Origin of the sequence: Hymenobacter nivis, assembly GCF_003149515.1 — a bacterium.
GTDB classification, from domain to species: Bacteria; Bacteroidota; Bacteroidia; order Cytophagales; family Hymenobacteraceae; genus Hymenobacter; species Hymenobacter nivis.
In genome coordinates, this window is record NZ_CP029145.1 from 2,171,379 (window position 1) to 2,400,393 (window position 229,015).

Annotated in this window: 202 protein-coding genes, 1 tRNA gene, 8 pseudogenes and 2 riboswitches (2 of these 213 only partly in view); of the genes and pseudogenes, 118 read left to right on the forward strand and 93 right to left on the reverse strand. The window is 63.7% G+C overall.

Annotated features, from left to right (window positions below):
• The 7 genes and pseudogenes from DDQ68_RS09585 to DDQ68_RS09615 all read right to left on the reverse strand — a co-directional run.
• Positions 1–677, reverse strand: partial view of a proton-conducting transporter transmembrane domain-containing protein gene (locus DDQ68_RS09585; protein WP_170121921.1) — the 5' portion only. The gene continues 853 nt to the left of window position 1, outside the view; 677 of the gene's 1,530 nt are visible here — the first part of the coding sequence; the start codon lies at positions 675–677; its stop codon lies off the left edge, out of view.
• 208 nt (positions 678–885) lie between these two features.
• A pseudogene (locus DDQ68_RS24965) lies at positions 886–1,887 on the reverse strand (IS701 family transposase).
• A gap of 45 nt (positions 1,888–1,932) precedes the next feature.
• Positions 1,933–2,127 carry an IS1 family transposase gene (locus DDQ68_RS24735; RefSeq protein WP_109656094.1) on the reverse strand — a complete coding sequence of 65 codons (195 nt, stop codon included), beginning with the start codon at positions 2,125–2,127 and terminating at the stop codon, positions 1,933–1,935.
• 49 nt (positions 2,128–2,176) lie between these two features.
• Positions 2,177–2,248, reverse strand: a pseudogene (locus DDQ68_RS24740) (hypothetical protein); the annotation flags it as partial.
• Positions 2,248–2,643 (reverse strand): IS1 family transposase, encoded by a 396-nt coding sequence (locus tag DDQ68_RS24745; protein WP_109656096.1) that lies wholly within the window; start codon positions 2,641–2,643, stop codon positions 2,248–2,250. The pseudogene DDQ68_RS24740 and the gene DDQ68_RS24745, both read right to left, overlap by 1 nt.
• A gap of 19 nt (positions 2,644–2,662) precedes the next feature.
• Positions 2,663–3,151 carry an ISAs1 family transposase gene (locus DDQ68_RS09610; RefSeq protein ID WP_109656097.1) on the reverse strand — a complete coding sequence of 163 codons (489 nt, stop codon included), beginning with the start codon at positions 3,149–3,151 and terminating at the stop codon, positions 2,663–2,665.
• Between the two features lie 64 nt (positions 3,152–3,215).
• Positions 3,216–4,181, reverse strand: a pseudogene (locus tag DDQ68_RS09615) (IS481 family transposase).
• A 180-nt stretch (positions 4,182–4,361) separates the two neighbouring features.
• On the opposite strand from DDQ68_RS09615, the gene DDQ68_RS22775 reads away from it, so the two are divergent.
• On the forward strand, positions 4,362–4,520 hold the full coding sequence (locus tag DDQ68_RS22775; RefSeq protein WP_162549991.1) for a hypothetical protein: 159 nt from the start codon (positions 4,362–4,364) through the stop codon (positions 4,518–4,520).
• 102 nt (positions 4,521–4,622) lie between these two features.
• On the forward strand, positions 4,623–5,627 hold the full coding sequence (locus tag DDQ68_RS09620; RefSeq protein ID WP_109654788.1) for an IS701 family transposase: 1,005 nt from the start codon (positions 4,623–4,625) through the stop codon (positions 5,625–5,627).
• A gap of 3 nt (positions 5,628–5,630) precedes the next feature.
• Here DDQ68_RS09620 and DDQ68_RS09625 read toward each other — a convergent pair whose 3' ends face one another.
• Positions 5,631–5,876 (reverse strand): transposase-like zinc-binding domain-containing protein, encoded by a 246-nt coding sequence (locus DDQ68_RS09625; RefSeq protein ID WP_162549992.1) that lies wholly within the window; start codon positions 5,874–5,876, stop codon positions 5,631–5,633.
• Between the two features lie 197 nt (positions 5,877–6,073).
• Positions 6,074–6,265: riboswitch (cobalamin riboswitch) on the forward strand.
• A 123-nt stretch (positions 6,266–6,388) separates the two neighbouring features.
• On the opposite strand from DDQ68_RS09625, the gene DDQ68_RS09630 reads away from it, so the two are divergent.
• Genes DDQ68_RS09630 through DDQ68_RS09680 form a run of 11 tightly spaced genes read left to right on the forward strand, consistent with a single transcriptional unit; the run spans position 6,389 to position 17,116 of the window.
• Positions 6,389–6,694 (forward strand): (2Fe-2S) ferredoxin domain-containing protein, encoded by a 306-nt coding sequence (locus tag DDQ68_RS09630; RefSeq protein ID WP_109656099.1) that lies wholly within the window; start codon positions 6,389–6,391, stop codon positions 6,692–6,694.
• Between the two features lie 45 nt (positions 6,695–6,739).
• On the forward strand, positions 6,740–7,588 hold the full coding sequence (locus DDQ68_RS09635) for an NAD-dependent epimerase/dehydratase family protein (RefSeq protein ID WP_162549993.1): 849 nt from the start codon (positions 6,740–6,742) through the stop codon (positions 7,586–7,588).
• Positions 7,575–8,360 carry a uroporphyrinogen-III C-methyltransferase gene (gene cobA, locus DDQ68_RS09640; RefSeq protein ID WP_211320258.1) on the forward strand — a complete coding sequence of 262 codons (786 nt, stop codon included), beginning with the start codon at positions 7,575–7,577 and terminating at the stop codon, positions 8,358–8,360. The genes DDQ68_RS09635 and cobA overlap by 14 nt, the downstream gene beginning before the upstream one ends.
• Before the next feature lie 7 nt (positions 8,361–8,367).
• The gene (locus DDQ68_RS09645) at positions 8,368–9,306 is read left to right on the forward strand and encodes a sirohydrochlorin chelatase (protein ID WP_109656101.1); all 939 of its coding nucleotides are present in this window, start codon (positions 8,368–8,370) and stop codon (positions 9,304–9,306) included.
• A gap of 3 nt (positions 9,307–9,309) precedes the next feature.
• The gene (gene cobI / locus DDQ68_RS09650; RefSeq protein WP_109656102.1) at positions 9,310–10,038 is read left to right on the forward strand and encodes a precorrin-2 C(20)-methyltransferase; all 729 of its coding nucleotides are present in this window, start codon (positions 9,310–9,312) and stop codon (positions 10,036–10,038) included.
• A complete protein-coding gene (gene cobJ / locus DDQ68_RS09655; RefSeq protein ID WP_109656103.1) occupies positions 10,029–11,402 on the forward strand; it encodes a precorrin-3B C(17)-methyltransferase in 1,374 nt (457 codons plus the stop codon). Before cobI ends, cobJ begins: the two co-directional genes overlap by 10 nt.
• Positions 11,402–12,574 carry a precorrin-6y C5,15-methyltransferase (decarboxylating) subunit CbiE gene (cbiE, locus tag DDQ68_RS09660; protein WP_109656104.1) on the forward strand — a complete coding sequence of 391 codons (1,173 nt, stop codon included), beginning with the start codon at positions 11,402–11,404 and terminating at the stop codon, positions 12,572–12,574. Before cobJ ends, cbiE begins: the two co-directional genes overlap by 1 nt.
• Positions 12,575–12,587: 13 nt before the next feature.
• Entirely contained in the window at positions 12,588–14,468 is a 1,881-nt protein-coding gene (cobM, locus tag DDQ68_RS09665; protein WP_109656105.1) for a precorrin-4 C(11)-methyltransferase, read from the forward strand.
• A 41-nt stretch (positions 14,469–14,509) separates the two neighbouring features.
• Positions 14,510–15,283, forward strand: coding sequence for a precorrin-6A/cobalt-precorrin-6A reductase (locus tag DDQ68_RS09670; protein ID WP_211320259.1), 774 nt, complete (start codon positions 14,510–14,512; stop codon positions 15,281–15,283).
• Positions 15,261–16,421 carry a cobalt-precorrin-5B (C(1))-methyltransferase gene (locus DDQ68_RS09675; protein ID WP_109656107.1) on the forward strand — a complete coding sequence of 387 codons (1,161 nt, stop codon included), beginning with the start codon at positions 15,261–15,263 and terminating at the stop codon, positions 16,419–16,421. The genes DDQ68_RS09670 and DDQ68_RS09675 overlap by 23 nt, the downstream gene beginning before the upstream one ends.
• The gene (locus DDQ68_RS09680) at positions 16,418–17,116 is read left to right on the forward strand and encodes a hypothetical protein (protein ID WP_109656108.1); all 699 of its coding nucleotides are present in this window, start codon (positions 16,418–16,420) and stop codon (positions 17,114–17,116) included. Before DDQ68_RS09675 ends, DDQ68_RS09680 begins: the two co-directional genes overlap by 4 nt.
• A 27-nt stretch (positions 17,117–17,143) precedes the next feature.
• Here DDQ68_RS09680 and DDQ68_RS09685 read toward each other — a convergent pair whose 3' ends face one another.
• Positions 17,144–19,138, reverse strand: a complete 1,995-nt coding sequence (locus DDQ68_RS09685) for a magnesium chelatase subunit D family protein (protein ID WP_109656109.1) — start codon at positions 19,136–19,138, stop codon at positions 17,144–17,146.
• Between the two features lie 208 nt (positions 19,139–19,346).
• Entirely contained in the window at positions 19,347–23,642 is a 4,296-nt protein-coding gene (gene cobN / locus DDQ68_RS09690; RefSeq protein WP_109656110.1) for a cobaltochelatase subunit CobN, read from the reverse strand.
• A gap of 260 nt (positions 23,643–23,902) precedes the next feature.
• On the opposite strand from cobN, the gene DDQ68_RS09695 reads away from it, so the two are divergent.
• The 6 genes from DDQ68_RS09695 to cbiB all read left to right on the forward strand — a co-directional run bounded on the left by DDQ68_RS09695 (position 23,903) and on the right by cbiB (position 29,466).
• Positions 23,903–24,550, forward strand: coding sequence for a hypothetical protein (locus DDQ68_RS09695; RefSeq protein WP_109656111.1), 648 nt, complete (start codon positions 23,903–23,905; stop codon positions 24,548–24,550).
• A gap of 45 nt (positions 24,551–24,595) precedes the next feature.
• A riboswitch (cobalamin riboswitch) is annotated at positions 24,596–24,795 on the forward strand.
• 216 nt (positions 24,796–25,011) lie between these two features.
• A complete protein-coding gene (locus DDQ68_RS22780) occupies positions 25,012–25,317 on the forward strand; it encodes a carboxypeptidase regulatory-like domain-containing protein (RefSeq protein WP_162549994.1) in 306 nt (101 codons plus the stop codon).
• On the forward strand, positions 25,314–25,973 hold the full coding sequence (bluB, locus tag DDQ68_RS09705) for a 5,6-dimethylbenzimidazole synthase (protein WP_109656112.1): 660 nt from the start codon (positions 25,314–25,316) through the stop codon (positions 25,971–25,973). The genes DDQ68_RS22780 and bluB overlap by 4 nt, the downstream gene beginning before the upstream one ends.
• Positions 25,974–26,016: 43 nt before the next feature.
• Positions 26,017–27,489 (forward strand): cobyric acid synthase, encoded by a 1,473-nt coding sequence (locus DDQ68_RS09710; RefSeq protein WP_211320260.1) that lies wholly within the window; start codon positions 26,017–26,019, stop codon positions 27,487–27,489.
• Between the two features lie 16 nt (positions 27,490–27,505).
• Entirely contained in the window at positions 27,506–28,534 is a 1,029-nt protein-coding gene (locus DDQ68_RS09715) for an aminotransferase class I/II-fold pyridoxal phosphate-dependent enzyme (protein ID WP_109656114.1), read from the forward strand.
• Entirely contained in the window at positions 28,513–29,466 is a 954-nt protein-coding gene (cbiB, locus tag DDQ68_RS09720; protein WP_109656115.1) for an adenosylcobinamide-phosphate synthase CbiB, read from the forward strand. The genes DDQ68_RS09715 and cbiB overlap by 22 nt, the downstream gene beginning before the upstream one ends.
• Here cbiB and DDQ68_RS09725 read toward each other — a convergent pair.
• A complete protein-coding gene (locus DDQ68_RS09725; RefSeq protein WP_109656116.1) occupies positions 29,431–30,786 on the reverse strand; it encodes a cobyrinic acid a,c-diamide synthase CobB in 1,356 nt (451 codons plus the stop codon). The genes cbiB and DDQ68_RS09725 overlap by 36 nt on opposite strands.
• Before the next feature lie 820 nt (positions 30,787–31,606).
• Here DDQ68_RS09725 and DDQ68_RS22785 point away from each other — a divergent pair.
• Positions 31,607–31,759 carry a hypothetical protein gene (locus tag DDQ68_RS22785; protein WP_162549995.1) on the forward strand — a complete coding sequence of 51 codons (153 nt, stop codon included), beginning with the start codon at positions 31,607–31,609 and terminating at the stop codon, positions 31,757–31,759.
• 693 nt (positions 31,760–32,452) lie between these two features.
• Here DDQ68_RS22785 and DDQ68_RS24270 read toward each other — a convergent pair.
• Positions 32,453–32,590, reverse strand: a complete 138-nt coding sequence (locus tag DDQ68_RS24270) for a DUF1345 domain-containing protein (RefSeq protein ID WP_109656117.1) — start codon at positions 32,588–32,590, stop codon at positions 32,453–32,455.
• Between the two features lie 151 nt (positions 32,591–32,741).
• Positions 32,742–33,203, reverse strand: a pseudogene (locus DDQ68_RS24750) (DUF1345 domain-containing protein); the annotation flags it as partial.
• Positions 33,204–33,325: 122 nt separating this feature from the next.
• On the opposite strand from DDQ68_RS24750, the pseudogene DDQ68_RS23855 reads away from it, so the two are divergent.
• A pseudogene (locus DDQ68_RS23855) lies at positions 33,326–33,765 on the forward strand (transposase family protein); the annotation flags it as partial.
• Positions 33,766–33,778: 13 nt separating this feature from the next.
• On the opposite strand, the gene DDQ68_RS09750 reads toward DDQ68_RS23855, so the two are convergent.
• Both DDQ68_RS09750 and DDQ68_RS23450 read right to left on the reverse strand, forming a co-directional pair.
• Entirely contained in the window at positions 33,779–34,384 is a 606-nt protein-coding gene (locus tag DDQ68_RS09750) for an IS630 family transposase (RefSeq protein ID WP_245897436.1), read from the reverse strand.
• Positions 34,321–34,809: a helix-turn-helix domain-containing protein gene (locus tag DDQ68_RS23450; RefSeq protein ID WP_109656120.1), complete on the reverse strand. Its 489-nt coding sequence runs from the start codon at positions 34,807–34,809 to the stop codon at positions 34,321–34,323. The genes DDQ68_RS09750 and DDQ68_RS23450 overlap by 64 nt, the downstream gene beginning before the upstream one ends.
• Before the next feature lie 62 nt (positions 34,810–34,871).
• Here DDQ68_RS23450 and DDQ68_RS09760 point away from each other — a divergent pair, with 62 nt between their 5' ends.
• Positions 34,872–35,378: an integrase core domain-containing protein gene (locus DDQ68_RS09760; RefSeq protein ID WP_162549997.1), complete on the forward strand. Its 507-nt coding sequence runs from the start codon at positions 34,872–34,874 to the stop codon at positions 35,376–35,378.
• Positions 35,379–35,384: 6 nt separating this feature from the next.
• On the opposite strand, the pseudogene DDQ68_RS09765 reads toward DDQ68_RS09760, so the two are convergent.
• The 4 genes and pseudogenes from DDQ68_RS09765 to DDQ68_RS09780 all read right to left on the reverse strand — a co-directional run.
• A pseudogene (locus DDQ68_RS09765) lies at positions 35,385–35,471 on the reverse strand (IS5/IS1182 family transposase); the annotation flags it as partial.
• Positions 35,472–35,481: 10 nt separating this feature from the next.
• Complete coding sequence (locus tag DDQ68_RS09770; protein WP_162549998.1) at positions 35,482–35,757, reverse strand: integrase core domain-containing protein; 276 nt, start codon at positions 35,755–35,757, stop codon at positions 35,482–35,484.
• 58 nt (positions 35,758–35,815) lie between these two features.
• Positions 35,816–36,364 (reverse strand): annotated as a pseudogene (locus DDQ68_RS24755) (DDE-type integrase/transposase/recombinase); the annotation flags it as partial.
• A gap of 56 nt (positions 36,365–36,420) precedes the next feature.
• Positions 36,421–36,687, reverse strand: a complete 267-nt coding sequence (locus tag DDQ68_RS09780) for a transposase (RefSeq protein ID WP_109656088.1) — start codon at positions 36,685–36,687, stop codon at positions 36,421–36,423.
• 334 nt (positions 36,688–37,021) lie between these two features.
• On the opposite strand from DDQ68_RS09780, the gene DDQ68_RS09785 reads away from it, so the two are divergent.
• Positions 37,022–37,537 (forward strand): FKBP-type peptidyl-prolyl cis-trans isomerase, encoded by a 516-nt coding sequence (locus DDQ68_RS09785; protein ID WP_109656124.1) that lies wholly within the window; start codon positions 37,022–37,024, stop codon positions 37,535–37,537.
• Between the two features lie 378 nt (positions 37,538–37,915).
• On the opposite strand, the gene DDQ68_RS09790 is transcribed toward DDQ68_RS09785, so the two are convergent.
• Entirely contained in the window at positions 37,916–38,524 is a 609-nt protein-coding gene (locus DDQ68_RS09790) for an acyl carrier protein phosphodiesterase (RefSeq protein ID WP_109656125.1), read from the reverse strand.
• A 114-nt stretch (positions 38,525–38,638) separates the two neighbouring features.
• On the opposite strand from DDQ68_RS09790, the gene DDQ68_RS09795 reads away from it, so the two are divergent.
• The 4 genes from DDQ68_RS09795 (at position 38,639) to DDQ68_RS09810 (ending at position 42,364) form a co-directional block, all read left to right on the forward strand.
• Entirely contained in the window at positions 38,639–39,154 is a 516-nt protein-coding gene (locus DDQ68_RS09795; protein WP_109656126.1) for a pyridoxamine 5'-phosphate oxidase family protein, read from the forward strand.
• 113 nt (positions 39,155–39,267) lie between these two features.
• Positions 39,268–39,987 carry a spheroidene monooxygenase gene (locus DDQ68_RS09800; RefSeq protein WP_245897395.1) on the forward strand — a complete coding sequence of 240 codons (720 nt, stop codon included), beginning with the start codon at positions 39,268–39,270 and terminating at the stop codon, positions 39,985–39,987.
• A gap of 157 nt (positions 39,988–40,144) precedes the next feature.
• Positions 40,145–40,735 (forward strand): vanadium-dependent haloperoxidase, encoded by a 591-nt coding sequence (locus DDQ68_RS09805; RefSeq protein WP_162549999.1) that lies wholly within the window; start codon positions 40,145–40,147, stop codon positions 40,733–40,735.
• 183 nt (positions 40,736–40,918) lie between these two features.
• Positions 40,919–42,364: a dihydrolipoyl dehydrogenase family protein gene (locus DDQ68_RS09810; RefSeq protein WP_109656128.1), complete on the forward strand. Its 1,446-nt coding sequence runs from the start codon at positions 40,919–40,921 to the stop codon at positions 42,362–42,364.
• An 8-nt stretch (positions 42,365–42,372) separates the two neighbouring features.
• On the opposite strand, the gene DDQ68_RS09815 is transcribed toward DDQ68_RS09810, so the two are convergent.
• Both DDQ68_RS09815 and DDQ68_RS09820 read right to left on the reverse strand, forming a co-directional pair.
• Positions 42,373–42,978, reverse strand: a complete 606-nt coding sequence (locus DDQ68_RS09815) for a peroxiredoxin-like family protein (protein ID WP_109656129.1) — start codon at positions 42,976–42,978, stop codon at positions 42,373–42,375.
• On the reverse strand, positions 42,975–43,481 hold the full coding sequence (locus DDQ68_RS09820; RefSeq protein WP_109656130.1) for a hypothetical protein: 507 nt from the start codon (positions 43,479–43,481) through the stop codon (positions 42,975–42,977). The genes DDQ68_RS09815 and DDQ68_RS09820 overlap by 4 nt, the downstream gene beginning before the upstream one ends.
• Before the next feature lie 240 nt (positions 43,482–43,721).
• On the opposite strand from DDQ68_RS09820, the gene DDQ68_RS09825 reads away from it, so the two are divergent.
• Entirely contained in the window at positions 43,722–45,239 is a 1,518-nt protein-coding gene (locus tag DDQ68_RS09825; RefSeq protein ID WP_109656131.1) for a hypothetical protein, read from the forward strand.
• A gap of 280 nt (positions 45,240–45,519) precedes the next feature.
• On the opposite strand, the gene DDQ68_RS09830 is transcribed toward DDQ68_RS09825, so the two are convergent.
• Complete coding sequence (locus tag DDQ68_RS09830) at positions 45,520–46,629, reverse strand: DNA topoisomerase IB (protein WP_109656132.1); 1,110 nt, start codon at positions 46,627–46,629, stop codon at positions 45,520–45,522.
• A 476-nt stretch (positions 46,630–47,105) separates the two neighbouring features.
• Positions 47,106–47,579 (reverse strand): acyltransferase, encoded by a 474-nt coding sequence (locus tag DDQ68_RS09835; RefSeq protein WP_109656133.1) that lies wholly within the window; start codon positions 47,577–47,579, stop codon positions 47,106–47,108.
• Positions 47,580–48,022: 443 nt separating this feature from the next.
• Between DDQ68_RS09835 and DDQ68_RS09840 the strand changes: the two genes are divergently transcribed.
• From DDQ68_RS09840 to DDQ68_RS09850, 3 genes are all read left to right on the forward strand, one after another.
• Positions 48,023–49,126, forward strand: coding sequence for an App1 family protein phosphatidate phosphatase (locus tag DDQ68_RS09840; RefSeq protein ID WP_245897396.1), 1,104 nt, complete (start codon positions 48,023–48,025; stop codon positions 49,124–49,126).
• 384 nt (positions 49,127–49,510) lie between these two features.
• The gene (locus DDQ68_RS09845; protein ID WP_109656134.1) at positions 49,511–50,170 is read left to right on the forward strand and encodes a hypothetical protein; all 660 of its coding nucleotides are present in this window, start codon (positions 49,511–49,513) and stop codon (positions 50,168–50,170) included.
• 390 nt (positions 50,171–50,560) lie between these two features.
• Entirely contained in the window at positions 50,561–51,946 is a 1,386-nt protein-coding gene (locus DDQ68_RS09850) for an amidohydrolase family protein (protein WP_109656135.1), read from the forward strand.
• A gap of 237 nt (positions 51,947–52,183) precedes the next feature.
• Here the strand turns inward: DDQ68_RS09850 and DDQ68_RS09855 are convergent, their stop codons facing one another.
• The 4 genes from DDQ68_RS09855 to DDQ68_RS09870 all read right to left on the reverse strand — a co-directional run bounded on the left by DDQ68_RS09855 (position 52,184) and on the right by DDQ68_RS09870 (position 55,895).
• On the reverse strand, positions 52,184–52,384 hold the full coding sequence (locus DDQ68_RS09855) for a hypothetical protein (RefSeq protein WP_109656136.1): 201 nt from the start codon (positions 52,382–52,384) through the stop codon (positions 52,184–52,186).
• Positions 52,385–52,485: 101 nt separating this feature from the next.
• Entirely contained in the window at positions 52,486–52,947 is a 462-nt protein-coding gene (locus DDQ68_RS09860; protein ID WP_109656137.1) for a YybH family protein, read from the reverse strand.
• Between the two features lie 90 nt (positions 52,948–53,037).
• Entirely contained in the window at positions 53,038–53,400 is a 363-nt protein-coding gene (locus DDQ68_RS09865) for a hypothetical protein (protein WP_109656138.1), read from the reverse strand.
• Positions 53,401–53,414: 14 nt separating this feature from the next.
• Positions 53,415–55,895, reverse strand: coding sequence for a penicillin acylase family protein (locus tag DDQ68_RS09870; protein WP_109656139.1), 2,481 nt, complete (start codon positions 55,893–55,895; stop codon positions 53,415–53,417).
• Positions 55,896–56,136: 241 nt separating this feature from the next.
• Here DDQ68_RS09870 and DDQ68_RS09875 point away from each other — a divergent pair, with 241 nt between their 5' ends.
• The gene (locus DDQ68_RS09875) at positions 56,137–57,621 is read left to right on the forward strand and encodes an APC family permease (protein ID WP_109656140.1); all 1,485 of its coding nucleotides are present in this window, start codon (positions 56,137–56,139) and stop codon (positions 57,619–57,621) included.
• Between the two features lie 242 nt (positions 57,622–57,863).
• Here DDQ68_RS09875 and DDQ68_RS09880 read toward each other — a convergent pair whose 3' ends face one another.
• Entirely contained in the window at positions 57,864–58,259 is a 396-nt protein-coding gene (locus DDQ68_RS09880) for a hypothetical protein (protein WP_109656141.1), read from the reverse strand.
• 175 nt (positions 58,260–58,434) lie between these two features.
• Between DDQ68_RS09880 and DDQ68_RS09885 the strand changes: the two genes are divergently transcribed.
• Positions 58,435–58,719: a hypothetical protein gene (locus tag DDQ68_RS09885; protein WP_109656142.1), complete on the forward strand. Its 285-nt coding sequence runs from the start codon at positions 58,435–58,437 to the stop codon at positions 58,717–58,719.
• On the opposite strand, the gene DDQ68_RS09890 is transcribed toward DDQ68_RS09885, so the two are convergent.
• Positions 58,716–59,027, reverse strand: a complete 312-nt coding sequence (locus tag DDQ68_RS09890) for a SemiSWEET family sugar transporter (protein ID WP_162550001.1) — start codon at positions 59,025–59,027, stop codon at positions 58,716–58,718. The two genes, DDQ68_RS09885 and DDQ68_RS09890, sit on opposite strands and share 4 nt — an antisense overlap.
• 104 nt (positions 59,028–59,131) lie before the next feature.
• Here DDQ68_RS09890 and DDQ68_RS09895 point away from each other — a divergent pair, with 104 nt between their 5' ends.
• On the forward strand, positions 59,132–59,371 hold the full coding sequence (locus tag DDQ68_RS09895; RefSeq protein WP_162550002.1) for a hypothetical protein: 240 nt from the start codon (positions 59,132–59,134) through the stop codon (positions 59,369–59,371).
• On the opposite strand, the pseudogene DDQ68_RS24970 reads toward DDQ68_RS09895, so the two are convergent.
• The 7 genes and pseudogenes from DDQ68_RS24970 to DDQ68_RS09920 all read right to left on the reverse strand — a co-directional run.
• A pseudogene (locus DDQ68_RS24970) lies at positions 59,307–59,514 on the reverse strand (IS701 family transposase); the annotation flags it as partial. The gene DDQ68_RS09895 and the pseudogene DDQ68_RS24970 overlap by 65 nt on opposite strands.
• A 40-nt stretch (positions 59,515–59,554) precedes the next feature.
• Positions 59,555–59,809 (reverse strand): hypothetical protein, encoded by a 255-nt coding sequence (locus tag DDQ68_RS09900; RefSeq protein WP_109656145.1) that lies wholly within the window; start codon positions 59,807–59,809, stop codon positions 59,555–59,557.
• A gap of 39 nt (positions 59,810–59,848) precedes the next feature.
• A complete protein-coding gene (locus DDQ68_RS09905; RefSeq protein ID WP_109656146.1) occupies positions 59,849–60,121 on the reverse strand; it encodes a hypothetical protein in 273 nt (90 codons plus the stop codon).
• A 27-nt stretch (positions 60,122–60,148) separates the two neighbouring features.
• On the reverse strand, positions 60,149–60,334 hold the full coding sequence (locus tag DDQ68_RS09910) for a hypothetical protein (RefSeq protein ID WP_109656147.1): 186 nt from the start codon (positions 60,332–60,334) through the stop codon (positions 60,149–60,151).
• A gap of 33 nt (positions 60,335–60,367) precedes the next feature.
• The gene (locus tag DDQ68_RS22790; protein ID WP_162550003.1) at positions 60,368–60,508 is read right to left on the reverse strand and encodes a hypothetical protein; all 141 of its coding nucleotides are present in this window, start codon (positions 60,506–60,508) and stop codon (positions 60,368–60,370) included.
• Positions 60,509–60,945: 437 nt separating this feature from the next.
• Positions 60,946–61,788, reverse strand: a complete 843-nt coding sequence (locus tag DDQ68_RS09915) for a rhomboid family intramembrane serine protease (RefSeq protein WP_109656148.1) — start codon at positions 61,786–61,788, stop codon at positions 60,946–60,948.
• 11 nt (positions 61,789–61,799) lie between these two features.
• Positions 61,800–62,654: a hypothetical protein gene (locus DDQ68_RS09920; RefSeq protein ID WP_109656149.1), complete on the reverse strand. Its 855-nt coding sequence runs from the start codon at positions 62,652–62,654 to the stop codon at positions 61,800–61,802.
• 190 nt (positions 62,655–62,844) lie between these two features.
• On the opposite strand from DDQ68_RS09920, the gene DDQ68_RS09925 reads away from it, so the two are divergent.
• Together DDQ68_RS09925 and DDQ68_RS09930 are read left to right on the forward strand one after the other, a co-directional pair.
• Positions 62,845–63,117 (forward strand): hypothetical protein, encoded by a 273-nt coding sequence (locus DDQ68_RS09925; RefSeq protein WP_109656150.1) that lies wholly within the window; start codon positions 62,845–62,847, stop codon positions 63,115–63,117.
• A gap of 144 nt (positions 63,118–63,261) precedes the next feature.
• Positions 63,262–65,046, forward strand: coding sequence for a glycoside hydrolase family 10-like protein (locus tag DDQ68_RS09930; RefSeq protein WP_109656151.1), 1,785 nt, complete (start codon positions 63,262–63,264; stop codon positions 65,044–65,046).
• Between the two features lie 389 nt (positions 65,047–65,435).
• Here DDQ68_RS09930 and DDQ68_RS09935 read toward each other — a convergent pair whose 3' ends face one another.
• From DDQ68_RS09935 to DDQ68_RS09945, 3 genes are read right to left on the reverse strand one after another with little or no spacing between them, the layout of a single operon-like run.
• Entirely contained in the window at positions 65,436–66,707 is a 1,272-nt protein-coding gene (locus DDQ68_RS09935) for a hypothetical protein (RefSeq protein WP_109656152.1), read from the reverse strand.
• Between the two features lie 29 nt (positions 66,708–66,736).
• Entirely contained in the window at positions 66,737–67,366 is a 630-nt protein-coding gene (locus tag DDQ68_RS09940; RefSeq protein WP_162550004.1) for a SusD/RagB family nutrient-binding outer membrane lipoprotein, read from the reverse strand.
• The gene (locus tag DDQ68_RS09945) at positions 67,345–68,289 is read right to left on the reverse strand and encodes a carboxypeptidase-like regulatory domain-containing protein (protein WP_109656154.1); all 945 of its coding nucleotides are present in this window, start codon (positions 68,287–68,289) and stop codon (positions 67,345–67,347) included. Before DDQ68_RS09945 ends, DDQ68_RS09940 begins: the two co-directional genes overlap by 22 nt.
• Before the next feature lie 456 nt (positions 68,290–68,745).
• On the opposite strand from DDQ68_RS09945, the gene DDQ68_RS09950 reads away from it, so the two are divergent.
• The 5 genes from DDQ68_RS09950 to DDQ68_RS09970 all read left to right on the forward strand — a co-directional run bounded on the left by DDQ68_RS09950 (position 68,746) and on the right by DDQ68_RS09970 (position 72,358).
• Positions 68,746–69,927 (forward strand): acyltransferase family protein, encoded by a 1,182-nt coding sequence (locus DDQ68_RS09950; RefSeq protein WP_109656155.1) that lies wholly within the window; start codon positions 68,746–68,748, stop codon positions 69,925–69,927.
• A gap of 68 nt (positions 69,928–69,995) precedes the next feature.
• Positions 69,996–70,292, forward strand: a complete 297-nt coding sequence (locus tag DDQ68_RS09955) for a hypothetical protein (RefSeq protein WP_109656156.1) — start codon at positions 69,996–69,998, stop codon at positions 70,290–70,292.
• A complete protein-coding gene (locus DDQ68_RS09960; RefSeq protein ID WP_109656157.1) occupies positions 70,289–70,579 on the forward strand; it encodes a DUF2059 domain-containing protein in 291 nt (96 codons plus the stop codon). The genes DDQ68_RS09955 and DDQ68_RS09960 overlap by 4 nt, the downstream gene beginning before the upstream one ends.
• Positions 70,580–70,719: 140 nt before the next feature.
• Positions 70,720–71,520, forward strand: a complete 801-nt coding sequence (gene proC / locus DDQ68_RS09965) for a pyrroline-5-carboxylate reductase (protein ID WP_109656158.1) — start codon at positions 70,720–70,722, stop codon at positions 71,518–71,520.
• A gap of 115 nt (positions 71,521–71,635) precedes the next feature.
• Positions 71,636–72,358: a hypothetical protein gene (locus DDQ68_RS09970; RefSeq protein ID WP_109656159.1), complete on the forward strand. Its 723-nt coding sequence runs from the start codon at positions 71,636–71,638 to the stop codon at positions 72,356–72,358.
• Between the two features lie 12 nt (positions 72,359–72,370).
• On the opposite strand, the gene DDQ68_RS09975 is transcribed toward DDQ68_RS09970, so the two are convergent.
• The 9 genes from DDQ68_RS09975 to DDQ68_RS10015 all read right to left on the reverse strand — a co-directional run bounded on the left by DDQ68_RS09975 (position 72,371) and on the right by DDQ68_RS10015 (position 81,799).
• Positions 72,371–73,996, reverse strand: coding sequence for a 3-(methylthio)propionyl-CoA ligase (locus DDQ68_RS09975; protein ID WP_211320261.1), 1,626 nt, complete (start codon positions 73,994–73,996; stop codon positions 72,371–72,373).
• A gap of 358 nt (positions 73,997–74,354) precedes the next feature.
• A complete protein-coding gene (locus tag DDQ68_RS09980) occupies positions 74,355–74,642 on the reverse strand; it encodes a hypothetical protein (protein WP_162550005.1) in 288 nt (95 codons plus the stop codon).
• Positions 74,643–74,858: 216 nt separating this feature from the next.
• A complete protein-coding gene (locus DDQ68_RS09985; protein ID WP_109656162.1) occupies positions 74,859–75,212 on the reverse strand; it encodes a hypothetical protein in 354 nt (117 codons plus the stop codon).
• 211 nt (positions 75,213–75,423) lie between these two features.
• Positions 75,424–78,561, reverse strand: a complete 3,138-nt coding sequence (locus DDQ68_RS09990; RefSeq protein WP_245897397.1) for a serine hydrolase domain-containing protein — start codon at positions 78,559–78,561, stop codon at positions 75,424–75,426.
• A 115-nt stretch (positions 78,562–78,676) separates the two neighbouring features.
• Positions 78,677–80,392 carry an ATP-binding protein gene (locus DDQ68_RS09995; RefSeq protein WP_109656163.1) on the reverse strand — a complete coding sequence of 572 codons (1,716 nt, stop codon included), beginning with the start codon at positions 80,390–80,392 and terminating at the stop codon, positions 78,677–78,679.
• Positions 80,389–80,697 (reverse strand): circadian clock KaiB family protein, encoded by a 309-nt coding sequence (locus DDQ68_RS10000; protein ID WP_109656164.1) that lies wholly within the window; start codon positions 80,695–80,697, stop codon positions 80,389–80,391. The genes DDQ68_RS09995 and DDQ68_RS10000 overlap by 4 nt, the downstream gene beginning before the upstream one ends.
• A 3-nt stretch (positions 80,698–80,700) precedes the next feature.
• On the reverse strand, positions 80,701–80,970 hold the full coding sequence (locus DDQ68_RS10005) for a circadian clock KaiB family protein (protein WP_245897398.1): 270 nt from the start codon (positions 80,968–80,970) through the stop codon (positions 80,701–80,703).
• Positions 80,971–81,037: 67 nt separating this feature from the next.
• Positions 81,038–81,565, reverse strand: a complete 528-nt coding sequence (locus tag DDQ68_RS10010) for an ATPase domain-containing protein (protein ID WP_162550006.1) — start codon at positions 81,563–81,565, stop codon at positions 81,038–81,040.
• 12 nt (positions 81,566–81,577) lie between these two features.
• A complete protein-coding gene (locus tag DDQ68_RS10015) occupies positions 81,578–81,799 on the reverse strand; it encodes a hypothetical protein (RefSeq protein WP_109656167.1) in 222 nt (73 codons plus the stop codon).
• Between the two features lie 35 nt (positions 81,800–81,834).
• Between DDQ68_RS10015 and DDQ68_RS22795 the strand changes: the two genes are divergently transcribed.
• From DDQ68_RS22795 to DDQ68_RS10025, 3 genes are all read left to right on the forward strand, one after another.
• On the forward strand, positions 81,835–81,978 hold the full coding sequence (locus tag DDQ68_RS22795) for a hypothetical protein (protein WP_162550007.1): 144 nt from the start codon (positions 81,835–81,837) through the stop codon (positions 81,976–81,978).
• 347 nt (positions 81,979–82,325) lie between these two features.
• Positions 82,326–84,134, forward strand: a complete 1,809-nt coding sequence (locus DDQ68_RS10020) for a DUF885 domain-containing protein (protein WP_109656168.1) — start codon at positions 82,326–82,328, stop codon at positions 84,132–84,134.
• 192 nt (positions 84,135–84,326) lie between these two features.
• The gene (locus tag DDQ68_RS10025; protein ID WP_162550008.1) at positions 84,327–85,457 is read left to right on the forward strand and encodes a TlpA disulfide reductase family protein; all 1,131 of its coding nucleotides are present in this window, start codon (positions 84,327–84,329) and stop codon (positions 85,455–85,457) included.
• A gap of 87 nt (positions 85,458–85,544) precedes the next feature.
• On the opposite strand, the gene DDQ68_RS10030 is transcribed toward DDQ68_RS10025, so the two are convergent.
• Positions 85,545–86,240 (reverse strand): response regulator transcription factor, encoded by a 696-nt coding sequence (locus tag DDQ68_RS10030; RefSeq protein ID WP_245897399.1) that lies wholly within the window; start codon positions 86,238–86,240, stop codon positions 85,545–85,547.
• Positions 86,197–87,741, reverse strand: a complete 1,545-nt coding sequence (locus tag DDQ68_RS10035) for a sensor histidine kinase (protein WP_109656170.1) — start codon at positions 87,739–87,741, stop codon at positions 86,197–86,199. The genes DDQ68_RS10030 and DDQ68_RS10035 overlap by 44 nt, the downstream gene beginning before the upstream one ends.
• 126 nt (positions 87,742–87,867) lie before the next feature.
• On the opposite strand from DDQ68_RS10035, the gene DDQ68_RS10040 reads away from it, so the two are divergent.
• The 5 genes from DDQ68_RS10040 (at position 87,868) to DDQ68_RS10060 (ending at position 96,442) form a co-directional block, all read left to right on the forward strand.
• Complete coding sequence (locus DDQ68_RS10040) at positions 87,868–89,088, forward strand: TIGR03435 family protein (RefSeq protein ID WP_109656171.1); 1,221 nt, start codon at positions 87,868–87,870, stop codon at positions 89,086–89,088.
• A 181-nt stretch (positions 89,089–89,269) separates the two neighbouring features.
• The gene (locus DDQ68_RS10045; protein ID WP_109656172.1) at positions 89,270–91,114 is read left to right on the forward strand and encodes a DUF885 domain-containing protein; all 1,845 of its coding nucleotides are present in this window, start codon (positions 89,270–89,272) and stop codon (positions 91,112–91,114) included.
• 144 nt (positions 91,115–91,258) lie between these two features.
• Positions 91,259–93,082, forward strand: coding sequence for a DUF885 domain-containing protein (locus DDQ68_RS10050; protein WP_109656173.1), 1,824 nt, complete (start codon positions 91,259–91,261; stop codon positions 93,080–93,082).
• 367 nt (positions 93,083–93,449) lie between these two features.
• Positions 93,450–94,805, forward strand: coding sequence for a POT-type proton-dependent oligopeptide transporter (locus DDQ68_RS10055; protein ID WP_109656174.1), 1,356 nt, complete (start codon positions 93,450–93,452; stop codon positions 94,803–94,805).
• A 134-nt stretch (positions 94,806–94,939) separates the two neighbouring features.
• Positions 94,940–96,442, forward strand: a complete 1,503-nt coding sequence (locus tag DDQ68_RS10060) for a M28 family peptidase (protein WP_109656175.1) — start codon at positions 94,940–94,942, stop codon at positions 96,440–96,442.
• Positions 96,443–96,537: 95 nt separating this feature from the next.
• On the opposite strand, the gene DDQ68_RS10065 is transcribed toward DDQ68_RS10060, so the two are convergent.
• A complete protein-coding gene (locus DDQ68_RS10065) occupies positions 96,538–97,446 on the reverse strand; it encodes a glycosyltransferase family 2 protein (RefSeq protein ID WP_109656176.1) in 909 nt (302 codons plus the stop codon).
• Positions 97,447–97,951: 505 nt separating this feature from the next.
• On the opposite strand from DDQ68_RS10065, the gene DDQ68_RS10070 reads away from it, so the two are divergent.
• Both DDQ68_RS10070 and DDQ68_RS10075 read left to right on the forward strand, forming a co-directional pair.
• Positions 97,952–98,173, forward strand: coding sequence for a hypothetical protein (locus DDQ68_RS10070; protein ID WP_109656177.1), 222 nt, complete (start codon positions 97,952–97,954; stop codon positions 98,171–98,173).
• Between the two features lie 67 nt (positions 98,174–98,240).
• Positions 98,241–98,870: a flavin reductase family protein gene (locus tag DDQ68_RS10075; protein WP_109656178.1), complete on the forward strand. Its 630-nt coding sequence runs from the start codon at positions 98,241–98,243 to the stop codon at positions 98,868–98,870.
• Positions 98,871–99,023: 153 nt separating this feature from the next.
• Here the strand turns inward: DDQ68_RS10075 and DDQ68_RS10080 are convergent, their stop codons facing one another.
• A complete protein-coding gene (locus DDQ68_RS10080) occupies positions 99,024–99,968 on the reverse strand; it encodes an MBL fold metallo-hydrolase (RefSeq protein ID WP_109656179.1) in 945 nt (314 codons plus the stop codon).
• Positions 99,969–100,476: 508 nt separating this feature from the next.
• Positions 100,477–100,845, reverse strand: coding sequence for a hypothetical protein (locus tag DDQ68_RS10085; RefSeq protein WP_109656180.1), 369 nt, complete (start codon positions 100,843–100,845; stop codon positions 100,477–100,479).
• 111 nt (positions 100,846–100,956) lie between these two features.
• On the opposite strand from DDQ68_RS10085, the gene DDQ68_RS10090 reads away from it, so the two are divergent.
• A complete protein-coding gene (locus DDQ68_RS10090; protein ID WP_109656181.1) occupies positions 100,957–102,123 on the forward strand; it encodes an esterase/lipase family protein in 1,167 nt (388 codons plus the stop codon).
• A 160-nt stretch (positions 102,124–102,283) separates the two neighbouring features.
• On the opposite strand, the gene DDQ68_RS10095 is transcribed toward DDQ68_RS10090, so the two are convergent.
• Together DDQ68_RS10095 and DDQ68_RS10100 are read right to left on the reverse strand one after the other, a co-directional pair.
• Positions 102,284–102,577 (reverse strand): hypothetical protein, encoded by a 294-nt coding sequence (locus DDQ68_RS10095; protein WP_109656182.1) that lies wholly within the window; start codon positions 102,575–102,577, stop codon positions 102,284–102,286.
• Positions 102,578–103,005: 428 nt separating this feature from the next.
• A complete protein-coding gene (locus DDQ68_RS10100; RefSeq protein WP_109656183.1) occupies positions 103,006–104,271 on the reverse strand; it encodes a serine hydrolase in 1,266 nt (421 codons plus the stop codon).
• Between the two features lie 284 nt (positions 104,272–104,555).
• On the opposite strand from DDQ68_RS10100, the gene DDQ68_RS10105 reads away from it, so the two are divergent.
• Positions 104,556–105,500 carry a T9SS type A sorting domain-containing protein gene (locus tag DDQ68_RS10105; protein ID WP_109656184.1) on the forward strand — a complete coding sequence of 315 codons (945 nt, stop codon included), beginning with the start codon at positions 104,556–104,558 and terminating at the stop codon, positions 105,498–105,500.
• 82 nt (positions 105,501–105,582) lie between these two features.
• Here DDQ68_RS10105 and DDQ68_RS10110 read toward each other — a convergent pair whose 3' ends face one another.
• Both DDQ68_RS10110 and DDQ68_RS10115 read right to left on the reverse strand, forming a co-directional pair.
• Positions 105,583–106,305, reverse strand: a complete 723-nt coding sequence (locus DDQ68_RS10110; RefSeq protein ID WP_109656185.1) for a putative outer membrane beta-barrel protein — start codon at positions 106,303–106,305, stop codon at positions 105,583–105,585.
• A gap of 371 nt (positions 106,306–106,676) precedes the next feature.
• Positions 106,677–109,166, reverse strand: coding sequence for a glycoside hydrolase family 31 protein (locus tag DDQ68_RS10115; RefSeq protein ID WP_162550009.1), 2,490 nt, complete (start codon positions 109,164–109,166; stop codon positions 106,677–106,679).
• Positions 109,167–109,397: 231 nt separating this feature from the next.
• On the opposite strand from DDQ68_RS10115, the gene DDQ68_RS10120 reads away from it, so the two are divergent.
• Entirely contained in the window at positions 109,398–110,597 is a 1,200-nt protein-coding gene (locus DDQ68_RS10120; RefSeq protein WP_162550010.1) for a glycosyltransferase, read from the forward strand.
• Positions 110,598–110,729: 132 nt separating this feature from the next.
• Positions 110,730–111,209: a YdeI/OmpD-associated family protein gene (locus DDQ68_RS10125; protein ID WP_109656187.1), complete on the forward strand. Its 480-nt coding sequence runs from the start codon at positions 110,730–110,732 to the stop codon at positions 111,207–111,209.
• Positions 111,210–111,884: 675 nt separating this feature from the next.
• Here DDQ68_RS10125 and DDQ68_RS10135 read toward each other — a convergent pair.
• Positions 111,885–113,915, reverse strand: a complete 2,031-nt coding sequence (locus DDQ68_RS10135; protein ID WP_109656189.1) for an alpha amylase C-terminal domain-containing protein — start codon at positions 113,913–113,915, stop codon at positions 111,885–111,887.
• A 149-nt stretch (positions 113,916–114,064) separates the two neighbouring features.
• On the opposite strand from DDQ68_RS10135, the gene ggt reads away from it, so the two are divergent.
• Positions 114,065–115,813, forward strand: coding sequence for a gamma-glutamyltransferase (gene ggt / locus DDQ68_RS10140; RefSeq protein ID WP_109656190.1), 1,749 nt, complete (start codon positions 114,065–114,067; stop codon positions 115,811–115,813).
• A gap of 368 nt (positions 115,814–116,181) precedes the next feature.
• Here the strand turns inward: ggt and DDQ68_RS10145 are convergent, their stop codons facing one another.
• The 3 genes from DDQ68_RS10145 to DDQ68_RS10155 all read right to left on the reverse strand — a co-directional run bounded on the left by DDQ68_RS10145 (position 116,182) and on the right by DDQ68_RS10155 (position 118,207).
• Entirely contained in the window at positions 116,182–116,511 is a 330-nt protein-coding gene (locus DDQ68_RS10145; protein WP_109656191.1) for a hypothetical protein, read from the reverse strand.
• Between the two features lie 244 nt (positions 116,512–116,755).
• Entirely contained in the window at positions 116,756–117,127 is a 372-nt protein-coding gene (locus DDQ68_RS10150) for a hypothetical protein (RefSeq protein ID WP_109656192.1), read from the reverse strand.
• A 132-nt stretch (positions 117,128–117,259) separates the two neighbouring features.
• Complete coding sequence (locus DDQ68_RS10155; RefSeq protein ID WP_109656193.1) at positions 117,260–118,207, reverse strand: NYN domain-containing protein; 948 nt, start codon at positions 118,205–118,207, stop codon at positions 117,260–117,262.
• Positions 118,208–118,272: 65 nt separating this feature from the next.
• Between DDQ68_RS10155 and DDQ68_RS10160 the strand changes: the two genes are divergently transcribed.
• The 3 genes from DDQ68_RS10160 to DDQ68_RS10170 all read left to right on the forward strand — a co-directional run bounded on the left by DDQ68_RS10160 (position 118,273) and on the right by DDQ68_RS10170 (position 120,624).
• The gene (locus DDQ68_RS10160) at positions 118,273–118,809 is read left to right on the forward strand and encodes a GNAT family N-acetyltransferase (RefSeq protein WP_109656194.1); all 537 of its coding nucleotides are present in this window, start codon (positions 118,273–118,275) and stop codon (positions 118,807–118,809) included.
• Positions 118,810–118,920: 111 nt separating this feature from the next.
• Entirely contained in the window at positions 118,921–120,270 is a 1,350-nt protein-coding gene (locus DDQ68_RS10165; RefSeq protein WP_109656195.1) for an alpha-amylase family glycosyl hydrolase, read from the forward strand.
• A 24-nt stretch (positions 120,271–120,294) separates the two neighbouring features.
• A complete protein-coding gene (locus tag DDQ68_RS10170) occupies positions 120,295–120,624 on the forward strand; it encodes a DMT family transporter (RefSeq protein ID WP_109656196.1) in 330 nt (109 codons plus the stop codon).
• Positions 120,625–120,706: 82 nt separating this feature from the next.
• On the opposite strand, the gene DDQ68_RS10175 is transcribed toward DDQ68_RS10170, so the two are convergent.
• Positions 120,707–122,794 carry a M1 family metallopeptidase gene (locus tag DDQ68_RS10175; RefSeq protein WP_162550011.1) on the reverse strand — a complete coding sequence of 696 codons (2,088 nt, stop codon included), beginning with the start codon at positions 122,792–122,794 and terminating at the stop codon, positions 120,707–120,709.
• A gap of 189 nt (positions 122,795–122,983) precedes the next feature.
• Here DDQ68_RS10175 and gloA2 point away from each other — a divergent pair, with 189 nt between their 5' ends.
• The 3 genes from gloA2 (at position 122,984) to DDQ68_RS10190 (ending at position 124,383) form a co-directional block, all read left to right on the forward strand.
• Positions 122,984–123,388 (forward strand): SMU1112c/YaeR family gloxylase I-like metalloprotein, encoded by a 405-nt coding sequence (gloA2, locus tag DDQ68_RS10180; protein WP_109656197.1) that lies wholly within the window; start codon positions 122,984–122,986, stop codon positions 123,386–123,388.
• A gap of 119 nt (positions 123,389–123,507) precedes the next feature.
• Positions 123,508–123,876, forward strand: coding sequence for an LBP/BPI/CETP family protein (locus tag DDQ68_RS10185; RefSeq protein ID WP_109656198.1), 369 nt, complete (start codon positions 123,508–123,510; stop codon positions 123,874–123,876).
• Positions 123,877–123,885: 9 nt separating this feature from the next.
• Positions 123,886–124,383, forward strand: a complete 498-nt coding sequence (locus tag DDQ68_RS10190) for a hypothetical protein (RefSeq protein WP_109656199.1) — start codon at positions 123,886–123,888, stop codon at positions 124,381–124,383.
• Between the two features lie 248 nt (positions 124,384–124,631).
• On the opposite strand, the gene DDQ68_RS10195 is transcribed toward DDQ68_RS10190, so the two are convergent.
• A complete protein-coding gene (locus DDQ68_RS10195; protein WP_109656200.1) occupies positions 124,632–125,870 on the reverse strand; it encodes an MFS transporter in 1,239 nt (412 codons plus the stop codon).
• A gap of 155 nt (positions 125,871–126,025) precedes the next feature.
• Here DDQ68_RS10195 and DDQ68_RS10200 point away from each other — a divergent pair, with 155 nt between their 5' ends.
• Positions 126,026–126,991: an aldo/keto reductase gene (locus DDQ68_RS10200; protein WP_109656201.1), complete on the forward strand. Its 966-nt coding sequence runs from the start codon at positions 126,026–126,028 to the stop codon at positions 126,989–126,991.
• A 225-nt stretch (positions 126,992–127,216) separates the two neighbouring features.
• Here the strand turns inward: DDQ68_RS10200 and DDQ68_RS10205 are convergent, their stop codons facing one another.
• Positions 127,217–127,756 (reverse strand): hypothetical protein, encoded by a 540-nt coding sequence (locus DDQ68_RS10205; RefSeq protein ID WP_109656202.1) that lies wholly within the window; start codon positions 127,754–127,756, stop codon positions 127,217–127,219.
• Between the two features lie 69 nt (positions 127,757–127,825).
• Positions 127,826–128,821 carry a transglutaminase-like domain-containing protein gene (locus DDQ68_RS10210; RefSeq protein WP_109656203.1) on the reverse strand — a complete coding sequence of 332 codons (996 nt, stop codon included), beginning with the start codon at positions 128,819–128,821 and terminating at the stop codon, positions 127,826–127,828.
• Positions 128,822–128,998: 177 nt separating this feature from the next.
• Here DDQ68_RS10210 and DDQ68_RS24275 point away from each other — a divergent pair, with 177 nt between their 5' ends.
• The 6 genes from DDQ68_RS24275 (at position 128,999) to DDQ68_RS10235 (ending at position 134,568) form a co-directional block, all read left to right on the forward strand.
• A complete protein-coding gene (locus tag DDQ68_RS24275; RefSeq protein WP_281271099.1) occupies positions 128,999–129,130 on the forward strand; it encodes a hypothetical protein in 132 nt (43 codons plus the stop codon).
• 219 nt (positions 129,131–129,349) lie between these two features.
• The gene (locus DDQ68_RS10215) at positions 129,350–129,661 is read left to right on the forward strand and encodes a YetF domain-containing protein (RefSeq protein WP_162550012.1); all 312 of its coding nucleotides are present in this window, start codon (positions 129,350–129,352) and stop codon (positions 129,659–129,661) included.
• 239 nt (positions 129,662–129,900) lie between these two features.
• On the forward strand, positions 129,901–130,800 hold the full coding sequence (locus DDQ68_RS10220) for an NAD-dependent epimerase/dehydratase family protein (protein WP_109656205.1): 900 nt from the start codon (positions 129,901–129,903) through the stop codon (positions 130,798–130,800).
• 156 nt (positions 130,801–130,956) lie between these two features.
• Positions 130,957–131,406, forward strand: a complete 450-nt coding sequence (locus DDQ68_RS10225; protein WP_109656206.1) for a hypothetical protein — start codon at positions 130,957–130,959, stop codon at positions 131,404–131,406.
• Between the two features lie 48 nt (positions 131,407–131,454).
• On the forward strand, positions 131,455–133,356 hold the full coding sequence (gene serA / locus DDQ68_RS10230) for a phosphoglycerate dehydrogenase (protein ID WP_109658394.1): 1,902 nt from the start codon (positions 131,455–131,457) through the stop codon (positions 133,354–133,356).
• A gap of 219 nt (positions 133,357–133,575) precedes the next feature.
• The gene (locus DDQ68_RS10235) at positions 133,576–134,568 is read left to right on the forward strand and encodes a transposase (protein ID WP_162550013.1); all 993 of its coding nucleotides are present in this window, start codon (positions 133,576–133,578) and stop codon (positions 134,566–134,568) included.
• A 277-nt stretch (positions 134,569–134,845) separates the two neighbouring features.
• On the opposite strand, the gene DDQ68_RS10240 is transcribed toward DDQ68_RS10235, so the two are convergent.
• The 6 genes from DDQ68_RS10240 to DDQ68_RS10265 all read right to left on the reverse strand — a co-directional run bounded on the left by DDQ68_RS10240 (position 134,846) and on the right by DDQ68_RS10265 (position 140,976).
• Complete coding sequence (locus DDQ68_RS10240) at positions 134,846–135,697, reverse strand: coiled-coil domain-containing protein (RefSeq protein WP_109656208.1); 852 nt, start codon at positions 135,695–135,697, stop codon at positions 134,846–134,848.
• A 312-nt stretch (positions 135,698–136,009) separates the two neighbouring features.
• Complete coding sequence (locus tag DDQ68_RS10245; protein ID WP_162550014.1) at positions 136,010–136,888, reverse strand: TorF family putative porin; 879 nt, start codon at positions 136,886–136,888, stop codon at positions 136,010–136,012.
• Between the two features lie 265 nt (positions 136,889–137,153).
• A complete protein-coding gene (locus tag DDQ68_RS10250; RefSeq protein ID WP_109656210.1) occupies positions 137,154–137,861 on the reverse strand; it encodes an FG-GAP repeat domain-containing protein in 708 nt (235 codons plus the stop codon).
• A 46-nt stretch (positions 137,862–137,907) separates the two neighbouring features.
• On the reverse strand, positions 137,908–138,270 hold the full coding sequence (locus DDQ68_RS10255) for a hypothetical protein (RefSeq protein ID WP_109656211.1): 363 nt from the start codon (positions 138,268–138,270) through the stop codon (positions 137,908–137,910).
• A 78-nt stretch (positions 138,271–138,348) separates the two neighbouring features.
• Complete coding sequence (locus tag DDQ68_RS10260) at positions 138,349–138,558, reverse strand: hypothetical protein (protein ID WP_162550015.1); 210 nt, start codon at positions 138,556–138,558, stop codon at positions 138,349–138,351.
• A 300-nt stretch (positions 138,559–138,858) separates the two neighbouring features.
• Entirely contained in the window at positions 138,859–140,976 is a 2,118-nt protein-coding gene (locus DDQ68_RS10265) for a T9SS type A sorting domain-containing protein (RefSeq protein ID WP_162550016.1), read from the reverse strand.
• Between the two features lie 105 nt (positions 140,977–141,081).
• On the opposite strand from DDQ68_RS10265, the gene DDQ68_RS10270 reads away from it, so the two are divergent.
• Positions 141,082–141,300, forward strand: a complete 219-nt coding sequence (locus DDQ68_RS10270; RefSeq protein ID WP_109656214.1) for a hypothetical protein — start codon at positions 141,082–141,084, stop codon at positions 141,298–141,300.
• A gap of 443 nt (positions 141,301–141,743) precedes the next feature.
• Positions 141,744–143,381, forward strand: a complete 1,638-nt coding sequence (locus DDQ68_RS10275; RefSeq protein WP_109656215.1) for an amidase — start codon at positions 141,744–141,746, stop codon at positions 143,379–143,381.
• Between the two features lie 70 nt (positions 143,382–143,451).
• On the opposite strand, the gene dacB is transcribed toward DDQ68_RS10275, so the two are convergent.
• The 4 genes from dacB to DDQ68_RS22800 all read right to left on the reverse strand — a co-directional run bounded on the left by dacB (position 143,452) and on the right by DDQ68_RS22800 (position 145,857).
• Positions 143,452–144,843, reverse strand: coding sequence for a D-alanyl-D-alanine carboxypeptidase/D-alanyl-D-alanine endopeptidase (gene dacB / locus DDQ68_RS10280; protein ID WP_162550017.1), 1,392 nt, complete (start codon positions 144,841–144,843; stop codon positions 143,452–143,454).
• Between the two features lie 328 nt (positions 144,844–145,171).
• The gene (locus tag DDQ68_RS10290) at positions 145,172–145,432 is read right to left on the reverse strand and encodes a hypothetical protein (RefSeq protein WP_109656218.1); all 261 of its coding nucleotides are present in this window, start codon (positions 145,430–145,432) and stop codon (positions 145,172–145,174) included.
• A gap of 9 nt (positions 145,433–145,441) precedes the next feature.
• Positions 145,442–145,639, reverse strand: a complete 198-nt coding sequence (locus DDQ68_RS10295) for a hypothetical protein (protein ID WP_162550018.1) — start codon at positions 145,637–145,639, stop codon at positions 145,442–145,444.
• A 53-nt stretch (positions 145,640–145,692) separates the two neighbouring features.
• Positions 145,693–145,857, reverse strand: a complete 165-nt coding sequence (locus DDQ68_RS22800; RefSeq protein WP_162550019.1) for a hypothetical protein — start codon at positions 145,855–145,857, stop codon at positions 145,693–145,695.
• 131 nt (positions 145,858–145,988) lie between these two features.
• Between DDQ68_RS22800 and pyrG the strand changes: the two genes are divergently transcribed.
• Both pyrG and yidC read left to right on the forward strand, forming a co-directional pair.
• Complete coding sequence (gene pyrG, locus DDQ68_RS10300; RefSeq protein WP_109656220.1) at positions 145,989–147,641, forward strand: CTP synthase; 1,653 nt, start codon at positions 145,989–145,991, stop codon at positions 147,639–147,641.
• Between the two features lie 211 nt (positions 147,642–147,852).
• Positions 147,853–149,676: a membrane protein insertase YidC gene (yidC, locus tag DDQ68_RS10305; RefSeq protein ID WP_109656221.1), complete on the forward strand. Its 1,824-nt coding sequence runs from the start codon at positions 147,853–147,855 to the stop codon at positions 149,674–149,676.
• Between the two features lie 477 nt (positions 149,677–150,153).
• Here yidC and DDQ68_RS10310 read toward each other — a convergent pair whose 3' ends face one another.
• Complete coding sequence (locus tag DDQ68_RS10310; RefSeq protein ID WP_109656222.1) at positions 150,154–151,827, reverse strand: ABC transporter substrate-binding protein; 1,674 nt, start codon at positions 151,825–151,827, stop codon at positions 150,154–150,156.
• Between the two features lie 116 nt (positions 151,828–151,943).
• Between DDQ68_RS10310 and DDQ68_RS10315 the strand changes: the two genes are divergently transcribed.
• From DDQ68_RS10315 to lepB, 6 genes are all read left to right on the forward strand, one after another.
• Entirely contained in the window at positions 151,944–152,624 is a 681-nt protein-coding gene (locus tag DDQ68_RS10315; RefSeq protein ID WP_109656223.1) for a metal-dependent hydrolase, read from the forward strand.
• 188 nt (positions 152,625–152,812) lie between these two features.
• Positions 152,813–153,622: a ParA family protein gene (locus DDQ68_RS10320; RefSeq protein ID WP_109656224.1), complete on the forward strand. Its 810-nt coding sequence runs from the start codon at positions 152,813–152,815 to the stop codon at positions 153,620–153,622.
• A 728-nt stretch (positions 153,623–154,350) separates the two neighbouring features.
• On the forward strand, positions 154,351–155,319 hold the full coding sequence (locus DDQ68_RS10330) for a ParB/RepB/Spo0J family partition protein (RefSeq protein WP_109656226.1): 969 nt from the start codon (positions 154,351–154,353) through the stop codon (positions 155,317–155,319).
• A 32-nt stretch (positions 155,320–155,351) separates the two neighbouring features.
• Entirely contained in the window at positions 155,352–156,077 is a 726-nt protein-coding gene (locus DDQ68_RS10335; protein ID WP_109656227.1) for a DUF5683 domain-containing protein, read from the forward strand.
• An 8-nt stretch (positions 156,078–156,085) separates the two neighbouring features.
• Positions 156,086–156,808, forward strand: a complete 723-nt coding sequence (gene dapB / locus DDQ68_RS10340) for a 4-hydroxy-tetrahydrodipicolinate reductase (RefSeq protein WP_109656228.1) — start codon at positions 156,086–156,088, stop codon at positions 156,806–156,808.
• Between the two features lie 108 nt (positions 156,809–156,916).
• A complete protein-coding gene (gene lepB / locus DDQ68_RS10345) occupies positions 156,917–158,101 on the forward strand; it encodes a signal peptidase I (protein WP_109656229.1) in 1,185 nt (394 codons plus the stop codon).
• A 242-nt stretch (positions 158,102–158,343) separates the two neighbouring features.
• Here the strand turns inward: lepB and DDQ68_RS10350 are convergent, their stop codons facing one another.
• A complete protein-coding gene (locus DDQ68_RS10350) occupies positions 158,344–159,006 on the reverse strand; it encodes a uracil-DNA glycosylase (RefSeq protein WP_109656230.1) in 663 nt (220 codons plus the stop codon).
• 109 nt (positions 159,007–159,115) lie between these two features.
• On the opposite strand from DDQ68_RS10350, the gene apaG reads away from it, so the two are divergent.
• Both apaG and DDQ68_RS10360 read left to right on the forward strand, forming a co-directional pair.
• Entirely contained in the window at positions 159,116–159,502 is a 387-nt protein-coding gene (apaG, locus tag DDQ68_RS10355; RefSeq protein WP_109656231.1) for a Co2+/Mg2+ efflux facilitator ApaG/CorD, read from the forward strand.
• Positions 159,503–159,584: 82 nt separating this feature from the next.
• Positions 159,585–160,364: an O-methyltransferase gene (locus DDQ68_RS10360; protein ID WP_109656232.1), complete on the forward strand. Its 780-nt coding sequence runs from the start codon at positions 159,585–159,587 to the stop codon at positions 160,362–160,364.
• Between the two features lie 88 nt (positions 160,365–160,452).
• Here DDQ68_RS10360 and kdsA read toward each other — a convergent pair whose 3' ends face one another.
• Both kdsA and DDQ68_RS10370 read right to left on the reverse strand, forming a co-directional pair.
• A complete protein-coding gene (gene kdsA / locus DDQ68_RS10365; protein ID WP_109656233.1) occupies positions 160,453–161,313 on the reverse strand; it encodes a 3-deoxy-8-phosphooctulonate synthase in 861 nt (286 codons plus the stop codon).
• Between the two features lie 9 nt (positions 161,314–161,322).
• Positions 161,323–161,931, reverse strand: coding sequence for a methyltransferase domain-containing protein (locus DDQ68_RS10370; RefSeq protein ID WP_245897400.1), 609 nt, complete (start codon positions 161,929–161,931; stop codon positions 161,323–161,325).
• A 125-nt stretch (positions 161,932–162,056) separates the two neighbouring features.
• On the opposite strand from DDQ68_RS10370, the gene DDQ68_RS10375 reads away from it, so the two are divergent.
• Positions 162,057–163,007 (forward strand): DUF8428 domain-containing protein, encoded by a 951-nt coding sequence (locus tag DDQ68_RS10375; protein ID WP_109656234.1) that lies wholly within the window; start codon positions 162,057–162,059, stop codon positions 163,005–163,007.
• Positions 163,008–163,293: 286 nt separating this feature from the next.
• On the opposite strand, the gene cphA is transcribed toward DDQ68_RS10375, so the two are convergent.
• From cphA to DDQ68_RS10400, 4 genes are all read right to left on the reverse strand, one after another.
• Positions 163,294–165,933: a cyanophycin synthetase gene (cphA, locus tag DDQ68_RS10380; protein WP_109656235.1), complete on the reverse strand. Its 2,640-nt coding sequence runs from the start codon at positions 165,931–165,933 to the stop codon at positions 163,294–163,296.
• 166 nt (positions 165,934–166,099) lie between these two features.
• Positions 166,100–166,170 (reverse strand) — tRNA-Cys (locus DDQ68_RS10385).
• 133 nt (positions 166,171–166,303) lie between these two features.
• Positions 166,304–168,271 carry a 30S ribosomal protein S1 gene (rpsA, locus tag DDQ68_RS10390; protein WP_109656236.1) on the reverse strand — a complete coding sequence of 656 codons (1,968 nt, stop codon included), beginning with the start codon at positions 168,269–168,271 and terminating at the stop codon, positions 166,304–166,306.
• A 592-nt stretch (positions 168,272–168,863) separates the two neighbouring features.
• A complete protein-coding gene (locus DDQ68_RS10400; RefSeq protein ID WP_109656237.1) occupies positions 168,864–169,694 on the reverse strand; it encodes an IS5 family transposase in 831 nt (276 codons plus the stop codon).
• A 201-nt stretch (positions 169,695–169,895) separates the two neighbouring features.
• Between DDQ68_RS10400 and DDQ68_RS10405 the strand changes: the two genes are divergently transcribed.
• From DDQ68_RS10405 to DDQ68_RS10415, 3 genes are all read left to right on the forward strand, one after another.
• Positions 169,896–170,147, forward strand: a complete 252-nt coding sequence (locus DDQ68_RS10405; RefSeq protein WP_109656238.1) for an AbrB/MazE/SpoVT family DNA-binding domain-containing protein — start codon at positions 169,896–169,898, stop codon at positions 170,145–170,147.
• A 29-nt stretch (positions 170,148–170,176) separates the two neighbouring features.
• Positions 170,177–170,479, forward strand: coding sequence for a type II toxin-antitoxin system PemK/MazF family toxin (locus DDQ68_RS10410; RefSeq protein WP_170121922.1), 303 nt, complete (start codon positions 170,177–170,179; stop codon positions 170,477–170,479).
• Between the two features lie 162 nt (positions 170,480–170,641).
• Positions 170,642–171,484 carry an alpha/beta fold hydrolase gene (locus tag DDQ68_RS10415; RefSeq protein ID WP_109656239.1) on the forward strand — a complete coding sequence of 281 codons (843 nt, stop codon included), beginning with the start codon at positions 170,642–170,644 and terminating at the stop codon, positions 171,482–171,484.
• Positions 171,485–171,564: 80 nt separating this feature from the next.
• Here the strand turns inward: DDQ68_RS10415 and DDQ68_RS10420 are convergent, their stop codons facing one another.
• The 5 genes from DDQ68_RS10420 to tsaD form a co-directional block, all read right to left on the reverse strand.
• Complete coding sequence (locus tag DDQ68_RS10420; protein WP_162550020.1) at positions 171,565–172,776, reverse strand: DUF3298 and DUF4163 domain-containing protein; 1,212 nt, start codon at positions 172,774–172,776, stop codon at positions 171,565–171,567.
• Between the two features lie 279 nt (positions 172,777–173,055).
• Positions 173,056–173,547 (reverse strand): HNH endonuclease, encoded by a 492-nt coding sequence (locus DDQ68_RS10425; RefSeq protein ID WP_109656241.1) that lies wholly within the window; start codon positions 173,545–173,547, stop codon positions 173,056–173,058.
• A gap of 258 nt (positions 173,548–173,805) precedes the next feature.
• On the reverse strand, positions 173,806–174,597 hold the full coding sequence (locus tag DDQ68_RS10430; protein WP_245897401.1) for a C40 family peptidase: 792 nt from the start codon (positions 174,595–174,597) through the stop codon (positions 173,806–173,808).
• Positions 174,598–174,752: 155 nt separating this feature from the next.
• Complete coding sequence (smpB, locus tag DDQ68_RS10435; RefSeq protein ID WP_109656242.1) at positions 174,753–175,208, reverse strand: SsrA-binding protein SmpB; 456 nt, start codon at positions 175,206–175,208, stop codon at positions 174,753–174,755.
• 78 nt (positions 175,209–175,286) lie between these two features.
• Positions 175,287–176,300 carry a tRNA (adenosine(37)-N6)-threonylcarbamoyltransferase complex transferase subunit TsaD gene (gene tsaD / locus DDQ68_RS10440; RefSeq protein WP_109656243.1) on the reverse strand — a complete coding sequence of 338 codons (1,014 nt, stop codon included), beginning with the start codon at positions 176,298–176,300 and terminating at the stop codon, positions 175,287–175,289.
• 228 nt (positions 176,301–176,528) lie between these two features.
• Here tsaD and DDQ68_RS10445 point away from each other — a divergent pair, with 228 nt between their 5' ends.
• The 23 genes from DDQ68_RS10445 (at position 176,529) to DDQ68_RS10555 (ending at position 208,289) form a co-directional block, all read left to right on the forward strand.
• The gene (locus tag DDQ68_RS10445; RefSeq protein ID WP_109656244.1) at positions 176,529–181,094 is read left to right on the forward strand and encodes a translocation/assembly module TamB domain-containing protein; all 4,566 of its coding nucleotides are present in this window, start codon (positions 176,529–176,531) and stop codon (positions 181,092–181,094) included.
• A gap of 194 nt (positions 181,095–181,288) precedes the next feature.
• Positions 181,289–182,173 (forward strand): cell division protein FtsX, encoded by an 885-nt coding sequence (locus tag DDQ68_RS10450; RefSeq protein ID WP_109656245.1) that lies wholly within the window; start codon positions 181,289–181,291, stop codon positions 182,171–182,173.
• A gap of 9 nt (positions 182,174–182,182) precedes the next feature.
• On the forward strand, positions 182,183–182,518 hold the full coding sequence (locus DDQ68_RS10455; protein ID WP_109656246.1) for a DUF3098 domain-containing protein: 336 nt from the start codon (positions 182,183–182,185) through the stop codon (positions 182,516–182,518).
• Between the two features lie 246 nt (positions 182,519–182,764).
• Entirely contained in the window at positions 182,765–183,595 is an 831-nt protein-coding gene (locus tag DDQ68_RS10460; protein WP_109656247.1) for an undecaprenyl-diphosphate phosphatase, read from the forward strand.
• A gap of 200 nt (positions 183,596–183,795) precedes the next feature.
• A complete protein-coding gene (gene truB / locus DDQ68_RS10465; RefSeq protein WP_109656248.1) occupies positions 183,796–184,644 on the forward strand; it encodes a tRNA pseudouridine(55) synthase TruB in 849 nt (282 codons plus the stop codon).
• Between the two features lie 76 nt (positions 184,645–184,720).
• Positions 184,721–185,668 (forward strand): bifunctional riboflavin kinase/FAD synthetase, encoded by a 948-nt coding sequence (locus tag DDQ68_RS10470; RefSeq protein WP_109656249.1) that lies wholly within the window; start codon positions 184,721–184,723, stop codon positions 185,666–185,668.
• A 206-nt stretch (positions 185,669–185,874) separates the two neighbouring features.
• Positions 185,875–187,188 carry a carboxypeptidase-like regulatory domain-containing protein gene (locus DDQ68_RS10475; RefSeq protein ID WP_109656250.1) on the forward strand — a complete coding sequence of 438 codons (1,314 nt, stop codon included), beginning with the start codon at positions 185,875–185,877 and terminating at the stop codon, positions 187,186–187,188.
• Entirely contained in the window at positions 187,185–187,886 is a 702-nt protein-coding gene (locus tag DDQ68_RS10480) for a CoA transferase subunit A (RefSeq protein WP_109656251.1), read from the forward strand. The genes DDQ68_RS10475 and DDQ68_RS10480 overlap by 4 nt, the downstream gene beginning before the upstream one ends.
• Before the next feature lie 101 nt (positions 187,887–187,987).
• Positions 187,988–189,283 carry a serine hydrolase domain-containing protein gene (locus DDQ68_RS10485; protein WP_109656252.1) on the forward strand — a complete coding sequence of 432 codons (1,296 nt, stop codon included), beginning with the start codon at positions 187,988–187,990 and terminating at the stop codon, positions 189,281–189,283.
• Positions 189,284–189,488: 205 nt separating this feature from the next.
• On the forward strand, positions 189,489–190,154 hold the full coding sequence (locus DDQ68_RS10490; RefSeq protein ID WP_109656253.1) for a CoA transferase subunit B: 666 nt from the start codon (positions 189,489–189,491) through the stop codon (positions 190,152–190,154).
• Between the two features lie 335 nt (positions 190,155–190,489).
• Positions 190,490–190,711: a hypothetical protein gene (locus DDQ68_RS10495; RefSeq protein ID WP_109656254.1), complete on the forward strand. Its 222-nt coding sequence runs from the start codon at positions 190,490–190,492 to the stop codon at positions 190,709–190,711.
• A 6-nt stretch (positions 190,712–190,717) separates the two neighbouring features.
• On the forward strand, positions 190,718–191,215 hold the full coding sequence (locus tag DDQ68_RS10500; RefSeq protein ID WP_109656255.1) for a hypothetical protein: 498 nt from the start codon (positions 190,718–190,720) through the stop codon (positions 191,213–191,215).
• Between the two features lie 90 nt (positions 191,216–191,305).
• The gene (locus tag DDQ68_RS10505) at positions 191,306–192,628 is read left to right on the forward strand and encodes an inositol-3-phosphate synthase (RefSeq protein ID WP_109656256.1); all 1,323 of its coding nucleotides are present in this window, start codon (positions 191,306–191,308) and stop codon (positions 192,626–192,628) included.
• Positions 192,629–192,854: 226 nt separating this feature from the next.
• Positions 192,855–193,304 (forward strand): phosphatidylglycerophosphatase A family protein, encoded by a 450-nt coding sequence (locus DDQ68_RS10510; protein WP_109656257.1) that lies wholly within the window; start codon positions 192,855–192,857, stop codon positions 193,302–193,304.
• A 5-nt stretch (positions 193,305–193,309) separates the two neighbouring features.
• A complete protein-coding gene (locus DDQ68_RS10515) occupies positions 193,310–193,693 on the forward strand; it encodes a GtrA family protein (RefSeq protein WP_109656258.1) in 384 nt (127 codons plus the stop codon).
• Positions 193,690–196,254: a DUF5686 and carboxypeptidase-like regulatory domain-containing protein gene (locus DDQ68_RS10520; RefSeq protein ID WP_109656259.1), complete on the forward strand. Its 2,565-nt coding sequence runs from the start codon at positions 193,690–193,692 to the stop codon at positions 196,252–196,254. The genes DDQ68_RS10515 and DDQ68_RS10520 overlap by 4 nt, the downstream gene beginning before the upstream one ends.
• 12 nt (positions 196,255–196,266) lie before the next feature.
• On the forward strand, positions 196,267–197,559 hold the full coding sequence (locus DDQ68_RS10525; protein ID WP_109656260.1) for a DUF4833 domain-containing protein: 1,293 nt from the start codon (positions 196,267–196,269) through the stop codon (positions 197,557–197,559).
• A gap of 207 nt (positions 197,560–197,766) precedes the next feature.
• Positions 197,767–198,708, forward strand: a complete 942-nt coding sequence (locus DDQ68_RS10530) for a phosphatase PAP2 family protein (protein ID WP_109656261.1) — start codon at positions 197,767–197,769, stop codon at positions 198,706–198,708.
• Positions 198,709–199,050: 342 nt separating this feature from the next.
• Positions 199,051–200,592: a carbon-nitrogen hydrolase family protein gene (locus tag DDQ68_RS10535; protein ID WP_245897437.1), complete on the forward strand. Its 1,542-nt coding sequence runs from the start codon at positions 199,051–199,053 to the stop codon at positions 200,590–200,592.
• A gap of 287 nt (positions 200,593–200,879) precedes the next feature.
• On the forward strand, positions 200,880–202,223 hold the full coding sequence (locus DDQ68_RS10540; protein ID WP_109656263.1) for a gluconate:H+ symporter: 1,344 nt from the start codon (positions 200,880–200,882) through the stop codon (positions 202,221–202,223).
• Between the two features lie 129 nt (positions 202,224–202,352).
• Complete coding sequence (locus tag DDQ68_RS10545) at positions 202,353–203,060, forward strand: SDR family oxidoreductase (RefSeq protein WP_109656264.1); 708 nt, start codon at positions 202,353–202,355, stop codon at positions 203,058–203,060.
• 498 nt (positions 203,061–203,558) lie between these two features.
• Positions 203,559–206,771: a SusC/RagA family TonB-linked outer membrane protein gene (locus DDQ68_RS10550; RefSeq protein ID WP_109656265.1), complete on the forward strand. Its 3,213-nt coding sequence runs from the start codon at positions 203,559–203,561 to the stop codon at positions 206,769–206,771.
• A gap of 18 nt (positions 206,772–206,789) precedes the next feature.
• Positions 206,790–208,289, forward strand: coding sequence for a RagB/SusD family nutrient uptake outer membrane protein (locus DDQ68_RS10555; RefSeq protein ID WP_109656266.1), 1,500 nt, complete (start codon positions 206,790–206,792; stop codon positions 208,287–208,289).
• A gap of 106 nt (positions 208,290–208,395) precedes the next feature.
• Here DDQ68_RS10555 and DDQ68_RS10560 read toward each other — a convergent pair whose 3' ends face one another.
• A complete protein-coding gene (locus DDQ68_RS10560) occupies positions 208,396–209,109 on the reverse strand; it encodes an RDD family protein (RefSeq protein ID WP_109656267.1) in 714 nt (237 codons plus the stop codon).
• Between the two features lie 150 nt (positions 209,110–209,259).
• On the opposite strand from DDQ68_RS10560, the gene DDQ68_RS10565 reads away from it, so the two are divergent.
• From DDQ68_RS10565 to DDQ68_RS10605, 9 genes are all read left to right on the forward strand, one after another.
• Positions 209,260–210,222, forward strand: a complete 963-nt coding sequence (locus DDQ68_RS10565; RefSeq protein WP_109656268.1) for a stage II sporulation protein M — start codon at positions 209,260–209,262, stop codon at positions 210,220–210,222.
• A gap of 61 nt (positions 210,223–210,283) precedes the next feature.
• Positions 210,284–211,225: a hypothetical protein gene (locus DDQ68_RS10570; protein WP_109656269.1), complete on the forward strand. Its 942-nt coding sequence runs from the start codon at positions 210,284–210,286 to the stop codon at positions 211,223–211,225.
• Positions 211,226–211,948: 723 nt separating this feature from the next.
• Positions 211,949–212,764 (forward strand): DUF4129 domain-containing protein, encoded by an 816-nt coding sequence (locus DDQ68_RS10575; RefSeq protein ID WP_162550021.1) that lies wholly within the window; start codon positions 211,949–211,951, stop codon positions 212,762–212,764.
• Between the two features lie 18 nt (positions 212,765–212,782).
• Positions 212,783–214,093 (forward strand): DUF4350 domain-containing protein, encoded by a 1,311-nt coding sequence (locus DDQ68_RS10580; RefSeq protein ID WP_109656271.1) that lies wholly within the window; start codon positions 212,783–212,785, stop codon positions 214,091–214,093.
• A 131-nt stretch (positions 214,094–214,224) separates the two neighbouring features.
• Entirely contained in the window at positions 214,225–215,328 is a 1,104-nt protein-coding gene (locus DDQ68_RS10585) for an AAA family ATPase (RefSeq protein ID WP_245897402.1), read from the forward strand.
• 149 nt (positions 215,329–215,477) lie between these two features.
• Positions 215,478–215,903, forward strand: coding sequence for a helix-turn-helix domain-containing protein (locus DDQ68_RS10590; RefSeq protein ID WP_109655318.1), 426 nt, complete (start codon positions 215,478–215,480; stop codon positions 215,901–215,903).
• Positions 215,900–216,484 (forward strand): IS630 family transposase, encoded by a 585-nt coding sequence (locus DDQ68_RS10595; RefSeq protein WP_245897417.1) that lies wholly within the window; start codon positions 215,900–215,902, stop codon positions 216,482–216,484. The genes DDQ68_RS10590 and DDQ68_RS10595 overlap by 4 nt, the downstream gene beginning before the upstream one ends.
• A gap of 33 nt (positions 216,485–216,517) precedes the next feature.
• Positions 216,518–217,867 (forward strand): DUF58 domain-containing protein, encoded by a 1,350-nt coding sequence (locus tag DDQ68_RS10600; protein ID WP_109656272.1) that lies wholly within the window; start codon positions 216,518–216,520, stop codon positions 217,865–217,867.
• 98 nt (positions 217,868–217,965) lie between these two features.
• Entirely contained in the window at positions 217,966–219,999 is a 2,034-nt protein-coding gene (locus DDQ68_RS10605) for a beta-N-acetylhexosaminidase (RefSeq protein WP_162550022.1), read from the forward strand.
• A 571-nt stretch (positions 220,000–220,570) separates the two neighbouring features.
• Here DDQ68_RS10605 and DDQ68_RS10610 read toward each other — a convergent pair.
• The 3 genes from DDQ68_RS10610 to DDQ68_RS10620 all read right to left on the reverse strand — a co-directional run bounded on the left by DDQ68_RS10610 (position 220,571) and on the right by DDQ68_RS10620 (position 226,960).
• Positions 220,571–221,077 carry a cupin domain-containing protein gene (locus DDQ68_RS10610; protein WP_109656274.1) on the reverse strand — a complete coding sequence of 169 codons (507 nt, stop codon included), beginning with the start codon at positions 221,075–221,077 and terminating at the stop codon, positions 220,571–220,573.
• 91 nt (positions 221,078–221,168) lie between these two features.
• Complete coding sequence (locus DDQ68_RS10615; protein ID WP_109656275.1) at positions 221,169–222,857, reverse strand: sodium:solute symporter family transporter; 1,689 nt, start codon at positions 222,855–222,857, stop codon at positions 221,169–221,171.
• Positions 222,858–223,072: 215 nt separating this feature from the next.
• Positions 223,073–226,960 (reverse strand): DUF8818 domain-containing protein, encoded by a 3,888-nt coding sequence (locus tag DDQ68_RS10620; RefSeq protein WP_109656276.1) that lies wholly within the window; start codon positions 226,958–226,960, stop codon positions 223,073–223,075.
• Between the two features lie 120 nt (positions 226,961–227,080).
• Between DDQ68_RS10620 and DDQ68_RS10625 the strand changes: the two genes are divergently transcribed.
• A protein-coding gene (locus DDQ68_RS10625; RefSeq protein ID WP_109656277.1) for a hypothetical protein crosses the window boundary here: on the forward strand, positions 227,081–229,015 show its 5' portion. Its footprint extends 546 nt past the window's final position; only the first 1,935 of its 2,481 coding nucleotides appear in the window; its start codon is at positions 227,081–227,083; its stop codon lies beyond the right edge, outside the window.

The following is a 229,015-nucleotide window of genomic DNA, read 5'->3' on the forward strand; positions in this document are numbered from 1 at the left end:
CGCTGGAAGGGCCATTGGGCCGACTGGGTCATGGCTCCGATAATAATGAGCAGCAGGGCCACCGTGACCGGCCACGACGAAGCGGCCGTCAACTCAATCTGCACCAGTTGGTGCAGGTATACAGTACCGCTTACCTGCCACAGCAGGGCCACCGCCACCGATAAGCACAAAAAGCCGGCTACAAACGTCTTCATGGCTAACTTCCCTGACTCGACGGATGCTTTCCAAGTGCTCTTGTGAACAATCAGCCGCACCAGCAGCCCGTTACTCAGCCCCCAACCCACCAGCAGTAGCAACAGATGGTCGGCCGTAACCAGCAGCAGCGCACTGGCCGTCACCAACGAAAGATTAACATAGTAGCGGTGGTAGGCTCGGTCGCCAGCCATGTAGCGCAGCGAAAACTGATGGATAATGCCACTGACCAGCAACACAAGCGTGGCCATCAGCCAGGCAAGCGCGTCGCCCTGAAACCCGGCTACGTTGACCCTGCCCGGATTCAGCGTGGTATCGATCAGGGCCAACACGGCCAGCAGTCCGCCCGACCAGACAGCGGCAGTAGTCAGCCGCGCACCCCGAATCGGCTCTGTTCTGAAAAATAACTCGTTTACAATGGCCCCCGCCAGCGGCAGGCCGATAATGAGGATGTAGGGAAGTATTGATAGAAAGAGAAAATGCATATAGGCACTGATGAGGTATGTTTTTGGGCTGATTGCCGAAAAACGTGGCGCAAAAGTGCAGGCAAATAAGTATTAATGAAAATTTATATAGTTTATGGTTAACATAAATAATTTTTATGAAGTACAGCTCTCACCAACTACGGCCCTGGTTAAAAGTTTGGGTCGTGTGTTAGGGGTGTAGATAGTTAAATAGGACTTACGCACTCGGCTACGCAAGTGCTTGAATGAGCGGTTTTTGGAGCAAGTGCCGCAGGTAGGGTGCCCATTGCTGTTGGTGTGCTTGGTAAATACTTTGCCCCATCCGGCGGGCGTGTTGGTGGAGCGACACCCACGCCAAATAGCAACAAGTCAAATGGTTGCGCTGTACCGTGGCCTTGCGGCACTGGCATTTCTCCGATCCGGTCAGTTGCTTGAAGCTGCGGTGAAACTTCTCTATCTGTCAGCGTAGCTGCACGGCCTCAATGACTATTTCACGGGTCAGGTACGCGGCCAAGTGGTTGGTCATGACCCATTCCATGTCGCCGTTTGTGGCCACTAGCTTGAAGCGCTTTACCCCAAAGGGCACTTCTTTTAGGCGTACTTCCACGCCCTGGCTCCACCCGTGGGGCGGCGGTTCGCGCGTATCAAGGCCTTGGTAGCCACTTTCCTTGGCCCGGCTCACCAACCGGTTGCTTTTCAGGGTTGTGAAAAATGTCCAACCCGCGCGGTGGATGCGCTTCAAATTCGTGCTGCCCGCGTACCAGGAATCGAATAAAATCGTGCGGGCCAGCAGCTTGTCTTCGGCCACTACCTGGTCAAATATGGCTAGGAAATGGTCGTTTTTCGTCTGTCCGTCGGCATCGGGCGCGTATACGCAGTAGTCCAGGGGCAGAAAATCACCGGCCTCGCCGCTGCTGTGCACGAGGTTGACCAGCCCGATGCCCGTGACCATGCCGTGCGCGTTGCCCGCGTACTGGCGCTTGGCCACGGCGATGAAGCGGCCATAACGCTTGTCTTGCACGCTGTCGTCCACGAGCAAAAAGGCCGCGGGGGAGTCGCGGAGCAAGGGCAGAACCAGCTCGCGCAACTAGTTGACCGGTAGCTTGCTCGTACGCAAAAACCGATTCACCTGGTCGTGGCTCACGTCGGGCAAATGGGCCGTCAGATGCGTACAGGTGTAGTTCGTAGGCGTACTGAGCAGGTACTCGATGTAAGTGGTTTGAGTGAGCATAAGCGTACGTTTTTGCCTAAATTACCTCAAAGTGCGTAAGTCCTATTAAAAGAAGAAATGGAAGATGAATAAGGTAATCAGGCCGTCGTGAAAGAATTGTTTTTTAGAGAAGCAATTCTTCCGGCGCGTCAGTCGTTTGAGACGGGTGCGCAAGGGCAAGTGCTTGCGTTCCAGCCGTTGCCTGGGGGCCTTGCCTGTTTGGCGCTGCTCGGCGGGCAAACAGGCAAGGCCCCCAGGCATCGGTAAACCAGGTTTCCACGGCCCAGCCGGCCGCTGCCAGCACGGCCAATAACCGCCGAAACGTGGCGTGGGTACGCCGCCCAAACACAAACGCCACGACTTGCCCTCTCGCCGCATCTTCTACCCACCAGAGCCAGCGCTGCTGCTTTTTGTCGCGTACAACCGACCACCTCTCGTCGGCATACTGCCCCAAGTTAGCTCCCGGCTCCGGCGCGTAAGTGGGATGGCACGGGGGGCAGTGCCTTCCGGCTTCAATCTTTTTTTTAGCTCGCCCATCCCGGTTTGAGGACGGATGCCCAACACCCTGGCTGTATCCCGTATCCCGCTGCCATTCCGGGCCATGTCCATGATTTTAGCCCGCACGCCCACCGCATGCACTTTATGGCGGTAGCGTAGTTGAAAGGTGCGGCGGCAGGCCGTGCAGCGGTAGCGCTGGGTGCCATCGGTGGCTTTGCCGTGCCGATAGACGGCATCCGGTTGCTGACAGGACGGGCAGAGAACGGGTTCTAAAACCATCCCAAAAGATATGCCCTCTCTACATACTCAACACACGACCGCCTAGCGTAACATCCAGGTGCCAGTGGAACTTGTTTTCGATGGCCCAGTGGTAGCGTATGGCGGCTGTGGCCTGGGCGGGCTTAAGGGTGGCGCGGCTGCTCGGGTAATAGCGCACAGCCTGCGGCTGGGGCGGTTCGTCTGCGGAATAGCGGGTGGTTTCGACCCGGTCCAGGGCGGCCAGCCCCGGCCAGCGGCTTTGCTCATCGACCCAGCGTAAGTCGGTTTGCACGCCGACGTGCGTGCAGAGCGGGGTGTTGTGGGAGGCCAGACTCCAGGATTCGAGCGTCTGCCGGGCGGACACCTGGGCCAGGGCGCGTTCGGCTGCGGCCAACAGTGTAGCCTGATTGCCCTGGAGGGCCAGCCGGTGATCGCCGCCTTGGTGGCTGATTTGGGCCGCAATGACCGGCTGACACCTGAGCGCATCGAAACTGACGAGGCAGCCGCGCACGTAGAGCAGGGTCGGCACATCGGGGCTGGCGGGCCCGTTTCTGTCCTTTGCCCGCCGTGGCTACCTGGGCCAGGCTCAAGCCCTAGGTGTATGGTCCCGGTGTATGGGGAAGGGGTTTTTTGGTTGGGTCGCGATGAAAGATAGTAGGATTTTTTCGCCATTCCGCACAGATAAATTCGTGCGGGGTCAGGCCCTTCAAGCGCTTGAGCCGCTTGGCGTAGTTGTAAGCCAGCAAAAAGGCTTGTAAGTGACTGGCCAACTGCGCGCTCGTCTCGTAGTGAAACTGCTTAATCGTGGCTTCCTTCACCGTCCGGTTCATCCGCTCCACCTGCCCATTGGTCCAGGGGTGAGCGGGCTTGGTAAAGCGCTGCTCGATGCCCCACTCGTCGCAGAGCTGGCCGAACGGATGGCGACCAACTTTCGTATGATGCGGCAAGTTTCAGAATTGAATACCGTTGTCTGTCAATAGCTTATGCACCTTGTAGGGAATCTGCGGCAAGACCCGGCGCAAAAAGTCCGTGGCGATGGCCTGCGTGGCCTGTGGCTGTAACTCAGCGAAGGCCAGCTTGCTGGTGCGGTCAATGGCCACAAACAAATACTGCTTGCCTTCTTCCGTCTGGACTTCGGCAAAATCCACGTGCAGGTAGCCCAGCTCGTAGGCCTTAAACAGCGCCTTACCCGCCCCAGCTGCCGGCTCGTCGGCCGGGGGTAAGCGGCTGATGCCGTGGCGTTGGAAGCAGCGGTGCAGGGCCGAGCGGCTCAGGTGCGGAAGCGTCTCCTGCAAGGCATAGAGGCAGTCATCGAGTGGCAGCAGCGTGTGCTGGCGGAAGAGCACGATAGCCGCCTCTTCCACGGGAGTGAGCACGGTGGAGGCCGGTTTGGGGCCGCGCACAGCCTCTTCCGTACTGGTACGCCGCCGCCACTTGCGCACGGTGCCCTGGGTCAAGCCCAGGCGCTTGGCTAGCGTTTGTACGCCTTCTGTACTTTGCTGGATAAGGCGCCGAGTTGCCGGCGTTGTGGTGGCGCAGCCGTGTGGTACTTTTCCCATAGAGTTGCCTGAAAGCTACGACAAAAGTCCCCTTTCCCATCCCCTGGGACTATACACCTAGCCAGTTGCGCCACGGTCGGGACCAGGTGCAAGGCCCGCGGGCCGGCGCCGCGCAGTGTTTTGCCATCGATGCAGACCTGACCGATTTGGTCGGCTGGTAGCAACTGCCGCGTCCAAGCCTTGAAAGACCCGTCGAAAGGTATCGTCGGACGGAATGCCGTTGTCCAGGCAGCGGTAGCGCCGGAAGACGGCCTCTTTCTACTGGCCAAACTAGGCGATTTCCTCAAAATCATCGGCCCCACTCATCACGGCTATGATGCTGATAACAAGTATGTTTAGTAATTTATGGCGAAAGTTTTGGTAGTGGTCTATTGAAGAGTGAGGTTATAATTATCAATTACATAGGACTTACGCAAAAAGTGTAACTTGAAAGGAAAAGCCATGAAAGTGACGGCACAACTGTACGGGCAGTTTTTGGTGAGCAGCCAGGTCAACTACACGGGGACGTATCTGGCCGAGCATCTGGAGGGCCTCTCGCACGACAACGTGCGCTATTTTCTCAAAACCCGGCGTTTCACCCCCCGCCAGCTCTGGCAGCAAGTACGCCCACAGGTGATGCTCAGCGCGCGGGGCTACGTCCTGTTTGACGACACGGTGCTCGACAAGCACCACAGCCGGCGCATCGAACTCGTACGCCGCCAGTACAGCGGCAACGCCCACGGCGTGATTGCCGGCATCGGCCTGGTGACGTGTGTGTACGTCAACCCCGAAACCGACCAGTTCTGGCTCATTGACTACCGCCTTTTCGCCCCCGACACCGACGGCAAGACCAAGCTCGACCATGTGGCCGACATGCTCGGGCAATTGGCCCCGCGCAGTATCCCATACCGCACGGTGCTCATGGATAGCTGGTACGCCACCACGGCCCTGTTCAAGTGGCTGCTGGACGAAGGCAAAACATTTTACTGCCCGCTGAAAAGCAACCGGCTCGTCGATGATTCCGGCGGCCAGCAGCCCTACCAGCCCGTGGCCTGCCTGTGCTGGTCGGCCGCCGAAGTAGAAGCTGGCAAAATCCTGAAAGTGAAGGGCATGCCCAAAGATTGCAAACTGAAACTCTTCCGCGTACTGGTGTCCACCCACCGGACGGACTACCTCCTCACCAACGAGGTTGAGCCCTTGCACACGGCCGCTGCCGAACACGAAAGCAGCGTCCGCTGGACGATTGAGCAGTTTCACCGCGAACTCAAGCAACTCACCGGCGTGCAGGCCTGCCAGTGCCGGCTGGCCCGCAGTCAGCGCAATCATATTGCCCTGGCCGTGCGCGCTTGGACCTGCCTTAAACAAGCCGCCTACCAAACCAAACAAACCGTCTATCAGCTCAAACAAGGCTTTTTGGATGAGTATATGCGACATGAATTACGCCAGCCTTCGCTCGCGTTTGCGTAAGTCCTATATTAGCCTGGCGATGGTCATCCGCGCCACGCCGGTGGCGCGCACGATGCTACGCTGGGAATTCCGTTCGGTGAGCAAGGCTTCGACCTGGGCGTACTGCGCCGCTTTGGCGAGCGCCGCCGGCACAAACCGCGCTTGGTACCCGCACGCTTTGCACTGGTATTTGGGCTGGCCGCCCTGCGTGCCGTTGCGGCGGATGTGTTCGCTGCCGTAGCGGGCACACAAATGTTGCGTATAAACCATGCCCTAATTTACTGCTTCACTCTCCAATAGACCACCGCCAAAGTTTTTATTCTGCCGACGAAAGCCCGGTACGTCGGCTAAGCAGGTGGGTAGTGACATCAAACCAATGACGTGAGCCGCAAATTTACCCCGATGCACATAGTGCGGTTAGTCTGGGGGAAGGAGGGCAAATACGGCTAAATGGTCGGGGCAACCCTACCTTTGCGCCGTTGATTGGTGTGCATTCGCTTGCGAATGCCCTTAAAAGGGAATCCGGTGTAAATCCGGAGCAGTTCCCGCTGCTGTAAGTTCAGCCCCGCACCTGAGAATAGATGTCACTGTAGCGCCGGCTATGGGAAGGCCTCAGTTGTTGAACGAGCCAGAAGACCTGCCAGTCAGCATTACCTCCACCTTGCTTTCGGGAGAAAAGCTGTGGGTTACCAGTTTAGTACCGCAGAGACTGCTGGTTGCTCGTTCCTTTTGCCCGGTGGCGGGCCAGCTTCCTAATCGGGCTGGCTTAGTTGCTACTGCTCATGGCAAAAGACCTTTCCACCGTTCAGCGCATTGCCTTTATCTGCAATGGCGACTCTTGCCTGAAAAAAGGGGCGGCGGATACGACCACGCACATTCGGGCGGCCATTGTGCAGGCAGGGGCCAAGGGCCAGCTGCACACGGTCCGGACCCAGTGCACTGACCAGTGCCTGCACGGCCCGGTGGTCTTCATTCATCCCGAGGGCACTTGGTACCAGCACCTCACGGCCGACAAGGCAGCGGCGTTGGTAGCGGACCATCTACTGGCCGGGGAGCTACTGGCGGAATCGGTTTTGTATCAGGGTTGACCAGCGACACGGCGCGCACTTATGTCTTCTATTTCCCCCCTTCCCTTGCTTTCCCAATCAGCCCATCAGCCCATCAGCGTGCTGGGCGGCGGCTGGCTGGGCCTTCCCCTGGCCCAGTACCTGCAAGTGCATGGTTATGAGATGTGCGTTTCCCGCACCAGTGCCGCTGGCGTATCGGAAGTGAGCCGGTTGGGGTTGAACGCTTTTGCCATCGAGCTGGCAGCAGGAAACGCCTTGTCTGACAGCCCTTTCTGGCACGCGCCGACGCTCCTTATTACGGTGCCGCCCCAACCGGGCAAACCCAAGGACGAGCAGCTGGCGCAATTCGAGCGACTCATCGAGCGGGCGCGGGCCAGCGGGGTGCGGCAGGTACTGTACATCAGCTCCACTTCAGTTTACGGTGATAATGAGCAACTTGCTACCGAGGATATTGCGCCGGCACCGACTAAGCCGGGCGGCATGGTGGTGTATCAACTCGAACAGCTACTCCAGCGGGAACCGGCGTTCCGCACCACGGTGCTGCGGTTTGGCGGGTTAATCGGCTACGACCGGCTGCCGGATAGTGCGGCGGCCATCGAGCGCCGCCGCCGGGCCATCGATACGCCCATGAATGTGATTCACCGCGACGACTGCGTGCGCATCATCCACGAAATCGTACGCCAGCAGGCCTGGGGGGAGGTATTTAATGCCAGTGCCGACGCTCATCCCACGCGGCGGGCTTACTACGCCGCGGCGGCCCGAGCCCGGGACTTTACGCTGCCCGATATGGGACCCGTCCAGCCGCAACCCCACAAAGTAGTAAGCTCCGAGAAACTAAAAGCCCGGCTGAATTACCAGTTTCTATTTCCCAACCCGTTAGCCATTTTTGAGCAACCCGCGCGTGACATCCTCTAACGATACCTCTGCGCCCCTGGTAAGCATTGTCGGAGCCGGGCCCGGAGCCGCCGACTTGCTCACGGTGCGGGCCCTGCGCCGGTTGGGGCAGGCCGATGTGGTGCTCTACGACAACCTCGTTTCGGCGGAGGTAATGGCCCTGTGTGCCCCTGACGCCACGCTCATTTATTCGGGCAAAAAATACGGCGACCACGTAGACCCCCGGCAGCGGCAGCAGGAAATAAACGAAGCAATGGTGGCGTATGCCCGGCAGGGCAAGCGCGTGGTTCGACTGAAGTCCGGCGACCCCTTCATCTTCGGGCGGGCAGCGGAGGAAATCCGGTATCTGACGGCGCAGCAGGTGCCCTACGAGGTAGTGCCGGGGCTCACGGCGGGCCTGGCGGCGGCCAGCCTGGTGCACATCCCGGTTACCGAGCGCAACCACAGCAACGCGGTGCTGCTGTGCACGGCGCACACGGCCAATTACGATTTTGAGCAGCTCGACGCGCTGGCCAACATGCTGCGCACGGGCACCACCCTGGTGATGTACATGGGCCTGAGCAATATGCCGCAGGTAGTGGCAAAGCTGCAAGCGGCGGTCGGTCCGGACGCGGTCTACGTATCGGCCATCTCACACGTGTCGGGTTCGCAGCAAAGACTGGTGACGGCCCTGCTGCCGGATATTGAGGCGGCGCTGGCCCAGGCCGCCCTGCCCATGCCGGTGGTGTTCATCATCGGTAAGTACGCCTGCTCGCTCGATGAGGCGGCGGCCCACCTTCATTCTTTAAGCTAACTAACTCATGGCAACCAAACAAGGCATTCTGATTTGTGGGCACGGCAGCCGGGATAAAGCAGGTACCGCGGGCTTTCAGGAGCTGGTGGCCGGCCTCGTGCCGCGCTACCCCGACCGGGTCATCGACTACGGCTTTTTGGAGTTTGCCCACCCCATTTACGCCGCCGCCGTCGAGCGGATGTACCAGCAGGGCGTGCGCAACATCACGGCCATCCCGGCTATTCTATTCGCCGGCGGCCACGCCAAGAACGACATTCCGTTCGAGATGAACTCGCTGCAACAGCAGTACCCGGACCTGAAAATCACGCTGGGCCGGCACCTGGGCATCTCGGCCCCGCTCCTGCAGCTAGCCCGCCAGATGGTGGAGCAGGCCGAGGCCGGCCTCCCGCCCGTGCCCCGCGAAGAGTGCTGCCTGCTGCTGGTGGGCCGCGGCACCAACGACCCCGACGCCAACTCGGAAGTCGCCAAGCTCACGCGCCTCATCTGGGAGGGCCTGGGCTTCGGCTTCGCTACCACCGCCTACGTGGGCGTGACCAAACCGCTGCTGGCCGACACGCTGCCGCTGGTCGAGAGCTTGCCCTACCGGCGGGTGATAGTGCTCCCGGTGTTCCTCTTCACCGGCGTGCTGCTCAAGCGAATCTATAGCCAGGTGGAGGCGCACCAGGCCGCCTCAGCCAAGGAATATGTCTGCACCACTTCCTTTGGCAGCGACGAATTGCTGCTGCGAGCCGTGGACGAGCGCATCAACGAGGTGGAGTTTGGCAGCCCCAACATGAACTGCCAGCTCTGCAAGTACCGCATTCAAATGATTGGTTTTGAAGACGAAGTAGGCAAAGAGCAAACCGGCCACCACCTCAATGTGAAGGGTATTCTCTTCGAGGAAGAGCAGAAAATAGGGGCTAAAAAAGGGCTGCTGCCGCAACTCAAAAACCTGCTCGGCATCTAGCGCATGGCTCCTACCCCAGCCCCCACGGGCAAAATCTACGGCGTGTCGCTGGGCCCCGGCGACCCCGAGCTGATTACGGTAAAGGGCCTGCGCGCCTTGCAGCGCGCCGACCTTATTTATTACCCCGGTTCGGTGCAGGCCGACGGGCAGCACAGCAGCTACTCGCGCACCATCCTGGACCAGCTGGACCTGGACGAGGCCAAATTGTGCGGCATGTTTTTGCCGATGGCGAACGACCGGGCGGCGGCGCTGCACATTTATGAGCAAGCCTTTTACCAGCTAAAGGCCGACTACGAAGCCGGCCGCACGGTGGCGTTTGTGAGTGAGGGCGACAGCACCTTTTACAGCACTTTCGCCTACCTGCTGGCCCACCTGCACGCCCACCAGCTGCCGGTCGAAATCATTGCCGGCGTACCGTCCTTTTTACTGGCCACGGCCGCGCACCAGGTGCCGTTGGCGGTATTGCGCGAGAAAATAGCCATTATCCCACTGCTGACCAGCGCCGCCGCCCTCGAAGGCTACCTGCGCGAGTTTGAAACGGTGGTCCTTATCAAGGTGCGGGGGGCCCTGGACTACGTGCGCCCGGCGGTGGCGGCGAACTACGCTACCGTCTACTACGCCGAGTGGCTGGGCACGCCCAACCAGTACCTGACCACCGACCTGGCGGCCCTGATGGGGCGCGAGGTACCGTATTTTTCCTTACTTGTTTTGAAGAGCTTGCTATGCAATTAAGCGTTATTGGTATTGGCCCCGGCTCGGATGCGTACCTGGTGCCAGCGGCCCGGCTTGCGCTGGCCGACGCCGACATTGTGATTGGGTATCACTATTATTTTCAATTCATTAGCCACCTGCTCAAGCCCGGTTGCGTGTGCCTGGGTCGCGACCTATCGGAGGAAGAGGCCCGCGCCGAGCTGGCCGTGAATAACTGCCGGCCGGGCACCCACGTAGCCGTTATCAGCTCCGGCGACGCGGGTATATATGCCATGGCCTCGCTGGTGTATGAGTACGCGGCCCGCCAGCAGCGCACCGATATTCAGCTGCAAACCCTGCCCGGCATCAGTGCTTTTCAGGCGGCGGCGGCCCGGCTGGGCGCGCCCATCGGCCACGATTTTTGCTGCTTGTCGCTCTCCGATTTGATGACGCCCTGGACCACCATCGAGAAGCGCATCACGGCCGCCGCCATCGGCGATTTCGTCACTTCGCTCTACAACCCGCGCAGCCAGAAACGTAACTGGCAGTTGAGCCGGCTGCGCAGTATTTTCCTCGAACACCGCGCCCCCACGACGCCGGTAGCCATCGTGCGGCAGGTCACGCGCCCCGAAGAAACGATTCACCTGACCACCCTAGCAGAGTTGGATGTAGCGCTGGTCGATATGTTCTGCCTGGTGCTGATTGGCAACTCGCAGACCTATCGCTTCGGCGAATTTCTGGTGACGCCCCGCGGGTATCTGGCGCGCAAGCCCGTCACCGGCCCCGAGATTCAGGACGAGAGCTTCCAGCAAATCCGGGCGGAGTTGCAGCGCCCCGACCTTTCCAGCGCCGACCAGTGGGCGGCTATCCGCTGCATTCACAGCACCGCCGATTTTGAGTATGAGCAGCTGTATTACGCCCAAAATCAACCGCTGGAATACTGGCACGACTACCTGACGGGCGGGGGCGTGGTCATTACCGACGTGACCATGGTGCAGGCCGGGATTACCAAAGCCTACCGCGAGCAGTACGGGGTGGAAGTATTATGCTACCTCAACGATGAGCGCGTGGCCGCACTGGCCGAGCAGGAAGGTATCACCCGCAGCCAGGCGGGCATGCGGCTAGCCATTGCGCAGCATCCTAATGCCTTGTTTGTGGTGGGCAACGCACCCACGGCCTTGTTTGAGCTGGCCGACCAATGCCAGGCGGGCCATTGCCGGCCGGCGGGCATTATTGCCGCGCCGGTGGGCTTCGTGAATGTGGTGGAAGCGAAGCTCAAAATCAAGACGCTCAGCGGCCTGCCATTGGTCATAATTGAAGGCCGCAAGGGCGGGAGCAGCGTGGCCGCCAGCATTGTCAACGCCGCCTTTACCCTCCCTCAGTCCCTGGCCCCCACGCGGAACTGATGGGACAGTACACCGTGGTGGGCCTGCCCAACCAGCCGCTCGTCGCATTGCCGCCCGATATTGGCCGGCTGGTAGCGGCGCACGCGGTGTTTTCGGGTGGGCGGCGGCATTACGAACTGGTTAAGAGCGTATTGCCCAATCCGCACACCTGGATTAGCATCGGCGGCGACATGGCGGCCCTGTTTGCCCGGTACCGGTCGGCCGGCGTCCCCATTCTGATTTTTGCCAGCGGCGACCCACTATTTTTTGGCATTGTGCGCACCATTCAGACGCACGACGCGGGAGCCACCGTGGCCGTATACCCGGCCTTCAACAGCGTGCAGCGGCTGTGCGCTAAAATTGGCCAGCCCTACGAGCAGGTCCGTAATACCTCGGTGCATGGCCGCAGCTGGCAGAACCTCGACGAAGCCCTGCTGCGCTACGAGCCACTTATTGCCGTGCTCACCGATGCCGTGCGCACGCCGGCCGCCATTGCCCGGCGGCTGCTGGACTACCGCTTCGGCCACTACGAAATGGTGGTGGGCGAGGACCTCGACGGCCCGCACGAACGGGTGGGCTGCTACTCGCCTGGGCAGGCTGCCCAGCAGGAGTTTCTGCCGCTCAACTGCGTGCTACTGCGCCAAATTGCCGCGCCAAACCGCAGCTGGGGCCTCGATGATGCCGCCTTTGTGGGGCTGCCGGGCCGGCCGGGCATGCTAACCAAAAAGGCCATTCGCCTGCTCAGCCTCGCCCAGCTGGAGCTGGCTGGCAAGCGCGTATTCTGGGATGTGGGCTTTTGCACGGGTTCAGTGGCTATTGAGGCGCGCCGGTTGTTTCCCCAATTGGAGGTGGTGGCGTTCGAGCAGCGGCCCGAATGCGCGGCCATTATGGACACGAATATGCGGCAGCTGTCGGCCCCTGGCATTGTGGTGGTAATGGGTGATTTCTTCGGCCAGGAGCTGGCGGCCCTGCCCCCCCCGATGCCGTATTTATCGGCGGCCACGGGGGCCGGTTGCCCGAGCTGCTGGCGCTACTCGACACGCTGCTCGCCCCCGGTGGCACCGTGGTGCTCAACGCCGTACTGCCCCAAAGCCACGACCAATTTCTTGCCCACGCCCACGCGTTGGGCTGGCTACTGCCCGCCTCGCCCCAACGCGTGCAGCTCGACCAATACAACCCCATCTGGGTACTAACTGCCCGCAAACCATGAAAAATAAGCCCACCGCAATCCTGGCCAGCACCGACCGCGCCGTGCTCCTGGCCGAGCACCTTCGCCGGGAACTGGAAGGCAGCATTGTGTTTTCGACCCGCCCCGGCGGTGCGGCCACCGTGCAGCCCATCACGTCCATTGCCGATTTTTTAGCAGCCTCGTTTGCTGATTACGAAGCTTTTATCTTTATTGGGGCGTTGGGCATCTGTGTGCGCAGCATTGCGCCCTACGTGCAGGACAAAGCTACCGACCCTGCCATTATCAACCTCGACGACCACGGGCAGTTCGTGCAGCCGGTAGTGGGCGGGCACCTGGGCGGGGCCAACGACCTGGCCCGCCGCCTGGCGCGGGTACTCGGGGCGCAGGCCATTATCACGACCGCCAGCGACCTGCAAAATATCTGGGCCCTGGATACGCTGGCGGCACAGTTTGGCTGGCGGGCCGCGCCCAGCCGCCCGCTCAATCAGCTCATTTCGCTTTTTGTAAACAACGTAAAAACCGCCCTGCTGCTCGACGTGCAGGATGAAGGCACCCGCTGGCTCGAAAAAACCCGCCCGCCCTTTGTGGACGTATTTTACAACCAGGACGAGATTGACTGGAGCCAGTACCAGCTACTGCTGGCCGTGACATACCGCCCGCTGGTAGTGCCGGTGCCGGTGCTCGAGTTCTTCGCGCCCGTGCTACACCTGGGTATGGGCTGCTCGCGGGGCATTGAGGCCGATTTGCTCGAAGCCTCGGTACGGGCGCAATTATCTGAGCATCAACTAGCCATACAATCAGTAAAGTCCCTTGGCTCCATCGACATCAAGCACGATGAGGTGGCCTTCCTGGCGTTGGCCGAGCGCTGGGGTGTACCCCTGCTCACGTACCCGGCTGAGGCGCTGAATGCGCAAACCATACCCAATCCTTCGGAAGTGGTGCTCAGCAAGCTTGGCGTGCCCAGCGTGAGCGAGGCGGCCGCGCAGGTGGCGAGCGCCAACGACCGGCTGCTGCTGGAAAAGCAGAAAACCACCGTCGCTTCGGGCAAAAAGTATACCCTGGCCGTGGCCCTCGACGCGGCGGCCGAGCGGCGCGGGGTCGTGGCCATCGTGGGGGCGGGCCCCGGCGATGCCAGCCTCATCAGCGTGAAGGGCAAGGAGCTGCTCGAAACGGCCGACCTTATTCTGTATGCCGGCAGCCTGGTGCCCGAGCGCCTCACGCACTACGCCAAGCCCGGCGCGGTGGTGCGCAACTCGGCCGGCATGACGCTGGAAGAACAACTGCACCTGATGAGCGCGCACTACCAGCGCGGCCACCTCATCGTGCGGCTGCAGTCGGGCGACCCCTCCATTTACGGCGCCATTCAGGAGCAGATGTCGGAATTTGACGAGCGCGGCATGGCCTACTTCATCGTGCCCGGCATCTCGGCGTTTCAGGCCGCTGCGGCTAGCCTGAACTCGGAATTTACCATCCCGGAAGTGGTGCAAACCATCATTCTGACGCGGGGGGCAGGCAATACGCCCCTCCCTCCCCACGAGGACCTGGCCGAGATGGCTAAGCAGCGCGCCACCATGTGTATCTTCCTGAGTGCCAACATCGCCAAGCGCGTGCAGGAGCAGCTGTTGCAGCATTACCCCGCCGATACGCCGGTAGCCATTCTGTACCGCGTGACCTGGGACGACGAGGAAATCTACACCGGCCAACTTACCGATTTGGCCGCTCTCATTCGCCAGCACAAGCTCACGCGCACGGTGCTTATCGTGGTGGGCGTGGCCATTGGGGCGCGCAAAAACCGCTCGCACCTTTACAACCCCGACTGGAAGCATATTTTCCGCACCGGTAAGCCACCGAAAAGTAAGAAACCCCAGAAGCGGGCCGACGATGCCCCGCTGAGCTGATGCCCGCCCGGCCCACTCCTCCGGCCGCAGCCGCCAAGACAGTGCTGGTTTTCGGGGGTACTACAGAAGGCAAGCAGGTAGCTGCTTGGTTAGGCAACACGGATTATACCTTCTGGTACTCCACTAAAACACCGGTGGAAATAAGCTTGCCCGCTAACGGCCGCTACCGGTGGGGGGCGCTCACGGGAGCCGCTTTGGTTGCGTTTTGCCAGCTGCACCAGGTCGGCTGCATCGTACACGCCAGCCACCCGTTTGCCGAGCAGCTGCACGCCACTGTGGCCGAAGCCAGCCGGCAACTACGTTTGCCCGTGCTACGGTTCGAGCGTCAGTACCCCGAGCGGCTAGTTCATCCTTTGGTACACTATGCGGCTGATTATGAAGAAATAATCGACCAGCTATTGGCGGCGGGCCACGCTCCTGCGTTGGCTTTGAGTGGCGTCCAAACCATCGGGCCGCTCCGGCGGTACTGGCAGCAGCGGCCCCTGTTTTGCCGGGTACTGCCCCGCGAGGCATCGGTGGCCCTGGCCCGGCAGGCGGGCTTCCCGCTGGCCAACCTGATTACCGGGTGGCCCGGCGCGGAGCTGGCCGAGGAGGTAGCCCTCATCCAACGAACCGGCGCGCAAGCTGTTATCACCAAAGAAAGCGGCGAGAGCGGCTTCCTCTCGGTGAAGATAGCGGCGGCCCTGTACGCCGGAGTACCTATTTTTATCGTGCGGCGGCCGGCTTTACCGGCCGGTTTCCGCCCTATCACGCGAGCAGACGAGCTGCTGGCGCACTTATCCTCCAACCTGCATGGCCCTTCGCCCGATTCCTGATGGCCCTCTGCGCTCGGGCTACACCACCGGCGCCTGCGCCACGGCCTGCACCAAGGCCGCCTTGCTGGCGCTGCTCGGGCAGCAGGACGTGCGGGAAGTCAGTATCACGCTGCCAGCAGGCCCGGAAGTGGCTTTTGTTCTCACCCAATGCACCTACAACCGGCACGAAGCCTGGTGTGCCACGCTGAAAGATGCCGGTGATGACCCCGATGTGACGCACGGAGCCGAAATCAGCTGCACGGTAACCCTCAATAATACGGGCGAAATCGACTTTTTGCCCGGCCCGGGCGTGGGCATCGTCACGTTACCAGGGCTGGCCGTACCGGTGGGCGAGCCGGCCATCAACCCCGTACCCCGCCAGATGATGCGCGCGGTAGTAGCCGAGGTGCTGGCTCGATTTGGGCTAGCGAGCGGGGTATCCATTCGGGTGGCGGTAGCGGGCGGCGAGGCGCTGGCCAAAAAAACGCTCAATGGCCGCCTGGGCATCGTGGGGGGCATCTCCATCCTGGGCACCACGGGCATCGTCAAACCGTTTTCGGCCGAGGCCTACATTGCCAGCATCGTGCAGGGCATCGACGTGGCGCTGGCCAATGGCCTCACGGAAGTCGTCATCAACTCGGGCGGGCGGAGCGAAAAGCTACTGCGCCGCTTATTTGAGCATCTGCCCGCAGTAAGCTTCATCCAGTACGGCAACTGGATTGGGGAAACGCTGGAAAAGATAACCGCCTCGCCATTAGCTACTTTCACCATGGGCATCATGCTGGGCAAAGCTGTGAAGCTGGCCCAGGGCGCCCTCAATACCCACAGCAACCAGTCGAGCTGGGACCGGGACTGGGTGGTTGGGCTGGCCCGCACGGCCGGCTACCCCGCCGAGCGCTGCACGGCCATTGGCCAGCTCACCATGGCCGGCAACCTCACCGAGGTATTTCCCTTCGCCCCCGCTGAGGCATTTTACGCCGAGCTGGCCCGGCGCTGCCACGCGGTGGTAGGCACCGTCACGGGCGCGCGGCCCTGCCGGCTGGTGCTTATGGATGCCGGCGAAAACTACCTGGTGTACGAGTTTGGCTTCGATGGCGCGGCTGATTCCCAACGCTCTTTCTTCAACCCAATTAGCTACGATAGCCCCTCCCCCGCTTGATATATCCCTTACTACTGGATTCGCTGCTGCTCGGCGTGCAGCATTCCTTCGAGCCCGACCACATGGCGGCGGTGTCGGTATTGGCCACCGAAAAAAAACGCTACAATACCGGCTACGGCAAGCTTATCTGGCGCTCGTCGCAGTGGGCGCTGGGCCACTCGCTCACGCTCATCATCTTCAGCGCGCTGGCCCTGCTGCTGCGCTCGGCCCTGCCCCTCAACCTGTCGCGCTGGGCCGAGCTGGCGGTGGGTCCCATCATGATTTGGCTAGGCTGGGAGGCTATTCGGCGCAACCATAAGCTCAAGCAGTTGATGGCCGAGCACAAGAAATTTGCCGAGCACGCGCACCTCACCAACGCCCTGCACCTGCACGGCGGCCAGGGCGAGGAAATCGCCATGAATGTGCTCAGCCGCTCCTTCTGGGTGGGCATGCTACACGGGCTGGCGGGCACCGGCGGGGCCTGCGCCGTGGCCCTCACCCTGGCAGCCAAAGACACGCGCACCGCCATTGCCATCATCGCCCTGCAAAGCGTCGGCATCGTGGTCGCCATGACGGCTTACAGCTGCGTCATGGCCTTTTCCGTGTCGCGCTTTATCGAGCGTAATCAGGTAGTATTCAAATTAATGAATGCCATCGTGGGCGTCGTGTCGATTGGCGTCGGCCTACTCTGGATTTATAACGGCTTCAGGGGGTAGTCGCACCGCCGTTCTACGCCGGGGAAGCTACCCTGGGCGGGTGCTCACCGTTAGAATCGCGTTGGTTAAGGATGCCGCCGACAGCTCATCGAGCGGCAAGTACTCCGCCCCAAGGGCAGCGGCCAGCGCGGCGGCTTTCCCCAGGCGCAGGTAGCTGTTGTCGGTGTCGAGCACCAGGGTTGGGATTTGCTGGGTGCGCAGTTGGGTGGCGAGCTGCTGGGTTTGCGCGCTGGCATCGCCGCCGCCGGCCAGGGGCACGTTGGCTTTGCCATCGCTGAGCAGCACCAGGAGCGGCTGCAAACCCGCCGGATAGTCGGCCCGCGCCAATAGTTGCGCTGCCAGCTGGAGCGCGTGCGGCAGCGGGGTACGCCCCCCCGTGGGCAACGTACGCAGGGCTTCCTCGGCTATGGCCACGCTGCGGGTGGGCGGCAGCAGCAGCCGCGCCTCCACGCCCCGAAAGGTGATGACGGCCACTGTGTCGCGCTGCTGGTAGGCCTCGGTGAGCAGACTGAGCACGGCGCCTTTTACCGCTTCCATGCGGCGGCTCGCGCTCATGGAGCCCGAGGCGTCGACCACGAGCAGCAAGAAGGTCCCCGTCTTACTACTGCGCACTTGCTGGTGCAGGTCGTCGCGGGTGATTTGGGCCACCATTGGGTCGCGCAGCACAGCTTGGCGCACGGTCGCCTCGATGGCCAGAACCGATGGGCTTAGGTCGGGCACGGCCCGCACGGTGTGGCCCCGCGCGCCCTGGGTTGCCGCCCCACGCCGGCCACCAGCGCGAGCGAAAGCAGCAAGCGGCACCGCCTCTACCTGAATAGGCCGCCCGGCCGGGGTCGGCCCGGCCCCAAATACTTGCTCGGGAGCCGCGGCCTCATTCGAGGAAGTTTGCGGTGCGCTTTCCAGTGGCTCATCCCGCTCATTTTCAGCTTGCTGCGTTACTTCTTCCGAATGTTGAGGCGTAGAATTAAGGGGAGGCGCAGCTGCTTCCGGCTCGGGCTTGGGGGCAGCAGGCGACGCATCCGGGGCCTGCTTCATCAACTCATCCAGCGCTTCGGAGGGCAGGCCAGGGCTGTCGAACGGCTGGGCCCGGCGACGGTGGGCCAGGGCCAGCTCGGCGGCGCGGCGCACGTCGGCGGCCGTGGCGGCAGGGCGGCCAGCCAGAGCGGCCAGGGTGAGGGCCGTTTTATAGACGGCAATATCGGCCCGTAGGCTGCTTACCCCGAGCTCCGTGCAAAGCTGACTAATGAGGGTGAGCAGGCCATCGGGCATTTGCACGGCCGGCAATAGTTGCCGCGCCGTGCTTACCTGCCGTTGCAGGGCCGCTTGGGCCGGCTGCCACTGCGCCCGGAAGGCCGCCGGGTCGCGTTCAAACGCCACGCGCCGCCGCACTACTTCCGTTCGCTCGGCCACGTCGCGCGGGGCGGCGATTTCTACCATCAGTCCGAATCGGTCGAGGAATTGCGGACGCAGGCTGCCTTCCTCGGGGTTCATCGTGCCAATGAGGGTGAACCGTGCCGGGTGGGTCACGGCCAGTCCTTCGCGCTGCACGGTGGCCACCCCGGTAGCCGCCGCGTCGAGCAGCACGTCAACCAAGTGGTCGGGCAGCAGGTTCACTTCATCGATGTAAAGCACTCCGCGGTGAGCCGCGGCCAGCAGGCCCGGCTGCAGCCTTTTCTGGCGGTCGGCCAGCAGACCCTCCAGGTCGAGGCTGCCGAGCACACGGTCTTCGGTAGCGCCCAAGGGCAGGTTGACAAAGGGCGCGGGCAATTCCTGGGCTTCGGCAGCGGACTGGTGGCAGGCCGGGCACAGGTCGGCGGGGTGGCCGGGCTCGCAGTTGAACGGGCAGCCCGGGGTTGCTAGCATGGGGGGTAGCAGCTCGGCCAGGCCGCGTACGGCGGTGGTTTTGGCCGTGCCTTTGTCGCCGCGCAGCAGCACGCCGCCAAGGCCGGGATTCACGGCGCACAGCAGCAGGGCTTGCTTAAGAGAATCCTGCCCGACCAGGGCAGTAAAGGGGTAGTGCATGTGCTTTTTTACTTGGGGAGAGAAGGTTGTCGGGCTTTGACCACCTTAAGCTTTATTATGAGGCTGTTTAAAAAGCCGCAAGTCGGTCATGCTGAGCTTATCGAAGCATCTCTACCGCTTCGGCTGCGCCGTTCAACGAAGCGGTAGAGATGCTTCGACAAGCTCAGCATGACAGTCAGGATTATTCCTCCGACTTTGTAAACAGCTTCTATTCATTTCGAGCTTCCAGCAGCGTCTCACTCTGCAAATACACCGCTTGTAATGCCGCCAGCATCTCGGGCGGCGGAGCGGCCCACATGCCCCGTTGCGCGGCTTCCAATAGCCGCTCGGCGATGGCATTCAGCGCCCACGGATTGCTCTCGGCGAAGAACTCCTGCATGCCCGCATCGAGGGCGTAAATGGCGGCCACCTGCTCATACATCCAGTCATCCACTACTTTAGCCGTCGCATCATAGCCAAAGAGGTAGTCCACCGTGGCGGTCAGCTCCAGACCGCCCTTGTAGCCGTGGCGCTGAATGCCGGCCAGCCACTTCGGGTTGACAACGCGGGAGCGGAACACGCGCAGGGTCTCCTCCTTTAGGTCGCGCACGGCCGGGCGGGCGGGGTCCTGCGTATCGCCGAAGTAGTGCTTGGGCTGCCGGCCGGTAAGGCTGCGGATGGTGGCAATCATGCCGCCGTGAAACTGCAGGTAGTCGTCGCTGTCAAAAATGTCGTGCTCGCGGTTGTCCTGGTTGTGCAGGGCCACTTCCACGCCCGCCAGGCGCTGCCGGAACTCAGGGCGGGCATCGGTGCCACTCGCGGCGCGGGTGTAGGCGTACCCGCCCCAGTTCACGTAGGCCTGAGCAAAATCGGCATCGCCGTGCCAGTTCTTTTCGTTGATAAGCGGCAGAATACCTGCGCCGTAGCTGCCCGGCGCGGCCCCAAAAATGCGGTAGCCGGCGCGCTGCTCGGCTTCCTCGGCGGGCACGTCCTGAGCGTGCAGCTCGGCGAGGTCGCGCAGGTAGTGCTGGCGCACGAAGTTCTGGTCGAGCGGCTCGTCGAGGGCCAGCACGAGCTGCACGGCATCGTCTAGCAATTCAATGAGATGCGGAAACGCATCGCGAAAAAAACCACTGATGCGAGTGGTCACGTCGATACGCGGCCGGCCTAATTCGGCCAGCGGTATTACCTCCACACCGGTCACGCGGCGGCTTTGGGCCTGCCACACGGGGCGCACGCCCAGCAGGGCCAGGATTTCGGCCACGTCGTCGCCGTGGGTGCGCATGGCGCTGGTGCCCCACACGCTCAGACCCACGCTTTGGGGGTAGCGGCCGGTTTCTTTGAGGTGGCGGGCCAGCACCTCGCGGGCCAGTTGCTGGCCCACTTCCCAGGCCGCCTGCGAGGGCAGGGCGCGGGGGTCCACGGCGTAGAAGTTGCGGCCCGTGGGCAGAATGTGGGCCATTCCCCGCGTGGGCGCGCCGCTGGGCCCGGCCGGCACGTAGCCACCCGAGAGGCCGTGTAGCAAGTTGGCTACCTCGTCGTAGGTCTGGGCCAGATTGGGTAGGAGTTGCTGACCCACGTAGGTCAGCGTTTGGCGCACTTTGACTAGCTCAGGCTGCGCGGGCGCGATATTCAGCGTTTCGAACAGTACTTGGTCGAGAGCATCCGGCCGGAAGCGTTGCTGCTGCCAGGCCAGAAGCAAGTGCTTGGTCAGCTCGTCGAGCACTTCGAGCGCATCGGCTCCCGTCACGACGGGCCGTCCGGCCAGGGCGGTAAAAGCTTCAGCTACGATGCTCAGCTTCTGCCCTTTCGCGCTCAGTACGGCATCCAGGTCAAAGCCAAATAGCGCCGCCAGCCCGGCCTGCAAGCCCGGCACGCCGAGGTTGGGCAGGCGCGTGAGGGCTTGCAGCATATCGACCAGCGCCTCATCTTCCGGGGCTTGGCCCAAGATGTGGAGACCGTTGCGGATTTGGGCCGCGCCCAGCTCGCAGAGGTAGCCGTCGATGTCTTCGATGAGGTGGGCGACGTCCTTGCCGTCCATTTCGGCCAGGCTCACGGGCACGCCTTCGGGGGTCATGTCGTCGTCCCAGTCGTGCACGTGGTCGCCGTGGTCGCGGCGCAGCAGCACGGCCAGGTCCTGGTCGAGGTTGGTTTGCTTCACCAGGTCCCAGATTTGGCGTTGCAGCAGCGGCAGCTTGGCCGGGTCGAGGGCCTCAACCTGGTAGTATTCATCGACCAGCTGCGTGAGCTGGGCCAGCTCGCCGTAGCTGTCGGCCGTGGTCATGGGCGGCGTAAGGTGGTCGATGATGGTGGCGTGAGCACGGCGCTTGGCCTGCGAGCCCTCGCCGGGGTCATTGATAATGAAGGGGTAGAACAGCGGCAAATCGCCCAGAAATGCATCCGGAAAGCAGTTCTCCGACAAGCCAATGCCCTTGCCCGGCAGCCACTCCAGGGTACCGTGCTTGCCCACGTGCACAATGGCATCGGCCCCCCAGCCGTCGCGCAGCCAGCGGTACAATGCGTAGTAATGGTGCGTCGGCGGCAAGTCGGGCTGGTGGTAAATGGCGTCGGGGTCCATGCCGTAGCCCCGAGGCGGCTGAAGTACCACCAGGGCGTTGCCCAGCGGCAGACCGGCGAGGGCAATGTGGCCGTCGTGGACGTAGGTTTCGCCGGGCGGCGGGCCCCACTGCTTGGTCATTTTGGCCTGCAGAGCTTCCGGCAACTCGGCAAACCACGCGGCGTACTGCGCAAACGACACCTGCCCCGGGGCGCGGCCCAGCTGCTCGGGCGTAAGGTAGGTCTGGTCGTAGGCGCAACGGTCTACCAGCTCGTGGATGAGGGCGGTACCGGTCGGCGGCAGGTCGCTCAGCTGGTAGCCCTCCGCCTGCATGGCATGCAGCAGCGTCAGCAGCGAGGCCGGCGCGTCGAGCCCCACGGCGTTGCCAATTTGGGAGGCTTTGCTGTTCGAATTGGTAAAAATGAAGGCGATGCGCTTCTGTGAATTGGGTAAATGGCGCAAGCTGGCGAAGCGCCGGGCCAGGCCCGCCACCCGCGCCATGCGGTCGGGCACGGGCACGTAGCCGGTGGCTTCGCGGTTTTTCTCCTTGAAAGAAATCGGTACCGTGATGAGGCGGCCGTCGAACTCGGGCAAGGCCACGTTCATGGCCGTATCGAGCGGGTTTAGGCCCCGGCTCGAAGACTCCCAGGGGCCCCGCGCCATACCGCTGGTAATTGCCTGCAAAACCACTACGTCAAGCCGTTGCAAGGCCTCCACCGACCATCCTGCACTGGTGGGTCCGTCAGGGTTCACTTCGCTCATGGCAAAGGAAACGGTATTGATTAACACGTCAATCAACGGGCCGTTTTCGTCCCTGAAAAAGCCGAACGCCCACGGCGCGCCCGTGGCCTCATCCACCGCTTTGAGCGAGGCCGTGAAGACGGGCAAGGCATTGACACCCTGAGCTTCCAGCTCGTGCACCAGCGCATCCACGAAGGCCAGATTCCCGCTCACCCAGTGGGCGCGGTAGAACAGCACGCCCGCCGTGGGCCGGGCCGGGTCACGCAGGCGCAGCCAGTCGGCGAGGTTGCCGTTTTCGGGCAAGTCGGGATGGTAGAGACCGTGCTCGGGCAGCGTGGCCGGGGGCTCGTAGCCGAAGCCGGTGAGCAGCAGGTGGTCGGCCAGGTAATGCAGCAGAGCGGTGAGGTTGGCGTGGCCGCCGGCCTGCAGGTAGGCCAGGGCCTCGTGCAGCACACCCGGCGACACCGTGGACACGGCCGCCAGTTCGGGGTTTAAGTCGCCCGCGCCACTGATTACCAGCAGGTGCTGGCCCTGTGCCTGCGCCCGCCGCACCAACTCCTGAAAGCCGGGAATGCTGCTCGGCCGCCCCAGCACGCGCAGCACAATGACCCGCGCGGCGGCTAGCTCACGGTCGAGCAGCTGGGCCATGTGGGTTTCATTTTTAATGGCCAGCAAATTAATTCCCACCGTTTTGGGGAAATCGGCGGGTAGCCCCTGCACGCTGCGGTGCAGGGTGAGCAGGTCGGTTTCGGCGTGGGTGAGGAAAACAATACCCTCGGCCGCGATGGGCGGAGCCGCCCCGGCCGCGACGGCCGTTTCGGCTCCGGTCCAGCTGTAGAACTGAAACACGTACTCGGCCAGCTCGGCGGGCGGGGCCAGATAGCCATCGGTGGCCACCAGGCTGTCGATGTAATCGAAAATAGCCAGTATCTGCCAGTCGCTGTTGATGGAGTGAAACCACGTCGAACGGCCATCGAAGAGCAGCGTCACCACGTTGGCCAGCGTGCAGGGGCCCAGGCAGCCACCCTTGGTCATGTGCACGGTGTTGCGTAGCTTGCGACGCAGCCACTCGCTTTTGTACAATTCCACGGGCACGGCAGCGTAGCCCCTGTCCACGCGCCCGCAGCAGCAGGCGTTATAGCAGTAGGAAAGGTGGCCCCGGCGCTGCACCAGGTTGATGGCTTTCCCATCGGTGCGGACTACGCGCTGGCGTTTGATTTCGCGCATGGTTGTATGAGAATAAATGGTGTGTTTAGCGAAGGCAATTTGTTGGATAAGCAGATTTTATCTCAGCAGGTTTTAGTAACTAGTGGCGGCGACAGGGTGTTTAACTGGCGCAAGGTATTCGCCTACCAGAGTTGCTACAATCAGTCCCCCGGTAAGTTTGCCCAATCTTCGCCAGCCAGTCCATCAAACGAGCGGGCTACCCTCGGGATTTACCGCTCAGTCTGAATTAGCACTTTAAAAAGATATCTTCTTCTGCGTCAATGTTAAATCCGTTATTCCTTGACTCCATTTTGCTAGGGGTACAGCACTCCTTCGAGCCCGACCACATGGCCGCCGTGGCGGTGCTGGCCACCGAGCAAAAAAAGGGTACGGGACGATTGTGGCGCGTCATTTGGCGCTCGTCGCACTGGGCATTGGGGCACTCGCTAACGCTCGTGGTGTTTGCCAGCCTCATTTTGCTGCTGAAGTCAACGCTTTCGCTCCACATCGCGGCACAGGTGGAGCTGGCTATCGGGCCACTTATGATATGGCTGGGAGTACTGGCTATTCGGCGCAACTTCCGCCAAGTAAAACCTTTACCCGTGCTAATAACCCCACCAGCGCCCGCGGGGCTTAGCCGCTCATTCTGGGTGGGGATGGTGCATGGGCTGGCCGGCACCGGGGGGGCCTGCACCATTGCCCTCACCCTGGCGGCCCGCAACACCACGGCCGCCGTGTGGATTATCGTGCTCCAAAGTGCCGGTATTCTAATTTCCATGACAACTTACGGGTGCCTGTTTGCCTTTTCGACGGCACGTTTCTCAAGCCAGTGGCAGCCCTCGCTCAAGTGGCTCAACTATGCGGTGGGGGCTTTTTCAATTGGGATTGGAATTTATACGCTGGTAGAAAGCGCGCAGGGGCTGGGATAATGTTGTGTCGAGCCCTGCCCCGCTCACAAAACGACTTCATCCCCTACCTTCGTCCCAACAATTGGTAGTCGCTTCCGCGGTGCGGGGCGACTTTAAAAGGGAATCCGGTGTAATTCCGGGACAGTCTCCGCTGCTGTAACCCCCTCCAAAGCTGCCCGATATACAATACCACTGTCCGGTTCCGGATGGGAAGGTCGTCGGTTAGTGGGGGAAGTCAGAAGACCTGCCGTTTGCTTCATACAGTCCCGGCCTTCGGCAGAAAGGCACGTCGTACCATGCCCAACCCCTCGCTCCTCCCCGGCTGTGCCGGGGGAATAGTCTACCATAGTTGTTGTTGGCGTAAGGCCGCTTGGCGGAGCCGTTTGCTCACCCCGGACCCGCGCCGCGCCGGGCAGCACCTTACCCCATTATTTAGCTCAAAATCAGTATTTTGGAGCCTGTACGCGATTGGTCTAGTTGTTGTGCACCCGGCGGCGGCCCAAGGTACGGTGGCCCTGCGGGGCACCGTAGCCGACTCGCTCTCGGGTTGGCCGTTGGTGGGCGTGAGCGCAGGGCTGGTGGGCCAGCCCCGCGGCGCCAGCACCGATGCGCTGGGGCAGTTTCGGCTCGGTGAACTCAAGCCGGGCACGTATGCGCTACGCATCGGCACACTGGGCTATACGTTTAAAAATCAGTTGATAACCTTGGTAGCAGACGAGATGCGGGTTGTGGCTATTACCTTGGCCTCCGCGCTGCTTCTTCACTTTGCCAATCCCTTACCTGCTTGAACCAGTTCAGCCCCGCCGAGATTGAAGCCGTGTACCGGGCGATAGCCGAGCGCCGCGACATCCGCCATTTTCTGCCCGACCCCGTTGCCCCCGAGGTGCTGCACCGCCTACTGCAAGCCGCCCACCAGGCCCCGAGCGTAGGATTCATGCAGCCCTGGCGCTTCCTGCGCATCACCGACCCGGCCCTGCGGGGCGCCTTGCACCAGCTCGTGGAGCAAGAGCGGCTGCGTACCGCCGAAGCCTTGGGAGAGCGGGCCAGCGCGTTTTTGCAGTTGAAAGTAGAAGGCCTCCGCGAGTGCGGCGAAGTGCTGGTGGCCGCCCTCATGGCAGGGCGGGAGGCGCACATTTTCGGCCGGCGCACGCTACCCGAAATGGACCTCGCCTCGGTGTCATGCGCCATCCAAAACCTGTGGCTAGCCGCCCGCGCCGAAGGCCTCGGCATGGGGTGGGTGTCGATTTTTGACCCCGAACAAGTTCGTTTGGCCTTGCAGATGCCGGACGGGGCGCAGCCCGTGGCCATCCTCTGCCTGGGCCACGTGGCAGAGTTTTACCCCCGCCCCATGCTCGAAACCGCGGGCTGGGCGAGCCGGATGAGCCTTCCCGAGCTGGTGTTTGAGAACTATTGGCCAGCGGCGACTGCCCCGGGCCAAGGGTAATACTTGGTCCTTTTACCCGCCCTTCCTACTCTATACCTTCCCCATGCTTCGTCCCATTATGTTTGTCGGCACCGCGTCGGATGTGGGCAAGAGCGTCATTACGGCGGGTTTTTGCCGCATTTTTCGACAGGACGGACACAGCCCCGCGCCGTTTAAGGCGCAAAATATGAGCCTGAACAGCTACGTAACCCCCGAGGGGCTCGAAATTGGCCGGGCCCAGGCGGTGCAGGCCGAGGCCGCCGGCATCCCGTGCCACGTCGACATGAACCCAGTGCTCCTCAAGCCGACCTCCGACCAGGCCTCGCAGGTGGTGCTCAACGGCCGGCCCATCGGCACGCAGTCGGCCTACGAATACTTCCGCGAAAACGACCGGCAGGAACTGTTTGCCGCCGCCACCCAAGCTTTCGACCGGCTGGCGGCGCGCCATTCGCCGGTGGTGCTGGAGGGCGCGGGCAGCATCTCGGAGCTAAACCTGAAGCGCCGCGATATCACCAACCTGCGCATGGCCCGCCACGCCGGAGCCGCCACCTACCTCATTGCCGACATCGACCGGGGCGGGGTATTTGGCAGTGTGTACGGCTCGCTGGCCCTGCTGGAACCTGAGGAAAAAGCCTGCATAAAAGGCATTATCATTAATAAATTTCGGGGCGATGCGCGGCTGTTTGCCGATGGCCGGCAGCAGCTCGAAGCCCTGACCGGCGTGCCGGTAGTGGGCGTGCTGCCCTACTTCCGCGATATTTTTGTGGAGGAGGAAGACTCCGTGGCTCTGGCCTACAAGCGCCGCGCGGCCGGGCCGGCCGGCCGGGTACGGGTAGCCGTGGTGCTGCTGGGGCGGCTGTCGAATTTCACCGACTTCGACACCCTGAGCCACGACGCCCGCGTCGACCTGTTCTTTACTCGTGAGGCGGACGAAATCGGCGAGGCTGACATCATCATCCTGCCCGGCAGCAAAAACACCATCGCCGACCTAAAAGCACTCACTAACAGCGGCTTGGGGGCGGCCATCGTGCGGGCCCACCGCACGGGCAAAACCGTGGTGGGCATCTGCGGGGGCTACCAGATGCTGGGCCGCTCGGTGGAAGACCCCAACGGGGTGGAAGGCCCGGTGCCCGCCGCCGCCGGGCTGGGGCTGCTGCCCGTGCGCACGGTGCTGCAAGGCGAAAAAACCACCCGGCAACGGCGGTTTGCCTTCCGGGGCAGCGCGGCCGCCGACTGCCTGGGCTACGAAATCCACATGGGCCAAACCACTGCCGAGGGCCCTCCGCAGCCCGTGGCCACGCTCGACGACGGCACCCCCGACGGCTACTTTGCCGGGCCACGCTGCTGGGGTACCTACCTGCACGGCATTCTCGACAATCCGGCGGTTATCGATTTTTTAGTGGCCCCCTACACCGAACAAAAAGCGAGCGCGCCGCTTGACTTCGCCGCCTTTAAAAACGCGCAATACGACCGGCTGGCGGCCCTTATCCGCGAAAACGTGGACCTGCCGCAGATTTACGCGGCCCTGCGCAACTGATTACCCGCAACTATCCATGCTCCACGGACACGGCGACGACGCCTACCGCCATCCCCACGCCATCGTGGCCGATTTCAGCACCAACGTCTGGTACGGCGGCGAGCCGGCGGGCCTGAAGGACTACGTGTTCAGCCAATGGCGCACCGTGAACCGCTACCCCGAGGTGCTGGCCGAAAGCCTTGCCGCCCGGGCAGCCGCCCACCACGGCCTGCCCCCCGGCCAGGTGCTGATGAGCAGCGGCACCACCGAAAGCATCTACCTAATCGCCCAGGCCTGGGCCGGAAAACGCACTACCGTTGTCACGCCCGCCTTTGCCGAATACGAGGACGCGGCCCGGCGGCACGGCCACCAACTCAGCTTTTTGGCGTGGGAGCAGTTGAGGGCGGACGGGCCGCTGGCGGCGGATGTGGTGTTCGTCTGCAACCCCAACAATCCCACCGGCAGCGTGCTCACCGAGCCGGCGCTGGCCGCGCTGCTGGCGCGTAACCCGCAGACTGTATTCGTGCTCGACGAGGCGTTTATCGAATTCACGACCAGCATTGCCACGGCCCGGCCACTGCTCGACCGGTTCGACAACTTGCTCATTCTGCGCTCGATGACCAAAGCCTACGCCATTCCGGGCCTGCGGCTGGGGTATGTGCTGGCTTCGGAAAGCCTTATTGCCCGGCTTACCCACGAAAAAGCCCCGTGGACGGTGAATGCCCTGGCGGCGGCGGCGGGCCATTTTATCTTCGAGCACTTCGCGGCCGTGCAGCCGCCAACCGCGCAGCTGCTGGCCGAACGCGTCAGCTTTGCCACGCGGCTGGCCGCTAACGACTCGTTGGCTATTGTGCCCAGCCATACCCACTACTTTGTGGGTGCTTTGCGGCACGGCACGGCGGCCGCCCTGAAAAGCTGGCTGCTGGCGCGACACGGCCTGCTCATCCGGGACGCGACCAACTTTCGGGGCCTCACGCCGGCTCACTTCCGACTGTGCACCCGGCACCCGGCCGACAACCAATTGCTTATCAACGCCCTGCGCGAATGGACCGATTTACCCGCATAGCCGCGCCGCTGGCCCTGGGCTATGCTCTCGACCTGCTGCTGGCCGACCCCGAAGGCTGGCCCCATCCGGTGCGCGCGTACGGCGCGCTCATCGCCGCCGGGGAGCAGCGGCTAAACCACGGTTCGCACCGCTTGGCCAAGGGTGCGGTGCTGGCGGGCGGCCTGGTGGGCGGCACCTTCGGGGCGTTTCTCGTGCTGGAAAAGGCTTTGCGGCACTGCCCGGCCCCCGTGGCCGTGGCGGTCAACAGTGCCTGGGTGTTCTTCGGCCTGGCCAATACGGGCCTGGTGCGCGAGGGCCGGGCCGTGTTTGAGGTGTTGGAGCAGGACGGCTTAGCCGCCGGACGGCGCCAGCTGGCGCGCATCGTGGGGCGTGACACGGCCGGGCTCGATGCCCAGCAAATACGCACGGCCGTGTTCGAAAGCCTGGCCGAAAACCTGAGCGATGGCGTGGTGGCCCCGCTGCTGTATTATGCCCTGGCTGGCGTGCCCGGCCTGATGGCCTATAAAATGGTGAACACCCTCGACTCGATGGTGGGCTACCGCAGCCCACGCTACGAGCAGTTCGGCAAGTTTGCCGCCCGGCTCGACGACGTGGCCAACCTGCTGCCCGCCCGCCTCACGGCCGGGCTGCTGGCCCTGCTGGCTGGCAGCGGACGAGGGTTTCGGTTCATCTTCACCTACGGCAACCAGCACAAAAGCCCCAACGCCGGCTATCCAGAGGCTGCCTTGGCCGGCGTGCTCAACTGCCGCTTCGGAGGGGCGCACTCTTATCACGGGCAGCTCGTGTCCAAGCCCTATATCGGCCATAACCCCCGCCCGCTGGCGCCCCAGGAAATCAACCGCGTGGCGCGGCTCAACCACGCGGTGTGCGCTGCCGTGGTGGTGGGCATGGCGGGGCTACTGTGGTGGCACAACCGCCGCCGTCTGCAATAGCTGCCGGATGAAAGCGGAATTCTCGCCCCAGTACAAGTGCACGTACGAAGCCCACGCATTGCCCTCGCGGTAGAGCTGCGCTGGCACGGCCCCGCCTTTGGCGTTGCGGAGCTGCGCGGGTACGGGTACCAGGCCGTGGTCCTCCAGGCGGGAATAGTGAAACTCATGGCCTTGAACAGTGAGGTTATTCCACTCCATTGTCCGGTAGCCCAGCGTCATTTTCGCGTCTTTCATCGACGTCGTGCAGGGCAACACGCCTACCATTGGGAAGGCCTGCCCCTGGGCATCTACCAATTGGCGACCCAGGTACATGAGCCCGCCGCACTCGGCGTACGCCACGCCGCCGCCGCCGCCGCAATAGGCCGCGATGCTGGCGCGCATGGAGGCATTCGCACTCAGCTCGTCAGCAAACAGCTCGGGGTAGCCGCCGGGTAGGTACAGGAAATCGGTGCCGGCGGGGAGCGCCGGGTCGGCTAGCGGGCTGAAATACGTGACCTCGCCGAGTTCGGCCAGGGCCTCCAGGTTCTGGTGGTAGGTGAACGTAAACGCGGCGTCGCGGGCCACGGCTATGCGGCGGCGCGGTTGAGGCGCTGCCACCGCCGGCAGATGGGCGGCAAGGGCCGGCGCAGCCGTTTGCGTCACTGCCAGCAGCCGGTCCACGTCCACCGTGAGGGGCAGGGCATCGGCCAAGGCCTCCACAATGGCTTCGTACTGAATAGCCGTATCTATTGACAGGCCCAGGTGTCGGGAGGGAATAGCAAAGTTATGATTAACAGGCAAGTAGCCCAGCGCTTCCACGCCCACGTCGGCGCAGGCCTCGCGCAATAATTGGTAGTGCGAAGCCGTATTCACAAAGTTAAAAATGGCTCCCACCAGCCGGATGCCGGGGTGAAAAGTCTTGAACCCAAACAGCAGCGGGGCCACGGAGTAGGCCATGGCTTTGGCATTGACAACCAGAATGATTGGGATGCCCAGCTGCTCGGCCACGTCGGCGGCACTGCCCTGCATCCGCACGGCCCCGTCGAAAAGGCCCATCACCCCCTCCACCAAGGCCACGTCGGCGGGGGCGGCATAGCGGGCGTAGGTCGCGTGCAGATGCGCCGGCGAGGCCATGAACAAGTCGAGGTTGAGGCTGGGCCGTCCGGCAGCCCGCGTGTGATGATGGGTGTCGAGGTAGTCGGGCCCGCACTTGAAGGGCTGCACCACCAGCCCGCGCCGGGCCAGCACCCGCAGCAGGCCCAGCGTGAGGGTGGTTTTGCCTTGGCCGCTGGCCGGGGCGGCCAGCAGAAATTGGGGCTTAAGAGCGGGGGAGTTGGGCATAAGGGCGGGGGCTACAGGCCCGCTAACCGTAGCTTTGGGCCGATGCTGCCGGGGCTTCCGGCGGCTTGCATTCCAAACAATGCCGCTTTACGTGATTTCGGGAGGGCCTGGGGCCGGCAAAACTACACTACTCGCGGCCTTGCGCCGGGCGGGCTTCGCGGGGACTGATGAAGTTGAAGTAGTCTAATAAAAATGGATAGTTTCACCGCTAGACTTTTCTCATTTGCTCGAATAAGCTGGCTCTGAAAGGTACCTCTTCTCCCATGGGTAAAATCTGGAGAACGTCTAAAAATGGGGGGCATCCCCATTTTACGGTCAACGTAGGCGAAAGCGTAGCGACTGGTCCCGCCACCCAGACCTGCCCCACACTTTTGGAGGCGCCCCGACGTCCGGAGCGGCCTTGCGTATGCTGCTGGCCATCCCTTTCTTTGGCCGACGCCTGCCCGCATGACTGAGCCCACTGAGAATCTCTATTCGCCGGCTCAGCGCCACCGCTGGCTAGTGTTCAGCCTCCTGTGCTTGATGGCCCTCGTGTTGTGGGGACTGCGTGGCTACCTCTCCGCCTTTTTGGGGGCCGGCATCCTCTACGTGGTGTTGCGCCCCGTCTGGGCCGCGCTGGTGCACTGGCGCGGCTGGCCCCCCGGCCTAGTGGCCAGCACCCTGGTGCTGCTCACGGGGGGGCCTGGTCGTGCCCGGCGCCTAGCTCAGCACGCTGCTGGTGGCACGCCTGCGCCACGTGGCCCGGGACCCGGCGCCCGTGCTGGCCGCCCTGCACCGGCTGGAAGCGCGCACCGGCACCGCCTTCATCGACCCGGGCTAGATGCGCAACTGGCTGCCCTCGCTGCTGGGCAGCGTCCTGCACGTGGTGCTGGTGGCCGGGCTCCTGCTGGTAAGCCTCTATTTTCTCTTCGTCCAGGAGGTTGCCTTTCTACAGGCCTTGCGCCGGTACCTGTCCTTTCGGCCCGACGTGTAACAGGAGCTCTGGACGGCGCTGCGCAACAACGTGCGGGCCAACGTGCTGGGCCAGGGCGTCATCGCCGCGGGGTAGGGCGTGCTGATAGGCCTCGCCTTCTGGCTGTTCCAGGGCTCCGACCCCTGGCTCAGCGGCGCGTTGGGCCTGCTGCTCGCCTTCGTGCCGGCAGCTGGGCGCCCCGCTGGTGTGGGGCCCGGTGGCGGCCCTCAAGTTTGCTCAGGGCGCAACGGGGGCCGGCGCCGGCATTGCCGGCATTAGGCTCGCCATGTTCGTGCTCGATTACGTGCTGCGCCTGTGGCTGGGCCGGCGCCTGGGCAACATTCCCCCGCTCGTCACGTTGGTAGGCGTTGTGCTGGGCTTGGAATTGTTGGGGACCGTGGGTGTTGGTGATCGGCCCGCTGCTGCTGTCCTACCTGGGAGTCCTGCTGCAGATTTTTGCCCGCGAAAACTGCCCAGCGGCCGCGCTGGTGGGCGGGGGGAGCCCGGGCAGCGGGACCGCAGACGAAGACCGGGCGCCGCTTCGATCGGGTGGGGAGTGGCAGCGGACCGGGAGCGACAAGCGGATTTTATTCGCCGTCCGGGGGCTATGCGTACTCACATATTTCATCCGATCGCCCCGGCCGCGCCAGCCAAGCGGCCCACCGGTAGCACGCGCCGCCGCTCCCCCTGGCCGGGCCGCCGAGCAAGCGGGCTTTACAGGATACTGGACACGACGTTGACCCCGAGGGCAATAATGGCCATATTGAAGCCAAACGAAAGCAGGCCATGGGCCAGCGTGAGTTGGCGCATCCGGAGGGAGGTGACGTCCGTGTCCGAGATTTGGGCCGTCATGCCAATCGTGAACGCGTAATAGGCAAAATCTCAGTACGTGGTGGGCGCCGCGCTGGGAAATTGCAGCCCGCCCAGCTTGTCGGAGGGAGGGAGGTGGGTCCTCGCGGCAATACGCGTGGGCGTAGCGCAACGTGAAGAGGGTGGTGTGCAGCAGCACCCAGGAGCCCAGCACGGCGACGACGGACACGCCGACTTGCTCCCGGGGCGGCAACGCTTTAATGCCCCGCAGCAGCAAGGCAACTGCGGACAAACTGGCCCCGGCCGCCAAGAGCACGGCCACGAAGGTCCCGGTCCGGCCCAGGTCCTGCTGGGTGGCCACGCGGCGGATGCGCGCGGCATCGGCTTGAAAAACCGCGGCCCACGTCAGCGCCAGGATGGCCACGCAAAAGCTGTCCCACGCCGTCACCACGCGGGTAGCGGCCCGAAAGTCGGCCGGGGCAAGCCCGGCACACAGCCCGACGACGACGAGGGCCAGGCCTACGCGTTGCAGCGCGTGCAAGCGGAGCACCCAGTGCAGGGCCCCCGGGCGGGGGCGGAAGGAGTGGAAGAGGTCGGGAGGAGAGGCATTAAAAGAGCACCGAAGAAAGAGCCACCGTAAGCGGGTGGTAAACACTTCAGGTTGAAAGGGGAGCGGATGATGCGCAAGTAGCGCGTGGACGAGCGGGGCCCCTACGGGTACTGTATAGTCCCATGGGATAGTGGTGTATTTTTACCGCCTGCTTACCGAGCAGATTTATGGGAAAAATACCACACGGGTGCGCCCGCACCGCGCCGGCAACTCGGCGCCTCATCCAGCAAAGTACAGAAAGCCTACAAAAAATAGCCAAAAAGCTAGGAATCAACGTTAAAACGGTGACCAAATGGCGCGGGCGCACCAGCACCGAGGAGGCCGTGCGCGGCCCCAAGCCCGCCTCCTCGGTGCTTACGCCCGCCGAGAAGCGGCCATCGTGCTCTTCCGTCAGCAGACCCTGTTGCCCCTCGATGACTGCCTCTATGCCCTGCAGCAGGCTATTCCCCACCTGCGCCGCTCCGCCTTACACCGCTGCCTGGAGCGCCACGGCATTAGCCGCCTACCTAACTTGGAGAAGGCGGGGGGCAAAAAGGCGAAGTTCAAGGACTATCCCCTTGGCTACCTGCACCTCGATTTTGCGGAAGTACGTACCGGAGCAGGTAAGTAGGTCGGATGAATTAGTTTGCATTAAATGGGCTGAACGTAATAACGAGTTGCTTCCCGAAATTTGCGAGGCAGCGATTGGTGGCGTAGGCCAAGTCATCGGCCTGGGCGTAGTCCTGGGGTTGGAGCCAACCGCCCTTTAAATGCCGCCATAGGGTTTCGGCCAGGTTGAGGTGGGGCGAATAGGGCGGCAGAAAAAACAGACGCAGGTCCCGTTGCGCCCAGACCGCCCGCCGTTGCCGGATAAGATGCGCCTTGTGGATGCTGGCATTGTCTAGCACAATAACCGTTGGACCAGCGATTCGCAGTGAAAGAGCGTCTAATTTTTCGGCTACAAAAGCGGCGGTAATGTTCTGGCAGGTGGTGGCCCAATGACACTGGTTATCGCGGCTGAAGAGGCCCCAGCAGTTGAGGCGAACACCTTTTTGAGCGGGGATAAACACGTCTTCGCCCGGAAATTGCCAGCCGTAGGGCACGTAGCCTTGCTGGCAGACGTGCGATTCATCGCCGTAGAACAGGGTCAACTCGCCGGCCTCGGCCAAGGTCTCCAATTCTGCTAAGCGTTCGACCGTTTCGGCGTAGTGGAGCGGGTCGGGCTCCTTGGCCGGGCGCCGCCGGATGCGCTTGTATCGGCCACCAAGGCTTTTAAAAAAGCGCGGAAGGCATCGCGTCCCACGGCCGGTTCCCCCGCCACCCGCTGGCTTTCCCACTCGGCCTTGGCCAAGGCAATGCGCTGGCGATTGGTGGCCACGGCGGCCCGCACGCTGGCTTGGTCAGCGGCGACCGTGAGCAGGGATTTACGGCCGCGTCCGGGCTTGGTTTCCAGTCCGTTAATCCCTTCTTTGCGGTAGCGTTTGAGCCAGCTGTTGACGCTGACATGACAGAGGCCGACCACTTGACCAACGTCGTGCGAAGTGCGGCCCGTGGCTTTGAGTAGCACCAGTTGGCAGCGCTGCCGCAGGGTATGGTTCGGATGCTGTTTGTACAACGATTCCAGGGCTGCCCGTGCGGCCTCATCCAACAGGGGAGTGTTAACGCGACTCATAACCCAAAGATACGCCGATAATGCAAACTATTTCATCCGATCTACTTAAACAATATTTGTTTGTGGCCATCGACCGCACCAGCAAGCTGGCCTTTGCCCACCTTTACGACCAGGCCACGCAGGCCACGGCAGTAGCCTTTCTGGAACGGGTACTGCCCTCATTTCCCTATAAAATTCAGAAGCTATTGACCGACAACGGCAGTCAATTTCGCTACCTGCCCCACCAGACCAAGGCAGGCCGCCACCCGGTCGGTCAGCTCTGCGACCAGTGGGGCATCGCGCAACGCTTTACCAAGTCCCTGCATCCCTGGACCAACGGCCAAGTGGAACGCATGAACCGGACGCTCAAAGAAGCGACGATTAAACGGTTTCACTACGAGACTACGAACCAGCTCAACGAATATTTACAGACTTTTTTAGCAGCCTATAATTACGCCAAACGGCTCAAATGCTTGCGCGGCTTGACACCCTACGAATTCGTGTGTGTGGAATGGCGGAAAAATCCTGGCATCTTTATCCGTGATCCATCCCACCATACACCGGTACCATACACTACCCCTGTTACATGAATTTGTCTCGAAATCGCGTCCTGCTAGGCGGCTATATTTTCCAAACCAGCCGAATGTGCGCTCCACAACCCATCTATGCGGCAATACTTGTGAGGTGGTCCGATTACGCTGGGCAGTTTAGGGCATTGAGTTGAAGAAGCTGTTGATGAGTGTGATAGGGCAGTTGATAGCCGATACTGGAGTGTAAACGCTCGTAATTGTAGTAGTCAAAATAGGTGGCCACGCTGGCCTGGGCGTCGGCCAGGTCGGCAAAAACGGGCCGTTCGCGCAGTTCGAGCACCTCCGTTTTGAGGCGCGACCACAAGCTTTCTGCCTGGGCATTGTCGTAGCAATCGCCGCGCCAGCTTTGCGAGCGCACGGCTTGGTGGTCGTGGCGCAACTGCCCGTAGGCGTTGCCGCAGTACAGCCCCCCCCCGGTCGGAGTGGACGAGTAGGCCGGGCGTCGCGGGTTGCGCCCAGAAAGCGCGCTGCAAGGCCCGGGTAATGAGCTTCTCCGGCATCGAAGCCCCCACCTGCCAGCCCAGCACCTGCTTGCTGGCCATATCCTGGTACGCGCACAGGTACGCCCAGTCGCCGTTAGTCAGGGGCAAATAGGTAATGTCACTGACCCAGACCCGGTTGGCCTGGGTGGGTTTGGGCTGGTCAAGCAGCCGGTTGGGCGCGCAGCGCAGGCCGTGGGTGGAGTCGGTGGTGCGCGGGGTGTAGGCCTTGGGTTGCAGCGCGTGCAGCCCCTGTCGGCGCATGGCCGTGCGCAGGCGCTGGCAGCCCACCCGATAGCCCTGTTGGCGCAGGGCCACCCGCAGCCGGCGGGTGCCGTAGCGGCGTTTGTGGACCCCAAACACCTTGACTAGTGCCGTCTCCCAAGCCGGCTCTGGCTTAGCGACTGCTTGCTGCTGAGCTTGTTGCCAAGCATAGTAGCCGCTGGCAGGTACCTGCACTAATTGGCAGCGCAGGCGCACGGGGTACTGGCCCCGTTGCGCCTCGATAAAGCGGTAACGACTCCTTGGTCCAGTGTCTGCGAGAAGAGGACGATGGCTTTTTTTTAAATTTCCAGCTCCTGGGCCTGCCGCCGATTGGCGGCCCGCAGTTGGCGCAGTTCAGTGGCCGCGGCGGGGTCAAGTTCTGCGCCACGAGCAGCGGCCACCGGTGTGAGCGCTTCCTTTTGCCACTTATAGATTCGTTTGGGGTCGCTATTCAGGGCGCGCGCAGCGGCCTGGGGCGAGCGGCTTTCACTAGCCAGGCGCAAGGCTTCGGCCCGGAAGGCGGCATCATAGCGCCGGCGTTTGGTAGGTGGGGGGCTGTCTTTCATGACAATCGAAAGATAAGACCCTATTCTGTCCACAATTACCCGACCACCTCAAGCGAGGGCGTGGTGACGAGTGCCGACGCCCACGTGGCCGATTTGGCCAAGCGCTTCGTGGCGGCCATTGCCGAGCACCGCTTCTGGGGCCGCGAGCTGAAAAGCATGCCCGCTATGTAAAGCGTCCGGTCAGTAAAATTCCCGCGCTGGCCCAGCCAACGCAGGGATTTTTGTGTTTGCGTGGAGCCCCGGGCGGGGCGGGCAGCCCGCGCTGCTTTTCTTTGCGCGCCGGCCGCTCGGGCGGGCGCGTAGTTTCCTTCCTCTTCCCACCCCCTTTTCCGTTATGACTACCATCAGCGAGAACCAAGTCGTTACCATCACTTATGACCTGAGCGTAACCGACGAAAACCAGGAAAAAGTGTTAGTTGAGTCGGCTGAAGCCGACGCCCCCATGATCTTCATTTACGGCCAGAGCGGCTTGCCCGAAGAGTTCGAGCGCCAGCTCGACGGCAAGAACGCCGGCGACACGTTCCGGTTCAGCCTCACCCCCGAGCAGGCCTACGGCGAGTACGACGAGCAGGCGCTGGTTGAAATTCCGAAGGACGTGTTCATGATCGACGGCAAGCTCGACGACGAGATGCTGCAAGAGGGCAACTTCCTGCCCATGGCCGACAACGAAGGCAACCACATGCAGGCTAAGGTGGTCAGCATCGGCGAAACCGCCGTGCAAATGGACTTTAACCACCCGCTGGCCGGCATGGTGATGCACTTCGACGGCAAAGTGGCCGACGTGCGCCCCGCTACCCCCGAGGAGCTGGCCCACGGCCACGTGCACGGCGAAGGCGGCCACCAGCACTAATCGCCCCGGGGCCCCCGGGGCCCCAATGCTATGCAACGAGCGGCTCGCCAGTGGTGGGCCGCTCGTTGTTTTATACAACCGTTAGTTGCTTGTTGTCAGTAATTGTATGAAGCTGTTATGGGAAATCGTCAGACCGTCATACTGAACGCAGCCGAAGCATCTCTACTGCTCAACTAATCAGGATTACTGCTGCGGGAGAGATGCTTCGGCTGCGCGAACGCCAGATGAGCATGACATTCAATTTTGAATTTCCAGACTTCCTAAACAGCTTTTATAACTCTAGGACTTACGCAAAGAGTTGCCTTTCAGAAAAACTCTCTTGACTAACGACTGACGACCAGCAGTGAGTGATACCTTCTGCCCAGCCGCTGAGCGCGTCTAGGGCCCCGGGTAGCCCGCCGCGGCAAATGCCTGCAATTCCGGGAAGAACGCTTGGAAATCGGCTTCGTAGGCGGCGTAGTTGGCCACCAGCTCCAGCCCCCCCCGCTCCAGGCCCGAGCCGGGCGCGGCGCGGCGGCTGAGGCCGGCCAGGGCCCTAGCCACGCCCGCCACTTCGGCGTAGTGCCCCAGCCAGTCGTGCTGCACCAGGTGCGGAAAAAACTGTTGCACCCGGGCCGGAAAATCGGCCTGCCGGGCCTCCAGTTGGGCGTACACGCGGCGGGTGAATGCGGGCAGGGGCTCGGCCGAAAACCCAGCGAAGCCCCGGGCCAGGAAGTGGTCGAAAAACACGTCGCTCACCACGCCCGCGTACTTGCCGTGGCCGGCCAGGCGCAGGCGGGCCGTGGCGCGGCGCACCACCGGGTGCTGATCGGTGAAGGCATCAATGGCGCGGTGCTGGCGGATGCCGGCCTGCACGCCGGGCGCGTGGGCGTAGGCTTCGAGCCGGCGGCCGGGCACGGCGTCGGCCACGAACTGGCCCACGAGGTGGTCGGCGTAGGCGGCGGCGTAGGGCGGGCCGGCGAGGAAGAGGTGGGCCAAAAAATTCATTGAAGGCGGAAGATAGGGGCTCGGCGCGGGGCCCGGCGCCAACCCCGGCCCGCCGGGGGCCGTACATGGAAGCCTGACCCCACCAGCCGGTTTCCTTCCTAACCATTCCCTCCCATGTCTGATTCGAAAACGCCCGTTACCCACGACCTGAACAAGCTGTTTGATAAAATCAAGGACGTGCGCATTGCCATGCTCACCACCTTCGACGAGCAGCAGAACCTGCACAGCCGCCCCATGGCCACCATCCGGCCCGAGGCCGACGGCTCGCTGCTGTTCCTCACCGACGCCGATTCGGCCAAGGTGTACGAAGTGAACAAAGACAGCAAAGTGAACCTGAGCTACACCAACCCCGAAACCAACGTGTACGTGTCGGTATCGGGCACGGCCAACGCCTACCGGGACGCCGCCAAGGCCGCCGAGCTGTATACCGAGCCGCTGCGCGCCTGGTTCCCGAAGGGCAAGGACGACCCCAGCATCATGATTTTGAAGGTGACCGTGGAGCGCGGCGAATACTGGGACTCGCCCAGCAGCCTGCTCAGCCGCGCCTACGGCTACGTCCGCGCCGTGGCCACCGGCGAGGCCAGCAAGGACGACGACGTGAACGAGCACGCCCAGGTAGTAGTAAAATAACGGCGGGCCCGGAACTCCTGGGCCCCTGGTTGTTTAGGAAGGGCCGGAAGCAATTCCGGCCCTTTTTTGTGTCCTCTCCGCGCCGGCTTTCCACCGGCTCACGCCCCCTCGCCTTGCCCCTTACCACACTTTCCCTCGTCACGCTGCAGCCCGGCCACGCCCGCTGGGCCCTGGCCCAAATGGGCACCGCCCCGCCGCAGCTGCGGCGCGTGGCGGGCCTGCGCTTCGCCAAGCTGCTGGGCAGCGGCGCGGGTGGCTTCGGGGCCCTGCCCAACCTGCGCCGCTACGGCCTGATGGCCGTGTGGGCCGACGCCGACGCTGCCGCCGCGTTCTTCGCCCAGCACCCGCTCTGGCAGGCCTACCAAACCCGCGCCGCCGAAACCTGGACGGCCCACCTGGGGCCCATCAAAGCGCACGGGCTCTGGGACGGCACCGCCCCATTTGACTACCCCGCCGACGCCCCAACGGCTGCCCTAGCCGCTGGGGGCCCCGTGGCCGTGCTCACCCGCGCCAGCATCCGGTGGTGGAAAACACCCCGCTTCTGGCGCTACGTAGCTCCCACCAGCGCGGCCCTGGCAGGGGCCCCCGGCGTGGCCCTGGCCATCGGGTTGGGCGAGCTGCCGGTGGTGCGCCAGGCCACGTTCAGCGTGTGGCGCTCGGCGGCAGCCATGCAGCAGTACGCCTACCACGACGCCCGCCATCGCGAAGCCATGCGCCTCACGCGCCAGGAAAACTGGTACGCCGAGGAGATGTTCGCCCGCTTCCAGGTGCTGGCCAGCGCCGGCACCGTGGACGGCAACGACCCGCTGGCCGGGCTGTTCGCGGCCGAATAATTCAGTGGTAGTACCCGGACAATGGCGGAGCGGCATCGGTCCGGTTCCATCCTAATTTTCTGATATTTAGCACTTTCATGTTCGGGGCCCCAGCTGCTTCGCGCTGGGGCAGCGCACGGGCAAGCACGGCGGTGCCTGTTGGTTTACCACCTTCATCGTGGAGCGCGACAAGCTGGGTTTGACCGAAACGGTAAAGCTATTTTTTGCCGTCTCGAATGCGGTGTTCGACGCATCCATTGCCACCTGGAAGGCCAAGCGGTTTTACGGCTACTGCCGACCCATCACGGCCATTCGCTACCTGTTTCGGGGCAAAACCATTCAGGCCTGGGGCGGGGCCGGCAAGGGCGTCGTCGACCTGCCCGGCGAGCTATGGCGGCCGTTTCAAGCCGATAACTTTCTTACCCCGCCGTTCTCGGAGTACGTTTCGGGCCACAGCGCCTTCAGCATGGCCGCCGCTACGGTGCTCAAAGCCTACACCGGCAGCAACCAGTTCGGCTACTTCTACATGCAGCGCAAGCCGCTGACCGCCGACCCGCCCGAAGAGGCACTGGTCATCCTGCTGGTTTGGAACACGTTCCGCGACGCAGCCTTCGACGCCAGCGAATCGCGCCTCTACGGCAGCATTCATTTCTACGAGGGCAACGTAGCCGGGCTGGAGCGGGGCAAAAAGATGGGCACCAATGCCTTCCAGAAAGCGCAGGCCTACCGGGCGGGCACAGTAGCGCAGCCGGCAGTGGAATGGCTTTAACGGCGCGGAGACGCGAACTACAGCGTTCGCACTACTGCCCGGCGTATCAAATAGGGGCGTGTGTTCGGTCGAAAAAGCGAGAAACTGAACCCTGGGGCGGCGCACGGGGCCGGTGGGCCGTATGGTTGAGCAGGGGGCCCGGCCGGTGCCGCCCATTTGCTCACGCCGATTCCCGAAGATACCATGGCCGAAGACACTGCTGATTTTGACCTGATTGTGCTTGGGGCCGGTTCGGCCGGGCTGGGGCTAGCCCTGTTCATGGCCCGTATTAAGCTGCGGGTGCTGCTCATCGACCGCACGGCCGAAGACGTGGGCGGCGACTGCCTCAACCACGGCTGCGTGCCCAGCAAGGCCCTGATTCATGCCGCGCGGCAGGTGCACCAGGCCCGGCAGGCCACCCAGTTTGGCTTGCAGGTGAGCGGCCCGGCCGATATGGCCAAGGTGATGGCCTACGTGCAGGGCCGGCAGGACATCATCCGCCACCACGAAAACCCGGAGTATCTGCGCGGGCTGGGCGTCACCGTCGAAATCGGAACGCCCCGGTTTGTGGGCGACCACGCCGTGGAAATCAACGGCCATACCCACACCGGGCGCAAGCTGGTGGTAGCCACCGGCTCGCGGCCGCAGCAGCTGCAAGTGCCCGGCTCCGAGCAGGTGCGCCTCTACGACAACCAGCACGTGTGGGACCTGCGCGAGCTGCCCCGGCGCTTGCTAGTGGTGGGCGGGGGCCCCAACGGCGTGGAGCTGGGCCAGGCCATGCAGCGGCTAGGCGCGCAGGTAACCATTGTGCACCGCGGGCCCAGCATTCTCGAAAAGGAAGACCCCACCATCCGGGCCGTGCTGGCCGAGCGGCTGCGGGCCGAGGGCCTCGTCGTTCACCTGGAAGCCGAAGTAGAGGCTTTTACGTCGGCCTCGCAGGCCCGCGTGAAGCCCAGGGCTGACGACCCGTTTACGGTGGATTTTGACCTGGTGTACGTGGCAATTGGGCGGCACGTGAGCTTTGAGGGGCTGCAATTGGAACGCGCCGGGGTGGACGTGGACGAGAAAGGCCACATTTGCCTCAACGAGCATCTGCAAACTACCAACCCCGATATTTTCGTGGCCGGCGACGCGGCCAACTCGCTCAAGTTCAGCCACGGGGCCGAGCTGCACGTGCGCCTGCTGCTGTTCAACTTCTTCTCGCCCATCAAGAAGAAACTCAGCTACGACCACTTTTCCTGGGTCACCTTCACCGATCCCGAGGTGGCGCACTTCGGCCTCGATGCCGCCGAGCTCGACAAGCGCGGCACGGCCTACGAGCGCTGGGAAACCGACTTTGCCGACGACGACCGCGCCGTGGTGGACAGCTACCGCGACGGCCGGTTGCTACTTTTCATCGAGAAACATGCCCTGCCGCTGCCCGGCCGCAAGCGCCGCATCCTGGGCGGAGCCATGGTGGCCCCCGGCGCGGGCGAACTCATTCAGGAGCTGATTCTGGCCAATGCCAGCGGGCTGGGCATCAGCGAGCTATTCGACAAAGTGTACCCGTACCCCGTGGCGGCCCGCATCAACCAGCAGCTCATTGTGGCGCACCAGGACGTGTCGCCGCTGCTGCAAACGGCGCTCGACGTGGCGTTTAAGCTGCAATAGGGGCCCGGCTACAGCGCCGCGGCCACCCGGCGCACCGACACGCGCTGGCGGTAATCGGGGTTGAAGTAAGTGAACTTGATGCGGCCATCGCGGCCGATGACGTAGGTAGCCGGCACGGGCAGCACATCGTCGGGCGAAGCGTTGGCCTTTTGTAAATCCACCCCGAAGGCCTTGTACTTGAGCACGGTAGCGGGATCCACGGTGAAGGCCGTGTGGTAGGCAGTCATAATGGCAAAGTCCTGGTCGTGCACGATGGGGAAGGCCGCCTTGGTCTTGGCCACGGTCTTGCCGATGTTCTCCTGAGTTTCGGGCGTTACCACCACCACTTGGGCCCCCTTGGCCGTGAGCAGTTGCAAGGAATCCTGCAACTGGCTGAGCTGCTTGTTGCAGAAGGGGCACCACTGACCCCGGTAGAAGTAGAGCACCACCGGCCCTTTCTTCAGCAACTGCTGTAGCGCCACGGGCCGGCCGGCGGCATCGAGGCCCTTGAAAGCCGGGGCCACCGAGCCCACGACCAGGGGCGTGGCCATGCGAGGCGGCGTTTGCTGGGCATAGCTGGCCACGGGCAAGGCCAAGGCGAGTGCGGCAAGGGGTATCAGCAGGCGGTTGCTCATGGCCGCAAGGTAGCCACTTTAGGCCCCCAAGGGCTGGTTTCCCCCGCCCCCAGCAATGGCTGCCTGGGCCCACCGGAGGACCAAAAGCCGCCGGGCAGCGCCGCCCGGGCGTCTTTATCGACGGAGCGCAGCACGAGTTCATAGCCGTCGGCGGCGAGCAGGCGCAGGCTGCGGGTTTGGTAGCTGCCGACGGCCCGCAGCGCGCGTAGGCCGGCGGGCCCCAGCCACAGCACCAGCGCCGATACTGGCGTGGCCCACAGCGCCCGGTGGTGGGTGCCCCACAGGGCCCGCCACAGCAGCCCGGCGGCGTATTCGGGCCCGGCCGCCACCAGCACAGTGGCCGAATCAGGGGCCCAGCGGGCGGGCGGGGGCCCGGCCACGCCCGCCCCGCGGCGGCTGGCGGCCGGAAGCAGCAGCCCCGCCACTAGCACCAGCAGCGCCAATGCCGCCCCGCCTAAGGCCCTGCCCAGGGCCCTGCCCAAAATCTTCAGCCCGCGACGCATAATGGCAGAAATTGCACAAGAGCCATATTTAATCCAATGAAACAACGACCCGCCGGCCCTTATACTGCAGAGCCCCGCCGTGGTTATGGCGCAGCGCGGGCCGCCTTTTTTGGGGCGCTTGCGTAAGCAGTGCGCCACGGGGCTGGCCTTGGGGTCCACTGCTCACGCTTCCCTCGCCCCCGGCTGCTTGCTGCTCCGCTACGCTTCGTATTTACCTGCTTTGGTGGGGCCCTAAGCCTAGTGGAAGCCCTCACCGGCTGCGCCCGCGAGCCCTATGGCCCGCCCGATGCCCGGCCGCCCGCGCAGGCCGCCCGGCCTTTGCCGGCTGGCGCCGACTCGGTGCGCGGCGCGGCCGCCAACCCCCACTACGCCCAGCACAGCGCCTTTTACCAGGCCATTTTCGGCCGGCACTACCGCCAGGTGTGGGCTACCCCGGTGGCGATGACGGTACTCAACCCCGCTACCGGGGACCCCAGCGGCGAGCCGCTGCGGCCGCGCAAGGCCGGCGGCGGCTTCCAAACCATCGGCCTGAGCCTGCGGGGGCCCGGCGGCCAGGAATACGCGCTGCGGGCCCTCGATAAAGACCCGCGCAAAACGCTGCCGCCGCTACTGCGCCGCACATTTTTGCTGAATGCCGTGCGCGACGCCACCAGCGCCACTTACCCCTACGGCGCGCTGGTAGTGCCGCCCCTGGCCCAGGCCGTGGGCGTGCCCCACACTCACCCGCGCTTGTTCTACGCCCGGCCCAACGACCCGGCCCTCACCGGCGATTCGCTGGCCAAGCTGCGCGGCCAGCTGGTCTGGCTGGAAGAGAAATTCGGCGGCGACGCCCGGCCCACTGACGCCGTGCCGGCCGCCACGGCTTTGATGAGCAGCGCGGCCTTCTACAAGCGCCTGTTTGCCGACCCGCGCCACCGGCCCGACCCCGCCGCCCTGCTGCGCGCCCGCCTGCTCGACGCCTGGCTGGGCGACTGGGACCGCCACGCGGGGCAGTGGGCCTGGGCCCAGGTGCCCGCGCCCGGGGCCCCCGCCGGCCGCTTCTATTACCAGCCCGTGCCCAAAGACCGCGACATGGTGTTCTACCGCGCCGCCGACGGCGTGTTTCCCTGGCTGTTCACGCGGCGCTTTGCCCTGCGGAAGTGGAACACGTTCCGGCCCAACTACCACGACCTGGGGGGCCTGTTGCAGCAGGGCCATTACCTGGACGAGCACGGCCTTATCTCCCTCACTGCCGCGCAGTTCCAGGCGGCCGCCGTAGCCATGCAAGGCCAGCTCACCGACGCGGCCCTCGACTCGGCGCTGCGCCAGCTGCCGCCCGCGGCCTACGCCCTGGATGGCCCCTACCTGGCCGGAGCCCTGCGGCAGCGGCGGGCCACCCTGCCCCACGTGGCGGCGGTGCTCTACCGCCGCCTCAGCCGCCGGCCCACGGTGGGCGGCACGGCCCAGGCCGAGCGGTTCGTGGTGCGCCGCTACCCCGATTCAGTTACCGTGGCCATGTACGCCCCCGCCCTGGGGCCCGATTCGCTGCTGCTGGCCCGCACGTTTTTCGCCCGCGAAACCAAGGTCATTACCCTCGAAGGCCTGGCTGGCGCCGACGTATTCGAGGTAACCGAAGTAGGGCCCCGGGCGGCGCGGGGCCCCCGCCTGGCCATTTACGGCAACCCCAGGGCCCGCCCGCCCGCGCCCACCCGAAGGCTGCGCTACTTCACTGCGCCACGCCGCAGTGCCCACGCCTACACCCGGCCAGCGGAGGAATAAGAGAGTAATTAAGGCACTGTTTAGATCAACTAAAACGGTCATGCAGAATGCAGTGGAGTATCTTTTTCACGTAACTACTCCTAATTACTAGCGCAGAAAAAATGCTTCGCTGCGCGCTGCATGACGTTCTTTTTTGTGCGATTTCTTATTCGGGAATAACTATACTGTTTAGATCAGTTAAAACGGTCATGCTCCACTTCGTTCTGCATGACCGTTTTAATTTTATTACCAGGTTTTTAATTCTACGCCACAATCCCACCCCGGGGCCCTAAAACACAGCTTACGCGATGGCGGCCAGCATTTTCAGCACTAGGCGCTCGGTAGGCGAAAGCGGGTCTTGGGGGGCGGGGGTGGCGTCGTGGGCGCGCAAGTAATCAATGAGTTCGCCCGATTTGAAGAGCGTGACCACCTGCGGGTGGATGTAGTATTTTGAGCATACAGTGGGCGTGTTGCCCAGGCCGCTGGCCACATCCTTCACGGCTTTGCGGATAACTTTTTCGGGGGCCAAATCGGGCTCTTCGGTGAGCGCGCTTTCGAGGCATTCCACCATTTTTACGGTGCCGCCCCAAGTGCGGAAGTCCTTAGCCGAGAGGGCCAAGCCGGTGTGCTCGTGCAGGTAACCGTTCACATCGCCCGATTCCAGGGCGTGGCGCTGGCCGTCGGCGGCATAGTATTGGAACAGGTGCTGGCCGGGAATTTCCTGGCACTTGCGCACGAGGCGGGCCAGGCGGCGGTCGCGCAGCGTTACGTCGTGGGCCACGCCCTTTTTGCCCACGAAGGCGAAGCGCACAGCGTCGCCCTTAAACGTTACGTGCTCGTCGTGCAGCGTGGTGAGGCCGTAGCTTTTATTCTTCTTCGCATATTCCTGGTTACCCACCCGGATAAACGACTGGTCGATGAGCGAAATCACCAGGGCCACCACCTGCTCGCGGCTCAGCGCTGGGCGGGCCAAGTCGCGCTGGAGCTGCTGGCGCAGAGCGGGCAGCTTCTCGCCAAATGCTTGCAAGCGCGAAAACTTGGTCAGGCTACGGATTTCGTCCCAGGCCGGGTGGTAGCGGTACTGCTTGCGGCCCACCGTGTCGTGGCCCGTCACCTGCAAGTGGGCCCGGGCGTCCTGGGCTACCCACACGTCCGTCCAGGCCGGCGGAATTACGAAACCGGCGATGCGCTCAAGCACCGCGGCGTCGGTCACTTTGTGGCCCTGGGCATCGTGGTAGCTGAATTTACCGCTCCGGCCGGCCTTGCGGGCGTAGCCGGGGGCGGCATCGGTAGCGTAGTGCAGCCCGGCCTGGGCGGCCTGCTGGGCGGGATCTTTGTAGAGCTCGTGGGCGGTGGGCGCGAGGTGCTTCTTGCGGGTTTTGGGGCGGGCGGCGGGCGCGGCGGTGGGCATGGGGCGGGGAGTGGGTGGGGAACCCCTGTGTACGCAAAAACCCACCCCAGGATGAACAGCCAGCGTTTTTCATTGCCAACCGGGGCCCCACCGTTTTAAGCCGCGCCCCCACCCGGGGCTCAGCAGGCGCTTCCCTCCTAACCTGACGCGGCCATCGGGCCGCTGGCTGTAGCGCGGATTACGGCCTCTTCCCACCGTGCTACAATCCCTCGCCAAACGGGCGTAGATGGTAGTAATTGATGGTCAAGTACTCGATCGGCGCCATGAAGTGGTGCCGCAGATAGTCGCCCCGCACCAGCAGCCACTTGGCGGATCGGACATGGACCGGAAAACTGCTTTAATCGGAAAGCAAGCCTACAATTAGCAGCTAATGGCTGATTACTTATTTGCCCACCAAGCGGCGCACGTGGTCCGCCCACGCCGCTGCGCCCAGTTTTAAGCGAGCCGCAGAAAAACGTGATTTTTATGGGCATGCATCAGTAGCGTTGGCCAATTTTTCGAGCCGGTACACCCGCCCATATTTCGTTTGAAGGCACCGACTTGTTGACAACGGCCCCGGCAGCCACCACGGCCCCACTGCCAATCGTCACGCCTTTGAGCACCACCACGTTGCAGCCCAGCCAAACGTTTTCTTCCAGCGTAATCGGCCCCGTGGGGCCCGACTGCTCACGAATTAACCCGCCCGGAGCCGTGCCGTGGTCATGGTCGATGAAGCGGCAGCCCGAGGCAACGAGCGAATCGCTGCCAACGGTAATGCTTACGGAAATATTAAATTCACACCCAGACCCCAAAAATACGCGGTCCTTGATTTGAATGGACGGCCCAGGCTGCCAGATGCCGTCAAATTTGAAGCGGATGCCCTCCTCCAGCAAACAATTGCTGCCAATCGCCACCTGGTGCGGCCACGTAATGAACAGGCGCGGCAGCACCGTGCCCTTTCCGACGCGCATGCCCCAGAGGTAAAACCACCCTTCGCGCACCAGCCCGACCCACCGATAGACGTGGTGAAAACGTACCCCAAAGGCAACGCGTTGCAAAAAATTCGTCGCGGGCCTGGCGGCTTCCGTGCGGGGCGCCCCTATTAAGTTGGCTGCCCCGCCGCGCGTACCTTCTGTTGATGCTTGCATTGATTAAATAATAATAATTGTACATCAGAGCTTTACGCCTCTAACATCTGTTTTTATCCACACAAAGTACGCGAAATATCTTCTTCAATCCGTGGTAAAAATCAGGACAGGACGAACGCAAATTTGTGTTGGTTTTACGCTTCCGCAGGCTGGCGGGCGCAAAGAGCACGCACGCACGTCATTGGTTCAGGCATTTTTTATCCTTGGAATCCCTGGCCGCTTGGTACCCCGGCGCGCCCGGCCGTAGGTTTGCGTTTATGCCTTTTTTGCGCGAACTGCTTTCCCGCCTGCTGCACCTCGACAACCACCGCCTGGCCCGCCTGGGCTGGGCGCGGCCGCTGCAACTCCTCACCTACCGCACCTACGGCACCGCCGGGCGCTTCTACGTGAAGGGCCGCCTGCTCACCGACCCCGGCCTGGCCCCCGCCACGGCGGCCGATTCGCGCTGGCGCAACTTCCGCAACATGGCCCGGCGCTTCCTCAGCTACGAAATTGCCGGGGCCGGGCTGGTGGCCGAACGCGCCGGCGGGGCCCCGCAGCCCATCGCGACCGACGCCGAGGGCTACTTCACCCTCGTGCTGGAGGCCCCGCCCCAGCCGCCGCCGGGGGCCCTGCTGTGGCAGCCAGTAGCCGTGCGCCTGGCCCAGCTGCCCGGCGGCGCGCCGCTACCCGCCCAGCCTATACGAGCCGTGGCCGAGGTGCTGGTGCCGCCCGCCGGGGCCGAGTTCGGGGTAATTTCCGACCTCGACGATACGGTGTTCGAGTCGGGGGCCACCAATTTTCTGCGCATGGGCTTCACGGTGCTGCTGCGCAACGCCCTCTCGCACCAGCCCTTTACGGGCGTGGGCGCGTTCTACCGGGCCCTGCAACTGGGCTGCACCGGGCGGCCCGACAACCCGTTTTTCTACATCAGTAGCAGTCCCTGGAACCTCTACGACGCGCTCGACGAGTTCCTCGCCCTGCACCGCATCCCGAAGGGGGCCCTGTTGCTGCGCGACGTGGGCCTGCGCCCGCGCAACCCCGCGCCCCCCACCGCCGAGGGCCTGGCCGCCGCCGCCCACTTCGGCCACAAGCTGCACGAAATCGAGAACGTGCTGCGCGCCTACCCGCGCCTGCCCTTCGTGCTGCTCGGCGACAGCGGCCAGGAAGACGCCCGCATCTACCGCGAGGTGGTGCGCCGCTACCCCGGCCGCATCCGCGCCGTGTACATCCGCGACGTGCAAGTGCCCAAGCGGGCCCTGGCCATCCCGCAGCTGGTGGCCGAGCTGCGCGCCGAAAACGTGGAAATGCTGCTCGTGCCCGACTATGCCACCGCCATGCGCCACGCCGCCGCGCGGGGGCTGATTGCGGACGGGGCGGCGGGCAACTGAGCAGGAGCCGCGGGTTGGCATCGGCGGGCAAATGAACCGGCTCCCCGGCGGCTTTTGGGGGAGAACGCGCAGAGCCCCCGGCTACCCGCCGGACGCAGCAAAGGTGACGCTTTTGCAACTGCGCGGCTTGGTTTAAAAGCCCCTTTTACAATTTCATTTTTTTAGAATACATCTTGTTATATATTCAATCAAGTCATTCATTATTAAGAAGTTATTTTTCTTATTAGTCATTAGGCTTGTTCCTGAATTAATAGAGCTGTTCCCGAATAAGGAATCGCACAAAGCAGGCCCTGAATTGCCACTCATTTGTAGTTTTATAAACTATCGGCTGACAGCTAATAACTGATAACCTGTTCACCTCTGCACTGCTGCTTACTTATACGAATGAAAACGCTTGTACCCGTGAAATACGCTTTACTGCTCTGTCTGACCGGTAGCCTACTGGCGGGCTGCCGCCTGCTTGGCGACCCGGTACGTGACATCCTGGCGCCGTCCGACGTGCCGTTGAACAATTCGGCCAAGGCCTGGATGCACGAGCAGAACGGCCAGGTACTCTCGTTTAAAAACGCGGGTGGCCAGACCCAATCCGTGCGCGTGCGCCGGCTGGACGGCGACGCGGAATCGGGGGTTTTTAGCGGCAAAGTTCCCATCCCGCACCTACCCGTGAAAACTGAATTTATTGAACTTGACTACCGCTTTATGCTCCAGAAAGATTCGGTGAGCCTGGCCGTTGCCAATGAAAACACGCTGAATTTCTTTAACACCGTTCTTCCCAGCCACGACGCCTACCGGCCGGACCAGCTGCTGGCCACTTTCCGTACCGCCGACGACCTTGCCGATGAAGCAGCCAATAGCCTGAACGCGCTGGAACTTAATTATTCGCTGGGCCCCCACACCTACGGGTCAGTGCTGCACGTGAACGGCATAGCCACGAGCAAAAACACAAATCCTAAGCCCACCGACGCGCAAGAAATTTTCTATTCCCGGGCCGATGGCTTGGTCGGCTACAAAACCGTGGACGGCCAGCTGTGGCTCCGCCAGTAACCGCTGCGGCCCCGTGCGGCGGGCCCCCGGCGGGTTGGCGCGGCCGGCCGGGCACTGGCCAAGGCCCGAAAGGCCCGCTAAGTATTGAGCTGTTAGCAGAGGCATTTAAGCGGCTCTTAGCTGATAGCCATTAGCTTTCTTATTAATGATCAGATTATTGCATCCGAATTAATGCATAATTAATTCAAGCCGGGCCCGTTACTTGCACCAACGACGTAGCTAAGAAGTTGCTTGCGTTAACGTCGGCACGCTGTAACGATGCATCCTTGCGTCTTAGAATTGGACGATTGGTCCGAACATCGTTCAATTCTGAGGCGCAAGAATGCACCGTTACCCCCCGTTTCAAGAACCAAAAAACCAAGTCAAACAGCTTCTTAACTCTTCCGGTTGATGCGTTTTTTTCACTCCCTGTTCCTCGCCTTCGTCCTGAGCCTACCCGCCCGGGCGCAGCAGCTCACCATCGTGCACGCCCGGATAATTGATGTGGCGACGGGTGCCATTCGGCCCGACATGACGGTGGTTATCAGCGGGCCCCGCATCGTGCGGGTGGGGCCCTCGGCCAAGGTCAATCCGAAGGCGGGCCGGGTGGTGGACGCGCGCGGCCAGTACCTCATGCCGGGGCTGTGGGACATGCACACCCACGTGTATTTTGACGGAACGGCCAACGCCGGCACCGACCTGATTTTGCCGCTGCTGCTGGCCAACGGCGTCACCGGCATCCGCGACATGGGTAGCCAGCTCGATTCTATCCTCCAGGCCCGCACGGCCGTGGCGGCGCACCGCCGGCTGGGCCCCCGGCTGGTGGTGAGCGGGCCAATGCTCGACGGGCCCAAGTCGCCCTACAAAGCCGCCATCCCCGTGGCCACCGCCGAGGAAGGCCGCCAAGCCGTGGATATGCTCAAGGCGCGGGGCGTCGATTTTATTAAAATCCAGTCGTACGTGCCCCGGGCAGCGTATTTCGCCATTGCGGCCGAAGCCAAAGCCGTAGGCCTGCCCTTTGAAGGGCACGTGCCCGACGCCGTGAGTGCCGCCGAAGCCGTGGCCGCCGGCCAGCGCACCTTCGAGCACTTGATCGGCGTTTTTGAGGCCAGCTCGACCGACGAGGCCCGGTACGTGGCGGGCGGCGAGAAGTCGCCGGGCCGGCTGCTGGCCACCTACGACGCGGCCCGCGAAGCCGCCGCCGTGCAGCTGCTGGCGGCGCACCAGGTATGGCAGTGCCCGACGCTGTTTTGGGAGCGGGGCCAGTGGCTCGTCGATTCCATTGCGTGGCGGCAAGACCCCGACCTGGCCTACGCCGGCCGCAGCTGGGTGGCGCAGCGCTGGCCCAAGGCCCAGGCCAGCATCGCGCAAACCCTCGACGCCGAGCCGCGGCCGGTGCGGGCCCGCTTCGTCACCCACGAGCTCGACCTGGTGCGCAAGCTACATGCGGCCCGGGTGGGCTTCCTGGCCGGGACCGATGCGCCGGCCGGCGTGGACGTGCTGCCCGGCGTCAGTCTGCACCTAGAGTTGCAACGCTTCGTGGCGGCCGGCTTCACGCCATTGGAGGCCCTGCAAACGGCTACCCTGAACCCGGCCCGGTTTTATAACCGCCTCCAGGATTTCGGCAGCGTCGCGCCCGGCTGCCTCGCCGACCTCGTGCTGCTGAGTGCCAACCCGCTGGCCGACATTGCCAATACCCGCCGCATCGCTGCCGTGGTGGCCGACGGCCGCTACCTCTCGCGGCAGGACCTGGACCAGCTCCAGGAACGGTTGAAGCAGGTAGCCGCCGGGAAATAGGCGGCCGCGGGGGCCCCATCACGCCACTACCATACAGTTGATAATCAGCCATAAGGTAACAGCAACAGGTAATTCATAACCAGGAATTATCCACACAATTAGTACCAGCCCATCGTGCCTAGTCAGTGAGTAGCCTGGAAAATCTTCAATTGATTTTTTAGGATTGGAGGTGCCGTAACTAATTGAATTGAAGCGAAAGAATCTAATCTCTATAGAGACGTAAAGTGAATCTCCGTCTTAGTCTACGTGATACCATTTATACGAGCCATAATGCTGCTTTATGGGACCGATGAACTGCTTAGCGTCTATCCCAACATCTTTGCCGACGACGTTAACGAAATCACTTTCTGCCTCATTCTCAACGGCTCCAGGCAAGAAAGAAAAGCCCCAAAGCAAAAGCAAGGCGAAAAAAGTAAACCAAGCCAATTTCTTCTTCATCAGGCACCGACTGTACTATTATTTGACTCTCAGTCAGAAAAGTAATCTTTTCGCTCAGCGGATTACCCGATCTTGGCTACCCTGCTCCTGGCAGACAGCCCCTACGACGTGTGGTCGGCCACGATGACCCAGCGGCCCTGCAAGCGGCGGAATACCAGCAGGAAGTGGCCGCCCAGGTCGCCCAGCGCGGCGGGGCGGGCCAGGTGCCAGGCGCCTACCACTTCGGCCGCGTCGGGGCCCAACGGGGTGATGCGCAGGCCCCTGAAATCGAGGCGGCCCATGGCGGCGGCGTCGGGGTAGCTTTTCTGGTAGTTGGCCAGGGTGGGACGCCAGCCGTAGGTGAGGCCCTTTTTGCCGATGAACACCAGCGAGTCGGACTGCCAGTAGCCCTGCATGAAGCCGGGAATGTCGCCGCGGTTCCAGGCGGCGGTTTGGGTGGCCAGTACCTGGGCGATGGCGGCGCGGGGCGCGGGCAGAGTTTGGGCCCCGGCGGGCGCGGCCAGCAGTAACAGGGCCCTCAGCGCGGGCCGGGCCAGGCGCTTCAGTGAGGAGGTAAACGACATACGCAGCGGGCAAAAGCGGGGCAACGGCACCCCAGCCGCAAAGATGGCTTCGGGGAAAAGTTTAGCGGCAATGCTCCATTTAGCACGGGTTTACTTGCCTGCAACCAGGACCGGGCCGCGCACTGCCTGCCGCGCCCAGCTGCCCGCCAGCGCCGCCACGCCGCCCACCAGCCCGCCCAGCAGGGCCGTGGCCAGCACCAGCGCCCAGCCGCTGCCCCCCAGCGGGAGCAGCTGGGCCATCCGGTGGCTCAGGATGCTGGCGCTGCGCACGTTCAGCCAGGCCGCGGCCAGCAGCCAGCCCAGGCCGATGCCGGCAAAGCCCGCCCCGAACGCCCGGCCGCCCGGGGCCCCCAGCCCCGCCGCCAGCCCGAAGCATAGCGGCGCAAGCGTCCACCAGGGCAGGAAAAGCTGCGCCAGGAAAGCCAGGATGAAAACCGAGAGAAAGAGTCGCATACGGCCGGGAAAAATTAGTTGGCTAAGGTCCAGGTGGCCCGCACGCGGGGGTTTGCTTCGCCGGCCGAACGCAGAAACAGCAGCTCGTTGAGCTGACCCACGCGCCAGGTTTCCAGCATATTGTCGTAGGCCGCCGAGCCGGGGTTACCACTCTGCCCGCCCGGAAACACGCCGTAGGCCCGCACCCGGGGCCCCAGCGCCACCACCATGCGCCACGAGGGGCCCGTACGCTCGGTAGTGGCATTCACGATGCCCGCGCCGCCGCCGCAGTCCAGGTCCATGTGGCCGAAGCCGGGCAGCTGGAGCATGTGCAGAATGTCGGTGCTCTTCTGGTTTTTCCAGGCCCACTTGGGGCCCAGGGGGCCGTACTTGCGGGTGAGCGAGTCGGTGGCGAAGCGCAGGCTGCGGCGCACCAGCTGCGGCAGGGTTTCGCGCTGCGGCGTGCGGCGGTCGTCCACCCAGGGGCTGTTTTCTTCGTGCAGCAGCAGCGTTTTGGTGCGGTCGCGGGCGGGGAAGCGCATTTCCAGGCCGGTGGCTTTTAACCCAAAATCATCACCCCAAATCCGCTGCACCAGGTTGCCGAACCACAAGTCGTACACGCTGGGGGACAGCGCGTTGGCATCGTACATATAGTTCCAGCGGCGCAGTTCGGCCAGCACGCGGGCCTCGGGCGCAGTGGCCGCCACCAGCGTATCGCCGTTGGCAGGGCCCGCCGCCAGCGCCAGCAGGCGGGGTAGCAAGAGCCGGGCCGTGACGCTGAGGTTATCGTTCTGGAGCATTCGCAGACTATCGGGCGTGGCCCGGCTCATGCGGGCCAGGCGCTCGTTGAGGCGGTGCGCGCGGTCGTAGCTGCCGTTGCCGTAGTCCCAGTTCAGGTAATACGGGTAGTCGGGGCCCGTCGAGAATTGGTTGGACGAAGCCACGAACTGGCGCGGCGGGTTCTTCACGTGCGGGTTCTGGGCGGCCGGGATCCAGCCTTGCCAGTCGTAGGCCGGGTCGGTGCCGTCGAGAATAAACTTGCCCTGGTCGCGCCACTTCAGCGGGAAGTGGCCGTTGGGCCAAAGGGCAATATCCTGCGCGTCGCTGGCAAAAACGAAGTTCTGGGCGGGCGAGCCGTAGGTGCTCAGGGCCGCGGTGTAGTCCGGGTAGGTGCGGGCCCGGTTGAGGCGATAAAAGGTCCGGAACTCGTTGGCCGCATCGTGGGCCGTCCAGCGCATGGCGTGGGCAATGGGTACCTGGCCGGCCAGAAACGGCTTTTCCGGCTTATCGTACACCACGGGGCCGTGGTGGGTGTAGAGCACCGTATCGAGCCGGTCGGGCCGGCCACGCACCTTTATCCGCTCCACCACCCGGCGCACCGGCTTCCAGCGCCCGTCGTGCCAGTATTCGCGCCGGCTACTATCCTTAAACTTCAGCTGGTACCAGTCCAGCACGTCGGCGGCCACGTTGGTGACGCCCCAGGCTACGTGCTCGTTGAAGCCGATAACGGCCATCGGCGTGCCCGGAATACTCACCCCGTACACATTCACGCCGGGCGCGGCCAGCTGCACCTGGTACCAGATGCTGGGCAGGTTCAGCTGCAAGTGGGGGTCGTTGGCCAGCAGCGGGTAGCCCGTGGCCGACTTCGCCCCGCTCACCGCGAAGTTGTTGGAGCCCAGCTCCGGGTCCGGCTCGTTTTGCGGCACCTGGCCCGACATGGCCGCCGCGAAGCCCGGCGGCGTGGGCGGCACCGGCAGGGGCTGAAAATCCAGCGGCGTGCCCACGGGCACCACCGGGTCTTCCTGCACCGGGTAGTCGGGGAACAAGTCTTTGATGACGGCCGGGCCGTAGCGGGCCAGCGCGTTGCTCATGCGCAGGTCGTCGGAGCGGCCGCTCAAATCGAAGGCCATGTACTTGGTAATCAAGCAGCTTTTCAGCGGCTCCCAAGGCTCGGGCGCGTAGTCGAGCAGCTTGTACTCGAAGGGCAGCGTTTGCGGGGTGAGCGTGCCGATGTAGGCGTTCACGCCCTCACTGTAAGAGGTCAGCACGGTGCGAATCACCGGGTCGGTCATGGCCAAATCCAAGGACTTGCGGGCCCCGAACGGCAGGCCCATGCGCCGGAAAAACCGGTCGGTTTCCAGGCGGGCGGGCCCCACGATTTCGGCCAGCCGTCCGGCCGCCACGTGGGCAATGAAATCCATCTGCCAGAGCCGGTCCCGCGCTGTCACGTAGCCCTGGGCGTAGTATAGGTCGTGGTCGTTCTGGGCAAAAATGTGCGGCACCCGCTGGTCGTCGAAGCGCACCTGCACGGGCTGGCGCAGGCCCGGCAGGCGCAGCGTCTGCGGGCCGGGCCGAGCCTCGGCTACCTCCCCGTTCTGCCAGAACCCGCGGAACGGGCTCAGCAGCTTCCCGAACGGCGGCACGTCGCCGTGCTTGGTATTTAGTCCCCAGGTCAGCGCAACGGCGAGGCCCAGGGCGAGCAGGGCTTTGGTCCAGCGAAGTACAAATCGAAGCATAAGCGACCAGTAGCAAGTGGATATGAAACCCTGAATTACCCAAAACCCGGCGGTGAAAGTAGTTGAAAGTTAGCCGGCGCACCCGGCCCGCGCCGGGCCGCGCTGGCACAGCCCGAAAAACCCACCGGCCGGCCCCCGCGGCCCTGGGGCGCATCTTTCGGCGCCGGCCCGGCCCGCGGGGGCCCCGGCTTTGCCGCTGCCAGCGCGTAGCTTGCCGGCTTAATTTCGTTTCCGTTCTTCTATGGCCGACGCTACCCCCCCTTCCCCGCCCCATTTCCAGCGGGCCCTCACGCTGTTTGATGCCATCATGCTCGTCACGGGCAGCATGATCGGCTCGGGCATTTTCATCGTTTCGGCCGACATTGCCCGGCAGGTGGGCACCGCTGGCTGGCTACTGGTGGTCTGGCTTCTCACGGGCCTCATCACCACGGCCGGCGCCGTGAGCTACGGCGAGCTGGCGGCCATGTTCCCCAAAGTGGGCGGGCAGTATGTGTACCTGCGCGAGGCCTTCGGGCGGCTGGTGGCGTTCCTCTACGGCTGGACGCTGTTCCTCGTCATCCAAACCGGCGTAATTGCCGCCGTGGCCGTGGCCTTCGCCAAGTTCCTGGGCGTGCTCTGGCCGTGGTCGAGCGTGACGAACGTACTGTTTCGAGTGGGGCCCCTGGCGCTCAGCAGCGCGCAGGTGGTGGCCATCCTCCTCATCATAGGCATCACGGCCCTGAATGCGCAGGGCGTGCGCACGGGCAAGCTCATCCAGAACGTGCTGGGCAGCACCAAGCTGGTGGCGCTGGCGCTGCTCATCGTGTTCGGGGTGGCGCTGGGCCTCAACCACGCCGCGGTACAGGCCAACTTCCACGACGTGTGGGCGGCCGTGCGTTACCCCGCGCCCGGCGCCAGCTTCCTACCGGTGCCCCTCAGCGTGGGGGCCCTGGTCATCGCCATTGGCATGGCCATGTCGGGCTCGCTGTTTTCATCCGATTCGTGGAATAACATCGGCTTCGCGGGCGAGGAAATCCAGAACCCCGAGCGCACGCTGGTGCGCAGCATGGTCATCGGCACGGGCATCGTCACGGCGCTCTACATTTTGCTGAACATCGTGTACCTGCTGGTGCTGCCGCTGGCCGGCTCGCCCGACGCGGCCACCGTGGCCGGGCGCGGCATTATGTATGCCAAGGACGACCGCGTAGCCACGGCTGTGGCCGAGTCGGTGCTGGGGGCCCCGGGGGCCTACGTCATGGCCATCCTCATCATGCTCAGCACGTTCGGAGCCAACAACGGCATCATCCTGAGCGGGGCCCGGGCTTACTTTGCCATGGCCAAGGATGGTCTGTTCTTCCCCGGCCTGGCCCGCCTCAACCCCGCCGGGGTACCCAGCCGGGCCCTGTGGGCCCAGTGCCTGTGGGCCAGCCTGCTGTGCCTGAGCGGCAGCTACGGCCAGCTGCTCAACTACGTGATGTTCGCTGTAATCCTGTTTTACGTGGTCACCATCGTGGGCATTTTTGTACTGCGCCGCACCCGGCCCGACGCGCCCCGCCCCTACCGCGCCTGGGGCTACCCCGTAGTGCCGCTGATCTACATCGGGCTGGCCTCAGCCTTCTGCACGGTGCTGCTCGTGGCCCCCGACACGGCCGAGTATTCGCGCCGCGGCCTGGGCCTGGTGGCGCTGGGGCTGCCAGTGTTTTTCCTGTTCCGCAACCGCTTCGGGGGCCCCACAGCATCGGCGTAGCGCCACCCGGCCCCCGCGCCAGCTGCTAAAAAAGAAACGGCCTTTCCTGCGTGGGAAAGGCCGTTTCTTTTATTCCAATAATGGGAAAGCGGTGATCAAAAACGGGGTAGTCCGGCGACTTTTCCCGTCGTCGGGCCACTCTTACGCTGAACCGGAGCTGCTGTTTTTTAGCAGGAGTGACCCGACGAAGCCCTTCGGGTAGTTCGCCGGACCACCCCGTTTTAGACCACCGCCGCTGGGAATTACATGTCCTGGATTTTTTTAGCGGGGCCGCTCGGGGCCTCTTCGCCAAACTTTTGCTCCTTGGAACGCACGTCGTGGCCCAGCTCGTAGCTGCCTTCCACTTCGAAACCGGGGCCCTGCTGCTGCTCGTTGGCCTTGTCGTGCTCAGTTCCGCCCTGAGGCGTGCTTTCCGAGCCGCCAATGTGCAGGTTTTCGAGCTGGTCCTTCTGGTCGGAGCGCTGCGTGTAGCCGTGGGCGCCAGTGTAGCGGGCGGCCGAAGCGTCGTTGATCTCTTTGCCGTTGCTCTGGTCGGCTTTGTACTCTTTTTCCTTCTGCTGCTTCTCGTCCTGCGGAATATCGCGGTCCGATTGCGGGTCTTTCTGGTCGTCGTTGCCGAAGAGGCTGTCAAGTATCATGGGAAAGGGCGGGTTAGGATGAGGAGAATGTGTAGGGTGTACGCCCCCGGCGCGGTTGCGTTGCCGCCAACCCGGCGCGCCGGCGCCGGCGCCGGGGCCCTATTTTTGTGCGTCCGGGCCGCGTGGGGGCCCCCGCACGGCCAAACAAACCCCGCCTTTCCTACTTGTGCCCGCCATGGACTTCTCCAAACTCTACCGCCCTTCCGCCCTCAATAGCTTCCAGTTCGTGGCCGTAACAGGGCTGCTGATGAGTGCCGGGGCCCACTTCATCCTGGCCGTATTTGTGGGGCGCGTGCCCGCGGGCTTCGGCTGGCTATACGTGTGCTGGCTGGTATTTTACGCCGGCGGCACGCTGCTCAACTACTTCGGCAAGCCCAACGCCGGCCACCAGCATCACGACGACGACGACCACGAGGAGGATGACAACGAGGACCACGGGCACAACGGCACGTTCCATTAGCCACCGCCAAGCCGCGGGGCCGCTGGGGCCACGGGCGGCGCCGCCCGGTAGCGCCACTTAAAATACACCAGCACCAGGGTAAAAAACAGGTTACAGCCGTTGCCCAACAAAATGGGCATGCTGCCTGTGTAGGCCCCGTAGGACAGCCACAGCGCCATGCTGGCCCCGCCCACCGCCAGCATCGAGCCCGAGAGCCCCTGCGCCGAGCGCTTCTGCCAGGTGTGCACTACCTGCGGGAAAAACGTGAGGCCCGACAGGGCCGCGGCCAGCAGACCAATGCCGCTGAAGAGGTGCGCGTAGGATTGCATGGCCCGCATACGCAGCCGGCCCCACTGGGGGCCGTGGCCGCAGGGCACCGGCGCGCAGCGTTTAGTTTAGCGGCCAGTGACCCAGCTTGAGCCCGTTATTTTTTTTGCTGGCCCTGCTGGCAGGGCTGTCCGCGGTGGCGCTGCGACTCAAGCTGCCCTACCCGATGCTACTGGTGGTGGCCGGAGGCCTGGTGGCGCTGCTGCCGCTACCGGCCGTGGTGCTCAGCCCCGACGCGGTGTTTCTACTGTTCTTGCCGCCGCTGCTCTGCAAGGTCAGCCATCGACGAGGCGGTTGGTTTCCAGCGGAGAATAAAACGTTTTTTGTTCCTTCAGCAGCCACTTGAACAGGGCGTTGGCAGCGTAATCTGCCCAGGGGCACGGTGCGGTACGAGATGCCACGCGGAGCCATTTGCGCCAGCATATCGGCCCCGTGGTCGAGGTTGGTCTCGCCGTCGGTGTCGGGGGCGAACAAGCGGTAGTCAATGAGCTAAAAGTGGCCTTGGTTAAAAATTTAGTCCAAAAGCACTCTACCCTATTATTTTAGGGAGTTGACAATAAGCAAGTTCTCGAATAAACCAGTCTAGCAGGGCCATAATTTTATGGGCTACTGGCTCTTGCGGCCGGGCGTGGGGCCGCGTGAGCTGGCGCAACAGGTTCAGCTTGTAGCGGCTCAGGCTCATGGCCCCGTAGCCGTGGTTCTTGCGCGGGATAGGCTTGCTTTTTTCGTGGGCCATCGTGCCCACGCTCAGACACAGCGCATAGGCCAGGCTGACCAGGGCCACGAGCTTGCGCAGCTTCTGACGACAGTGTAAGTAGTTGGCCTACAGGTTAAAGACCCGCCCTTTCAGATTCTGAAAGCATTGCTCAATCGTCCAGCGGCTGGCGTAGCGGGAGGCCAGATTACGCAGGCTGGGCGCGGCGAAGAGAAACAGAAACGCGTGGTCGGCCAGCGCCTTGACCCAGACCTGCCCCCACACCCCCTCCACCTGGCCGTGCAGAAAGTGGCGCTGCTGCCCCACGGCCAGGCCCAGGGCCGTGACGGCCGGCCGCCGGCCACTGGTAAAGGTCAGCTGGTGGTGCTTGGGCAGGCGCATGAGAAAGAGCAACTTATTTCCCCGCAGCTACTTGAGCCAGACGTGGCCTGCAAATTCGCGGTCGCCCACCACCAGCCCGATGCGGTCTTTGCCAAGCGCCTGCACGCAGGCATTAAGCACGGCGATGCGGGCAGTGGCGCTGGAGTTGCCGCTACGATTGTCGAGCAGCTCCCAGTAGAGCGGTACCTGAAAATCGCCCCGGCCCACGGTCACGAGCAGGACGTTAACCGGACAGCGGCCGAAATCCTATTCGGTGCAGTCCAGACACAGGCGCAGCTTGCCGGTGGCCGGCAGTAAACGCAGCAGCAACTGCGCCAGCACGAGGTAATTCAGGTCCGCTTCCCGAAAGAAGTCCTGAATCCGGGTTTCATTCGAGGCCACTTTCACCGCGTCATTCAGGTGCTGGGCGACCTCGCAGAATTGCCCGTTGCGGCTTTTGAACAGAGCGATAACAAACTGGTTGACAAAATTTTGCCGGGATAAATGGGCACCAAATGGACCCGGCGTAAAAGCGTTGTAATTTTGGCGATGAGGCGTTGCTTCACGGGGCAGAACGAGTAATGGTGTGTAGGAACCCCAAAGGTCGGACTGCCCCGTTTTTAGCTCCCCCCCTGAATTTTAGTAGGGTAGAGTAGATATGCTTCAACCCGCTCAACTGGACCGTTTTTATTATGAAGGTGTTTAACAACACCAGCACAGTTTAGAGACGCAAGGATACGTCTCTAAACCGTGCCAGGAGCCAAAAAATAAGGTCAAATAGCTTCTGACCCAAGACGCAGTTGGGTAGGTCCTCGCACAGAACCAGTTCGGGCAGAGGCCACCGTTTATTCGGCTACCGGGCGCAGGCCCACCAGGGCCAGCGGGCCGGCTACCAGGGCCCCCAGCAATAGGCCGCCGAGGTGGGCGGCGTTGTCGACATTGCCCGACAAGCCGGCAATTAAGTTACTAAGCACCAGGTATAAGACTAGCCCCAGCATGGCCCGCCGGTCGAACTTATCGAGCACGATTTTTTTGCTGATCAGCAAAATTAACAGCAGCCCGTAGAGCCCGAAGATGGCCCCGCTAGCCCCCACCGAGTTAATGCCGCTGCTGTGGTACCAGAGCGTGGCCAGGCTGCCGGCCACGCCGCTAGCCAGGTACACGGCCAGCAGGCGGGCCGCGCCCACCCGCGCCTCCAGCAGTACGCCCAGCAGCCACAAGCTGAGGGCGTTGAGCAGCAAGTGGGTTGCGCCACCATGCACAAATACGCTGGTGAGCAGCCGCCAGGGCTGGGCGGGCGTGAGGCTGCTCACGTTGGAGCCCCAGCGGACCAGGTCGTGGCCGGTGGGGTCGGTGGCCGATACGCCGCTGGCCGTCATGGCCACCCACACCAGCAGGTTGAGCGCCAGCAGCAGCGGCGTGGCCCAGAAACGGCGCGAGGGCAGCAGCCCCCGCAGCGCGGGGCCCCAGCCGGCGGGCGCCGGCGGGGCGGCCGGGGCCCCGGCGGGCGCGGCGGGCGCTGGCACCAGGGCCCGGCGCTGGAGCTCGGCCACGGCGGCGGCGCCCACGGCGGGCGGGTAGCGGGCGGCGTGCTGGGCCAGGTAAAACAGCTCGGCGTCGGGCCGCTCGGCGAAGTGGGCCAGGGCGCGGGCAGTGCCGGCGTCGGGTGCGGCGGGGGCGTCTTCCATCGGGCCAGCGGCTACATTTTGAGCGTGATACGCTTGTAGGGCTGGCCCGATACCGGCGACACCGGCACGAGGCCCCCTACCGCGTCCTGCACGTCGGCGGTGCGGCCCACCAGCTCCTGGTCGGTGCGGAAGCGGCCTTCGGGCAGCAGGGCGGGCAGAGCGGTGAGGATGTGCTGCTGGCCGCCGGCGGCGTCCTTCATGCGCCTAACCTGGGCTTGCAGCGTGGGGCCGAAGCGGAAGCCGTACATGGTGGCGCGGTTCCAGGCCTGCCAGGTTTCGCGCACCAGCCGGGCTTGCTCGGCAAATTCGGGCCCTGCTTTACCGGTTTCGGCCAGGCCAGTGAGGTACTCGGTTTGGGTTTCGGCGGTCCAGAAGCGCTTAGCCAGCTCGCGGAACTGGCGCATTTGCTGGGCATCGGCCTGCTCGGCGGCGGGCACCGGCCGTAGCTGCTGGGCAATGGCGCGGGCCACGGCCCCGTCGTAGTTGGGAATAACGTGGGTGGGGGCCTCCACGAGCTGGGGCGGGGGAAGGCGCCGCTTGGCTTCGAGGCGGGCCTGGGCGGCGGCGGCATCGGCGGCGCTGTTTTGCTTCAGCCAGTAGGTGCTGCCACCCAGCACCAGCAAGCCCAGGCTCAGGGCCACGGGCTTAAGCCAGGTGCGGGGCGCGTCGTCAGCGGCAGCGGCGGGGGGCGTAGCCCCCCCGTACTCGGCCGGCGCGGGGGCCCCGGGCAGCGCCACGCCACGGCGGCGCAGCTCCGAAGTAGCGCTGGCCACCAGCTCGGGGGCGTACTGGCCGGGGTTCTGGACGAAAAACAGCAGTTCGGCGTCGGTTTTTTGCGAATAGAAATCGGAAGTAGCAGGAGCCACGGAAATAAGGTTAGGATGAAGCGATGCAAAGGAAACCGGCGCGCCGCCCCGGCCGCCGGGGGCCCTAGCGCGGCAACGCCGCCCCAAGTTCGCGTGCCGCGCCCAAACCGCGGCCGCGCGCCGCCGTAAGCTCAGGCACGAAGCCGCCGGCCGCGCGGCTTTTCTGCTTCACTTTTATCCTTTCCACCCCATGCCCGCTCCCGAGAACAACCCCACCGACCCCCGCCCCGACACCGCCACCACCGGCGGCCCCGCCACCCACCAAGGCGCCGATAAGGACCAGAACGCCAGCGGCAACCCCGAGGCCGGCACTACCGAGGACGGCGCCATCCCCAGCAGCACCCAGGAAAACATGGGCGACGGTGCGGGCATCCGCGGCGACTACGGCGATGCCAGCCAGACCAATGGCCTCGAAGGGGGCCCCGACCAGCCCAGAACCGACACCGAGCTGACGGGTTCCTGAGAAAGGAAGTAGTTGCTGGCCGTCATGCTCATCTGGCGTCCGCGCAGTTGAAGCATGACGGCCAGCTTTCGGCCGACTTTCCCCATCCTTCGGGAAAGGCCCGCAGGGCGTCGTAATTTGCAGCCTTTCACTTTTTCTGCTGGAATGGCTGTAGTGTTGCGACGCCCCGTTTTGTTGGTTTTTCTGTTCTTGGGTTGGTTGGGGGCCCAGGCCCAGGGGCCCATAGATTCGCTGGCCGCTCCGCCGCCCAAGCGCGAGTTGCGTGGCTTCTGGATTGCCAGCGTCGAGAACATTGACTGGCCCACCACCCGCGGCGAATCCCCGGTGCAGTACCGCGCCGAGTACCGCCGCCTGCTCGACGCCGGCCAGCGGGCAGGCCTGAACGCGGTTTTTGTGCAAATTCGACCCGCGTCGGACGCCCTCTACAAATCGGAGCTGGAGCCCTGGAGCAAGTGGCTCACCGGGCAGCAGGGCCGGGGCCCCGTCGGCGACGCCGACCCCCTCCCCTACCTCATCAACGAGGCCCACAAGCGCGGCATGGAGTTCCACGCCTGGTTCAACCCGTACCGCGCCAGCCTCGATACCATGACGCGCCGCCTGGGGGCCTTGCACCCGTACCGCACGCATCCTGAGTGGTTTATCTGGTATGGCAAGACGCTGCTCTACAATCCCGGCCTGCCCGCGGTGCGCGCCCACATCACCCGCGTCATTATGGATGTAGTGAAGCGCTACGACATCGACGCGGTGCACTTCGACGATTATTTCTATCCGTACCAGGAGCCGGGGCTGGTGTTTCACGACGAAAGCACGTTTGCCCAGCGGCCTGAGCAGGACATTGCCCGGCTCGACGACTGGCGGCGCAACAACGTCAATATCCTAATCCGGGACCTGCACGACAGCATCCGCACGGCCAAACGGTGGGTGAAATTCGGCATCTCGCCCTTCGGCGTGTGGATGAACAAATCGGCCGACCCCAACGGCTCCGACACCCGCGCCGGGCAGCCCAGCTACTCGGCCCTGTACGCCGACACGCGCCTGTGGCTGCAAAAAGGCTGGATTGACTACGTGGTACCGCAACTGTACTGGAGCACCAATTTCCGGCTCGTGCCCTACGCCACGATGCTCGATTGGTGGACGCGCAACCGCTACGGGCGCCACCTCTACGTCGGCCACGGCACCTACCGGATGCTCGAAAGCACCCGCTCCGACACCACCTGGCGCAACCCGCGCGAGCTGCCCCGGCAGGTGCGCCTGAACCGCAGCTACGGCGGCGAAGTCAGCGGCAGCGTGTTTTTCTCGGCTAAGTCGCTGCGCGAAAACCCGCTGCACACCACCGATTCGCTGCGTCTGAACCTCTTTAGGGCCCCGGCGCTGGTGCCCACCATGCCCTGGCTGGACGCCGTGCCGCCACGCCCGGTAGCAGGTTTCGCCCTCACGCGGGCCGGCCGCATCGCCACGCTCAGCTGGCAGGCAGGGCCCCCGGCGGCCGACGGCGACCTAGCCGCTTACTACGTGCTCTACCGCTTCGGGCCCGGCGAATACCCCACGCCCGACGACCCGCGCCACATCATCGCCCTGCCCCGCGCCGGCGCCGGCCGCGGCACCACGTTCATCGACACCACGGCCAAAGAAGGCCTCTCCTATGCCTACTACCTCACCGCCGTCGACCGCCTCCACAACGAGAGTCGCCCCGTGAACCTGCGCACCAACGGCCAGCTGCCCACCGAAATCGTGCTGGCCTCAATGCCCGGCCTGGCTGCCGCGCCCACCCCCGCCATAATGCCAGCCGCACCGGAGGCCTCCAATTTGAAATTCCCCAAGCTGGGGGCCCTGGACCAACCGGCCGAGCCAGAAGGCAGCACCAAATTCAAAGTCAAAACGAAGACCAAAAAGCGCGGCTTCTTCGCTCGGTTGTTTGGCGGCGGTTGAGGTTAAGTACTCACGTACAAGTAAGCGTATTGAATTGAACGTCATGCTGAGCGCAGTCGAAGCATCTCTACCTCGTAAGTAAATAATTACTATTGCGGTAGAGATGCTTCGACTGCGCTCAGCATGACCGCCTTTTTTGCTACGGTTACTTTTGTGCGACTACTTAGTAGCGCTCTTTCCAAGTAAAAAAGCTACACGAGAAAGGCGGTCATGTAGAGCGCAGCGCAGCATCTTTTCCGCGCCAGCAATCAGAATTAGTGACACCAAAAAGATGCTGCGCTACGCTCTGCATGACCACCTTTTTCCTAGTTCCAGGAATAAATTTATAAAGCAAAAGGCCCTTATCCATGCGGATAAGGGCCTTTTGCTTAGTCTGGGGCCCCGGCGGGCTACAGCGCTTTCACGCTGAAGTTCACCGTTACATCGGTGGTCGAGGTGCGGTTGATGCCCGTCACTTGCAGGGCCTCGTACTGGTCGAGTCCGCGTAGTTTTACCAGGATAACGTCGCCCACTACGATGTTATCCAAAGCGGTGACTTGGGCGGCGGTAGCGGCGGCGGTATAGACCTGGCGCACGCTGGTAAGCGTAGCGGCCGTGTACACCGCCGTGGTCGAGCGCACGTAGCGGGTCGTATTCAACGCCTTGAACTGCACCGCGTTGCTAGCCGTGCTGCTAATGGCGAGATCCTTAGTCGTGACGGCCGAAGCGGCGGCGATGGGCGCGAAGGCAGTCAGGTCGTAGGCGGCCAGGTCGCCGCCGGTGGTGCCGGCGTAAGTCAGCGCGCCGGTGCGCACGGTGCCGCTGAAGGGCGTGGGCGCTACCACCGCCACGCCGGTGGCGGCCGTAGCCGAGGTGCGGCGCGCGGGGGCCCTAACGGTGGCCTCGAAGCGGAACGCCACCGTTTGGCCGGCGCTGCCGGCGGGCAGGGGCTCGTCCACGTTCAGGGTGGTGGCGGCGCCGGTGGCGGCGAGCTTGCGGCGGTCGATGCGGCGCTCGGCGGCCGTGCCCACGGTGGCGTACACGTTCAGGCTGTCGAGGTCTTTATACAAAATACCGGCGGTGGTGAATAGAGTAGCCGTGTTGATGCCGCCCGCGTTCAGCGTCAGGTTGTAGCGTACCACGTCGCCGGGCGCGTTGCCGGTGGACGTGGTACCGAGCGTCACGTTGGTGGGCCCCGAGTTGACGGCCACGGTAGGCGTGGCCTCGGCTAGGCGGAAGTTGAAGCTGGCGAACTTGGTTTGACCGTTTTGGGCATCCACGCGGGCATCTACGCGCACGTTGGCCTTGTTAGCTCCAGCGGGCACCACGTAGTTGACAACCAGCGTATCGGCGTTTTTGCGCTTAGAAAAGGCCGGGGCGTAGGCAACGGTTTGTACAACGGTGGAGTCGCGGCTGGGCTCGATTTTTTGCAAAATCACGATCTGCTTCAGCGGCGAGGTTTGCTGGGCAAACTGGATTTCAATCGGGATGACCTCGCCGGTAATAAACTTGATGTTCGTGCCCGTGCCCGAGCCGAACGTGGCCGTGCCTAGCACGCTGCGCAGCGTGGGGTACTGGCCGCCTACTTCGGTGAAGTAGGTGTCGATGTCTTTTTTGCAGCCGCTGGCCAGGGTGGCCAGGGCCAGCGCCGCGCCCATCAGCTTGGGAGAAATTTGTTTCATAAAAGGGAAAAGCTAAGTCCGTGGGGGCACTATTTAGAGTCGAACCACATCGGGCGGGTGATGTAGTCGGCGTCGTTGCCGCCGATGCGGGCAATTTCGGCGGGGTTGTAGAGCACCTCGGTGGCGCCCGGCAGCAGGCGGCGCGGGTAGCGCAGGGTGGGGTCGGTTTTGCTGGCCAGCACGGGGTTGGCGTTCGACGGGTAAGTGAAGTTGACGTAGATATTGGGGTCAAAATCGAGCCGGCGCAGGTCCGACCACGAGTCGGGGTTCAGGAACAGGGCGATGTACTTCTGCTCCATGATGGGACGCAGCGTGGTGAGGTCGGCCTCCGTTTGGGGCACGGCGGCGCTGGCCAGGTAGGCCGCAATCTGCGCATCGGTGATGGCCGGGAGCGTGACGGCGGGCGGCGAGAACGTGCCGCCGGCGCCGATTTTTTTCATGTGCGCCCGAATGCCTTCTTTAAGGGCAGCCAGGGCCCTAGCCTTGTTGCCGGCCCGGAAGGCGGCTTCGGCCTCGATGAATTTCAGCTCGTGGTAGGTAATTACCTCGAAGTAGCCGGCTATGTCGCGGGCGTACCAACTGCCGTAAAAATCGGTGATGGTACTGCCCGGCGTCAAGTTAGTGGTGCTGCTGGTGCCTACGCCGGGGTTGGCGCCCACGACTGCCGCGTGGTGCCGTCGAACAGGCCGAGCGCGCCCTGCCCGTACTCGCCCTGTGTGGTGGGCAGGCGGTTCACCTGGTCCACCGATACCTGGCTGCGGTAGTTGAGGGTGGTGCGGCCGGCCGAGCCTTTTTTGGTCGTAATCACCACCGCGCCGTTGGCTGCGCGCAGGCCGTAGAGGGCGGCCGCGGCGGGCCCCTTCAGCACGGTCATGCTGGCAATGTCCTCGGGGTTGAGGTCGCCGGCGCGGTTCGAGGCCCCCACCGAGCGGCCCAGCAGCCCGTTGAAGGCGGAGCCGCCACCAGGCGCCGTGCTCTCCTGGAACGAGCTGTTGTCCATGATCATACCGTCAATGACGAACAGCGGCTGGTTGTCGCCGTCGAGCGAAGTGCCGCCGCGGATGACGATGGATGCACCCTCGCCCGGGGCCCCGCCCGAGGAGGTGATGTTCACACCGGCCACCTTGCCTTGCAGGGCGTTCACCACGTTGGTCTGGCGCGAGTCAATGAGGTCCTTGCCCTGCACTTCCTGCACCGACGTGACGAGCGTGCGCTTGTCCTGCTTGATGTTGTAGGCCGTCACCACCACCTCGTCGAGGCCGCTGGCGTCGGCGGCCAGGGCCACGTCGAGGTTGTCGGCAGTGGCCGGGCGCTCCACCGATTTGTAGCCGATGAAGCTGAATACCAGCGTAGCGCCCGCGGGCACGTTGGGCAGCGAGTAGCGGCCGTCGGCGTTGGTGGCGGTGCCCTGGTTGGTACCCTTCACCAGCACATTGACGCCGGGAATGGCCAGCCGGTCCACGGAGCCCACCACGGTACCCGTGACGGTGCGGCCGGCGGGGGCCGTGGTTTGGGCCCGGGCGCCGGGGGCCAGCGCGGCCTCCGCCGCCAGTAGGAATCCCGCTAAGTAAAGTCGTTTCATAGCAGTAGCTTGAGGGTTGGAAATGAAAAGGTACTGGCAAAAGATGAGGCCCCGGCGCGGGTGAGCAGCGCTCCTCCCAGCCGCCCGGCCCCGCCGTGCCGGGCAAGAGATATGCGCTGGGCCCCGGCGCAAATATTTTTATTTACACTGGAGGCGCTAAGATTGCAAAACATTCGGAGAATGTGCTTTTGGTGAATTGAAATTGTTCAAGATTTCTCCGGTTTTTATCGAGGCTTTTTGAGAAATCGTCAGGCCGTCATACTGAGCGGAGTCGAAGCATCTCTCCCACTGACTGAACCAATCGATTGGATTGCTGCTGCGGGAGAGATGCTTCGACTCCGCTCCGCTACGTTCAGCATGACGGCCTGAATATCTTTTAAACAGCTTCCAAACCCACCTTATCCACTCCCGCCCGCCCGGGCCAGGCCTACCGGTTCCCACCCATTTTCCTCCTTCATGCGCGCCACCACCCAAGCCGCCCTCGATACCACCGGGGCCCTGCCCCTGGTCGAGACTTCCCAGCCCGGCCGCCTCGTCAGCCTCGACGTGTTCCGGGGCCTCACCGTGCTGGCCATGACGCTAGTGAACAACCCCGGCGACTGGGGCCACATCTACCCGCCGCTGGAGCACGCCGAATGGAACGGCTGCACGCCCACGGACCTCATTTTCCCGTTTTTCCTATTCATCGTAGGCGTGAGCCTGGTGTACGCCCTCGACGGGGCCAAGCGCCGCGGCGACCCACTAGGGCCCCTGGTGGCGCGGGTGGCGCGGCGGGCGGCGCTACTCTTCGCGCTGGGCGTGCTCACGTCGCTCTACCCGCACTTCGATTTTTCGACGGTACGCATGCTGGGCGTATTGCAGCGCACGGGGCTGGTGTTTTTTGGGTGCAGCGTGATCTTTCTGACCACCGGCTGGCGCGCCCAGCTGGCTATTCTGGGGGCCCTGCTGGTGGGCTACGCGGTACTGCTGCAAGTGGTGCCGGTGCCCGGCGTTGGCCCCGCCAGCCTGGAGCCCGAAGCCAACCTGGGGGCCTGGCTCGACCGCCTCGTCATCACGGTGCCGCACCTCTGGAAATCGTCGCGCACCTGGGACCCCGAGGGCTTACTTGGCACGCTGCCCGCCCTGGGCACGGGGCTGCTGGGGGCCCTGGCGGGCCAGTGGCTGCGCCGCCCGGGCCCCGAGCCGGCGGCCAAAGTGGCCTGGCTGTTCGTGGCGGCAGGCGCGGCCATCCTACTGGGCCTCATCTGGGACCCCTGGTTTCCCATCAACAAAGCGCTGTGGACCAGCTCCTACGTACTGTATGCCGGAGGCCTGGCCCTGGCTACGCTGGCGGCCCTGTACTGGCTGTGCGACGTGCAGGGCTACCGCCGCTTCACCGGCCCGGCCCTGGACTACGGCGTGAACGCCATTGCCGTATTCTTCCTCTCGGCCATCCTCTCGCGCACGTTCGGGCTGTTGCAGCTAACAGGGCCACAGGGCAACGTACTGAGCTTCAACGGCTGGCTGTACCAGTGGGGCATCGCGCCGCTGTTCCAGGACCCGCGCAACGCCTCGCTCGCCGGGGCCCTCACGCTGGTCGTCATCTGGTGGGGCATCCTGCACCTGATGCGCCGCAGGGGCGTGATTGTGAAGGTGTAGGGCCCCCAGGGCAGCGGGGTAATGCCGGGCGAAACCGTTATTTGCGCCCTCTCCTACTCTCTTTCACCATGCGCAACTTCTTACTGCTACTTGGCACCTTGGGCTTCGCTGGCCCGATAGCCCGGGCCCAAACCACAGCCGCGCCCGCTGCCGCCGCGGCGCCGGTGCCACTATTAGCGGCGCAGCGCACGGCCGCGCTCGACTTGCTAACGGCCATGCAAACCGAGCAGCAGCTATACTCGTCGCGCAGTAGGGTGCGGGGCTTGCCCCCGCCCGTCGTTGCACAATTGGCGCGCGGTTCGCGCAACGGCGGGCGGGGGCAAACCCCGCACCCTACTGCTTTTTCACAAATCACTTCGCGATGAGTATAAATAGCCAAATCGGCATCATGTTGGCCTCGCAAGAAGCTGCCCAAGCGCAAATGATGGCCAAGTCGCCCGAGTTGAACAGCCAAACACAGACGATGCAAGCCGAAATGCGGCAATTTTACCAAAAAGCCATGGGCTGGGAAGCCGTTAGGAAAGACATGGTGCAAGCCTACGGCAGCCATTTCACCACCGACGAATTATACAGCCTCACCGCATTTTATCGTTCGAAAATCGGGCAAATGCTGCTGCGCAAGCAGCCCGCGGCAACCCGCCAGGAATTGTAGCCACGCAGTGCCGCGTGACGACCCTCATGCCTGCACTGCAGCGCATTATGCAACGCAACCTGCCGCAGCCCGCCCCGGCGAACCCTGCGCCCAAGCCCCTGGGCAACTAAACTCTCCCCCACCTATTTTTTACCAGCAGCTTGAAAATCCTCATCATCGGCGGCGGCAATATGGGCCTGACCTACGCCCGCAGCTTCGTACGCGCCCACATCACCTCGCGGCTCGATTTGCGGCTGCTGGCCCGCTCGCCCGAGCGCGTGGGGGCCCTGGCGGCCCACGAAATCGGCACGGTGTGGGGCACGCCCGAGGAGTGCGTGCCCGGCGCCAGCATCATCATCCTGGCCGTGAAGCCGCAGGACTCGGGGGCCCTGTTTGCGCGGCTGGCGGGGCTGGTGCAGCCCGGGCAAGTGGTGCTCAGCATCATGGCGGGCGTCACGGTGGCCACGCTGCGCCAAGCGCTGGGCACGCCCAAAATCATCCGGGCCATGCCCAACCTGCCCGCCCAAATCGGGATGGGCATGACGGCCTTCACCAGCACCGACGAGGTGAGCCGCGCCGAGCTGGTGCAGGTGCAAAACCTGCTAAGCACCACGGGCAAAACCATTTACGTGGAAAACGAGGCGGCCATCGACGCCAGTACGGCCATCTCGGGCAGCGGCCCGGCCTACGTGTACTACTGCATGGAGGCCCTGATGGCGGCCGCCGCCCAAATGGGCTTCGCCCCCGCCGAAGCCGAGCTGCTGGTCAGCCAAACCTTCCGCGGCGCCGTGGAGCTCTACTCGCAAGCCGGCCTGAGCTGCGCCGATTGGATTGCCAAGGTTTCTTCCAAGGGTGGCACCACCGAGGCGGCCATGCGTGCCTTCGGGGCCGGGCAGGTGCGCGAGGGCCTAATGGCCGGGGCCGGGGCCGCGCGCGACCGGGCCGAGGAACTGGGCCGGTAGCCTGGGTGCGGAGGCCCAAACTTGGGCGGTGCGATGGCCACGACTTCACGTTGCGCCGCAGGATAGCGGTTAGGGTTGCATCTTGCTTAGCCGCTACTACTTTCCGCCTTTCCACATGCGCCGCATCCTCCCCCTGTTGGCCCTCTTAAGCAGCCCCCTGGCCGGGGCCCGCGCGCAAACAGCGGCGGACTTCAACCACGGCCTTCGGAGTGTGGAGAGGCCCCAACCGCAGCTCAACAGGGCACTGGACACTAACGCGGGCTCGGAAAATACTGCTCCGCCCGGCAACCAACCCGCCAAAATGCTGGGCGGCGGCACCACCTACCTCTTCTCCTATTGGACGCAGGGCGTGCTGCGCTCGTACGATGGGGCCCCGCGGCGCGCTTGGGTGAAGTATAACCTGATGGACCGCCAACTCATTTCCCGCACAACTACTGGCGAGCTGACCGTCGAGCACGTGGTGAACATGGATACGCTGCGCGAATTCACGGTAGGTGATTCGGCGCAGAACCTGCGGGTTGTGTACCGACGCTACCTCCAGGCGCGGGTAGCCAAGCCGGCCCTGCGCACGGCTTTTTTTGAGGTGCACTACGATGCTGGGCGCACGGCCCTGCTCTGCCAGCGGACGAATTTCTCAAACCGGGCCGATGTGCTGGAATACTTTGTGAAAACGCCCGACAACCGCATCCTGCCCGTGAAGCTCCGCGCCGGGTTGCTGCTGGGGGCCCTGGGGCCCGGACGCACCCCCGCCCTGGCTGCCTACGCCCGCCAGCACCAGCTAGAGCTAAGCCGGGAGGCCGACGTGGTGCGGCTGCTGGCCTACTGCGATACGCTGTAGACCAGCGAGTTTCTACGCCACTTCGTAGCCCGCGAAGTCTTTGCGGAGCTGGGTTTTGAGGAGCTTGCCGGTGGCAGTATGGGGCAGCTGGTCCACGAATTCCACAGCATCGGGCTCGCAGAAGCGGGCTACCTTGCCTTTGAAGAACGCCAGTAGCTCCTCGGCCGACACTTCGTGGCCCGGGCGGCGCACCACGATGAGCAGGGGCCGCTCGGCCCAGCGGGCGCTGGGCACGCCGATAACGGCGGCCTCGGCCACGGCGGGGTGCGAGATGGCCAGGTTTTCGAGGTCGATGCTGGAAATCCACTCGCCGCCCGACTTGATGACGTCCTTCGAGCGGTCGGTGATTTGCATATAGCCGTCGGGGTCGATGGTGGCCACATCGCCGGTGCGGAACCAGCCGTCGGCCGTCAGCTCGCCGGGCGTGCCGCTGCCGAAGTAGTCGCGCACCACCCAGGGCCCCCGCACCAGCAAGTCGCCGAAAGCAATGCCGTTGTGCGGCAGGGAGATGCCTTCGTCGTCCACGATTTTCAGGTCCACCCCGAATACCACGCGGCCCTGCTTGGCGCGCACGGCCAGGGTTTCGGCGGGGCTGAGGCCGTTGTGCTTGGCAGTGAGGGAAGACCCGGTGCCCAGGGGGCTGGTTTCGGTCATGCCCCAGGCGTGGGTGATGGTCACGCTCAACTCGTCCTCGAAGGCCGTTATTAGGGCCGGCGGGCACGAGCTGCCGCCCACCACCGTGCGCCGCAGGGTGGAGAACTGCCGCGGGCCCTCGCGCATGAATTGCAGCAGCGCCAGCCAGATGGTGGGCACCCCGGCCGAAAACGTTACGCCTTCACTCTCAAATAGTTCGTAGAGACTGGCGCTGTCCATGCCCGCGCCGGGCAGCACCAGCTTAGCCCCCACGATGGGCGCGGCGTAGGGCAGGCCCCAGGCGTTCACGTGGAACATGGGCACCACGGGCATGATGACGTCGAGGGCCGAGCAGCCGAGCGAATCGGGCAGGCAGGCCCCCAGCGCGTGCAGCACCGTGGAGCGGTGCGAGTAGAGCACACCCTTGGGCTGGTCGGTGGTGCCGGAGGTGTAGCACAGCGAGCAGGCCGTGTTTTCGTCGAACATCGGCCACTCGTAGTCGGCCCGCTCGGCCGATAGCAGGTCTTCGTAGCTGCACAGGCCGGGCAGGGAAGAATGGGCCGGCAGGTGCTCGGGGCCCGCCAGCAGCACCCATTTCTCCACCTTGGGGCAGATGGGGGCCAGGCGCTCCACGAGGGGCAGAAAGGTGAGGTCGAAGAACAGCAGCCGGTCCTCGGCATGGTTGATGATGTACACCAGCTGCTCGGGAAACAGGCGCGGGTTGACGGTGTGGCACACCGCCCCGATGCCGGCCACGCCGTAATACAGCTCGAAGTGGCGATGGGTATTCCAGGCCAGGGTGCCTACCCGGTCGCCGGGGGCCACGCCCAGGCGCAACAGGGCCTTGGCCAGCTGCTTGGCGCGGCGGTGCGCGGCGGCGTAGGTGTAGCGGTGAATACCGCCCTCGGGCAGGCGCGACACGATTTCGGTGTCGGCGTGCCACTTGGCGGCGTGTTCGAGTATGCCGGCCACGCGCAGCGGCTCGGCCATCATCAGTCCTAACATAGGGGGCGGGGTGGGAATGGAACCAGGTCCGTAAGGTAGCAAGCGGCGCGCGTTTGGGGCCCCTCGCCAACCTTGTTCCGGGCCTTTCGTTGAAGCGGGGGCCCCGGCCCACCGCTAGCCCACCGTTTTTATCAATGCAGCCCCCTATCCTTCGGCCGATTTCCTAGAAATCAGCTACCAACCCCACTACGACATCCTGGTAGGCCGCTGGCTGCGGCCCGTGACGGAAACCGAGGCCCGGCAAGGCTACGCCGGCCCTTCCGCCTGAACCAAACCATCACCGAAGCCAACGCCGTGGCCTGGCTGCGCGCCGGGCAGCAAATCGGGTAGCGCGGAGCCCGTTGGGGCCCCGGGCCACTTATGCCAGCAACGCCTGGCGCAGCAAGTAGCGCCGGATGAAAAAGCGTGCCCCGGATACCGTGGCCAAGCACAAGAGCGTAATGGCTGGCAACGCTCGGTTGGCTGGCAACACCCAGTGCACCAGCACGCCCAGCGCTATCAGGGTCCCCATTGCACAGGCATAATACGTGCGCTCCAGCCGCCGCCAAGCTGCTCCCGATACACTGGCCGCCACGCCCGCCGGCAGGCCCTGCGTACAGCGGCGGAACAGGGCACTGTCGGCGCGGGCCGGCGGGTTAGCAAGCATTACGGCGGAGAGTACGACCCCGGTTCCGATTACGGCCAGGGCAAAAGCGGAAGTTTCGGCAGCGGCAAGCATGAGCGGAACAGCAGGGATTAAGTGGGGCTCAAATGTAAGTAACGCCCAACAAATCGGCAATAAAGTATTGGCGGCCGGGGCCCTACGGGTTCAGCCCACTCTTAATGCAGACCGGGTAGCGGGCCCCCGTAGGGCCCCAGGCGCTTACGCCGGCAGCGCCTGGCGCAGCAAGTAGCGCCGGATGAAAAAGCACGCGGCTACCTGCACCGCTAAACTGGAGAGAGTGGTAACGGAAAAGGCAAGCCGCTGGGGCCCCACCAGCACCGCCGCCGCGCAGATGGACAGCGACGGCACAACCACGGCGAAGTAGGTGCGCACCAGCTTTTTCCAGACTTCGGGCGTAACCTGGGCCACCACGGCGGCGGGCAGGCCCTGCGTCCAGCGGCGAAAAAGGGCACTGTCGGCGCGGGCCGGCGGGTTGGCTACCAGCGTAGCGGCCAGCCCCACCCCAGCAACCACGATGAACAAGGCGGTCAGTAAATGGTCGGAGCTAAGCATGGGCAGAATGGCGGGGCGGGGCTCAAATGATAGGTATACTGCTCACGAAGTGGAATGCGAAAACGAAGTAGGGTGCGGGGCTTGTCCCCGCCCGTCATTGAACGGTTCAGTCGGCTTTCGTTCAACGACGAGCGGGGACAAGCCCCGCACCCTACTTTGTGACGAGCATAGCGCCTAGTAAACTGGCAATAGAGTATTGGCTGCCGGGGCCCTACGGGTTTAGTACGCTCTCGATGACCACTTGCATGAGGCCGGTACGCACGCCCAGCTCCGAGAGTTTGCCGTTGCGCCGGGTGGGGTGCACGCGGTTGGCGAGGAAGACGACCACGAGGCCGTATTGGGGCTCGACGTAGAAGGCGGTGCCCGTGAAGCCGGTGTGGCCGTAGGCGGCCGGCGTCGAGCTTTTGGCGAAGTTCACGCCGGGGTCGGCCGCGGGCCGGTCGAAGGCCAGGCCCCGGCGGTTGTCGGGGCAAAACTGGCAGCTCGTCCAGTCGGCCAGGATCTTTTTATCGAAGAGCTGCTGGCCGCCGTAGTGGCCGCCCCAGGCGTAGGTCTGCACGAGCTTGGCCACGTCGTTGGCGTTGCCGAACAGGCCGGCGTGGCCCGAGAAGCCGCCCAGCAGGGCCGCGCCCTCGTCGTGGACGGTGCCGTGCAGCAGCTGCCGGCGGAAGGTGGAATCGTACTCGGTGGGCACGATGCGGGCCAGCGGAAAGCGCCGCGCTGGCCGGAAGCCCAGCGTGGTGGCCCCCAGCGGCCGGTACACGTCGCGCCGCAAGAAGTCCTCGAAGGCCAGCCCCGACCGCGCCCGCACCAGCTGCGGGTACAGCATGAACGACAAATCGGAGTACACGTAGCCGGGCTTTGTATTGAGCGGCGAGGCCCCGATTTCCTTATTGATGCGCGCCGGCAGCTTGCGGCTACCCCACAGGCCCCGGGCCACCAGCAGCGGGAACCGGGCCGACGAATCGGCGCGGAAGTAGCGGCGGCGCAGGCCCCCCCGGCGGTTAGTCAGCTCCTTCCAGAACGGAATCCAGGCCTTGAGGCGGGCCTGGTGGGCCAGCACCTCGCGCATGTTCAAATTAGCCTTGTTGGTGCCGCGCAGGAACGGGAAGTAGTTACCCAACGTGCTGTCGGGGCTGAACTTGCCTTCCTGCTGCAACCGCAACAGCGCCGGCGTGGCGGCCAGCAATTTCGTGAGCGAGGCCAGGTCGTAGAGGTCGTCGTCGGCCACCAGGCGGGGCTTGGTCAATGTGGAAGATGTGCTTGAATGTGAAAATGCAGAAGATGCGTTTTTATCCATTAATTTATTCTTCCCATTTCTCGCATTCCACTCATTTTCCACAATTATTTCTCCGGCGTAGGTCTGGTTGCCATAGCTTTTGCGCAGCACCACGGTGCCGTTGCGGGCCACCACCACCTGGCAGCCGGGCACAGCCTGCACCGCCAGGGCCCGGCCCACGAGGCTGTCCACGCGCGCTTCGAGGCGGCCGTCGAGGCCCACGTCTTCGGGGTTGGCGTAGCGCAGGCGCAGGCCGCCTTCGGTTTTCAGGCCGAAGCCACGCGGCAGGTTGTTGGCCACCGTGACGGGCAGCGTGCCCTGGGCCCCCACGCCGCCAAAGATGAGCTGGGCGGCCAGGCTCTGGGCGTCGGGGCTTTCCTGGTAGGCCAGCACCACGGCGGCGGCGCGGTCGAGGTCGCGCACCTTGGCCACGGCGTAGGCCGAACCGAACACACTGAGCACCAGCGTTTGCTGCTGGCCGGCCAGCTCGCGTAGCAGCACGTTGGCTTCGGGCGTGATGCCGAAGTTGGTGGCCGGCAGGCGGCCCAGGCTTTGCAGGCTTACCAGCACCAGGTTGTAGGGTTTCAGGGCTTCGCGCAGGCGCACCAGCTCGTCGAGCGTGGGGTTGGCGGCGGCGTGGAAGTGGGCGGTGGGCACGTAGTCGGCCACCGCTTTTTGGAAAGCCGTGGTGTCACGCAGGGCCCCGCCGAGCACTAGCGTGGCCACCCGTAGCGTGTCGAGGCGGCGCAGGGGCAGCAGGCTCTTCTGGTTGCGCAGCAGCGTGAGGCTCAGCTCGGTGAGGCGGTGGCTGAGGTAGCGGGCGTGCGGCGGGTTGAGGTCGGCCACCAGGTTTTGGAGGGCCACGGGCTGGTAGTGGCGCAGGCCAGCCCACTGCTTGAGGGCCAGCACGCGGCGGCAGTGCTGGTCAATTTCCTTCTGCGAAATGCGGCCGCTGTCCACGGCGGCGCGCACCATTTGCAGGGCCAGCGGCACGTTGCGGCTGAACTCCAGGATGTCGTTGCCGGCTTGCAGGGCCCGCACGTCGGCCTCGCCGGGCGGGTAGCGGCTCGTGACGCCCTTCATGTTCATGGCATCGGTGAAAATAAGGCCATTAAAGCCCAGCTGGCCGCGCAACATGCCCGTGATGACCGGGCGCGAGAGCGTGGTGGGCGTGCCTGTGCTGTCGAGGGCCGGCACGTTGAGGTGGGCCACCATCACGCCGCCCAAGCCATTGGCAATCAGGTTGCGGAAGGGCGGCAGCTCCAGCGAATCCAGCCGGCGGCGGTCCACGCGCACCGTGGGCAGGGCCAGGTGCGAGTCCACGTCCACGTCGCCGTGGCCGGGGAAGTGCTTAGCCACGGCCAGCACGCCCGCGTCCTGCAGGCCGCGCATGTACTGGCGGCTGGCGCGGGCCACGGCGGCCGGGTTTTCGCCCCAGCTGCGGAAGCCGATGACGGGGTTGGCGGCGTTGTTGTTCACATCGACCACCGGGGCGAAATTGACGTGTATGCCCAGGCGCCGGAACTGCCGGGCCACCTCCGCGCCCATGCCGTAGAGCAGGGCCGTGTCGGCGCCGGCTACCGCGCCCAGGCTCATCTGGTACGGGAATTTCTCGATGCTATCCAGCCGCATCCCCGCGCCCCACTCGCCGTCCAGGGCCACCAGCAGCGGCACCCGGGCCTGGGCCTGGTAGCGGTTCAGGAGCTTGGACTGCCGCACGGGGCCCCCCTGGAAAAAAATCAGCCCCCCAACGCCGTACTGCTGCACCAGCGCCGATACCGAATCTTCGTCGATGCGCTGGCGGTTCGAGTACGCGGCCACCATAAACAGCTGCGCCACCCGCTGGTCGGGCGTGAGCGCACGCATCAGCGAATCGACCCAGGGCGAGTGCAGGTACTGCGTAAAGGCGGGCGCGACGGCGGCCGGCACTTTGGGGCCCCGGGCAATGGTTTTGGGGCGGGTGACGCGGTGCATGGGCCGGACGGCGCGGCGCTGGGCGGGGGCCAGCAGCGGGGCCGCCAGCAGCAGCAGCAGCAGCAGCAGCAGGCGTTGGGCAAGCGAGGAAGACAAGGGCAGATCGGGTAAAGCGTTACGGATCAAAGCCGAAGCTACGCCCCGGGGAGCGGGCCGCCGGGACCCCGGGCCCACCGCGGCAAGCGCCAAAACCCCGGCCAGCCCGCGGGGCTTAGCGGCGGAAGTACACGGTAAAGGTAGAGCCTACGCCCACTTGGCTTTGCACCGCAATGCGGCCGCCGGCGTTTTCCACCAGCTTCTTCACCATATACAGGCCAATGCCGGAGCCCTCCACGTGGTCGTGCAGGCGCTGGAACATGGCAAACAACCGGTCTTCGTCGGCCAGGTCCAGGCCCAGGCCGTTGTCGCGCACCGTCAGCACCACTTCGCCGCCCACCGTGTGGCAGCCGAGGTGCACGTGCAGCGGGCGGGCGGGGTCGCGGTACTTGATGGCGTTGCTGAGCAGATTGTACACCACACTGCGCAGGTTTTTCTCGGCGAAGGGCAGCGGCTCGCAGTCGTCGGCGTCCACCTCCAGGCGGCCAGCGGCGGCCCGCAGCTCGGGGGCCAGGTCGAGGCGCACGTCGGCGATAACGGCCAGTATATCGGCCGGGGCAGGGGCTAGAGGATCTGCTTTTTGCACCTCAATCACGGCCGTGAGGTGCTCGATGGTGCGCCGGAAGCGGTCCACCGAGTCCTGCATCATATCGAGGATAGCCGGCACCTGGGCGGCGTCGCGGCTGGCGGGCGGCAGCTCGGCCACCAGGGCCTGGAGCAGGCCCTCGATGTTGGTGATGGGTCCCTTGAGGTCGTGCGAGGCGGTGTACACGAAGTTGTCGAGGTCCTCATTCACGCGGGTGAGCTGCTCATTGTTGGCGCGCAGCTGGGCCTGGGCCTGGGCCACGCGCTCCAGGGCCAGCTTCTGCTCGCGGATGTCGGTGAAGGTGCCGATCCACTCCCGGATGTTGCCGGCCTCGTCGCGCGAGGGCAGGGCCCGGCCCAGCATCCAGCGGTAGCCACCCGCTTGGTTGCGGAGGCGGCACTCCACGTCCAGCGGCTTGCCGGTAGCCAAGCAGTGGCGCCAGCGCGCCATGGTAGCCACAAAATCGGCGGGGTGGAGGCGGCCGGTGATGGGTCCGGGCTCGGCCGCGGGCCCCTCGCCGGCAAAGTCGAACCAGCGGCGGTTAAGGTAGGACGTGACGCCCGCGGAGTCCGAAGTCCAGGCAATCTGGGGGATGCCTTCCAGCACGCGGCCTACCTCGGTGGCCACCAGCTCCACGGCCTGGCGGGCGGCTTGCTGGCGCAGCACTTCGTCGTGGGCGCGCTCAATCAGCGCGTTCTGCTCCACCACCAAGGCCCGGATGCCGTCGATTTCCTGCGCCGCCGACACGTCGGTTACCAGCACCGCCAGCGCCTGGGCCCCGTCGAAAGCCAGCCCGTTCATCGACACGGCGCAGGGCCGCAGGGCCCCCTCCGGGCCCCGCAGGGGCAGCTCGCCGCGCGCCTTGTCGGCCCAGCCCCGTGCCACCAGCCCGGCCCAGTAGTCCTGGAAGTCGGCCGGCACGCTGGCGGCGAAGGCGTCGCCCAGCAGGGCGGCCGGCGCGCGGCCCAGCAGCCTGGCCAGGGCCGCGTTGCAGTACAGCACCGTGCCCTCGGGGCTCAGCAGCAGGGCCCCCTCGTTCATCTGCTCGATGAGGGCGCGGTAGCCCTGGTCGGCGCTTTGCAGGGTGAAGATGCGGGGCCCCTCGGGGCCCTGGATGGCCAACGCGTCAACGGCGCCGGTGCGCACGGCGGCAATCAGCTCCTCGGCTTCACGCAGGCGGTGGCGCAGCTCCTCGTTTTCGAGGGCCAGGGCGGCGGCATCGGGCGGGATGGGCGGCAGCATCATGCGGCGGGGGGCGCGGTGGGCAGGCCCAGGGCGGCCAGCACCGCGGCCCGATCGGAAAGGTCGCCCACGAGCCGCCGCTGGGGCAACGGACGCACCCGCACCAGCGTGGGAGCAGCGATAATTTGCTCTTGCTGAATCAACTGAGGCTCCTGGTAGAGGTCAATAATGCGCAGCGCGTAGCGGCCGGCCAGGTGTTGCTCGCAGATTTCCTTGATGTTGCGCACGGCGCGCGTCGAGTTTGGCGTAGCGCCGGTCACGTACAGGTCGAAGGCGTAGTCGGCGGGCGGGGCGGCGGTTGGTTCCACGGCCTATTGCCCCCCCCGCGGGCGGATGTCGAGCCCCACCAGCACGCGCTTCTCGTTCGAGAAGTCGCCGATGAGGCGGCGCAGCGGCGCGGGCACCTTGTGCACCAGCGTCGGGATGGCCAGAACCTGGTCGCCCTCGGCCAGCTGCGGATGCAGCAGTAAGTCATTCACCTCCAGCGAGTAGCTGCTGGCCATGTACTCTTCGCAGTAGCCGCGCAGGTTGGCCAGTGCGGCCACCGACTTCGCGGTCTGGTCGGCTATGTACAGGCGCAATTCCCATTTGTAGCCGCTCGCGGGTGACGCAACGTCCAAACCTTCCCTCATTTCCATATTCGCTCGACTATACGGGAATGCTAAGCCGAACGTTGGGGCCCCGGGGCTGTTTCATTACTGGTTGCATCATCGCCCTCGGCCGGGGCCCTTTCCTGAGCGGCCCGCGCCTGGCGCAGCGCTTCCTCCCCCGATTCGAACTCGGTGCGCAGGTACCGATGGTGGCCTCCAGCACCCGGCGCTTGCGTTCCAGCTCGCGGCCGCTGCGGTTCAGCGCGTGCTGCTCGGCGGCGGCGGCGGCCAGGGCCTGGGCGCGCTGGGCCAGGCGGCCCGCCCCGGTAATAATGCCCGTGGGGCCCACCACCACATCGAGCAGCTCCACGCCCTGCGGGGTCACCACGAACTCGCGCACCTGGTTGGAGTGGGCCAGGCCGCGGGCCTTGAGGATGCTCAGGCCGCGGTTGCGCTCGCCGATGCCTTCGAGGTCGCGCACCGAAATCCAGGTATCGACCAGCGACGACACGCCTTCCCCGGTCATGTCCAGCCGCCCGTCGCGCCCGCTTACCAGGGCCGTGAACAAGGCTGTGATACCGCGCACTCAAGTAGTCAATCAGGCGGATGAGCATGCTGCGAACCTCGCTGATGCTGCCCACCGACACCAGGTTGCTGATGAGGTCGATGAGGTGTGGGGCTGAGACTCGCTCACGAGGCGGTGCAGCGTCACGAGGTAGCGCTCCAAGCTGTTGAGGGTGAGGCACGGGGCGTCGATGCACAGCAAATCCTGGTCGAGGAAGGGCTGCAAGTCCAGGCCCACCGACTGCATATTGCGCACGAACCGGGCCGGCGATTCTTCGCAGGCGAAGTAAGATGCACCGCTCGCCGCGCCGGCAGGCGGCCAGCACGAAGGACGCCGCCAGCGTGGTTTTGGCGGTGCCAGCCGTGCCCGTCAGCAGCGTGCTGCTGCCGCGGTACCAGCGTGGGCCGGCCCAGCGGGCAAGCCGCCCCCAGTAATTTCGTCGAGGCCGTCGAGGCCGGTGGGCGCTTTGGGCAGCCGGGGCAGCGCAACCGAGCCGGCGGAGGTAATCTCTCGCAGTTGGTTGGCTTAGAGCGGTTTCGCAGTTGTACTGCTCACGAAGTAGAATGCGGGGCTTGCCCCCGCCCGTCGTTGAACGGTTCCGTCGGCTTTCGTTCAACGACGGGCGGGGGCAAGCCCCGCCCCTACCTCCACTAACTTCGAAACCGCTTTAACAACTTGGGGGAAGCCCCAAAGTTGATTAGCTGGGCGGCGGCCGCGCCGGTCTTCACGCGGCGTGCCCGGCCGGGGCCGTAGTTTGGTGGCCGCATTCGCTTCGCTGTTTATGAAAAAACTCCTCCTCGCCGGGCTGGCCGCCGCCGCCCTGGCCACCGCCTGCAACCAACGGAACAAGTCCGACACCAGTTGGACGGGCCGGACAGACCACCCCTCCGCCGATCCCCAGGCCCTGGGGGCCCTGTTCGACACGTATTGGGAAAAGCAGTCGCGCCTCGACCCGCTTTCGGCCACCAGCCAGGGCGACAACCGCTTCAACGACCAGCTGCCCAACGACGGCACCCGCGCCTACCGCGACTCGCTGCGCACGTTTTACCAAACGTATTTGACGCGGCTGGAGCGCTTCGACCGCGCGGAGCTGGGGCCCAACGACCAGCTCAGCTACGACATTTTCCGGTACCAGATGCAGCAGAACCTGGCCGGCTTGCAGCTGAATACCTGGATGATGCCCTTCAACCAGTTCTACGCCCTGCCCCTCACGATGGGCCAGATGGGCTCGGGCGAAGGAATTCAGCCCTTCAAAACGGTGAAAGATTACGACAACTGGCTGGGCCGCGTGCGGGGCTTCGCGGTGTGGGCCGACACGGCCATCGCCAACTTCCGCACCGGCGTGCGGGCCGGCGTGGTGCTGCCCCGGGCCCTGGTGACGCAGATGGTGCCCCAGATGCGGGCCCTGGTGGTGGCCGACCCCGCCAAAAGCCTCTTCTACGGCCCCATCAACAAGTTTCCCGCCAGCTTCTCGGCCGCCGACAAGGCCCGGCTGACGGCCGACTACAAGAAGGCCATCAGCACCGAGCTGGTGCCGACGTACCAGAAGCTGGGCGACTTCCTGCAAACCGAGTACCTGCCCCGCGCCCGCGCCAGCAGCGGCCTGGGGGCCCTACCCGGCGGCCCGGAAATGTACAAGTATCTGGTGGCCAACTCGACGACCACCGACCTAACGCCAGCCGAGATCTACCAGGTGGGCCTGGGCGAGGTGAAGCGCATCCGCGCCGAGATGGAGCGCGTGAAGGCCAGCGTGGGCTTCAAGGGCGACTTGCGGGCATTTTTCGAGTACCTGAAAACCGACAAGCGCTTCCGGCCCTACAAGACGCCGGCCCAGATTCTGGCCGCCTTCGAAGCCATCCACCAGCGCATGGCCCCGAACCTGGCCAAGATGTTCGGCCACGTGCCCAAAACGCCGTTTGAAATCCGCCAAACCGAGGCCTTCCGCGCCGCCTCGGCCTCGGCCGAGTACAACCAGGGGGCCCCGGATGGCTCGCGGCCGGGCATTTTCTACGTGCCCATTCTGGACGCCACCAAGTTCACGACCACCTCGGGCATGGAGTCGCTGTTTCTGCACGAGGCCATCCCCGGGCACCACTACCAGATTTCGCTGCAGCAGGAAAACACCAGCCTGCCCAAGTTCCGGCGCTTCGGCGGCCAGAACGCCTACGTGGAGGGCTGGGCCCTGTACTGTGAAAGCCTGGGCAAGGAGCTGGGCCTCTACACCGACCCCTACCAGTACGCCGGGGCCCTGGGCGACGAGATGCTGCGCGCCGTGCGCCTGGTGGTGGACACCGGCCTGCACAGCCGCAACATGACCCGCGAGCAAGCCATCGCCTACATGCTCGACAACCTGCCCCTGAGCACCCAGGACGCCACCTCGGCCGTGGAGCGCTACATGGCCATCCCCGGGCAGGCGCTGGGCTACAAGATTGGGGCCCTGAAAATCAGGGAGCTGCGCACCCGGTACGAGCAGCAGCTGGGCCCCAAGTTCTCGCTCAGCGCCTTCCACGACGAAATTCTGAAAGACGGCTCGATGCCGCTGGCCGTGCTCGAGAAGAAAATGGACGCCTGGGCCGCCGCCCAGAAGTAGGGCCCCGGCGCGGTTTTTTGCTAACGCGCTCTTATGCTTTATCTTAGCCGCTGTTCAACTAATAAAAACGGTCATGCTGAGCGCAGTCGAAGCATCTCTCCCGCCGCGGTAGCCCTTGATTACTTGCGCGGGAGAGATGCTTCGACTGCGCTCAGCATGACCGTTTTTAGTTTGCACCAAAACCCTTTCCTCATGAAACTTCTCTTCGCCGCGGCCCTGGGGGCCCTGCCCCTACTGGCCCAGGCCCAGGCCGAAACCTTCGTATTGAACGGCAAAGTCGCCAACGCCAGGGCTAATAGCAAAGCCTACTTGAGATATTCCATCGACGGCAAGGCAGTAATAGATTCAGCATGGGTGAAAAAAGACGGCGCCTTCTCTTTTAAGGGCACCGTGCCGGGCCCCGTGGCGGCCAACCTGGCCTTCACGCACCAGGGCACCGCGCTGGCCAAAACGCGCGACATGACCAGCGTGTACCTCGAAAAAGGCACCATCAAAGTAGCCACGCCCGACTCGGCCACCAAGGCCGTCGTCGCGGGCACGCCCATTAATGCACTGGCCAACCAGCTACGCGAGCAGATGAAGCCGCTGGATGCCCAGGGCAAGGCCCTGGGCCAGCAGTACATGGCCGCCCGCGCCAAGCAGGACAAGCCCGCTATGGATGCGCTCGAAGCCAAGTTCGACGCCAACGACGAGGCCCAACGGAAGGTAGCCGCCGAGTTCGTAGCGGTCCATCCCAACGACCGGTTCAGCCTGTTCGCCGTCAAGCAAGCTGTAGGCTACGCCCCCAAGGCGGCTGAGTACGCGGCGCTCTTCGAGAAGCTTTCGCCCAAGCTGCGGGCCACGCCGGAGGGCCAGAAAATTGCTACCCAAATCGCCAAGTTGCAGTCGGTAGCCGTGGGGGCCCTAGCGCCCGACTTCACCCAGAAAACGCCCGAGGGCACGCCGCTCACGCTCTCGTCGCTGCGTGGCAAGTACGTGCTGATTGACTTCTGGGCCAGCTGGTGCGGCCCCTGCCGCCAGGAGAATCCCAACGTAGTGGCGGCTTACAACACCTACAAAGACAAGGGCTTCACCATCCTAGGCGTGTCGCTGGACCGGGAGAACGGCCAGGGCGCCTGGGTTAAAGCCATTGCCGCCGATGGCCTGGTCTGGCACCAAGTGTCGGACCTGAAATTCTGGCAGAACGCCGTGGCCCAACAGTACAGCGTGCTGGGCATCCCCCAAAACTTCCTGCTCGACCCCGCCGGCAAAATCGTGGCCACCAACCTGCGCGGCGAAGAGCTGCAAACCAAGCTGGCCCAACTGCTGATGCCAGTGAAGTAGGTCTTCCCGTCACCCATCTGCAAAAAAGCCCGGTCCCGCGCCGGGCTTTTTCGTGGGCCATAGCGCGAACTGTAGCGCGGACTTTAGCTACGTTACCAGCCGGTAGCCCACGCCGCGCAGGTTGAGGATGGCCACGGCGGGGTCGTGGCGGAGGTATTTGCGCAGGCGGGAGATGAACACGTCCATCGAGCGGGCGTGGAAAAACGAGTCATCGCCCCACAGTTGCAGCAGGGCCGCTTTGCGGCCGAGCGGGCGGGGCTGGTGGCGGGCGAGCAGCTCCAGCAGCTCGCTTTCGCGGTGCGAGAGCCGGGCGTTGAGCTGGCCGTCCAGCCACAGCTCCTGGCGCAGGGGCACGAACACGTAGCGGCCCAGCGGCACGGCGGCGGGCAGCGCGGGCGCGGCGGCCGGGGCCCGGCGCAGCAGCTCGCGCAGGCGCACCAGCAGCTCGTCGAGACTGAAGGGCTTGCGCAGGTAGTCGTTGCCACCCACTCCGAAGCCCTGCACCACGTCGGCGGGCTGCGACTTGGCCGTGAGGAAGAGCACCGGCACCTGCTGGTTGGTGCGCCGGATTTCCGCCACGAACGCCAGCCCGTCGAGCTGTGGCAGCATAATATCCACAATGCACAGGTCGAACGGCTCGCGGCGGAACGCGGCCAGCCCCAGGGCCCCATCGGCCGCGTGCGTCACCCGGAAGCCCTGGCGCTCCAGGCTTTCGCGCACGATGCGGGCCAGGGGCAGTTCATCTTCGAGCAGCAGCAGGTGGGGCAAGGGCGGCGTCATCATAAGGGGCGGCGAGGGGCAGGCGGATGGTGAAGGTGGTGCGGCCGGCCGCGCTGTGCAGGGCCAGGGTGCCGCCGTGGCGCTGCACCAGGGCGCGGGCGTAGTGCAGGCCCAGGCCGGAGCCGGGCACGTCGTAGCGGTTGCCGGTGGGCACGCGGAAGAATTTCTCGAACACCCGCGCCTGGTACTGGGCCGGGATGCCGGGGCCCTCGTTGGTAATTCGCAGCACGGCCTGGCCGTTTTCGGCGCCGCACCAGAGGGCAATTTCGCCGCCCGGGCGGCCGTACTTCAGCGCGTTGTCGAAGAGGGTGGCCAGCACGTTGGTCAGGTGCACGGCGTCGCCCACGATGGGCACGGGGCCGGCGGGCGCGGCGTAGGCCAGGCGGCTGCCGGCCTGCGCCAGCCGGGGCTGGGCCTCGCGCAGCACGGGCGCCAGCAGGGCCCCCAGGCACAGGGGCTGGCGGGCCAGGGCCAAGCCGGCCTGCTCGGCCACCACGCTCTGCAAAATCTTGTCGGCCAGGGCCCCCAGGCGGGCGGCCTGCTGCCGGATGATGCCCAGGTACTCGGCCGTGGCCGCGGGGCCCAGCGCAAACCGCTCCAGCGCCTCGGCCGCCACGCCGATGGTGGCCACCGGCGTTTTCAGCTCGTGGGTCATGTTGTTCACGAAGTCGTCCTTCAGGGCCGCCAGCCGCTCCTGGCTGAGCAGGGCGCGCACGGTGTAGGCGAAGCAAAACACCACAATGCCAATCAGCCCCACCGAACCCAGCAGCACCCACCTGATGCGGCCCAGGTACGCCCGGTTGGGGTCGGCAAATTCGGCGCGGACTTGGCCAGCCACTTTCTTGGCAAAATCCACGCGCACCGCCGCGGTAGCGAAGGCAGCCCGGGGCCCCGGCGGCGGGGCCCCCAGGCCGTCGAACCGGAGCCGGAACGGCGCGGCTACCTCCCGCCGCCGCAGCGCTTGGGCGTAGAGGCGGACCAGGCGGCGGCGGTGCACGGTATCGGCGGCGTAGGCTGCGATGAGCTTGTCGGCCAGGCTTTTGGTGTAGAAGAACGCCGTGCCTTCCCGCACGCCGGCCGCCACGGGGCCCGCCGTGAAGCGCTGGATGAAAAAAGCGCGGGCCGCCGCATCGAGCCGGGCTGGCCGGGGCCCCAGGCGGCCTGAAAAGTCGGTAAACCCGATTTCGTACGGGGCCCGCTTTTCCTTTGGAAATGGGTGCTTATCGGCCACGGAAAAACGTGGGCTGCCGTACACTGGCTCCACGTAGCCTCGCAGAATAATTGCGCTGGTGTCGGCCAACCAGGTACGGTAGCGGCGCAGCAGGGCCCCCTGACGCAGCCCGATTTCCTGGCCGGCGGCTTCGGCCAGCGCCTCGTTGGCGTCGCGCCGGAAGGTGCGGGTGGCGGTGCGGTAGGCCTGGTAGTTCCAGTAGGCTTGCAGGCCGGCCAGGGCCAGCGTGCAGGCGGCCATCAGCAGCACTAGAAGTTTGATTTGCCGGGTCATGGGGCCCGAAAGTAGGCCGGCGCTGGGCGAAATCCGTGGATTTTAACACTTCTTAACACTCGTTAAGGCGCGTTAACGCAAAGGCCGCCGCCCCGCCGCGAGGTTTGTCAAAAAAACCGCCGCCCCATGAAAAAGCTCCTGTTTGCCTTCCTCCCCCTGGGCCTCGCGTGGGGGCCCCGCCCCGGCCGGGCCCAGGCCCCCGTGGCCATTGGGGCCCCGGCGCCCGCGCTGCGCTTCGCCGCCGTGCAAAACGCGCCGCGGCCCACCGCGTCGCTGGCCGCGCTGCGCGGGCAAGTGGTGCTGCTGGAGTTTTGGGGCACGTACTGCGGGCCGTGCGTGGCGGCTATGCCGCACTTGCAGGAGCTGCAAAAGCGGTTTGCCGGGCGGCTGCAAGTGGTGGCCATCAGCCAGGAAACGCCGGCGCGGGTGGCGCGCTACCTGGCGGCCCGGCCCTCCAACCTGTGGTTTGCCACCGTGGCCGGCGCGGCGGCCGACTCGCTCCAGCGGCTGTTTTCGTACCGCATCGTGCCCCACACGGTGCTGCTCGACGCCGCGGGCCGGGTGGTGGCCAGCACCAACCCGCGCTACGTCACGGCCGGCACCATCGACAGTGTCCTACGGGGGCTGCCCGTCCGCTTACCGCTGGTGAAGGATGACCTGACTCCCAACCCGATGGCTGCTTATTTCCCCGCCAACGCCGCCACGCCGCCGCACTTTCTTATGCAACCAACCATGCAGGGCATGGGCGGCATGATGCGCACGTTCCCGCAGGACTCGTCGGCCTTTCACAACCGCCGCTTGGTGGTGATGAACCTGCCGCTGGCCACGCTCTACCGCTTGGCTTACGGCAATTTATCCTACTACCGCACCCTCGACCTGCGCCCCAAAGCGCCCGCGGGGGCCCCGGAGCCCACCTATTGCCTCGACCTGATTGTGGCCCGCGGCCAGGAAGAAACCTTAATGCCCACGCTGCGGCGCGAGCTGGCCGCCCGCTTCGAGCTGCGCGCCGCCCTGGAGCCGCGCACGAAGCCGGTGTACCTACTAAAGGTAGCCAACGCCCGCCGGCTGCCGGCCCCAGCCCGGCCCGCCACGGCCACCGGCGGCGGCATGTCGGGCGGCCAGTTCAGCGCCGACGATGCCCCGCTGGCCGCCGTAGCCGATTATTTGGAGAGCTTCGGCGTGGTGAAGCGGCCGGTGCTGGACGCCACCGGCCTGGCCACGCGCTACAACCTGCACTTCGAGTTTCAGCCCGAAAAGCCCGGCGACCTGCAACGCGCCCTGGGGGCCCTGGGCCTAGCGCTCGAAGAAGCCGAGCGGCCCGTAGACGTGCTGGTGCTGCGGGAATAGTGCGGCCGAGAATCGTGCAGTTGTAGCGCGGCCCGGTGGTTGGCAGGACGAAGCGAGAGCCGCGGATTCGCAGCGTCCACGCTACAGGCAGGCTTTTTTGGGGCCCCGGCGGAAAAACGTGGGCCCCCGGGGCCGTAGCTTGCGGGCGCGGCGGCCAGCCGCATTTCACTCACCTGTTTTTATGCGTAAATTTCTCCTCACCGGCCTGGGGGCCCTGGCGTCGCTAACGGCCTGCAACCAAACCAAAACCACCGACGCCACGGCGGCCCCCGGCGACATCAAGAATCTATTTGAAAGCTACTGGGAGCGGCAGGCGCCGCTATTTCCGCTGGCGGCCACCAGCCAGGGCGACAACCGCTACAACAACCGCCTGGTGAACGACCAGACCCGCGCCTTCCGCGACTCGCTGGCCGGCTTATACCAAGGCTACCTGGGGCGGCTCGGCAAGTTCGACCGCAAGCAACTGGCCGGCAACGACTTGATGAGTTACGACATTTTGCACTACGACCTGCAGACCCGCCTCGACGGCCTCAGGCTGGGCCTGGCCATGGGCGCCGATTTCCCCAACAGTTGGATGATTCCCTTCAACCAGTTTGGGGGCCTGCCGCTGGCCCTGGGCCAGTACGGGGCCGGCACGGGGGCCCAGCCGTTTAAAACGGTGCAGGATTACGACAACTGGCTGGGGCGGGTGCACGGCTTCCCGGTCTGGGCCGACTCGGCCATCGCCAACTTCCGGGCGGGCATGAAGACGGGCGTGGTGCTGCCCAAAACGCTGGTAGCGAAGATGATTCCGCAGCTGCGGAGCCTGGAAACCACCGACGCCACCAAGAGCCTGTTTTACGGGCCCATTGCGCTGCTGCCCAGCACCTTTACCGACGCCGACAAAACCCGCCTGACGGCCGCGTACCAGAAGGCCATTCTGGCCGAGCTGGTGCCGACCTACAAAAAGCTGGGCGACTTCCTGGCCAAAGAATACCTGCCCAAGGCCCGCGCCACCACCGGCCACGGGGCCCTGCCGAACGGCCAGGCGCAATACAATTTCCTGGTGAAAAACTGGACCACGACCAGCCGCACCCCGGCCGAAATCCATGACATTGGGCTGCGTGAGGTGGCGCGCATAAAGAGCGAGATGAACAAGGTACGCACCCGGCTCGTGTTCCACGGCGACCTGAAAGCGCTGCTGACTTATATGAAAACCGACCGGCGGTTTTTTCCTTACAAAACGCCCGAGGACGTGCTCAACGGCTTCCGCGCCATCCAGGGCCGGATGCAGCCGAACCTGAAAAAGCTATTCGGCCGCACGCCCAAAACGCCGTTTGAGGTGCGCCAGACGGAGGCCTTTCGCGCCGCTTCGGCCTCCGCCGAGTACAACCAGGGCACGCCCGACGGCTCGCGGCCGGGCATTTTCTACATACCGATTCTGGACGCCACCCAGTACCGCACGCCGGGCATGGAGTCGCTGTTTCTGCACGAGGCCATTCCCGGCCACCACTACCAGATTTCGTTGCAGCAGGAAAACACCGCCCTGCCCAAGTTCCGGCGCTTTGCCTGGTACGGGGCAATGGGCGAGGGCTGGGCCCTGTACGCCGAGAGCCTGGGCAAGGAGCTGGGCCTCTACAAAGACCCCTACGAGTACCTGGGGGCCCTGAGCCAGGAGATGCACCGCGCCATACGGCTGGTGATTGACACGGGGATGCACACCGGCCAGCTGACCCGCGAGCAGGCCATTCAATACTCGCTCGACAACGAGGCCACGACCCGCGAGGCCGCCACAGCCGAAGTGGAGCGCTACATGGCCATTCCGGGCCAGGCGCTGAGCTACAAAATCGGCCAACTCAAAATCCGGGAACTGCGCAACCAGACCGAGCAAAAGCTCGGTGGCAGCGAGCACCTGCGCGAGCACTACGCCGGCCAGTACCAGAACAAGTACAGCATCGCCGCCTTCCACGACGAGCTGCTGAAGGACGGCGTGATGCCGCTCGATATCCTCGACCAGAAAATGACCCGCTGGGCCGACGCGCAGTAGCCACTTTTCCCTTTTGCTAATCCAGAAAAGCCCCGTCGCCGGGGCTTTTCTGTTGCCCAATTAAGTGCGCAGAGCGATTATTTTTTAATTAAATAATGCCGCATTTAACCGTTCTTGTGCGCTCAAATTCAAGTCCTTCTATTGATGAAAAGACTACTACTGCCCGTGTTGGCGGCCGGGGCCCTGCTGGGCGCTTGCCTGCCCGCTCCCGCGCTGGCCCAAAAAGCCAAACCGGCCGCTAAAAATACCGCAGCTGTTGCACCACCGGCCGCCTCGGCCCCGCTGGGGGCCCTGTTCGCGGCGTATTGGCAGGAGCAAGCCAGGCTGTTTCCACTCGAAGCCACGGCGCAGGGCGATAACCGCTACAACGACCAACTGCCCAACAACCAGACCCGGGCGTTTCGGGCGCAGCAGCAACGGTTCTACCAGCAATACCTCGCGGCGCTGCGCAAATTCGACCGGGCCGCACTCTCCCCCGCAGACCAAGTCAGCTACGACATCTTTGCCTACGACATGCAGATTCGGCTCGATGGCTTGCAGCTGAATTCATGGATGATGCCCTTCGCGCAGTTTTATTCCCTGCCCAATACGCTGGTGCAGCTGGGCGCGGGCACCGGCTCGCAGCCCTTCAAAACGGTGCAGGACTACGACAACTGGCTGGCGCGGGCGGGCCAGTTTCCGGTGTGGGCCGACTCGGCCGTCGGCAACTTCCGGCGCGGCCTGCAGGCCGGCGTGGTGCTGCCCAAGCCGCTGGTGCAGAAGATGGTGCCGCAGTTGCAGGCGCAAGTGACGGAGGATGCCACTAAAAGCCCGTTTTACGGGCCCATCAACAAGCTGCCTGCCAGCTTTTCGGAGGCCGACAAAACCCGGCTCACCGCCGCCTACCGGCAAGCCATTCTGACCCAGCTGGTGCCCGCCTACCACAAGCTGGCCGACTTTCTGCAGACCGACTACCTACCGCAGGCCCGCACCAGCGCGGGCATTGGAGCCGTGCCCGGCGGAGCCGAAATGTACCGCTACGGCGTGCGCCAGATGACCACCACCGACCGCACGCCCGACGCCATTTACCAGACCGGGCTGGCGGAGGTGAAGCGCATCCGGACCGAAATGGAAGCGGTAAAAAACCAGGTGGGCTACCAAGGCGACTTAGCGGCCTTCTTCGCCTACCTGGGGTCTGACCCCAAATTCACGCCCTACAAAACGCCGGCCGACGTACTGAACGCCTTCCGCGCCATTCAGGCGCGTATCACGCCCAACTTACCCAGGCTGTTCGGGCGCACCCCCAAGACGCCCTTTGAGATTCGGCAGACCGAAGCCTTTCGGGCGGCTACGGCCTCGGCCGAGTATAACCGGGGCACGCCCGACGGCGCGCGGCCGGGCATTTTCTACGTACCCATTCTGGACGCCACTGCCTTCAACACGACCTCGGGAATGGAGTCGCTATTTTTGCACGAGGCCATTCCCGGCCATCACTACCAGCTTTCCTTGCAGCAGGAAAACACCAGCCAGCCGCAGTTCCGGCGCTTTGGCGGCTACAGCGCGTTCAGCGAAGGATGGGCGCTGTACTGCGAAAGCCTGGGCCCCGAACTGGGCCTCTACGCCGATCCGTACCAGAAACTCGGCGCCTTGGGCGACGACATCCACCGCGCTATCCGGCTGGTGGTGGACGTGGGCCTGCACGCCAAAGGCATGAGCCGCGAAGAAGCCATCAAGTACATGATGGCCAACGAACCCATCAGCGAGCAGGGCGCCACGGCCGAGATTGAGCGCTACATGTCGTGGCCCGGCCAGGCGCTGAGCTACAAAACGGGCGCGTTGAAACTGCGTGAGCTGCGCGCCCGCTACGAAAAGCAGCTGGGCAACAAATTCGACCTGCGTGCTTTCCACGACGAAGTTCTGGCCGGCGGCTCGATGCCCCTGGCCGTGCTGGAAAAGCGGATGGACGCCTGGGCCGCCCGGCAGCGGTAGGGCCTTGCATCAGCCCGTCCGGCGTCCCCAGCTTTCGCGCGCGCCTGCTGCAAATTGCGACCGCCAACCAAGCCAGTTAGCACGGTTTTCAGGCCAGGGTACCGCAGCGCGAACTTGCTCGCTTATGCTCCGACACCCCGATTTGAAAACCGCGCCAAAGGCACCCAACGCCCCGGGGCCCCGGCTATGTGCACAGCACCGCCTTTGGGCACTGGCACGTGGCGCACGGCGCCATTGACGCGCCGCCCACCTGCCCTGTGCAGCGCAAGCCCGGCGGCCATCACAATACCCCCTTCCGCAACTACCTGGCCCGCAACTCCCTGCGGGCCATGGCCCGCCCCACCATTCCATTCGCTAGCACCCCCGCATGTCCCATCCCGCCGCGCCTGCCGCGCCCGCCGTCTTTCCTAAAGCGCTGCCGTTCATCATCGGCAGCGAGGTAGCCGAGCGGTTCAGCTACTACGGCATGCTCACCATCCTGCCCACGTTTCTGGTGGCGCAGTTCTTCAACCCCACCCACGCCGGGGCCCTAACGGCCGGAGCCGAGGCGCGGGCCAACGAGCTGGTGCACTCGTTCGCGGCGCTGGGCTACGCGCTGCCGGTGGTGGGGGCCCTGCTGGCCGACTGGGTGCTGGGCAAGTACCGCATCATTCTGTATTTGTCGATTTTGTACTGCGGCGGGCACGCGCTGCTGGCCGCATTCAGCGATGATTTGGCCGGCTTTCGGCTGGGGTTGCTGGTGGTGGCCGTGGGCATGGGCGGCATCAAATCGAGCGTGTCGGCCAACCTGGGCGACCAGTTCACCCAGGCCAACGCCTCCCTCCTACCCAAGGCCTACGGCTGGTTTCAGATGAGCATCGACGTGGGCGCGGCGCTGGCCACGGTGATTACGCCGCTGCTCTACCAGCACTTCGGGCCCGCCGTGGCCTTTGGCGTGCCGGGCTTGCTGATGGCCACCGCCGCCCTCACCTTTTGGCTGGGCCGGCGGCGGTACGTGCGCGTGCCGCCCACCGGCTTTCGGGCCGGGCTGCGCCAGACCCTGGGGCCCGGGGAGGGCCGGGCGGCCCTGCGGCGCATCCTCGCCGTGTTTGCCTTCGTGCCGGCGCTGTGGATGCTGAACGAGCAAAGCTCCTCGGAGTGGGTGCTGCAGGCCACGCACCTCAACCGGGAGCTGTGGCCGGGCTTCACGCCGCTGGCCGAGCAGCTGCAGCTGGCGGGCATCGTGTTCGGCATCGGCATGAATCCGCTGCTCACCTACGGCATTTACCCAGCCCTGGCCCGACGCGGACTGCACGTGACGCCGCTGCGGCGCATGGGCGCGGGCATGGTGGTGGCGGCGCTGGCGGTGCTCATCATCGGCGGGGTGCAGCGCGGCGTGGATGCCGGCGGCCACCCCTCGGCGTGGTGGCAGGTGCTGGCCTACTGCGTGCTGGTGAGCGGCGTTATCACGGTGGCCATCACGGGCTTGGAGTATGCCTACACCCACGCGCCCCGGGCCCTCAAAAGCCTCACCACGGCTTTATGGGTGCTCACCATCGCGGCGGCCAACTTCGGGCTGAGCCTGCTGAACGGCAGCATTGCGCGGGGCGGCTGGCTGGCCGGCTTGCACGGAGCCAACTTCTACTGGTTTTCGGTGGCCCTGATGGCCGTGAACGTGACGCTGTTTGCCTTGGTGGCGACGCGCCAGCACGAGCAGGTTTACGTGGGCCCCGGGGCGGCATAACGTTTTTTATTTTTGCTATTGGCTTATTTGGATTGGCCCGGCGCGTTTTGCCGGTTAGGTTTACAAAAAAACCGGCCGCCGGCTCCTGCCGGCGGCCGGGCTCGTTGTCTTTCTTTCACCCCGTATCCGTCCGTATGACCCCCTTTTTCCGCACTACCGCCGGCTGGCTGCTGGCTGGCCTGACCCTGGCCGCACCGCTGGCCGCCACCGCCCAAAAGAAACCCGCCGCCCGCAAGCCCGCGACTAACGCCGAGAGCGCCATCCGCCAGGCAGACATCAAGCGCGACTTGTTTGCGCTGGCCGACGACCACTTCCGCGGCCGCGAGGGCGGCACCCTGGACGAGCTGAAGGCCAGCGCGTGGCTCGCCGACCGCATCCGCGAAACGGGGATGCTGCCGGCCGGCGACGACGGCACATACTTCCAGTTTTTCCAGCTCCAGCGCACGCGCCTCACCAAAAGCAGCACGCTGAGCATGGGCACCCACCAGTTGCGCGTGAACCACGACGCCGCCATTGTAACCCCCGTCAACGCCGCTGTGAACGCGCCGCTGGTGTACGTGGGCACCGCCACGCCCGAGGAGCTGGCCAAAGTAGACATCAAAGGCAAGGCCGTGGCACTCCAGATTTCGGGCGCGCCCACCGACGGCGTTAGCTACCGGCGCTACCTGTTTGGCAAGCTGCGCACCCAGGCCGCCGACCTGCTGAAGGCGGGTGCAGTGGCTATCGTGTTCGTGTCGGATGCCAAGGCCGAGGCCGTGTACGACCACTGGGGCCACATTTTTGAGCGCGGCAACTACGGCCTCCCCGGCGATGCCAACCTCCGGGTGCTGAGCCAGGCCCCCACCGTGTGGCTGCCGGCCAGCGCCCTGAGCTGGGTGCAGCAGGCGGGCCAGCAGTTCGTGGCCGATTTGAAGGTGGAGACCTTCGCCTACCCGTCGGTGAACATCGTGGCCAAAATGCCCGGCACCGACGCCCAGCTCAAGAGCGAGTACGTGCTCTTCAGCACCCACCAGGACCACGACGGCACCCGGGCCCCGGTGGCCGGCGACTCCATCTACAACGGCGCCGACGACAACGCCACGGGCTGCGCGGCGCTGCTGGCCATCATGCGGGCCTTCAAGCAGCAGCCGGCCCGCCGCTCGGCCCTGTTCGTGTACCACGGCGCCGAGGAGCGCGGCCTGATTGGCTCGCGCTACTACTCGGCCCACCCCACGGTGCCCGAAAAGAGCATCGTGGCCGTGCTGAACGCCGAGATGATGGGCCGCAACGCCGCCGACAGCGCCGCGCTGCTGGGCTCCACGCCACCCCACCGCAACTCGTCCGATCTGGTGAACACCGCCCTGGCCGCCAACCAGCAGGGCCCCAAGTTCAAGCTCGATACGGAGTGGGACAAGGCCACCCACCCCGAGGGCTGGTACTTCCGCTCCGACCACCTGCCCTACGCCCGCCTGGGCGTTCCGGCCATCATGTACACCTCGCTGCTGCACGTAGATTACCACACCCCGCGCGACGAGGCCAGCCGCATCGACTACACTAAGCTGACGAAAATGACGCAGTGGATGTACCTCACCGGCTGGGCCGTGGCCAACCGCACCGCGCCCCCCGCCCGCGAGCCCGGCTTCAAGCTGGAGCGGTAGTGCTACGCCAGGGCCCTAAAAAAGGCCGGGGCCGTGCACTGCACGGCCCCGGCCTTTTTTAGGGCCCTGGGAGCCAATATGGTTTAGGCTGGCTACTACTTGAACATAATGTAGGCCATACGCTTAAGGCCGGCCAGGGTCAGAATCCGGGGGCGGTACCACTCGCTAAAGTAAATCTTCACGGCTTCCTGGCGGCGGCCGGTGTTCACGCACTCCGTGATGGCAATCGGGGCTTTTTCTAACAGCCGGCGCTTCCGAATGGCCTTGGCCCGCGGCGTTTTCACGGGCGTATTCTTAATGAGCTCGAACGACTGGTAGGTGGCGTCGTTGGCCGAGCCCTTGGAAATGGCTTCGGCCGTGATGCGGTACTTGCTGGTATACTTGTTTACGAAGTACGTCTTCGCGCTCTGCAGTCCCACGCTAAGGCCAAAACTGTAGTCGCACGCGTCGCCGGCAGCTACGTCGTACGGCACTTGCTTGATAGTTTCGGCGTCGATCAGGTAGCCGTCGCACGGAAATTGGCTACTCAGTCCGGCTTCCAGCGGTGTCAGCACCGAGCCTTCGTACTGCGGCTCGCGGTAGTAGTCGCGGTTCAGGGTTTCGGAGCCCTCAAAGTCAATCTCGCCGTTTTCGGCGATAATGTACTGCTTACCGTAAGCCACCTTCAGCACCGGGTCCTCGGCAAACACGGCGCTAAGCGTTTCCAGCGCGTCGGGCAGCAGCAGGTCGTCGTCGTGAAGCAACATCACTTTATCGCCTTCCACCAGGCTGAACAACATGTTTACGTTGCGGGCTTGCTTCAGCGACGGCACATTGTGCACGTAGCGCACAATAATCGGCGAGTCATGGCGCAAGGCTTGCACCACCATTTGCGTCTCATCGTCCGGCGAATCGTCGCCAATAATGATTTCGTAGGGCAAAAGGGTTTGCTTGAGGCAAGAATCGAGGGCCTCCAGCAATAAGCCCGCGCGCTTGTATGTAGGAATTACAACAGAAATTTTCATTTACAACGAACAGAAGCTAGAGCGTGAGGACAACCAAAAAAAAGGCTTATGTATCGTGTTTTTCAGATTTTACATCATTAAAGACTTGCAAGTGTTTGATGATGTAAAGTGATTAGCGGACAATAATTCAGAAACTCTATTGAATAAACACACTAATTGCTACTAAGTAAGCGCAGAAGCTGTGAGGAAAAAAATTTCATAAGATAATCCCTTGGTCAATCCACGCAATTCTCCTAAAGGCTTGAGCACAACGGGGCTTTTATGCCAGTTGTGCTAACCATGTTGCGTTGAACGCGTGGGAAAAATCATTATTTGCCTACCCTATGCCATTTATGAACCTCACCAACGCCGAATGGGCCTTCGTAACGGGCCGCTGGCTGCTGGGTGTAGCCTTTCTATCCCATCTGCTGGTGCGGCTGCCCAAGCTGGCGGCGTTTCAGGCGGGGCTGCTGGAGCAGTTTGTGGGCACGGCGCTGGGGGGCCCTACGCGCTGGCTCTGCCGTTTGTGGAGGGCAGCATTGGGCTGCTGCTGCTTATCGGCCTGCTCACCCGCCCGGCGCTGGTGGCGGCCATGCTGGTGCTGATGCGCCTGGTGCTCGGTAGTAGCCTGCTGGAGCAGTGGGCCACCGTGGGCACCCAATTGCTTTACGGCTTGTGCATTTTTGCCTTGCTGCTGCACGTGCAGCACAACCGCCTGGGCCTAGACCGGGTTGGTAAGTATCGCTGAACCCGAAACCGGAGCAGAAAACCTCTGCTAGCTGTTTACTGATAATTGCTAACTGTTAATTGAAAAAATGCGCCACATCACCGCCGCCGATATTCACGGCTTCGAGAAGGTTTACCGCCTCAACTTCGTCAACGGCCTGCCGGGCTTTAAATCGGCCAACCTGGTGGGCACGGCCGCACCCGACGGCTTCCCCAACCTGGCCATTTTCAGCTCGGTGATTCACCTGGGCTCCAACCCGCCCCTGCTGGGCTTGGTTACGCGCCCCACCACCGTGCCGCGCCACACCTACCAGAACCTCAAGGACAGCGGCTGCTACACTCTCAACCACGTGCCCACGACCAAGCTGGCGGCGGCCCACTACACATCGGCCGATTTCCCGTCCGGCATCTCAGAATTTGAAGCCTGCGGCTTCACGGCGGAGTACCACGACGGCTTTCCGGCCCCCTACGTGGCCGAAAGCGCCGTCAGCATCGGCATGCGCTTCCTGGAAGAACACGCCATCAGCAACGGCACGGTGCTGGTGGTGGGCACCGTCGAGCACGTGTACCTGCGCACCGCCGGCCTGCGCGACGACGGCACCCTCGACTTGGTGAGCATGGGCACGGCCGCCATCTCGGGCCTCGACGGCTACCACGAAGTAGCGCCGCCCGTACGCTTTGGCTACGCCCGGCCCGGCAAGCCCCCGGTGGCCGAGTAGCGCAGTTTTGAAACCAATTAAAAAAGACGAATTAAAAAATCTGCCCGTCAGATTTTTTAATTCGTCTTTTTTAATTGGTTTGAAGCGCCCGCCTGGGGCCCCGGGCGGGCGCTTTCCGCGTTGGGCTAAAGCTGGCTTCGGCCGCCGCAACGGCTAATCGGCCGGGCGTTGGCGGCGGGCGCGCTCGGCGTAGCGGTCGGGGTTTTGGAGCTTATTAGCACTTTTTGCCGAACGGCGCTTCTTTTGCGTGCCTCGGGCCAGCAGCAGCGCAACGCTCGCCAGGGCCCCGGCCACGAGCAAGCCTTTGGCCCAGGGGGTGGCCACCGGCGGCGGCACCGAGCGCACGCCGCTGGCATCAGCCGTGGCGGGCGTGTGGACGTAGCGGCCAATTTTCGGCCGGGCTACCTCGTCGAATTTTCGGGCCAGTTGCAGCAGCTGCTCGCGCAGGGCGGGGCCGTGCATGGCGATGTCGTGGCCGGTGGCGGCCACCTCGGGCACCAGGCCCGCCGGGCGCTCCACCACGGTAGTAAAGGCGTCACCCGCCACCAGTACCCGGTCTTCCTCCCGGGAGAAGGATACGTGCCCGAACGTGTGGCCCGGCGTGTGCAGCCAGCGCCAGCAGGGCAGGCCGGGCACGCTCCCATCGGCCAGCAGCGCCTGCACCCGGGGCCCCAGGTTGAGCAGTTTTTTGGGGTACAGAAACGAGAGGTACGCCATGGCCCCGCCGCTCACCGTGGGGTTGGGCGGCGGGTAGCTGGAGCGGCTGGTGAGGCAGGGCAGCTCCAGCGGGTGGGGGTGCACATGAGCGCCCTGCCAGGCGGCGAGCAAACCTGGCAGGGCGCTCACGTGGTTTAAGTAACTGTTGATGAGTAGGATGGCCACCGGCGGCGTGGCCCAAAATACCTCGTTGGCGCGGCGCTGGATTTTCCCGGCCGAGCCGGGCAGGCCGGCGTCAATCAGCACCCAGGGGCCCTGCGGCTGCGCAGGGGCCACGGCCGCGTAATAGAGGTTCACGAACACGTCGCGCAGCACCCACAAGCTGGGCACTACGGACATAGAATCGGGCGTGCTGGCCCGCGAAGCGTGGTTGGAGAACATCGGACGGGGAAAAATGGCAGAACCAGCCAGTTGGCCTTGCTTTGTTTACGCCTGGGCCCGCCGCCACGGCCATGCCCCCGGGGCCCCGGGGGCATGGCCGTGGCGGCGGGCCCAGGCGGCGGGCCATAGTTCAGCTTAGCGCAATTCGCAGGTCAGGGTACAGCCTGGTTACGGCCGGACCGCCGGCTTTTTCAGCCAGCCGACCGATTCTCGGCAAGGCAAACAAATGGCGGCGGGGCAACCGGCCGGCTGACTGAAAAAGCCGGCGGACCGGACCCTGGCCTGAGAATTATGCCAGCGCACTTCTCAGGCCAGGGTCCGTGCTTTAAGCGAGGTAATAGTGCAGCGCTACAAAACAGACTACAAAGTTTTTAACGCTGCACTAATCACTACCTATCAGTTGCCCAAAATCCACCTTAACCGGACGCAAAAAAGCCCGCGGCCGGACGGGCCACGGGCTTTATTCCAAACAAAAGCCATCAGCGAACAGCCGAAAGCCAAAACGCCACTATTTAGGGGCCTGGGTTTTGTCAACCGGCGTTTTGCTGTTGCTGGTCGACTGGTCGGCCACGGGGGCCAGCTTGCCATTGGCCGACTGGGGCGAGGCGACGCTGCTGCCGGCGGGGGCCGAGTTGATCTGGTCCTGCACGGTGCCTTTTTTTATGGCTGCGGCCGAGCCTTCGCCACCGGCTGGCTCCACGCGCTGGCGCTCGCTGATGCTGTCGCGCATTACGTCGGAGGTGCGCCAGGTGGGCGTCCAGCTGAAGTTGGCTTTGGGGGCCGTATTGATGCCCGGGCTGTACTTGGCGTAATCGCAGCTGGTGAGGACTGGGGCGGTGCCCAGCAAAACCAGGGCGAGGAGGAGGGTGCGGTTCATGAGCGGAACGGTAAAGAGTATTTAACCTCAAAGTACGTAGATTCTGATCGGACTGCTGCCCGGCGCGGCCGGTTTCGGGCGTAATTTTCCGCTCCGTCTCCCCCAGTTGCCATGCCCGAACTTCCCCCCGAAGGCCAGCCCTCCCGCCTGCGCCGCGCCCTGGCGGCTGCGGGCCGCGTGGCCACCGCCCCAGTGCGGGGCGCCGCCTACCTGGTGGGCTCGGCGCGCGCCCACCAGCATTTTTTCCTGCCCGTGCTCAACGGGGCCCTGGGCGACCAGCTGGCCGCCCGCTACGACCCGCGCGCCCTGCGCATGAGCTTCCGCGTGGACGGCCACGACGTATCGGTGGCGGCTCTGGGCCTGCGGGCCCCCCGCCAGCAAACGGTGGTGTTTTTGCACGGCCTGATGGGCGACGAGCAGATTTGGCAAACCGGCTTTGCCGACGCGCCCGACTACCGCCGCTACGGCCCCCGCCTGGCCGCCGAGGCCGGCGTGCGCGCCCTCTACATACGCTTCAACTCCGGCCTGCACCTCTCCGAAAACGGACGCGAACTCAACTGCCTCCTCTCTGAGCTGGCCACCGCCTACCCCGACGCCCTCGGCAAGCTGGTGCTGGTGGGGCACAGCATGGGCGGCCTCATCATCCGCTCGGCCGGGTATTACGGGAGCAGCGGTGGGCAGTTAGAAGTTAAAAGCGAGCCGCTAAAAACTCCGGAACCCAACGCCAAAGAGCCTGGCCAGCCTTTAACTATTAACTCCCACCTTTTAACTGAAGGCGCCCCCTGGCTGGCCCATTTACGGGCCGTGTTTCTGCTGGGCACGCCCAACGACGGCTCGTGGCTGGAGCAGAACAGCCACTTTGCGGCCCATTTGCTTAAGCGCATCGACTTGTTTCCGACCCGGTTTTTGAGCAACGCCCTCAACCAGCGCAGCAACGGCATCAAGGACCTGCGCCGCTCCATTTTGGTGGACGAGGACTGGCAGGACGCCCACGCCGATGACCTGGCCCCGCCCCGCACCGCGGTGCCGCTGCTGCCCGGCGTGGCCTACCACCTGCTCATGGGCTCGTGGCTGAAAACCAACCGGCCGGCCGCCCTGCGCCAGTACTTCGGCGACGGCCTGGTGAGCCGCGGCAGCGCCCAGGGAGCCGATATTTTTGGCAACGAAGCCGCCCTGCCGCCCGGCACCAGCGTGCGCACCGCCGAGTTCCAGCAGCAGCACCACAGCGGCCTGCTCACCCACCCCGAGGTATACCAGTACCTCAAGCACTGGATCTGAGCTGTCAGTTGGCAGTTGGCAGTTGGCAGTTGCTCGTTGTCAGCAAATACATATTGCATTGACTGACAACTAATAACTGACAACTAAAAAAACGACGGAGCGGGCAGGCGCCCGTCTGTGGCCGCCTGCCCGTTTCGCTGATTAAAATTGCGCCGGGGCCCTAGTTGGTAGGCGAGCTACCGGGTGCGGCTATACCGGTACCGGGGCCCGTGCCCTTGGGGTTCGTATTGCCGCTGGTAGTGCTGCCGGCGGGCAGCGTGCTACTAGGCTTGCCGGCGTCGGTGGCTTCCGCTGTAACTGTCGTGTCAGCCGGAGAAATGGACATGGGCGACGAGGCCGCCGCGTCGGTGCTGGTGGTAGTGCTGGTGCTGGTTTCGCTCGTGCCTTTGCTATTGCAACCGCTGAGCAACGCGCTGCCCAGCACAGCGGCCAGGGAAATCTGGGAGAGTTTCATAAGAAGTTGGCTGAGAAGAAGGACTGTTTGAAAAAACGTACCGGGCTATACGGACAATTCCGGCCGGCGCATAGCCCGGGAAACACTTATTTTTTGCCAAGAGCTTGCGAGCTACGCGCCTACCGCCAGCTGCCGGGCTGGCCCGCTGGGGGCCCAGTGGGCTAGCGCGGAGCCGAAGCAGCGCTGCCGGCGCGGGGCACGGCGGCCGAGTCGGCCCCGGCGGCGCTCATCTTCGAGCTGGGGTTGGTAGTATCGGAGCCCGGCGAGCCTTAGCGGGTGGAGTCACCGTCGCCGCCGCTCTTGTTTTCGCAGCCGCCCAGCAGCGCGGTGCCCAAGGCCAGGGCGGCGAGGAATGCAGGTTTTTTCATGGTCGTTGGTTTTATGGAGGGAGTGGAAAAGACCCGCGCCGCCGCACAGGGCCCCGCCAGCTACGGCCGTTTGCGCCGGCACTCAGCCTCGTACACACGCCGCCCCAACTCGCGCAAAAACGGGAAGCCAATGGCGTCGTACTCGTATTGGTCGTCGTTGAGGGTGCCGTTGGCGTTTACGTACACCACGGCGCTGAGCAGGAACTCGACGCCCCGCGCCGAATCGGCCACGTAGGCGTTGTCAATGAGGAAGCCGTAGGCTTGGCCAATTTTGTTGAACACCTGCACGCCCGGCGGCAGCGCGGCCTGCCCGCCCCCGCCCAGCAAAAATTTGGCGTAGGTGGCCGGGTAGTGGGCAGCGTCATAGCGCGGGTGCGGGCTGGCGGCGGGGGCCTCCCCCATCGCTGTGCGCAGCAGGGTGTAGTCGGCCGGGGCCAGGGCCAGGCGGCGGCGGGCGGGCAGCGTTTCGGGAAAGAGCACGGCGCGCAGGGCCCGCTGCTGGTCGCGCAGTGGGAAGATGTTCTTCTGGCTGAGGTTTAGGGGCCCCGGCACCACCGCAGCGCCCACCACGTGGGCCCGGCCAATGGCCATGCCGCGCAGGCGCCAGTGCGGCACGGGCCCCGGCCAGCAGGCGGCGGGCTGGCGGTACAGCAGCTGGCGGGCGGCCGTATCGGCGCAGAAGCTGACCGGGTTGGTATGGAGCGAGCCGGGCGGCGCGTCGCCCACCGCCAGGCGGCCCACGATACGGGTGCGGCGCAGGCCCAGCCGCCGCAGGCCGGCTTGCAGGGCCCCGGGGCCCACCAACTCATAAAGGCGGTTGTAGGCATCGTTGTCGCTCACGAGCAGCACTTTGCGCACATAGTTAGCCACGGTAGGGCGGCCGCTGGCGCTGCTGGTGTCGCGCCGCACCCGCGTTTGGCCGGCAAAGGCTGAGTCCGTCAGCATGGGCGAATCGGCGGTGAGGCCGGGCGCCTGGGGCCCCAAGGCGCGCAGCCGCGCCAGGGCCAGGGCGGCGGTGGGCAGCTTCACGGTGCTGGCGGGGTAGAAGTACTCGCGGGGCCGCAGCCGGTAGCCGTAGCGGCGGAAGTGGGGCCGGCCCCGGGCGTCGCGCCGGATGCGGGTGTACAAAATCTGGACGCGGTAGGCGGCCGGGTGGGCCAGCACGCGGCCCAGCACGGCGGTGTTGCGGCGCAGTAGCTGGCGCAGCAGGTTGCCCCAGTGCAGGCCTTGGGCCCCGGCGGTGCGGGGCGCGAGGGCCCCCGCCAGCAGCGCCAGCAGTACGGCCGCCGCGCGGGCCCCGGGGCCCCCAAGCCGAAGAATGTTCATATTGGCCAAGGTAGGCACGGGCCACCAGGGGCCCCAGGGTTTCGGCAGCGGCCGGACAAATATTAAGTTGTCAGAATATAAGCATACCGACGCCGAGCGTAGCTTTGCTAAGGCAGTTGTTTAGGAAGGCTACTGCACGTCATGCTGAACGCAGTGAAGCATCTCTACTGCGTCGTCTGAGCCGTTCAACGAAGCGGCAGAGATGCTTCACTGCGTTCAGCATGACGTGCAGTAACCTTTCCTGAGCAGCTTTGCCACATCCTCCGTTTTCCTGCTGATATCCCATGAAAAAACTTTTCCGCACCGGGCTGGCCGTGGGGCTGCTCTTCGCCGCCGGGGCCCCGGCCCGCGCCCAGGCCGTGGCCAACGGCAACTTCGAAGCCTGGGCCGCCCGCAACGGCGTCGACTCGCCCACCGGCTGGCTCACGATTGATGAGGTCATCGGCGCGCTGTCGCCCATCCGTTTCGCTACGGGCACCTTCACGAAAACGACCGACACCCACGGCGGCACCTACGCCCTGCGCCTCGAAACCAAGGCGACCCTGTTCGGCATCGTGCCTGGGGGCGTGACGCTCGGCACCAAGCTGGGGGCCCTCACCGCCGCCGCACCCGCCGGCCTGCCCTTCACCGGGCGGCCCACCACGCTGCAATTCTATTACAAGCTGACGGGCGCCCAGCCCCCAGTAGCCATCAACGGCGCGTTTACCGAAGTATCGCTCACGCGGAGCGTCAACGGCCAGTCGGTGATCGTGGCCGTCGGCGCGCAGAAGTTTACCACCGTCACGTCGGCCTACGCGCTGGCCCAAGTGCCGCTCGTCTACGCGTCGTCAGCCACGCCCGACTCGGTACACGTAAGCTTCGGCTCCGGCCTGATTAACATCTCAACTGGGGCCCCCACGGGCGGCACAGCGGGCACCGTGTTCCAAATCGACGATGTGGCCTTTACCGGCACAGCCACCGCCACCCGCGATGCGGCCCTGGCCGCTGCCCTCACCGTGGCGCCCAACCCCGGCCCGGGCGGGCGCTACGTGCTCCGCGCCCCGGCCGCGCTGCTGGCCGCGCCCCTGGCCGTGGTGGACGCCACCGGCCGCACCGTGCGCCGCGAAGGGCCCCCGGCCGCCGCTGCCACCGCCCGCCCCCTCGACCTGGCCGGCCTGGCCGCGGGCGTATATACCTTGCAGCTATTCACCAGCAAGGGCCTGATTACAAAGAAGCTGGTGGTGGAGTAGGTTGGGTAGAACTGCCGCAAAATCAATAAAAAAGGCGCTCCGCGGAGCGCCTTTTTTGGTAGTGTCCGGCCGCGTTGAACGGCTAAAGCGTGGCCGATTCGGCGGCTTTTCTTTTCAGGTTGAAGCGGTAACGGACCCCCAGGCTCAGGCCCCGGGTCCGGCCGTTCGGAACGCCCGCCTGCCAGTACGACTGCTTGGAAATGTTGGCCGTGTTGCGGCTGTACGTCCAATCGCCCACTATTTCCCAGCGTCGGTTGAAGATAAAACGCCCCGCGAGGCCCACCGTCAGGAAAAAGCCGGGCTGCCGTACTTCGATCAGGTTATACCTGATGACCTGGCCGGCAACGGTTTCCGTCTGCTCGAGTCGTCCGTGCGAAAAGCCGTAGGTGCCCCCGGCCAGCGCATCCATGCTAAACCGGCGGTCTGACGTCCTAATCAACGTAAAGCGCAACAGCATAGGAACTAACGTATTCCAGGTATTATCTGTGCGAATATCGGCAATAGGTTTTCCGGCCGAGTTAACACCCGCGCCGCCACCCGTGAATGTGTCGTGCATGTACATAATACCGGCCTGCACGGCCAGCCGGGGCGAAATGTAATATCCCGCATTTACATACCACGGCGACACATCCGTTACGTTTGGAAACGTTGAATAATTGAAGATGTATTGATGGTAGGCCCATTGCCCGCCCACGTAAAACCGGTACGGAGCCGGAACCTGCTTCGTGTTCGTGTCCTGCGCCCGGCACATGCTGGGAAGCACGCTTCCGACAAGCGCCAGCAAACCGGCGGCTATTTTCCACATAGCAAAGCGGGATCAACTGCTATGTGCTTGTAATTAATCTCCTTTGAGGCTATTTTTCGCAACCTCAGAGTGCAATCCCTCCCTAATAACGCAATGGGAAAGCCGTATGCGTTTCCTTTTTTCATGGTAGTGAACTGAAGGCAAAAGCGAGTTTTTGATTGGTTGGAAAGGATGACCAAATCTGATCGGTATTTACTTATTCAAAAATAAATTCATCATGTATAAGTAAAAGATATGATTCGGAGTTAATTCGTTTTGAGGTAGTTGACAGGGCATCAGCATATTTACTGGCCCCCAACCTCCACCAAAAAGCCCCAACGGCCCCGGCGTGAACCGGCAACCGTTGAGGCTTTTGGATTGTGGAGAAAACGCTACGCGGCCGGCGGCGCGGGGCCCCCGGCGGGGGCTTCGGCGTCCGGGGCGGCCAGGGCCACGCGCAGCTCACCGAAGCCGGTGCCGACCACGAAGCCGGGCAGCGTCAGGCTGGTTTCCAGCTCGATGGACTGTAGCTCCGTGGGCTGGCCGTCGGCGGTGGCGGCGGTGGGGGCCCCGGGCAGGCCGTGCAGCACTACGCGGTAGGTGGCGTAGGCGGGCTGGTAGGGCCCCTCGATGGCCTGGGCGAGCACCAGCTCGGTGGCGGTGCCGGTGGCCGTGAAGCGACGCACGGTTTGCTGGCCCTGCTCCTGGTAGGCGTAGCCCTCGCCGCCGTCGTCGTAGAGGCAGCTCTCGGCGGTGCCGTTTTTGTAGTACACGTGCAGGGTTAGCTCGTCCACCACTTTTTCGCCCACGTATTGCAGCACGGGCTGCATGGGCAGCACGGCCCCGGCCTTCACGAAGAGCGGGATGCGGGTGAGGTCGGCGCTGGCCCACACCTCGCTGCCGCCGGCCTGGAGGCCATCGGTCCAGTAGTAGTACCAGTCGCCGCGGGGCAGGTACATCCAGCGGCCGTCGGCTCCCTGGGCCGTAATGGGGCAGACCAGCAGGTTGTCGCCGAGGCTGAACTCGGCCATCCGCAGGTAGGTTTCGGGGTCGTTCTGGTCGAGGAAGGTGAGCGGGCGCAGCATGGGCGTGCCGTGCGTGGCGTACTGCCAAAAGGCGGTGTACATGTAGGGCAGCAGGCGGTAGCGCAGCTCGATGAAGTGGCGCGCCAGGCTGGTGTAGGGCTCGCCGAAGCTCCAGGGCTCCTGGTCGCCGTGGTCGCCGGAACTGTGGGTACGGAAGAACGGGTGGAAGGCCCCCAGGGCAATCCAGCGGGCGTACAGCTCGCCGTCGGGCGCGTCGATGAAGCCGCCGATGTCGCTGCCAATGAAGCTAAATCCGCTGATGCTCAAGCGCTGGCATTGGATATTGGCCAGCCACAGGTGCTCCCACGAGGCGATATTGTCGCCGGTCCAGCCCGAGGAGTAGCGCTGGCCGCCGGCGTAGGTACTGCGCGTGATGGTGAAGGGCCGCTTGGGGTAGGCGAAGCGCTTCACGCCCTCGTTGGTGGCGCGGGCCATCTGCATGCCGTAGACGTTGTGCGCCTTGAGGTGCGAGGCCGACTGGCCGTCGTAGTCGAAGCGCACGTCGGGCGGGAAGGTACCTTTTTCGAACACCGCCGGCTCGTTCATGTCGTTCCAGACGCCGGCCACGCCCACGTCCTTAATCAGGCCCTCAAACAAGCCCGCCCACCACTCGCGCACCTGCGGCTTGGTGTAGTCGGGGAAGTTGCAGAGGCCGGGCCACACGGTGCCCTTCATCAGGGGCCCGTCGGCGCGGCGGCAGAAGAAATCGTTGGCGATACCCTCGTTGTAAACGGAATAGCCGGGGTCAATCTTGATGCCGGGGTCGATGATAACAACGGTTTTGAAGCCGTCGGCGGCCAGCTCCTGCACCAGGCGCCGGGGCTCGGGGAAGTGCGTAGGGTGCCAGGTGAAGCACCGGTAGCCGTCCATGTAGTCGATGTCGAGGTACAGGGCGTCGCACGGGATGTTGCGCTCGCGCAGGCCCCGGGCAATTTCCTGCACGTTGGCCTCGGGGTAGTAGCTCCACTTGCACTGGTGGTAGCCCAGCGTCCAGAGTGGGGGCAGCTCGGCGGGGCCCGTGAGCAGGGTGTAGGCCTCGGCCACCTCCAGCAGCGTGGGCCCGTAGATGAAGTAGTAGTTCAGCTCGCCGCCGTTGGCCCAGAAGCTGGTGACGTCGGCGCGCTCGGCGGCGAAGTCGAAATAACTGCGGAATGTGTTGTCGAAGAAAATGCCGTGGGCAATTTTCTGGTGCAGCACGTGGTAGAACGGGATGTTCTTGTAGAGCGGGTCGGAGCCCTTGGTGTAGCCGTAGGTGTCGGAGCCCCAGTTGGTGAAGCGGTGGCCGCGCAGGTTCATGTTGGCGGGCTTGTCGCCGAGACCGTAGTAGTGCACGCCGGGGGGCACCTGCTTGCTCATCTTCACCTGGTCGTTGCCGGTTTCGTCGTCGTACTGCCAATGAAAGCCCTTCTCGTCGTCGCTCAAAATCGTGCCCGAGCGGTCGAGCACGCGGGTGCGCAGGCCCTCCTTCTGCACCGTGCAAATAAGGCGGGCGGTGGTGAGGCGGTAGTGGTCGGCTTTCTCCACAAACTCCAAAAACGTGGGCGCCGGCTGCACCGCATCGGCCGGCACGGCGTACGAAAAATCGGGTACCAGGGGCCCGTCGGTGAGGTAGCGAAAACGCAGGATTTTGTCGGTGACGACGGACAGCGCCAGGCGCACCCCGTTGTCGCAGCTGAACAGGTAGCGGCCGGGGGCCAGCTCCTCGGCCCGCCGCACGTGGCCGGCCGTATGGTCCTGATGAGCCGTGGCTGCCAGGTCGTTGACCATGTAATTATTCTCCTGGATCGATGGGTTCATAGTGGATAAAAGTGGGGACTAATAGGGCGCGTTGGCTTAAAAAAATACCGGCCAAGCCGGTCGGTACGTTGTATATACCCGCAAGATAAAGCGCCTCACCGGCGCGGGCGACAAAAAATCAGCCAAAGTCGGCGGACCCGATAATTCGCTCGGCCAACGCACAGCCCTTGTCTGTGGCCCGGTCGGGCCCCATCTTTGCCCACCTCCCCCACTTTCCTGCCCGCGCCCGCCATGCCTCTTCCTCCCCCCGTTTTGCTCGTGCTGGCCTGGGACGACGCCGACCCTGCCGTTCACCGCGTAGCGGCCACCGCGGCGCTGCCGGCCCTACCCACCCTGCCGCTCGTGCGGGCCCTGGCCGCCGCGCAGCCCACCCTGGCCGTGCTGCCCCAGCTGCCCGAGCCCGGTGCCGCCGAGGCCACCACCGAGGCCGGCCCCGCCGTAATAGACTTAGGCGCAGGCTCCCATTTGGTGGGCTTGGGCGACCTTGCGCCCGGGACACTGGCCGCCGGCTGGGCCGCCGCCGCCGCCCGCCCCGTGCCCAACGCACCCGCCGCCGGGGCCCCGGCCGGTCTTGCCAACGTGCAATTGCGCCCGCCCCTGGCGCAGCACGCCGCGGCCGGTTGGCGGGCTCCCGCCGCCCCGTACCTCGGCAGCGCCGAAACGGCAGCAGCCCCGGTTGTAGCAGCCCTAACCGTGGAAACTTCGCTGGCAGAAACCACTTCAGTAGACGAAGCGGCCGCGGCTGCCACACCTGGGCTGGCCCCGACGGGGCCTGCGGGGGCCCCCGCGCCGCCAGCTGCACCCATTTCTGTGCTCCCTGGCGTCGCACCGGCGCCGCTGTTCGACCAACCCGAGGCAGAAATTGGCGCGGGCGAGGCGGCCGCTTTAGCCGAAGACGACCCCGACCTTTCGGTAGAAGTGCTGCCCGTGGCTGCGCCCACGCCGGGCCCCGCCCGCGCCTCGCTCACGCAGGGGCTGGCGGCGCTGCACCGGGCCCCGGCGGCCGAGGCCGCACCGCCCACCTTTGGCCTCTCCGACGGCCTGCATTACCGCGTTATTCAATACGCCCGCTTTGCCACGTACGTGCTCGACGGCGACGGCGAGGACTTCGGCGTGATTTACGCCCCCGACTGGCCCACTTGGCTGGCGGCGCTGGAAGTCCGGGCCCGCACCCGGCGGCCGCTGGTGGTGCACCTGCGCCTGCTGGCGGCCGAGTCGGCGGCGCCGGCCGAGCGTGGCTGGCTGCTGGAGCTGGAGCGCATGGCGCTCCGCTTCGCCCACACCGTGCTAGTGACGAGCGACGAGCTCCGCGCCCAGGCCCTCCGCCACTACCCCTTGCTGATCCCCGGCCAAGTGCGCACCGTAGCCGCTGACGATGCCGACGGCGTACGCGCTGTGCTGGCCGAAATTGACCGGGCCACGCGGCCCTAACAGGGGCCGCCAACGGGGAAACCGACACGCCGTCGTGCGGCCGAGGCCCCGCGGGCGTTAATTGGCGCCTGGTTCGGTTATCCCCAAAGTTTTCCCGTTATCCCCATTTCTACTCCTTTATCCCTGCTTTTGATGGAATCCTTTCAGGCCGAACAAGAATTTGAAGCCGTGCTCGAAACCGACAGCGCCGACGGCGGCCTTTTCGTGGCCGTGCCGTTCTCCGTGCAAGATGTGTACGGCACCAAGGGTAAGCTGCCCGTGCAAACCACCCTCGACGGCTTTCCGCACCGCACCACCCTAGCCCCGCTCGGCGACGGCCACCACGGCCTGCCGGTGCCCCGGGAAGTGCGCCGGGCCCTGGGCAAAACCGTGGGCGATACCCTGCGCGTGGCCCTGCGCCACGCCCCCGAGGTGCACGTCGTAACCCTGCCGCCCGACCTGGCCACGGCCCTCGACGCCACGCCCGCCGCCCGCACGTTCTTCGAAACCCTCCTCCGCCCCGACCAGCGCGACTACGTGCGCTGGCTCGACGGCGCCAAAACCGCCGAGGGCCGCACCCAGCGCCTGGCCACCACCCTCCAGCGCCTACGCAACGGCCTAAAGCGCGCTTAGGGCCCCCAGGGCCCCGTGCCATGCTGACCCTGATGAAAAAGTACCCGTTTGTTTCTGCTCCTCGCATTTAGGGCCCCGCTGCCAGCCGAAACCGCCGTGGTGCTGGAGCTGCTGAAGTAGCTATTTAGTCTCAGTACCGCCAATCAACCAATAAAGACAAGTTACCCAACCATCTGTTGGAACCTGACCTAAGATGAGTTCACGAAACTCACCTCCAATCCTAGTTTCGTAAACTTTGAAAGGTAAACGAGTTCCTTAAACTCAATCTGTACAATAGGGCACTTTTGCCAGGTTGATATGTGCCCTTGGGCAGCGGTTTACTTAAACGAGCGTTTTAGGATGCCTGCTCCTACTTAGCTTTTCGGTCTAATTGAGCAAAGAACTTTAGCGCCATCAGCAGTGGACTTACGACCATTAACAACAACCCAACCAGGCGTAGGGCCCCAAAAATGCTGCTCATCGTGTAATTTCCTAGGGACTCCATTTCCGCAATCCCTCCTCCGGTTGACAAAACCAAGCCTGTGACAAAAAACAGGAACAACTTAACGAAAGAGGGTATCCATTGCATAACAGACCTGTACTTAGATGAAAAGCAAGCGCTAAAGTAGGTGTTTCCTCACGTTTACAAAAACGGTGGTATTACTACAGTCATAACCGCCTAGGGGCCCCAGGGCCCTACGCCAGGGCCAGCACCAGTGCCACGCGGCTGGGCAGGTACACGCGCAGGTGCTGCTCGTAGGTTTCGTAGATGTAGTGCTCGTCGGGCCGGTCGAAGCCACCGAACTGGCTATCGTCGCTGGAAAGGACCACGCGGTAGCGGCCTTCTTTGGGCACCCAGAAGCGGTAGTCGGGCTGGCTGGCCGTGACGTGCAGGTTGACGATGACCATCAGGGGGCCCCGGGCGAAGGCCAGGACTTTGTTTTCCTCGTCGTGGTGCAGCAGCTGGGCGGGGCCGGCGGCCAGCACGTGGTGGGCCTTGGCCAGGTGAATCAGGGCCTTGTCGAAGTCGCCGAGGAAATGGTACTTCAGATCGGGGTTGTCGGCCAGGCTCCACTGGCGGCGGGCGTGCTGGTAGCTCCAGCCGTTGCCCTCGCGGGGGAAATCGACCCATTCGGGGTGCCCAAACTCGTTACCGATGAAGTCGAGGTAGGCCTCGCCGCCGGCCGTGAGCGTGAGGAGGCGGATGATTTTGTGCAGCGCCAGGGCCCGGGCGGCGTTGGGGTCAGGATCGGCCACGGCCATGTGGTGGTAAATGCCGTCACCGAATAGCCACTGGGCCAGAGTTTTGTCGCCCACCAGGGCTTGGTCGTGGCTCTCGGCATAGGCCACCGTTTTCTCGCCTTGGCGGCGGTTGGTGAGCACGTGCCACAGCTCGCCCAGGTTCCAGCCCTCGTCGGGGGTGTGCTTGAGCAGCTTAATCCAGAAGTCGGGGATGCCCATCGCCAGGCGGTAGTCGAAGCCGATGCCGCCCTCGGCGATGGGGCGGCACAGGCCGGGCAGGCCGCTCATGTCCTCGGCCACCAACAGGGCCCCCTTCCTGAACCCGTGCACCAGCGTGGTGGCCAGTTGGAGGTACAGAATAGCGTCCTCGTCGGCCCCGGGCCCGAAATACTGCTCGTAGCCCACGAAGGCCACGCCCTCGCCGTGGTGGTGGTAGAGCATGCTCGTCACGCCATCGAAGCGGAAGCCGTCGAAGTGAAACTCCTCCAGCCAGTAGCGCAAGTTACTGAGCAAGAATTGCTGCACCTCGGGCCGGCCGTAGTCGAACAGCTTCGAGTCCCAGCCCAGGTGGTTGCCCCGCTCGCCCTCGTGGAAGTACAGATTGCCCGAGCCGTCGAAGTCGGCCAGGCCCTCGGCCTGGTTTTTCACGGCGTGCGAGTGCACCACGTCGAGCAGCACGGCGATGCCGCGCCGGTGGGCCTCGTTGACGAGGTACTTCAGCTCCTCGGGCGTGCCGAAGCGCGAGCTAGGCGCGAAAAAGTTGGCCACGTGGTAACCAAACGAGCCGTAGTACGGGTGCTCCATCACGGCCATCAGCTGCACACAGTTGTAGCCGTCGGCCTCGATGCGGGGCAAAATGTGGTCGGCAAACTCGCGGTAGAGGCCCACACGGCTTTCCTCGGTGGCCATGCCCACGTGGGCCTCGTAGATAAACGGCTCCTTCACGGCCACCGCCACCCGGAACTTCTGGTCCGTCCAGGCAAAGGGCACGGCGGGCCGCCACACCTGGGCGGCGTAGTCCTTGGTGTGGTCGTCCTGCACTACGCGGCGTGCGGTGGCGGGCAGGCGGTCCTGGGCCCCGTTGGCGCTGACGACGTGCACCTTGTACTTACTGTTGTGCACCAGCCGGTCCTTGTATTCCTTGTCGGGCAGAAAAATTTCCCATACCCCGTAGTCGAGCCGTTGCAGCGGGTTGGCCTGGCGGTCCCAGCCGTTGAAATCGCCCACCAGGTACAGCGCCTCGGCCCCCGGGGCCCACTCGCGGTAACGGAAGCCACGGCGGCGGCCGTCGTAGTGCAGGCCCAACTGCTGGTGGGCCGTGGCGTAGGCTTCGAGCGAGCCGTGGTGCGCTTCAATTTCGGCCAGGCGGGTGGCCAGACGCTGCTGGCGCTGGCGCAGGACCGGCTCGAAAGGAACGAGCCAGGAATCCTGCTGCACGAGCGGCAGTTGGGGAACGGGAGCAGCGGACGGGGCGGTGGGTTCCATGGGCGGGGCAGGAAGGGTTGGCGGGTGATACGCGAAAGGTAGCGGCGGGGCTGCGAATGCAGGGCACGGCTAAACGATATCCCCCGGGCAAGTAAGGAGCAGTTTACATCTATTCTCGAAATACCTCCAAATCCGCGTTACTTGCAGCCATGAAGAACACTATCCTTGCTCTCCCCTTGGCCGTATTAGCGGCCTGCACCAGCGGGCAGCCCCGCACGGCTCCGGCGTCGGCGCTGGAAGGCTCAGGGCTCTCGTCGGTGCCCACGGGGGCCGGCGCGCCGCTGCTGGCGGCCCACGCCATGGTTATTTCGGCCCACCCGCTGGCCTCGCAGGTGGGGCTGGCCATTCTGCAAAAAGGTGGTAATGCGTATGATGCAGCCGTAGCCGTGCAGTTTGCGCTAGCCGTGGTGCTGCCCGTAGCGGGCAATATCGGCGGCGGCGGCTTCCTAGTGTACCGGATCCCCGACGGCACCGCCGGCACCCTCGACTTCCGCGAAACTGCGCCCGCCGGGGCTACCCGGGATATGTACCTGGACCAGGCCGGCAACGTGGTGCCCGGCCTGAGCACCGCGGGGCCCCTGGCCGTGGGCACGCCCGGCACCGTGGCCGGCATGGTGACCCTGCACGACAAGCTCGGCAAATTGCCCTGGGCTGCGTTGATAGCCCCCGCTATTAAGTTGGCCCGCGGCTACGCCCTCACCGAGCGCGAAGCCGCGGGCCTCAACCGGACCCACGACGATTTTATAAAGTATAACCCCGGCAACCCGTCGGCCTACGTGCGTCCCGGCGGCACCTGGCACGCCGGCGACACCGTGCGCCTGCCCGAACTGGCCTCAACGCTCATCCGCATCCAGGACCAGCAGCGCGGCGGGTTTTACCAGGGCGAAACGGCGCGGTACTTACTGGAAGAAATGCGCCGCCGTGGGGGCCTCATTACCCAAAAGGACCTCGACGGCTACCAACCCAAGTGGCGCGCGCCGCTGCGGGGCCAGTACCGCGGCTACGAGGTCATCACAATGCCGCCACCCAGCAGCGGCGGCGTGGCTCTACTGCAAATGCTGCAAATGCTGGAGCCCACCAACCTCAAGACCTTGGGCTACCACACGCCCGCCGCCACGCACCTGCTCACGGAGGTCGAACGGCGCGTGTACGCCGACCGCGCCACCTACCTCGGCGACCCCGACTTCGGCCACGTGCCAGTGGCGCAGCTGCTAGCGAAGGATTATAACCGGCAGCGGGCCAGCACCATCCGCACCGATGGCCACGCCACGCCCAGCGCCGAGGTAACCGCCGGCCCAGGCCTGCCCGGCTACGAAAGCAACGAAACCACCCACTACAACATCGTGGACGCCGCCGGCAACGCCGTGAGCTGCACCACCACCCTCAACGGGGCCTATGGCAGCAAAGTGGTGGTGCCCGGCGCGGGCTTTTTGCTAAACAACGAGATGGACGACTTCTCGGCCAAGGCCGGCGTGCCCAACGTGTATGGCCTGGTGGGCGGCACCGCCAACGCCGTAGCTCCCGGCAAGCGCATGCTCAGTAGCATGACGCCCACCATTTTGGCCCGCAACGGCAAGCTGGCCCTGGTGGTGGGCACGCCCGGCGGCAGCACCATCATCACCGGCGTGCTCACCACCATCCTCGGCATCGTGGATTATGGCCTCGACCCGCAGCAGGCCGTGGCCGCCCCGCGCCTGCACCACCAGTGGCTGCCCGACTACATCGACGCCGAAGCCGGGGCCCTCACCCCCGCCGCCCAGGATTCGCTCCGCGCCCGCGGCTACGCCGTGCACCCCCGGGGCCCCTGGGGCCGCATCGAAGCCATCGAGGTGCTACCCAACGGCCAGCTCTCCGGCGGCGCCGACCCCCGCGGCGACGACAAAGCCCTGGGCTACTAAGTAGTGGCCCGTTAGCTTTTAGCTGATAAGTATCCGTTGCTAATTAGTTTGATGTAAAGAACGTCATGCTGAGCGCAGTCGAAGCGTCTCTTATTCGGAATCAACTACAACGTTTAGAGTTGGTTACGCAGTAAATATGCTTCAAATAGCTCAGCATAACCATCTATTTTAACATAAACTGCTCACTAACGCGTACTTAACACCGAAGATGTACATAAACCTGAGCACTGCAATAGGTATAGCGTGGGTGCTGCGAGTCCGCGCGGTTGAACGGTAAACTGTAGCGCGGACTTTAGCTGCCAACTCATAAAAAAGGCTGCCAACCCCGCGGGTTGACAGCCTTTTTCGTTCAGCAGTCTAGCCGTCGGCTAGCCTTTCAACGACGTGCCGGCGGCGCTCAGGGCCTTGCCCAGCTCATGGAGCTTGGCTTGGGCATCGGGCGTAGCCGAAGCGGCGGCCTTGCTGGTGTGCTCGCCGAGGGTGGTCAGGCTGCTAGCCAGAGCGCTGGTGTCGGAGGCACCGCTGCCCAGGGCATCGTGCAGTTTCTGCAGTTCCGAGCTGATGCCCGCAAGCTGGGTGTTGCCTTGCAGGGTTTTGATCCAGCCGGCGATGTTGGGGCCGGCGGCACCAGCAGCGTTAGCGAGGCCGCCTTTCAGGGCGGTGAGGGTGGCGTCGAGTTGGGGTTGCGTGCTGTCCATGATATTGGAAAGGTTGAAAAGTGAGAATGTAGCTGTTTAACGCACTTCCCGCGCCATTGTTAACCCCAAGGTGTACAATATTTTGGCTTTTGGGAAAAAACAATTTGGTAATAAACTTCGTCAGGTATGGTCTGTTATGCGGCCGGCCCCCCGGGCTTACCAGCCCGGAGAAACACCAACGACCCCCGGGGCCCCGCCATGCGCGGGGCCCCGGGGGTCGTTGGTGTTTCTCCGGGCACGGGCCCTAATTTTGGGCGGGCTGGGTTTTGGCCACCAGGCGCAGGTTGCCAGCGGCGGTGATGAGTTTCTGACTCAGCCCGCGGATTTTGTCGCCATTGCCCTCGAAGTTATGGGTGTTCAGGGCCGACTGCGACGTCAGTTCGCCCATGCGCTGGAAGGCCTCGGCCATGCCGGCGGCGTTGTTGTTGCTGATGTGGGTGTTGAGGGCTTCGAGCTCCTGCACGATGGGGCCCAGCACCTTCTGGTCGCCGCTGCGTAAGTATTGCAGCCAGTTGCTGATTTGGTTTTGGCCGGCGCTGGCATCGCCCACAAAACCCTTCTGGGTGGCGTCGAACAAGGAGCGGATGCCGGCTTCGGCTTCGGAAATGAGGTTCATCTTTTAGTTGTTGGTCTTTAGTTGTTCGTTGTCAGTTATTCGTTGTCAGTTGCCAGATTGTTCAAAAAGAAACGAACAACGAACAACTAAAAGGGGTGCAGGGCAAAAATACAACCGGCGGCTGGCCCGCCGCTATGCGCCAGCGGCCGCCAGGGCCTGCACGTCGGGGTGCTCGGGGTTAAGCACGATGACCGAAAACGGGTGCTGCTCACCCTCGCGCTTCTCGATGCGCAGGGCCCCGGCCGTGCGCAGGCCGTTGATGAGGTCGCGCCGCTCGTACTCGGGCAGGGCCGGAAACTCGTCCGTCAGCCGGCGCAGGAAAGGCGTGAGCCACAGCTCGTGCACGGGGCGGTGCTGGCCCAGGCGCAGCAGCTCGGCTACCATGAAGGCCAAGCAGCTCAGCTCGTCGGGGCCCGCGAGGGAGCGCACGGGGTCGAAGGCCGGGGCGGCCTCGGCGTCGGGCGCGGCGGGGGCACCGGCGGCGGGGGCCGCGGGCGCGGGGGCCACCGCTTCGGGCGCGGCCGGGCGGGCGCGGCGGCGGGCTTCGAGCAGGGCCAGGGTGGCGGGCGGCAGCAGCTCACGGGCGTCGAGGAAGTGCTGGGGCCCCAGGTTCTGGAGCAGGTCGCCGGAGGTGGCCTCGCGGAAGCCGGCCACCAGCACCTGCCGGGCCTGCCGCCGCAGGTGTTGCAGCAGCGGGATGTAGTCGCGGTCGCCGGCTACGAGCACGAACGTGCCAATGTCGGGCCGGGTATAAAGCACCTCCATGGCGTCGATGCAGAGCTGCATATCGGCGGCGTTTTTGTGGTGGGTGCCCAGCACGTTGCGCGTGCTCACGCCCATCAGGTAGAGGCCGCCCTGGGGGGCCGTGGCCAGGCGCTCGAAATCGGCGTAGGCGTTCAGCACCAGGCAGTCGAGGCCGCGGGCGGCCAGGTCGTCGCGCAGCTTACGCACCAGCGCCAGCACGTAGTCGTTCAGGTCGGGAGGGTCGTGGAAATGGTTTTTGAGAAAGTAGTACACGTTCTCAAAATCAACAAATACCGCCGCGTAGGACGGCCCCTCGGGAGCAGCACGGTTCAACATACCCGTAAAGGTAGCGGCCGGGGCCGGCGGTTGCTTTTGCGCCGGCCGCCCCGTTGCTTTGCCCGATGCTGGAACCCTTCGCCTCGGCGCGCCTGCGCTACCGCCCCCTGGGGCCCCCAGACGCAGCCGGTTTGTTTGCCCTCGATAGCAACCCCCACGTGCTGCGCTACCTGGGCACGCCCCCGCTCGCCGACCCCGCCCAGGCCCGCGCCGCGCTGGCCCGCGTCCAGGGCGCATACCGCGCCGGGGCCCCCGCCCGCTGGGCCGTGGAGTTGCGCGCCACCGGCGAGTTTTTGGGCTGGGCCGGCCTCAAGCTGAACCACGAACCGGTAAACGGCCGCGCCGATTTCATCGACGTTGGCTACCGCTTGCTGGAGCCGCACTGGGGCCAAGGCTATGGCACCGAGGCCGGCCGGGCGTGGCTGGACCACGGTTTCGGGGCCCTGCAATTGCCGCTGATTGCGGGCTACGCCGAGGCCACGCACGGCGCCTCGCGGCGCATTCTGGAGAAGATCGGGCTGGAGTTCATCAACCTGTTCGACGCCGCCGACGGCACGCCCCACGCGTGGTACGAGGCGCAAAACCCGGGCCCGGCGCAGTAGCGCTGGGGCCCCACGGGGCAACCACCGCCGCCGGGGCGGGGCGTGGACGCTGCGAGTCCGCGCGGTCGGACGTCTTCGATGTGCGAACTTGCCCCGTCAATGCTACCTTTTATGCCCGACCATCCCGACGCCCACCTGTTCACCGTGCGCCATCCCGAGTGGGCCGCCAACGCCACCATTTACGAGGTAAATGTGCGCAACTACACGCCCGAAGGCACCTTCCGCGCCTTCGAGGCGCACTTGCCGCGGCTCCAGAAAATGGGCGTCGTCATTGTGTGGCTGATGCCGATTCACCCCATTGGCGTGGTGGGGCGCAAGGGGTCGTTGGGGTCGCCCTACGCGGTGCAGGACTACTTCGGGGTGAACCCGGAATTTGGGGCCCTGGAAGATTTGCAGCACCTGGTGCACACGGCCCACGGCCTGGGCATGAAGGTAATCCTCGACTGGGTGGCCAACCACACCAGCCGCGACAACCCGCTAATTGAGGCACACCCCGACTGGTACCGGCACGACGCCCGGGGGGCCCTGGTGCCGCCCGTGGCCGGCTGGACCGACGTGGTGGCCCTCGACTATACCAATCCGCACCTGCGCACCTACATGATTGAGGCCCTGTGCTATTGGGTGCGCGAGGCCGGCCTCGACGGCTACCGCTGCGACGTAGCCGGCCTGGTGCCCACCGATTTCTGGGACGAGGCGCGGCCGGCGCTGGAAGCCATCAAGCCCGTGTTCCTGCTGGCCGAGTGGGACGAATTGTATCCGTCCGGGGGCCTCAGCTGGGAGGAATTCAACAGTGACACGCATCTGCTCGAACGGGCCTTCGACGCGAGCTTTGGCCTGCGCCTGCATTACCTGCTCGACCGCATCGCCGAGGGCCAGGCTGCGCTGGCCGACATTGATACGTACCTGGCCGCCGAGCGCGCGAAGTACCCGCCCACGGTGTACCTGACGCACTTCACCAGCAACCACGACGTGAACAGCTGGGACGGCACCGAGTACGAGCGCCTGGGGCCCCTGGCGCAGCCCTTCGCCGTGCTGGCGGCGCTGCTGCCGGGCCTGCCGCTGCTGTACTCGGGCCAGGAAGCCGGGCTGAACCGCCGCTTAGCTTTCTTCGACCGCGACCCGATTGACTGGCGGGACTACCCGCTCCAGGATTTTTACACCAAGCTGTTCCAGCTCAAAAAGCGCCACCCCGCCCTGCGCAACGGCGACCCGGACAGCACCTTCCACCGCCTGAACGGGCCGGATGGCCTCTACGGTTTCGTACGCGAAAAGGCGGGCTCGGCGGTGATTGTGCTCGTCAATACCACGGCCGAACCACTCGTGCTGCCCGGTCAAAAGATGCCCGTATCGCCCCAGAAAGGCCTGTTCGACGTATTCAGCAGCGAGACCTTGACGCTGGCCCAGCCCAAGGCGCGCACCGTGCCGGCCCACGGCTGGCGCGTGCTGCGCACCCGCGACTAGCCGCATCTACTTATTTACCTCACCATGCCCTACGTTTTTCTATTCCTGGCCATTATCAGCGAGGTGATTGGCACGACGGCCCTCACGGCTTCCAACCAGTTTACCAAGCTGGGGCCCAGCATCGTTACGGTGGTGGGCTATGGACTGGCGTTCTACTTTTTCAGCTTTTCGCTGCGGGCCATTCCGTTGGGCGTGGCCTACGCTATTTGGGGCGGGGTGGGCATTATACTGGTCACGCTTATCGGCTTTTTCTACTTCAAGCAGCGGCTCGACTGGCCGGCCCTGGCGGGCATCGGCCTCATCGTGGCCGGCGTGCTGGTGATGCAGCTTTTCTCCAAAACGGTGTCGGACTAGGGGCCCCGGGGCCCTAAAAAAGGCGGGCCGCCCAGGGAATTTCCCTGGGCGGCCCGCCTGGCTTTTAAATAATCCCGGGGCCCTATTCGGCCAGCTTTTGGGCGCGCCAGGTGTTGTTGGCGCGGTTCACGTCGGGCAGAATATTGTCGGGGTTCAGCGTCACTTGCAGCAGCGGCGAGGTGGAGTTATAGCGGAACGTCCAGGTGCCGCCGCGCTGCCAGATTTCGACGGGCAGGCGCACGGTGGTGGTTTTGCCGTTGGTTTCCTTCACCTCGGCCGTGACGGGCATGGCGGCCTGGCCGCGGTTTTCAATCGTGATGAGGGCCCCCTTGGCAGGGTCCTGGTTCACGTAAGCCACGGTGGTCACGGCCTGGTCGAGCAGCCAGTTCTCGAAGAACCACTCGTGGTAGAACCAGTTCAAATCCTCGCCGGCCACGTTGTTCATAGTCCGGAAAAAATCGCGCGGCGTGGGGTGCTTGAAGGCCCAGCGCTGGATGTAGGTACGGAAGGCGTAGTCGAACCGCTCGGGGCCCAAAATCTCCTGGCGCAGCAGGTACAGGCCGTAGCCGGTTTTGGAATAGGCAGCAAAGCCCAGGTTGCGGGCCTGCGTCACGTCGGGCACGGTGTAGGGCACATCGGCGTTGGGGTCGAGCAGGCTGTAGAGGATCCCTAACGAGGCGCGGCCCTCCTCGTCGGCCAAGGCCTTATACTCGCCGTTATTGAAGTTTTTGGTGGACAAGATATTGATAAACGTGTTGAAGCCCTCGTCCATCCACGGGTACTTGCGCTCGTTCGAGCCCACGATCATCGGGAACCAGTTGTGGCCAAACTCGTGGTCGGTCACGCCCCACAGGTCGCCTTTTTTCGAGCGGGCCCCGCAGAACACAATGCCCGGGTACTCCATGCCGCCCACCACGCCGGCCACATTGGTGGCCACCGGGTAGGTGTATTCGTACCACTGCTTCGAGTTGAATTCGATGCTTTTCTTCACGTACTCGGTGCTGCGGCTCCAGGCTGAGTCGCCGGCGGCTTCGGCGGGGTAGAGCGACATGGCCAGCGACTTACGGCCGCTGGGCAGGTTCATGCGGGCGGCGTCCCACGCGAAGGCGGCCGATGCGGCCCAGGCTACGTCGCGCGCCTGCCGGCACTTGAAGTGCCAGGTAAGGCGGCCGTTGCGGCCGCTGGGCCGCGAGCCGGCCTGCGTCACTTCCTCGGGGCCCCGCACAATCACGGTTTTGTCGGAAGTGGCGGCCTGGGCCAGGCGCCGCTGCTGGGTGCCGGTGAGCACCTCGGCGCCGTTCACCAGCTCGCCCGAGCCGCCCACCAGGAAGTTGGCCGGCACGTTGAGGGTGTAGTCGAAGTTGCCGTACTCCAGGTAAAACTCGGCCGTCAGGTAGGGCAGCGTGTTCCAGCCTTCCACGTCGTCGTACACGGCCATGCGCGGGTACCACTGCGCCACCTCGAAAATCTCGCCGTTCTTGGTGGGGAGGCGGCCCAGGCGGTCGGAGCCGTACTCGGGGATATTGAAGGCGTAAGCAATGCTGATTTTAAGCTTGTCGCCGTGCGGCTTCATGGCCTCGGGCAGAATAATCTGCATCCGCGTATCGCTGACGCGGTAGTTGGCCTTCAACTTCTTGCCGTGCAGCTCAATACTGACCATTTGTAGCGAATCGCCGCCCGGAAAGTTGCGCGCCGAGTTGCCGTTGCGCGCGCCGCCGTTGCCGAAGCGCCCGCCGGCTACTGGCGTAACCGCTGACCCGCGCGAGTCGGCCCGGAACAGGTTTTGGTCGAGTTGCAGCCACACGAAAGGCAGCGCGTCGGGGCTATTGTTGGTGTAGGTGATGACGACCGTGGCGCTCACGCGGGCCGCTTTCTCGTCGAGCGAAGCGGTAATTTGGTAGTCGGCCGCATTTTGCCAGTAGGTGGCCCCGGGCTGGCCGCCGGCCGTGCGCGTGGCGGGCCCCACCTGGTTCAGGTAGTCGGGCGTGAAAAGCGCGCGTGCGCTGTAAGGCGGCAGGTTGGCCGGCGGTTGCGGCAGGGGAAACCGACTGACCGGTGCAGGCGCTGGGGGTGGCGGCGGCGGGGTAGGCCGAGTAGGCTGGGCCTGGGCCGTAGCCGTGCCGAGCAGTAAGGCCGCGGCTAGCAACCTAGTAAAAGAAAGTTTTTTCATGAAAAATAGCTAGAGCAAAAACATCACCGCCAAAAGTAGCAGCCGGGGCCAAAGAAATGGATACGCGGCCCGCGGCAGTTTTCGGCCGCGCCGCAATACCGGGGGCCCCGGCGAGCGCGGCTTCGTACGTGAAAAAACCCACTGGGTGGCCGGCTGAGGCCGGGGGCCCGGATTGCCTTTCTTTGCTCCATGACTATTTCCCAACCCCTGGCCCTGGCGGGCGTGCACCACATCGCCATCATCTGCGCCGACTACGCCGCGTCGAAGGCCTTTTACACCGAGGTGCTGGGCCTTGAAATTATCCGCGAAGTACACCGCATCGAGCGTGATTCCTATAAGCTCGACTTGGCCGTAAATGGCCAGTACGTTATCGAGCTGTTTTCTTTCCCGAGCCCGCCGCTACGCCCCAGCCGGCCCGAGGCCCTGGGCCTGCGCCACTTAGCCTTTGCCGTGGCCGACCTAGCCGAGGCCACGCGGCGGCTCGCCGCTCACGGCGTGGCCTACGAGCCCATTCGGGTGGATGAGTTCACGGACCGGTGCTTCACCTTCTTTGCCGACCCCGACGGGCTACCGCTGGAGCTGTACGAGGTGTAAGCGCGGCGGCGTTCTTTGCGGGCAAATTCTGCGTTTGAACTGCCCAAGATGCCCAAAATTTACTTTCTGGCCCTGCTGTTGGCCCTGGCCGGCTGCGCCACCCGCCCAGCCGCCTGAACGTGGCCGCCAGCTACTGCGACCCACCCCCGCCCTACCGCTACGACCCTACGTTTGCGCCGCGGGCCGATTTTGCGGGGGCCCTCACGCCGGCGCTGCTGGCCCGCTACCCGCGCCGCAACTTGCTCACGGCCAAAGCCGCCGGCCTGCTGCCCGCCCTCACCACCTTGCTGAGCCTGGAAGCCACCGCCCACCAGCAGCCGGGGCCCGCCGCCGAGGTAGCCGTGCTGCGCCTGCGCCAGCTGATTGGGGCCCAGATGGCGCTGGTGAGCACCACAGTGACGAGCCTGAACGCCGAGCTGGACTGCGAGGGCGAACGCGCCGACCAAATGGCTGGCTACCTCAAGGCCCGGGATGACCGCCGCACCTAGTGCCTCAACGTGCTGTCCATCAGCATTGGGGCGGCCAGCGGCATTGGCACACCGGTGGTTGACAACAAGGCGACCCAGTATACGTTTGGCATCGGCGGGGGCCTGCTGGCGGCGGGCCTGGGGCTGCTGACGCTGACCGGCGGCCACTCGACCGAGCTCACGCACCCACGCAACCTGCTGGCCGACGTGTGGAGCGAAAAACCGGCGTCCGACGTGTTTCCGCCCAGCGTGTGGTACCTGCTCACCGAGCCCGCCTTCAGCAACGGCGGCCAGACGAGCCTGGCCCACAACGCCCGCCGCCGCTGGGAGCACTACGGCCAGCTCGCCCAGCCCAATTCGCCGAAAGGCAAGCAGTTGGCGGCGCTGCTCTTCGGCACGGACGGCCAGTACTCGACCGACCAACTCACCGTGCGGGCCAACGTGCTCAACGAGTTACAATCGGCCGTGCGCCTGCTCAACCAGGAGCTGCAAGGGCTACTGCTGGCACTGAACAAAGTGGTGCGGTAGCTAATTTAAAAGGGGTTGTCAGTTGGTCTTTGTCAGTTATTAGTCGGTCTATAAGGCTGTTTATAAAGTTGATGAAACCAATAAGAACGTCATGCTGAACGCAGTGAAGCATCTCTACCGCTTCGCCGGGGCTGTTCAAAAAAGCGGTAGAGATGCTTCGGCTGCGCTCAGAATGACTGGAATACTGCTTTCTAAACAGCCTGGCTTATTGCCAAACAACTGACAACAAGCAACTGACAACGAGCAACTCAGGAGCCGCCCGTCGCCAACAGCCCGGCGGAGGCCCGGGTTTGGCGCAGGTTACGCAGGTAGAGCAGGCCAATGAGCAGCGCCAGGGCCCCCTCGGCCAGCACGGTGGCCTGCACGCCGATGCGCTCCGAGGCCACGCCCACTAGCAGGCTACCCAGCGGCAGCGCGGTGGTGTACACCAGCACGTAGAGGCTGATGACGCGCCCGCGCATGGCCGGCAACACGGTGGTTTGCAGCAGCGTCACGTTGATGGTGGTCTGGGCCATCATGCCAAACGCGCCCACCGCCAGGAAGGCCAGCGCCGGCCAGTACCACGGCGTGTAGGCAAACAGCAGCAGGCCCACACCCAGCACAAAAGTATTGACGGTCATTACTTTACCCAAATCAGTGCTCGGCGGCAGCGACGTGAGGTACAGCGCGGCCCCGAACCCACCCAGCCCAATGGCCCCGTCGAGCAGGCCGAAGGTGGTAGCCGTGCCCTGGAAAACGTCCTTGGCGTAGACCGGCATGAGGGCTGTGAAGGGCAGCACCAGCAGGGCCATCAACCCCAGGGCCCCGATGATGAACCGGATGTCCGGCGTGTCACGCACGTAGCGGAAGCCGTCGGCCAGCTCACCCAACAGGGCCTTGGGGTGCGCCCGGGCCACGTGGGCGGGCAGCCGCAGGGCCAGCAGCGACCCGATAACGGCCACGAAGCTGAGCGCGTTGAGGCCGAAGCAGGCGGCGGCCCCCAACTGCTCGATGGCGAAGCCCGCTACGGCCGGCCCCAGCAGCTTCGAGAGGTTGAGCATGGTGGAGTTGAGGGCCACCGCGTTGGGCACGTCCTGCTTGTCGTCCACCAAATCGTACACCAGCGACTGCCGGGCGGGCACGTCGAAGGCGTTGATGATACCCAGCACGGCGCTTAGCCCGATGATGGCCGCTACCGCATCGTGCTGCCAAAACACGGCCAGCGCCAGCAGCCCGGCCTGCATCATCGACAGCACCTGCGTGGCCAGCAGCACCCGGTAGCGCGAGTAGCGGTCGGACACGACGCCCCCGAGCAGCGAGAACAGCGCCGACGGGAACAGCGTGGCGAACACGCTCACGCCCAGCATAAACTTGGAGTGCGTCTCGGCGTACACCACCCAGCTCACCGCCGTTTTCTGCATCCAGGTACCCAGCAACGATAGGGACTGACCGCCGAAAAACAAGCGAAAGTTGCGGCTGCGAAACGCACGCAGGGCCTCGTACTCCATGCCCAAAGGTGGGGGAAATTCGCGCCCCGGCCTTGGGGCCCCGGCGAGGCTGCCGGGCCGGCCCCGGGCGGCGCGGCCAACCCAAACCAGTTTTTGGGAGTTTAGGAGGGAGCTGCACTGGCCGCTTTCGCTTTTTTCTCCCGTTTCATCTTCCAATGGCAACCCCTCGTGAACTGGGCCACTCCGGCCTGTACATTGCCCCGCTCGTGCTGGGCGGCAACGTGTTCGGCTGGACGGCCGATGAAAACGCTTCCTTCGCCGTACTCGACGCCTTCGTGGCGGGCGGCGGCAATGCCATCGACACGGCCGACGTGTACTCGGCCTGGGCCCCCGGCCACGAAGGCGGCGGGCAGTCGGAAACCGTGATTGGCAAGTGGCTGGCCCAGCGCGGCCGCCGCGACGATGTGCTGATTTTCACCAAAGTGGGCATGGAACTGGGCCCCGGCAAAAAGGGCCTGTCGAAAGCCTACATCAAGCGCGCCGTCGAAGATTCGCTGCGCCGCCTCCAGACCGACTACATCGACCTTTACCAAAGCCACAAAGACGACGAGAGCCTTCCCGTAACCGAGCCCCTCGAAGCCTACGCTGAGCTGCTGAAGGAAGGAAAAATCCGCGCCATCGGAGCCTCTAACTTCAAGCCCACGCGCCTGCAAGCGGCCCTGGATGCGGCCAAAAACGGCCTGCCCCGCTACGAGAGCCTCCAGCCCGAATACAACCTGTACGACCGCGAGGCTTTTGAGAAAGACGACCTGCCCATCGTGCAGGCCAGCGGCATCGGCGTCATCCCGTACTTCGGCCTGGCCGCCGGCTTCCTCACCGGCAAGTACCGCGCTGAGGCCGACCTCCAGAAGAGCCCGCGTGGCGCCGGCATCGGCAAGAAGTACCTGAACGGCAAAGGCCTGGCCCTCCTGAGCGCGCTGGATGCCGTGGCCGACCGCCACTCGGCCACCCCGGCCCAGGTGGCCCTGGCCTGGCTGATGCAGGCCCCCGGCATTACGGCCCCCATCGCCAGCGGCACCAGCCCCGGGCAGGTGACGGAGCTGACCGAAGCCATGAGTTTGCAGCTAAAGACCGCCGACGTGACCGAGTTACAAGCCGCCCGGCCGGTAGCCACCGCGTAGGCCAATCAATACATTTCGACCAAAAAAGCCCCCACGTTGAGGGTACCCTTTTTGAGTGGCAGCAAAGTTATTTTTATTCAGCATATTATTCACAACAAAGGTGCAGTTACTCAGTGCTCAGGTCCTATTCCTTCACCAGAGTGAGGTCGTCGGCCGCCGCCTTAGCATCGGCCAGCGTATTTTGGTTAGTCAGGGCCGCCGAGCATCCGATTTGTCGGCTTTCTCCTACGCCACCAAAGTATTATTGAGCAAGTATAGCGAGCCCAACACTGTTTTAGAAGGCCGGACGAACACGGGTACATAGCGGAGCGTGACGACCGAGCCTACCCACTCCACTGTTTGATAGCCAACCTGCTTGCCCGACCCGTAACGGGCCCGCAGTGCCGCTAACAGGGGCTCGGCGTCCGCCGCATCGCTGACGCCGAGGTTTAGTTTGGCGATGTGTCCGCGATAGGCGACCAGAATAATACCACCGTAAAGTCGTAGCCCATTAACTACCAGAGCAATGTTGGCGGCCCGGGCTCCCACTAGGGCGGTATTAGTTGCTTTCAGCTCGGTGAGCACGAGGGGCACCTCTGGCAAGCCTACACCAAAGGCAATAGGGCCGATACCATTGGTAGAGTCGAGGGCTGCCAGGCTAAGGGGTAGGTCCCAGGCAACGTGCGGAGAAGCGGGAAGCGGCACCTGCGCCACTGCTGGCGTGGCTAGCCAAGCAGCGACCAAGAGCCAGGCGCATACCTGCCAGTAACTATAGTGGGTGGACATGCGGCAAAACTAGCCGCTGTCTTTCCTACACCAACGCAGGTTATCAACTTAGCTTATTTACGACCAGCGTTAGGGCGCTACGTCGACAAAGGTGTAAGTGCGGGCCACTTCGAGCGGCTGGCCGTCGGCCTCGGCATAGGGGTATACGAAGTAGTTAAGGGGCAGTCCAGCCTGCTTGGGTACCAAGGCCAGGTCGCGGCCGCGGGTGAACTCAACGCGGTTTTCGTCGTGGGCCCCAAAGAAGTAGGCGCGCTTGCTGGGGTCTTTGGCCGCCTCAGAGGCATCGACGGGCATCCAGCCGGTTTCCTTGGTGAAGAACTCGGCCCAGCAGTGGTAGCCCTTGATTTCACCCTGGCCGTGCCCGGCCGGCAGCGGCAGCCCGATGCTGAAGCGCGCCGGGATGCCCAGCGCCCGGCAGTATCCGATGACGATGGCGTGGAAATCAGTGCAGTTGCCGCGCCGCGCGTCGCAGGCGTAGTAGATATCGCCGCGGCCCCAGCCCTGGCCGGTTTTGTCGTAGGTCACGGTGCTCACCACGTGCTCATAGATGGCGCGGGCCTGGGCCAAGGGTGTGGTGGCGTGGGCTTTATCCACCACTTCCTGGGCCTGGGCCTTTATTTTGAAGTCAAGTGGCACGAGGCGGTCGGGGGCCAGCCAGCGGGCCAGGTTGGGGTCGCGGGCCTCCGTTTCGGCGGTGGCGTGGTCGTCGGTGGCGCGCAGGTTCAGGTGCTCGCGGCGCGTAATGCGGGCCGTGAGCGTGACGACCAGCGGCGCGGTGGGCACGGCGGCGGGCCGCAGGTGCAGCATTTGATTGCCGTAGGCGTCCTTCTCGACGGTGTAGGGCCCCGGGGCCTCAATTTTCAGGTCGGCCACGTCCTGGCTTTTGTCGGCGTGGGGCACGGGCATCCACACCTCCAGGGCCCTAGTACCGGCGGCCGGTACGGGCACCGTGGCCTGGCACGTGAGCAAAAACGTGCGGCTGCGCAATGCGGCCGTGGGCGCGGTGGGGGTAGGAGCGGCGGCGCTCAGCAGCAGCGCGGTGGCAGCGAGAAAAAAAGGCTTCATTAAACGGGGCAACTGATTGAGCCACAAAATTACGCGCTGGCCCCACCCCGGCTGGTAGCCATGGGCAGGTGAGTTTTCGTGAAAAAATAGTCCACTGCCCCGGCTAAATGCCACCGCACCCTCTACAGAGCCGTAAATGAGCCGGCGGCCGTTATTCCCCACCCACCCTTTGTGCCCTTGGCTGTTCCCATCGAACCCTTTACCTGGCACCGCATATTGTGGCCGGACGACGCGCCGGCCGCCTGTTTGGGTGCACTCGCGCTCTGCTGCGCCGCCGCGTACCTGCTCACGCTGGGGCCCTGCACGTGACCGGGCGGCGCGGGGTGCGGCAGCTGTCCATTTTCGAGCTGAGTATTATCCTGACCTTGAGCTTGGCGGCCGGCAACGCCATTTTCTACAACGACATGCCGCTGCTGCACGTGGCCGCGGTGTTTGCGGTGGTGACGGCGCTGTACTGGCTCTTCAACCGCTTCACCGAGTGGTCGCCGCACTTCAGCAGACTGGCTCGAAGGGGCCCCGCTGCTGCTGGTGGAGGACGGCCGGGTGCACATGGAAAACTTCCGCCAGCTGCGCCTCACCCAAAAGAAGCTGTTCGGGGAGCTCCGCCAGCACCAGGTAGAGCACCTAGGCCAGGTGCGCTCCTATATGGAAACCACCGGCAACTTGAGCATCTACTTCCACCCCGAAACCGAGCCCGTACGCCCCGGCTTGCCCACCTGGCCCGAGCGGTTCCGGCACCTCCAACGCCGCGCCGGGGCGCCGGGGCTCCACGCCTGCTGCCGCTGCGGCCACGTGCACACCCTGGCCAAGGGCGACCAGGTACCGTGCCCCACCTGCTAAAACGACCACTGGCTGCCCGTGTGCAACGCGTAGCGGATGGCCTGAGCGGGCACGAGTCCGTGCACAGACTCGTACAGGGCGACCCCCTCTCCAGCGGCTCGTAAACCACTCTAAACGAGTGCAGGCGCTTAGCAAACCCAGAATTTCCGGGGCGAACACGGCGGCGCGGGCCTAGCGGCCGTACTAACCCCAGCGGACGCCCCCCGGGGCCCCGCCGTCCATTCCAAGCAACTCGTTTTATGAAATCACCCAAGAAAACCGCCCCCAAGCGCGTGCTCGTAACCGGCGGCACCGGCAAGCTAGGCAAGGTCTGCGTGGCCGACCTGCAAGCCCACGGCTACGACGTGTTCGTCGTGGATGTCGTGGCCCCCGAAAAAGGCATCCCGCACATCATTGCCGACCTTAGTGACTTCGGCCAGACGCTCGATGCGCTGTCTTCCACGGGCAAGGAAATCCACGCCGGCGTGGGCAACCAGGCCTTTGATGCGATTGTGCACCTGGCGGCCTTCCCCACCCCGCGCCAGTACCCCGATGCGCACCTGTTCCAGAACAATATCATGGGCACCTACAACGTGTTCGAGGCAGCGCGGCGGTTGGGTATTCGCAACGTTATCTGGGCCAGCAGCGAAACCACACTGGGCGAACCCTTCGACGGCGCCGAGCCTTACGCGCCCGTGGACGAGGACTACCCGCTACGCGCCAAGAGCGCCTACGCCCTGGCCAAGGTGCTGATGGAGGATATGGCCCGCCAGTTCTGCCTCCAAACGCCGGATATGAAACTCGTCGGCCTGCGCTTCAGCAACGTGATGGAGCCCGCCGACTACGCCAAGTTCCCGGCCTACGACGACGACCCCGAGGAGCGCAAGTGGAACATGTGGGCCTACATCGACGCCCGCGACGGCTCGCAGGCCATCCGTAAGGCCGTGGAGTGGCAGGCCACCGGCATGCACGCCTTCATCATTGCCAACGCCGACACGGTGATGTCGAAATCCTCCACCGAGTTAATGAAGAACTTCCTGCCCCACGTGCCGGTGCGCAAGGAGCTGGGCGAGCACGAAACACTGCTTTCGATTGAGAAAGCCCGCCGCGTGCTGGGCTACGAGCCCGAGTTCAGCTGGCGCGAGGAGAAGTCACGGTAAATTTAGCCTTTGAATAAAAAGTTCGGGTGTTTGACCGCTCACTTCTTGAAACCCCGGTGCGCCAACACCGGGGTTTCGCTTTTTACAAGCTACCGTGTTGGTGGGACGTGTACCATAGCTTAAGGCGAAGCCAACGGCGGGCACATCTTTGCGGCTATGCCCAACGCCGTTGCCGTCCAATTGCCTTTCTGGCAAGATCCCCAAAGTCCACTTGCACTCGCCATTAGCGTAACCAGTAGTAGTTGTGAAGTTTTTTTTACCCTCTGGGACGAAGCAGGGGAAGAATTACCCAACCACCTAGGCAAAATCACCTTTTCCGAGTGCTGGGCCACAAGTACCGTCAGCACCGACTTACTACCCTATGCGGCGGAGCCACACGCCTTTACCTCCTTCCTGCTGGAAGTACCCAACTCCGCGTGGCTGGCCGCTACCCGCGAGCTGCGAGAACGGCATTACTACGGCTGGAAGCACTGGGACAAATTCAAGTACCACCGCCACTATGTGGTGCAAGGCGGCGAGGGCTACCTCGAAGTACTGGCCTCCAGTTTTGCCGCCGGCCTGGCATCTGACGATGAGTGCCGCCGATACGCCTTTTTGCGGGACTAATGCTGGACGTAAGTGGTGAAGGCTAATGCCCGACCCATCTTTGTGGCCATGCCCGACCCCGCCGCCCCCCTGCCCTACCTCGTTTTCGACTTCGACTCCACCTTCACGCAAGTGGAAGGCTTGGATGAGCTGGCCGCCATTGCCCTCGCCGGCCAGGCTGACCAGGCCGGGCGGGTGGCCCAGATCAGGGCCCTGACGGACCAGGGGATGGCGGGCGAAATCGGGTTTCAGGAGTCGCTGGCCCGGCGGCTGGCACTGCTGGGGGCCCACGAGCGGCATTTGGGGCCCCTGGTGGCGCGGCTCAAAACCAGGGTCAGCGAGAGCATCCGGCGCAACGGCGACTTCTTCCGGCAGCACGCCGAGCGCATCTACGTGGTGAGCAGCGGGTTTCGGGAGTTTATCGAGCCGGTGGTAGCCGAGTTTGGCATTGAAGCCAGTCATGTGCTGGCCAACACGTTCACGTTTGACGCCGAAGGCAACATTACCGGCTGCGACGCGGCCAACGTGCTCAGCCGCGACGGCGGCAAGATTCGCCAGCTCGTGCTGCTCGACCTGGAGGGGCCCGTGTACGTGGTGGGCGACGGCTACACCGACTACCAGATTCGGGAGGCCGGGCTGGCCCACCGCTTCTACGCCTACACCGAAAACGTGGTGCGCCCTACCGTGGTAGCCCGCGCCGACGAAGTATTGCCCACTTTTGACGAGTTTTTGTATCAGCTGAAATTACCGATGACCCTTTCGTACCCCAAGAACCGCATCAAGGTCCTGCTCCTCGAAAACCCCGACGCCCGCGCCGCCGAGCTCTTCCGCGCCGAAGGCTACCAGGTAGACGAAGTGAAGGGGGCCCTGGACGAGGCCGAACTCATTGCCCGCATCGAAGGCGTGAGCCTGCTGGGCATCCGCTCCAAAACGCAGGTGACCCAGCGCGTGCTCGACGCCGCCAACCGCCTCATCGGCATCGGCGCCTTTTGCATCGGCACCAACCAGATTGACCTGGCCGGGGCCATGAAAAAGGGCGTGGCCGTGTTCAACGCACCCTTCAGCAACACCCGCTCGGTAGTGGAGCTGGCGCTGGGCGAAATCATTATGCTGGCCCGCCGCATCCCGGTCAAAAACCCAAAAATGCACGCCGGCGAGTGGGACAAGTCGGCCGGTGGCTCGTTTGAGATTCGGGGCAAGACGCTGGGCATCATCGGCTACGGTAATATTGGCTCGCAGCTCTCAGTGGTGGCCGAGGCCGTGGGTATGAAGGTGCTATACTACGACGTAGCCGAAAAGCTCCAGCTCGGCAACGCCGTGAAGTGCAAAACCCTAGAAGAACTGCTGCCCCTGGCCGACGTAGTGACACTACACATCGACGGCCGCACCGAGAACCAAGACTTTTTTGGGGCCCCGCAGTTTGCCCTGATGAAGCCGGGGGCCCTGTTCCTCAACAACGCCCGCGGCCACGTGGTGGACGTGCCCGCCCTGGCCGCCGCCCTGCGCAGCGGCTACCTCGGCGGCGCGGCGGTGGACGTATTTCCGCACGAGCCCAAAACCAACGCCGAGGCCTTCGAGAACGAGCTGCGCGGCCTGCCCAACGTGCTGCTCACGCCCCACATCGGCGGCAGCACGGCCGAGGCCCAGCGCAACATCGCCGAGTTCGTGCCCGAGCGCCTCATGGAGTACACCAACACCGGCAACACCCAGCAGAGCGTCAATTTTCCCAATATCCAGCTGCCTACGCAGCAGGCCCATCGCCTTATTCACATCCACGCCAACGTACCCGGCGTGCTGGCAAACATCAACAACGTACTGGCTCAGCACCACGTCAACATCCTGGGCCAGTACCTGAAAACCAACGAGCACATCGGCTACGTGATAACCGACATCGATAAGGAGTACGACCAGGACGTGATTCAGGCCCTGCGGGCCGTGGAGCACACCATCAAGTTCCGGGTGCTGTACTAGAGCGATTTCCAGGTCAGCACTCTACCCTACTAAGATCGGGGGCATAAAAACGGGGCAGTCCGACCTTTGGGGTTCCTACACCAAAGGTCGGACTGCCCCGTAAAGCAAGGCCTCATTGCCAAAATTACGACCGTTCTCCAACACGTGCCCCTGGTGCGGAATCTGGCGCGGTAAAAATTCATTGCCCACTTCATTATTGGGCTGATAAAGAGCCGCAACGTGCAGTTTTGCGAAGTGGCCCAGCACCTGAACGACGCCGTCAAGCCCGCCTCGAACGAACCCCGGGTTCAGGGCTTTTTTCGGGAGGTTGACCTGGACTACCTGGTGTTGGCCCGCTTGCTAGTCAGATTTTTACCAGTCCAGAGCAAGCTCCGCCTGTACCTGGACCGGACGGAGTGGGCTGCCGGCCAGTGCCGGGTCAATATTTTGCCCGTGGCCGTGGGCCAGGACGCGTTTCAGGTGCCGCTCTACTGGGAGTTGCCCGACAACCGCAGCGGCAACTCCAATGCCGCCCAACGCAGCGCCGTGCGCGAAGTCTGCCGGGCCGTGCCGGGCCACGAGCGGGTCGGCCTGGTGCTGGGGGACCGGGCGTTCGTGGGCCATGCTTGGTTCAAGTGGCTCCAAGACAGCGGGCTGAATTTTGTCATGCGCCTGCCCCGGCATCACCTGCTGCCCGATGCCCACGACCAGCGCCAGGCCATTGCCGACCTGAAGCTGGCCATTGGGCAGGTGCGCCACTTTGCCCAGCGGCAGGTCGACGGCATCTGGGGACAGGTCTGGGTCAAAGCGTTGGCCGGGGGCGACTTCCTCTTCCTCTTTGGCACCGCCGGCTTGCCCGACCTGGGACAACTCTACGCCCGGCGCTGGACCATTGAGCAGTGCATTCAGAACCTGAAAGGGCGCGACTTTCAACTGGAAAACAGCCACTTGCGCTGCCGCCACGAGCTGCGTAAGCTCCTGGCCCTGGTCACATTCACCTACGCCTTTTGTTTGAGTGTGGGCCAAGCCGCCGACCAGCGCACGCCCATCGCCCGCAAAAACCACGGCTATCGGGCCACGAGTCTGGCGCGCAATGGCCTAAGCATCTTGCGTCAAACCACCCGCCCAGCCACTGGTACCCGGCACAAACTGGTCCGATTAGTTGAAGCCTTATTAGATTGGATGGTGCGACAACTGACTAATTTTCAAACGCCTGTGAAAATAGTAGGATAGAGTACTCTGAGAGGCCACCCGAGTAGGTGGAGAAGATGGACGCCAGGTGAGCATGGCCACTTATTTGGATAGCCTCGTAAGCGCGAGCGCGGGGTTAAAAAAAAGCGCCGGGCCTGGGGGCCCGGCGCTTTGCCGTCTCGTTTTCTACTGGGGTCTCTAGGGCAGCTCCTAAGTCAGTGTACGTGTTTTAAGAGAGTTAAAAGTGGAGAGTTAAAATCTTTTCGGATTGCTCTTTAACTCTTCACTTTTAACTAAGTACAGTCGTGCGGAAACCGCTCTAGTGGTGGGCCATCTGGTTTTTGTCGCGCTGAATCTCACGCTGGTCGCGCACTTTTTGCAGGCGCTCCCGGGCCAGCTCGCGCTTGTCCTGGGCTTGCTCCCGGTGGTCGGTCTTAGCGTCCTGGCGGTCGGCCCTCAGGTCGGTCTTGTTGGCGGCCAGGTGGTCCTTGGTCGCGTCCAACTTGCCTTTGTCCTTGGCCAGGATGGCCTCGTGGTGCTTGTAGGCCATTTCGTCCTTGTGCAGCTCGCCCTTATCGGTCTTGAACTCTTTGGTATCGCGGGCCAGCAGGCCGCGGTCGTGCTCGCGGGTGCCCAGGTCGTGGGTCAGCTTTTCCTTGGCCGTGGCAAGGCCCGCTTTAGCCGTGGCCAGCGCCTGCTCATCGGCGGCTATCCGGGCGGACGAAGCCCCGCTTTTGACGTCGGAAATCACCTTCTGGGCATCCGTCTGCACCGTGCCGCGGTCGCCCTTCAGGGCCACGTGGTCGGTGGCCAGGGCCTGGTTATCGCCTTTGAGCAAGGCCTTGTCGGTGCTCTTATCGGCGCGGTCGAGCTTGAGGTCGGCGTGGTCGAGGGCCATGTCGTGGCGCCCGTGGCGCAGGTCGGCCCGCTGTTCGGCCAGGGCTTTTTCCAGGGCGGCCACGCGCTTTTCTTCAGCCTTGATGGTGGCCTTGTCGGCGGTAATGTCGGCGGCGTCCTTGGTGAGGCCCGTCCGGGTGCTGGCAATCTCGGTTTCCAGCTTCGCAATCCTCTCCTTTACCTGCTGGAGCTGCTGCTCGTCTTGCGTAAGGTTTTGGGCATGGCCGGCGTAGCTGCCCAGGCAGACAATGGCTGCCAAAATAATTTTTTTCATGGAAGTGGAAAAACGGGGGTGAATGAAAGGCAAAATGTGAACGTCGGCTCGGCCCCGGGCTGGCGCACGCCTGGGCCCGCCGGCAGCGGAAGTGCTTGATTGAAAACAGAAATAATGCAAAGGCCGGCCGCGACAGCCAGCGGACGGGGGTGCGGGGCCTTCGCGGCCGGCCCGGCCCCCGTGCCGCGCCCCTGCTCCGCCGCCGAAGGGCTAGCGAGAGCAAGTACGGTGGTTGGAACCCGCCATGGGCCCAAGGTTTAACTCGCGTTAAAAAACAATCTTTTTTTTATTAATCAACTATTAATCAGTTGTTCACTTGCCTTGCCGGCTGGTGTTCCAGCTGTAGCTGAGGGAGAAGCTGACGAAGCTTTTGGCCCCGAAGCCGGCTTCGTCGTCCTCGTGCGGAAGCTTGATGGGGAGGGCATAGTTGTAGGTGGCTCCGAGCGTCAAATGCCCGATGCGGGCTTTCACGGGCAGGGCCAGGTTCCAGCCCATGAGGCCGAAGTCGTTGACTTGCTCGGTAATGGGGGCCGCGGCGGTTTTTTTGGTTTTTTTGGCTTTGGCGGCCTGCACTACTTTGGGAGAAAAGATTTGGTAGCTCGTGTTTTCGGTACCAATGATGGCCGACAAGCTGGGCAGCACGAACAGCTTATCGATGAAGCCCAGGTGTTTCCAGGCCTGGTAGCCCGAGAGCGAGGGTACCAGACGGTGCCCGGTTTGGCCGTCGCCAAACAAAAAGGCGTAGCTGCTGCCCAGGCTGAGCGGCCCGAAGTCGTAGCTCAGCAGCAGCCCGCCGGTGTTGGCCAGCACAGCCGAGCCGCTTGCGTTGTAGAAGTACCGGTCGTACGAAACGTTATACAGCAGCTTGCTACCCAGCAGGTTGCCGTAGCCCAGGGAGAAGTCGGTGAGCACGTAGCTGGGGGACGCTTGGCTGTAGAAGCCGCCCGAGACGCCCGCGTAGGCCCCGCTGCGGTGGTTGTAGAGCAGCGACGGTGTGGTTGCACTCTGCCGGACGCCGTAGTCGCGCCCGGCAAACAGCACCCGGGCGGCGTAATCAAGCCGCAGCACCACCTGCGAAGGTAGCCCCGCCGGCCGGGCGGCCAGGGAATCGGCGCGCGCCGCTGGCGGCAGTATGGGCTGGGCCTGGGTGCGGTGCGGGGCCACGCCAAGGCAGGCCAGAAAGCCAAGCAAAAACAACCTGTTCGCCACCGTGCGCGCCAGAAAAGTGTGGAGGGGCCCGGCCGCCGGCGCGGGCCAGCGGCCCACTCCTGGCCCGGTGGGCCCTTGCCAGGTAAGAGCCCCAAAGCCGCTCAGCGTTTAATCCGGTTTCCCTTATTGGGCTGCTTTCTTTCCGCTGGCCCTGGCGGACGGCCCGGTGCAGCCCCCGCACGCCAGCAGGCAACCAAGGACGCGGCGGGCAGGTTGGGCAGCCCAGGCAGGGCCTGGGGCGTGCCGCTCAGCGGCGAGGCCTGGCGGTGGATGGGCTGCCAGCGGTGGTGAGCAGCGCCGCCGTGGCCGCCACGGCCCCTACCGCGCCGGGCAGGGCCACCGACAGGGTTTCGGCGAAGGGCGAGGGGCAGGCGGTGGCCACGGGGGGCCCCAGGGCCCCGGCAGCCCGCACGATGGCTACCACGGGCGAGTAGGCCACGGTGCCGTCCGGGTCTTCCTGGCGCAGGCGGTAGTAGGCGGTGCCGGCAGCCAGGCCGGTAGCGTCGGCAAACTCGTAGCTGAGGGCGCTGCTGCTGCCAGCGGCGGCTACGCTGCCCACGGCGACGAACTCGGCGCCCACGGCACGCTCAATTACGAAGCGGGCGCTGTTTTTTTCCGAAGCAGTGGCCCAGCGCAGCACGTTGGCACGGGCCGTGGCTTGGCCGGTAAAGGCCGTGAGCGTAACGGGCAGCGGCGCCGGCTGCGTTTGCTCGTAGCGGAGCAAGGTGCCGTTGGCGTTGCCCACGTACAGGTCGAAAAAGCCGTTGCCGTCGATATCGGTAATGACCAGGGCCGCGCTGGGCGTACTGATGTTGGTGCCTTTGTCGTCTGTGAGGGTATTCAGCAACTTGAATTTCACGGAATTGGCCGCAGACTGCGTGTAGAGGACAGTGGTACCGGCCTTGTTGCCGAGCAGCATGTCGAGGTAGCCGTCGCCGTTGTAATCGGTCAGCAACGGCTTGGCCCCGTCGCCGGCGTCAATGACGGTGCCATCGACCAGCTTACATTTGGCTAGGAGGATTATTAAACGTGAGCGAACTGGCAGCCATTTGCTCGTAGCGGAGTATGGTGCCGTCGTTACTGCCCACCAGCACGTCGAGCAGGCCGTTACTGGCGAGGTCGGTCATCGCGGGCCGGGCGTACGAGCCGTTGGTGGGGGCGCTGGCCGTGGCCGTGCCGTAGGGGTTGGCAAAAAGCAGGGTCCGATTGAAGCGCAGCGCATCGGTACCCGTGGCAGCTACTTGCTCGTAGCGCAGCACCCGACCAATTTCCTCGCCTACCAGCAGCTCCAACAGGCCGTTGCCGTCGAGGTCAGTCAGGGTAGGCTTGGCGTACTTGGTGTTGGCGTTGTTGACGTCGCCCACGGTCAGGGCAATGCCGTTGGCATTTTGCAGCAGCGTGCCGGGGCCGAAGTTAGTCGACTTAGCAGCCGATTGCTCATACTACCGAATGGTGCCGTCGCCTTGGCCCAGCATCAGGTCCACCAAGCCGTTGTTGTTGAGGTCGCCCATCGTGGGGGTCGAGTAGTTGCCCGTGGCCGTGACCACGTTGCCAGGCGCCACCTGAGCAGCATACTTCACATCCGACGACTTGCGGGTGATGCCCAACTTAGGTGCCGTGAGGGCCGTGCCCTTCGTAGTAGTGAGGCGCATGTAGCCCGTAGCCGCGGCCGGCGGCATCACCACCTGCACCTACTGGCTACTTCCTTTACCATTACCGCTACCGATGCAGGGCTTACGCATCAAAAATTCTGCACCTTTTTTCTAGCTCGTGAGGGCACATTTGGTTCGAAAACCTGACTACCACAAATGGTTGTGAAACGGTACCGGATGCAGTAAAGGCACTCGTGCAATTTTGATGCGTAAGCCCTGCTGCACCCCTACCGCCGGATGACGAATTTCGTGACCCAGAATCTGTAGTCGCGCCCATAGTTATCTGCAGGATTTTGGCTGCTAGAGCTTCAACAACCGGTGCATGGTTTGTTGGCCCGCCGTCCGGATTCGCAACAGGTACACGCCTGCCGGCAAGGTGCGCATATCGAGCGGAACGGCCCCGCCACCTTCCCATGACTGCGACAGCATCAGTTGGCCGTTGAGGCTGAACACATCCCCGGTACCCGGCTGCGCAGGCCCGGCAGCCAGGGTTATCAATACCTCATCGGATGTTGGATTGGGAGCGAAGGTGAAGCGGATGAGACGGGTTTCCAGGTTCACGGCGCTCACCGGTGAGTAGCTTGTTGTGCCATCTGTATCGACCTGCCGGAGACGGTAGTAGCTCTGGCCTGCCAGGGGCTGCCCGTCGGTGGCCTGGTATTCAGTCAAAGTCGTCGAAGTGCCTTGGCCCTTGGTGGTCAACAGGCTTTCGAAGCGACGCCCGTCGGCACTACGCTCTACGACGAAATAGGCAGCGTTTTTCTCCGATGCCGTGGCCCAACTCAGCACCACCCTTCCATTGGCTACGGCGGCGTCGAAACGCACAAGCTCCACCGGCAGCGGTGTTGCGGAGCAGATAGTGGTGCTCGAGCCGACAGTTCCACTCTGCGTGTCGAAGCCTCTATGAGTGGGCTGCGCGGTGTTTGATTCGCAGAAATTTAACTGGTTGGCAGAGGTGTTGCCGCCAAAAATGCCACTATTCGCCGAGGTACCCGTCACGGTAAAGCTGCCGCGCAGGGGGCTGGCCGGGCCGCTGATAGTCCCACTGTTAGTGAACGAGCCGATGGTAGCCACCGTCCCGCTATTCGTCACGGTCCCGCTATTGGTGAAAGATGATGACACGTTTATCTGACCGGAACGGCTGTTGACCAACGTGCCGGTGTTGGTGGACGTTTGGTAAGCCGTGACATTCAGCGTGGCTTGGTTGCTGATGCTCCCTTTGTTGTCAACGCCGCCCGATAAGTTGAAGGTACCCGCCAGGTTGCTGATGCTGGAACCGGCCGGCAGGACAAAGCTCGGCTTGCTGATGGTAAACGTGCTGTTATTCTGGAAAGTCGTCGGCCCATCAACGATAAGTCCGTTGCCCTGCGTGATGGTGCCGCCAGCCAGCGTCGTAAAAGTATTAGGACCCGTGACGGGAAAGTGGATGTCCAGACCCCAGTTACCGCTATTATTTATTGTCAGCGAGCTTTCATTTACTGGTACGCCCTTCCAGGTATTGGCCGTCGTATTTGAATGATTGATGGTCAGGCTGCCGCTCACGCTCACCTGGGTATTGTTCCAGACGCCGCTGTTGGTGATGGTAGTAGTGCCCGTCAGTTGACCGAACCCTTGGTTGTTCCAGGTGCCCGAATTGATGATGTTGGCATTACCCGGGCTGCCCACCGTGAATGAGCCCAGCGCCGCATCCCAGGTGCCCTGGTTGTTGATGGCGAAAGCCGTGAGCGAGTTCATGGCCAGGCTGGCGCTCCAGGTTTTGCTACTGCTATTGCTGATGCTCAGGCTGCCAGTAAAGTTGGCTCCCACCTGCCCACTCCAGGTGCCGTTGTTACTCAGCACAAACGCCTGGCCCGTGGTCGAACCGCCATAGAAAAGCACGCCGTTGACCGTGCCCGTGTTAGTAAACGTCAAGTTGCCTTTGGCTTCTAATTGATTGCCGCCGCCCCAGGTACCAGCATTCACCACCGTGAGCGGCGCCATAATTTTATTGCCGCCGTTATAAAAATTCCCGCTCCAGGTAGCCCCACTGTTGTTGTTGATGGTTGTAGTGGCATTGATGGCGTTGGAGCTACCGGAGACGTTGCAGCCACTGTTATTATTGATGACGCAGTTGGTCCCCTTAGTGGTCACAGTCAAGCTTCCGGTGTATGTGCTGGAGTTGCTGCCGTTAAAATTGACAGTACAATTGGGGGCGTCGATAATGATATCCCGGCTGAGGGTAGTTGCGGTCACGCAAACGACCTGATTAGCAGTCGTGATGTTATAAGTCGTATTAGCGTTGTTATTAGCTATCGTCAGGTTGCATGCTTGTGCCAGGGCGGTAGCATGGGTTCCGGCTACCAGCCCCACGCACAATAGTAGCATAATCCAACGGCCAAGGTTTCGGAAAGCGGGTGAGCGACGAGTATTATTTTTCACAATAAACAAGGATTAGTTGAAAAGTAGCTGGTTAATTTTTTTTAGAGTCTAGCTGTAGTGCTCCCCAAAAACTGGACAGTTTAGGCGGGCTAGCTTAGCTCGATTATGACCCCAAAACGCACCCGCCGCCGCTGTACGGCCGAGTTTAAAACCGAAGTGGCGCTGGCCGCGCTTACTGAGCGTCAGCCCTGGCTACCGATGATTCTCATGGTCTGCCCGTTGATTGTTACCGATTCGAGGTCTTTCGGGCCGAGGCCGGCGCCCGAAATGGTGACCGTGGCGCCCGCCGCTGCTTGGGCGGGGCTGAAACCGGAGATGGTTTAGACTACGGCGGCGGCGGGCAAGCCCAACGCCAAGGCGGCCAGCAGGGCCCGGCGCAGGGCCGTCGAAAACGAAAGAGTAGACAAGAACAACATGGAGAAAGAATAAAATAGCGAAGTGAAATAACCTGAACCTTAATCGAAGCTAAGTGCTCGTAAAGAGTGTTTTCCTGGTTAGTTTGAGTGATACAAAATTACCAGGGGCCCCGGGCAGGGCGGCACAGGGACCCCGTCCAGGGCCCCTGGTTTTCGGCAAACACGCACCGAAAAACCGCCAATGGGAGCATTTTCTCGGCCAACGATAAGGGCTAATTATGAGCTCAATTTTGAAATATGAAATGATTGATAGATAATATTGAATAATGCCTGGAGCCCGGCCCGCCACGGGCCCCGCCCTTGCGCCGATGGCGGCCCCCGCACTACCTTGTTGCCCCAAACGACCTCCTCATGAACCGCCGCTTTTTCCTCCGCACCGGCGCGCTGGCCAGCGCTGCCGTTTCCACGCTCACGCTAGCCGGCTGCTCCACCGCCCCGTCCACCCCGGCGCAAACCGACCCGGCCGCGGCGGGCCCCACCGGCGCGCCCGGGACCTTCGCCCTGCACGAAGCCACCGTGGCCGACTTGCAGCAGCACATGCAATCGGGCAAGTACACCGCCCGGGCCCTGTGCGAGCAGTACCTGAAGCGCATTGAAGAAGTAAATACCAAGGGGCCCAACCTGCGCGCCATCATCGAAACCAACCCCGACGCCCTGAAGCTGGCCGATGCACTCGACGCCGAGCGCAAGGCCGGCAAGGTGCGGGGGCCCCTGCACGGCATTCCGGTGCTCCTCAAAGACAACATCGACACCGGCGACCAGCAGCAAACCACCGCCGGCTCGCTGGCCCTGGCCGGCCATAAGGCGGCGCAGGATGCGTTTATCGTCAAGCAGTTGCGCGCCGCCGGGGCCGTGGTGCTGGGCAAAACCAACCTCAGCGAGTGGGCCAATTTCCGGTCGTCGCGCTCGACCAGTGGCTGGAGCAGCCGCGGCGGCCAAACCAAAAACCCCTATGTGCTCGACCGCACGCCCAGCGGTTCCAGCGCAGGCTCGGGGGCGGCCGTGGCGGCTAGCCTGTGCGCCGTGGCCATCGGCACCGAAACCGACGGCTCGGTGGTGTCGCCCAGCTCGGTGAACGGACTGGTGGGCCTCAAGCCTACCGTGGGGCTGCTTAGCCGCACAGGCATCATCCCGATCTCGGCCACCCAGGACACGGCCGGCCCCATGGCCCGCACCGTGCGCGACGCCGCCCTGCTGCTGGGGGCCCTGGCGGGCGAAGACGCCGCCGATGCCGCTACCAAAGGCAGCGCTGCCTACGCCCAAGCCGACTACACCAAGTATCTGGACACGAATGCGTTGAAAGGCAAGCGGCTGGGTGTGGAGAAAACCCACCTCACTGGCACCTCGCCCGCCATTGCGCTCATGCAGCAAGCCATGGCGGCCCTGAAAGCGCAGGGCGCGACGGTGGTTGAAGTAGAGGTGGCCAGGCCCGCGGGGGCCCTCGGCGACGCCGAATACCAAGTGCTGCTCTACGAGTTCAAGGCCGGGTTGAACCAGTACCTGGCCGGGGCGGGGGCCCCGGTGAAAACCCTGGCCGACGTCATCGCCTTCAACACCCAGCACGCCGCGCAGGCCATGCCCTTCTTCCAGCAGGAAACCCTGGAGCTAGCCCAGAAAACCGACGGCCTGGCCAGCACCAAGTACCGCGCGGCCCTGGCCCGCTCGCAGGGTGGCGCCCGCAAAATCCTCGACAACGTTTTGCAAACCAACCGGCTCGACGCCATCGTCGGCATCACCACCGGCCCGGCCGGCTGCATCGATTTGGTGAACGGCGACTACTCCTCGGGCCTCGATTTCTCGTCGGCCGCGGCCATGGCCGGCTACCCGCACCTCACCGTGCCCATGGGCCAGGCGCACGGCCTGCCGGTGGGCCTTTCGCTGGTGGGCCCTGCCTGGGCCGAGGGGCCCCTACTGGGCCTGGGCTACGCCTACGAGCAAGCCACCAAACTGCGCCGGGCCCCCGAGCTGCGGGGCCCCATAGCGGGGTAGCGGCGGGGCCCCGGGGCAGTTTGGAAGGCGACGCAGTTGCCGCCTGTCCAACCGCCACCCGGGGCCCTACCTACAGCCGCGCCCGCACCTGGCGCAGCACGCGTTCCATCTCGTTGCGGATGTCGCCGCTGTCGACGATATGGTTGTTGTTCAGGAAAGTGAAGGCCAGCAGGCGGCCGCTTTTGGTGCGCAGGTAGCCGCTCAGGTTGGTATTGTTGGCGAGCGAGCCGGTTTTGCCCCACACCCAGGGCCCCTGGGCGTCGTGGTAGCGCTTGCGCAGCGTGCCCTGGCGGCCGCCGGCGGCCAGCAGGCTCAGCAGGCGGGGCTCGGGTACCTCCCGGTGCAGTTGCAGCAACAGTGCCTCCAGGGTGCGGGGCGTGACAAGGTTCTGGCGCGAGAGGCCCGAGCCGTCGGCCCAGGCCACGGGGTCGGGCAGAGTGCCGAGGTATTTTTTGCGCACGTACCGAATCACGCGCTGCGCACTGAGCGAATCGTGCAGGCCCACGGTAGTGCTGGCCATCAGCAAGAGCTGCTCGGCCAGGAAGTTGTCGCTCACGCGCAGCATCCGGCGGTAGAGGCTGTCCACGGGCAGGCCGCGCAGGGTATGCACCACATCGGTGGGGCGCGGGCGCCAGGGGGCCCCCACCAGCGGCCGCCGCAGCGTATCGCCGAGCAGGCGCAGCGTGAAGGCGCGGCTGGTACGGAACGGCACCTCGTCGATCCACCTTTTATTAAACGGCGCCACCACGTAGAAGCGGTTCTCGTCCAGGGCCCGAATTACATGGGTGTCCTTGTCGATATTAGGCGTGCGCAGCGCGGCCGGCACGGGCCCCGTGAGCGGCGCAAAATACTGGGGTAGCACGCGCAGCCGGCTGGCCACCTTGCCCGCGGGCGGAGTGGCGTAGAAGCGCACGGTGTTCCCATAAATCGGAAACGCCGTGCGCTCGGGCTGGAAGTAGTAGCCGAAATCGTCCCAGGGCCAGCCGGGACCGTAGGGCGTGGAGCAGGCAATGTCGCAGCTGGCGAGCAGGCCGGGCGCACGTTGCAAAAACGCGAAGGCGCGGCGGCTGGGCACGTCGCCGTGCAGGAATGTGGGGTCGCCGGTGCCCTGGAAGAACAGCGTGTCGCCGCGGCTGAAGTAGCGCAGGCTGGGCAGCGAGTCGGGCAGCAGTTTCAGGCCGGCGTAGAGGCTGAGCAGCTTCATGTTGCTGGCCGGCACGAAGTATTTGGTTTCGTTTTGGGCGAACAGCGGCTCGCCGGTGGCGGCGTCGGCCAACACAAGGGCCACGGCGTGGGGCCGCAGCACAACCGAGCTGTCAAGCAAATTACGCAGCCAGGGCAGCTTTTCGGCGCCGGGCAATGGGGCCGCGGCAGGCATTTTTTCAGGGGCCTGGGCGCAGGCGGCGAGGTGGGTGGCGCCCAGCGCCAGCAAACTCAGGAAGTAGAAGGAACGAAGCAACACGGGCCCCAATTTACGCAATAGTTGCGAGCGAGGAGCTTTTTGCCCGGTGCCGGGCCCCGGGCGCCCCGCCCACCCGGGGCCCTATTGGACGGCGGCTGGCGGGCTCCCGAACTGGGTTTTCAGCGCCTGGCAGGCGGCGGGCGAGATGGCCGGGCGCTACACTACGATAGTGGTTTTTTGGGTGGCTTTACCTTTTTTATCGCGCTCGGCAGTTACGTTTTACAGCGTCAGGAACTGGCAGGCATCGTCGTTGGGGGCCCGGGTACAGCTTCACGCGGGCAAACTGGTCGAGCTCGGTTTCGGCCACGTAGGGCTTGAGTAGGTGAAACTAGCCGGTTTCGAAAGCCCGGCGGGCGTCGGCGGTCTGCGCGATGTAGCCCACGGGATGGGCCAGCGTTTCCTCGTCGGCCCAGGCACCGGTGGCTTCCGAAAAGGGCTCCTGCGCCTGCGCCGCCGCCATCAGGTAGGCGCCGCCCACAATGATGGTAGCCTCAATCAGCCAGATGGCCCACAGCACCAGGCCCGACGGCGTAGTGCTTTTCAGCGACCAGGTGCCGGTTTCGTTGATTTGGCGTGTGGCGTTCCACATGTGCGACGGCTACGCCAGAATAGCCGTAAATAGGCTGGGGCTGAATGAGGTACTGGCCACACTCAGCCCCGCCGAGCTGATGACCTTCAATGCCACGCCCGGCTCAGCGGTAGCGGCGGGCGCTTTCGTCCCGAAAAGCATGGTGAGGTACACGCTCCACTCCAGATACACGGCCACCAGGCCCACCAGCAGGGCCGGCCGCGCCATACCCCCCGGGCTGCGCAACTGGCCCCGCCGCATCAGCCCCCGTAGCCCCGCCCCTAGGGCCCCGCCAAACGCCAGGCACAGAAAAAACTTATGTAGCGGCTGTGCCACAGCGCGTAGCCGTAGGCAAATGCCAGCGCGGCGGCGGCTATGCCGCCCAGCAAAAATAGCAGCACCCCGCGCCGCGGCATCTTGTTGGATGGCTGGTAGTAAAGGCCCATGTGGCGTACGAAAAGGACGGTAATTGGCCGCCGTCCAGGCTCGAAGAACCGAAGAAATTAGGCCCGCCGCGCCGCAAAATCGCGGCCCAGAGCCGGCGGGCGGCGGCGGCACTATAACTTTGTCCCCCGTCATGCCTGAACGCTCCAACCCCCCAACCCCAGCGTCGGCCGCGAAATTTATTTTCGTCACCGGCGGCGTCACCTCTTCACTCGGCAAAGGAATCATTTCCGCCTCGCTGGCCAAGCTCTTGCAGGCCAGAGGGTTCCGAGTCACCATCCAAAAATTCGATCCGTACATCAACATCGACCCGGGCACGCTCAACCCCTACGAGCACGGCGAGTGCTACGTGACGGACGACGGTGCCGAGACCGACCTTGATTTAGGCCACTACGAGCGGTTCCTGAACACCCCCACCTCGCAGGCCAACAACGTCACCACGGGCCGCATCTACGACACCGTGATCCGGCGCGAGCGCGAAGGCGCCTTCCTTGGCAAAACCGTACAGGTGGTGCCCCACATCACCGACGAGATTAAGCGGCGGATGCTGCTGCTGGGCGAAGGCGGCGAGTTCGACGTAGTAATTACCGAAATCGGCGGCTGCATCGGCGACATCGAGAGCCTGCCCTTCGTGGAGGCTGTGCGCCAGTTGCGCTGGGAGCTGCCGCCCAACGATTCGCTGGTAATTCACCTCACGCTGCTGCCGTACTTGGCCGCCGCCGGCGAGCTCAAAACCAAGCCCACGCAGCATTCGGTGCGCGACTTGCGCGAGGCCGGCTTACAGCCCGACATCCTGGTCTGCCGCACCGAGCACTCCATCCCGCCCGAAATGCGGCGCAAAATTGCGCTGTTTTGCAACGTTAAAATCAACTCCGTCATCGAGTCGCTCGACGCCGACACCATCTACTCGGTGCCGCTGATGATGCTGAAGGAGCAGCTCGACGAGCGGGTCATCAAGCGCCTGAAGCTGACCGGTGGGGCCCTGCAGCCCGACCTGGAGGCGTGGAAAGATTTCCTGGGCCGCCTCAAAAACCCCACCGAGGAAGTGACCATCGCCTTGGTGGGCAAGTACGTAGAGCTGCCCGACGCCTACAAGTCCATCAACGAGTCGTTCGTGCACGCCGGGGCCCTCAACGAGTGCCGGGTAAAGGTGCGCAGCATCCAGTCGGACCACCTCACGCCCGAGAACGTGGCCGAAAGCCTGCGCGGCGTGGATGCCGTACTGGTGGCCCCGGGCTTCGGCGAGCGCGGCTTTGAGGGCAAGATTGCCGCCGTGCAGTACGTGCGCGAAAACGGGATTCCGTTCTTCGGTATCTGCCTGGGCATGCAGGTGGCCGTGGTGGAGTACGCCCGCAACGTGCTGGGCCTGACCAACGCCAACTCGACCGAGATGGACCCCCTCACGCCGCACCCCGTCATCGCCATGATGGAGTCGCAGAAGGACATTACCCAGAAGGGCGGCACCATGCGCCTGGGGGCCTACGCCTGCGACTTGCGGCGCGGCTCGCGGGCGGCCAAGGCCTACGGCAAGACCCACATCAGCGAGCGGCACCGCCACCGCTTCGAGTTCAACGGCGAGTACCTGGCCCAGTTCGAGGCCGCTGGCATGTCGGCCTCGGGCACCAACCCCGAAACCGGCCTGGTCGAAATCATCGAGCTGCCCCAGGCCGTGCACCCCTGGTTCGTGGCCGGGCAGTTCCACCCCGAGCTAAAAAGTACCGTTGAGAACCCCCACCCGCTATTCGTGCGCTTCGTGCGGGCCGCCATGCAGCACCGCAAGGGATAGGCAGAATATTAGGGGCCCCAGGCCGTCATGCCAATAGGCCGTCATGCTGAGCGCAGCCGAAGCATCTCTCCTGCAGCAGTAAATAAATTACTCAACGGGAGAGATGCTTCGGCTGCGCTCAGCATGACGGCCTGTCTATAAACACTTACTGGGGCCCCGCGCCATCGGCGGGGGCTGCCGTACCTTTGCGCATCGTTTCACAGTTACGTTAATGGATAAAAATTCCGCTACCGGCCTATTTCTCATATCGGCCCTGATTCTGGTGTACTTGTTCTTCTTCAGCCCCAAACAGGCCGACGTTGAAAAAGCCAAAAAGCAAGAAGCCGCCACGGCCGCCGCCCGCACCGCCATCAAGGCCGCCGCGGGGTCCCCCGGGGCCGCCATCGCCGCCGTACCAGCCGGCGGCATCGTCCCCGACGCGCCGCTCGACTCGGCCGCCGGCCCGGTGCAGGCCGTGACGCTGCAAAACGCCAACCTCACCATCACGTTTTCCTCGCGCGGGGGCCGCGTGACGGCCGTGCGCCTGAACAAGTACAAGACCTTTTTCGGCAAGCCGCTGAACCTAATTGACGCCAAGAGCGCGCGCTTCGACACGCGCTTCCGAACCGTGGACGGCAAGACGATTCACTTCTCGGACCTGAACTTCCAACCCTCGGCCGTGACCACGGCGGGCCCCGCCCAGCGCGTGAGCTTTACGGCGGCGGTGGCCGGCGGCACCATCGTGCAGACCTACAGCCTGCCCACCGACAGCTATGAGCTGGCCTACGACCTGCGCTTCAACGGCCTGGAGCGCACCGTGGCCCAGGAGCCGCTCACGTTCACGTTCCTCGACCGGGTGCGCCAGACGGAGCAGGACCGTAAGCAGAACCAAAACCACTCCACCATCAACCACTACTCGGCCGCCGGCAGCCACACTGCCATGGCCGAGACCAGCGAGAAGCCCGAGGAAAGCAAGTCGGAGGGCCCCGTGAGGTGGGCCGCCCACAAGCACGACTTCTTCGTGGCCGGCCTGATTGCCGACGACCAGCCGTTCAGCACTGGCACCTTCAACACGGCTGTGCCCGACGCCAACGACTCCACGTTTATCAAGACCATGAGCACCACGCTCACCTTGCCAGTGGCCGAGGCGGAGCAGGGCCGCGGCCACTTTCGCTACTTCTTCGGCCCCAACTCGTTCAACCTGCTCAAAGCAGTGACCCCGGGCTTCGACCGCAACGTGTACCTGGGCTGGGGCCTGTTCCGGTGGGTGAACCAGTTCATCATCCTGCCGGTGTTCCACTTCCTGGCCCAGTACATCAGCAACTACGGCATCATCATCGCGCTGCTGGTGCTGCTCATCAAGCTGGTTACCTGGCCCCTCACGTACAAAACCTACGAGAGCCAGGCCCGCATGAAGGTGCTGAAGCCGGAGATTGACGCCATCAAGGAGAAGTTCGGCGACGACGCTACCAAGGTGCAGCAGGAAACGATGAAGCTCTACTCCACCTTCGGAGTAAGCCAGCTCAGCGGCTGCGTGCCCACAATCCTCACGCTGCCCATCCTGTTCGCCATGTTCCAGTTCTTCCCCAACGCCATCGAGCTGCGGCAGGAGCACTTCCTCTGGGCCAAGGACTTGAGTAGCTACGACGTGTTTGCCAAGCTGCCCTTTTTCGTGAAGTGGTACGGCGACCACGTGTCCATGTTCACGCTGCTGATGACGGCCTCCACCCTGCTCATGACCTGGCAGAGCAACCAGGTGAACACGGCCATGCAGGGCCCCATGAAGTTCTACAGCTACCTGATGCCCATCATCTTCCTGTTCGTGCTGAACAGCTTTGCCGCGGGCCTCACCTGGTACTACTTCGTGTCGAACATCATCACCTTCGCCCAGCAAGCCATCACCAAGACGTTCGTTGACGACACCAAGATTCGCGCCCAGCTCGAAGCCAACAAGGTGAAGAACAAGGACAAGAAGCCCACCGGCTTCCAGGCCCGCATCGCCGAGGCCATGAAGGCCTCGCAGGAGCGCGAAGCCCAGGGTAAGAGGAAGTCTTAACCGCAGATTAAGTACTCACGCACAAGTAAGCGTATTGAATTGAACGTCATGCTGAGCGCAGTCGAAGCATCTCTACCTCGTAAGTAAATAATTACTATTGCGGTAGAGATGCTTCGACTGCGCTCAGCATGACCGCCTTTTTTACTACGGTTACTTTTGCGCGACTACTTAAGTGGATTTAACAGATAAGAACGGATTGTAATTGCTCCCTTATCTGCTACCAAAAAAGGCCACTCAATGAGTGGCCTTTTTTATTGGCTTTGGACGGGTTAGCCCGGGCTGCCGGCTTTTCGCCGGCTGCCCGGTAATCGTCGAATCGTTGAACCGCTGCAGCGTTGAACCGGCTCCTGGGGCCCCTACCTCGCCGCAACGATTGGCGGGCAACCGGCGAAAAGCCGGCAGCCCGCTCCACCCAGGGCCCCTTCCAATGGCTCCCCCGAATCCGTTCTTATCCGTTAAATCCACTTAATCTGCGGTTCAGATTTTCCACACGCTCTCCAGCAGCAGCTGGTTCATAGGATTCGCCTTCAGGCCGCGCACGTTGTTCTGGCTCAGGCGAATCAGCTCGTCGTAGTAAAGGCTGATGACCGGGGCCTCGGCCACTACGAAGCGGTCCATTTGCTGGTAGAGGGCCGTGCGCCGGGCCGCATCCTGGGTGCGGATAGCTTGGTCATACAGACGGTCGTAGGCGGCGCTTTTGAAGTGGGTTTTGTCGGGGCCCGCGGGGCTGAAGTTGGGGCTGTAGAACAGGGCCAGGTAGTTTTCCGCGTCGGGGTAGTCGCCGAGCCAGCTCTTGGCGAAGAAGGCGGCCCGGCCATTGTCCACCAGCTCCTGCTGGGCCGCCGACTGGTTGATGTCGATTTGCACCTGGATGCCCACGTTGGCCCACTGCTTTTGCAGGTACTCGCCGATTTCCTTGCGCTCGGCCACCGTGCTCAGGCGCAGGCGCAGCGGATGCCGGGGGCCCCAGCCGGCCGCCCGCAACAGCGCCCGCGCCCTGGCCGGCTGGTAGTCGTAGCCCGGCACCAGTGTCTGCGAAAACGAGGGCAACGCCGCCGGCACGAAGCCCGACGTGCCGGGCTGGCCCACGTGGTTAAGCAGATAAGCAGTCATTTCGGGCTTATTCAGGGCCCAGGCCAGGGCCTGGCGCACGCGCACGTCGCGCAGGGCGCGGCCCTGCACCGCCTGCTCGCCGGTGAGGTGGGTGCTATCGAGCTGAATACCGAGGTATTCGGTGTTCAGGTACGGCACCTTCTGCACCGTGAACTTGCCCCGGAAATCGGCCCGCACGGTGCCGTCGCGGTTCATTACCAGGTCGCGCGAGCCCTCGCGGATGCCCGATAGGAAGTCGAGCTTGCCCTGCATAAATGTCAGGAATTCCGTTTTGCGGTCGGCAATGAAGCTGATGGCCACCGCATCCAAATACGGCAGCTGGCGGCCCCGGGCATCGCGCCGCCAGTAGTGCGGGTTCTTCTGGTATAGCAGCACGTTGCCCTCATCCCAAAGCCGGAACTGGAAGGGCCCCGTGCCCACCGGATGCTCCCGAAAATCCTTGCCGTACCTGGCCACCGCCTCGTGAGGCACCACGTAGGCGTAGTGCATGGTGAGGATGCCCAGAAAAGGAATGAACGGCGCCTTGAGGTGGATGCGCAGCGTGGAGTCGTTCACGGCCACGAAGCAGGTATCGCTGGGGGCCCCATCGGGCGTTTCCAGCACCTTGCCCCGGAAAATCCAGCCGCCGGTGCTGGCCGTGGCCGGGTCGAGGATACGTTTAAAAGAGTACACAAAGTCGTGGGCCGTCACGACCCGCCCCCGCCCGCCGGGGAATACCTCACTGTCGTGAAAGCGCACGCCCGGCCGCAGCACGAACGTGTAAAGCCGCCCGTCGGGCGACACGGTGTAGCGCCGGGCCAGCGCCGGGGCCGGCTCCAAGGCCGAGTCTAGGGCCACGAGGCCGTTGTATAGCTGCTCATCGGCCCAGCGGTTGGCCTGGTTGCGAGCAAAGGCGGGGTCGAGCGAGGTGAGAGCCTCGGGCTGGTTGTAGCGGAACACCCGGCGCTCGTCGGGGGCCGACGCGCCGGGGCCCTGGCAGCCCGCCAGGGCCCCAGCCCCGGCCAAAAATACGGCCCAGGGGCCCCAAAAACGCCGCATACGAACAGAAATGAACTTAGCTTGTTCGGGCAAAGGTAACGGTACACCGTTGGCTCTAGCCGGGCCAACGATGCACCGCTTGTCTCCTCATTCCCATATTCCACCGCACCAAAGCTATGCAGCTTACCTATCTGGGCCACTCGGCCTTCTTAGCCACCATCGGCACTACCCGCGTATTGTTCGACCCCTTCATTCGCCCCAACGCGCTGGCCAAAGACATCGACGTAGACGCCATCGAGGCCGACTACATCCTGCTCTCGCACGCCCATGGTGACCACATCGCCGACGCTGAAGAAATTGCTAAGCGCACCGGCGCCACCATTTTGGGCATTGCCGAGGTGGCCGGCTACTTCGGCGCCAAGGGCATCGAGGTCATCGGCACCAACCTGGGCGGCAAGGTGGCGCTGCCCTTCGGCACGGTGCATTGCGTGGCCGCGGCCCACTCCAGCTCGTTCCCCGACGGCTCCTACGGCGGCGTGCCCATGGGCTTCGTTATCACCCCCACCGAGGGGCCCACGTTTTACTTCGCCGGCGACACGGCCCTGACCTACGACCTCAAGCTCATCGGCGAGCGGTACAAGCTGGATTTTGCCTTGCTGCCCATTGGCGACCACTACACCATGGGCCTCACCGACGCGCTGGTGGCGGCCGACTGGGTGGGGGCCCAAAAAATCATCGGCATGCACTACGACACGTTCCCGCCGCTGGTCATCGACCACGCCGCTGCCCTGGCCGAGGCCCAGGCCGCGGGCAAAGAGCTGCACTTGCTAAAAATCGGCGAAACCATAACCCTGTAGCCACCGGGGCCCTGGGGCCCCAAAAACCCTTTGCCGGATTCGCCGGGCCTGCCCGGGCTTGGCGAATCCGTTTTTTTTAGCCTTATTTTGTAGAAGGGGAAGCCGGGCCGGCCGGGCCGGCTTTGCTAGCCTCGTTGGCTTATTTCTATCTTTCCAGCCCCGGCCGCCCCTGTATTCCGTTACTTCTCATGGGAAAAATTATCGCGGTAGCTAACCAGAAAGGCGGCGTGGGCAAAACCACTTCGGCCATCAACCTGGCGGCCTCGCTGGCCGCCCTCGACTACCGGACCCTGCTTGTGGACGCCGACCCGCAGGCCAACGCCACCTCCGGCGTGGGCTACGACCCCAAGGACATCCAGCACAGCATCTACGAGTGCATGGTCGATGGCATCAACGCCCGCGACATTATCTTGAGCACCAACATTTTGCCCCAGCTCGACCTCATGCCCTCCCACATCGATTTGGTGGGCGCCGAGGTAGAGATGATTAACCTGCCCAACCGCGAGGCCAAGATGAAGGAGGCCCTGCGCCCGCTGGCCGAGGAATACGACTTCATCATTATCGACTGCTCGCCCTCGCTAGGCCTCATCACCGTCAACGCACTCACGGCGGCGCACTCGGTTATCATCCCGGTGCAGTGCGAATACTTCGCCCTGGAGGGCCTGGGCAAGCTGCTGAACACCATTAAAATCATCCAAAGCCGCCTGAATACGGACCTGGAAATCGAGGGCATCCTGCTCACGATGTACGACGTGCGCCTGCGCCTGAGCAACCAGGTAGTGGAGGAAGTGCGCATGCACTTCCAGCAATTAGCCTTCGACACCATCATCCCGCGCAACGTGAAGCTGAGCGAGGCCCCCAGCTTCGGCATCCCCGCCATTATGCACGACGCCGAAAGCAAAGGCTCCATCAGCTACCTCAACCTGGCCCGCGAAATCGTGGAAAAAAACAGCGTAGCAGCCCGCCCCGAAGCCGAATCGGCCGACGAAGCAGCGTAGCATCAGTTACGCCATCATGCTCATCTGGTTATCCGCATCTTTCCCGCTGACTAACTCATCCAGCGCCACAAAAATGCTATGGAGTCCTACGCCGAAATGATGGGCCGGCCACCCGGTTTTCGGGTGACCTACCGCTTCTTTACTGCTGAGGAGGGAGGCCGGTGGTCACCGCCCCACCAGCATACCCGGTGGGATTTTCGGTACGATGACAAGTCGGTTCACACGGGCACATTTATGATTTGGCCGGAATTTTTGGGATTGGACGGGGAGGTATTACCAGCGGGAGAAATTCCTCGGCTTGGGCAGGCTGACATGTTTTTTTTCGGCCCGGGGCCTCAAGAATTCCACCGCCAGCACATTCGACCCGGCGTGCGGGGCTACTTTGTGGAAGGAGGCTGGCGCGTAGGCGTTTGCGAAGTAATTGAGGTGCTGGGACTTCGCATTAGTTCCGAATCGTGAACTAGCCCCAGCGGAGCGTCCCGTCGGTAGCGTCACAGATAAGGAGAACCATTAGAGCCCCAGCGGGGCGATCCAAACGTTTGCAAAGACTTGGGCCGCCCCGCTGGGGCTTTGGAACGCAGAAGGCTTTTTATTCTACCGATGGACCGCCCCGCTGGGGCTCGCAAATGTTCGGCAAAATTTGAACGGCGGGCCCCGGCTTGCGCTTCGCCCGACTATCCGTAATTTTGAACTTGCTGCTGCCGCCATTTTCCGCAGGAGCTGCCGCGATGACCGTAGACAAGAACGACGACAAAGCTCCCATCAACCCGCTGTTGCCGCAGCCCAAGCGCAAGATGAGTGGCCTGGGCCGAGGCCTCAGCGCCCTGATTGAGGGCAGCTACGAGAAAAAAGGCGACCGGGAGCGCATCGTGGTGCCCCACCCGGCCAACTCGGTGGGCCTGATTCCGGTGGAGCAAATCGAGGCCAACCCCTACCAGCCGCGCACGCACTTCGACCAGGAAGCCCTGGCCGAGCTGGCCGACAGCATCAAAATTCAGGGCATCATCCAGCCCGTGACGGTGCGCCAGCTGGGGCCCAACACCTACCAGCTCATCAGCGGCGAGCGGCGCTTGCAGGCCTCCAAGCTGGCGGGGCTCGACGCCATTCCGGCCTACATCCGCAAGGCCGACGACCAGCAGATGCTGGAAATGGCGCTGATTGAGAACATCCAGCGCGAAAACCTCAACGCCATCGAAATCGCCCTCAGCTACCAGCGCCTGCTGAGCGAGTGCGCCCTGCGCCAGGAAGAGCTGGGCGAGCGGGTGGGCAAAAACCGCTCGACCGTGACCAACTACCTGCGCCTGCTGAAGCTGCCGCCCGACGTGCAGGTGGGCTTGCGCGACGCCGAAATCACGATGGGCCACGCCCGGGCCCTGGTCAGCATCGAAGACCCCAAGCAACAGGTAGCGCTGTACCGCCGCATCGTGGCCGAGGAGCTGTCGGTGCGCCGCGTGGAAGAGCTGGTGCGCAATGGCTTCGGCCGCACGCCGGCCGAGGGCCCTGGCAGCGCGGCCCGCCCGGCGGCCGAGCCGGTGGTACCCGTGGCCGAGCTGCGCCGCACCGAGCGCCACCTCACCGACCGCTTCGGCTCGCGGGTGCAAGTGCGCCCGGGCCCCAAGGGCAGCGGCGAAATTAAAATTGCCTTCGATTCGGTGGAGGACATGCAACGCATTCTGCACATTCTGCACCCGGCTTAGTGAGGTTTCCTTTCACTGTTAGTCCGTTGGGTATGAACAAGTCTTTGCTGCGGTTCGCGGCATTGTTGCTGCTGGCGCTGGGCGCCGCGTGGGACCCCCGGGCTGCCCACGCCCAAGTCTTCGACCCCACCAATCCCAACGCCGTCAACCCCGCCGCGCCGCCCGTGGTGCGCCCCGACACGGCCCGCATCCGCAAGCCCACGCTGGCCGACAAGCGCAAAAAAAACGCCGAAGACTCGCTGCGCCGCACCGCCACGCTGTTTGGCTACCGCATGACGCCCCCGGCCAAGGCCGGCTACCTGGCGCTGGTGCCCGGCCTGGGCCAGATTTATAACCGAAAATGGTGGAAGCTGCCGCTGGTGTACGGGGCCCTGGGCACGGTGGCGGGCATCCTGATTTTTGAGCAGCGGGCTTTGACAGAGTATAGCAAGGCCAGCAATTTGCTGCAAACCGACTCGGCGGTCCGCGCCCAAAAGTTTCCCATCGCTGTGCTGGGGCCCCGGGCCGGAAAGGAAAACAGCCCCGAAGCCATCCAGAACGGCATCGTTTTTTACCGCCACTACCGCGACGGGTTCATCTTCTACACCGGCATCGTTTATGGCTTGCAGGTGCTCGACGCCATCGTGGACGCGCACCTGAAAACCTTCGACGTGGGCGACGAACTTACCCTACGCTGGCAGCCCACGCTGCTGTGGGCCCCCGGGGGGCCCGGCGTTCCGATGGTGCCGGGCGTGGCCGTGGCCCTGCACTTCAAGTAACTTTTCGCATGAACATCCTCCTCATCGGCTACGGCAAAATGGGCCGTACCCTCGAAGCCCTGGCCACCAGCCGCGGCCACCGCATTGTGGGCATCGTGGACCCCGGCCAGTCCGACGGCCCGGCCATCGCCGACTTTACGGCCGCCACCGCCGACGTGGCCATCGAGTTCACGCGGCCCGACGCGGCCTTTGCCAACGTGGCGGCCTGCCTGCGCCAGGGCATCCCGGTGGTCTGCGGCTCGACGGGCTGGCTGGACCGCTGGAACGAGGCCGGGGCCCTCACCAACGCGCTGGGCGGCAGCCTGTTCTACGCCTCCAACTACAGCGTGGGCGTGAACCTGTTCTTCCACTTCAACGAGTACATCGCCGCCAAAATGCACCAGTTTGGGGGCTACGACGTGGCGGTGCGCGAAATCCACCACCTCCAGAAGCTCGACCAGCCCAGCGGTACCGCCGTCACAACCGCCGAAGGCATCCTGGCCCACTTCCCGGCCAAAACCAGTTGGCGCAATACCCCCGCCGAGGGCCCCGCCGAGCTGGCCGTCCTCAGCGAGCGCACGGCCGACGTGGTGGGCACGCACGTGGTGACCTACACCTCCGACGTGGACACACTGGTGCTCTCGCACGAAGCCCACTCGCGGGCCGGTTTTGCCCAGGGGGCCCTGCTCGCGGCCGAGTGGCTGCCGGGCCGCCCGGGCGTGTTCGGCATGAAGGAGCTGCTGGGCCTGTAGGACCCCGGGCGCGAAAGCTGACGCGAGCTTCGTTAGCTTGCAGCTGCGTTCTTATTGTTTTAATTTACTTCTGCCCCGAGCGCCGGCTGCGGCCCGCGCCCTTGCCCTATGGCCCTTTTCAAAATCAAGCGCTACGGCGCCAACGCCGCGCCCCCCAAACCCAAGAGCAAAACCCGCGAATGGACCGATTCGCTGGTGTTTGCCATCGTGGCGGCCACCCTCATTCGTTGGGCCACCTTTGAGGCCTACACCATCCCCACGCCCAGCATGGAGGACACGCTGCTGGTGGGGGACTACTTGTTTGTGAGCAAGTTGCACTACGGTACCATCACGCCGCAGACGCCGCTGCAAATCCCACTCACGCACCAGACGGACCCGATTTTCCACCTGAAAAGCTACTCCGACCTCATCCAGTTACCCACGTTCCGTTTCCCGGGCTTCAGCAGCATCAAGCGCAACGACGTAGTAGTATTTCACGTCCCGTTTGAGCTGGAATTCCCCGCCGACCTGCGCACCAACTACATCAAGCGCTGCGTAGCCATTGCTGGCGACAAGCTCGAAATCAAGGACCGCCAGCTGTACATCAACGGCCAGGCAGCCCCCAACCCGGCTGGCTTGCAGAGCAAGTTCTTCATCCGCATTCCCGAGGCCAACGACGAGGTGGTGGCCGCCTTCCGCGCCCAGCGCGTGGTGGATTACCAGCAGCCCAACGGCGACCCGGTGCTGAGCGAGGTGCCCGGCTACGGCCTGGGCTACGAAGTGGACTGCACGCCCGCGGTGGCGGCCTACTTCAGGCAGCAGCCCTACGTGAAGGAGGTCATCGCCGAAACCATCCCGGCCGGCCAGCCCGAAATCAACCAAGCGGTATTCCCCGACAACCCCGACTACCCGACGACCATCAACTTCCCCGGGGCCCCCGGCCTGCATCACTGGAATAAGGACAACTATGGCCCCATCTCGCTGCCCAAAAAAGGCGAAACCGTGGAGCTAACGGCCGATAACGCGCTGCTTTACTACAAAGTTATCCTGCGCTACGAGCACAACGAAGGCATCTCGATGCAGGGCGGCGTGATTTTGCAGAACGGTAAGCCACTGAAAACCTACATGTTCAAGCAGAACTACTACTTCATGATGGGCGACAACCGCCACGATTCGCTCGACTCGCGCTTCTGGGGCTTCGTGCCCGAAGACCACGTCGTAGGCAAAGCCGTCCTCATCTGGCTTTCGATAAACCCCTACGCCGATTTCCTCCACAAAGTGCGCTGGAGCCGCCTATTCCAAACCATCAAATAGGGAGAGGTTAATAGCAAAAAAAGAACGTCATGCTGAGCGCAGCCGAAGTATCTCTACCACTTGCTAATCAACTGATTTAGTGTGTGGCAGAGATGCTTCGGCTGCGCTCAGCATGACGTTCTTTTTTGACTTAAAGCAGTCTCAGGGTCAGTGTACCCGGCGCTGTAGAACGAAGTGCCACTCCGTTCTATAATTCTTCTGTACTTGCTTGTACACTGACCTGAAAACCGCTATAAACCGAACTACCAACTGATGGGGCCCAGGCCTTTGCTTTCGAGCCAAGCGTTGGTTTTGCTGAAAGGCTTGCTACCGAAGAAGCCCTTGTCGGCGGCGTAGGGCGACGGGTGCACCGACTTCAGCACCAAATGTTTACTCGCATCGATTAGCTCCGCCTTCTTGCCTGCGTAGGCCCCCCAGAGGATGAATACCACGTGCTCGCGGCCCTCCGATACCTTGCGAATGACGGCATCGGTGAAGTCTTCCCAGCCTTTTTTCTGGTGCGAGCCCGGCTCGGCGGCGCGCACCGTGAGGGTGGCGTTGAGCAGCAGTACGCCCTGCTGGGCCCAGCGGTCGAGGTTGCCATTGGGGGCCGGCGGCGTGGCGGGCAGGTCGCTCTGCAACTCCTTGAAAATGTTATGCAGCGAGGGTGGCGTACGCTGCCCGTCAGCCACCGAAAACGAGAGGCCGTGGGCCTGCCCCCGGCCGTGGTACGGGTCCTGGCCCAAGATGACGACCTTCACCTGATCGAATGGGCAGGCGTCGAAGGCGTGGAAGATTTGGGGCCCCGGCGGGTACACCGTGGCGGTGGCGTACTCGCCTTTCACGAAAGCGATGAGGTGCTGGAAGTAGGGCTTGGCGAACTCGTCGGCCAGCACGAGCTGCCAGCTCGCGGCTATTTTTACCATGGGGTAGAAGAAATTACGAAATGTTTCCGACCTTGGAAAGCATCTTTGGCGTAAAACCAATCGGCACGGGCCGCTGTTGGATTCTCAGCTTTATTTGACCGATTCTTTTATGCCTACCACCACTACGCAGGGCGTTACCGTTTCGGTTACGACAAATTACCTGCCTGATTATTCCAGCCCCACGCAGGAGCATTTCGTGTTCGCCTATAAAATTACGATTCGCAACAACAGCGAGTTCACCGTGAAGCTGTTGCGGCGCCACTGGCACATTCACGACGCCAACAGCCCCGTGCGCGAGGTGGAGGGCGAAGGCGTGGTAGGCCGCCAGCCCGTGCTTGAACCCGGCCAGTCGCACCACTATATGAGCGGCTGCAACCTGAAGTCGGGCGTGGGCAAAATGCGCGGCACCTACCTGATGGAGCGCGTAGCCAACGGCCAGGAATTCAGCGTTGAAATTCCCGAGTTCACCCTCATAGTGCCCTTCCGCCTGAACTGAGCCCGGGGCCGTTGGCAAATGGCTTTTAGCTTTGCGAGCGCCGGTTGGCCTGCGTTATTGCCAGTGGCCGCCGGGGCCCCACTTGTTTGAACTCCTTGCTTACCTGAAGTACCGGCTGCGCGCCGGCACCGCCCACGGGCTGCACTCGCCGTTCGTGTATGGCCTCTACACTACGGTTATTTGCCACGACGGCACGTTTGCGGCCTTTGCCCCCATCGAGGCGCGGCGGCAGGCGCTGCTGAGCAGCCCGGACAGCATCACCGTCACCGATTTAGGGGCCGGCTCGCACACCGGGGCCGGGCAGGTGCGCCGGGTGGCTGCCATTGCCCGCACCGCCGCCAAGCCGCCGCACCTGGCGCAGCTGCTGTTCCGGCTCGCGAACCACTTCCGGCCCGCCACCGTGCTGGAACTCGGCACCTCGCTGGGCCTCACTACCGCCTACCTGGCCGCCGCCGACTCACGCCACCGCGTCGTCACGTTCGAGGGCTGTCCCAACGTGGCCGCCGTGGCCCGTGAAACCTTCGCCGCACTGCACCTGGCCAATATTGAGCTGGTGGAGGGCAACCTCGACGACACTCTGGGCCCAACCCTGGCCGCCCTGGGGGCCCCCGTCGATTTTGTGTTTTTCGACGGCAACCACCGCCGCGAGCCCACGCTGCGCTATTTCGAGCAGTGCCTAGCCAACGCTCACGAAGACAGTGTGTTCGTGTTCGACGACATCCACTGGTCGGCAGAAATGGAGCAAGCCTGGGATGCCATCCGGGCCCACCCGGCCGTGACGGTCACCGTGGACTTATTCCACATCGGCCTGGTCTTTTTCCGCAAAAAACAGCCCCGCCAGGATTTCTGGCTGCGTCCCTGATCTTCGGCAGCCGAGATCATCGCTCGTTGTAGGCAGGGGCCCCGTAGCATCAAACCGATCACAGGTAATGCCCCGCAGGGCCCCGATGCTAGGCGTTCAAGCCTTGGGCGCTCACTTCGCCTGTGGGGCGTACGGCGTCGCGCAGGCGCGTGAGACGCTGGAGCAGGCCTTCCAACTGGTCGAGGGGCAGCATATTGGCTCCGTCCGAAAGGGCCGTGGTGGGCGTGGGGTGGGTTTCGATGAACAGGCCGTCGGCGCCCACCGCAATGGCGGCCTTGGCGATGATTTCAATCAGGGCGGGCTGGCCGCCCGTCACGCCGCTGCTCTGGTTGGGCTTTTGCAGGGCGTGGGTCACGTCCATGACCACGGGCACGCCGAAGCGCTGCATGGCGGGCAGGTTGCGGTAGTCCACCACTAGGTCGGAGTAGCCAAACGAATTGCCGCGCTCGGTGAGAATGACGTTCATGTTGCCCGATTCCTGCACCTTGTCGACGGCAAATTTCATAGCCTCACCGCTCAGGAACTGGCCTTTCTTGATGTTGACCACCTTACCGGTTTTGGCCGCGGCGATGAGCAAATCAGTTTGCCGACACAGAAAAGCCGGGATTTGCAGCACGTCCACGTACTCCGCCGCCAGTGCCGCTTCCTCCGATTCGTGAATGTCCGTCACGGTGGGCACGCCGATTTCGCGCCCCACTTTTTGCAGGATGCGCAGCGCCTTTTCGTCGCCGATACCAGTAAAGGAATCGAGCCGCGAGCGGTTGGCCTTGCGGTACGAGCCCTTGAAAATGTACGGAATCTGGAGCTTGTCGGTGAGGTGCTTGATGCGCTCGGCGATGCGCAGGGCCATGTCTTCGCCTTCGATGACGCAGGGCCCCGCCATCAAAAAAAACTGGCCCGACTGGGTGTGGCGGAAATGCGGAAGCGTGTTGGCGAGGGCGGTGAGCATAGGCTGTAATTAGTTCTTTTTGAGGCAGATGAACAGCTCGCGCCCCTGCCGGGGCCCGAGCGAGTTGGTGGCGGTTTCGAAGTGCCGAAACGCGAAATATGGAGCAAAGTACGCGCGGTACTCGGCGGCCGTGCCCCCGAAGGGCGGCTCGGTGGCTCCGGCAAAGGGGGCGTCGAAGAGCAAGCCCACCAAGGTGCCGCCGGGGCGCAGCAGCCGGGCGCACTGCTGGGCGTAGGCCAACCGCAAGACGGGGGCCAGGGCACAAAAAAACGTTTGCTCAACAATTAAATCATAGGGCGGGTCGTTGGACAGGCCAAAAAAGTCGGCCTGCAACAGGTGGCCGGCGGGGAAATCGGGCACCCGCGCGGCCAGGGCCCCGAGAGCCTCGGGCGCAAAATCGGCCACGAACACCTGCTCAAAACCCGCCCGGTACAGGTATTCGGCCTCGTAGGCCCGCCCAGCCCCAGGAATGAGAATCCGAGGCTGCGCAGCGGTGCGTAACTGGTCGAAGTAGGCGCGCAGCGGCGGCGTAGGAGCCCCGGCGTCCCAGGCGTCGCGGCCGGCGGCGTAGCGCTGCTGCCAGTAGGCCGCATCCAAGGGTGGGATAACCGATTTCACCTAACAAAAGTATACTGCCTGGGGCACCTGAATTTCGTAAAAGCTTTCAGCCCCTACTTTTACGCCGCCCGCCCCTTGGGCCGGCGCGCATTTGCCCAACTTTTTTTCGCTTAAACCCCACCCGTATGAACCCGAACGAAAATTCTGAACCCCGCCAAAACAACAGCCGCGTTTACCTCTGGGTAGCCCTTGTGTTGGTGCTGCTGGGCATCAACGGCGTGCTGTTGTACCTGCGCAGCCAGGAGCAAACCAAGAACGAGCAGCTCACAACCGACGTGCAGGCGAAGGACACCAAGCTGGCGGAGCAAATTAAAGAATACGAGACAATTAAGGCCGATTTTGAGCGCCAGAGCCAGGAGCTGCAGAAGCTGGGCCAGAGCAACGACTCGCTGCAAGCGCGCATTGCCGGCGTGAACGCCGACCTGCTGCGCCTGCGCTCCTTCAAGGCCGGCAGCTTTTCGCTGGCCATGCAGAAGCAGTACAAGCAGCGCGCCATGAACCTGGAAGGCCAGCTGAAAAAGCGCGACGAGGAAATTGCTCAGCTCAAGCAGGATAACGAAACGCTCTACACCGAAACCACCACCCTGAAGCAGCGCCAGAACAAGCTGACGGATACCATCAGCACGATTGCCAAAACCAACCGCGACCTATCGGATAAGGTGACGGTGGCCTCGCGCTTACAGGCCGATAACATCAAGGTGGCCATCATCACGAGCAAGAATAAGGAGAAAACGGACGACAAGGAGGAGTTCAAGGCCAAGCGCGTGGAGAAGGTGAAAGTGACCTTCACCCTGGGCCGCAACGACGTGTCGCCGAAGGAAAGCAAGGCCGTGTACATGCGCATTCTGGAGCCCGACGGTGCCGCCCTCTACAACCTGAGCACCGGCGGCGGCACCTTCACCGTGGACGGCCAGGAGTCGTTTTACACCCAGAAGCAGGACGTGGTGTACGATAACACCCGCCAGCCCGTGGTATTTACTTACGCCAAGGGCGCCGCCTACAAAAAAGGCGTGCACACGGTGGAGCTGTACGAAGGCGGGGCCCTGATGGGCAAAACTACCTTCACCTTGAAGTAAGACCGCGGATTAACTGGATTTAACGAATAAGAACGGATTGTAATAGCTTCTTATCTGCCACAAAAAAGGCCACTCCTAGAGTGGCCTTTTTTATTGGCTTTGGCCCGGGCTGCCGGCTTTTCGCCGGCTGCCCGGTAATCGTTGGATTCCAAACCGGCTCCTGGGGGCCCTGCGCCGCCGCAACGATTAGCGGACAGCCGGTGAAAAGCCGGCAGCCCGCCCCAGGGTCCCAATTTTAATCCCAAAGAATCCGTTCTTATCCGTTAAATCCACTTAATCTGCGGTTCTAGACGGTTTTCTCGTAGGCGTCCAGCTTAGCTATTGTGGCCGTGATGTTTTCGGTGAATATCGTGACAACGGACCCTTCCGGCGCGTTAGCCAGCACGTAGTCGATGGCATCTGGCTCGTTCTCGATGTAGGTGATGGGCAAGTCGGGTTTGTCGAGGCGCAGGCCCCGGGTCATGATTTCGCGCAGAAACTCGGCCGACTTGCCGCGCAGGTCGCGATCCTGGCGCAGAATTACCTCGTCGAAAATGCGGCCCGCGATGCGCGCAAAGCCCAGCGTATCCTCGTCGCGGCGGTCACCGAGGCCCGATACCACGCCGATTTTACGGGTGGCCGTGGTGGCGTCCATGAAATCGGCGAATTTGGTGATGCCAGCCGTATTATGGGCGTAGTCGACGATGACCTCGAACTTGGGGAATTTGTAGACGTTCATCCGCCCCGGCGTCTTAGTGGCCGACGGCACGAAGGTGCGCAGCGCCGTCTTGATGGTGTCCTGGCTGAATCCGGCCAAGTGGCCGGCCAGGGCCGCCGCCAGGCTGTTCTCAATGTTGAAGCCCGCCCGGCCCCCGAACGTCACCGGAAACTCGGCCGCCCGGTCGATGCGCAGCTTGTAGCTGTTGCGGTAAATGGTGATGTAGCCTTCCTCGTACACCGCTGCCACGCCGCCGGCCTCCACGTGCTCGCGGATGCGCGGGTTGTGCTCATTCATGCTGAACAAGGCCACCTGGCACTCCAGGGTGCGGGCCATGCCGTACACCAGGTCGTCGTCGGCGTTGAGCACGGCCCAGCCATTTTTGCGCACCGTGCGGGGCACCACGCCCTTCACGGCCGCCATTTCCTCTACCGTGTAAATGTCGCGCAGGCCCAGGTGGTCGGCGGCTACGTTGGTCACCACGGCAATGTCGCAGGTGTGGAAACCCAGGCCGGAGCGCAGCATGCCGCCGCGGGCCGTTTCGAGCACCGCGTAGTTCACGGTCGGGTCGCGAAGTACAAACTCAGCGCTTTGGGCCCCGGTGCAGTCACCTTTTTGCAGCTGCACGCCCTGGATGTAGATGCCGTCGGTAGTCGTGAAGCCCACTTTGTAGCCAGTGCTGGCAACCAAGTGCGCGATGAGCCGGGTGGTAGTGGTTTTGCCATTCGTGCCCGCAATGGCGATGATGGGAATGCGAGACGCGCTGCCGGGTGGGAACAGCATGTCCACCACGGGGGCGGCCACGTTGCGCGGCAGGCCCTCGGTTGGGTCAATGTGCATCCGAAAGCCCGGGGCGGCGTTCACCTCAATCACGGCCCCACGGCTCTCGTCAAGCGGCACGGCAATGTCGGTGGCCATCAGATCGATGCCGCAGATATCGAGCCCGACGATACCGGCTACGCGCTCGGCCAGCAGCAGGTTGTAGGGATGGATCTGGTCGGTCACGTCGGAGGCCGTGCCGCCGGTGCTGATGTTGGCCGTGCTTTTCAGGAACTGCACTTCACCGGCGGGCAGCACCGTATCCAGGGCCCTCCCCTGCTTGGCCAGCAGGGCCAGCGTGTGGGCGTCGGCCTTGATGCTGGTGAGAGTTTTTTCGTGGCCTACGCCGCGGCGCGGGTCCTCGTTCACCTGGTCAATCAGCTGCTGGATGGTACTGGTGCCGTCGCCCTTCACGGCGGCCGGGGTGCGCTTGGCGGCGGCAATGAGCCGGCCGTTCACCACCAGCAGCCGGAAATCGAAGCCCTCAATAAACTGCTCCACAATCACGGCCCGCGAGTACGCCTGCGCGGCCTTGAGGCCCTCGGCGGCGTCTTCCCAGTTCATAATGTGAATGGTGGCGCCCTTGCCGTGGTTGCCGTTGAGCGGCTTGGTCACGATGGGGAAGCCCAACTCTTCGATGGCGTCGCGCAGCCCGTTTTCCGAGTACACGGTGGTGCCGCGGGGCACGGGCACGCCCGAATCTTCGAGCATGGCCTTGGTGCGATTCTTATTGCCCGCCACCTCCACCCCAGCATGCGAGGTAAGGCTGGTGGTGGTGGCCCAGATGCGGCGCTGGTTCACGCCGTAGCCGAGCTGAATAATAGAAGTATTCTTGAGTTGGATGTACGGAATGTTGCGCGAAGCCGCCTCGGCCACGATACTGTAGGTGCTGGGCCCGAAGAATTCCTCCTCCCGGATTTCGTGCAGCTCGGCAATGATGGGCTTTAGGTCTACCTCCTGGCCTCGGCACAGGGCCCCCACCACGGCCACGGCGGCCTCGGCAGCGGCGCGGCCGGCGCGCTCTTCCTGGTAAGCAAATACCACGTACTCCACGCCGTGTTCGCGCGCCGGGTACGACTTACCCCAGAACACGGGCATGGCCGCCAAGCGCTGCAACTCCAACGCCACGTGCTGGATGACGTGGCCCAGCGGCTCGCCGGCGGTGAGGCGCTCCGGCGTGAGTGGGGGATGCTTGGCGGTGTGGCGGTTGCCAGCCCCGCTCAGGCCCGCCGGCTGCTGGGCCTGGCTTATGTTGGGTAGCAGGGCCAGCAGCCGCTCGGACAGCCCCGCCACCGCACACGACCACTGCCCGGCGAACTCTTTCAAATCAACTTTGGCCACGATGAGCTTATGGTGCTTCACCGACCAATAGCTAGGGCCGCGCATCGTGCGCAGGTCAACAATCTTCATATCAACGAAATGAATTAACGACGGAGGAAGGTGCGGGGTCTGCGCCGCTTTAGCCCAGCCACGAAATGTAGGCATAAGCTAGCCTAAAACCATATCTGGGGCCCTGGCAGGCATAAAAAAGCCCCGCTAGCCAAAGGGCCAGCGGGGCTTTTTTGTGCAAAAAAAGAGGTGACGGGCGGATTCGAACCGCCGTAGGAGGTTTTGCAGACCTCTACCTAGCCGCTCGGTCACGTCACCAGGAGGGCTTTCGGGAGCGCAAAGGTACGCAGCTCGGTTGGGCTGGGCAAGGGCTGGTGCAAAAAAAGCCCCGATACAAAGTGTATCGGGGCTTTTCTCAACTACGCGCCCGACGAATCAGGCGCAAAACGCTTTACTCAGCGGCGGCCGAATCTTCCAACGCCTGCGCGTTGTCGGGGCCGGCCAGGGGCACTTCGAGGGCCTCTTTGGCTGCCACCGAAGTTTCGTCGGCTACGGCGGGCTCGGTAGCGCGCTTGGTGTTGGCAGCGGCGAGCTTCTGCTCGCCGGCCTTGCGCTCGGCACCGGCCATCTGGTCGCGCAGGGCGCTCAGCGCGTCGAGGTCGCCAAGAGTCGACTTGTCGTCGGCTGGCTTCTTCAGGTCGCTCATTTTGCCTTCGCCCTGGGGCTCGCCCTTAGCGTTAGGCTTCTTCTTGAACTTGGCGTTGCGGCTGTCGTCCTCGGCGGCCGCGGCCTGGTTGTACACGGCGGTGTGCGAGAGCACAATGCGGCGGTCGTCCTTCGAGAACTCAGTCACGCGGAAGTCCAGGGCCTCGCCGTTCTCGGCGTTGCTACCGTCTTCTTTCACCAGACCTTTCGGGTAGGCGAAACCTTCGATGCCGTAGGGCAGCTCCAGCACAGCGCCCCGCTCCGATTTCTCGGTGATGGTGGCGCGGTGCACCGAGCCGGGGGTGAACACCGTCTGGAACGTATCCCAGGGGTTTTCCTCCAACTGCTTGTGGCCCAGGGCTAAGCGACGGGCGCCCAGGTCCAGTTCCAACACCACTACGTCGAGGCGGTCGCCCACCTTCACGAATTCCGAAGGGTGCTTGATTTTCTTGGTCCACGACAGGTCCGACACGTGCACGAGGCCGTCCACGCCTTCCTCCAGCTCCACGAAGAGGCCGAAGTTAGTGAGGTTACGCACCAGGCCGTTGTGCTTGGTGCCGACGGCGTACTTGCCACCGAAATCGCCGCGGGTCCACGGATCTTCGGTCAGCTGCTTGATGCCGAGGCTCATCTTGCGGTCTTCGCGGTCGAGCGTCAAAATCTGCGCTTCCACCACGTCGCCCTGCTTGATGAAGTCCTGCGGGTTGCGCAGGTGCTGGCTCCAGCTCATTTCCGACACGTGGATGAGGCCTTCCACGCCGGGCACCACTTCCATGAAGGCGCCGTAGTCGGCCACGTTCACGATGCGGCCCTTCACTTTCGAGCCGGGCAGCAAGTCGGCCGGCAGCGAATCCCACGGGTGAGGAGTCAACTGCTTCAAGCCCAGCGAAATACGCTTCTTGGCTTCGTCGAAGTCCAACACCACGATGTTCAGCTTCTGGTCCAACTGCAACACTTCGCTCGGGTGAGCGATGCGGCCCCACGAGATGTCGGTGATGTGCAGCAGGCCGTCGACGCCGCCCAGGTCAATGAACACGCCAAAGTTGGTCATGTTCTTGATGTTGCCTTCCAGAATCTGGCCTTTCTCCAGGTTGTTCAGAATGGCTTCGCGCTGCTTCTCAAGGTCTTTCTCGATGAGCACCTTGTGCGAAACTACCACGTTGTCGAACGCGGAGTTGATTTTCACCACCTTCACTTCCATGCGGCGGCCGACGTAGATGTCGAAGTCGCGGATGGGCTTCACGTCAATTTGCGAGCCGGGCAGGAACGCTTCCACGCCGTCCAGCTCCATGATGAGGCCGCCTTTAGTGCGGCGCTTCACCACGCCTTCGAGGATGGTATCCAGCTCGAGGGCATCGTAAATAGCCTTCCAGGCCTGCTTGATTTTGGCTTTTTTGCGGCTCAGGATGAGCTGACCGTTCACGTCTTCCTGGTCTTCGATGAAGACTTCCACCTCGTCGCCGATTTTCAGGTCGGGCAGGTCGCGGAATTCGGTGAGCGACACGAGGCCGTCCGACTTAAAGCCGATGTTCAGGATCACGTCGCGGTCGGTAATGCCCACCACGGTGCCCTTCACTACTTCTTCTTCCTGGACGGTCGTCAGCGTATCGCCGTACATTTTCTCCATCTCGGCGCGCTGGTCTGCCGAGTAGTTGCCGCCGAAGCCCGTGGCTCCAACGTTGTCCCAATCGAAATCGTCGATTACTTCTGCCATACTAAATGGTGTGGGCCCCTATGCTACACGCACCAGCCGGGGCCCGGGCCGTTACGCGTTGTGTTTGATGCACTTGCCGTGGCGATTACCGCCAGCACACAAGGCCCGCCACCCTGGCGGGGGCGCAAAGGTACGGGGTTTGGGGCGGTTTAGGAAATGGTAAAGTACATATTACCAGCAGTAACTATTTGCGTGGCCAAATTCTTTCCGGTGTTTGACCTAACTGCCACTCTACGTATTCTTGGAGTGGATTATCTATATCAACAATGTGTTCCGCCCGAAAAGGCACTTCGACTCCAAATCGCAAATCAGGTATTGTCTTCAAAATTTGAACACGCCGGCTGGTTATCGAGAATACCGATGTACGCGACTCCTATTATTTCACTCACGATTACCCACATTCGTTCACCTACCGTTTCAATCGACCCGTCCTCATTTTCACCCTCAATATCAAAGATGAGCCTTACAGCTTGGCTCCGATACACGTTTTGGCGCTCTTCTAACTATGGAATCCAAAACGATTCGGGATTTTTTGAATGGGCTAATTCACCCGAGCGCAATTCTCAGAAGTCAGTTTTGATTATGAAGCTGTTTAGGAAGTGGGTGGTCGGGTAATTTTACGCAGTAGCAGCACGACAAAGGCGAGCCAGTGGAAGGCCAGCCAATTTTCCAGGCAGGTTTCGTAGCGCACCAGCAGGGTCTTGAAGCCGTCGAGCCAGGCGTTCATTTGCTCGATGACCAGCCGGCGCCGGTAAAGTTCGGGGTCCAGCGGCGTGTCATCATCCGTTTGCCAGTCGGTCGAGCGCCGGTTGCGGGGAATGTTGGCTTCGATGTCGCGCCGGGCGCAGGCCTGACGCAAGCTAGTGACATCAAAGGCTTTGTCGGCATTCAGAAAGAGGCCTTCCAGGCGCAGGTGCGCTTGTTCGAGCAGCTCACAGAGTTCGGCGAAGACGTGTTCGAGGGCAAACGTATCGTGGTGGTTGCCGGCTTGCGGCGTGGCCACGGCTAGGGGCTGGCCCGTGTTGTCGGCCAGAAACAGGGCGTTGGTGGTGCGGGCCGCCTTGCGGCCTTGATAGCCGACAGCCGCCCCGCCGTTTTTAGCCGGGGTGTGGCTGCCATCGAGTTGCACACTCGACAAGTCCAGCGCCGCGTGGTTCAAGCGCAAGACGCTCAACCAAAGCTGTTTCCAAGCACCTTGCTTGCGCCACTGGTTGAAATAATAGTAGACGCCCTGCCACGTCAGGGGGTGGGTTGGCAGCAATTCTCGCACGGGCAGCCAGCGCCACTGACAACCCGTTTTGAGCTTGTAGAGAATGGCGCCGACGACTTCCACCGGCTGGGCCGCCCGCCGACGGCCGTGGGCGCTAAAGGGCAAATGGGGGAGTATCCAGGCGGTAATGATATCTTTGGGCAGGACTTCCATGACGGAGGGAAAGGAGATGGGTCGCACCTCAAATTTCGCTCTGCCGTGGGAGTCTTTTCTGTTTTGAGCCCGCCTGACTACTTCCTAAACAGCTTCTATAGCTAATTTCCATATTTATAAATTTTAAAAATACGTTTGCGCCGAATTGCTTCTCTTAAGTCAATCAAATATTGTAATTACTTTGTACATGCATCCACTCCTATGCATACCCGCCTTATCCGTGTAGGAAACTCCCAAGGAATCGTCCTGCCCAAGAAGCTACTGCAACAATACCACCTAACCAGGGCCGTGGACTTGCGCCCCACGCCCGAGGGCTTGCTCATCACGCCCGCCGCCAGCCCCGCCCGGCAGGGATGGGAAGAACAAATGCAAGCCACAATGGCCGCCGGGCCCGTACCGGAAGGCGAATTGCTGGAAGGTTTCGCGGATGCCGCGTTTGAAGAAAGCGAGTGACAGTGGTAGCCGCGCCCTAGCGCTTCGAGGTGTGGCTGGTGAACCTGGACCCGACGCAGGGCAGCGAAATCAATAAGACGCGGCCATGCGTGGTCGTCTCGCCCGACGAGTTGAACCGGCATTTGCGCACCGTCATCGTGGCGGCCCTGACCAGTGCCAGCCGCAACTATCCGTCGCGGGCGGCTTGCCAGTTTCAGGGCAAGAACGGGCAGGTGGCGCTCGACCATCTCCGGTCGGTTGATAAGGCGCGCCTGGTGCGCCGGCTGGGGCTTTTGCCCGTGGCTACAACCCAAGCGGTGTGCGAGCGATTGGGCGAAATGTTTGCGTATTAAATGACTGTTTTCTAGTGGCTTTGCAGGCTGGGTTTAACCATTGGTCCCTCGCTGTTGCGCGGGATGCAATCGCAAACGACCAAATCTTGGCGCGGGCGTGATGGCTTCCTGGACGCGAACTCCGTAAGCAGAACCGTTCAGTTTTACATTCAAAACTTCCTCATGGAATTCATCAAAGCAGGCACTGACGCTACCGGCAAGCCGGTTGAACTTAATTACGTGGATTATGGCCAGGGCAACCCCGTGGTGCTGATTCACGGCTGGCCGCTCGATTTGCAGTCGTGGGAGTACCAGCTGGCCGAGCTGCCGCTGCACGGCGTGCGCGTGGTGGCCTACGACCGCCGCGGCTTCGGCAAAAGCAGCAAGCCCTGGGACGGCTACAACTACGACACGCTGGCCGACGACCTGAAGGCCGTGCTCGACCAGCTTGACTTGCAGAACGTGACGCTGGTGGGCTTCTCGATGGGCGGCGGCGAAGTGGCCCGCTACATGAGCCGCCACCACGGGGCCCGCGTGGACAAAGTGGTGTTCGTGAGCGCCGTGACGCCGTACTTGCTGAAAACCGACGGCAATCCCGACGGCGTGGACAAGTCGGCGTTTGACGGCATGATTGAGGGCATTGGCAAGGACCGCCCGGGCTTCCTGGCTGAGTTTGTGAAGCCGTTTTTTGGCGTCAGCACCCTGAGCCACCCTGTGAGCCAGCCTACCCTGGACTGGAACGTGAGCATTGCCCTGCAAGGCACGCCACGGGCCACCACCGAGTGCGTGAAAGCCTTCAGCGCCACCGACTTCCGCCAAGACTTACCTACTATCAAGGTGCCGACGCTATTCATTCACGGCGATGCGGACAAAACGGTGCCCCTGGGGAACAGCGCCGAGCGCGCCGTGAAACTAGTGCCCGGCGCCAAGCTCCTCACCTACGGCAGCGAGCCCCACGGCCTCATCGTAACGGCCAAGGACCGCTTGAACGCGGACCTGCTGGAGTTCATCGGCGCGGCGAGCTAAGCAGCTTCCGCTTAATTAATCGCACAAAAGCCCCGGCTCGGATTAATTTCCGGCCAGGGCTTTTTGCTGATGTGGGGGCCCTAGCTGGCCAGGTTGGGGTGGAGCAGCAGGGGCTGCAAATCGGTCATTGGTATGAAGACACTGACCTCGCCCTGGGCGTAGGACGCAATTTCGTAGGGCCCATAGGTGAACACGGCGCCGCCGCTGGTGAGGTAGAAATTGGTGGTGACGGGGATTTTTTTGATCAGCAGGGGCCCTTCGAGCGGCTGGCCAGCGGGGATGCGCAGCGTGCGGCGCACGGCGGCTTCGAGCAGGGCGCCCAGCCGGGGCCGGGCGTCGGGCCGGAACACGGCGGCGAACGTGAGCGGCTGGCCGGTGCGCGTGTCGTAGCTGACGGTACGAGTGGCGTAGTTGCCGTGGGCCCCGCCGCTGAAATCATAGGTGAAGTAGCCCAAGCTGAGCAGCGGCGCCTGGTTCCAGAGCACGTAGGTGGCGGCTTGCTGCTGGTAACGCAGGCCGTAACCGTAGGGCGCTGCCGTATCGGCGGGCGCGTCGGAGCGGCTGTCGGCGGCGGCTTCGCGGTAGTTGGCTTCGAACTGCTGGCGCTGCCGATCCCAGATTTGGATCAGCGGCAGCACGGGGCGGCCGGGCAGGCTGTCGTCGTTCAACTGGCGCAGCACGTTGTCGGTAAGTGCCTTCGGGCAGTCGGTGGGCACCGCGGCCTGGAATTCGATTTGACCCCAGGGCGATTTTTTCTTCCCTGGGAACGCCTCGATGGAGTCGGCGAAGGTTTGCACGAACAGCGCCAGGGCCCCGGCGGGGCGGGCTTCGCGCAGGCGCAGCGGCTGGCCCCGGTAGGTGCCCACCAGCGCGGCGCCCTGCCGGCGCAGGCGCCACAGGGGCCCCTGGTTGCTGCCGGGGGCCTGCTTCTCGGGGCTGATGTCTTCCAGCACGAGGCTATCGGGGGTGGCCGTACGGTGGCCGACGAGCTGGTACGGGTGGCCGTCGGCGCCGGCGTAGGTGGCAAAAACGCTTCGCACGTCGGCATCTACCGGCTGGGCCGTGGTGAGCAGGTGCAGCGTGAGGCTGTCGGGGGCCCCGGGCAGCTGGCCGCGGTAGATTTGGTACGCCGCACCGGGCGAACCGCCGGCGCTGGCCAGCGGCGCGGCGGCCGGGGCCCCGGGGGCAGCCGGCGGGGTGGCCACGGCGGCCGGTTTGGAGTCGGAATGGCAGGCGGCCAGCAGCGTGCCGAGCGCCGCAGGGGCCAGAAGTAGCCGGCAGAATCTTTTCATGGGCCAAAGAAACGGCCGCCGGGCCCCCATTTTGCGATGGGGCCCGGCGGCCGGTTGGTTTTAGGTAGCTATTGGCTCTAATATGAAGATGCCTTAGGGCGTCATGCTCATCTGGCGTCCGCGCAGTCGAAGCATCTCTCCCGCGGCAGTAATTCATGATTAGTCAGCGGGAGAGATGCTTCGACTGCGCGGGCGCCAGATGAATATGACGGTCAATTTTGAATTTTCAGACTTCCCAGTTTTCAGACGGCTTCAAACCCCAAGCTGGGGGCCCCAGCGTCAGTTCAGGTAGTCGTGCCAGGTTTGGTCGATGGTGCCGGCCGAAAGCTTGAGAAATCCCGTGAGGGTGGGCTTTTTGGGCTGCTGGCGGATAGTTAGGCCGGCCTCGGCGGGGGTGCGGTGGCCCTTGGCGTGGTTGCAGCGGGCGCACGCAGTAAGCAGGTTTGTCCAACTCGAATCGCCGCCGCGCGAGCGGGGGATTACGTGGTCCAGCGTCAGCGTTTTGGTCGAGCCGCAGTACTGGCACTCAAAATGGTCGCGCTTGAAGAGGTTGTGGCGGCTCAAGGCAATGCCTTTATAGGGCACACGCACGTAGCGTTGCAAACGAATGATGCTGGGCTTGGGGTAGGCCTGGGAGATGGTGCGCAGCGTTCCGTCGGCCTTGGCAATCATCTCGGCCTTGTCGAGGAAGAGCAGCACAAAAGCCTTCTGCACGCTACAAAGGGTGATGGCGGTATAGTCGCCATTCAGCACTAATACTTTTTGATCCATACACGCTGGCGGGCTCCGATAACCCGCCGAAATCTAAGAGTTTCTGCGCGTATAAACAAGGCAGCCAGCGGGTAAGTTCAGGGCCCCCGGGCCCATATTAAAGCCGTTCTCCGATGGGCATACGGGGCAGTCGGGCAGTAAGTAGCGCGAACTTTGTAGTTCGCGTCGCTGCCCGACCGCTGCCCGGTTATCGGCAGGACGAAGCGAGAGCCGCGAACTACAAAGTTCGCGCTGCTGCACACCAGACCGGGGCCCGTTTTACGTGCCCAGCAGGCGCTTGATGAGGCGCAGCTTGTGCGAATACGCCTGCCGGGTGCGGCTGTAGATGCCGTTGTGGTCGAGCGGGTCGAGGCGCACCTCGCCCGAGGCGTGCAGGATGAGGCCCTCGTCGAGCACCATGCCCACGTGCACGATGCGGCCCTCGGCGTTGTCGAAAAAGGCGAGGTCGCCGGGCTGGGCCTGAGTCACGAAATCGACGGTGTGGCCGTGCTCGATTTGCTGGCCGGCGTCGCGCCGCAGCTGCACGCCCACCAGACCGTAGAGCTGCTGCATCAGCCCCGAGCAATCGACGCCGAACACGCTTTTGCCGCCCCACAGGTAGGGCGCCTTGAGGTAGAGCTGGCCCATTTTGCGCAGCAGCTGCACCTGGCGCGTAGCATCGGCGGGGGCCCCAGGGTTGGTGGCTGTGCCGTTGAAAAACAGCGCCTTGTCGCCCAGCTGCAACGTCATACCGTCGAAAAACGGCAGGCGGCTGCCTAATAGCACCGGAATACGGATGGCCTCGTCGCTCACGGTTTGCACCACGTCGAGCACCCGGGGGTGATCCTGGGCCTGCCAGGCGGCGAAGTAGGCGGGCGTCACGGGCGTGTGCTGGAGGTGGTCAATCCAGCCCACGTAGCCGTCGGCGGCCACCTCAATCTGGTGCCATTTGCCCTGGCTCTGCCGCACGGTGTAACACTCGCCGAACAGGAGCTGGGTGGTTTGCTCGGCCTTGTCGGTGGGCTCGGCGCGGACGGGAACGGCGCTCAGCGCGCAAATGCCGGGGGTCAAAACTTAATGTAAAATGTGAAGGTGTGTTCAGTGCAGTGGCAAAAGAATGGGCAAATTTAGAACAATGAACGAAGGAGTTGAAGGCAGTGGCAACCGAGTATATCCGCCAGCTAATTCATTTCCACATTCCGCTCATTTTCACCTCTTTCATATTTTTAAAGTCGCTCCATGTCGCGCTTTTGGGCTTTCTCTTTGAGGTCGTTGCGCTTGTCGTAGAGCTTTTTGCCCTGGGCGAGGGCAATTTCGATTTTGGCGAAGCCGCGGTCCGTCACGAACAGGCGCAGGGGGATGATGGTGAGGCCCTGGTCCTGGCTTTTGCCGGCTAATTGCTTCAGCTCGCGCTTGTTGAGCAGCAGCTTGCGCTCGCGCAGGGGCTCGTGGTTATTGTAGGTCCCGAGGGCGTAGGGCGCGATGCGCAACGAGTGAATCCAGAGGCTGCCGTCGGTGTGGAACAGGCAGTAGCCGTCCTGCAGATTCACGTTGCCCTCGCGGATGCTCTTAATTTCGGTGCCTTGCAGCATCACGCCCGCGTCGTACTTGGCCAGGAAGGAATATTCGTGGCTGGCGCGGCGGTTTTTGATGTTGACGGGGGCGGGCGTTTTGTCTTTCATAATAAAGGGAGCCGGGGGCCCCGGCTCGTCGGGGCCATTATACGCGGCTGGGGGCCCCGTGGCCCAGCCCGCAGCGGGTTAGCGCAATTTCAGACGGGGATCGGGGCTGGCGAGCTGCGTGGCAAAATCGCCGGCAAGGAACTGGAAGTGCGCCGCCTGGGCCACCATGGCGGCGTTATCAGTGCAAAAGGCCAGCGCCGGGATGAACACCTGCCAGCCCTGGGCCGCCGCCTCGGCGTGCACGGCCGTGCGCAGGCCCGAGTTGGCGGCCACGCCGCCAGCCAGGGCCACCTGCGTGAGGCCGGTAGCGGCTACGGCGCGGCGCAGCTGGCGCAGCAGCGTGGTTATTATCGTGTGCTGAATGCCGGCGCAGAGGTCGGCCAGGTTTTCAGCCACAAAATCGGGGTTTTTGGCCGTTTCTTTTTTGAGAAAGTACAGCACCGCCGTTTTCAAGCCGCTGAAGCTGAAGTCGTAGCCCGCCATGGCGCCCACCGGAAACGCGAAGCGGCGCGGGTCGCCCTGCTGGGCCAGGCGGTCGAGGTGGGGGCCCCCGGGGTAGGGCAGGCCAAGCAGCTTGGCCGTTTTGTCGAAGGCCTCGCCGGCCGCGTCATCAATGGTTTGGCCGATGACTTCCATGTCGAGCGCCGAGCGCACCACTACCAGCTGCGTGTGGCCGCCGCTCACGGTGAGGCACAAAAACGGGAACGTGGGCACGGGGCGGCCCAGGAAATGCGCCAGGATATGGGCCCGCATATGGTTCACCATGATGATTGGCTTGCCCAGGGCCAGGGCTAGGGTTTTGGCAAACATACCACCCACCAGCAGCGAGCCCAGCAAGCCGGGGCCCTGCGTCACGGCCACGACATCGAGGTCGTTTTTGGTAAGCCCGGCGTCGCGCAGGGCGGCCGTGACGACGGGCAGCAGATGCTGCTGGTGGGCGCGCGAGGCCAGCTCAGGCACCACGCCGCCGTACTGCTCGTGTACTTTCTGGGTGGCCACCACGTTGCTCAGCAGGCGGCCGCCGGCCAGCACGGCCGCGCCGGTGTCGTCGCAGGAAGATTCGAGGGCCAGGATGCGGGGAAAATCGGACATGGGCAAAGGGCGGCGCGGGCGGGTTGCACGGTTTTTGTTCGGGCCCGGGCTGGGCACCGGCGCGGCGCGGCCCCAAAGTTCGGGCCCAGCGGCCGAACCTGGGGCCCCGGGCGGCCGTTTGCCGGGCCAGGGCCCCGGGGCAAGCCGCTAAAAAGCCGCAACTTTGCCCGTTCCTCAGGCCCCATTCATTCGCTTAACTCTCCGGTGCGTCGCGTTCTTTCCCTCGTTTTGAAGCTGCTGCTGGGCCTCGTGGGCCTGGCCGTGCTGCTGCTGCTGGGGGCCCTGCTGGCGCTGCGCGTGCCCTCGGTGCAAACGCGGGTGGCGCACCGTATCACAACTATTCTCAGCGAGAAGCTGGGCCAGCGGGTGGAAATCGGGCGGGTAGACATCCGGCCGTTTTCGCGGGTGGTGCTGGAGGGCGTGCGGGTGCTGGACCGCCGCGGCTCAGAGCTGTTCAGCATTGGCGAGGCCGACGCCGACATTGCCCTGTTTTCGGTGTTCGACCCGCGCCACCTGCACGTGGGCCAGCTGATTCTCAACGAGCCGCGCTTTGCGCTGCGCAACCTGCCCGGCCAGCCCGACACCACCACGCTCAGCCAATTCCTATCCGCCGTGCGCCGGCTCACGGGCCCCGGCGACAGCACGAAATCGGCGCCGTTCGACTTTCGGATTGCCACCATCGGCCTGCGCAACGGGCAGTTCATCCTGGACAAGGCCGACGAGCCGCGCCAGCCCCATTACGGCCGCAGCGTAGACTACGCCCACATGCAGGTCGACAGCATCTATGCCGACATTTCGCAGCTGCGGCTGGGCGATACGCTGGCGCTGCAAATCCGGGGCCTGCGGGCCGTGGAAACCCCTTCCCAAACCCACCTGCGCGAACTGACCGCGCTGATGCACTACGGGCCCCACTTCTGGCAGTTCGACGGCTTGCGCCTGGCTGTGGGCCGTAGCCAATTATCGGATTACCTGCGGTTTGACTACCGGGTGTTTGGCAATTTTGCGGACTTCAACGATTCGATGAAGGTGACCACGCGGCTGCATAGGGCCCAGGTTTTTTCGAGCGACATTGCTAAGTTTGCCCCCGCCCTAGCCACGCTCAACGAGTCCGTTATCCTGTCGGGCGACGCCACGGGCTACGTGCGCGACTTCAAAATTGCCAACCTTGACGTGCGCTACGGCCGCGGTACCCACCTGGTGGCCCGCCGCGCCGCCGCCACCAACCTGCCCCGCTATAAGGAGAGCTTCCTTGATTTGCGCTTGCTGCCCTCGCAGGTGCTGACCAGCGACCTGGCCCACTGGCTTCCGAAGGACGCTAACACCCTGGTGCAGCGCCTGGGCCGAGTGCAGCTCAATGGGCAGTTCCTGGGCTTTTACAACGACTTTGTGGCCGATGCTTCCTTTAATACGGCCCTGGGCCAGGTGGCCACCGACCTGAACCTTAAGACGAAAACCGATTTCTCGCACGCCGCCTACTCGGGCCACGTGCGCTCGACGGATTTCCAGCTCGGCAAGTTCATCGGCAACCAGGACGTGATTCGGGACGTGACCGTGGACGGGCAGGTGAGTGGCGTGGGCTTTGTGCCGCCCATTGCCCGGGGCCACGCCCAGGCCACCGTGGCCCGCGTGTGGCTGAACGGCTACCGCTACCGCAACCTGACGCTGAACGGCAACTTCCAGGACCGCGCCTTTGCCGGCCACATCAGCGCCGACGACCCCAATTTGCGCCTGACGGCCGACGGCCGCATCGACCTCGACCGCGCCCACCAGGACATCAGCGTGCGGGCCAAAGTGGCGCGCGCCGACCTGGGGGCCCTGGGCCTGCTGGGCACGCCGCTGGTGGTGGCCACCACCGCCGACGTGCAGATACGGGGCGTGCAGCTCGACTCGCTGCTGGGCCACGCCTACCTGCGCCACTCGCGCTTCACCCTCAACGGCCGCCGCCTGGCCCTGGACACCTTGGATGTGGTGAGCACCCGCTCCCGTAGCAATGAGCGGCAGGTGAGCCTGCGCTCGGAGGCGCTGAACGCCAGCGCGGCCGGCACGTTCAGCACCGCGGCCGTGGTACAGGATATTCAAACGCTGGTGGCCGAGTACCGCCTCAACTTTGAGAGCAACGCCGCGGCCACGGCGGCCTACTACCAGCGCAAGCGCCAGCGCCCGCTGGCCACCTACGAGGTCAATTTTCTGGTGAAGCTGAAGCGCGCCAACCCCGTGATTCAGCTATTTATGCCCGAGCTGGCGGTGGCCGACGGCAGCCGGTTCGACGGCTCGTTCCGCAGTGGCGAAACGTCGATTTTCCAGTTTGGGGGCCACCTCGACAGCCTGCGCTACGGCCCGGTGTTCACGGTGGATAACAACCTGGACTTTACCACCTCCAAACTGCCATACAGGCCCGAAGTGCTTGCCCAGGCCAGCGTCACGTCGGCCCGGCAGGAGCTGCCCACGCTGGGGTCCACCAACGGCTTCGTACTGGAAGGCGTGTGGGACCAGCAGAAAATTAACTTCTCGACCTCGCTGGCCCAGACCGGCACCACCAACCGGGCGGCCATCAACGGCTCGCTGGCCTTTTTGCCGCGGGCGGTGGAGGTGGTATTCCGCCAATCGGGCGTGCACATCCTGGACAAGGAGTGGACCATTGCGGCCGATAACTCGGTGCGGATTTCGGACTACGGCCGGGCCTTCGACGTGAAGAATCTGACGCTGAGCAACGGCTCTCAATTCATTGGGGCCCAGGGCTTCATCTCGCCCGATGCCAGCAAGCCGCCCTTGCAGCTCACCATCCGCGACTTTCAGCTGGCCACCCTCAACGGCCTCTCTTCCCAAAAGCTGGGGGGCCGCATGAACGCGACGGGCACGGTGCGCGGCGTGTACGGGCCCCTGGCCCTGAGCACTACCCTGGCCGTGGACACCCTCACCTACCAGGGCACGCTGATTGGGCAGGTGAAGGGCACGGGGGCCTGGGACGACCGCCTCGGCCGCCTGGGCGTAGACCTGGATGTGGCCCGCGAAGGGCAGTCGGTGCTGACGGTGGGCGGCTACGTGGCCCCGGGCAGCGCCGATCAGCAGCTCAACCTGACGGGCACGCTAAACGACGCGCCGGTGGTGCTGGCCCAGCCCTTTCTGGGCTCGCTGATGCGCGACCTGAGCGGCACCGGGCGCGGCACGCTCTGGCTTACGGGCCAGTTTGGGGCCCCCAACCTGGTGGGCGCCGTGGACGTGAGCAACGGCCGCTTCACCTTTGGCTATCTGGGCACCACGTACACCTTTGCCGACCGCATCAGCTTCACGCTGAACGACATCTCGTTCCACGAAATCAAACTGCGCGACCCGCTGGGCAACCAGGGCGTGGTAGACGGCGTGATTACCCACCACCAGTTCCAGGACATGCGCCTGAACATTGCGGCCAACTTCCGCAAGATGCAGGTGCTGAACACCACCCGTAGAGACAACGACCTGTACTTCGGCACGGCCTACGCCACCGGCACGGCCCGCGTGACGGGGCCCACCGACGACCTTTCCATCGTAGTGCAGGCCACGAGCGAGGCCGGCACTCGCCTCTCGCTACCCCTCGACAACGCTGCTAAAGCCGAGAAAGCCAGCTACATCAAGTTCGTCAACCACAACGTGGCCGATACGGTGCGGACCAAGAAAATACCGATTGCGGCCACCGATAAAGTGGACCTGTCGGGTATCAAGCTCGACTTTAACCTGACCGTGACGCCGGACGCCTACCTGGAGATTTTGCTCGACGAGAGCACCGGCGACGTGATTCGCGGCACGGCGACCGGGCAGTTACGCCTGAACATCGACACGCGCGGCGACTTCAATATGTACGGCCAGGTGGAGATTGTCCGGGGGGCCTACAACTTCACCTTGCAGGGCCTGGTGAACAAGGAGTTCGTGGTGCGGCCGGGCGGCGTCATTTCCTGGAACGGCGACCCGCTGGCCGGCGAAATGAACGTGACGGCTACCTACACCCAGCGCACCTCGCTGGCCCCGGTGCTGGGCGGTAGCTCCAACGCCGCCGCCGTGGTACCGGTCACGGCCGTGATGACGCTGACGGGGCCCCTGCTGCTGCCGGCCATCAAGCTGGGGCTGGAGTTCAACGACGCGCCGGGTACCTTGCAGGGCGATTTGGCCTCTTTTACCACCTCGCTGCGCAACGACGAGCAGGAGCTGAACCGACAGGTTTTTAGCCTGCTGGTTTTCAAGCAGCTGGCTCCAATCGGCGCGTTTACGCAGCTATCCATCCGGGGCCAGGACAATACGGTGCAGAACTCGCTGGGCCAGATTTTGAGCACCCAGCTCGGGCTGCTGACCTCGCAGATTGACCAGAACCTGGAAATCGACTTCAACATCAACGGCCTCACCGCCGACCAGCTCCAGGCCCTGCAAGTGCGCCTGAGCTACTCGCTGCTGGGGGGCCGCCTGCGCGTGACGCGCGAGGGCGGCTTCACGAGCAATGCCGGCCTGGCCACGCCAGGCAACACCAGCAGCGCGCTGGCCAACTCGTCGGGCCAGGCCTCGCTACTCGGCGACCTGAGCCTGGAGTATTACCTGCGGCCCGACGGGAAGTTCCGCGCCAAGCTGCGCTACGAAACCACGCCCCGCGACCTGGAAACCATCAACCAGCCCCGCGCCGGCCTCTCGCTACTCCACACCGAGCAGTTCGACTCGTTCGGGGAGCTGTTCAGCCGCAAAAACCCGCGGGCCAGCGAGCGCAATACCCAGCGGGCCCGCGAAAGCAAGCAGGTGCTGAGCGTGGAAAACGACCCCCGCACTGCGCTGTAAGCCGTCAATCGGAACCCCCAAGCCGTCATGCTCATCTGGCGTCCACGCAGTGAAGCATCTCTCCCGCTGAGCGAGCCAATTGATTGGAATAGTTGAGCAGTAGAGATGCTTCGCTACGTAGACGCCAGATGAGCATGACGACCCGTTTGTTCACTGCTAACTGATAACTACCCCAAAGCCTACCTTTGCGGCCCATGCCCCCCGTTCAGAAGAAAAAACTCGGCTCCTACCCCACGTTTCTGGTGGTGTTCAGCATCACGCTGGCCCTGGTGGTGGTGGGCCTGTTTGGCCTGCTGCTGCTGCACGCCCATAAGCTGAGCGAGGCCGTGCGCGAAAACCTGGAAGTACAGGTGTACCTGGAGCGCAACCTGCCCGAAACCGAGCTACTGCGCTTGCAGCAGGACCTGGGCCGCCAGCCCGGCGTGGCAGAGCAGGGTGGCCGCCCCGCCATCCGCTTCATCAGCAAGGAGGATGGGGCCCGGCAGCTGCTGCAAAGCACCGGCGAAGACTTCCGCCAGTTCCTCGACGATAACCCGCTGCGCGATGCTTATGCCCTCAAAATCAGGCCCGAATATACCGATACGCTGCACCTGGGGCAGCTCCAGCGCGGCCTGCGGGCCCAGCGCGGCGTGTTCGAGGTGCAGTACCCGCGCGACTTGTTCGCCAGCATCAACGCCAACCTCACGCAAATCAGCCTCGTGCTGCTGGGCTTCGCGGCGGTGCTGGTGGGAGCCGTGGTGGTGTTGATTAATAACACTATTAAGCTGGCCATTTTTTCGCAGCGCTTTCTCATCCGCTCTATGCAACTGGTGGGCGCCACGCGGTTCTTTATCCGGGGCCCCTTCCTGCGGCGCGCCACCTGGCAGGGCTTTGCCAGCGGCGGGCTGGCGGCGCTGGCGCTGGTGGCGCTGCTGCAATACGCCTACCTCGAAGTGGTGCCGCTGCGCCAGCTGCGCGACGACGTGCTCATCGGGGCCCTACTGCTGGCCGTGGTGGGCCTGGGCGTGGTCATCGGCTTTTTCAGCGCCTACTGGGCCGTTAATAAATACCTCAAAGGGTCGCTCGACGACCTGTACTAACCCGCTCTTATGCAACGATTTGCTTTCGGCCCCCGCAACTACCGCCTCATGGGCATCGGCTTGGTGATCCTCGCCGTGGGCTTCGTCACGATGATGTTTGGCGACAAGAACAACTATGGCGAAGACTTCGTGGGCATCACCCTGGGGCCCCTGCTGCTCATCGCCGGCTTCTTGGTGGAATTTGCCGCCATTCTGGTGCGCGACGACTCGGCCGTGGTGAGCCGCGGCGACGCGCCGCCCGCGCCCACCGCCTTCACCCTTACCCCCACCGCTCCGGCGGGGGCCCCGGCAGCGCCCGCTCCTAGTCCCGCGCCGGCCGCCAAGCCCACCTACAAGCGCCTCTAAATCAGCTAACAGCTTTCAGTGAGCAGTTATACTCACCACGAAGTAGGGTGCGGGGCTTGCCCCCGCCCGCCGCTGAACGGAATCGTTAAAACGGTGCGAACGACGGGCGGGGGCAAGCCCCGCACCCTACCGCTTTTTCGCAAACCACTTCGTGACGAGTATAACAGTGGTTGTCAGCGACCCGCGCTAATTGATAACTACTCACTGATAACTGTTAACTGCACCCTGATAACTGACAACTAAAGAATGACTTACTGGCACGCCCTGCTCCTCGCCATTGTGGAGGGCATCACCGAGTTTTTGCCCGTGTCGAGCACCGGGCACATGATCATCGCCTCGGCCCTGCTGGGCATCCAGATGACGCCGTTTACCAAGCTCTACCTGGTGGTCATTCAGTTGGGGGCCATCCTGTCGGTGCTGGTGGTGTACTGGAAGCGGTTTTTCCAGAGCTTCGACTTCTACTTCAAGCTGTTGGTGGCCTTTTTGCCCATCGTGGTGGTGGGGCTGCTGCTGAAAAAGCACATCGACGCGCTGCTCGAATCCGTGACGACTGTGGGGGCCATGCTGCTGCTCGGCGGCGTAGTGCTGCTGTTCGTGGACAAGTGGTTTCCGCAGGAAGACTCGCAGAAGGGCGGCCACCCCGTCACCAACCCGAGCTGGAAGGAAGCCTTTGTTATTGGCCTGTTTCAGTGCCTGGCCGTAGTGCCGGGCGTGAGCCGCTCGGCGGCCACCATCATCGGGGGCCTCACGCAGAAGCTGACGCGCCGTGCGGCGGCCGAGTTTGCGTTTTTCCTGGCCATGCCCACCATGGCGGCGGCGGCGGCGAAGGATTTATACGATTTTTATAAGGAAGCCAAAACGCACGGCGTCAGCCTCAGCCACCTCTTTTCGGGTCAGGAAATCAAGCTGTTGGTACTGGGCAACGTGGTGGCCTTCGTGGTGGCGCTGCTGGCCATCCGGCTGTTCGTGGGCTTCGTGGCGAAGTACGGCTTCCGCGCTTTTGGCATCTACCGCATCATCGTGGGCGGACTGCTGCTGCTGCTCATTAGCCTGGGCGTGAACCTGCAACTGGTATAATTTTTTTAGCTGTTAGCTAGACTCCTCACGAGGTGGTTTGCGAAAATGAGTTGGTAGGGTGCGGGGCTTGCCCCCGCCCGTCGTTCGCACCGTTTTAACGATTCCGTTCAGCGGAGGGCGGGGGCAAGCCCCGCACCCTACTGCGCGGTGGGTGTAACAGCTGTTGGCTAACGGCTTTTTTTATTCTTGAAAGGAGAGCGATGAAGAACGACTTTGAAAAAGCTAACAGCCAGCAGCTATCAGCTGATGGCATAGAAATATCAGCTAACAGCTTAGAAGAAGGGGTCGTCCTGCTCTTCGATAAACCCCTCACCTGGTCGTCGTTCGACGGCGTGCGCAAGCTGAAAAACGCGCTGCGCATCCGCAAAGTCGGCCACGCCGGCACCCTCGACCCCCTGGCCACCGGCCTGCTCATCCTCTGCACGGGCAAGAAAACCAAGGAGATCGACCAGATTCAGGCGCAGGAAAAGGAGTACACCGGCACCTTTCGCCTCGGCCAAACCACGCCCAGCTTCGACCTTGAAACCGCCGTGGACGCCGAGGGCCCCTACGCCCACCTCACCGACGCCGACATCCAGGCCGCCGCCGCGCAGTTTGTGGGCGAAATCCAGCAAACGCCGCCGCTGTATTCGGCCGTGAAGATTGACGGCCAGCGCGCCTACGAGCTGGCCCGCAAGGGCCAGACGGCCGAAATCAAGGCCAAGACCGTCACCATCAAAACATTCGAGCTAACGCGCATTGCGCTGCCCGAAGTGGATTTCCGAGTAGTATGCTCGAAGGGGACCTACATTCGCAGCCTGGCCCGCGACCTGGGCGCTGCCCTGGGCGCGGGGGCCCACCTCACGGGGCTGCGGCGCACCCGCATCGGCGCGTATCGGGTGGAGGACGCCCTCACGCTGGCCGACGTGCAGGCCCTGGCCCCGCCCCGCCCCGAGGGCCCCGCCAGCGAGGCGCGCCCCCGCCGCGGGGGCCCCCGCCCGGCCCGCGCCGGCCTCGATTTTTACGCCGCCCAGCAAGCCGCCGGGGCCCCTACTGAAGGGACCGAGTAGCCCCGCGTAAAAAAACGCGGCGCATTGCCGATTGCGGGCGAATTTTGCAGCTTCGTTACCACGCCGCCCGGTTCCTATGCTCGTTATCCGCGACCCCGCCGACTTTCCCCGCTTGCAAAATGCCGTCGTCACAAGCGGCACCTTCGACGGGGTGCACCGCGGGCACCAGCGCATTCTGGCGCGGCTGCGCGAGGCGGCCGATGCGGCCGGTGGGCCGGCGGTGGTCATCACCTACTGGCCCCACCCGCGCCTGGTGCTGGGGCCCCCACCCTCGCACCCCGAGCTACTGGAGTTGCAGCTGCTCAACACCTTAGACGAGCGCATTGCCCGGCTGGCGGCGTTCGGCGTCGACTACCTGCTGATTGTGCCCTTCACCCGCGAATTTGCGCAGTGGACGTCAGAAGAGTACATCCAGCGCCTGCTGCTGGACACCGTGGGGGCCCGGCACCTGGTGATTGGCTACGACCACCGCTTCGGCAAAAACCGCGAGGGCGGCTTCGACTACCTCAGCCAGCACGCGGCCCGCTACGGCTTCGACGTGGAGGAAATTCCGCGGGCCGACATCGACGCGGTGGGCGTGAGCAGCACCCGCATCCGGGCGGCGCTGCGCGGGCACGACGTGGCCACCGCCACCCGCTACCTGGGCTACGAATACCCCGTAACCGGCCGCGTGGTAACGGGCCAGCAGCTGGGCCGCACCATCGGCTACCCTACTGCTAACCTGCACGTTGCGGAACCTTTGAAGCTGGTACCGGCCCAGGGCATTTATGCGGTGTGGGCCACCACGGCGGCCGGCACCCGGCACCGGGGCATGCTCAGCATCGGGGTGCGGCCCACCGTCGGGGCGGGGCTGGCCCAAACCATTGAGGTGAATTTGCTTGATTTCAGCGGCGACCTGTACGGGCAATTACTGACGCTGGAATTCGTTGCCTGGCTGCGCGGCGAGGAGAAATACAACGGCCTCGACGCCCTCAAGGCCCAGCTCGCGCTGGACGCCGAGGCTACCCGGGCGGCCCTGGCATAGTCGTTGTTGCGTTGCTTTACCTAAACCGTAAACCGTAAACCGTCATGCTCATCTGGCGGCCGCGCAGCCGAAGCATCTCTATCGCGTCGTTAACCGATTGATTTAGTACGCGGTAGAGGTGCTTCAGCTGCGCGGATGCCAGATGAGCATGGCGACTTTATTAGTATAAAGTGCCTTTTCCGACCTACCTATTACCTATTCTTTTAATGATGAATATTTTGCGGTTATTTTTAGTGAGCTGCTTTTGCCTGGGGACCCTGGGTGCGGCCCGGGCCCAGGGTAAACTCAGCGGCGTGGTGCAGGACTCGGTGACGCACGAGCCGCTGGCGTTTTCGAGCGTATTTCTGGCCAACACCACGCTGGGAGTCACCACCAACGAGCTGGGCCGGTTTGAGTTTGCCAAGGTGCCGACGGGCACGTACAGCGTGGTAGGCTCGTACGTGGGCTACCGCCTGGCCAAGCAGGTAGTCACCATCACCAGCACCCCGCAGCAGATTACGCTGGTGCTGGCTGCCACCGGCAACCAGCTGGCCGAAGTGGTGGTCGAATCGACCCCTAACGACCCCAAGGACTACCAGAAATTTATGGACCAATTCCTGGGCCGCACCGCATTTTCGGATCAGTCGCACATCGTGAACCCCAAGGACGTCATCGTGAACTACGACGACTCGACCAAGGACCTGACGGCCCGCTCGCGCAAGTTTGTGCAGATTGACAACGACGCCCTGGGCTACCACGTGAAGTATTACGGCCTGCGCTTCAGCAGCAACGACGAGGACGGCTCACTGAGCTTTTATGGCGAGCCGGTGTTTGAGGAAATGACCCCGCGCGACGAGCGCCAGCAGCGCCAGTGGGCCGCCAACCGCGCCACGGCTTACAACGGCTCGTTCAACCACTTCCTGAAAAGCGTGTACGATAACCGCGTGGCGGCCGAAGGCTTCCTCACCCAGCACGTACGCGTGGTGGTGAACAACCGCTTCGAACTGACCGACAGCCTGCGCCGCACCCTGCTCACCCAGCGCCCCAACGGCCAGTTCAGCAAGGCCGAGAAGGACTCGCTGACCAAGTGGAACCGGGCCGCGCCAGTAACGGCCACGGTGTATCCCGAGGCGCTGCCCATCGACAGCATCCGCCGGGTATCGGCCGATGGCCAGCACGTGTATTTGCGCTTCACAGGCGAGCTGCAAGTGGCCCACTTCGGAGAGGCCCCCGACCCCAAGTACGGCCGGCCCATGTCGCCGCTGGGGGCCACGGCCAAGCCCTACCCCACCCTGCGGCAGGTGTCGCGGCTGCGGCTGCAAGGCCACGAGGCGGAAATCCAGTCCAACGGCTCGCTGATAAACCCGTTCGACGTGTCGGCTGGCGAGTACTGGGGATTTGAGAAAATAGGTGAATTTTTGCCACTTAATTACGTGCCGCCCATTGCGGCGGCGCCCGCGCCGGCGGCGGCGCCCGTCCGTTCCACCACTCCCACTCGTTCCGCCACCCCTACGCGTTCTGCCGCATCCACCCGCCCATGATTAATAAAGTAGTTGAGGGCCCCCAGGCCGCCCTTCAGGGCCTGGCCGACGGCATGACCCTGATGCTGGGCGGCTTCGGCCTGTGCGGCATCCCCGAAAATTCCATCCAGGAAATTTTACGCCTGGGCGTGAAGGACTTAACCTGCATCAGCAACAACGCTGGGGTGGACGACTTCGGCATTGGGCGGCTGCTGCAAACGCGGCAGGTGCGCAAGATGATTGCCAGCTACGTGGGCGAGAACGCCGAATTTGAGCGCCAGCTGCTGAGCGGCGAGCTGGAAGTGGACCTGGTGCCGCAGGGCACGCTGGCCGAGCGCATCCGCGCCGGCGGGGCGGGCATCCCGGCCTTCTACACGCCGGCCGGCTACGGCACGGAGGTAGGCGAAGGCAAGGAAAGCCGGGAGTTCGGCAGCAAAATGTACCTGCTCGAAACTGGCCTGACGGCCGATTTTGCCTTCGTGAAAGCCTGGAAGGGCGACACCGCCGGCAACCTCATCTACAAAGGCACGGCCCGCAACTTCAACCCGATGATGGCCACGGCCGGCAAAATCACGGTGGCCGAAGTGGAAGAGCTGGTGCCCGCCGGGGCCCTCGACCCCAATCAAATCCACACGCCGGGCATCTTTGTGCAGCGCATTTTTGAGGGCCAGCACTACGAGAAGCGCATCGAGCAGCGCACCGTGCGGGCGGTGGGGTAAGGCGGATTGTCAAGCAATAGGAACGTCATGCTGAACGCAGCGCAGCGGAGTCGAAGCATGACGTTCTTTCAAATTCGTTATTAAAGCATCGTCTTTTTCGCATGAAAAAACTGCTTCTCCCGCTGCTGCTGGCCCTGGGCAGCCTGGGGGCCCTGGCCCAGCCCGGCCGCACGCCCGTGCTGCAAGTTGCCTCGCCCGCCGCCGTGGGTATGAGCGCCGCCGGCTTGCAGCGCATCGACCAGCTGCTGCGCGAATACACGGCCGCGGGGCGCGAGCCAGGGGCCATCGGCTTCATCGCCCGCGACGGCAAAATCATTTACCGCCAGGCGTTTGGCCTGAACGACGTGGCCGCGCGCACGCCGCTCTCGTCCGAAGCCATCGTGCGCATCGCCTCGCAAACCAAGGCCATCACCAGCGTAGGGGCTATGCTGCTGTTTGACCAAGGCCGGTTCAAGCTCGACGACCCGCTCTCGAAGTACCTGCCGGCCTTTGCCCACCCTCGGGTGCTGGCTACGTTCAATGAAAAGGACTCGACCTACACCACCGTGCCAGCGCGCAGCGAAATCACTATTCGCCAGCTGTTCACGCACACCTCGGGCATCGGCTACCCGGTCATCGGCAGCAAGGAGGCGCGGGCTATTTATGCCAGGGCGCACATTCCCAGTGGGGTGGGTACGCCGGGCGGCACCCTGGCGGCGGCCATCGACGCGCTGGGGCCCCTGCCGCTGCTGCACGAGCCAGGCGAAAAGTTCACCTACGGCCTGAGCGTGGACGTGCTGGGCCGGCTCATCGAAGTGCTTTCGGGCCAGCCCCTGGACCAGTACCTGCGTGCCCGCATTTTTGAGCCGCTGGGCATGCGGGATACCTACTTCTACCTGCCCGCCGTGCTCCAGCCGCGCCTGGTGGGCCTCTACACCGAAGACGCGGCGAAAAATACGGTGCCGCTGGTGGCGCTGGGGGCCCTGCGGGCCGATTATCCCAAGGCCACGGGCACGTACTTTTCGGGCGGCGGGGGCCTGTCGAGCACTATCGACGACTACGCCATATTCCTGCAAATGCTGCTGAACGGCGGCGAGTACCGCGGCCGCCGCTTCCTCAAGCCCGAGACCGTGGCCCTGATGACCCAGAACCAGATGGGGGCCGTGCGCCAGGGCGACAACAAGTTTGGCCTGGGCTTCAGCATCGTCACGGCCGCGGGCGCGGCCCAGAGCGGCCTCACCGAGGGCTCGTACGAGTGGGGCGGCATTTTTGGTACCACGTACTGGGTCGACCCCAAAGAGAAAATCGTGGCCCTGCTCTACACCCAAAAGTGGCCCAACACCACGGCCGCTGACCTCCCCGCCAAGTTCAAACGCCTGGTATACGAGGCCATCCTGAAGCGCCACGCCCCGCAGTAGGGCCCCCAGGGCTTTAGAGTTGCTACCGAATAAAAAATTGTACAAAACAGAACATCACGCAGCAAGGAATCTTTCCCGCAGCAGCAAGCCCTAATTAGTTGAGCAGTAGAGATATTTCTGCTCTGCTTGATGCGCGGAATGCGCGGCATGACGTTCTGCTTTTACTAATTCAAGAACAAGTCTTTCAATTAAAATCTCTCTCCCCATGCTTGACAAACACGGCATTGCCCGGCGCATTGCGCAGGAAGTAAAAGATGGTTCCTACGTCAACCTCGGCATCGGCATTCCAACGCTGGTGGCCAACTACATTCCGGCCGGCATCCACGTCGATCTACAGTCTGAGAACGGGCTACTCGGCATGGGGCCCTTCCCCACCGAGGCCGAAGTGGACCCCGACCTCATCAACGCCGGCAAGCAGACCGTGACCACGCTGCCCGGCTCCAGCCTGTTTTCGTCGGCCGACTCGTTCGGCATGATCCGGGGCGAGCACGTGGACCTGACCATTCTCGGGGCCATGGAGGTGAGCGAAAGCGGCGACATCGCCAATTGGAAGATACCCGGCAAGATGGTGAAGGGCATGGGCGGCGCCATGGACCTGGTGGCCTCGGCCAAAAACATCATCGTGGCCATGCAGCACGTTGCCCGCGACGGCTCCAGCAAGCTGCTGCCAGCCTGCACGTTGCCCCTTACCGGCCTGCGCTGCGTGAAGAAAATCGTGACCGAGCTGGCCGTGCTCGACGTGACGCCCGACGGCTTCGTGCTGCGCGAGCGGGCCCCGGGCGTGAGCGTGGCCCAGATTCGGGCCGCCACTTCCGGCAAGCTGGTGGTGCCCGGCCCCGACGAGGACGTACCGGAAATGGTGCTGTCCTAAAAAGTGGGGTGCAGGGCCCCGGCACGGTTGTTTCTCGCGTTGCGGCGCAACACGCAACGGGCCGTGCCCAAACCTTGCGCTCGTTTATCTTATATATTATAAATAATATATAAGATTTAAAGGCCTGCCTTTTTTCTTAGGTTACCAGACAGCTGGCCAGAATTTGAGGAGTAGTTGGGGGCAGAAAGCGCATTCCGAGTGGTCAAGTTTTCTTTATCAAAAATTAATTATGGCTAGTATTTTACCTTTGTTCAATTAATTGCTAAGTACTTTTTGTCAAAAAATCTATAGCCGCCGCAATACTTGTTGGGTTTTCGGGCGGGGCTTGTGCGCAGGTGCCCGCCCGGCCCGGCAGCATTACGGTGGCCATCGAGCCTATTTACAACGACGTGACGGCCGTTCACCGCTGGCTGCTGGGCGAGAACTGCCGGCGGCAGTGGGCGGCCCCGGTGAAGATGCGGGTGTTTCATTTGGCCACCAAAAAAAGCGGACTGAAAATTCTGGAGCGCGGCGGCCTGCAAACCAAGTCGCTACGGATGCAGGACACCACCGGGTAGCAGTGGGTGCTGCGCACCCTCCAGAAGTGCCCGGCGCGGGGCCTGCCGCCCGCGCTGCGGCCCACCATTGCCAAGGATATTTTACAGGACCAGGTGTCGGCCTCGCACCCCTACGCGGCCGTGGCGGTGCCGCCGCTGGCCGCCGCCCTAGGCATTCCGCACGCCTACCCGGGGGTGGTACACGTGCCCGACGACCCGGCCCTGGGGCCCTACCGCGCCGATTTTGCCAACCAAGTGTTCCTGTTTGAGGCGCGCGAGCAGCTCGATGCCGACAAAACGGACAACATGGTGAAGACCTGGGGCCGCCCGCGAAAAGACAAAGACAACCGCATCGACCAGGCCACGGTGCTCCGGGCCGGGCCGTTTTTTTCGGCTAGCATAAAACACATCACTTCCTTGTCCGTCACCGACCTTTGCCGGCCCTTTGCGCGAGCAGCCGGGGCGCTACCCCAAAGGGCCATAACTTTCTGCTCGCTCCTTGTTATACCTTTCCCGTGCAAATGAAGGGGGTATGAATTTACCCAAATCTAGCTGCACTTAGCTGGGCCCCGCCGCCGCTTTTTACCTCCGATTCCCACCGCATACCCTTTTCCAATGAATAACCCAAAAGGGCCACTTGCCCCTGCTGAAGGCAAATTAGGCATCCTGCTGCCCGGCATGGGCGCCGTGGCCACTACCCTTATTGCCGGCGTGCTGGCCATGCGCAAAGGCACCGCGCAGCCCATCGGCTCGCTCACGCAGATGGGCAAGCTTAGCACGTCGACCGGCAACCCCAAAATCAAGGATTTTGCGCCCCTCACTGCCCTCGATGACCTCGAGTTTGGCGGCTGGGACGTGTACGAGGACAACGTGTACGAAGCAGCCCTGAACGCCGGCGTGCTGGATTACAAAACCCTGAAGGGCGTGCGGGCCGAGATGGAGGCCATCAAGCCGATGAAGGCGGCCTTCGACCGCCACTACGTGAAGAACCTCGACGGCACGCACATCAAAACCTACACCACCAAGGAGGACCTGGCTCAGCAGGTGATTGACGACATCCGCAACTTCAAGGCTGAGCGCGGGTGCAGCCGCCTGGTGATGGTGTGGTGCGGCTCGACGGAGATTTACCACGAGCCCACCGAAACGCACCGCACCCTGGCCGCCTTCGAAGAAGGCCTGCGCAACAACGCGCCCAACATCGCCCCGAGCATGATTTACGCCTACGCCGCCCTCAAGGAAGGCGTGCCGTTCGTGAACGGGGCCCCCAACCTGACCGTGGACGTGCCCGCCCTGCTGGAGCTGGCTGCCACCACCAGCACGCCCGTGGCCGGCAAAGACTTCAAAACGGGGCAAACCCTGATGAAAACCATCGTGGCCCCCGGCCTCAGCGCCCGCTCGCTGGGCGTGAAGGGCTGGTTCTCTACTAATATTCTGGGCAACCGCGACGGCCTGGTGCTCGACGACCCGGATAACTTCCGCACCAAGGAAGTATCGAAGCTGAGCGTGCTCGACAGCGTGTTTCACCCCGAGGAAAACCCTGAGCTGTACGGCGATATGTACCACAAGGTGCGCATTAACTACTACCCGCCCGCCGGCGATAACAAGGAAAGCTGGGACAACATCGACATCTTCGGCTGGATGGGCTACCCGATGCAGATCAAAATCAACTTCCTCTGCCGCGACTCCATTTTGGCCGCGCCGCTGGTGCTCGACCTGGCCCTGTTCATGGACCTGGCCAAACGCGCCGGCTGGTCGGGCATTCAGGAGTGGCTCTCCTTCTACCTGAAGTCGCCGCAGACGGAGCCCAACATCCGGCCCGAGCACGACATCTTCAAGCAGCTCGTGACGTTGCACAATACGCTACGCCTGCTCATGGGCGAGGAGCCCGTGGCCGCCGCCAGCGAGGAGGCTTACCAGGACGGCCCCCAGGCTTCATAGGGCAGGAGGGTAAGGAGGTAGAAGGGCAGGAAGGTGAGGGGGTAGGAAGGGGTAATAGAACATCATGCTGAACGAAGTGAAGCCTCTCTACCGCTTCGTTAAACGATTGGTTTAGTGTGCGGTAGAGATGCTTCGACTGCGCTCAGCATGACGGCCTGATGCCTTCTGTAACCAGCTAACAACCAGCAACACACAACTGGCAACCCGTTTACTTTCAAATAATTACTTGTTTAAATTAATTGCCTCCGTCCTGGGCATCGGGTATGTGAAGGGCGGGGGCACGGTAGCCGCCGCCGCCACCTGCCTCGTGCTGTACCTGGCCCGTGCCGGGGGCCCCACGGTGCGGCCCTGGCCGGCGGGCCTGCTCACGGCGGGCCTGCTGGCCGGGGGCACGCTGGCCGCCCAGCGCGTCGAAGCCCAGTGGGGTAAAGACAGCTACCGCGTCGTTATCGACGAGGTGGCGGGCATGTGGGTAGGGATGTTGCTGGTGCCCATCACGGGGCCCCGGCTGCTACTGGGGCTGGTGCTATTTCGGTTTTTTGATATTGTTAAGCCGTTGTTTATTAGAAAGATGGAGGCGCTACCGGGTGGCGTGGGCGTGATGATGGACGATGTACTGGCGGGCCTCTACACTAGCCTGCTGCTGCAAACCGCCGTGCACCTCGGCTATGTATAGAGGCCGTGCGCTACCCGACAATCCTCAAGGCGCAAGCGGCTTCGGTAGCCAGCACAGCCATCGATTTTATGGTCACCATCGGCTGCGTGGAGGGGCTGCACGCCTGGTACCTGCTAGCCACCGTGCTGGGCAACGCGGCCGGCGGCACCACCAACTTCTACCTCGGCCGGCACTATGTTTTTAGGGCCCCGAAGCAGGGCGCGCCGGCGCAGGGCGTGCGGTACTTTATTGTGTGGCTGGGCAGTATGGCATTGAACGCCGCTGGGGTTTGTCTGTTTACCCAGCTATTGCACCTCAATTATGTGTACAGCAAAGCGGCGGTTTCCCTACTCGTGGGCGTGGGCTTCAACTATTTTTTGCAGCTGCATTTCGTTTTTAAGAAGCCATGAACCGTCCGTTTAACCAGCTCTGCGGTCTTGCCGTGCCTTGTTGGCTGCTGCTGCTGCTGCCGGGGGCCCCTGGGGCCCGGGCCCAAACCATTCTGCGGGGCGTGGTGACGGACGCCAAAACCAAGGAAAAGCTCCCCTTCGTGAATGTAACGGTGCCGCAGGCGGGCATCGGCACCAACACCGACCAGAACGGGCGCTTCACGCTCCAAGTACCGGCCCCGTACACGTCCTTAGCCTTCACGTACTTGGGCTACCGCACGGTCGTCAAGACCTTCGTGGCGGGCCAGGCGCAGGAAATCAACGTACAGCTGGCCACTAACGCGGCGTTGCTCAACGAAGTAGTAGTGACGGGCTCGAAGGGCCCCCGCTACAAAAACAAGGACAACCCGGCCGTGGCCCTCATCCGCCAGGTCATCGAGCACAAGGAGCAGAACCGCCCCGAAAGCTACCGCTACGTCGAGTATGAGAAGTACGAGAAGATGACCTTCTCCTTCAGCAACTTATCCGACAAGTTCAAGGACCGGAAGATTTTCCGCAACTACCAGTTCCTGTTCAAAAAGCAGGACTCGCTGGCGGCGGGCGGGGTGAACATCCTGCCCATTTACATCGAGGAAAAGCTCGCCCGGGAGTATTACCGCAAGGACCCCGAAACGCGCAAGTCCATCGCGCTGGGCAACAAGCAGGTGGAGTTTGACAAGCATTTCATTGACAATGAGGGCCTGAGCACTTATTTCAATCGGATGTACCAGGACATCGACATCTACGCCAACAACGTGGCGCTGCTCGGCAACCAGCTCCTGAGCCCCATTGCCAACAATGCGCCCACATTCTACCAGTTCTACATTTCCGACACGCTGCGGCAGCACGTGCCGCAGCTGGTGGAATTGAGCTTTTTCCCGCGCAACAAGGGCGACATGCTCTTTGCGGGCAAGCTCTACGTGACGCTCGACGGCAACTACGCCGTGCAGCAGGCCAACCTGTCGGTGGACAAGCGCATCAACCTGAACTTCGTCAAGCGCCTAGACGCCAACCTCCAGTTTGCCGAAAACCCCGACAAGCGCTACCACTTGAGCAAGAGCTTTTTGGGCATCGATTTCGGCCTGTCGGAAAAAGGCTCCGGCTTCTACGGCGAGCGCACGGTGTCGTTCGATAAGTACCGCGTGAACCAGCCGGGGCCCCCGGGCGTGTACGAGGGCCCCGCGCGCGTGCCCGTGGACAGCCTGGCCCAGCGCGACCCTAATTTCTGGCAGCTGAACCGGCCCGACAGCCTCACGCAGAACGAGCGCGCCATTTACCGCAACGTCGATACGCTCCAGACCATCAAGTCGTTCCAGCGCACCCTCACGCTGTTCACATTTCTGATATCGGGCTACAAGTCGTTCGGGCCGTTCGAGGTGGGGCCCTCCAACACGTTCTACAGCTTCAACCCCGTGGAGGGCTTCCGGCTGCGCGTGGGCGGCCGTAGCACCCCCGAATTCAGCAAGCGCATCTACTTCGAAACCTACTCGGCCTACGGCTTTAAGGACGAGAAGTGGAAGTACTTTTTGAGCTCCACCTACGCCCTCAACGGTAAGTCCATCTACACGTTCCCGCAGAACTTCGTCCGGGCCAGCTTCCAGCGCGACACCCGCATTCCGGGGCAGGAGCTGGAATTTGTGCAGGAAGACAACTTCCTGCTCTCCTTCAAGCGCGGCATCAACGACCGGTACCTCTACAACGACGTGTACCGGCTCGATTACGTCCACGAGTTCAGCAACCACTTTTCCTACGCTCTGGGGTTTAGGAAGTTGCAGCAGTCGCCGGCCGGCAGTCTCTACTTCCGCAACGTGGTGGGCGACCAGCCCAACTCCGTTACTACCTTGTCCACCACGGAGTTGTCGGTGCTGCTGCGCTGGGCCCCCAAGGAGAAGTTTTACCAGGGCAAGCTCTACCGCTCGCCCATTATTGGGCCCTACCCCATCTTCACGGTGCGGCTGGGCACGGGCATCAAGGGCTTTTTGGGGGGCGAGTACAACTACCGAAACCTAATCGCCAACGCCACCAAGCGCTTCTACCTCTCGCAGTTGGGCCACTCCGACGTGACGCTGGAGGGAGGCTACGTGGCGGGGCAGGTGCCGTTTCCGCTGCTCGATGTGCACCGGGCCAACCAGACGTACTCGTACCAATTGAATTCGTATAATTTGATGAATTTTCTGGAGTTTTCGAGTGACCACTACGCCAGCTTATTCATCGACCACAACTTCAACGGGTTCTTTTTCAATAAATTGCCCCTGATTAAGGCCCTCAAGCTGCGCGAAACCGCTTCGCTGAAGCTGCTCTACGGCGGCATCCGCGCGGAGAATGATCCGTCGCAGCACCCCGCGCTCTACCAGTTTTTACGCGATGCGCAGGGACAGCCCACCACGTTCACCCTCGGCCGGCTGCCGTACGCGGAGGCCAGCGTGGGGGTAGCCAACATTTTTAAGCTGTTCCGGCTCGACATCGTGAAGCGCCTGACGTACCTCACCAACCCGAACGTATCGGAGTGGGGCCTGCGGGGCCGCTTCAAGCTCGACTTTTAATCCCTTGACTGCATGACTTTTGACGCCTTACGCACCGCCCTGCAAACCGGGATTTACACCGTCATCAACCCGTTTGTTCGCCTGCTCATCAAAATCGGCTTCACGCCCAACGGCGTGACCCTGACGGGATTGATTCTGAACGTGGGCGTGGCCGCGGTATTCATCATCGGCGCCGAGGAGGGCAACCGGGGCGATTTGCGCTACGTGGGCTGGGGCGGGGCCCTGATTCTGTTCGCCGGCCTTTTCGACATGCTCGACGGGCAGGTGGCACGGCTGGGCAACATGAAAAGCGAGTACGGCGCCATGTTCGACTCGGTGCTGGACCGCTATAGCGAGCTGTTCACCTTCCTCGGCATCTGCTACTACCTGGTGGCGCATCACTATTTGCTGGGGTCGCTCTTCACGTTCATCGCCCTCATCGGCTCGATGATGGTGAGCTACACGCGGGCCCGGGCCGAGGGCCTGGGCGTGGAGTGCAAGGGCGGCCTGATGCAGCGGCCCGAACGGGTCGTGCTCATGGGCGTCAGCGCATTGGCCTGCGGCCTCGCCTCGGCGGTGCTGGGCGGCGACTACAAGCTGTTCGTGCCCGGCGTACCGTTCCACGTCTTCGAAACCATGTCCATCCTCACCTTCCCGCTCACCGTGCTGGCCGTGCTGTCCAACATCACCGCCGTGTCGCGGCTGCTGCAAGCCAAACGGGCCTTCGAGCTGCGGGCTGCCCCGGCGGGGCCCCTGCCCGCGCCCGCTAAAAAGGTGGCCGCGCCGGCCGCGGCTGCGGTGCTGGCCGTGGCGCTGTGCCTGGCCAACCCGTCGCTGGCGGGGCCCCAGGAGCCGCGCATGGCGTTCCCGACGCCCAGCGGCGTGGCCAACCAGCTGTTTTACTTGCAGCGCGAGCCCAACACCAACACCGTCATCTACCAGCTCAACGTGGACGGCGCGGGCCAGCTCGATGAGGAAGAGCCCATCAACGTGTTCTGGATTCGCTACCCCGAGGGCGGGCAGCGCAAAGCCCTGAACTTCATCCAGCGCAAATTTGCCTACGGCCTCAGCGCCAAGCGCGTGGGGCCTAACAAGTTCGAGCTGAAATTTGCCGCCTACGACAAGGTACCTTTCTACCTGATGAAATCCGGCGCGGACAACGCCTACCACGTGTTTACGCGCGTGGCCAACCAGCAAATTGCCCTCACGCGCGTGTACCTGCACATCGAGGGCGGCACGTTTTGGGTGCCCAACGTTAAATACATCGAATTCAAGGGCTGGAACGCGGCCACCCGCGAGCCCACCGTGGCCCGGGTGGACGTGTAGTGCGGCTGTAGAGTGGTTTCGGAATCAGTGAATGCAGGGGCGGGGCTTGCCCCCGCCCGGACGTACGCGCCAAACCAGCGGTTCTGTGCAACGACGGGCGGGGGCAAGCCCCGCCCCTACAGCGTTCAAATTATACGCCACCCCCAAAACTGCCCCAGGTTAATAAAACTGCTTTAGCCCCCTACCCAGGGCCCTATTTTTTCCCATATGCTCCAACTATCACCAGGGCCGACGCGCCGCCTAGGAGCCCTGCTCGTGCCGGCGCTGTCGCTTGTCTACCTGCTGCTTTCCTACGTGCTGATTGGCTTCCGGCCCGAGCAGCTGGTACTGGTGGGGCTGTGCAACGCCTGCTACTTCCTCTCAGCTACGACGCGCCGGTTCATCACCGGGTTTTCCATTTTTGTGGTGTTCTGGGTGCTCTACGACTACCTGCGGGCCTTCCCCAACTATACCTTCCGGGCCGTGGACGTGGCGCCCCTCTACCACGCTGAAAAGGCGCTGTTCGGCATCGGCTACCGCGGCCAGCTCCTCACGCCCAACGAGTTCTGGCTGCGCCACCATACCGCGTTTCTGGACGTGCTGTGCGGCTTTTTTTACCTGTGCTGGGTGCCCATTCCGCTGGGTTTTGCCGGCTACCTGTTCTTCCGCAACCGCCGGCTGTTCTTTGAGTTTTCCCTTACCTTTCTGCTGGTCAACCTCCTGGGCTTTGTGGTGTACTACCTGCACCCGGCCGCGCCACCGTGGTATGTGCAGCAGCACGGCCTGGCATTCCAGCCGCTGGCGATGGGCAGCACGGCGGGCCTGGCCCGATTCGACAGCTTTTTTGGGGTGAGCATCTTCAAGTCCATCTACACCAAAAATGCCAACGTTTTCGCGGCCATGCCCTCGCTACACTCCGCCTACCCGGTCATCGTACTGTTTTATGCGGTGAAGAACCGCTCGGGCTTCTTCAACCTGCTGTTCTTCAGCATCATGCTGGGCATCTGGTTTGCGGCGGTGTACACCAGCCACCACTACGTGCTGGACGTGCTGGCTGGCATTGCCACGGCCCTGGTGGGCATTGGCCTGCTGCGGCTGCTGCTGGCCAAAAGCGCAGCGTTCAACGGCTTTTTGGCCGCTTGCATGCGGGCCACGGCGCCGGCCGCGTAGGGCCCCCGGGGCCCCACCGGCCGGCGCGGGGCGTGGGAATTGAGCCCGGCCGCCGCACCTTGCGGCGCCGGTTCGCGTTAAAGCAGCTGGCTTCGTTCCACCCATTAGCACAAATACTTTTGGGGCCCCGGCCAATCTGGTTGTTCGGGCCCCGTTCATGCATTTTTCCAATTAATTTTTATGGCTGTTATTTCCAACGGCAAAGCCACACCCGGCGGCACCCACCACAAGAAAATCGGCAAGCCCGTGCTCGACGAGCGCCTGACGCCCACCGCCATTCCGGCCCACAAGCTGGTGCTGCGCCAATTGCGCCGCTCCGATTTCAAGGCCATCAAGGTCATCATGGACAAGGTGTACTCCGGCATGGAGGGCGCCTGGGCGGCCGATGAGTTTGCCGCGCTGCTGCGCAAGTTTCCGGAGGGCCAGATTGGCATCGAGGACAACGGCACGCTGATTGCCGCCGCCCTGGCCATCATTGTGGATTACAGCAAGTTCGGCGACAAGCACACCTACGCCAAGATTACCGGCAATGGCAAGTTCGACACCCACGACGAGGAGGGCGACACGCTCTACGGCGTGGACGTGTTCGTGGACCCCGAGTACCGCAACCTGCGCCTGGGCCGCCGCCTCTACGACGCCCGCAAGGAGCTGTGCGAGAATCTAAACCTGCGCGCAATGGTGGCAGGGGGCCGCATTCCAGGCTATGCCGCCTACGCCAATGAGATGACGCCCGCCAAGTACGTGGAGATGGTGCGCAACATGGAAATCAAGGACCCCATCCTCACCTTCCAGCTCTCGAACGACTTCTACGTCCGCAAAATCATCCGCGGCTATTTGCCCTACGACTCGGAATCAAAGGCGTACGCCACGCTGCTGGAGTGGATCAACGTGTACTACGACGAGGATTTCGATAAGCTCATCGGCAATACGAAGTCCAACGTGCGCATCGGCATCGTGCAGTGGCAGATGCGCGCCACGGCCAGCCTGGAGGATTTCTACCAACAAATCGAGTTTTTCGTGGACACGGTGAGCGGCTACAAGGCCGACTGCGTGCTGTTCCCCGAGTTCTTCAACGCCCCGATGATGGCCCTCACCAACGAGGAATCGGCGTCGGCGGCCATCCGCGGCATGGCGGCCTTCACCGAGCCCATTAAGGTGCGCATGATGGAGCTGGCCGTGAGCCACAACATCAACGTGATTGCTGGCTCGATGCCAGTATACGAGGACGGCAAGCTCTACAACGTGAGCTACTTATGCCGCCGCGACGGCACCGTGGACGAGCAGTACAAGCTGCACGTGACGCCCGACGAGGCCAGCTATTGGGGCATGCGCGGCGGCGACAAGCTGAAGTGCTTCGACACGGATTTTGGCAAAATCGGCATCCTCGTGTGCTACGATGTGGAGTTTCCGGAGCTGAGCCGCCTACTGAGCGACGAGGGCATGAAAATTCTGTTCGTGCCCTTCTGGACCGACACCAAGAACTCGTACCAGCGCGTGCGCATCTGCGCCCAGGCCCGGGCCATTGAGAACGAGTGCTACGTGGCCATCACTGGCTCGGTGGGTAACCTGCCGCGCGTCGAGAACATGGACATCCAGTACTCGCAGTCGGCCGTGTTCAGCCCCAGCGACTTTGCGTTTCCGCACGACGCCATCGTGGCCGAGGCTACCCCGAACACGGAGATGACCCTCATTGCCGACCTCGACCTGGACTTGCTTAAAGACCTGAACACCAGCGGCGCCGTGCGCAACCTACGCGACCGCCGCAAAGATTTGTTCTCGCTGAGCTGGAGCAAGAAGGCCACTGAGCGCGACGAAGAGCTGCTTGCCCAGGGCGAGGAGCGGGCCCCCAAAACCAGCCGCCGCCGGGCTGTAGCCGCCGGCTAAACCCGGGGCCCTGCTAAAAGCAGCTGCACCAAGGCCGTCATGCTCATCTGGCGTCCACCTGTCGAAGCATCTCTACTGCGTAAGTAATCATTTACTGCTGCGGAAGAGGTGCTTCGACAGGCGAACGCCAGATGAGCATGACGGCTTTGGCGTGCCATGGGGCCCCACCGCGTACGGTGGGCAGAATCTGCGCAACAAGCCCGCCGGCTCCTACCTTCACCCCCCACAACCGCCGCCGGGGGTCCCGGGCCCAGGCGGTTTTTCCCGTCCTCGCCGCGGCCGCCCGTATGACCCTGCTCGTGATTTTGCTGGCCGTGCTGGGCCTGGTGGTCCTCATCAACTGGGGCAAGGTCAACGCTTTTCTGGCATTTTTACTGGTGACGCTGCCGGTGGGCTTTGCCCTGGGCCTGCCGCCCGACCGCCTGCTGGCCGCCGTGTACCAGGGGCTGGGCGACACGCTGGGCTCGGTGGTGGTCATCATTGTGCTGGGGGCCATGCTGGGCAAGCTGGTGGCCGACAGCGGCGCCGCCCAGCAAATTACGGCCGTCATGATTCGAGCCTTCGGCACGAATAATATTCAGTGGACGCTGATGGCGGCGGGCTTCGTAATCGGCATCCCGCTCTTCTACAATGTCGGGTTCTTGCTGATGGTGCCGCTGATTTTTTCGGTGGTGTACAAGTACAAGCTACCCGCCGTGTACGTGGGCCTGCCCATGCTGGCCTCGCTCTCGGTGATGCACGGCTTCCTGCCGCCGCACCCCGCGCCCACGGTGCTGGTGGCGCAGTTCCACGCCAACATGGGCCTCACGTTTATTTATGGGCTGCTGGTGGCGGTGCCGGCCATCATCCTCGCGGGGCCCCTTTATGCGCGCACGCTCAAGGGCATCGTGTCGCGGCCGCTGGCCGGCTTCGTGGCCGAGGACCTGCCCGAAAGCGCGCTGCCGGGGCGCGTCAACAGCTTTGTGTCGTCGCTGCTGCCGGTGCTACTGCTGTTGGGTGCGGCCGGGCTGCGGCTGGCGCTGCCAGCGGGCAGCGCGTGGGGCCCCGCGCTGGCGTTTATTTCCGAGCCCACCATCATTTTGCTGCTGTCGGTCGTCGTGGCCACGTATACCCTGGGCCTGGCCCGGGGCAAAACCATGGGCAACATCATGGACGCCTACGGCAGCGCGGTGAAGGACATCGCCATGATTTTGCTCATCATTGGCGGCGCCGGGGCCCTCAAGCAAGTGCTGGTGGCGAGCGGCGCGAGCACCGAAATTGCCGCCGGCCTGCAGGGCACCGGCCTGCCGCCGCTGCTGCTGGGCTGGCTGATTGCGGCCGTCATCCGCGTCAGCCTGGGCTCGGCCACCATCGCCGGCCTCACGGCGGCGGGCATGATGCTGCCCACCATGGCCCAGTCGCACGCCGACCCCAACCTGATGGTGCTGGCCATCGGGGCGGGCAGCCTGCTGCTGTCGCACTTCAATGACGGCGGGTTTTGGCTGTTCAAGGAATACTTCAACCTGTCGGTGAAAGACACGCTGCGCTCATGGACGGCCATGGAAACCATCGTGTCGGTGGTAGGCCTGGCCGGCGTGCTGCTGCTGAATTGGGCCCTGCCGCTGGTGGCGCCCGGGCTGGCCCACCACTAGCCGGCTGCCGGCGGGGCCCCGGTGGGCTTTGGAAGGAAGGCTATTCCCTGCTCAACTTTCCGGGGCCCTGGCGGTTCCAGGGCCCCGGCCGGGGTTTCGGGCGGGTGGTTTTCACCCTTCTTACTTTTCATGCAGCGCATTCTCATCACTGGGGCCAACCGGGGCCTGGGCCTCGAACTCACCCGCCAGTACCTCGAACGCGGCGACCAGGTGCTGGCCGCCAGCCGCCAGCCCGACGCCGCCCGCGAGCTGCAAGCCCTGCGCCGGCAGTACCCCGAGCGTCTGACGCTGCTCACGCTCGACGTGACCGACGACGCCTCCATCGCCGCCGCGGCGCAGGCCGCCGCCCAGGCCGTAGGCGGCCTGGACGTGCTCATCAACAACGCCGGCGTGTACCAGCCCGGCGGCCAGGCCCAACCGCTGGGCCAGCTCTCGGCCGCTGCCGCCGTCGAAACCTTCCGCATCAACGCCGTGGGGCCCCTGCTCGTGTCGCAGGCGCTGCTGCCGCTGCTGCGGGCGGGCGGCAAGGCCCGCATCGTCAGCATCTCGTCGGGCCTGGGTTCGCTCACCTGGAAAGCCTCCGGCGACCCCTACCACTACAGCGCCAGCAAGGCCGCCCTGAACATGTACATGCGCAGCCTGGCCGCCGAAGTGGGCCACCAGGGCGTCCTTTCGGTGGTGGTGGACCCCGGCTGGATGCGCACCGGCATGGGCGGTGACCACGCCGCTCAGGAGCCCAGCGACTCAGCCCGCGGCATCATCCGCCTGGCCGATCAGCTCCACGCCGATGAGAACGGTAGCTTCGTGACCTGGCAAAACCAGCCCGTGCCGTGGTAGGCAGTTGCCACGGCACGGCATCTCCACTTTGCTGAAGTTTGGCATTCCGGCTGATTTACGCAACCAATGAGCATCAAGTGCTCGCGTATGGGTTAGATTTTGCGCTGCGCATTGCGGCGCAACGAGTCAAAAAGCAAAACAAGCCCTTTTATATACACCGCCCTTTTCTTCAAAGGTCTATTAGTCGAATTAGTACACTTATGCCGCCGATACCCTAGCTTTTAACGGAACCTTGGTTATTCACCATGCATTATTCGCAATGAGAGCCCTACTTACCGAACCCCAGCAGATGAGGAGTTCTGTAAGCAGGGCCCTCATTATTTAAGGCAATTCGCTGGTAATGTTTGATAGATATTCTTATATAAATTATTGTTTATCAAAATATTGTATTAAAAACCGTGAAGGCTACATGATTTAATTGTGAAGAATACATATAGTGATTAGGATTGCGCAACTATATTCGCAAGCACAGTCACCATTTCCCACACAATTAAACTCATGAGAAGAATACTACTGTTATTTTTTTTCCTGGTTCTGGTCTTCGCGGCGCAGGACCTCCGGGCCCAAGGGCGCACCGTTTCGGGTACCGTGGTTGGCAGCGACGGGGCGGCCATTCCGGGTGTAACTGTTGTGGCAAAAGGCACTTCGCTGGGGGCCTCAACTGATGCCGCCGGTAAGTACAGTTTTGCAGTGCCGGCCACCGCTACCTCGCTGGTTTTCTCCTTCGTGGGCTACGACAGCCAGGAAGCCAGAATTAACGGCCAGTCAACCATTAACATCAAGCTGACTGCTAATCCGACGGGCCTTGACGAAGTGGTGGTGGTGGGCTACGGCACGCAGTCGCGCCGCGACCTGACGGGCAGCGTGGCCACCATCGCGGGCAAGGAGATTGCCAACCTGCCGGTGCAGAGCTTCGACCAGGCGCTGCAAGGCCGGGCCGCGGGTGTCAGCATCACCACACCCAACGGGGTGCTGAACAACCCACCCGTCATCCGCATCCGCGGGGTAAACTCCATCTCGCTGAGCGGGGGCCCCTTGATTGTGATTGACGGCATCCCGGCGTTCAGCGGCAACAACTCGGCCGTGGGCAGCGTGCCCAACAACCCGCTGAGTAACCTGAATCCCAACGATATCGAAAGCACGGAGGTACTGAAAGACGCTTCGGCGACAGCTATCTACGGCTCACGGGCGGCGGGCGGTGTCATCCTCATCACCACCAAGCAGGGCAAAAAAGGCCAGAGCAAAATTGGCTACGACGGCTGGGCCGGCTGGTCGAAGCCCGTGCGGCTCTACGACGTGCTGGGGGCCCAGGACTACATGATGATCAAGAACGAGGCGGTACGTAACCTGAACGCCAACCGCGCCGCAATTGGGGCCGCGGCCACCAACGTGGAAGGCTTCCGGCCCTCACTCGACGCCAACGGCAACGTGATTGACACGCGCTGGTACGACTACATCTACCGCACGGGCTTCTCGCAGAGCCACAACGTGAACTTCTCGGGCGGCACCGAAAAAACCACCTACTACACGTCGATTGGCTATACGAACCAGAAGGGTATGCTGACCCAGAACCAGTTCCAGCGCCTTTCGGGCCGCCTGAACGTGGACCACAAGGTGTACAAGAACTTCACGGTGGGCGTGCGTTTCGGCTACTCCAACACCCAAAATGCCTCGCCCAACTCGGGCTCGGTGGCCGACGCCGCCTTTGGCACGGCCGGCCTGGGACGCTTGCCCCTGGTGCTGCCCCCCAACATTCCGGCCTTCAACCCCGACGGTACTTACAACGTGAGCGGCTCGGGCATTGGGCCGGGCGCTAACCTCAACCCCACCTCGACCACCGGGGCCCCGCTGCTGCCGGGCTACTACAACCCGGTGGTGGATCTGCAGAACAACTACTTCAACTCGGACGGCAGCGAAATCCAGGGCAGCGTGTACGCCAACTGGGAACTTGTGAAGGGCCTGAACCTGCGCACGAGCTACGGCATTAACAACATCTCGTTCGAAGACAAGTCGTTCCAGACGGCCCTGGCCGGCGACGGCTTCTCCACGGGCGGCGCGGCCAGTAACTACTTCCGTACCAACAAGCGCTGGAACTGGCAGAACACGGCCCAGTACGACCACACGTTTGGCGAGAAGCACAACTTCTCACTGCTGGCCGGCAACGAGCAGCAGGTGACCAATACCCAGCGCTGGGGCGCTACCCGCACCACGGTGGCCGACCCGTTCTTCACCAACTTCCAAGGCAACTTCACCAACATTGCCGCGGCGGGCAACTTCCAAGGCACCAACTACCTGGTGTCATTCTTCGGCCGTATGAACTACAACTACGACCGCAAGTACCTGGCCTCAGTGAGCTTCCGCCGCGACGGCTACTCGGCCTGGGGCGACCAGAAGTGGGGCAACTTCTACGGCGCGTCGCTGGGCTACGCCATTTCGGAAGAGAACTTCTGGAAGAATGCTCCCTTCGCCCAAGCCTTTAGCTTCCTGAAGATTACGGGCAGCTACGGCAGCGTGGGCAACAACCAGGGCATCGACGACTTCGTGACGCTCTCGACCTACGGCTCGGGCCTCTACGCTTCCAACGCTTCGCTGGGTTACTCCAACGCCGGCAACCGGAGCCTGACTTGGGAAGTGAGCAAGAAAACGGATATTGGCCTCTCATTCGGCTTCCTGCAAGACCGCTTGCAGGGCGACTTCGCCTACTACCGCAACCTGGTGGACGGACTGATTCTGAACGTACCCCAGGCCCCTTCCAAGGGCATCCCGAACAATTCTATTGCCGCCAACATCGGCTCGATGCAGAACAGCGGCGTCGAGTTCAGCCTGCGCTTCAACGCTATCCAGAACAAACCCTTTACCTGGACGGTGAGCGGCAACGTAACGACGCTAAAGAACCGCGTGCTGGCCCTGGCCACCGAAGGCCAGCGCATCGGCACGGCCACGTCGGGCCTCGAAACGGTGAACTTTACGCAGGTGGACCACTCGGCCGGCGAGCTGCTGGCGGTAACGTCACTGGGCGTGAACCCAGCCAACGGCCAGCGCATGATTCAGAAAGCCGATGGCACCGTGGTGCAGTACAACCACTTGGGCACCACCGGCGCCGGCGCGACGGGCTGGACGACGATGGACGGCCGCAACACCTCGGCCCCCACGCAGCTGGCCGACGGCCAGTACTACGGCCCCGTGCTGCCCACCTGGTACGGCGGGTTTGACAACACGTTCCGCTACAAAGGCATCGACCTGGGCGTGTTCATCCAGTTCTCGGGCGGCAACTACATCTACAACGGCACGAAATCGGGCCTGCACGACCAGCGCTTCTGGAACAACCAGACGGATATTCTGGAGCGCTGGACCTCGGCCACCGAAACCCCCAACGCCAAGTGGCCCCGGGTGGTGTACGGCGACAACGTGTCGAACGGCTCGGCCCTCGTGATGTCGTCAAACATTGAGAAGGGTGACTTCGCCCGCCTGCGCAACGTGTCGCTGGGCTACTCCTTCACTCCCACCACGCTGAGCCGCCTGAGCATTGCCAGCGCCCGCGTGTACGTGCAGGTGCAGAACGCCGCGCTGCTGACGAAGTACTCGGGCATCGACCCGGAGATTTCCACCAACAGCACGTCGGGCCAGGGTAGCAATACCGGCGCGGGCGTTGACCGCAACTCCGTGGGCCAGGCCCGCACATACACCGTCGGGTTCAACATCGGTTTCTAAACGTCATTTTCATTCCTAATGAAGCTATCTATAAAGAATAAGGCGACCGCGGCAGCCTGCGCTACTTTTTTAGCCCTGGGCACCTTTTCCTGCCAGACTGACCTGCTGAGCCCTGTGCCCACCACGGTACTTTCTGACCAGGTGGTATTCAGCACCCCGGCCCGCATTGGGCTGCAAGTCAATAATATGTACGCCTACGCAAAGACGGGCAGCTTCCTGGGAGGGCGCTACCAGATTTACGGCGACATCCGAGCCAACGACTTCGTGAACCGCACGTCGAACGGCGTGACCGGCCTGGGGGTGTGGAACCATACGCTGACGGAAGCCTCGCAGAACGACGTCATTGCCACCTGGGGCGCGGCGTACGCGGCCATCAACCAGGCCAACGTGTTCCTGGCGGGCCTCGACAAAAATGCGGCGCTGTTTGTGGCCCCCGCCTTCGCGGCTAATTATGCCACCACGGCCAACAACTACCGTGGCGAAGCCCGGCTGCTGCGCGCCCTGAGCTACTACTCGCTGCTGCAACTCTACGCCCGGCCCTACACCGACGGCGGCGGCACCAAGCCCGGCCTGCCCCTGCGCATCCTAGCCGAAACCGGGCCCCAGAACAACAACCTGGCCCGCAGCACGGTGGCCGAGGTGTACGCCCAAATCCTGAGCGACCTCACCTTCGCCGAGCAGAACCTGCCACTGACTTACGGGACTACGGACCCTTCCTTGAACGTAACCCGAGCCCACCGCAACACGGCCATCGCCCTGAAAACGCGCGTGTACCTGAGCATGGGCCGCTACGCCGACGTCATTACGGAGGCCAATAAGCTGGTGCCCGCCGCCGCGCCCTTCGCGGCGCCGAGCGGCGTGCCCAACGCTCTAAATTCTTCGGTAGTAGCTGTGTTTGCGGGAAGTCAATTGACGACTGAGAGCATCCTGTCCTTCCCCTTCACGGCCCAAGACCCGCCCGGTACGCAGAACCAGCTAGCCTACTATTACTTGCCGGCCCCGCTGGGCAACGGTGAGTACGGCCTGAATACCGCCGCGGGCAGCATTTACGCCAACACCAACTGGGCCGCTACCGACGCCCGCCGCGTCAACTTCGTGACCAAATCGGGCACCGAGTACTTCTTGTCGAAGTACCCCACCGGCACGCCCTACATCGACAAAGCGCCCGTCATTCGCTACGCCGAGGTGCTGCTGAACCTGGCCGAGGCCCGGGTGCGCTCCACCAACACCGTGGACGCCCAGGCCCTCCTGCTGCTGAACGCCGTGCGCACCCGCTCCAGCGCTACGGCCTACACCACCGCCGACCTGAGCACGGTGGCCGCCACCACCGACGCGCTGCTGCTGGAGCGCCGCATCGAGTTCCTGGGCGAGGGCCTACGCAACGGCGACCTCCTGCGCCTCGGGGCCACCATCCCCGGTAAGGGGTCGGTTGGGGCCGTAGAGCCCACCAACGTGCTCTACGTGTGGCCCATCCCGTCCACGGAGCTGGCCACCAATGCCCTGATGACCCGCAACTAGGGGGCCCACCGGGCTTGCTAATCGCAAACAAAAAAAGGCTTGCCCCACCGGGCAAGCCTTTTTTGTGCACGGGGGCGCCGCCGGGGCCCCAACCGCGCCCGGGGCCCTAGGCCTGGGCGGCCAGGTAGGCGTGGTCGCGCAGCACGGTTTGCAGGAAGGGCAGGTCGGGCAGGTCGGAGGCGATGCCGGTGAGGGCCTTGACCTTAGTAGCGGTTTCGTGCAGCAGCATGAAGTTGCCACGAGCGTTGGCCTGGTGCACCAGCCGGCGTAGCAGAGCCACGTCGTGGTCGGCGAGGGTGGCGGCTTGTGCGAAAACGGGTTGGTAGTCGGCCGGCACTGCGGCCAGGCTTAGGCCCTCGGCGCGCGCTGCGCCCGGGCGCAGGCTGATAACGGCCGTGCCGGCGGCTATGTCGCCCAGGCGCTGGCCCTTGCCGTTGATAAGGATGGTGAGCAGCGCCGGAGCCCCAAAAAAGAGCAGCACCTCGAAGGGACGCAGCAGCCAGCGCAGGCAGTAGTCGCCGAGGCCAGGGGCCGTGCCATCGAGGCGCACCACGCGCAGGTGGCGCGCCTTTTTGCCCAGCGTTTGGCCGTTGAAAAATACTTCGCACACGAGAAAGTAGAACATGGTGGGCAGCAGCATCAGCGTCAGCGCCACCCGGTCTTGGCCGGCGCCCAGCTTGTAAAGCAGCACGCCGCACAGGGCAAACCACACCAGGTATAAGGCGTAGTCGATGAGCGTGGCCAGCAGGCGCTCGCCCACGCTGGCAACCTCGTACTCCAGGCTGACGTTCTGGGTGGTGTGGATGCGGAGGGTACTCATGGGCGGGCAGGGTGATAAAGAGCGAAGGGCGGTGGTGCGCCCCGAAAAATACGGCCCGCCGCCAGGATGTTTACGCCGCGGGTGGCCGGGGATGAATAAACAAGAATGCTTCGGCGCCGGCTGCTACCTTTAAGGCCTACCTCCTCCGTCATGCGCGAAGCCCTTTTTCTCCGCCAAAACCAGGCCCGCTGGCAGCAGTACGCGGCCGGCCCCGCCGCCGATCCCAACGAGCTAGCCGCCCGCTTCGTGGCCCTGACCGACGACCTGGCCTTTGCCCAAACCTTTTACCCCGCTTCGCCCACCACGGCTTACCTCAACGACCTGGCTGCCCAGCAGCACCAGGCCCTGTACCGCAACAAGCGGGAAGCAGGCGGGCGCTTCGGGCGCTTCTGGGCTCGGGAGGTGCCGCTGGTGGTGGGCCGCCACCACCGCACACTGGCCTGGGCGCTGGCCGTATTTCTGCTCTTCACGGCGCTGGGGGCCCTATCGGCAGCCTACGACGACACGTTTGTGCGGGCCGTGCTTGGCGACGGCTACGTGGACCAGACCCTGGAAAACATTCGCCGCGGCGACCCGATGGCTATTTACAAGAACGCGGGCCAGGCGTCGATGTTCCTGCAAATCACCGCCAACAACGTGCGGGTGGCGTTGCTCACCTTCGCGGCGGGCATCACCGGGGGCGTGGGCACGGCATATATGCTCTTCAAAAACGGGGTGATGTTGGGCTCGTTCCAGTACTTCTTTTACCAGCAGCACGTGCTGCGGCAGTCGCTGCTCACCATCTGGATCCACGGCACGCTCGAAATCTCGTCCATCGTACTGGCCGGCGGTGCGGGCTTCGTTATGGCCCGGGGCCTGCTGTTTCCGGGCACCTACAGCCGGGCCGAGGCGTTCCGGCGCTCGGCCCGCGAGGGCCTGAAGCTGGCCATGGGCCTGGTGCCACTGTTTTTCGTGGCGGGCTTTCTGGAGAGCTTCGTGACGCGCCACACCGAGATGCCGCTGGCGGCCAGCCTGGCCATCATCGGCGGGTCGGCGGCGTTCCTCGGGTGGTATTTCGTGTGGTACCCCATCCGGCTTCGGCGGCAGCTGGGGGCCCCACCGGCTACTGAATAGCTGGTAGTTAGCCTGATTTCCCACGCTTTATTTTCTACCCAACTACCTCTTCCCCAACGCTATGGCCAACACTTACTCGCAAGAATCCGACTTTCGCCAAGAGCGCGACTTTGGGCAGAAAATCAGCGCCACGTTCGAGTTCATCGGCGTGCATTTCCGGCCCCTGGGCCGGGTGCTGCTCTACATTGTCCTGCCCGCCGCCCTGGTGCAGGGCGTGCTCTCGGGCTTACTGCAAACTCAGCTCGTGGCCAGCATGCAAATGGCCACGGGCGCAGCTGCCGACAGCGCGTGGCAGCGGCAGCGCAGCCTATACGGCACCATGATTACCTCGCCTACCTACTACCTCAACTCGGTGGCAAGTCAAATTTTCAGTACCCTGCTCATCCTGAGCGTATACGGCTACTTGCTGCATTGCCTGGCGGGCCCCAGTGGCCCGGGCCGCACCACCAGTGTGGCCGACGTGTGGGCCGTGGTGAAGCGCGAGTTTCTAGGCACGTTTTTCTCGCTTTGGGGCCTGGGCATCGTCGTGGCGCTGGGCTTTTTGGTATTCGTCCTGCCGGGCGTGTACCTCATGGTAGCCCTGAGCTTATTTTTCGTGGTGCGGCTGGTGGAAGGCACGGGCTTCCGGGCCACCATTAGCCGCTGCCTGTTCCTGACGCGGGGCAAGTGGTGGTCCACGTTCGGCGTGCTCTTCATCATGGTGCTGCTACTGTACGTGCTGCTGGCGGCCGCGGGCAGCGTGGCCGCGCTGCTGGCCGGCGGCCTCACGTCGATGGTGCACGCCGTCAAAACGCCACTGTTCACCGTCACCGTCACGGCCATCACCACCCTGTTCACGCTGCTGGTGTATCCCCCTATTTTACTGGTGCTGGCGTTTCAGTACTTCAATTTGGTGGAGCGCAAGGAAAGCCTCGGCTTGCACGCCCTGGTGGACCAGCTGGGCCAGGCGCCGGTGGCCGCCGGGCCCCACGCCTACCGCCCCGACGACGAAGGAGAATACTAATTAATCAGCCATTAGCTTTTGGCTGATAGACTTATTCCTGAATAAAAATCGCACAAGACAGAACGCCATGCAGCGCGCAGCGAAGCATCTTTTCCGCGTTACTGATCATAATTACTGCCGCGAGAAAGATGCTGCGCGCTGCATGACATTCTACGTTTTTTCTAATTCAGGAAAAAGTCTGATGGCTATTGAAGCTGTTTAAGAAGTCGTCAGACCATCATGCTCATCTGGCGTACGCGCAGCCGAAGCATCTCTACTGCTTAACTAATCTGGATTACTGCTGCGGGAGAGATGCTTCGGCTGCGCGAACGCCAGATGAGCATGACGGTCAATTTTGAATTTCCAGACTTCCTAAACGGCTTTATTAGCTTGTTGTCTAATTAACAAATTTTTAGCGATAAGCCAGTGTGCGTTTATTTTTGACTAACTACCTGATTTTACGCACTAATTGCGTCCACGCTTCACAAAGACACTTTAGCGGTTTCGGAAAAGGCCATTTCCAGACAGTGCGCCGAAGTGGTGCGTAACATCAGCAACTACTTAAGCCGTTGCTTGACTTCATTTTTTTGCTCCTGGCGCGGGGGCAGCAACGCCTCCTTGCGTCTTGGAATTGAACAGTATCCGGGCAAATTGTTTAAGCCTGAGACGCAAGGATGCGTTGTTACATCGTGCCGACGGTAACTCACGCAGCCGTTGCGCCGGCCCGTGTCCCATCCCTTCCTTTTGAAAACGCCCCGCCCATCCGCCCTGCTTCCGTTCTCCTGGCTACGCCCTGCGGTGCTGGCCATGGGCTTGCTTGCCGCCACGGGCGCGGCCGGGGGCCCCCCGGCGCAGGGGCCCGCGCGGGCCCTGGCGCCGGCCGATACGGCTACCCGCCCGCTGCCCGCCGACCGCGCCACACCGCTGCCCGCCCGCCGGCCCGACGCGGCGCGGCTGCGCGGGCTGCGCAGCCAGCGCGATTTCGACTATGCCGAGGCGGTGCCGCACCTCAGCGCCTGGGATTTGTTTTGGGCGCGGCTGTGGCAGCGGGTACAGAACTGGTTGCAGCAGCGGAGCTACACGCACTTCTGGCGCTGGGTTTTCTACGCCCTGTTTGTGGCGGCAGGCGTGTTTGTGGTGCTGAAGCTGTTGCAGGTGGACCTCACCGGCGTGTTTGGCCGCGGGCCGCGCCGCCCCCCCCTGGCCTACGACGCGGCCGCCGAAAACATCCACGCGGTTGACTTCCCTGCCCGCCTGGCCGAGGCCGAGGCCACCGGCAACTTCCGGCTGGCCGTGCGCCTGGGTTACTTACAGCTGCTCAAGCAACTGGCCGACGGCGGCTTCATCGACTGGCAACCCAACAAAACCAACCACGCCTACCTGGCCGAGCTGCCCGCCCAGGGCCCCCTGCGCGCCGATTTTCGCGAAATCACCCGGCAGTTTGAGTACGTGTGGTACGGCGAACTGGGGCTGACGGCCGGGCAGTACGCGCACGTGCGCACCGGGCACCGGGCCCTGGCCGGCCAGCTGGCGGGGGCCCCGGCCCACCGCCCTGCCTAATTTTTTTTCGCTGTGCCCATGACGACGTTTCGCTGGTATATGCTCGGGTTGCTGGCCTTGTTCGGGGCCTACGTGGCCCTGGAATATTACCGCCCCAAGCCCCTGGACTGGTCACCGACCTACATTAACAAGGATAAGATTCCCTACGGCACCTTCGTGCTGTTCGACCAGCTGCCGCGCCTGCTGGGCACCGATTCGGTGGCCACCGTGCGCCGCTCGGCCTACACCCAGCTCACCGGGGCCCCGGACGCCGCTGCAGAGGTGGACAGCAGCAGCCAGACCAGTACCGCCGTCAACGACTCTACCGAAGCGGAAACGCCCCCGCCGCCCACCGCGGGGCCCGATGTGCTGGCGGCCCAGGCCAGTTACTTATTCATCAACGACGGCTTTGGGGCCTCAGCGGCCGACGCACGCGCCCTGCTGCGCTTCGTGGCCCTGGGCAACGACGTGTTCATCGCGGCCGATGACTTCCAGAGCCCCGTGCTGGGTGATTCGCTGGGCTTTTACACCGACGATGTGGCTGTGGCCTCCCACTCCGGACCCCGCGGCCTGCTCGTCGCCGATTCGGTGACGCTGCGCTTTACCCACCCGGCATTGGCCGGCGCGCGCTACCGGCTGCCGGCCCTGCTGGCCCGGGCCCGCCTGGTGGTGAAGGCCGGGCGGGCCGGCCGCACGCTGGCCACCGACGCCCAGGGCCGCGCCGTGTTTATCCGCCTCGATCACGGCGCAGGCCATTTCTACCTCTGCTCGGTGCCGCTGGCCTTCACGAATTACTATTTGCTGCGGCCCCGCACCGCCGATTTTGCCGCCGGGGCCCTGGCCTACCTACCCGCCCGCGCCGCCTGGTGGGATGAGTACCAGAAGCAGGGGCCCCTGGGCGACCAGTCGCTGCTGCGGGTGCTGCTGGCCTACCCGGCCCTGCGCGCCGCCTACTATCTCACGCTGCTGGGGGCCGTGCTGTTTGTGCTGGTGGAAGCGCGCCGCCGCCAGCGCATCATTCCCACCATCAAGCCGTTGCCCAACACCACGTTACTTTTTATCCGCACCGTGGCGGGACTATACCGCCAGGGCCGCAACCATGCGCTAATTGCTGAGAAGCGGGTGGCCCTGTTCCTGGATTACCTGCGGGTACGCTTCAATGAAGCCAGCCCCGACCTGGGCGACAGCGACTTCCGCGAACGGCTGAGCCAGAAGGCCGGCCTGCCCCGCGCCCGTGTGGACGAGTTGCTGCGGCTCGTAAATTTCGCCCGTACCGCCCCCCAAATCGACGACCGGGCGCTGCTACAACTCAGCCGGGCCATCACCGATTTCCGGCGCGAAGCCGGGTAGTTTTACCTTTTTGCACGGAACCCAGAAACACCGTTTTTACCTAATTGTACTATTCCATTATAATGCCTTTTTGATGCGGAAACGAGCTTTTTGCCGTCCGTTTCGCATCCCGGGGGCCCCTTTTCTACCACATGGAACCCACCGACCTCGCCCCCAACTCCACCCCACTGGACCTTGCCGCTGGCAATGATACGCCTTTGGCCGAAACCGCGCTTTTGAATGAACCCGCGCCTTTAGCTGAGTCCGCGCCCGCGCCCGAGGCGGCCGCCGGCTTCGCGCCCCGCACTGATTTTGCCCAGCTCTCGGCCCGCGCCGAGGCCGTGCGCGCCGAGATTGGCAAAATCATCGTTGGCCAAGCCGATTTGCTGGAGCTGCTGCTCACGGCCGTGCTGGCCGATGGGCACGTGCTGCTGGAGGGCGTGCCGGGCGTGGCCAAAACCCTTATGGCCAAGCTACTGGCGCGCACGCTGGCCGTGCCGTTCAGCCGCATCCAGTTCACGCCCGACCTGATGCCGGCCGACGTGCTGGGCACGTCCATTTTCCGGCAGAATACCGGCGAGTTTGAGTTTCGGCGGGGGCCCATTTTCGCCAGCGTGGTGCTGATTGACGAGATAAACAGGGCCCCGGCCAAGACGCAATCGGCGCTGTTTGAGGTGATGGAGGAGCGCACCGTGACGCAGGATGGCACCACCTACACCATGCAGGAGCCGTTTTTGGTGCTGGCCACCCAGAACCCCGTGGAGCAGGAAGGCACCTATCGCCTGCCCGAAGCCCAGCTCGACCGCTTCCTGTTCAAGCTGCGCGTGGGCTATCCCACCCTGGCCGAGGAAGTGCAGATTTTGCAGGGCCACCACGCCGGTTTCGGCGGCACTTCGCTCGATTCAGTGCAGCCCATCCTATCGGCCGCCGACCTGGGGGCCCTGCGCGCGCAAGTGCGCCAGCAACGCGTCGAGCCCAACATTCTGGAGTACATCGCCAAGCTCGTGGGCCAGACCCGCGCCCACAAAGCACTGTACCTGGGGGCCTCGCCCCGCGCCTCGCTGGCCCTGCTCAACGGCGCCAAGGCCCTGGCCGCCCTGCGCGGCCGCGACTTCGTGACGCCCGAAGACGTGCAGTTCCTGGCCCCCAGCGTGCTGCGCCACCGTATCCTGCTTACCCCCGAGCGCGAAATGGAAGGCGGCACACCCGACGAAGTAGTGCAGCAGATTGTGCAGTCGGTGGAAGTTCCTAGGTGATAGCGCAAGGTTTTGCGAGGTTAAAACAGGTTTCGCGAATCCCTGATTTTTGAATAAACCACACCTTGGCGAAACCTATTTTAACCTCGCAAAACCTTGCGCTAAGTGCTTGTTCAAAATTAACTAATGGATTGGTTGTTACTTTGAAGATGCAAAAACGCTACATTTCCTTGGACGCTGCGGAACGGACTACGCTGGAAGCTGGCCGTCACCATCACCCGCAGCACCAGTTCCGCGCCCGTTGCCAAGGCTTGTTGTGGAGCGCGGACGGGCAGTCGGTCCCCGCGCTGGCGGCCCTGCTGAACGTGAGCCAGGGCACGGTGTACGGCTGGTTTAACCGCTGGGAACAGGGCGGCTTAGCGGGCTTGGCCAACGCCAAAGGGCAAGGTCGGCCGGCTATCCTGCAGCCCGCCGACCAGCAGCGCGTGGAAGCCGCTGTGCGCGCCAACCGCCAGCAACTCAAAGACGTGACCGCCGTGCTGCGTCAGGAACTGCGCAAAGATTTCTCGGCCCTGACGCTGAAGCGTTTTTTAAAAAGTGTGGGGGCAAATGGCGGCGCTTCCGCCACGGGCTGAAACCGGCCCAGGACCCGGACGACTACGCCTTCAAAGCCCACCAGTTGCGCCAGGTGCAAGAGTTGGAGCAAGCAGGCGCGCTTGACCTGTTCTACGGCGATGAATCCGGCTTTTGCCTGACCTCGGCCATCCCGTACGGCTGGCAATTTCCCGGCGAACACGTTGCCACCCAGCCCCGCCATAGCCAGCGCTTCAACGTGTTGGGCTTGTTCAACGCCACCACCAACGAGTTGCACACCGCCGCCCGTGAGGGAAGCGTGGATGCGGCCTTTGTCATTGACACGCTCGACGCCTGGGTCGCGACCCGCACCCGGCCCACGGTACTGGTCCTCGACAATGCCCGCCTGCACCACACCGCCGCGTTTCAAGCGCGGCTGCAGGACTGGGAGGACCGCGACGTGCACATTTTCTACCTGCCCACCTACAGCCCTCACCTCAACAAAATCGAGACCCTCTGGCGCAAAGTCAAATACGAGTGGCTGCGGCCCGAAGCCTACGCCGATTTCAAAACCCTCAAAACCGCTGTGTGGCACATTCTCGACCGCGTTGGCCGCCAATTCACCATCCAATTTGCAACCTGACATTGCCGAAATAAATTTGAACAAGCACTTAACATGTCCTTTTTCCTAACGCGCCGCTTCTTCCTGCTCCTCGTGGTCCTCATCACGGGCTTCGCGGTGGCGTTCTTCCTGCCGTGGCTGCTGGGGCCGGTGCGGGTGGCGGGGCTGCTGCTGGGGGCCCTGGTGGGGCTCGATGCGGCGCTGCTATATGCGCCGACTAAGGGCCAGGGGGCCCCGGTGTTTGGGCGGCGGGTGCTGGGCGACAAGCTGGCCAACGGCTCGGAAAACGACGTGGAATTGTACCTCGAGAACCGCTACCGCTTTGCCATCCAGACGGAGACGATTGACGAGATTCCGCACCAGTTTCAGCGGCGCGACGTGCTCTTTAAAGCGGCCATTAAGCCGGGCGAAACCCAGGTAATTCGCTACCAGCTGCGGCCCACCAAGCGCGGCGAGTACGAGTTTGGGGCCCTGAACATCTACGCCGCCTCGCCGCTGGGCCTGGTACGCCGCCGGTTTCGCTACGATGCGCAGCGGGTAGTTCCTGTTTACCCATCTTTTTTACAGATGCGGCAGTACGAGCTGCTGGCCATCCACAACCGCCTCACGGAGGTGGGCGTGAAGCGCATCCGGCGGGTGGGCCACAGCCAGGAGTTCGAGCAAATCCGGCCCTACGTGGCCGGCGACGACCCGCGCACCCTCAACTGGAAGGCCACCGCCCGCCGCGCCAGCACCGGCGAGGCCGACGCCCTGGTGGTGAACCACTTCCAGGATGAGCGCGCCCAGCCCGTGTACTGCCTCATCGACAAGGGCCGGGTGATGCGGATGCCTTTCGACGGCCTGAGCCTGCTCGATTACGCCATCAACGCCACGCTGGTGCTCAGCAACATCGCCCTGCTCAAGCACGACAAGGCGGGGCTCATCACGTTTTCCAACAAGCCCGGGGCTGCCCTGCTGGCCGACCGCCGCCCCGGCCACCTGCTGAAGATTCTGGAGGTGCTGTACCGCCAGAAAACGCAGTACCTGGAGTCGGATTTTGCGCTGCTCTACGCCACCGTGCGGGCCCGCGTGCAGCAGCGCAGCCTGCTGGTGCTGTTCACTAACTTCGAAACCCTGCACGGCCTGCAACGCCAGCTACCCTACCTGCGCCGCCTCGCCCAGGACCACCTGCTGCTGGTCGTTTTTTTCGAGAACACCGAGCTGCGCGCCTACCTGGGGGCCCCCGCCGAAACCACCGAGGACGTGTACAATCAGACCATCGCCGAGAAATTTGCCCAGGAAAAGCGTCAAATTGTGCTCGAATTGCAGCGCTACGGCATCCACACGCTGCTGACGGCTCCGAAGGATTTGAATGTCAACACCATCAACAAGTACCTGGAATTCAAGGCACGCGGACTACTATGAGGCAACCAACGGCACCACGCACCGAGAAAGTAAACGCCGCGAACCAAGGCGGCGCCCCGCAAATTTTTCGGCCCTGGGCGTGCGTTTTCGTTGCTTCGGTGCTAGCCATTTTTGGCGGAATGGCCGCCCGGGCCCAGGCGCCGCCCCCCCCCTCGCCCCTGCTGCCCCAGCCCACCGAGCTGCACTGGGGCGCCGGCCGCCTGCCCCTGAAAACCGCGCTGCGGCTGCAAATCGCCGCGCCCGCCGCGCCCGACCCGGCCGTGCGGCCCGCCGCGCTGCGCACCCTGGCCCGCCTGCACAGCGGGGCCCCCGCCCGCCCGGCCAAAACGCCGGGGCCGGTGCTGCAAATCCGCTACGGGCGCGCGGGCCAGCTGGCCCAGCCGAACGAGGAGCGCTACAGCCTGCGCGTGACGCCGGGCGGCGTGCTCATCGACGCGCCCACCGGCCTGGGCGTGCTGCGGGCCCTGGCCACGCTGGAGCAGCTGCCGCGCTTCGGGAAAACCGGCCGCTACCTGCCCGAGGCCGACGTGCTGGACCAGCCACGCTTTGCCTGGCGCGGGCTGCTGGTGGACCCCGCCCGGCACTTCCTGCCGGTGGCCGTCGTCAAGCGCACCCTCGACGGCATGGCGGCCGTGAAGCTGAACGTAATGCACTGGCATTTGTGTGACGACCAGGGTTTCCAGGTGGAGAGCAAGCTGCTGCCGCGCTTGCAGCAAGTGGCCGGCGCCACCGGCTACTACACCCAGGCCCAGGTGCGCGAGGTGGTGGCCTACGCTGCGGCGCGCGGCATCCGGGTGGTACCCGAGTTCGACTTGCCGGGCCACGCCGGGGCCCTCGCGGCGGCCTACCCGCGGCTGGCTTCGAACGACTCCATCAAGGCCGTACCTACCCGCTGGGGCGTGCTCAACATCGCCCTCGACCCCACTAAGCCCACGACCTACGCCTTGCTCGACTCGCTGCTGACGGAGATGGCGGGGCTGTTCCCGGACCCGTATTTCCACATCGGGGGCGACGAAAACGACGGGCGGCAGTGGCGGCATAACCCGCTCATTGTGGCCTTCATGCGCGACAACAAGATGCTGAAAGCCGGCACGGCCGACGTGGACAAGCACCAGCTTCAAACCTACTTCAACCGCAAAATACTGGCCCTGCTCACCGCCCGCGGCAAAACGATGGTGGGCTGGGACGAGATTTTGGGCCCCGACCTGCCCAAGGAAGTCGTCATCCAGAGCTGGCGCGGTGCCAAGGGCCTGAACGAAGCCGTGCGCCTGGGCCACCGCGCCCTGCTCTCCAGCGGCTACTACCTCGACCTGAACTACCCCGCCGCCACCTACTACGCCGCCGACCCGCTGCCCGCCACTACGCCCCTCGACATGGCCCAGCAAAAGCTGGTGCTGGGCGGCGAGGCGGCCATGTGGAGCGAGTTTGCCGATTCAGTCATCTACGAATCGCGCGTCTGGCCCCGCGCCGCGGCGGTGGCCGAGCGCCTGTGGTCGCCCCAAGCCACCACCCAGGACGTGCCCGACCTGTACCGCCGCCTGGCCCTGGTGTCGGCGCAGCTCGACGCCCTGGGCCTGCACCACCGCCGGGCCCCGGCGCAGCTGTTGCGGCAAATGGCGCCGGCCGGAGCCCTGGGGCCCCTCACCGCACTAGCCGCGGTACTGGAGCCGGTGAAGGAATACAAGCGCCATTTCCAGGGCTTTAAATACAGCACCCAAACGCCCTTGAACCGCCTCGTGGACGCGGCGCCGGCTGAATCGGAGGTGGCCCGGCAGTTTGGCACGGCCGTGGACAGCGTGCTGGCTGGACTGGCCGCGCCCGTACGGCCGCCTGCCCTGGCCCGGCAGCTGGTACAGCTGCGCATCCAACTGCTGCGCTGGCAGGCCAACGATGCGGCGCTGCAACCGCTGCTGCTCGCTACCCCGGCCTTGAGCGAGTACGCCCCGCTCTCGACACGGCTGGGGGCCCTGGCCACGGTGCTACTCGAGCGCCTTACGCAACTAGAGGCCAACCAGCCCGCCATGCCCGTGTGGCAATTGACGGCCCGCGCCGTGCTCGACGACGCCCAGCTGCCCGCCGGCCAGGCCGAGCTGGCCGTGGTGAAGGCCGCGCGCCGCCTGGCGGGGCTGTAGGGCAGCTTAGTGGGCCAGGAGCGGTAATGGGCTCGGCTTAAACCTCTTTTTCAATATGCACCGCTTATCAGGTTTTTACTCATTGACATAAGATTACTTCTCGGACACTTTCTGGAATCCGTGCGGTTTTGAGTTTCCTTCCGAGGCGCGGCCGCCGTGGTACTTCTCCGAGAGAACCCATTCAAAAGCTTCATTTTCCAAAAAGTAACTTCACGCATTGAGTACACCCTCTTTTAGGGTGTAATTGTGTGCTAATACTCTGTCTCGACTACATGAGAAAAGGAAGCTGTTTAGGAAGTCGTCAGAACGTCATGCTGAGCTTGTCGAAGCATCTCTACTGCTTCGTTAAACAATTGATTTAGTATGCGGTAGAGATGCTTCGATAAGCTCAGCATGACGTTCTGTTTTGAATTTCCAGACTTCCTAAACAGCTCCATTATAAGCGTAGCCGAACTGCTAAACAGCGTTCCTTGCAAAGCATCGTCACCGCGTAATTATTAGTCCGCCAAGGCCCAACAAAAAGCCTCGATTCTGCTTGAATCGAGGCTTTTTGTTGACGGGTGTTGGGGCCCTAGCGGCCGAAGTCGTCCTGCACGCGCACGATGTCGTCCTCGTCGGAGGGCTGGGCGGCGTCGGTATGCTGCCAGATTTCAGCCACGATGCCCCAGCCGTCGAGGCCGATGAGGCGATGGCGCTCGCCCTGCTTGAGGATGATTTGCTCGCCTGGGCCGTAGTGTTTCGGCTCGTTCTGCTCGTCGGTTTCGCTGGTGGCCACGGCGATAGGGCCCTGCACCACGCGCCAGATTTCGGCGCGGCGGTGGTGGTACTGCCACGAGAGGCGCTGCAAGGGCGCCACCACCAGGATTTTGGGGCTGAGCTTGCCCGAAATCTTCAGGCCTTCGATGGAGAGGCCGTCGAAGTACGTGTCGGCAAACTGCTGGGCCTGGGTTTCGTCGATCACGAAGAAGCCGCCCCAGGGGCGCGTTTCGTCCTGCTTGTCGATGCCGAAGCCTTCGCCGCGTAGGCGCTGGGCCACGTCCTCGAACACGAGGTGCTTTTGGGGGTTGGGGGTGCTCATACGAAAGAAAAAGGGTGAAAGAAGGGGCAAAAAACGGGCCGCCCACCCGCGCCACGCGCAGGCCAGCGGCCCGTAAAGATGGCAGAAATTCTTACCAGAACACGGTGTAGAGCGCCACGATGAGGCCGAACACCAGCAGGGCCCCCACGGTGAAGGCGGGCGTGGGCTTGAACATGCTGCGGTCGATTGCCAGGCCTTTGGTTTTGACCCCGCGGTTGGTTTGGAACACGCTGATGAGGACCATCCCGAGGATGCAGAAGATGAATACGAAGCCCATGCGGTCGAGGAACGGGATGATGTAGGCCCCGCCGTCGGCCAGGTCCAGGCTTTTCGACGCGAACCCGAAGGGAGCCAGGAAGGAGAGGTCGGCCACTTTCGGCAAAAACTTCAGCAGCACCGAGAAAATGAAGCCGCCGATGGTGGCGAACAGGGCGGCGCTGGAGGTGGTTTTCTTCCAGAAAAAACCCAGGATGAACATGGCGAAAATGCCCGGCGACACGAAGCCCGTGTACTCCTGAATGAACTGGAAGCCGCCTTTTTTGTCAATGCCCAAGTGCGGGGCAATCAGCACGCCCAGGATCATGGCCACCATCACCGTGAGCTTGCCCACGCGCACCAGCTGCGCCTCAGAAGCGTCGGGGCGCAGCTTTTTCTTGTAGATGTCGAGCGTGAAAATAGTGGCGATGGAGTTGGTTTTGCCGGCCAGCGAGGCCACCACGGCGGCCGTGAGGGCCGCGAACGAGAGGCCCTTGAGGCCCACCGGCAGCAGGTTGAGCAGCACGGGGTAGGCGCGGTCGGGGTTCAGCTCGCCGCCCTGCATCATCTCTGCGCCAAACACGTTTTGCTTGTAGAGCACGAAGGCCGCGATGCCGGGCAGTACCACAATTACGGGCATGAGCAGCTTGAGAAAAGCGGCGAACAGCAGGCCCCCGCGGGCGGTGGGCAAATCGGCCCCCAGGGCCCGCTGGGTGATGTACTGGTTGCAGCCCCAGTAGTTGAGGTTCACGATCCACATGCCGCCCACGAGCACCGTCAGGCCGGGCAGATCGAGGTAGTTGGGGTTGTCGCGATGGAAAATCATCTGGAAGTGGTCGCCGGCCTGTTGCGTCATCAGGTGGAAGCCGTTGAGCACGCCGGTGGTGCCGTTGTGCTCGGCCACTAGGCTCAGGGCCAGGTAAGTGGTGGCGAGCCCCCCCAGAATCAGGAAAAATACCTGAATCACGTCGGTGTAGCCAATCACCTTCATGCCGCCCAGGGTGATGATGACGGCAAAAAACGCCATGGCGTACATGCACGCGTTCAAGTCGAGGCCCGACACGCTGCTGATGGCGATGGCCCCCAGGTAGAGGATGGAGGTGAGGTTGACGATGACGTAGAGCAGCAGCCAGAACACGGCCATGATCATGGCCACCGTGTCGTTGTAGCGCTGGCTCAGGAACTGGGGCATCGTGAAGATGCGGTTCTTGAGATAGACCGGGATGAAGAACACGGCCACGATAATGAGCGTGATGGAGGCCATCCACTCGTAGGTGGCAATGGCCAGGCCCATTTTGAAGCCCGAGCCCGACATGCCCACGAACTGCTCGGCCGAGATGTTAGAGGCGATGAGCGAGGCCCCGATGGCCCACCACGTCAACGAGCCTTCGGCCAGGAAGTAGTCCTTCGAGCCGCTGGCCTCGGATTTTTTGCGTTGGTAAATCCACAGCCCGTAGCCGGCCACGACGACGAAGTAGATGAGGAAAACGACGTAATCCGCCGTGGAGAGTTGGTGTTGCTGCATAGAAAAGTGGGTGGGGGCCCCGCGCAGGCGCGGATGCTAAGAACGAAGCGGAAACCAGAGACGCACAAGCCCGACCTGATCTGGCCAACTCGCCCGCTATCTAAAAGGCGAAGGTGCTCAAATTTTGCAAGAATCCGCCCATAAACCGGTATTTTTCTCACCCTTTACGCGGCAAACGATCCGATAGCTGGTCCGGATTTGGGGCCCCGGGGGCCCTAAAACAGCACCGCCACCTGCATGCGTCCGGTGTGCACCACGTTGAGGCCGCTGGCTTTGCGGCCGTCGTAGGCCAGCGTCAGGTTCAGGCCGTTGCTCAGGCGCTGCTCCAGGTTCAGATTCCAGGTGAAGTTGGCGCCGGCGCGCAGAGCATTGAGGATTTCGATGCCCACGGCCGAGGTGGGGTCGCCGGCAAAGCCCACGCGGGTGAAGCGGGTAGCCGCCGTCACGGTGCGCTTGCTCACCTGGCTGATGCGGGCTTCGAGGCCCAGCTCATCAAACACGCCGGCCGTGCCGAAGTAGGCGTCGTCACGCACGTTGCGCTTGGTGGTGCGCAGGTAGGTGCCGGTGAGGCGCAGCGCGGGCGAGGGCTGGTAGCTGATTTCGGGCTGCACGATGTAGTTGAGCAGGCGGAAGTTGCGGCTGGTGGTGGCCGTGGTGAGGTAGTCGCTCTGGGCCTCGCGGATGTCGCGCGTGAGGGTGAGGCGCCCGGTAAAGAACTGGGCCAGCGTGCGGCGCACCAGCAGGCTTTGGGTGGCCAGGTTGCGCAGGTCAAAACCTTGGGTGAGCAGGGTTTTCTGCTGGGTTTGCTGCACCGTGAATTCGGCCCCGAAGATGGGGTTGGAGCGGTTGAAGTACACCGTGTTGCGCATCAACTGATTGAAGGCCAGCAGCTGGTCGTCCTGGGGCCCGTAGCCGAAGGGGCTCAGGCGCTGGCCCAGGTTGGGGTTGGCGGTGCGGCGGTCCACGGTCACGCTGCTGAGGGTGGCGAAGCGCGCGGCCACCGCCCGCCAGCCGCCGGCCTCGCGCCAGCCCCGCGGCGCGGCCGTGGTGAGGCGGTAGCTGAGGCGGTTGGTGAAGGCGATGAGGTAGTCGGCGGTGGGCAGGTACACCTTAATGTAGGTGCGGTACTGGGCATCGGCCGTTTGGGCCTCAAAAAACTCGTTCTTCTGCTGGATGCCGTCGTAGGGAGGCGCGTCGCGCCAATAGTGGGTGCCCTGGCCGGCGGGCACGGCCAGGTAGGAGTAGTCGCGGCGCAGCTCGCGGCCGGTGGCCACGCTGTAGCTCAGCTCCGAGCGCACCTGGTTCTGGAACAGGCCCACGTTGTAGTCGATTTTGCCGAGCGCCGTGCGGCTCAGGGCGCTGTCGCGCTGGGCCAGGCTGCGGTAGGTAGCCACGATGCGCAGGTCTTGCGTGCGGCCGGGGCGGGCGGCCAGGCTGCCCTGCCAGGTTTGGGCAGCGCTGCGTTCGGCCAGGGCCCGGCGGTCGGCGGTGGGGCCCTGGTCGCGGCGGTAGCTGTAATCGAGCCGGAACTTGGTGCGGGCCGAGTCGCGGCTCTGCACAAACACGTTGTGCTCATCGAAGTAATTGACCGTGCTGGTGCTGTCGCCACCGGGCAGGGCCACCCGGTTTTTGTCGAAGCGGTAGGCGTAGCCCGGCACCAGGGCCCCGCCCACGAAGCGGGCCGTACCCTCACCCCGCGCCCAGCTGGAGCGGAAGCGCCCAGCCTCGGAGTTCAGCAAAAACAGCGAGCCGCGCAGCTCCAGGCCCCCGAATTTCTGGGCCCCATCCAGCCAGTGCTGGGTGCCGTTCACCTCGCCCGGCCGGTAGCGTTTGCTGAGGCGATAGCTGAAATTATTATTCACGTTTTTGGCCAACCCAACGCTAAAGTTCAGGATATTGTCTTCGCGCGGTACGCCGCCCACGGCGTTGCCCTGCACGGTGCTGGCCGTGCTCCAGTTGCGGTCGAACTCGATGTCGCGGTAGCGGTCAATGGGCGCAAAGCGCGGGGCCGTGTACTCGTAGTCGAGGGCCGAGCGCACGCGGTAGTCGCGCAGGCCGGGCAGGTTCAGGCGGCGGTCCTGCACCACGTAGCCCACGTGCACGGCCCCGCCGCGGTCGCTCTCGGGCGAGAAGCGGTTGCGGTCGAGCCGCGAGGTGGCCGCGTCCACAAACACGGTGGCCCCGCGCGCCACCTCGTAGCTGGCCCCGGCGCTCACCAACTGCTTGAGCTGAGGCGTGGGCAGGCGGCGCACGGGCTGGTAGCGCCCCTGGCGCACGCCGCCCACGGGGGCCACGTACTCGTACACGCGCCCGTTGGCGGCCACAAACCGGGTGCTGGCCACGTAGTCGCCGTTGCCCTGGCCCAGGTCGGTGAAGCGCACCGTGTACACGCCGCGTACCGAATCGATGGGCGAGGTGGCCCCCACGTAGGTGAAAACGGCCACCGGCAGCAGGGCCCCGGGCGGCAGCACCACGGCGCGGTGGTACTGCACAATGGTGCGGTTGAAGACCGCGGAGTCGGCCCCGGGCGCGTCCACGGCGGCCACGTTGCCGGCGGCGCGCAGGCGCAGGCGGTCGGCGGGGCCCAGCTCCAGGTTGGCGGCGTTGTCGGGGTTGTCGGCCTCCTGGTAGTAGTTGGCGTGGATGCCCAGCTTGCCGATTTGCTGGTAGTGGCTCAGGGCGTAGAGCGAGCGGGAATAGTTGAGGTCAGAATATTCAAAATCAATCTTAATCCGCGAATTGCGGGTGATGAGGTGGCGCGGCGTGAACGTGACCTCGGCCAGGTTGTAGTCGATGGTGTAGTCGGCATCGTAGCCCCGCACCTGCAAGCGGCCGTCGAGGTACACGCGCTCCGAGTTGGCCAGCACGATGATGAACTGCTCGCCGTTGGGCCCCACGAGGCGGTAGGGCCCCTGCACGTTTTCGAGCGGGGCCACCTCCAGGCTGGCAAATTTGCCCTTGGCCACCCCGCCCGCCACGGCCGTGGACGACTGCCAGGCCAGGCCCTTGGCTGTGCGCCCGCTGGCCGTGGCGGTGGCCCCAGCCAGCGGCACCTGGCGGTTGGGGTCGGCCAGCTGGGGCTGGGCAATGCCGGCGGGGTTGAGGGTGGGCACCGCGCCCCCCGGGGCCACCGGCAACTGCCCGGCCTGGCCGTTCAAAAACACCGTGTTGGCCACGCCCTGGGCCGCGGGGCCGCTCACCAGGCCCGGTAGCGGGGGCCCAAAATTGGCCTCCAGCGCCGCGCCCTGGATGTTTTTGTAGTAGCGCAGGAAGTAGTCGGGCTTGTTGCGCAGCACTACGTCGCCGGCTGTCAGGCTGCCCTGCTTGCTGGTGAGGGTAATGTAAATCTTGTCGAACTGCTGGAGCTGCTGGGTGTTGCCCTCGGGCTGAAACGGCACGTTCTGGTCGGAAATGGCCGCCGTGAGGTGGATGCCGTCCGTGAGCTGGCCTTCCAATTGCAGGTTCAGGGCCGAGTTCACGAACACGTTCTGGGTATTGCCGAAGCTGACGCCCCGCGCCAGGTTGCCGGTTTTGCTGATGCCCGGCGTGTTGAGGATCTGCTCCTTCACCGAAAAATCCTCGTAGCCGATGGGGCCCCGGCGGAAGTCCAGGCTGTCCATCAGCCGCAGGGGCCGGCGGTAGCGGGCCGCCTCCAGCCGCAGCGGCAGCACCCGGTAGCAGAGCAGCACCGAATCGAGCCGGGGGGGCCCGGCGCTGTCGCGCGGGGCAGAGCGCACCCAGCGGTAGCGGCCCGTGCGCGCATCGTAGGGCACGGCGCGGCCATCGGCGGCCGTCACCGAGGCGGGCACAATAGTCAGCGTGTCGGCCAGGGCGAAGTCGGTGGTATCGCGGCCCGGGGCCAGGCGCAGGTAGCGGCAGCGCCGGCTGCTGGGCGGCGGCACCGCGGTAGGGGCCACGCGCGGGGCCCCCACGGCGGGCGCGGCGGTGGCCGGCGCCCCCAGGGCCGGGGCAGCCGCAGGCACCCCCGGCCCTGGGGGCAGGGCCGGTTTTTCCTGGGCCCGGGCCCCCAGAGCGCTCAGCACCGCCCACACCGCCACGAGCAGGCCCAGCCAGGGGAAGCGCAAGCGGTACAGGTGGGCCATGCAGTAAAGGTCGGAACGCGGCCGTAACGCCGCGGGGCCCCGTTTCGTGTTAGGTAGCGCGGGGGGCCGCCCCCCGCGCCGGCCGTAGCTTGCGGGCCTATCCCTTTCCATCCAATTTCTATGGCCAAAAAAGCAGTACACGCCACCTTTGTGCGCGCCCTAGACAAAGCCCACACGGAAGAAGACGTAAAAAACGTCGTGGCGAAGCAGTTTGACATCACCTACGACACAGCCGACCGCAACGATTTGTACACCCCCCGGGTGCTGTTCGAGTTTAAGTTCGATAAAAACTTTGCCAGCCTGCGGCAGCGGGCGGCCGTGCTGGCCCAGGCCCTGTACTACATGCGCCGCCTCAAGTTTGGCTACACTGACCGGCCCATCCCGGGGCACATCTGCCTGGCCGACCGCAACGAAGGGCTGCTCTTCGACGCGGCGGCGCTGCGCGACGTGTACGCCGACGAGGCCCACGCCTACGACTGGGACCTGGCCCCCAGCAGCCCCGACCCCCGCCTGACGGCGGCCTTGCTGCTACTGCCCGCCGTGCGCGATGCCCACGTGTACGACCTGCGGCAGGAAACCGAGTACGAGGCCTGGGCCGCCCGCCTGGCCGGGGCCCTGGCCTCGCAGGCGGCGCTGGGGCTGGCCGACAAAAAGGTAATTACCGAACGCAACTTCGAGGAAGTGTACCACTACTGGAATAACCAGTTTGGCGAGAGCGTGCGCAATGGCAAGAAGTCGTCGCGCTACTTCATGGCCGACATCCAGGAGGGGCGCTCCCTGGCGCAGCCGGGCCAGGGCCGGGTACTGTTCAACCTCGGCACCGGGGCCTGGGTAGACAAGAAAATCCTACCCCGCGCCTACGACTACTTCTGGAGCCTGTACGAAAAGGTGACCAACCCCGACACCATGCGGGCGCTGGTAGCCAAAATTGACCGCCTCTCTGACGAGGAAAGCCGCCGCCGCGAGGGCGAGTTCTACACGCCCTTGTCCTTCGCCGCCAAGGCCCTCGACTACCTCGAACGTACCCTGGGGCCCCGCTGGTGGGCCACCGGCCAGTACCGCCTCTGGGACATGGCCGCCGGCACCGGCAACCTCGAATACGGCCTGCCCACCGATGCGCTGCCCTTCTGTTATCTCAGCACCCTCGACCAGGTGGACGTGGACCACTGCCAGGGCTTGTTTCCGGGAGCCACCATCTTTCAGTACGACTACCTCAACGATGACATCGGCAACCTCTTCAATACCGAAAGCCTCGGCTACCTCGACGCTTGGAAGCTGCCCAAAACCCTGCGCGACGACCTGGCTAACCCCGCCCTGAAGTGGATTGTGCTCATCAACCCGCCCTTTGCCACCAGCCAGACGGCCGGCACCGCCGCGCCCGGCAAAAAAAGCAAGGACCTAGTAAGCGCCACCCGTGTGCAAAAAGTCATGCACCGGGAAGGATTGGGCGAAACCAGCCGCGAGTTGTTCGCGCAGTTTTTATTTCGCATCCGCCGCGACTTCCAGGGTAAAACCGCCCACCTGGGCATGTTTTCCAAAACCAAATACCTCAACGCCACCAACGACCATTTCCTGCGCGAGCGGGTATTTCGCTACGAGTTCGAGCGGGGCTTCGTGTTTTCGTCGGCCAACTTCGCGGGCACCAAGGGCAAGTTTCCGGTGGGCTTTCTGCTCTGGAACTTGGGCCGCGAACGGGCCCTGGACGACCAAATAGTGGAATTGAACGTGTTCAACGAGCAGGTAGAGAAGGTAGGTACCAAGCTGTTTAGCACCCAGCACCGCGACCAGTTTCTGAGCAAGTGGGTGCCCCGGCCGCGCACCAAGCGCGTCTTTCCCCCGTTCAGCGCCGCCATCACCGTAAGCACCCGCACCACCGACGTGCGCGACCAGGTGGCCCCCGGCTTCCTAGCCTCGCTGATGTGCGCAGGCAACGATTTTCAACACCAGAACAACACCGCCCTGCTCTCGGGGCCCTACGCCAGCGCGGGGGCCCTGAGCGTGGTGCCCGCCAACTTCGAGCGGGCCCTGGTGGTGCACGCCGTGCGCCGGCTGCCC

Excerpts from the sequence above, each read along its gene's own strand:
- DDQ68_RS24735 (WP_109656094.1), bottom strand. The coding sequence starts at position 2,127 with ATGCCTGGGGGCCTTGCCTGTTTGCCCGCCGAGCAGCGCCAAACAGGC.
- DDQ68_RS24745 (WP_109656096.1), bottom strand. The coding sequence starts at position 2,643 with ATGGTTTTAGAACCCGTTCTCTGCCCGTCCTGTCAGCAACCGGATGCC.
- DDQ68_RS09620 (WP_109654788.1), top strand. The coding sequence starts at position 4,623 with ATGAAAGTGACGGCACAACTGTACGGGCAGTTTTTGGTGAGCAGCCAG.
- DDQ68_RS09625 (WP_162549992.1), bottom strand. The coding sequence starts at position 5,876 with ATGGTTTATACGCAACATTTGTGTGCCCGCTACGGCAGCGAACACATC.
- DDQ68_RS09630 (WP_109656099.1), top strand. The coding sequence starts at position 6,389 with ATGGCAAAAGACCTTTCCACCGTTCAGCGCATTGCCTTTATCTGCAAT.
- DDQ68_RS09645 (WP_109656101.1), top strand. The coding sequence starts at position 8,368 with ATGGCAACCAAACAAGGCATTCTGATTTGTGGGCACGGCAGCCGGGAT.
- cobI (WP_109656102.1), top strand. The coding sequence starts at position 9,310 with ATGGCTCCTACCCCAGCCCCCACGGGCAAAATCTACGGCGTGTCGCTG.
- cobJ (WP_109656103.1), top strand. The coding sequence starts at position 10,029 with ATGCAATTAAGCGTTATTGGTATTGGCCCCGGCTCGGATGCGTACCTG.
- cbiE (WP_109656104.1), top strand. The coding sequence starts at position 11,402 with ATGGGACAGTACACCGTGGTGGGCCTGCCCAACCAGCCGCTCGTCGCA.
- cobM (WP_109656105.1), top strand. The coding sequence starts at position 12,588 with ATGAAAAATAAGCCCACCGCAATCCTGGCCAGCACCGACCGCGCCGTG.
- DDQ68_RS09675 (WP_109656107.1), top strand. The coding sequence starts at position 15,261 with ATGGCCCTTCGCCCGATTCCTGATGGCCCTCTGCGCTCGGGCTACACC.
- DDQ68_RS09685 (WP_109656109.1), bottom strand. The coding sequence starts at position 19,138 with ATGCACTACCCCTTTACTGCCCTGGTCGGGCAGGATTCTCTTAAGCAA.
- cobN (WP_109656110.1), bottom strand. The coding sequence starts at position 23,642 with ATGCGCGAAATCAAACGCCAGCGCGTAGTCCGCACCGATGGGAAAGCC.
- DDQ68_RS09695 (WP_109656111.1), top strand. The coding sequence starts at position 23,903 with ATGTTAAATCCGTTATTCCTTGACTCCATTTTGCTAGGGGTACAGCAC.
- DDQ68_RS09710 (WP_211320260.1), top strand. The coding sequence starts at position 26,017 with ATGCTTCGTCCCATTATGTTTGTCGGCACCGCGTCGGATGTGGGCAAG.
- DDQ68_RS09715 (WP_109656114.1), top strand. The coding sequence starts at position 27,506 with ATGCTCCACGGACACGGCGACGACGCCTACCGCCATCCCCACGCCATC.
- cbiB (WP_109656115.1), top strand. The coding sequence starts at position 28,513 with ATGGACCGATTTACCCGCATAGCCGCGCCGCTGGCCCTGGGCTATGCT.
- DDQ68_RS09725 (WP_109656116.1), bottom strand. The coding sequence starts at position 30,786 with ATGCCCAACTCCCCCGCTCTTAAGCCCCAATTTCTGCTGGCCGCCCCG.
- DDQ68_RS22785 (WP_162549995.1), top strand. The coding sequence starts at position 31,607 with ATGCGCAACTGGCTGCCCTCGCTGCTGGGCAGCGTCCTGCACGTGGTG.
- DDQ68_RS24270 (WP_109656117.1), bottom strand. The coding sequence starts at position 32,590 with ATGACGGCCCAAATCTCGGACACGGACGTCACCTCCCTCCGGATGCGC.
- DDQ68_RS23450 (WP_109656120.1), bottom strand. The coding sequence starts at position 34,809 with ATGAGTCGCGTTAACACTCCCCTGTTGGATGAGGCCGCACGGGCAGCC.
- DDQ68_RS09780 (WP_109656088.1), bottom strand. The coding sequence starts at position 36,687 with ATGAAAGACAGCCCCCCACCTACCAAACGCCGGCGCTATGATGCCGCC.
- DDQ68_RS09785 (WP_109656124.1), top strand. The coding sequence starts at position 37,022 with ATGACTACCATCAGCGAGAACCAAGTCGTTACCATCACTTATGACCTG.
- DDQ68_RS09790 (WP_109656125.1), bottom strand. The coding sequence starts at position 38,524 with ATGAATTTTTTGGCCCACCTCTTCCTCGCCGGCCCGCCCTACGCCGCC.
- DDQ68_RS09795 (WP_109656126.1), top strand. The coding sequence starts at position 38,639 with ATGTCTGATTCGAAAACGCCCGTTACCCACGACCTGAACAAGCTGTTT.
- DDQ68_RS09810 (WP_109656128.1), top strand. The coding sequence starts at position 40,919 with ATGGCCGAAGACACTGCTGATTTTGACCTGATTGTGCTTGGGGCCGGT.
- DDQ68_RS09815 (WP_109656129.1), bottom strand. The coding sequence starts at position 42,978 with ATGAGCAACCGCCTGCTGATACCCCTTGCCGCACTCGCCTTGGCCTTG.
- DDQ68_RS09820 (WP_109656130.1), bottom strand. The coding sequence starts at position 43,481 with ATGCGTCGCGGGCTGAAGATTTTGGGCAGGGCCCTGGGCAGGGCCTTA.
- DDQ68_RS09830 (WP_109656132.1), bottom strand. The coding sequence starts at position 46,629 with ATGCCCACCGCCGCGCCCGCCGCCCGCCCCAAAACCCGCAAGAAGCAC.
- DDQ68_RS09835 (WP_109656133.1), bottom strand. The coding sequence starts at position 47,579 with ATGCGCGTCGGAAAGGGCACGGTGCTGCCGCGCCTGTTCATTACGTGG.
- DDQ68_RS09845 (WP_109656134.1), top strand. The coding sequence starts at position 49,511 with ATGAAAACGCTTGTACCCGTGAAATACGCTTTACTGCTCTGTCTGACC.
- DDQ68_RS09850 (WP_109656135.1), top strand. The coding sequence starts at position 50,561 with ATGCGTTTTTTTCACTCCCTGTTCCTCGCCTTCGTCCTGAGCCTACCC.
- DDQ68_RS09855 (WP_109656136.1), bottom strand. The coding sequence starts at position 52,384 with ATGAAGAAGAAATTGGCTTGGTTTACTTTTTTCGCCTTGCTTTTGCTT.
- DDQ68_RS09860 (WP_109656137.1), bottom strand. The coding sequence starts at position 52,947 with ATGTCGTTTACCTCCTCACTGAAGCGCCTGGCCCGGCCCGCGCTGAGG.
- DDQ68_RS09865 (WP_109656138.1), bottom strand. The coding sequence starts at position 53,400 with ATGCGACTCTTTCTCTCGGTTTTCATCCTGGCTTTCCTGGCGCAGCTT.
- DDQ68_RS09870 (WP_109656139.1), bottom strand. The coding sequence starts at position 55,895 with ATGCTTCGATTTGTACTTCGCTGGACCAAAGCCCTGCTCGCCCTGGGC.
- DDQ68_RS09875 (WP_109656140.1), top strand. The coding sequence starts at position 56,137 with ATGGCCGACGCTACCCCCCCTTCCCCGCCCCATTTCCAGCGGGCCCTC.
- DDQ68_RS09880 (WP_109656141.1), bottom strand. The coding sequence starts at position 58,259 with ATGATACTTGACAGCCTCTTCGGCAACGACGACCAGAAAGACCCGCAA.
- DDQ68_RS09885 (WP_109656142.1), top strand. The coding sequence starts at position 58,435 with ATGGACTTCTCCAAACTCTACCGCCCTTCCGCCCTCAATAGCTTCCAG.
- DDQ68_RS09890 (WP_162550001.1), bottom strand. The coding sequence starts at position 59,027 with ATGCAATCCTACGCGCACCTCTTCAGCGGCATTGGTCTGCTGGCCGCG.
- DDQ68_RS09905 (WP_109656146.1), bottom strand. The coding sequence starts at position 60,121 with ATGCGCCTGCCCAAGCACCACCAGCTGACCTTTACCAGTGGCCGGCGG.
- DDQ68_RS09915 (WP_109656148.1), bottom strand. The coding sequence starts at position 61,788 with ATGGAAGACGCCCCCGCCGCACCCGACGCCGGCACTGCCCGCGCCCTG.
- DDQ68_RS09925 (WP_109656150.1), top strand. The coding sequence starts at position 62,845 with ATGCCCGCTCCCGAGAACAACCCCACCGACCCCCGCCCCGACACCGCC.
- DDQ68_RS09930 (WP_109656151.1), top strand. The coding sequence starts at position 63,262 with ATGGCTGTAGTGTTGCGACGCCCCGTTTTGTTGGTTTTTCTGTTCTTG.
- DDQ68_RS09935 (WP_109656152.1), bottom strand. The coding sequence starts at position 66,707 with ATGAAACAAATTTCTCCCAAGCTGATGGGCGCGGCGCTGGCCCTGGCC.
- DDQ68_RS09945 (WP_109656154.1), bottom strand. The coding sequence starts at position 68,289 with ATGAAACGACTTTACTTAGCGGGATTCCTACTGGCGGCGGAGGCCGCG.
- DDQ68_RS09950 (WP_109656155.1), top strand. The coding sequence starts at position 68,746 with ATGCGCGCCACCACCCAAGCCGCCCTCGATACCACCGGGGCCCTGCCC.
- DDQ68_RS09955 (WP_109656156.1), top strand. The coding sequence starts at position 69,996 with ATGCGCAACTTCTTACTGCTACTTGGCACCTTGGGCTTCGCTGGCCCG.
- DDQ68_RS09960 (WP_109656157.1), top strand. The coding sequence starts at position 70,289 with ATGAGTATAAATAGCCAAATCGGCATCATGTTGGCCTCGCAAGAAGCT.
- DDQ68_RS09970 (WP_109656159.1), top strand. The coding sequence starts at position 71,636 with ATGCGCCGCATCCTCCCCCTGTTGGCCCTCTTAAGCAGCCCCCTGGCC.
- DDQ68_RS09975 (WP_211320261.1), bottom strand. The coding sequence starts at position 73,996 with ATGTTAGGACTGATGATGGCCGAGCCGCTGCGCGTGGCCGGCATACTC.
- DDQ68_RS09980 (WP_162550005.1), bottom strand. The coding sequence starts at position 74,642 with ATGCTTGCTAACCCGCCGGCCCGCGCCGACAGTGCCCTGTTCCGCCGC.
- DDQ68_RS09985 (WP_109656162.1), bottom strand. The coding sequence starts at position 75,212 with ATGCTTAGCTCCGACCATTTACTGACCGCCTTGTTCATCGTGGTTGCT.
- DDQ68_RS09995 (WP_109656163.1), bottom strand. The coding sequence starts at position 80,392 with ATGATGCTGCCGCCCATCCCGCCCGATGCCGCCGCCCTGGCCCTCGAA.
- DDQ68_RS22795 (WP_162550007.1), top strand. The coding sequence starts at position 81,835 with ATGCACCGCTCGCCGCGCCGGCAGGCGGCCAGCACGAAGGACGCCGCC.
- DDQ68_RS10020 (WP_109656168.1), top strand. The coding sequence starts at position 82,326 with ATGAAAAAACTCCTCCTCGCCGGGCTGGCCGCCGCCGCCCTGGCCACC.
- DDQ68_RS10025 (WP_162550008.1), top strand. The coding sequence starts at position 84,327 with ATGAAACTTCTCTTCGCCGCGGCCCTGGGGGCCCTGCCCCTACTGGCC.
- DDQ68_RS10030 (WP_245897399.1), bottom strand. The coding sequence starts at position 86,240 with ATGATGACGCCGCCCTTGCCCCACCTGCTGCTGCTCGAAGATGAACTG.
- DDQ68_RS10035 (WP_109656170.1), bottom strand. The coding sequence starts at position 87,741 with ATGACCCGGCAAATCAAACTTCTAGTGCTGCTGATGGCCGCCTGCACG.
- DDQ68_RS10040 (WP_109656171.1), top strand. The coding sequence starts at position 87,868 with ATGAAAAAGCTCCTGTTTGCCTTCCTCCCCCTGGGCCTCGCGTGGGGG.
- DDQ68_RS10045 (WP_109656172.1), top strand. The coding sequence starts at position 89,270 with ATGCGTAAATTTCTCCTCACCGGCCTGGGGGCCCTGGCGTCGCTAACG.
- DDQ68_RS10050 (WP_109656173.1), top strand. The coding sequence starts at position 91,259 with ATGAAAAGACTACTACTGCCCGTGTTGGCGGCCGGGGCCCTGCTGGGC.
- DDQ68_RS10055 (WP_109656174.1), top strand. The coding sequence starts at position 93,450 with ATGTCCCATCCCGCCGCGCCTGCCGCGCCCGCCGTCTTTCCTAAAGCG.
- DDQ68_RS10060 (WP_109656175.1), top strand. The coding sequence starts at position 94,940 with ATGACCCCCTTTTTCCGCACTACCGCCGGCTGGCTGCTGGCTGGCCTG.
- DDQ68_RS10065 (WP_109656176.1), bottom strand. The coding sequence starts at position 97,446 with ATGAAAATTTCTGTTGTAATTCCTACATACAAGCGCGCGGGCTTATTG.
- DDQ68_RS10075 (WP_109656178.1), top strand. The coding sequence starts at position 98,241 with ATGCGCCACATCACCGCCGCCGATATTCACGGCTTCGAGAAGGTTTAC.
- DDQ68_RS10080 (WP_109656179.1), bottom strand. The coding sequence starts at position 99,968 with ATGTTCTCCAACCACGCTTCGCGGGCCAGCACGCCCGATTCTATGTCC.
- DDQ68_RS10085 (WP_109656180.1), bottom strand. The coding sequence starts at position 100,845 with ATGAACCGCACCCTCCTCCTCGCCCTGGTTTTGCTGGGCACCGCCCCA.
- DDQ68_RS10090 (WP_109656181.1), top strand. The coding sequence starts at position 100,957 with ATGCCCGAACTTCCCCCCGAAGGCCAGCCCTCCCGCCTGCGCCGCGCC.
- DDQ68_RS10095 (WP_109656182.1), bottom strand. The coding sequence starts at position 102,577 with ATGAAACTCTCCCAGATTTCCCTGGCCGCTGTGCTGGGCAGCGCGTTG.
- DDQ68_RS10100 (WP_109656183.1), bottom strand. The coding sequence starts at position 104,271 with ATGAACATTCTTCGGCTTGGGGGCCCCGGGGCCCGCGCGGCGGCCGTA.
- DDQ68_RS10105 (WP_109656184.1), top strand. The coding sequence starts at position 104,556 with ATGAAAAAACTTTTCCGCACCGGGCTGGCCGTGGGGCTGCTCTTCGCC.
- DDQ68_RS10110 (WP_109656185.1), bottom strand. The coding sequence starts at position 106,305 with ATGTGGAAAATAGCCGCCGGTTTGCTGGCGCTTGTCGGAAGCGTGCTT.
- DDQ68_RS10115 (WP_162550009.1), bottom strand. The coding sequence starts at position 109,166 with ATGAACCCATCGATCCAGGAGAATAATTACATGGTCAACGACCTGGCA.
- DDQ68_RS10120 (WP_162550010.1), top strand. The coding sequence starts at position 109,398 with ATGCCTCTTCCTCCCCCCGTTTTGCTCGTGCTGGCCTGGGACGACGCC.
- DDQ68_RS10125 (WP_109656187.1), top strand. The coding sequence starts at position 110,730 with ATGGAATCCTTTCAGGCCGAACAAGAATTTGAAGCCGTGCTCGAAACC.
- DDQ68_RS10135 (WP_109656189.1), bottom strand. The coding sequence starts at position 113,915 with ATGGAACCCACCGCCCCGTCCGCTGCTCCCGTTCCCCAACTGCCGCTC.
- ggt (WP_109656190.1), top strand. The coding sequence starts at position 114,065 with ATGAAGAACACTATCCTTGCTCTCCCCTTGGCCGTATTAGCGGCCTGC.
- DDQ68_RS10145 (WP_109656191.1), bottom strand. The coding sequence starts at position 116,511 with ATGGACAGCACGCAACCCCAACTCGACGCCACCCTCACCGCCCTGAAA.
- DDQ68_RS10150 (WP_109656192.1), bottom strand. The coding sequence starts at position 117,127 with ATGAACCTCATTTCCGAAGCCGAAGCCGGCATCCGCTCCTTGTTCGAC.
- DDQ68_RS10155 (WP_109656193.1), bottom strand. The coding sequence starts at position 118,207 with ATGTTGAACCGTGCTGCTCCCGAGGGGCCGTCCTACGCGGCGGTATTT.
- DDQ68_RS10160 (WP_109656194.1), top strand. The coding sequence starts at position 118,273 with ATGCTGGAACCCTTCGCCTCGGCGCGCCTGCGCTACCGCCCCCTGGGG.
- DDQ68_RS10165 (WP_109656195.1), top strand. The coding sequence starts at position 118,921 with ATGCCCGACCATCCCGACGCCCACCTGTTCACCGTGCGCCATCCCGAG.
- DDQ68_RS10170 (WP_109656196.1), top strand. The coding sequence starts at position 120,295 with ATGCCCTACGTTTTTCTATTCCTGGCCATTATCAGCGAGGTGATTGGC.
- DDQ68_RS10175 (WP_162550011.1), bottom strand. The coding sequence starts at position 122,794 with ATGAAAAAACTTTCTTTTACTAGGTTGCTAGCCGCGGCCTTACTGCTC.
- gloA2 (WP_109656197.1), top strand. The coding sequence starts at position 122,984 with ATGACTATTTCCCAACCCCTGGCCCTGGCGGGCGTGCACCACATCGCC.
- DDQ68_RS10195 (WP_109656200.1), bottom strand. The coding sequence starts at position 125,870 with ATGGAGTACGAGGCCCTGCGTGCGTTTCGCAGCCGCAACTTTCGCTTG.
- DDQ68_RS10200 (WP_109656201.1), top strand. The coding sequence starts at position 126,026 with ATGGCAACCCCTCGTGAACTGGGCCACTCCGGCCTGTACATTGCCCCG.
- DDQ68_RS10205 (WP_109656202.1), bottom strand. The coding sequence starts at position 127,756 with ATGTCCACCCACTATAGTTACTGGCAGGTATGCGCCTGGCTCTTGGTC.
- DDQ68_RS10210 (WP_109656203.1), bottom strand. The coding sequence starts at position 128,821 with ATGAAGCCTTTTTTTCTCGCTGCCACCGCGCTGCTGCTGAGCGCCGCC.
- DDQ68_RS10220 (WP_109656205.1), top strand. The coding sequence starts at position 129,901 with ATGAAATCACCCAAGAAAACCGCCCCCAAGCGCGTGCTCGTAACCGGC.
- DDQ68_RS10225 (WP_109656206.1), top strand. The coding sequence starts at position 130,957 with ATGCCCAACGCCGTTGCCGTCCAATTGCCTTTCTGGCAAGATCCCCAA.
- serA (WP_109658394.1), top strand. The coding sequence starts at position 131,455 with ATGCCCGACCCCGCCGCCCCCCTGCCCTACCTCGTTTTCGACTTCGAC.
- DDQ68_RS10240 (WP_109656208.1), bottom strand. The coding sequence starts at position 135,697 with ATGAAAAAAATTATTTTGGCAGCCATTGTCTGCCTGGGCAGCTACGCC.
- DDQ68_RS10260 (WP_162550015.1), bottom strand. The coding sequence starts at position 138,558 with ATGCGCCTCACTACTACGAAGGGCACGGCCCTCACGGCACCTAAGTTG.
- DDQ68_RS10270 (WP_109656214.1), top strand. The coding sequence starts at position 141,082 with ATGACCCCAAAACGCACCCGCCGCCGCTGTACGGCCGAGTTTAAAACC.
- DDQ68_RS10275 (WP_109656215.1), top strand. The coding sequence starts at position 141,744 with ATGAACCGCCGCTTTTTCCTCCGCACCGGCGCGCTGGCCAGCGCTGCC.
- DDQ68_RS10290 (WP_109656218.1), bottom strand. The coding sequence starts at position 145,432 with ATGTGGAACGCCACACGCCAAATCAACGAAACCGGCACCTGGTCGCTG.
- DDQ68_RS10295 (WP_162550018.1), bottom strand. The coding sequence starts at position 145,639 with ATGGCGCGGCCGGCCCTGCTGGTGGGCCTGGTGGCCGTGTATCTGGAG.
- DDQ68_RS22800 (WP_162550019.1), bottom strand. The coding sequence starts at position 145,857 with ATGGGCCTTTACTACCAGCCATCCAACAAGATGCCGCGGCGCGGGGTG.
- pyrG (WP_109656220.1), top strand. The coding sequence starts at position 145,989 with ATGCCTGAACGCTCCAACCCCCCAACCCCAGCGTCGGCCGCGAAATTT.
- yidC (WP_109656221.1), top strand. The coding sequence starts at position 147,853 with ATGGATAAAAATTCCGCTACCGGCCTATTTCTCATATCGGCCCTGATT.
- DDQ68_RS10310 (WP_109656222.1), bottom strand. The coding sequence starts at position 151,827 with ATGCGGCGTTTTTGGGGCCCCTGGGCCGTATTTTTGGCCGGGGCTGGG.
- DDQ68_RS10315 (WP_109656223.1), top strand. The coding sequence starts at position 151,944 with ATGCAGCTTACCTATCTGGGCCACTCGGCCTTCTTAGCCACCATCGGC.
- DDQ68_RS10320 (WP_109656224.1), top strand. The coding sequence starts at position 152,813 with ATGGGAAAAATTATCGCGGTAGCTAACCAGAAAGGCGGCGTGGGCAAA.
- DDQ68_RS10330 (WP_109656226.1), top strand. The coding sequence starts at position 154,351 with ATGACCGTAGACAAGAACGACGACAAAGCTCCCATCAACCCGCTGTTG.
- DDQ68_RS10335 (WP_109656227.1), top strand. The coding sequence starts at position 155,352 with ATGAACAAGTCTTTGCTGCGGTTCGCGGCATTGTTGCTGCTGGCGCTG.
- dapB (WP_109656228.1), top strand. The coding sequence starts at position 156,086 with ATGAACATCCTCCTCATCGGCTACGGCAAAATGGGCCGTACCCTCGAA.
- lepB (WP_109656229.1), top strand. The coding sequence starts at position 156,917 with ATGGCCCTTTTCAAAATCAAGCGCTACGGCGCCAACGCCGCGCCCCCC.
- DDQ68_RS10350 (WP_109656230.1), bottom strand. The coding sequence starts at position 159,006 with ATGGTAAAAATAGCCGCGAGCTGGCAGCTCGTGCTGGCCGACGAGTTC.
- apaG (WP_109656231.1), top strand. The coding sequence starts at position 159,116 with ATGCCTACCACCACTACGCAGGGCGTTACCGTTTCGGTTACGACAAAT.
- kdsA (WP_109656233.1), bottom strand. The coding sequence starts at position 161,313 with ATGCTCACCGCCCTCGCCAACACGCTTCCGCATTTCCGCCACACCCAG.
- DDQ68_RS10375 (WP_109656234.1), top strand. The coding sequence starts at position 162,057 with ATGAACCCGAACGAAAATTCTGAACCCCGCCAAAACAACAGCCGCGTT.
- cphA (WP_109656235.1), bottom strand. The coding sequence starts at position 165,933 with ATGAAGATTGTTGACCTGCGCACGATGCGCGGCCCTAGCTATTGGTCG.
- rpsA (WP_109656236.1), bottom strand. The coding sequence starts at position 168,271 with ATGGCAGAAGTAATCGACGATTTCGATTGGGACAACGTTGGAGCCACG.
- DDQ68_RS10400 (WP_109656237.1), bottom strand. The coding sequence starts at position 169,694 with ATGGAAGTCCTGCCCAAAGATATCATTACCGCCTGGATACTCCCCCAT.
- DDQ68_RS10405 (WP_109656238.1), top strand. The coding sequence starts at position 169,896 with ATGCATACCCGCCTTATCCGTGTAGGAAACTCCCAAGGAATCGTCCTG.
- DDQ68_RS10415 (WP_109656239.1), top strand. The coding sequence starts at position 170,642 with ATGGAATTCATCAAAGCAGGCACTGACGCTACCGGCAAGCCGGTTGAA.
- DDQ68_RS10420 (WP_162550020.1), bottom strand. The coding sequence starts at position 172,776 with ATGAAAAGATTCTGCCGGCTACTTCTGGCCCCTGCGGCGCTCGGCACG.
- DDQ68_RS10425 (WP_109656241.1), bottom strand. The coding sequence starts at position 173,547 with ATGGATCAAAAAGTATTAGTGCTGAATGGCGACTATACCGCCATCACC.
- smpB (WP_109656242.1), bottom strand. The coding sequence starts at position 175,208 with ATGAAAGACAAAACGCCCGCCCCCGTCAACATCAAAAACCGCCGCGCC.
- tsaD (WP_109656243.1), bottom strand. The coding sequence starts at position 176,300 with ATGTCCGATTTTCCCCGCATCCTGGCCCTCGAATCTTCCTGCGACGAC.
- DDQ68_RS10450 (WP_109656245.1), top strand. The coding sequence starts at position 181,289 with ATGCCCCCCGTTCAGAAGAAAAAACTCGGCTCCTACCCCACGTTTCTG.
- DDQ68_RS10455 (WP_109656246.1), top strand. The coding sequence starts at position 182,183 with ATGCAACGATTTGCTTTCGGCCCCCGCAACTACCGCCTCATGGGCATC.
- DDQ68_RS10460 (WP_109656247.1), top strand. The coding sequence starts at position 182,765 with ATGACTTACTGGCACGCCCTGCTCCTCGCCATTGTGGAGGGCATCACC.
- truB (WP_109656248.1), top strand. The coding sequence starts at position 183,796 with ATGAAGAACGACTTTGAAAAAGCTAACAGCCAGCAGCTATCAGCTGAT.
- DDQ68_RS10470 (WP_109656249.1), top strand. The coding sequence starts at position 184,721 with ATGCTCGTTATCCGCGACCCCGCCGACTTTCCCCGCTTGCAAAATGCC.
- DDQ68_RS10475 (WP_109656250.1), top strand. The coding sequence starts at position 185,875 with ATGATGAATATTTTGCGGTTATTTTTAGTGAGCTGCTTTTGCCTGGGG.
- DDQ68_RS10480 (WP_109656251.1), top strand. The coding sequence starts at position 187,185 with ATGATTAATAAAGTAGTTGAGGGCCCCCAGGCCGCCCTTCAGGGCCTG.
- DDQ68_RS10485 (WP_109656252.1), top strand. The coding sequence starts at position 187,988 with ATGAAAAAACTGCTTCTCCCGCTGCTGCTGGCCCTGGGCAGCCTGGGG.
- DDQ68_RS10490 (WP_109656253.1), top strand. The coding sequence starts at position 189,489 with ATGCTTGACAAACACGGCATTGCCCGGCGCATTGCGCAGGAAGTAAAA.
- DDQ68_RS10505 (WP_109656256.1), top strand. The coding sequence starts at position 191,306 with ATGAATAACCCAAAAGGGCCACTTGCCCCTGCTGAAGGCAAATTAGGC.
- DDQ68_RS10520 (WP_109656259.1), top strand. The coding sequence starts at position 193,690 with ATGAACCGTCCGTTTAACCAGCTCTGCGGTCTTGCCGTGCCTTGTTGG.
- DDQ68_RS10525 (WP_109656260.1), top strand. The coding sequence starts at position 196,267 with ATGACTTTTGACGCCTTACGCACCGCCCTGCAAACCGGGATTTACACC.
- DDQ68_RS10530 (WP_109656261.1), top strand. The coding sequence starts at position 197,767 with ATGCTCCAACTATCACCAGGGCCGACGCGCCGCCTAGGAGCCCTGCTC.
- DDQ68_RS10535 (WP_245897437.1), top strand. The coding sequence starts at position 199,051 with ATGGACAAGGTGTACTCCGGCATGGAGGGCGCCTGGGCGGCCGATGAG.
- DDQ68_RS10540 (WP_109656263.1), top strand. The coding sequence starts at position 200,880 with ATGACCCTGCTCGTGATTTTGCTGGCCGTGCTGGGCCTGGTGGTCCTC.
- DDQ68_RS10545 (WP_109656264.1), top strand. The coding sequence starts at position 202,353 with ATGCAGCGCATTCTCATCACTGGGGCCAACCGGGGCCTGGGCCTCGAA.
- DDQ68_RS10550 (WP_109656265.1), top strand. The coding sequence starts at position 203,559 with ATGAGAAGAATACTACTGTTATTTTTTTTCCTGGTTCTGGTCTTCGCG.
- DDQ68_RS10555 (WP_109656266.1), top strand. The coding sequence starts at position 206,790 with ATGAAGCTATCTATAAAGAATAAGGCGACCGCGGCAGCCTGCGCTACT.
- DDQ68_RS10560 (WP_109656267.1), bottom strand. The coding sequence starts at position 209,109 with ATGAGTACCCTCCGCATCCACACCACCCAGAACGTCAGCCTGGAGTAC.
- DDQ68_RS10565 (WP_109656268.1), top strand. The coding sequence starts at position 209,260 with ATGCGCGAAGCCCTTTTTCTCCGCCAAAACCAGGCCCGCTGGCAGCAG.
- DDQ68_RS10570 (WP_109656269.1), top strand. The coding sequence starts at position 210,284 with ATGGCCAACACTTACTCGCAAGAATCCGACTTTCGCCAAGAGCGCGAC.
- DDQ68_RS10580 (WP_109656271.1), top strand. The coding sequence starts at position 212,783 with ATGACGACGTTTCGCTGGTATATGCTCGGGTTGCTGGCCTTGTTCGGG.
- DDQ68_RS10585 (WP_245897402.1), top strand. The coding sequence starts at position 214,225 with ATGGAACCCACCGACCTCGCCCCCAACTCCACCCCACTGGACCTTGCC.
- DDQ68_RS10590 (WP_109655318.1), top strand. The coding sequence starts at position 215,478 with ATGCAAAAACGCTACATTTCCTTGGACGCTGCGGAACGGACTACGCTG.
- DDQ68_RS10600 (WP_109656272.1), top strand. The coding sequence starts at position 216,518 with ATGTCCTTTTTCCTAACGCGCCGCTTCTTCCTGCTCCTCGTGGTCCTC.
- DDQ68_RS10610 (WP_109656274.1), bottom strand. The coding sequence starts at position 221,077 with ATGAGCACCCCCAACCCCCAAAAGCACCTCGTGTTCGAGGACGTGGCC.
- DDQ68_RS10615 (WP_109656275.1), bottom strand. The coding sequence starts at position 222,857 with ATGCAGCAACACCAACTCTCCACGGCGGATTACGTCGTTTTCCTCATC.
- DDQ68_RS10620 (WP_109656276.1), bottom strand. The coding sequence starts at position 226,960 with ATGGCCCACCTGTACCGCTTGCGCTTCCCCTGGCTGGGCCTGCTCGTG.